This window comes from Paenibacillus sp. FSL H8-0259 (genome assembly GCF_037963255.1).
Lineage (GTDB): Bacteria > Bacillota > Bacilli > Paenibacillales > Paenibacillaceae > Paenibacillus_AQ > Paenibacillus_AQ phytohabitans.
Genome location: NZ_CP150147.1, coordinates 6,686,594 through 6,917,279, shown reverse-complemented (window position 1 = coordinate 6,917,279; position 230,686 = coordinate 6,686,594). Strand labels below are relative to the sequence as shown.

Annotated in this window: 188 protein-coding genes, 2 tRNA genes, 2 pseudogenes, 1 riboswitch and 1 other annotated feature (1 of these 194 only partly in view); of the genes and pseudogenes, 136 read left to right on the top strand and 56 right to left on the bottom strand. The window is 52.6% G+C overall.

Annotation, left to right across the window (positions count from 1 at the left end; translation table 11 throughout):
- Window positions 1-1,015 carry the beginning of a bacterial Ig-like domain-containing protein gene (locus tag NSU01_RS29560; protein WP_083705697.1) on the bottom strand. Its footprint begins 4,103 nt before the window's first position, so 1,015 of the gene's 5,118 nt are visible here — the first part of the coding sequence; its start codon is at window positions 1,013-1,015; its stop codon lies off the left edge, out of view.
- Window positions 1,016-1,254: 239 nt separating this feature from the next.
- Between NSU01_RS29560 and NSU01_RS29555 the strand changes: the two genes are divergently transcribed.
- The 3 genes from NSU01_RS29555 to NSU01_RS29545 are packed head-to-tail and all read left to right on the top strand — an operon-like array spanning window position 1,255 to window position 3,062.
- Window positions 1,255-1,731, top strand: coding sequence for a DinB family protein (locus tag NSU01_RS29555; protein WP_076247469.1), 477 nt, complete (start codon window positions 1,255-1,257; stop codon window positions 1,729-1,731).
- Window positions 1,732-2,478: a hypothetical protein gene (locus NSU01_RS29550; RefSeq protein WP_076247472.1), complete on the top strand. Its 747-nt coding sequence runs from the start codon at window positions 1,732-1,734 to the stop codon at window positions 2,476-2,478.
- 44 nt (window positions 2,479-2,522) lie between these two features.
- Complete coding sequence (locus tag NSU01_RS29545; protein ID WP_076247474.1) at window positions 2,523-3,062, top strand: GNAT family protein; 540 nt, start codon at window positions 2,523-2,525, stop codon at window positions 3,060-3,062.
- A gap of 218 nt (window positions 3,063-3,280) precedes the next feature.
- On the opposite strand, the gene NSU01_RS29540 is transcribed toward NSU01_RS29545, so the two are convergent.
- The 7 genes from NSU01_RS29540 to NSU01_RS29510 form a co-directional block, all read right to left on the bottom strand.
- Window positions 3,281-3,997, bottom strand: coding sequence for an ABC transporter permease (locus NSU01_RS29540; RefSeq protein WP_076247476.1), 717 nt, complete (start codon window positions 3,995-3,997; stop codon window positions 3,281-3,283).
- Complete coding sequence (locus tag NSU01_RS29535) at window positions 3,997-4,947, bottom strand: ABC transporter ATP-binding protein (RefSeq protein WP_042139811.1); 951 nt, start codon at window positions 4,945-4,947, stop codon at window positions 3,997-3,999. Before NSU01_RS29535 ends, NSU01_RS29540 begins: the two co-directional genes overlap by 1 nt.
- Window positions 4,948-4,974: 27 nt before the next feature.
- A complete protein-coding gene (locus NSU01_RS29530) occupies window positions 4,975-6,135 on the bottom strand; it encodes an alpha/beta hydrolase (protein WP_042139810.1) in 1,161 nt (386 codons plus the stop codon).
- A 421-nt stretch (window positions 6,136-6,556) separates the two neighbouring features.
- The gene (locus NSU01_RS29525; protein ID WP_076247479.1) at window positions 6,557-7,612 is read right to left on the bottom strand and encodes a HAMP domain-containing sensor histidine kinase; all 1,056 of its coding nucleotides are present in this window, start codon (window positions 7,610-7,612) and stop codon (window positions 6,557-6,559) included.
- A 1-nt stretch (window position 7,613) separates the two neighbouring features.
- Window positions 7,614-8,309, bottom strand: coding sequence for a response regulator transcription factor (locus NSU01_RS29520; RefSeq protein ID WP_076247481.1), 696 nt, complete (start codon window positions 8,307-8,309; stop codon window positions 7,614-7,616).
- 263 nt (window positions 8,310-8,572) lie between these two features.
- Window positions 8,573-11,395, bottom strand: a complete 2,823-nt coding sequence (locus tag NSU01_RS29515) for an O-antigen ligase family protein (protein ID WP_042139806.1) — start codon at window positions 11,393-11,395, stop codon at window positions 8,573-8,575.
- Between the two features lie 384 nt (window positions 11,396-11,779).
- A complete protein-coding gene (locus NSU01_RS29510) occupies window positions 11,780-11,989 on the bottom strand; it encodes a hypothetical protein (RefSeq protein ID WP_042139805.1) in 210 nt (69 codons plus the stop codon).
- A gap of 210 nt (window positions 11,990-12,199) precedes the next feature.
- On the opposite strand from NSU01_RS29510, the gene NSU01_RS29505 reads away from it, so the two are divergent.
- Together NSU01_RS29505 and sda are read left to right on the top strand one after the other, a co-directional pair.
- Complete coding sequence (locus NSU01_RS29505; protein WP_042139804.1) at window positions 12,200-12,862, top strand: YheC/YheD family protein; 663 nt, start codon at window positions 12,200-12,202, stop codon at window positions 12,860-12,862.
- 337 nt (window positions 12,863-13,199) lie between these two features.
- On the top strand, window positions 13,200-13,343 hold the full coding sequence (gene sda / locus NSU01_RS29500; protein ID WP_042217282.1) for a sporulation histidine kinase inhibitor Sda: 144 nt from the start codon (window positions 13,200-13,202) through the stop codon (window positions 13,341-13,343).
- Between the two features lie 135 nt (window positions 13,344-13,478).
- On the opposite strand, the gene NSU01_RS29495 is transcribed toward sda, so the two are convergent.
- On the bottom strand, window positions 13,479-14,453 hold the full coding sequence (locus NSU01_RS29495; RefSeq protein ID WP_039306995.1) for an NAD(P)/FAD-dependent oxidoreductase: 975 nt from the start codon (window positions 14,451-14,453) through the stop codon (window positions 13,479-13,481).
- Between the two features lie 324 nt (window positions 14,454-14,777).
- On the opposite strand from NSU01_RS29495, the gene NSU01_RS29490 reads away from it, so the two are divergent.
- Together NSU01_RS29490 and NSU01_RS29485 are read left to right on the top strand one after the other, a co-directional pair.
- Window positions 14,778-15,971: an NAD(P)/FAD-dependent oxidoreductase gene (locus tag NSU01_RS29490; protein ID WP_039306992.1), complete on the top strand. Its 1,194-nt coding sequence runs from the start codon at window positions 14,778-14,780 to the stop codon at window positions 15,969-15,971.
- Between the two features lies 1 nt (window position 15,972).
- On the top strand, window positions 15,973-16,257 hold the full coding sequence (locus tag NSU01_RS29485) for a hypothetical protein (RefSeq protein ID WP_076247483.1): 285 nt from the start codon (window positions 15,973-15,975) through the stop codon (window positions 16,255-16,257).
- A 184-nt stretch (window positions 16,258-16,441) separates the two neighbouring features.
- Here NSU01_RS29485 and hemQ read toward each other — a convergent pair whose 3' ends face one another.
- On the bottom strand, window positions 16,442-17,200 hold the full coding sequence (gene hemQ, locus NSU01_RS29480) for a hydrogen peroxide-dependent heme synthase (protein WP_042139802.1): 759 nt from the start codon (window positions 17,198-17,200) through the stop codon (window positions 16,442-16,444).
- Between the two features lie 279 nt (window positions 17,201-17,479).
- Between hemQ and NSU01_RS29475 the strand changes: the two genes are divergently transcribed.
- The 3 genes from NSU01_RS29475 to dnaI all read left to right on the top strand — a co-directional run bounded on the left by NSU01_RS29475 (window position 17,480) and on the right by dnaI (window position 20,528).
- Complete coding sequence (locus NSU01_RS29475) at window positions 17,480-17,776, top strand: YuiB family protein (protein WP_076247486.1); 297 nt, start codon at window positions 17,480-17,482, stop codon at window positions 17,774-17,776.
- Window positions 17,777-18,002: 226 nt separating this feature from the next.
- Entirely contained in the window at window positions 18,003-19,553 is a 1,551-nt protein-coding gene (locus NSU01_RS29470; protein WP_042139801.1) for a helicase DnaB, read from the top strand.
- An 18-nt stretch (window positions 19,554-19,571) separates the two neighbouring features.
- The gene (dnaI, locus tag NSU01_RS29465) at window positions 19,572-20,528 is read left to right on the top strand and encodes a primosomal protein DnaI (protein ID WP_039306977.1); all 957 of its coding nucleotides are present in this window, start codon (window positions 19,572-19,574) and stop codon (window positions 20,526-20,528) included.
- 370 nt (window positions 20,529-20,898) lie between these two features.
- Here dnaI and NSU01_RS29460 read toward each other — a convergent pair whose 3' ends face one another.
- Entirely contained in the window at window positions 20,899-21,057 is a 159-nt protein-coding gene (locus NSU01_RS29460; protein ID WP_144026185.1) for a YqzM family protein, read from the bottom strand.
- A 168-nt stretch (window positions 21,058-21,225) separates the two neighbouring features.
- Between NSU01_RS29460 and NSU01_RS29455 the strand changes: the two genes are divergently transcribed.
- From NSU01_RS29455 to NSU01_RS29425, 7 genes are all read left to right on the top strand, one after another.
- Complete coding sequence (locus NSU01_RS29455; RefSeq protein ID WP_076247489.1) at window positions 21,226-21,714, top strand: GNAT family N-acetyltransferase; 489 nt, start codon at window positions 21,226-21,228, stop codon at window positions 21,712-21,714.
- Between the two features lie 263 nt (window positions 21,715-21,977).
- Window positions 21,978-22,295 carry a thioredoxin gene (gene trxA, locus NSU01_RS29450; protein WP_039306971.1) on the top strand — a complete coding sequence of 106 codons (318 nt, stop codon included), beginning with the start codon at window positions 21,978-21,980 and terminating at the stop codon, window positions 22,293-22,295.
- A gap of 179 nt (window positions 22,296-22,474) precedes the next feature.
- Entirely contained in the window at window positions 22,475-24,466 is a 1,992-nt protein-coding gene (uvrC, locus tag NSU01_RS29445; RefSeq protein WP_042139799.1) for an excinuclease ABC subunit UvrC, read from the top strand.
- A gap of 643 nt (window positions 24,467-25,109) precedes the next feature.
- The gene (locus NSU01_RS29440; protein WP_076247491.1) at window positions 25,110-29,681 is read left to right on the top strand and encodes a discoidin domain-containing protein; all 4,572 of its coding nucleotides are present in this window, start codon (window positions 25,110-25,112) and stop codon (window positions 29,679-29,681) included.
- Window positions 29,682-29,815: 134 nt separating this feature from the next.
- Window positions 29,816-31,642, top strand: coding sequence for an extracellular solute-binding protein (locus NSU01_RS29435; protein ID WP_256704011.1), 1,827 nt, complete (start codon window positions 29,816-29,818; stop codon window positions 31,640-31,642).
- Between the two features lie 64 nt (window positions 31,643-31,706).
- Entirely contained in the window at window positions 31,707-33,263 is a 1,557-nt protein-coding gene (locus tag NSU01_RS29430; protein ID WP_076247494.1) for a helix-turn-helix domain-containing protein, read from the top strand.
- Between the two features lie 6 nt (window positions 33,264-33,269).
- Window positions 33,270-35,027, top strand: coding sequence for a sensor histidine kinase (locus tag NSU01_RS29425; protein ID WP_076247496.1), 1,758 nt, complete (start codon window positions 33,270-33,272; stop codon window positions 35,025-35,027).
- 960 nt (window positions 35,028-35,987) lie between these two features.
- Here NSU01_RS29425 and NSU01_RS29420 read toward each other — a convergent pair.
- Window positions 35,988-37,694, bottom strand: a complete 1,707-nt coding sequence (locus NSU01_RS29420) for a CPBP family intramembrane glutamic endopeptidase (RefSeq protein WP_076247498.1) — start codon at window positions 37,692-37,694, stop codon at window positions 35,988-35,990.
- Window positions 37,695-37,951: 257 nt separating this feature from the next.
- On the opposite strand from NSU01_RS29420, the gene NSU01_RS29415 reads away from it, so the two are divergent.
- Both NSU01_RS29415 and NSU01_RS29410 read left to right on the top strand, forming a co-directional pair.
- A complete protein-coding gene (locus tag NSU01_RS29415) occupies window positions 37,952-39,322 on the top strand; it encodes a TrkH family potassium uptake protein (protein WP_076247500.1) in 1,371 nt (456 codons plus the stop codon).
- Between the two features lie 14 nt (window positions 39,323-39,336).
- Window positions 39,337-40,005: a TrkA family potassium uptake protein gene (locus NSU01_RS29410; RefSeq protein WP_039306954.1), complete on the top strand. Its 669-nt coding sequence runs from the start codon at window positions 39,337-39,339 to the stop codon at window positions 40,003-40,005.
- A gap of 94 nt (window positions 40,006-40,099) precedes the next feature.
- Here the strand turns inward: NSU01_RS29410 and NSU01_RS29405 are convergent, their stop codons facing one another.
- Genes NSU01_RS29405 through NSU01_RS29395 form a run of 3 tightly spaced genes read right to left on the bottom strand, consistent with a single transcriptional unit; the run spans window position 40,100 to window position 42,098 of the window.
- Window positions 40,100-40,792: a hypothetical protein gene (locus NSU01_RS29405; protein ID WP_042139792.1), complete on the bottom strand. Its 693-nt coding sequence runs from the start codon at window positions 40,790-40,792 to the stop codon at window positions 40,100-40,102.
- Window positions 40,789-41,730 (bottom strand): ABC transporter ATP-binding protein, encoded by a 942-nt coding sequence (locus NSU01_RS29400; RefSeq protein ID WP_083705698.1) that lies wholly within the window; start codon window positions 41,728-41,730, stop codon window positions 40,789-40,791. Before NSU01_RS29400 ends, NSU01_RS29405 begins: the two co-directional genes overlap by 4 nt.
- Window positions 41,727-42,098 (bottom strand): GntR family transcriptional regulator, encoded by a 372-nt coding sequence (locus tag NSU01_RS29395; protein ID WP_144026186.1) that lies wholly within the window; start codon window positions 42,096-42,098, stop codon window positions 41,727-41,729. The genes NSU01_RS29400 and NSU01_RS29395 overlap by 4 nt, the downstream gene beginning before the upstream one ends.
- A gap of 343 nt (window positions 42,099-42,441) precedes the next feature.
- On the opposite strand from NSU01_RS29395, the gene NSU01_RS29390 reads away from it, so the two are divergent.
- The 4 genes from NSU01_RS29390 (at window position 42,442) to NSU01_RS29375 (ending at window position 48,537) form a co-directional block, all read left to right on the top strand.
- Complete coding sequence (locus tag NSU01_RS29390) at window positions 42,442-44,709, top strand: AraC family transcriptional regulator (protein WP_076247503.1); 2,268 nt, start codon at window positions 42,442-42,444, stop codon at window positions 44,707-44,709.
- Window positions 44,710-44,948: 239 nt separating this feature from the next.
- Complete coding sequence (locus NSU01_RS29385) at window positions 44,949-45,905, top strand: ABC transporter permease subunit (RefSeq protein ID WP_039306946.1); 957 nt, start codon at window positions 44,949-44,951, stop codon at window positions 45,903-45,905.
- Between the two features lie 14 nt (window positions 45,906-45,919).
- On the top strand, window positions 45,920-46,819 hold the full coding sequence (locus tag NSU01_RS29380; RefSeq protein WP_081970242.1) for a carbohydrate ABC transporter permease: 900 nt from the start codon (window positions 45,920-45,922) through the stop codon (window positions 46,817-46,819).
- A gap of 62 nt (window positions 46,820-46,881) precedes the next feature.
- Entirely contained in the window at window positions 46,882-48,537 is a 1,656-nt protein-coding gene (locus NSU01_RS29375) for an ABC transporter substrate-binding protein (protein WP_042139788.1), read from the top strand.
- An 81-nt stretch (window positions 48,538-48,618) separates the two neighbouring features.
- Here the strand turns inward: NSU01_RS29375 and NSU01_RS29370 are convergent, their stop codons facing one another.
- Window positions 48,619-49,518 carry a LysR family transcriptional regulator gene (locus tag NSU01_RS29370; RefSeq protein ID WP_076247506.1) on the bottom strand — a complete coding sequence of 300 codons (900 nt, stop codon included), beginning with the start codon at window positions 49,516-49,518 and terminating at the stop codon, window positions 48,619-48,621.
- Between the two features lie 456 nt (window positions 49,519-49,974).
- Between NSU01_RS29370 and NSU01_RS29365 the strand changes: the two genes are divergently transcribed.
- The 8 genes from NSU01_RS29365 (at window position 49,975) to NSU01_RS29330 (ending at window position 58,266) form a co-directional block, all read left to right on the top strand.
- Window positions 49,975-50,640 (top strand): succinate dehydrogenase cytochrome b558 subunit, encoded by a 666-nt coding sequence (locus NSU01_RS29365; protein ID WP_042139787.1) that lies wholly within the window; start codon window positions 49,975-49,977, stop codon window positions 50,638-50,640.
- Window positions 50,641-50,675: 35 nt separating this feature from the next.
- Window positions 50,676-52,418: a succinate dehydrogenase flavoprotein subunit gene (sdhA, locus tag NSU01_RS29360; protein ID WP_076247508.1), complete on the top strand. Its 1,743-nt coding sequence runs from the start codon at window positions 50,676-50,678 to the stop codon at window positions 52,416-52,418.
- Window positions 52,419-52,792: 374 nt separating this feature from the next.
- Window positions 52,793-53,557, top strand: a complete 765-nt coding sequence (sdhB, locus tag NSU01_RS29355) for a succinate dehydrogenase iron-sulfur subunit (RefSeq protein WP_042139785.1) — start codon at window positions 52,793-52,795, stop codon at window positions 53,555-53,557.
- A 332-nt stretch (window positions 53,558-53,889) separates the two neighbouring features.
- Window positions 53,890-54,726: a DUF3891 family protein gene (locus NSU01_RS29350; RefSeq protein WP_076247513.1), complete on the top strand. Its 837-nt coding sequence runs from the start codon at window positions 53,890-53,892 to the stop codon at window positions 54,724-54,726.
- Window positions 54,727-54,826: 100 nt separating this feature from the next.
- On the top strand, window positions 54,827-55,534 hold the full coding sequence (locus NSU01_RS29345) for an ion channel (RefSeq protein ID WP_052422084.1): 708 nt from the start codon (window positions 54,827-54,829) through the stop codon (window positions 55,532-55,534).
- Window positions 55,535-55,767: 233 nt separating this feature from the next.
- Window positions 55,768-56,700 (top strand): metallophosphoesterase, encoded by a 933-nt coding sequence (locus NSU01_RS29340; protein ID WP_076247516.1) that lies wholly within the window; start codon window positions 55,768-55,770, stop codon window positions 56,698-56,700.
- Window positions 56,701-56,755: 55 nt separating this feature from the next.
- Window positions 56,756-57,298: a GNAT family N-acetyltransferase gene (locus NSU01_RS29335; protein WP_052422082.1), complete on the top strand. Its 543-nt coding sequence runs from the start codon at window positions 56,756-56,758 to the stop codon at window positions 57,296-57,298.
- A gap of 227 nt (window positions 57,299-57,525) precedes the next feature.
- A complete protein-coding gene (locus NSU01_RS29330) occupies window positions 57,526-58,266 on the top strand; it encodes an NADPH-dependent oxidoreductase (RefSeq protein ID WP_305954228.1) in 741 nt (246 codons plus the stop codon).
- 122 nt (window positions 58,267-58,388) lie between these two features.
- On the opposite strand, the gene NSU01_RS29325 is transcribed toward NSU01_RS29330, so the two are convergent.
- Both NSU01_RS29325 and NSU01_RS29320 read right to left on the bottom strand, forming a co-directional pair.
- Window positions 58,389-59,198, bottom strand: a complete 810-nt coding sequence (locus NSU01_RS29325) for a histidinol-phosphatase (RefSeq protein WP_042139783.1) — start codon at window positions 59,196-59,198, stop codon at window positions 58,389-58,391.
- 59 nt (window positions 59,199-59,257) lie between these two features.
- On the bottom strand, window positions 59,258-60,160 hold the full coding sequence (locus NSU01_RS29320; RefSeq protein WP_042139782.1) for a LysR family transcriptional regulator: 903 nt from the start codon (window positions 60,158-60,160) through the stop codon (window positions 59,258-59,260).
- A 398-nt stretch (window positions 60,161-60,558) separates the two neighbouring features.
- Here NSU01_RS29320 and NSU01_RS29315 point away from each other — a divergent pair, with 398 nt between their 5' ends.
- The 5 genes from NSU01_RS29315 to NSU01_RS29295 all read left to right on the top strand — a co-directional run bounded on the left by NSU01_RS29315 (window position 60,559) and on the right by NSU01_RS29295 (window position 65,436).
- Window positions 60,559-61,014, top strand: a complete 456-nt coding sequence (locus NSU01_RS29315) for a chemotaxis protein CheX (RefSeq protein ID WP_039306920.1) — start codon at window positions 60,559-60,561, stop codon at window positions 61,012-61,014.
- A gap of 28 nt (window positions 61,015-61,042) precedes the next feature.
- The gene (locus tag NSU01_RS29310; protein WP_076247519.1) at window positions 61,043-61,819 is read left to right on the top strand and encodes an SDR family oxidoreductase; all 777 of its coding nucleotides are present in this window, start codon (window positions 61,043-61,045) and stop codon (window positions 61,817-61,819) included.
- Window positions 61,820-61,983: 164 nt separating this feature from the next.
- Window positions 61,984-63,471, top strand: a complete 1,488-nt coding sequence (locus NSU01_RS29305; protein WP_042139778.1) for a DEAD/DEAH box helicase — start codon at window positions 61,984-61,986, stop codon at window positions 63,469-63,471.
- Window positions 63,468-64,214, top strand: coding sequence for an ABC transporter ATP-binding protein (locus NSU01_RS29300; protein WP_042139777.1), 747 nt, complete (start codon window positions 63,468-63,470; stop codon window positions 64,212-64,214). The genes NSU01_RS29305 and NSU01_RS29300 overlap by 4 nt, the downstream gene beginning before the upstream one ends.
- Before the next feature lies 1 nt (window position 64,215).
- On the top strand, window positions 64,216-65,436 hold the full coding sequence (locus NSU01_RS29295) for an ABC transporter permease (RefSeq protein ID WP_076247521.1): 1,221 nt from the start codon (window positions 64,216-64,218) through the stop codon (window positions 65,434-65,436).
- A 279-nt stretch (window positions 65,437-65,715) separates the two neighbouring features.
- Here NSU01_RS29295 and NSU01_RS29290 read toward each other — a convergent pair whose 3' ends face one another.
- From NSU01_RS29290 to NSU01_RS29280, 3 genes are all read right to left on the bottom strand, one after another.
- Complete coding sequence (locus NSU01_RS29290; RefSeq protein WP_209994562.1) at window positions 65,716-65,832, bottom strand: YjcZ family sporulation protein; 117 nt, start codon at window positions 65,830-65,832, stop codon at window positions 65,716-65,718.
- A gap of 153 nt (window positions 65,833-65,985) precedes the next feature.
- Complete coding sequence (locus NSU01_RS29285; protein WP_042141612.1) at window positions 65,986-67,287, bottom strand: aminotransferase class I/II-fold pyridoxal phosphate-dependent enzyme; 1,302 nt, start codon at window positions 67,285-67,287, stop codon at window positions 65,986-65,988.
- Between the two features lie 99 nt (window positions 67,288-67,386).
- Window positions 67,387-67,929 carry a hypothetical protein gene (locus NSU01_RS29280; protein WP_076247523.1) on the bottom strand — a complete coding sequence of 181 codons (543 nt, stop codon included), beginning with the start codon at window positions 67,927-67,929 and terminating at the stop codon, window positions 67,387-67,389.
- A gap of 212 nt (window positions 67,930-68,141) precedes the next feature.
- On the opposite strand from NSU01_RS29280, the gene NSU01_RS29275 reads away from it, so the two are divergent.
- Window positions 68,142-68,927 (top strand): AraC family transcriptional regulator, encoded by a 786-nt coding sequence (locus tag NSU01_RS29275; protein WP_039306903.1) that lies wholly within the window; start codon window positions 68,142-68,144, stop codon window positions 68,925-68,927.
- A 331-nt stretch (window positions 68,928-69,258) separates the two neighbouring features.
- Entirely contained in the window at window positions 69,259-70,008 is a 750-nt protein-coding gene (gpmA, locus tag NSU01_RS29270) for a 2,3-diphosphoglycerate-dependent phosphoglycerate mutase (RefSeq protein WP_042139774.1), read from the top strand.
- Between the two features lie 549 nt (window positions 70,009-70,557).
- Here gpmA and asd read toward each other — a convergent pair.
- A complete protein-coding gene (gene asd / locus NSU01_RS29265; protein ID WP_042141610.1) occupies window positions 70,558-71,349 on the bottom strand; it encodes an archaetidylserine decarboxylase in 792 nt (263 codons plus the stop codon).
- 91 nt (window positions 71,350-71,440) lie between these two features.
- A complete protein-coding gene (locus NSU01_RS29260) occupies window positions 71,441-72,538 on the bottom strand; it encodes a YheC/YheD family protein (RefSeq protein ID WP_076247526.1) in 1,098 nt (365 codons plus the stop codon).
- 253 nt (window positions 72,539-72,791) lie between these two features.
- Between NSU01_RS29260 and NSU01_RS29255 the strand changes: the two genes are divergently transcribed.
- From NSU01_RS29255 to NSU01_RS29230, 6 genes and pseudogenes are all read left to right on the top strand, one after another.
- Complete coding sequence (locus NSU01_RS29255) at window positions 72,792-78,047, top strand: WIAG-tail domain (RefSeq protein WP_339302374.1); 5,256 nt, start codon at window positions 72,792-72,794, stop codon at window positions 78,045-78,047.
- A 214-nt stretch (window positions 78,048-78,261) separates the two neighbouring features.
- Window positions 78,262-79,110 carry a glycosyltransferase family 2 protein gene (locus NSU01_RS29250; protein WP_042139772.1) on the top strand — a complete coding sequence of 283 codons (849 nt, stop codon included), beginning with the start codon at window positions 78,262-78,264 and terminating at the stop codon, window positions 79,108-79,110.
- Window positions 79,107-79,457 (top strand): hypothetical protein, encoded by a 351-nt coding sequence (locus tag NSU01_RS29245; RefSeq protein WP_339302373.1) that lies wholly within the window; start codon window positions 79,107-79,109, stop codon window positions 79,455-79,457. Before NSU01_RS29250 ends, NSU01_RS29245 begins: the two co-directional genes overlap by 4 nt.
- Window positions 79,454-80,161, top strand: coding sequence for a glycosyltransferase family A protein (locus NSU01_RS29240; protein WP_339302372.1), 708 nt, complete (start codon window positions 79,454-79,456; stop codon window positions 80,159-80,161). The genes NSU01_RS29245 and NSU01_RS29240 overlap by 4 nt, the downstream gene beginning before the upstream one ends.
- A complete protein-coding gene (locus NSU01_RS29235) occupies window positions 80,158-80,895 on the top strand; it encodes a glycosyltransferase family 2 protein (protein WP_042139771.1) in 738 nt (245 codons plus the stop codon). The genes NSU01_RS29240 and NSU01_RS29235 overlap by 4 nt, the downstream gene beginning before the upstream one ends.
- Window positions 80,896-80,942: 47 nt before the next feature.
- Window positions 80,943-81,672, top strand: a pseudogene (locus NSU01_RS29230) (sugar phosphate nucleotidyltransferase).
- A 27-nt stretch (window positions 81,673-81,699) separates the two neighbouring features.
- Here NSU01_RS29230 and NSU01_RS29225 read toward each other — a convergent pair.
- Window positions 81,700-82,266 carry a GNAT family N-acetyltransferase gene (locus NSU01_RS29225; protein ID WP_076247532.1) on the bottom strand — a complete coding sequence of 189 codons (567 nt, stop codon included), beginning with the start codon at window positions 82,264-82,266 and terminating at the stop codon, window positions 81,700-81,702.
- 476 nt (window positions 82,267-82,742) lie between these two features.
- Between NSU01_RS29225 and NSU01_RS29220 the strand changes: the two genes are divergently transcribed.
- The 11 genes from NSU01_RS29220 to NSU01_RS29170 all read left to right on the top strand — a co-directional run bounded on the left by NSU01_RS29220 (window position 82,743) and on the right by NSU01_RS29170 (window position 92,694).
- Window positions 82,743-83,108 carry a nucleoside-diphosphate sugar epimerase gene (locus NSU01_RS29220; RefSeq protein WP_339302371.1) on the top strand — a complete coding sequence of 122 codons (366 nt, stop codon included), beginning with the start codon at window positions 82,743-82,745 and terminating at the stop codon, window positions 83,106-83,108.
- 27 nt (window positions 83,109-83,135) lie between these two features.
- Window positions 83,136-83,477, top strand: a complete 342-nt coding sequence (locus tag NSU01_RS29215; RefSeq protein WP_039306867.1) for a hypothetical protein — start codon at window positions 83,136-83,138, stop codon at window positions 83,475-83,477.
- On the top strand, window positions 83,474-83,764 hold the full coding sequence (locus NSU01_RS29210; protein ID WP_042139766.1) for a hypothetical protein: 291 nt from the start codon (window positions 83,474-83,476) through the stop codon (window positions 83,762-83,764). Before NSU01_RS29215 ends, NSU01_RS29210 begins: the two co-directional genes overlap by 4 nt.
- Before the next feature lie 20 nt (window positions 83,765-83,784).
- Window positions 83,785-84,189, top strand: a complete 405-nt coding sequence (locus NSU01_RS29205; RefSeq protein WP_216626658.1) for a hypothetical protein — start codon at window positions 83,785-83,787, stop codon at window positions 84,187-84,189.
- 183 nt (window positions 84,190-84,372) lie between these two features.
- Window positions 84,373-84,897 carry a GNAT family N-acetyltransferase gene (locus tag NSU01_RS29200; protein WP_076247533.1) on the top strand — a complete coding sequence of 175 codons (525 nt, stop codon included), beginning with the start codon at window positions 84,373-84,375 and terminating at the stop codon, window positions 84,895-84,897.
- A 139-nt stretch (window positions 84,898-85,036) separates the two neighbouring features.
- Window positions 85,037-85,135: riboswitch (purine riboswitch) on the top strand.
- A 63-nt stretch (window positions 85,136-85,198) separates the two neighbouring features.
- The gene (locus NSU01_RS29195) at window positions 85,199-86,536 is read left to right on the top strand and encodes a 5'-deoxyadenosine deaminase (RefSeq protein ID WP_042139764.1); all 1,338 of its coding nucleotides are present in this window, start codon (window positions 85,199-85,201) and stop codon (window positions 86,534-86,536) included.
- 543 nt (window positions 86,537-87,079) lie between these two features.
- A complete protein-coding gene (locus NSU01_RS29190) occupies window positions 87,080-87,661 on the top strand; it encodes an RNA polymerase sigma factor (RefSeq protein WP_339302370.1) in 582 nt (193 codons plus the stop codon).
- Window positions 87,661-88,884, top strand: coding sequence for a hypothetical protein (locus NSU01_RS29185; protein WP_076247536.1), 1,224 nt, complete (start codon window positions 87,661-87,663; stop codon window positions 88,882-88,884). Before NSU01_RS29190 ends, NSU01_RS29185 begins: the two co-directional genes overlap by 1 nt.
- A 191-nt stretch (window positions 88,885-89,075) precedes the next feature.
- Window positions 89,076-90,974, top strand: coding sequence for an LTA synthase family protein (locus NSU01_RS29180; RefSeq protein ID WP_076247539.1), 1,899 nt, complete (start codon window positions 89,076-89,078; stop codon window positions 90,972-90,974).
- 16 nt (window positions 90,975-90,990) lie between these two features.
- Entirely contained in the window at window positions 90,991-92,424 is a 1,434-nt protein-coding gene (locus NSU01_RS29175; RefSeq protein ID WP_076247541.1) for a hypothetical protein, read from the top strand.
- A gap of 96 nt (window positions 92,425-92,520) precedes the next feature.
- A complete protein-coding gene (locus NSU01_RS29170) occupies window positions 92,521-92,694 on the top strand; it encodes an aspartyl-phosphate phosphatase Spo0E family protein (RefSeq protein ID WP_081970240.1) in 174 nt (57 codons plus the stop codon).
- 957 nt (window positions 92,695-93,651) lie between these two features.
- On the opposite strand, the gene NSU01_RS29165 is transcribed toward NSU01_RS29170, so the two are convergent.
- Window positions 93,652-94,431: an AAA family ATPase gene (locus tag NSU01_RS29165; RefSeq protein ID WP_076247584.1), complete on the bottom strand. Its 780-nt coding sequence runs from the start codon at window positions 94,429-94,431 to the stop codon at window positions 93,652-93,654.
- A 288-nt stretch (window positions 94,432-94,719) separates the two neighbouring features.
- Between NSU01_RS29165 and NSU01_RS29160 the strand changes: the two genes are divergently transcribed.
- From NSU01_RS29160 to NSU01_RS29145, 4 genes are all read left to right on the top strand, one after another.
- The gene (locus NSU01_RS29160; RefSeq protein ID WP_042139758.1) at window positions 94,720-95,808 is read left to right on the top strand and encodes a DUF3880 domain-containing protein; all 1,089 of its coding nucleotides are present in this window, start codon (window positions 94,720-94,722) and stop codon (window positions 95,806-95,808) included.
- 32 nt (window positions 95,809-95,840) lie between these two features.
- A complete protein-coding gene (locus tag NSU01_RS29155) occupies window positions 95,841-96,974 on the top strand; it encodes a glycosyltransferase (RefSeq protein ID WP_076247543.1) in 1,134 nt (377 codons plus the stop codon).
- A 356-nt stretch (window positions 96,975-97,330) separates the two neighbouring features.
- Window positions 97,331-97,891, top strand: coding sequence for a hypothetical protein (locus NSU01_RS29150; protein ID WP_339302369.1), 561 nt, complete (start codon window positions 97,331-97,333; stop codon window positions 97,889-97,891).
- A complete protein-coding gene (locus NSU01_RS29145) occupies window positions 97,888-98,715 on the top strand; it encodes a glycosyltransferase family 4 protein (protein ID WP_339302368.1) in 828 nt (275 codons plus the stop codon). Before NSU01_RS29150 ends, NSU01_RS29145 begins: the two co-directional genes overlap by 4 nt.
- 703 nt (window positions 98,716-99,418) lie before the next feature.
- Here the strand turns inward: NSU01_RS29145 and NSU01_RS29140 are convergent.
- Window positions 99,419-99,868: a hypothetical protein gene (locus NSU01_RS29140; protein WP_339302367.1), complete on the bottom strand. Its 450-nt coding sequence runs from the start codon at window positions 99,866-99,868 to the stop codon at window positions 99,419-99,421.
- A 128-nt stretch (window positions 99,869-99,996) separates the two neighbouring features.
- On the opposite strand from NSU01_RS29140, the gene wecB reads away from it, so the two are divergent.
- The 8 genes from wecB to NSU01_RS29100 all read left to right on the top strand — a co-directional run bounded on the left by wecB (window position 99,997) and on the right by NSU01_RS29100 (window position 107,143).
- Entirely contained in the window at window positions 99,997-101,091 is a 1,095-nt protein-coding gene (gene wecB, locus NSU01_RS29135; protein WP_076247552.1) for a UDP-N-acetylglucosamine 2-epimerase (non-hydrolyzing), read from the top strand.
- Window positions 101,081-102,067 carry a polysaccharide biosynthesis protein gene (locus tag NSU01_RS29130; RefSeq protein ID WP_076247554.1) on the top strand — a complete coding sequence of 329 codons (987 nt, stop codon included), beginning with the start codon at window positions 101,081-101,083 and terminating at the stop codon, window positions 102,065-102,067. Before wecB ends, NSU01_RS29130 begins: the two co-directional genes overlap by 11 nt.
- Window positions 102,064-102,903 (top strand): SDR family oxidoreductase, encoded by an 840-nt coding sequence (locus NSU01_RS29125; protein ID WP_042139750.1) that lies wholly within the window; start codon window positions 102,064-102,066, stop codon window positions 102,901-102,903. Before NSU01_RS29130 ends, NSU01_RS29125 begins: the two co-directional genes overlap by 4 nt.
- Complete coding sequence (locus NSU01_RS29120; RefSeq protein ID WP_076247556.1) at window positions 102,900-103,949, top strand: NAD-dependent epimerase/dehydratase family protein; 1,050 nt, start codon at window positions 102,900-102,902, stop codon at window positions 103,947-103,949. The genes NSU01_RS29125 and NSU01_RS29120 overlap by 4 nt, the downstream gene beginning before the upstream one ends.
- Window positions 103,949-104,665, top strand: coding sequence for a glycosyltransferase (locus tag NSU01_RS29115; protein ID WP_042141602.1), 717 nt, complete (start codon window positions 103,949-103,951; stop codon window positions 104,663-104,665). Before NSU01_RS29120 ends, NSU01_RS29115 begins: the two co-directional genes overlap by 1 nt.
- A 114-nt stretch (window positions 104,666-104,779) precedes the next feature.
- A complete protein-coding gene (locus tag NSU01_RS29110; RefSeq protein WP_042139748.1) occupies window positions 104,780-105,355 on the top strand; it encodes a class I SAM-dependent methyltransferase in 576 nt (191 codons plus the stop codon).
- Window positions 105,356-105,380: 25 nt separating this feature from the next.
- Window positions 105,381-106,103 carry a glycosyltransferase gene (locus NSU01_RS29105; RefSeq protein WP_042139747.1) on the top strand — a complete coding sequence of 241 codons (723 nt, stop codon included), beginning with the start codon at window positions 105,381-105,383 and terminating at the stop codon, window positions 106,101-106,103.
- The gene (locus NSU01_RS29100; RefSeq protein WP_042139746.1) at window positions 106,100-107,143 is read left to right on the top strand and encodes a glycosyltransferase family 4 protein; all 1,044 of its coding nucleotides are present in this window, start codon (window positions 106,100-106,102) and stop codon (window positions 107,141-107,143) included. The genes NSU01_RS29105 and NSU01_RS29100 overlap by 4 nt, the downstream gene beginning before the upstream one ends.
- A gap of 62 nt (window positions 107,144-107,205) precedes the next feature.
- On the opposite strand, the gene NSU01_RS29095 is transcribed toward NSU01_RS29100, so the two are convergent.
- The gene (locus NSU01_RS29095) at window positions 107,206-108,282 is read right to left on the bottom strand and encodes a glycosyltransferase family 4 protein (protein WP_305954227.1); all 1,077 of its coding nucleotides are present in this window, start codon (window positions 108,280-108,282) and stop codon (window positions 107,206-107,208) included.
- 183 nt (window positions 108,283-108,465) lie between these two features.
- Between NSU01_RS29095 and NSU01_RS29090 the strand changes: the two genes are divergently transcribed.
- Window positions 108,466-109,422: a YhcN/YlaJ family sporulation lipoprotein gene (locus NSU01_RS29090; protein ID WP_179093610.1), complete on the top strand. Its 957-nt coding sequence runs from the start codon at window positions 108,466-108,468 to the stop codon at window positions 109,420-109,422.
- A 219-nt stretch (window positions 109,423-109,641) separates the two neighbouring features.
- On the opposite strand, the gene nagA is transcribed toward NSU01_RS29090, so the two are convergent.
- From nagA to NSU01_RS29055, 7 genes are all read right to left on the bottom strand, one after another.
- The gene (nagA, locus tag NSU01_RS29085; protein WP_076247561.1) at window positions 109,642-110,847 is read right to left on the bottom strand and encodes an N-acetylglucosamine-6-phosphate deacetylase; all 1,206 of its coding nucleotides are present in this window, start codon (window positions 110,845-110,847) and stop codon (window positions 109,642-109,644) included.
- Window positions 110,835-111,563, bottom strand: a complete 729-nt coding sequence (gene nagB, locus NSU01_RS29080; RefSeq protein ID WP_042141601.1) for a glucosamine-6-phosphate deaminase — start codon at window positions 111,561-111,563, stop codon at window positions 110,835-110,837. Before nagB ends, nagA begins: the two co-directional genes overlap by 13 nt.
- Entirely contained in the window at window positions 111,563-112,441 is an 879-nt protein-coding gene (locus tag NSU01_RS29075) for a MurR/RpiR family transcriptional regulator (protein ID WP_042139740.1), read from the bottom strand. The genes nagB and NSU01_RS29075 overlap by 1 nt, the downstream gene beginning before the upstream one ends.
- Before the next feature lie 1,230 nt (window positions 112,442-113,671).
- Complete coding sequence (locus NSU01_RS29070; protein ID WP_256704013.1) at window positions 113,672-115,489, bottom strand: FTR1 family protein; 1,818 nt, start codon at window positions 115,487-115,489, stop codon at window positions 113,672-113,674.
- Window positions 115,490-116,180: 691 nt separating this feature from the next.
- Window positions 116,181-117,530, bottom strand: a complete 1,350-nt coding sequence (gene efeB / locus NSU01_RS29065) for an iron uptake transporter deferrochelatase/peroxidase subunit (RefSeq protein ID WP_076247566.1) — start codon at window positions 117,528-117,530, stop codon at window positions 116,181-116,183.
- A gap of 4 nt (window positions 117,531-117,534) precedes the next feature.
- On the bottom strand, window positions 117,535-118,461 hold the full coding sequence (gene efeO / locus NSU01_RS29060) for an iron uptake system protein EfeO (protein ID WP_076247568.1): 927 nt from the start codon (window positions 118,459-118,461) through the stop codon (window positions 117,535-117,537).
- A 705-nt stretch (window positions 118,462-119,166) separates the two neighbouring features.
- Window positions 119,167-120,144 carry a LacI family DNA-binding transcriptional regulator gene (locus NSU01_RS29055; protein ID WP_076247571.1) on the bottom strand — a complete coding sequence of 326 codons (978 nt, stop codon included), beginning with the start codon at window positions 120,142-120,144 and terminating at the stop codon, window positions 119,167-119,169.
- A gap of 478 nt (window positions 120,145-120,622) precedes the next feature.
- On the opposite strand from NSU01_RS29055, the gene NSU01_RS29050 reads away from it, so the two are divergent.
- Entirely contained in the window at window positions 120,623-120,847 is a 225-nt protein-coding gene (locus NSU01_RS29050; RefSeq protein WP_019908812.1) for a LuxR C-terminal-related transcriptional regulator, read from the top strand.
- A gap of 966 nt (window positions 120,848-121,813) precedes the next feature.
- Here the strand turns inward: NSU01_RS29050 and NSU01_RS29045 are convergent.
- On the bottom strand, window positions 121,814-123,022 hold the full coding sequence (locus NSU01_RS29045) for an IS110 family transposase (protein WP_042138433.1): 1,209 nt from the start codon (window positions 123,020-123,022) through the stop codon (window positions 121,814-121,816).
- A gap of 423 nt (window positions 123,023-123,445) precedes the next feature.
- On the opposite strand from NSU01_RS29045, the gene NSU01_RS29040 reads away from it, so the two are divergent.
- Window positions 123,446-124,360 (top strand): phosphotransferase, encoded by a 915-nt coding sequence (locus tag NSU01_RS29040; RefSeq protein WP_076248458.1) that lies wholly within the window; start codon window positions 123,446-123,448, stop codon window positions 124,358-124,360.
- 688 nt (window positions 124,361-125,048) lie between these two features.
- A pseudogene (locus NSU01_RS29035) lies at window positions 125,049-125,154 on the top strand (LuxR C-terminal-related transcriptional regulator); the annotation flags it as partial.
- 391 nt (window positions 125,155-125,545) lie between these two features.
- Here the strand turns inward: NSU01_RS29035 and NSU01_RS29030 are convergent.
- Window positions 125,546-125,797, bottom strand: a complete 252-nt coding sequence (locus NSU01_RS29030) for a hypothetical protein (protein ID WP_076248454.1) — start codon at window positions 125,795-125,797, stop codon at window positions 125,546-125,548.
- Between the two features lie 317 nt (window positions 125,798-126,114).
- Between NSU01_RS29030 and NSU01_RS29025 the strand changes: the two genes are divergently transcribed.
- The 9 genes from NSU01_RS29025 (at window position 126,115) to NSU01_RS28985 (ending at window position 137,594) form a co-directional block, all read left to right on the top strand.
- Complete coding sequence (locus NSU01_RS29025) at window positions 126,115-127,104, top strand: LacI family DNA-binding transcriptional regulator (protein ID WP_076248452.1); 990 nt, start codon at window positions 126,115-126,117, stop codon at window positions 127,102-127,104.
- Between the two features lie 20 nt (window positions 127,105-127,124).
- Entirely contained in the window at window positions 127,125-128,114 is a 990-nt protein-coding gene (locus NSU01_RS29020) for a BadF/BadG/BcrA/BcrD ATPase family protein (RefSeq protein WP_076248450.1), read from the top strand.
- Window positions 128,099-129,397 (top strand): 6-phospho-beta-glucosidase, encoded by a 1,299-nt coding sequence (locus NSU01_RS29015; protein WP_076248447.1) that lies wholly within the window; start codon window positions 128,099-128,101, stop codon window positions 129,395-129,397. Before NSU01_RS29020 ends, NSU01_RS29015 begins: the two co-directional genes overlap by 16 nt.
- A gap of 24 nt (window positions 129,398-129,421) precedes the next feature.
- Window positions 129,422-130,348 (top strand): ABC transporter permease subunit, encoded by a 927-nt coding sequence (locus NSU01_RS29010; RefSeq protein ID WP_042139731.1) that lies wholly within the window; start codon window positions 129,422-129,424, stop codon window positions 130,346-130,348.
- Window positions 130,349-130,444: 96 nt separating this feature from the next.
- Window positions 130,445-131,335 carry a carbohydrate ABC transporter permease gene (locus NSU01_RS29005; RefSeq protein WP_042139730.1) on the top strand — a complete coding sequence of 297 codons (891 nt, stop codon included), beginning with the start codon at window positions 130,445-130,447 and terminating at the stop codon, window positions 131,333-131,335.
- A gap of 34 nt (window positions 131,336-131,369) precedes the next feature.
- Window positions 131,370-133,004: an extracellular solute-binding protein gene (locus NSU01_RS29000; RefSeq protein ID WP_042139729.1), complete on the top strand. Its 1,635-nt coding sequence runs from the start codon at window positions 131,370-131,372 to the stop codon at window positions 133,002-133,004.
- 44 nt (window positions 133,005-133,048) lie between these two features.
- Window positions 133,049-134,788 carry a family 10 glycosylhydrolase gene (locus NSU01_RS28995; protein WP_076248445.1) on the top strand — a complete coding sequence of 580 codons (1,740 nt, stop codon included), beginning with the start codon at window positions 133,049-133,051 and terminating at the stop codon, window positions 134,786-134,788.
- Between the two features lie 57 nt (window positions 134,789-134,845).
- Window positions 134,846-136,564 carry a beta-N-acetylglucosaminidase domain-containing protein gene (locus NSU01_RS28990; protein ID WP_076248443.1) on the top strand — a complete coding sequence of 573 codons (1,719 nt, stop codon included), beginning with the start codon at window positions 134,846-134,848 and terminating at the stop codon, window positions 136,562-136,564.
- Window positions 136,565-136,832: 268 nt separating this feature from the next.
- On the top strand, window positions 136,833-137,594 hold the full coding sequence (locus NSU01_RS28985; protein ID WP_042139726.1) for a SagB/ThcOx family dehydrogenase: 762 nt from the start codon (window positions 136,833-136,835) through the stop codon (window positions 137,592-137,594).
- Between the two features lie 319 nt (window positions 137,595-137,913).
- Here the strand turns inward: NSU01_RS28985 and NSU01_RS28980 are convergent, their stop codons facing one another.
- Window positions 137,914-138,444: an NAD(P)H-dependent oxidoreductase gene (locus NSU01_RS28980; protein ID WP_076248440.1), complete on the bottom strand. Its 531-nt coding sequence runs from the start codon at window positions 138,442-138,444 to the stop codon at window positions 137,914-137,916.
- A gap of 198 nt (window positions 138,445-138,642) precedes the next feature.
- Here NSU01_RS28980 and NSU01_RS28975 point away from each other — a divergent pair, with 198 nt between their 5' ends.
- From NSU01_RS28975 to NSU01_RS28965, 3 genes are all read left to right on the top strand, one after another.
- Window positions 138,643-139,005: a helix-turn-helix domain-containing protein gene (locus NSU01_RS28975; RefSeq protein ID WP_076248437.1), complete on the top strand. Its 363-nt coding sequence runs from the start codon at window positions 138,643-138,645 to the stop codon at window positions 139,003-139,005.
- An 84-nt stretch (window positions 139,006-139,089) separates the two neighbouring features.
- Entirely contained in the window at window positions 139,090-139,497 is a 408-nt protein-coding gene (locus NSU01_RS28970; RefSeq protein WP_336103864.1) for a MarR family transcriptional regulator, read from the top strand.
- A gap of 54 nt (window positions 139,498-139,551) precedes the next feature.
- Window positions 139,552-140,376, top strand: a complete 825-nt coding sequence (locus NSU01_RS28965) for an alpha/beta hydrolase (RefSeq protein WP_076248435.1) — start codon at window positions 139,552-139,554, stop codon at window positions 140,374-140,376.
- Between the two features lie 64 nt (window positions 140,377-140,440).
- On the opposite strand, the gene NSU01_RS28960 is transcribed toward NSU01_RS28965, so the two are convergent.
- Window positions 140,441-140,977 (bottom strand): PadR family transcriptional regulator, encoded by a 537-nt coding sequence (locus NSU01_RS28960; protein ID WP_076248433.1) that lies wholly within the window; start codon window positions 140,975-140,977, stop codon window positions 140,441-140,443.
- Window positions 140,978-141,199: 222 nt separating this feature from the next.
- Between NSU01_RS28960 and NSU01_RS28955 the strand changes: the two genes are divergently transcribed.
- Both NSU01_RS28955 and NSU01_RS28950 read left to right on the top strand, forming a co-directional pair.
- Window positions 141,200-142,468: an OFA family MFS transporter gene (locus NSU01_RS28955; protein WP_076248431.1), complete on the top strand. Its 1,269-nt coding sequence runs from the start codon at window positions 141,200-141,202 to the stop codon at window positions 142,466-142,468.
- 39 nt (window positions 142,469-142,507) lie between these two features.
- On the top strand, window positions 142,508-144,457 hold the full coding sequence (locus tag NSU01_RS28950; RefSeq protein ID WP_076248428.1) for an NAD(P)/FAD-dependent oxidoreductase: 1,950 nt from the start codon (window positions 142,508-142,510) through the stop codon (window positions 144,455-144,457).
- Window positions 144,458-144,753: 296 nt separating this feature from the next.
- Here the strand turns inward: NSU01_RS28950 and NSU01_RS28945 are convergent, their stop codons facing one another.
- Both NSU01_RS28945 and NSU01_RS28940 read right to left on the bottom strand, forming a co-directional pair.
- The gene (locus NSU01_RS28945; protein ID WP_039297739.1) at window positions 144,754-144,939 is read right to left on the bottom strand and encodes a hypothetical protein; all 186 of its coding nucleotides are present in this window, start codon (window positions 144,937-144,939) and stop codon (window positions 144,754-144,756) included.
- A 274-nt stretch (window positions 144,940-145,213) separates the two neighbouring features.
- On the bottom strand, window positions 145,214-145,528 hold the full coding sequence (locus NSU01_RS28940; protein WP_076248425.1) for a histidine kinase: 315 nt from the start codon (window positions 145,526-145,528) through the stop codon (window positions 145,214-145,216).
- Between the two features lie 295 nt (window positions 145,529-145,823).
- Here NSU01_RS28940 and NSU01_RS28935 point away from each other — a divergent pair, with 295 nt between their 5' ends.
- The 8 genes from NSU01_RS28935 (at window position 145,824) to NSU01_RS28900 (ending at window position 156,725) form a co-directional block, all read left to right on the top strand.
- A complete protein-coding gene (locus tag NSU01_RS28935; RefSeq protein WP_076248423.1) occupies window positions 145,824-147,554 on the top strand; it encodes a cellulase family glycosylhydrolase in 1,731 nt (576 codons plus the stop codon).
- Window positions 147,555-147,693: 139 nt separating this feature from the next.
- The gene (locus NSU01_RS28930) at window positions 147,694-149,115 is read left to right on the top strand and encodes a spore germination protein (RefSeq protein WP_076248420.1); all 1,422 of its coding nucleotides are present in this window, start codon (window positions 147,694-147,696) and stop codon (window positions 149,113-149,115) included.
- An 11-nt stretch (window positions 149,116-149,126) separates the two neighbouring features.
- Window positions 149,127-150,209: a GerAB/ArcD/ProY family transporter gene (locus NSU01_RS28925; RefSeq protein WP_076248418.1), complete on the top strand. Its 1,083-nt coding sequence runs from the start codon at window positions 149,127-149,129 to the stop codon at window positions 150,207-150,209.
- The gene (locus tag NSU01_RS28920; protein ID WP_083705748.1) at window positions 150,202-151,326 is read left to right on the top strand and encodes a Ger(x)C family spore germination protein; all 1,125 of its coding nucleotides are present in this window, start codon (window positions 150,202-150,204) and stop codon (window positions 151,324-151,326) included. Before NSU01_RS28925 ends, NSU01_RS28920 begins: the two co-directional genes overlap by 8 nt.
- A 326-nt stretch (window positions 151,327-151,652) precedes the next feature.
- Window positions 151,653-152,624 (top strand): ABC transporter substrate-binding protein, encoded by a 972-nt coding sequence (locus tag NSU01_RS28915; protein WP_256704044.1) that lies wholly within the window; start codon window positions 151,653-151,655, stop codon window positions 152,622-152,624.
- Window positions 152,605-153,387 (top strand): ATP-binding cassette domain-containing protein, encoded by a 783-nt coding sequence (locus NSU01_RS28910; protein WP_076248413.1) that lies wholly within the window; start codon window positions 152,605-152,607, stop codon window positions 153,385-153,387. Before NSU01_RS28915 ends, NSU01_RS28910 begins: the two co-directional genes overlap by 20 nt.
- A complete protein-coding gene (locus tag NSU01_RS28905) occupies window positions 153,381-154,133 on the top strand; it encodes an ABC transporter permease subunit (RefSeq protein ID WP_042139715.1) in 753 nt (250 codons plus the stop codon). The genes NSU01_RS28910 and NSU01_RS28905 overlap by 7 nt, the downstream gene beginning before the upstream one ends.
- A 252-nt stretch (window positions 154,134-154,385) precedes the next feature.
- A complete protein-coding gene (locus NSU01_RS28900) occupies window positions 154,386-156,725 on the top strand; it encodes an S-layer homology domain-containing protein (protein WP_076248410.1) in 2,340 nt (779 codons plus the stop codon).
- An 80-nt stretch (window positions 156,726-156,805) separates the two neighbouring features.
- Here the strand turns inward: NSU01_RS28900 and NSU01_RS28895 are convergent, their stop codons facing one another.
- A complete protein-coding gene (locus NSU01_RS28895; protein ID WP_042139713.1) occupies window positions 156,806-157,633 on the bottom strand; it encodes a TerC family protein in 828 nt (275 codons plus the stop codon).
- Window positions 157,634-158,362: 729 nt separating this feature from the next.
- Here NSU01_RS28895 and nifB point away from each other — a divergent pair.
- The 17 genes from nifB to NSU01_RS28810 all read left to right on the top strand — a co-directional run bounded on the left by nifB (window position 158,363) and on the right by NSU01_RS28810 (window position 177,848).
- On the top strand, window positions 158,363-159,730 hold the full coding sequence (gene nifB, locus NSU01_RS28890; RefSeq protein ID WP_042139712.1) for a nitrogenase cofactor biosynthesis protein NifB: 1,368 nt from the start codon (window positions 158,363-158,365) through the stop codon (window positions 159,728-159,730).
- Window positions 159,731-159,736: 6 nt separating this feature from the next.
- Window positions 159,737-160,603, top strand: coding sequence for a nitrogenase iron protein (gene nifH, locus NSU01_RS28885; RefSeq protein ID WP_039297719.1), 867 nt, complete (start codon window positions 159,737-159,739; stop codon window positions 160,601-160,603).
- A gap of 132 nt (window positions 160,604-160,735) precedes the next feature.
- Window positions 160,736-162,193, top strand: coding sequence for a nitrogenase molybdenum-iron protein alpha chain (gene nifD, locus NSU01_RS28880; protein ID WP_042139711.1), 1,458 nt, complete (start codon window positions 160,736-160,738; stop codon window positions 162,191-162,193).
- Window positions 162,190-163,749 (top strand): nitrogenase molybdenum-iron protein subunit beta, encoded by a 1,560-nt coding sequence (gene nifK, locus NSU01_RS28875; protein WP_076248408.1) that lies wholly within the window; start codon window positions 162,190-162,192, stop codon window positions 163,747-163,749. The genes nifD and nifK overlap by 4 nt, the downstream gene beginning before the upstream one ends.
- A gap of 289 nt (window positions 163,750-164,038) precedes the next feature.
- On the top strand, window positions 164,039-165,403 hold the full coding sequence (nifE, locus tag NSU01_RS28870) for a nitrogenase iron-molybdenum cofactor biosynthesis protein NifE (RefSeq protein WP_076248462.1): 1,365 nt from the start codon (window positions 164,039-164,041) through the stop codon (window positions 165,401-165,403).
- On the top strand, window positions 165,393-166,721 hold the full coding sequence (gene nifN / locus NSU01_RS28865) for a nitrogenase iron-molybdenum cofactor biosynthesis protein NifN (RefSeq protein ID WP_076248405.1): 1,329 nt from the start codon (window positions 165,393-165,395) through the stop codon (window positions 166,719-166,721). Before nifE ends, nifN begins: the two co-directional genes overlap by 11 nt.
- A complete protein-coding gene (gene nifX, locus NSU01_RS28860; RefSeq protein WP_039297710.1) occupies window positions 166,696-167,106 on the top strand; it encodes a nitrogen fixation protein NifX in 411 nt (136 codons plus the stop codon). Before nifN ends, nifX begins: the two co-directional genes overlap by 26 nt.
- Entirely contained in the window at window positions 167,090-167,656 is a 567-nt protein-coding gene (locus NSU01_RS28855; protein ID WP_076248403.1) for a DUF269 domain-containing protein, read from the top strand. Before nifX ends, NSU01_RS28855 begins: the two co-directional genes overlap by 17 nt.
- 37 nt (window positions 167,657-167,693) lie before the next feature.
- A complete protein-coding gene (locus NSU01_RS28850) occupies window positions 167,694-168,446 on the top strand; it encodes a HesA/MoeB/ThiF family protein (RefSeq protein WP_076248401.1) in 753 nt (250 codons plus the stop codon).
- Window positions 168,443-169,585: a homocysteine methyltransferase gene (locus NSU01_RS28845; protein ID WP_042139705.1), complete on the top strand. Its 1,143-nt coding sequence runs from the start codon at window positions 168,443-168,445 to the stop codon at window positions 169,583-169,585. Before NSU01_RS28850 ends, NSU01_RS28845 begins: the two co-directional genes overlap by 4 nt.
- Window positions 169,586-169,761: 176 nt before the next feature.
- A complete protein-coding gene (locus tag NSU01_RS28840) occupies window positions 169,762-170,538 on the top strand; it encodes a Cof-type HAD-IIB family hydrolase (RefSeq protein WP_042139704.1) in 777 nt (258 codons plus the stop codon).
- Window positions 170,539-170,868: 330 nt separating this feature from the next.
- Complete coding sequence (locus NSU01_RS28835; protein WP_076248398.1) at window positions 170,869-172,122, top strand: collagen-like protein; 1,254 nt, start codon at window positions 170,869-170,871, stop codon at window positions 172,120-172,122.
- Window positions 172,123-172,303: 181 nt separating this feature from the next.
- Window positions 172,304-172,798 carry a hypothetical protein gene (locus NSU01_RS28830; protein WP_076248395.1) on the top strand — a complete coding sequence of 165 codons (495 nt, stop codon included), beginning with the start codon at window positions 172,304-172,306 and terminating at the stop codon, window positions 172,796-172,798.
- 105 nt (window positions 172,799-172,903) lie between these two features.
- Complete coding sequence (locus NSU01_RS28825; RefSeq protein WP_076248393.1) at window positions 172,904-174,607, top strand: alpha-glucosidase; 1,704 nt, start codon at window positions 172,904-172,906, stop codon at window positions 174,605-174,607.
- 232 nt (window positions 174,608-174,839) lie between these two features.
- Complete coding sequence (locus NSU01_RS28820) at window positions 174,840-175,574, top strand: class I SAM-dependent methyltransferase (protein ID WP_042139701.1); 735 nt, start codon at window positions 174,840-174,842, stop codon at window positions 175,572-175,574.
- 39 nt (window positions 175,575-175,613) lie between these two features.
- A complete protein-coding gene (locus tag NSU01_RS28815) occupies window positions 175,614-176,615 on the top strand; it encodes an MBL fold metallo-hydrolase (protein WP_256704041.1) in 1,002 nt (333 codons plus the stop codon).
- Window positions 176,616-177,275: 660 nt separating this feature from the next.
- On the top strand, window positions 177,276-177,848 hold the full coding sequence (locus tag NSU01_RS28810; RefSeq protein ID WP_042139700.1) for a TetR/AcrR family transcriptional regulator: 573 nt from the start codon (window positions 177,276-177,278) through the stop codon (window positions 177,846-177,848).
- A 356-nt stretch (window positions 177,849-178,204) separates the two neighbouring features.
- Here the strand turns inward: NSU01_RS28810 and NSU01_RS28805 are convergent, their stop codons facing one another.
- Together NSU01_RS28805 and NSU01_RS28800 are read right to left on the bottom strand one after the other, a co-directional pair.
- A complete protein-coding gene (locus NSU01_RS28805) occupies window positions 178,205-179,011 on the bottom strand; it encodes a hypothetical protein (RefSeq protein ID WP_042139698.1) in 807 nt (268 codons plus the stop codon).
- A gap of 43 nt (window positions 179,012-179,054) precedes the next feature.
- Window positions 179,055-179,654: a phosphatidylglycerophosphatase A gene (locus NSU01_RS28800; RefSeq protein ID WP_042139697.1), complete on the bottom strand. Its 600-nt coding sequence runs from the start codon at window positions 179,652-179,654 to the stop codon at window positions 179,055-179,057.
- Between the two features lie 261 nt (window positions 179,655-179,915).
- On the opposite strand from NSU01_RS28800, the gene NSU01_RS28795 reads away from it, so the two are divergent.
- From NSU01_RS28795 to NSU01_RS28755, 9 genes are all read left to right on the top strand, one after another.
- On the top strand, window positions 179,916-181,028 hold the full coding sequence (locus tag NSU01_RS28795; RefSeq protein ID WP_042141592.1) for a GerMN domain-containing protein: 1,113 nt from the start codon (window positions 179,916-179,918) through the stop codon (window positions 181,026-181,028).
- A 193-nt stretch (window positions 181,029-181,221) separates the two neighbouring features.
- Window positions 181,222-181,980 (top strand): ribonuclease PH, encoded by a 759-nt coding sequence (gene rph / locus NSU01_RS28790; RefSeq protein ID WP_042139695.1) that lies wholly within the window; start codon window positions 181,222-181,224, stop codon window positions 181,978-181,980.
- 1 nt (window position 181,981) lies between these two features.
- Window positions 181,982-182,623 carry an XTP/dITP diphosphatase gene (locus tag NSU01_RS28785; protein ID WP_076248390.1) on the top strand — a complete coding sequence of 214 codons (642 nt, stop codon included), beginning with the start codon at window positions 181,982-181,984 and terminating at the stop codon, window positions 182,621-182,623.
- Window positions 182,624-183,094: 471 nt separating this feature from the next.
- Window positions 183,095-185,038 carry a glycosyl hydrolase family 18 protein gene (locus NSU01_RS28780; protein ID WP_076248387.1) on the top strand — a complete coding sequence of 648 codons (1,944 nt, stop codon included), beginning with the start codon at window positions 183,095-183,097 and terminating at the stop codon, window positions 185,036-185,038.
- A 325-nt stretch (window positions 185,039-185,363) separates the two neighbouring features.
- A complete protein-coding gene (locus NSU01_RS28775; protein ID WP_076248384.1) occupies window positions 185,364-185,798 on the top strand; it encodes an NfeD family protein in 435 nt (144 codons plus the stop codon).
- Window positions 185,798-186,733, top strand: a complete 936-nt coding sequence (locus tag NSU01_RS28770) for an SPFH domain-containing protein (RefSeq protein WP_099052495.1) — start codon at window positions 185,798-185,800, stop codon at window positions 186,731-186,733. The genes NSU01_RS28775 and NSU01_RS28770 overlap by 1 nt, the downstream gene beginning before the upstream one ends.
- A 143-nt stretch (window positions 186,734-186,876) precedes the next feature.
- Entirely contained in the window at window positions 186,877-187,335 is a 459-nt protein-coding gene (locus tag NSU01_RS28765; RefSeq protein ID WP_039297676.1) for a cupin domain-containing protein, read from the top strand.
- Between the two features lie 206 nt (window positions 187,336-187,541).
- Window positions 187,542-188,378 carry an aldo/keto reductase gene (locus NSU01_RS28760; protein ID WP_076248381.1) on the top strand — a complete coding sequence of 279 codons (837 nt, stop codon included), beginning with the start codon at window positions 187,542-187,544 and terminating at the stop codon, window positions 188,376-188,378.
- Window positions 188,379-188,794: 416 nt separating this feature from the next.
- A complete protein-coding gene (locus NSU01_RS28755; RefSeq protein ID WP_076248378.1) occupies window positions 188,795-190,246 on the top strand; it encodes a serine hydrolase domain-containing protein in 1,452 nt (483 codons plus the stop codon).
- Between the two features lie 78 nt (window positions 190,247-190,324).
- Here NSU01_RS28755 and asnB read toward each other — a convergent pair whose 3' ends face one another.
- The gene (gene asnB, locus NSU01_RS28750; RefSeq protein WP_076248375.1) at window positions 190,325-192,169 is read right to left on the bottom strand and encodes an asparagine synthase (glutamine-hydrolyzing); all 1,845 of its coding nucleotides are present in this window, start codon (window positions 192,167-192,169) and stop codon (window positions 190,325-190,327) included.
- Between the two features lie 148 nt (window positions 192,170-192,317).
- Here asnB and NSU01_RS28745 point away from each other — a divergent pair, with 148 nt between their 5' ends.
- Window positions 192,318-192,674 (top strand): hypothetical protein, encoded by a 357-nt coding sequence (locus NSU01_RS28745; RefSeq protein WP_042139687.1) that lies wholly within the window; start codon window positions 192,318-192,320, stop codon window positions 192,672-192,674.
- Window positions 192,675-192,975: 301 nt separating this feature from the next.
- Window positions 192,976-193,049 (top strand) — tRNA-Arg (locus NSU01_RS28740).
- A 979-nt stretch (window positions 193,050-194,028) separates the two neighbouring features.
- On the opposite strand, the gene argS is transcribed toward NSU01_RS28740, so the two are convergent.
- Window positions 194,029-196,026, bottom strand: coding sequence for an arginine--tRNA ligase (gene argS / locus NSU01_RS28735; RefSeq protein WP_076248373.1), 1,998 nt, complete (start codon window positions 196,024-196,026; stop codon window positions 194,029-194,031).
- Between the two features lie 106 nt (window positions 196,027-196,132).
- Window positions 196,133-196,355: a binding site (T-box leader), on the bottom strand.
- A gap of 194 nt (window positions 196,356-196,549) precedes the next feature.
- Here argS and NSU01_RS28730 point away from each other — a divergent pair.
- The gene (locus NSU01_RS28730; protein ID WP_339302365.1) at window positions 196,550-199,087 is read left to right on the top strand and encodes a collagen-like protein; all 2,538 of its coding nucleotides are present in this window, start codon (window positions 196,550-196,552) and stop codon (window positions 199,085-199,087) included.
- Window positions 199,088-199,495: 408 nt separating this feature from the next.
- Here NSU01_RS28730 and NSU01_RS28725 read toward each other — a convergent pair whose 3' ends face one another.
- Entirely contained in the window at window positions 199,496-199,801 is a 306-nt protein-coding gene (locus NSU01_RS28725) for a hypothetical protein (RefSeq protein WP_039310734.1), read from the bottom strand.
- A 230-nt stretch (window positions 199,802-200,031) separates the two neighbouring features.
- Here NSU01_RS28725 and NSU01_RS28720 point away from each other — a divergent pair, with 230 nt between their 5' ends.
- Complete coding sequence (locus NSU01_RS28720) at window positions 200,032-200,391, top strand: hypothetical protein (protein WP_042139685.1); 360 nt, start codon at window positions 200,032-200,034, stop codon at window positions 200,389-200,391.
- 40 nt (window positions 200,392-200,431) lie between these two features.
- The gene (locus NSU01_RS28715) at window positions 200,432-202,078 is read left to right on the top strand and encodes an exosporium glycoprotein BclB-related protein (RefSeq protein WP_339302364.1); all 1,647 of its coding nucleotides are present in this window, start codon (window positions 200,432-200,434) and stop codon (window positions 202,076-202,078) included.
- A 514-nt stretch (window positions 202,079-202,592) separates the two neighbouring features.
- Here the strand turns inward: NSU01_RS28715 and NSU01_RS28710 are convergent.
- From NSU01_RS28710 to NSU01_RS28690, 5 genes are all read right to left on the bottom strand, one after another.
- Window positions 202,593-203,174, bottom strand: coding sequence for a thioredoxin family protein (locus tag NSU01_RS28710; RefSeq protein WP_076248570.1), 582 nt, complete (start codon window positions 203,172-203,174; stop codon window positions 202,593-202,595).
- Window positions 203,175-203,360: 186 nt separating this feature from the next.
- A complete protein-coding gene (locus NSU01_RS28705; protein WP_256704048.1) occupies window positions 203,361-206,711 on the bottom strand; it encodes a DEAD/DEAH box helicase in 3,351 nt (1,116 codons plus the stop codon).
- Between the two features lie 828 nt (window positions 206,712-207,539).
- A complete protein-coding gene (locus NSU01_RS28700; protein ID WP_042139680.1) occupies window positions 207,540-208,226 on the bottom strand; it encodes a TetR/AcrR family transcriptional regulator in 687 nt (228 codons plus the stop codon).
- Window positions 208,227-208,292: 66 nt separating this feature from the next.
- A complete protein-coding gene (locus NSU01_RS28695; protein WP_076248574.1) occupies window positions 208,293-209,330 on the bottom strand; it encodes an ABC transporter permease in 1,038 nt (345 codons plus the stop codon).
- A complete protein-coding gene (locus tag NSU01_RS28690; protein WP_076248576.1) occupies window positions 209,327-210,058 on the bottom strand; it encodes an ABC transporter ATP-binding protein in 732 nt (243 codons plus the stop codon). The genes NSU01_RS28695 and NSU01_RS28690 overlap by 4 nt, the downstream gene beginning before the upstream one ends.
- Window positions 210,059-210,486: 428 nt before the next feature.
- On the opposite strand from NSU01_RS28690, the gene NSU01_RS28685 reads away from it, so the two are divergent.
- The 6 genes from NSU01_RS28685 to NSU01_RS28660 all read left to right on the top strand — a co-directional run bounded on the left by NSU01_RS28685 (window position 210,487) and on the right by NSU01_RS28660 (window position 217,458).
- Window positions 210,487-210,933 (top strand): hypothetical protein, encoded by a 447-nt coding sequence (locus NSU01_RS28685; RefSeq protein ID WP_042139677.1) that lies wholly within the window; start codon window positions 210,487-210,489, stop codon window positions 210,931-210,933.
- A 161-nt stretch (window positions 210,934-211,094) separates the two neighbouring features.
- A complete protein-coding gene (locus tag NSU01_RS28680) occupies window positions 211,095-212,513 on the top strand; it encodes a PD40 domain-containing protein (RefSeq protein WP_144026218.1) in 1,419 nt (472 codons plus the stop codon).
- A gap of 74 nt (window positions 212,514-212,587) precedes the next feature.
- Window positions 212,588-213,451, top strand: a complete 864-nt coding sequence (locus NSU01_RS28675) for a phosphate ABC transporter substrate-binding protein (protein ID WP_039296622.1) — start codon at window positions 212,588-212,590, stop codon at window positions 213,449-213,451.
- A gap of 91 nt (window positions 213,452-213,542) precedes the next feature.
- A complete protein-coding gene (gene pstC / locus NSU01_RS28670) occupies window positions 213,543-214,487 on the top strand; it encodes a phosphate ABC transporter permease subunit PstC (protein WP_042139674.1) in 945 nt (314 codons plus the stop codon).
- Complete coding sequence (pstA, locus tag NSU01_RS28665; RefSeq protein ID WP_042139673.1) at window positions 214,487-215,368, top strand: phosphate ABC transporter permease PstA; 882 nt, start codon at window positions 214,487-214,489, stop codon at window positions 215,366-215,368. Before pstC ends, pstA begins: the two co-directional genes overlap by 1 nt.
- A gap of 212 nt (window positions 215,369-215,580) precedes the next feature.
- On the top strand, window positions 215,581-217,458 hold the full coding sequence (locus tag NSU01_RS28660) for a FapA family protein (protein ID WP_076248580.1): 1,878 nt from the start codon (window positions 215,581-215,583) through the stop codon (window positions 217,456-217,458).
- Between the two features lie 513 nt (window positions 217,459-217,971).
- Here the strand turns inward: NSU01_RS28660 and NSU01_RS28655 are convergent.
- Window positions 217,972-218,045: transfer RNA gene (locus NSU01_RS28655), tRNA-Arg, on the bottom strand.
- A gap of 150 nt (window positions 218,046-218,195) precedes the next feature.
- Between NSU01_RS28655 and NSU01_RS28650 the strand changes: the two genes are divergently transcribed.
- From NSU01_RS28650 to ispG, 5 genes are all read left to right on the top strand, one after another.
- Window positions 218,196-219,125 (top strand): hypothetical protein, encoded by a 930-nt coding sequence (locus tag NSU01_RS28650; RefSeq protein ID WP_042139669.1) that lies wholly within the window; start codon window positions 218,196-218,198, stop codon window positions 219,123-219,125.
- A gap of 96 nt (window positions 219,126-219,221) precedes the next feature.
- Window positions 219,222-220,577, top strand: coding sequence for a trigger factor (tig, locus tag NSU01_RS28645; protein WP_042139668.1), 1,356 nt, complete (start codon window positions 219,222-219,224; stop codon window positions 220,575-220,577).
- 302 nt (window positions 220,578-220,879) lie between these two features.
- Window positions 220,880-221,470, top strand: coding sequence for an ATP-dependent Clp endopeptidase proteolytic subunit ClpP (clpP, locus tag NSU01_RS28640; RefSeq protein ID WP_042139667.1), 591 nt, complete (start codon window positions 220,880-220,882; stop codon window positions 221,468-221,470).
- A 12-nt stretch (window positions 221,471-221,482) separates the two neighbouring features.
- Window positions 221,483-222,739, top strand: a complete 1,257-nt coding sequence (gene clpX, locus NSU01_RS28635) for an ATP-dependent protease ATP-binding subunit ClpX (protein ID WP_042139666.1) — start codon at window positions 221,483-221,485, stop codon at window positions 222,737-222,739.
- A gap of 128 nt (window positions 222,740-222,867) precedes the next feature.
- The gene (gene ispG / locus NSU01_RS28630; protein ID WP_039296744.1) at window positions 222,868-224,013 is read left to right on the top strand and encodes a flavodoxin-dependent (E)-4-hydroxy-3-methylbut-2-enyl-diphosphate synthase; all 1,146 of its coding nucleotides are present in this window, start codon (window positions 222,868-222,870) and stop codon (window positions 224,011-224,013) included.
- 144 nt (window positions 224,014-224,157) lie between these two features.
- Here the strand turns inward: ispG and NSU01_RS28625 are convergent, their stop codons facing one another.
- From NSU01_RS28625 to NSU01_RS28610, 4 genes are read right to left on the bottom strand one after another with little or no spacing between them, the layout of a single operon-like run.
- Window positions 224,158-225,255, bottom strand: coding sequence for an endospore germination permease (locus NSU01_RS28625; protein ID WP_076248582.1), 1,098 nt, complete (start codon window positions 225,253-225,255; stop codon window positions 224,158-224,160).
- A 32-nt stretch (window positions 225,256-225,287) separates the two neighbouring features.
- Entirely contained in the window at window positions 225,288-225,497 is a 210-nt protein-coding gene (locus NSU01_RS28620; RefSeq protein ID WP_042139665.1) for a hypothetical protein, read from the bottom strand.
- Entirely contained in the window at window positions 225,494-226,702 is a 1,209-nt protein-coding gene (locus NSU01_RS28615; RefSeq protein WP_042139664.1) for a Ger(x)C family spore germination protein, read from the bottom strand. The genes NSU01_RS28620 and NSU01_RS28615 overlap by 4 nt, the downstream gene beginning before the upstream one ends.
- A 39-nt stretch (window positions 226,703-226,741) precedes the next feature.
- Complete coding sequence (locus tag NSU01_RS28610; RefSeq protein WP_179093646.1) at window positions 226,742-228,205, bottom strand: spore germination protein; 1,464 nt, start codon at window positions 228,203-228,205, stop codon at window positions 226,742-226,744.
- A 190-nt stretch (window positions 228,206-228,395) separates the two neighbouring features.
- Here NSU01_RS28610 and lonB point away from each other — a divergent pair, with 190 nt between their 5' ends.
- Window positions 228,396-230,105, top strand: a complete 1,710-nt coding sequence (gene lonB / locus NSU01_RS28605; protein WP_076248584.1) for an ATP-dependent protease LonB — start codon at window positions 228,396-228,398, stop codon at window positions 230,103-230,105.
- Window positions 230,106-230,686 lie beyond the last annotated feature (581 nt).

The following is a 230,686-nucleotide window of genomic DNA, read 5'->3' as shown; positions in this document are numbered from 1 at the left end:
CCGGATCAAACGTATCTCCCGGATAATAGACCGTTTTGGCCGGCTCATATTTTACCGATAAGGAGGTCACTGTCAGCGGGATAATTTGCAGCGGGATGGTTGCCGAAGCGCCGTTATAATTAATCCTGATCGTATTCTCTCCAGCCTTAGTGCTGTCAAAGCCGGTAACAATATAATCAGCGGAAGACAACACGGCTTCACTGTTATCAGAAAAGACAGCCTTAACGGCCAGTCCGGTCAGATCAAGGGGTTCACCCATCAGATAGGAGGTTTTGGTCATCCCGCTCGTATCAGCGATTAAGTGGGATACACGTTTGGCCTCGACCTTGATGTCTAGTTCACTGAAGGTTACTTCCGCATCTCTTGCTACATAGATTCCGGCAAAGATCGTATCCGTGAATGTATCGTCGAGTGTTACGATTTGAGTCTGCTCACCGATGCTTAGCAGATAAGTATTGCCTGATTTTTTAATGCTGAGATCATAGGCTTCGCCTGCAGTAGGGGCATTGATTCCGCTAAATGCAGGAAGTTTTATTTGTGAGGTTTTTTTATAAAATCCTTTCATTACCTGATCCAACGCACCGACTGCAGCATAATTAGAAATGGTTTTGCTGTCATCTCCATTTGTTCCAACAGTATCCCTGAGCATAAGTCCGAAGGATTTCTGATTAGGCGTGCTGACGCTGGATCTGCTGTTAAATAAATTCACTGTAGCTTTGGCTTGGAGCTCAAAGTTCGTGTCAACGGGAAGTTCTTTGTAATAAAAGGAAAGTCCCTCCTCTCCAGAAGCAATCTTTCCGCCGTACGTACTCATTATTACTGTATTTGGATCTTGAACAATAGGTTCGGGGTTCGTAGCTGGTACTGTACCCGGTCCAAAGGCGCTAAATGCCCAAGGTCCCAGATCCACCTGTTTTTCTTGGCGTACTTCCTCTGCAGACAGGGATAGTGGAATAGACGAGAACAGGAGCAGGAAAATTACAAACATAGCTGACAAGCGTTTTGATTTTCTCACAATGATTAAAACCTCTCCTTATTGGAACGATTTGATCAATGTAAAAGTCTGATCTACGAGATTATACGTTACGTGTGAAAAGTACAGCTATAATCAATACTTCACAAACCGCCGGATATAGTGGTGCAGAGAAAGGATATGAGTTAATGACACTTGGTTTACGAGGGAGGATAACAGGGGAATATCGCGAATCATGAATAGTAAGCGTAATGAAATTTACGAGTATTGGAGGCAGCGGCATGTTGAAGCTATTCGAGTATAACTGGCAGGTGCGCAAAGACTGGTTCGACTGGTGTGAGACGGTGGACGGGGAAGAGCTGATGAAATTACGCACTGGAGGCATAGGATACATTCTTCCTACGCTCTATCACATTGTGACCGTCGAGTATGGCTGGATCTGTGGCGGGATACAAGAGAAAGAGATTGAGATTCCTTCATTCGAGGAAGTGGCCAGCTTGCAGCAGGTCAAGGATTTATCCGCGCGGTGCCATGAGGAGCTTGCTCCATTCGTGTACGGCTGGAATGAGAGCCTGGAAGACCGGATCATGATTGATATCACGGATGAAGGGGAACACGAACCCCACAAATACGGCGAGGTTATGCGGCATCTGATTGCCCACGAGATCCATCACACCGGTCAATTGTCTGTATGGTCACGGGAGATCGGGAAGCCGCCGGTTACGGCTAACTTTATTGGCAGAGGACTGTTTAACTAAATGCTGAAATTGACCCGGAAAATGAAGGTAATAGCTGCGTCGGGTATATTGTTAATAGCACTGCTGATGATCTCTTGGGGAGTCTATGCCAAGCCGGTGCATGCTGCCTTGGTCAATTACTCTAGCATGGTTGAAGTGGCACCGGATGTTTATATAGAGCCGGATATGACAAAGGAACTGCAGGATCAGCTGCTATATTACGTTGAGCTTGCCCAAGAGAAGGTTACGGCTATTTTTGGTAAGCGAACTTCAACTCCGTATTTGATTGTGGCGCTAACTTCCAGGAGTCTGGGGAAATACACTGAAAATCCGACCGGACAAACCTATTACCTGCCCTGGAATAACTATATTGTGATCGGCCCGGACGGGTTTAATGAAAATGTGATTTCGCATGAATTCACCCACGCTGAATTGAGGGAAAGACTGCGCAACCGCAATGTAGTACCTGTGTGGTTTGATGAAGGTCTGGCTTCAATGGTAGACGGGAGATTGTCTAATAGCACAGCGGCGTGGGAACAGGTAACCGATAAAGGGAAGAAGCCTGTGGATTACGGCCTTTTAGACTCGTATGATGCCTTCAGTTATGGAACTCCGGAAGCCTGGAAGAATTACAATTTGGCTTGTTATGAAGTTACGCGGTGGTTCTCTAGTGCAGGAGAAGAGGGGCTTCTCAAGTTAATCCAAGCGTTGAACCAAGGGGCAGATTTCGCAGAGCAATATGCAAGAATTGAACTTGCTGAGCCATGAAGCCTCCCCGGATTACAACAGTAAGCATAAGGATGTGACCAAGCATGCAGTTTGAAACAAACCGGCTGCTGATCCGGGAATTCATGTCCGAGGATGTCCAGCGGGTGCATGAATATGCCTCCGATCCGGCAGTGGCCAAGTATATGATTTGGGGACCTAATTCCCTGGAGGATACCCGGAGCTACATCCGGCTGACCTTGGATATGCAACAGCAGGAGCCGCGCCAGGGGTTCGAGTACGCAGTCGTTCTGAAGCAGGAGGATGTACTGGTAGGCGGCTGCGGGATACATATCAGCGGAGAAGGGCAGGGAGAAATCGGTTATTGCTATAACCGCTTGTATTGGGGACAGGGTATTGCAAGTGAGGCTGCCGCCGTGCTGCTGGATTGGGGCTTCAATAACCTTGATCTTCACCGGATCTACGCGACCTGCCGCCCGGAGAATATCGGATCTGCCAGAGTCATGCAACACATAGGAATGGTATACGAAGGACATCTGAGAGAACATATGCGCCATAAGGGGAAGTGGCTGGACTCTTACCAATACTCTATCCTGAAGAACGAGTATATGGCGGCACGCGGCTGAATTGGAACAACAGCCCGTTCGCGGAGCGTCCATTCAAGTGCACACGTTGATCTTACGCAAAAAAAGAAGGCGTCCCAGAAGCCGTTTCATGGCTTTGGGGACAGCTTCTTTTTGCTGTTCTCTAGTCTGGCAATAGTACAGTTAGAGCGGCATAACGGCAACTTCGTTAATCTTGCCTGCTTCTTCCGGATCAGCTTGTCAGTAGTTGCTTTCCTTGTTTATGGCTGCTCCGCATATCTCCACCAGGCAAATGTTCCGGCTATTCCGATTATCCCTGTATACGCAAGTATCAATATACTGCTGAGATGTAAGGAACCGGTGCTTTGAAATACCGACGGGATGGTCCATGGGAAATAGGGTGCAAATCCAAATGAGGCCAACACATTGGACAGAATGACGATGATCAGGATGAGCCCCAGGGGTGCCAGATAGCCCTTGGTCACATTAGCCAAAAGAATGGTTGGTGCGGTCACAAAAATGTATAATAGCGAGGTGATCAGGAACTTAAAGAACAAGCTCGAAATGAAGGAAGCGGACCCGCCTTGGGCTCCCATGATCGCCCCTACGGCAAAACCCACGGCAAACATATAGACGGAAAGTAACAGGCACCATGCTAAAATGACAAGGAATTTGGACAATACAATTTTCGCTCTGGACACGGGCTTTGCCAGCAAATCTTTGATGGTTCTATCCGCAAATTCCCGTCCGAATACCCATGCCGCAACAAAGGTATATCCGATAAGCCCCAGCGGGGCAAGTGTATCAAGCAATCCGGTTAAATACTGCTCCCAGCTGACACCGCCGGCGTCACTGGATAATACATTTCCGACGCCCATCATGATGGGGCCGAAGCCTAACACAAGAAACATGATCCAGAACACATTGGAGCGGATAATCTTGCGAATCTCACAATGTAACACAGATAGAATATTCATTATTTAATCCCCCTGGTCATACCAATGGTGCGGAGAAAATACCCTTCCAAATCCTCCGTAATCACCCGGAGCGATGTTGGCGGCTGATTGCGTTGAACGAGCAGTTCGGCCAGCCGTTCAGGATGATCTGCCGCATGTTCATTGGTTAGTTTAATAGAGCCGTCCAGGGTGTCCTCAAAGGCATAGCCATGCTCTTCAAGCACCTTCTTTAAGGCAGGTTTGTTCAGTCCGTTCACCACCAGGTTTTTCTGTAAGGATTGCTCCAGCTTATCCATTGCGACTTCCTTAACAAGGCGCCCATTATGAATAATCCCAATGCGTGTGGACACTTTCGAGAGCTCCTCTAACAGATGGCTGGATATAAAAATAGTTACGCCGAAATTGGTTGCCAGATTATATAACATATTCCGTATCTCCGCCACGCCTGCGGGATCAAGGCCGTTGATCGGCTCGTCCAGGATTAGAATTTCCGGATTGTGAATCATCGCTTTCGCAAGTCCCAGGCGCTGCTTGTTACCCAAAGAGAGATGCTTTGCTTTTTTCTTTTGGTGCGGCTCAAGTCCCAGCTTATAGATCACCTGATGTACGGCATCCTTGTCAGCCACCCCTTGCATGCGCCTTGCGATGTCAAGATTCTCAGTTACCGTGAGATCGGGATAAAAAGTAGCCTCCTCCAAATATCCGACCTTGCTCCATAATTTAGAGTTTCCGGCATCGACCTTTTCACCTAACATATAGAGCTTGCCGGAGGTTGGCTTCAGCATCGCCAGGAGCATCTTGATCGTCGTTGTCTTCCCGGCGCCATTCAGACCCAGGAATCCAAAGATCTCTCCTTGGCTCACCTCCAGCGAAAGATTGTTTAATACGGTATAATCGCCAAACCTTTTGTGCACTCCGTCAATCTGTATAGCGGGCGTGCTGCCGCTTCTTTTCTCTGATAAAATTCGCATAGCTGTTAACTCCTCCTATGACAATCCCTAAGATTGGCGGGGTGCGGCTGGCCCAAGCCCAATGGAACAGAGCCAATTCAGCGCTACCTCATGCAGCACGTTGATGTTATCTACCTGACAGTGCTCTAATCCGCCAAGCCGTCTATCCTCTATCGCGAAGAATGTCTTGTTTGCCGAACCTGCCTGCTCGTAATTCTTCATAGCTTGTGTCAGCGGATTGGGCTGAACCAATATTTCTTCCGCTCCATGCATGACAAGCAGCGGACATTCGATCTGGTGGAGTACGCCCTCAAGATCATAGGCAAAACGCGGATTCCCCGCAAAATCCTCCAGGCTGTCTGCCCCCAGAATTCGCATGCCGTGTGCGGCCAGACTTGGCGGCATCCAGGACAGCATGGCTTTCCAGTCGAAGGCATGCGTACCTCCGTCGGAGATGACGGCAGCAATTCTGTGATCGAACGAAGCGAAGCGCAAGGAGTCGTAAGCCGCAAAACTCTCCCCGTGCACGATGATCTTATCCGGATCGACTTCCGGCCGTGTCAGAAGGAAGTCGATGGCCCGGGAATGAAACGCTTCGCTGTCCGCCCGTCTGCCCTTTCCCTTTTCATACATCGAGAGACCGGTGCCGGGCTGATCATAGACCAAAAAGTTATATCCGCATGCAATGAAGGCAGGACCCAGCCAGAAATAATTCTCAATGGACCACTCGTCACCACCGTTAAGCGCAAATACGGTCGGCTTGGGGCCTTCTATCCAGGAAGGGGAGAAGAAGTAACCATCCAGCTTAACATCCTCGTAATCAACCTCAATCTTCTCCGGCGGGACATCGAAGTACTTTCCGGCGGCTTCGAAGAGTTCATTAACCTTTTTAAAGATACGGATTTTCCGGGTATCATCATCCATCACCGAATACTCTGCGATTCTATAGTAATTGCAGGCACGAATATAGCAGTTCCGTGCGGTATACCAGTTTCCGGCCGTTTCGGCCTCCTTGCCGTGTTTTTCCAATGCCTGAGCGGTGATGAGCCACTCCCTGTGCCATGTAGCTTTGTCATCGGGGTCAATTCTTTTGCAGGCCTCGTAGATTTCGGTGACATCCGTAGCACCGAGGCTTGCCATACCCAAAGCTTTGGTAACCTGGTATGACATCATGTAATTGTTGGGCCAGCGGCTGAACTCAATTGACATTTTAATATCCTCCTTTTTGAACTTGAAGCTTCATCGTCACTGCGGTGAACATTTGGACTTCCGGCCGCTGTTGTCCCCAGATTTCTTGATTTTGAACCGCTGTTCGCGGGTGAAATCCGGTGACTTGCTGATGCTTTCGATGCGAGCTTTCCTGCGGAAAGCTTTCAGGCGGTCGCTACCGCTCCTACAGTTCCAAATTTCCCCTCCGCTTCTTTTGCTTTTTGTTTATTTCTTTAGTGCTTCTAATATAGAAATTATTTTTACATCCAAAGATGAAGCTTCGGTAAAAGAAAAATAAATGTTTATAAAGAGAATATAAAAAACTATAAACTGCTAAAACACAAAAAGGCTGTTGCCTGGGTGTCACACCCGGCAGCAGCCTGTAATCTTTGGTTGTTGAAGCAGAAGTGCGTAAATACAATCAGTGAAGTGAAGCCAGGGGAAGGCTGAATCGTATCCCCAAACCGCCATATTCGGAAGGGAAGGCCATTATCTCTCCTCCGTGATGCTCAATAATAGATTTACAGCTTGCCAGGCCCAGCCCAAGTCCGCCTTTTTGGATTTGCCGCGATTTATCCACCGTGAAGAATTTAAGGAACAGAGAAGAGAGATCCTTATCCGGCACGCCGATTCCGTTATCCTCGATTTGGAAATAGGCATGATGCTCCCTCAGGTATCCGGTCATATACACGTTCAGCTTATTCTTCCCCCCATATCTTACAGCATTGCTGAAGAGGTTGCCGAACACCCGGCGGATCATCGGTTCATTGACCATTAGCCATATACTGTCCGTGAATGAATGGCGGCAAGTCAGTTCGTTTTCAAGTCCAGCCAGCTCGTACTCATATTCAAAAGCAATGTCTTCAAATAACTCTGTTGCCCTTACAGGCCCGACTACCATGGATTCAAGCTCCAGTTTTTGTTTGGTGAAGCTGGAGAGATCATTGATGAGCTCAACCATATATGCTGACTTCTTTTGAATCAGTTCATAATATTCCTGCTTTTCAGTGTCGGGTAAGTCCTTGTGTGTAGCCAGCAGTTCGGTGAAACCGTTAATAGAGGTCAGGGGTGTCTTCAAATCGTGGGCGATGGCTGCAATCATATCGGTTTGTTCTCTGTGGGCGAGTTGCAGCTTATGCTCCATCTTATTGAAGTGCTTATAAAGTTCTCCGATCTCGTCATTACTCCTCGAAGCCAGCGGAGGCAGGGGATGAACAACATTTACTTCCCCCAGCCTGGTATTCAGAAGCCGGATGGGCTTCTCTATGCTTCTATAAATATAGATGATCAGAATAATAAATATACAACAGGCGATGGCAAAGATGGGCAGCAGCAATGCTATATATCGTGAGTCCAGCAATGTAGTGCGTATAGGGGAATATACTGCGAAGACAAACTTCAAGTACAGTCCAATGGAAAACATAAGAATGAGAAGCATCAGCAGGAATAAGAGGGGAAGTTTTATTTTCAGTTTCATCCTATTGCTCTCTTTCCGTATATTTATAGCCTATACCCCAAATGGTTTTAATGAAGTTATGTTCAGGACCCAACTTCTTGCGGATATTCTTGATATGGACCGTTACGGTATTGATCTCTCCGTACTCGTCTCCCCAGACCTTCTCATAGATCTGCTCACGGCTGAGTACCTGATTGGGATGACGCATAAGGATAGACAGAATTTGAAATTCTTTCGCGGATAACTCGAGCTTCCGGGTATGCAGGAAGGCTTCAAACGTTTTATCGTTCAAAATAAGCGGAGCATCCGCCTTTTCTTTACCGGGACTAAGCTCATCCCACTCTTTATGCAGCCTGTCCACTTTTCGGAAATGGGCTTTTATCCTGGAGGCCAGCTCCTGAATACTGAAAGGTTTGGTCATGTAATCGTCTGCTCCTATTTCGAGACCGACGATTTTATCAATGTCCTGATCACGCGCACTTAAAAAAAGGATGGGAACATTATAGGATGTCCGGATATTTCTGCAGACATCAAGTCCATTCATATCAGGCATCACTATGTCCAGAACAATGAAATCAATGTGGTTATCATCCACTGCAGATAAGGCTTCTTCCCCGGACCTGGCTGTGATGACTTCAAATTGCTCGTACCTTAAACTTTTGGTGATGAGTTTTACGATTTCTTCATCATCGTCTACAACTAATATCGTTTTTGACATTTGACTACCTCCCAGACACCAACAGACCTGATATAAATAATAATTCGTTAATCCGGTTGATGCAATCTTCCACAGGTCTCCTTCCTGCCGGCCGCAGCATCCCTGGACCATTGCAGCGGTTAAACGGAGAATGCCGAACGCACGGTTAACGTGACGATTCCCGGTGTGGTTGATCTTACGCAAAAAAAGAAGGCGTCCCAGAAGCCATTTTACAGCTTTTGGGACAGCCTGTTTTTACTGTTCTCTAATTTGAAATAGTACAGTTAGAGCGGCATAACGGCAACTTCGTTAATCTTGACTGCTTCTTCCGGATCAGCCGTAATCAGCTTGTCATACACTGCTTGATCCTGGGCACTCTGGGTTCTCTGCTGTACAGCGAGGTACCAGCGGGCCGTTTCCCGGTTGACGGCATCGTTATAATCCTCAGTCAGCCCTTGCTGCAGTGTGGCTGCGGCGGCTTGCCATTGTTCCGATAAATATTGGATCTTACCGGCGTTCAGCAGCATAACTGAAGTAATCATCGATCCCCGTCCCTGCTGATCTTCAGCCGGAAGGGTACTGAACCATTCTTCATCCGCAGCCGCATGGGCATAAGCGTCCAGACCGGTTTTGAAATACCGTTCCTTATTAACCGTCTCCTGATCCCCCAGATCCGTCTGGCCCAGTGCATAAGCCTCCAGTGCCCGCTTCAAGGCTGCGGCTCCCAGCTCCTGGGAACGGCCGATCACCGCGCTGTACCAATCTGTATCCCAGAGGGTTGCGGTCTCCGTCAAGTCTTCGTAACCGTTGGTGAAGCCTTGCTTCACCGTTGCCCCAGCAGCTTCCTCGTCTCCGGACATGGATTGGATTCGCCCTGCATTCAGAGCAATCGTTGAGGTAACGAAGAATTCACGGCCCTGAAGCTGCTCGGGTGGAAGAGTCTTCAAATGCTCAATGCCGTCCGTTACATGTTTGTAGGAAGCCAGCGCACTGTTGAAATACTTCTGTTCCCCTGCTTCATCTCGCTTCGCATAGGCCTGCAGCCCAAGGAGCGAGGTCCGGCTGATCAGATGATCATACCAGTTAATATCCCACATGAACTTGTCCGCATTATCGAGATACACCCGGTAAGATTCTTCACTCTGGCCCTTCAAATCATAGTATTTCGCCAGCTGGGATAGCAGATCTTTGTTATAGGGCTCACCTTCAAGTGCGCGGGTTAACACCGTATAGGATTCGTCCAGAAACTGTGTATTCTGTGTTTGGGTAAATACCTGCTGATCCAGCATGGATAGATAAGCCGCCGATTCGGGATGATTCGGGCGGGTTTTGAGTGCTTTTACCAGAGGGGCCTTGATCTCTTCATAGGATTGGCTGACTTTGACCAGCTTCTTGGCGGTATAGGCTTCAGAGCTGGAACTGATATACCCCAGAGACAGGAACAGCAGATACCCGGTGCCGATTCCCAGCAGCCCGAAATACCCGGCTCTGATCCAAAGCTTGTTCCACTTGAGACGGAGCGGTCTGCTCTCCATGACAACGGTCATCCCTCCCAGAGCGAGGAAGACCAGAATCCCCATGAACGCATAGCTCATATTGAAATCAAGCAGGCTGTGAACAAGAATCGACAACGCGATAATGAGATAGAAGAACCCGTTATTGTAATCGTCTTTGTCGCGTTTCAGGTATCCTCTTACATACTTGCAGAAAATGAACAGGATGAAGCCCATGAACACGATAAAGCCGAGAATGCCCACTTCAATCAGGTACTGCAGGAAAAAGTTGTGGACCTGGCGGCTCAGGTAAGGGTTGTTCTGGTAGTGCTCATAGAGTGACGCCCAGCCCCCGCCTCCGGTCCCCAGTAACGGATAATCTTTGACCACCTTCATGGCATCTTTGTAAAAGGTGAAGCGTTCAAGTACACTGTGCTGCTTGAAGTTGATATTCTCCAGCCGTGTTCCGATATTCTCCGGCAGAATATTACGCGCACGGGTTCCGATAAACAGGAAGGCGATAAGCAACACACCGGCAACGGATACCACAGGAATCCATACTCCGCTCCAGCGGCGTGATTCTGTGCTGCCGAGCTTGCGGCTCAGCCAAGGGGCAAAGTAATGCTGGACAACCCAGCAGAGAGCGGCGGCGCAGAATGATGCACCCAGCAGGTATCCCCAGCCCTCAAGGGCTGCAGAGGAAGTGAAGGCCGTATTCAGCTCCAGGCCCAGTCTGGTTACCGGATTCGTAATCAGCAGAGACAATACGCCGGCAATGGCGAGATTAATAATCCAGAGTATCTGCTGCACAGGCTTCAGGAAGAGCAGCAGAATAATGAATACTACAGGCATCAGGACCAGACCGCCGCGGGACAAGGTAAGCAGCAGCGAGACAATGAAGGGAACCAGCATAAATCCGTGCATCAGCCGTCCGTACCATTTCCGGGAGCGGATCAGCGCGAATAAGGCGACGAACAGAAAAGCCATCAGGAACGCTGCATATGTATTGGCATACTGGAAAATGGAAGTCAGGCGAAGCCCGTTCGAATCGGTCATCACTGCTTCAGTGTACTTGCCGTTGACCACAGTATCCGAGAACCAGCCTACAAGACTGCCGGCAAGCTTCCAGCTTCCGAGCCAGTTCAATAGACCGAAACCGACGATCAGATAAGCGATTGCGAGGATACCCAGCTGAATAACATTATTGAGCTGCCTCTGGCGGAGCAGATACACGCTGATAATGAAGACCGCCGCATAAGTAAATTGGGTGAACAGCATGTTCATAGCCATATAATGCGAGGCAGCGCCAAACAGTGACAGGGCGTACGTTAACGGGAGCAGGATTGCGGCGAGGGTAAGCAGATCGCGCTGCCCGTCCAGCCTGAAGGTCTTGAAGTACAGGACAGCACAGGCCAGCAGGAGCAGACCGCTCAGCAAGGCAGCCATATAAATAGGCTTCTCAAATTCCACTCTCATTCCGTTGAACAATCCAACCTGGAAGGGGGTCCACCCCAGGAACAGGATGAAGGCAATGCAGAGCGCCCATGCGGGTCCGGAATTCTTTTCGATCGTCTTGGACGGAGCCGCTTGCTTGCCGTATACAGGTTTCGACACGTTATATTCTCCTTTTTTCGAGTATTCACGCTACTAATTCTAACATAGAACCATTTAAGGTATATTGTGTAAAATGATGATAATGTGAAATTATGGATGGTATTTTGAAAATCCGGAGGAGGATAAGCAGGTTTGAAGCCGGGAGGCATATTCATAGCGGGTCCGGGGATGGATTTTGGAGAGCAGCCGGGTGTTAAGGGCCGGATAAGACTCAGCTAATGAAGCTGTCCATTGGCACAGGCCAACCCTTTACGGATTCATAGAATATAGTATCTCAGGCAAATCTATGAGGCATGTATACGTGAGATTCCGCTCAAAGGCAGCAATGATAAAAGGCAGTCTGCTCTACGGATGTCTTTTGCCATAGCTGCCGGGAGCTTTGCTTCAGGCCGGAAGGATGAATTTGAAATTAATCATGAACACGATCAGGGCAGCGGCCCCCAGGGAAAAGGCGATACAGCCGGCGCCCAGAACCCTGCGGCGGTCTTTGATGAATTTGAAGCCCAGCGCGCAGACGAGTATCGTGGTTCCTGCCAGTACAACAGACATGCCGACCATCGCAAACCAATACAGGATTTCAAAAAACTGTGCCATTAGGAAACCCTCCCCTCCAGGCTATAATACAACGAATTTTAAGAATATTCCAGCTCTGGAATAAACGGAACACCGGGATATACGGCCCTTGCGGCTATATGCCCTTTTTTGCTGCGGACTCCCTTACCACGGACAATCATACAGGAGGGTGCGGTCTTTCGTGAGTAATCTATAGGGTAGGCTGGGAATTCGAAAGGAGAGGGCGAAAAAATGGCGGGGAGAGAACTGGCAAGCAAGTTGCTGAAGACCGCGGCGTTGCTTAGCGATTCACGGGTTGCCGGTTACATTCCGAGAACACGGGAATATAGTGCTGCCGGACTGCTGGCGATGCTGGGAAGATACGGGAATGTTGTGATTAAGCCGGTTGTCGGCGGCGGAGGCTACGGGGTGATCAAGGTGTTCCGGGATCACAGGGGTTACGGCTTCACGTATATGCATAATACACGTATATATCGTGATTTTGCTTCGATGAGGTACGCGCTGGACCGCTTCAAGGTAAAGCGGAGATATTTGATCCAGCAAGGCATTTCCCTTGCCCGGATTTCCGGGCGTCCGATTGATTACCGGGTCAAAGTGGTGAAAAACGGCGATCACTGGGAATTCCGCTCCATGGTAGGCAGAGTAGCCCGGCCGGGATTGTTCGTTACTAATCTCTGTAAAGGGGGAACGATGCTCAGCTGCCGTCAGGGACTGAACAGATCGCTGCCGAGAATCCGGACCTCCGCCAAGAAAGCGGAGATGCGCCGGCTGACTTTAGTCTGCATTGAGCTGCTGGAGCGGCATTTCCCCGGCATCGGTGAGCTGGGCTTCGATTATGCTGTGGATCAGCGGGGGAAAATATGGATTCTGGAAGTAAATACAAGACCAAAATAACCGAAAATTGATTAAGAAAATTTTAATAATTGACGATAAATACATTAATAAGCTAATATTGCGTTTAGTCGTGTCAATTCCGAGGTAATATGAACATAAATATCCCAGCCAATTATGAACATTCTAAAAATTATTTTTAAGGATAAGCGGGATATCTGCCCTGTGCATAACTATTATCCCCATAGTCCACCGTGCAGTACCTGACATTACAACCCTTACTAACATATTATGCACAGGATCTCCACAGTAGCTTGTGGATAATGAGAACGCTTGTTCGAATAATGATAGTTTGCTATGATAGATTCAGATCCAAATAAAGGAAAGGTAGGTGAACGTTATGGTTGAATTGTCGGATGAGATGCTGCTGGACTCTTATCATAGAGCGATAGAACTGCAATTGGAGCATGATTTCATCGCTCTGCTACTCGCTGAAATTCGCAAACGGAACTTACACTCTCCAGTTCATGCGGTTCTTCACTAAAGATCAGAGCATACCTTTACAGCACCCAGAATTAATCAAACCGCAAGTAACACAGAATAGGGTATCTTTTCAAGTTGAGGTGGAATCAACCTGAAAGGATACCCTTTTATTGTAAGTTTTAGGTTATACGCAATCCTAGAGTTTGAGATTACTGCTGTGTCCCGGGGACAGCTTTGCTTCCGGATCAATATACACCTTGGCATTATTCACAGCAGTCGGCGCTTCTCCGAAGCCTACAGCAATCAGCTTCAGCTTGCCCGGATACGTGGTGATATCGCCTGCGGCGAAGATACCCGGAATGCTGGTCTCCATTCGGGAGTCTACCACAATGGAGTTGCCGTCGATCTCAATTCCCCATTCCGCAATCGGTCCCAGTGAGGAAACGAAGCCGAAATTGACAATGACACTGTCTACTTCGATTTCCTGCGTTTCTTTGGTCTTGATATGAGACAAGGTTACCTTGGTGATGAACTCTTCACCATGCAGCTCAGTGATCTCGGATGGCGTAATAACATTAACCTTGGAGGCCATCAGATTCTCGACACTGTGCTCATGGGCGCGGAATTTATCCCGGCGGTGAATCAGGGTTACCTGCTCTGCGATAGGCTCAAGCATAAGTGCCCAGTCCACGGCAGAATCGCCGCCGCCGCTGATCAGAACTTTCTTGCCTTTATATGCATTCAGATCGCTTACAAAATAATGCAGATTGGCTTTCTCGAAACGCTGCGCATCAGGCACTTCCAGGCGCCGCGGCTCGAATGCGCCTACACCTGCTGTGACAATAATAGCTTTGCTGTGATATTCAGCTTTATCGGTGGTGACGATGAAGTGGCGCTCGTCCTGCTTCACAACAGATACAACCTTCTCCTCCAGACGGATATCAGACTGGAAGAGCTCCATCTGCCGTGAAAGGTTATCCACCAGCTCCTGTCCGGTGATCTTGGGAAAACCGGCTACGTCGTAAATATATTTTTCGGGATAAAGAGCAGCAAGCTGCCCCCCCAATTGGGGCATACTTTCAATAAGTGTTACCGAAGCCTGGCGCATACCGCCGTAAAAAGCGGCAAACATACCGGCTGGTCCCCCGCCTATGATGATGAGATCGCTCATAGGAACGGATTGCTCTAGTGTCACGTAATATTACACCTCCGAGTTGATAGTTTCAAATTGCCATACTTGCGTACCTACTCATTATAAACATTGTGGCACCCCGCTGCAAAGCCTTTGATTTCACTGAAAAATGTGACATTTTGTTGTATGATTGTATTTGATTAAAACGATACTAAGGTTTACAATGGATATGGTTATTTTAGAAATCCTTTAAGTTTTATTGGAAATTCTTCTGAATTTAAGTGTATAAATTCACAAAAGAAACCTAATTTTTTTACAAAAAATAACACATAGACAGATTCACCTGTTGGAAGGAGCCGGAACATGAGCAGTATTCCCAAAATTGTTATCCTAGGCGCGGGATATGGAGGTATCTTGACCGCCCAGCGGCTGCAGAAAGCTTTGAACTATAATGAAGCGGATGTAACCCTGGTGAACCGCCATGAGTATCATTATTTCACGACCCATCTGCATATGCCAGCAGCAGGAACGGACAGCATCGAGCATACCCGCGTATCCATCTCCAAGCTTATCGATGAATTCAAAATCGATCTTGTTAAATCTTCCGTACAGGAGATCCGTACCCAGCAGAAGAAGGTTATTCTGGAAGACGGAACCCTCTCGTATGATTATCTCGTAATCGCACTTGGCGGCGAGCCTGAGACCTTCGGAATCCCGGGACTCGACAAATATGCGCTGACCATCCGCAGCATTAACTCCGTGCGGCTGATCCGTGAACATATTGAGTATCAATTTGCCAAATACAAGAATGAGAATAATGCACAAGAGCATATCAACTTTGTTGTCGGCGGCGCGGGCTTCAGCGGCATTGAGTTTGTGGCTGAACTGGCAGACCGGATTCCGGCACTGTGCAAAGAATATGATGTCGATCCAAGTATGGTCAACATCTATAATGTAGAAGCTGCACCTACTGCGCTGCCTGGCTTTGCTCCGGAGCTTGTCGAGCATGCCATGACAGTGCTTACGAAGAAGGGGGTAACCTTCAAGTTCGGCGTGGCGATCAAAGAATGCCTGCCTGGCGGTGTCATCCTTGCAACCGGTGAAGAAATCAAAGCTTCCACGATCGTATGGACCGGCGGGATCCGCGGCAACCGTCTGATTGAAGCTGCCGGCTTCGAAGCCATGCGCGGACGTGTGAAGGTAGACGAATACCTGCGTGCTCCGGGACATGAGAATATCTTCATCATTGGTGACGGCTCCCTCATGATTAATCCGGAAGGGCGTCCTTACCCTCCAACGGCACAGATTGCAATGCAGCAGGGAGAATGCTGTGCGCATAATCTTGTAGCGGCCATCCGCAGCCAGCAGCCGAAGAAGTTTGCGTTCAGCAACAAGGGCACCGTAGCCTCGCTGGGCAAAGGCCAGGGGATTGCAGTAGTGGGCGATAAGACCTATAAGGGCTGGACAGCGGCGCAGCTGAAGAAGGTTGTAGACATGCGCTACCTGCTCATTATCGGCGGCATTCCGCTGGTACTCAAGAAGGGAAGATTCCTCTAAGATGCGCCATTGCAGCGTACAAGTTCGCGGACTGCTCACGCGTGAGGAGCTGGACCGCTACAATGCTCTAATTGAGGTCGGTTCCTATCTTGAAGATCAGACACGTTATGATCTGGCTTACAATATCCAGAAGGAAATCGACATTCTCATTCTCCCGGCCATAGAGCGCCTGAAGGATAAGGGCCGCGCCCGTGACCGGGCGACGGCTGAATATCTGGAGAGTCTGCGGGATGGGGAAGACGATGATGAGGACGAAGAGGCTGAAGGTAAGAATACGTCCGATTGAGGATATAGATTTGTGAATAGGACACGACCAATAGACCGCATACCTTCGCGAGAGGGCGGTCTATTTGCGTTTATTGGACAGCAGCGTCATAAGCAAGTTTCTTGTTACTATAGCAAAAGTCCAAATAAAGGGAAGCTTTCCTGTGAGGAAGACTTCCCTTTATATACTGTGGTTATTCTTCGTTTTAGAGCTTCAGCATCTCTTCGAACGATTCCTCAGTCAGCAGATTGCCGACATAGAAGGGACCGAACTCGCCGTAGCGGGCACTCACTTCATCAAAGCGCATCTCATAGACCAGCTTCTTGAACTGCAGGGCATCTTCAGCGAACAGGGTCACGCCCCATTCCCAGTCATCGAATCCGACGGAGCCGGAGATGATCTGCTTCACCTTGCCGGCATATCCGCGGCCGATCAGGCCATGGGAATGCATCAGCTCACGGCGTTTGTCCATGTCGAGCATGTACCAGTTGTCCGCAAGCTCGCGTTTCTTGTTCATCGGATAGAAGCAGATATGCTTCGCTTGCGGCAGAATAGGCTTCAGCCGGGCGGCAACATGCGGATTCAGCATCGGATCGCTGCCGTCTCCTGCAGTTCCTCCTGCGGCGTAGTTGCTGAGTTCCACAATACTTACATATGAATAGGCTTTGGTAGTATATTGGGCGAAGGCGATTTTGTTAAAAGCAGTCTCAAGCGCATTCAATGCTTCCAGGCTTTCCCGCAGAAACATCATCACGAAATCAGCTTTCTGGCCAACGATGGAATACACGGTGGAGCTGCCTTCCTTGGCTTCTTCCACGGGCCCCCATTCCTGCATGAAAGCATGCAGCTCCTCCAGGGCAACGGCGCGTTCTTCATCATCGGCTGCCGTCCAGGCATTCCAATTGAGAGAGCGGAAGTCATGCAGGGCATACCAGCCTTCCAGTGTCAAAGCGGCTTCGTTCATGTTCTCACTCCTTTAAAATTTGCATACGTTTAATATGTATAAACATATTTCCGAAAAGAAACGTGCACCGTTCTTATGAAGACGCTGCAGCCGTTTCCATTTGCTATTTGCATTGTATCGCATGCGAACGGCCAAGAGCAAACTCTGCAGCCGCCATTTGCGCTGATCGCAAACCACTGGACGATAATGTTCATTGCTTCGCTACATTTTTTCTAGTAAACTTACTATTAAATAAGGTTTGGTGTGCGGTTCTTTATAGAGAGAGGGGATGGCGGTACGATGGGATTTATTCCAGTGTTTGTTCTGGCCGTTTTGTTATTTGTCATGATGTTTGGCATTGGCTTTATCCTTAACATGTTAATGAAGACTACGTGGTTTCCCGCATACCTGTTCGTAATCGTTATTCTTCCCGTAGTGGTCTACTCCATCTGGGACCGGAGCTCCATGTCGTTATGGGAGCATCTCTCTACCTTCCATGTAGTCGACTATCTTACCGGTATAGCCGGCCTTGCCGGTGCTGTACTGAGCGGCTGGACCATTCAGAAGCTGCGTCTGGGCGGATACAAAATGTTCTGAGGAATGTGCAGAGCAGGCAAGACAACAAACGGCTGATCTCCTTCAAAACTAAGGGGAAGCCGTTTTTTCTTATCTTTTCCGCTAGAATCAGCAAGTGTTACAAAGCTGTCGATAATAGGGGGAAAAGCAGCTTTTTTGGGCCTTTTTTTACATTTCCGGCCGGGTGTTTTGTGATAGAATAGAAATCTATATGAATTCGTATAGAAGAGGGGGAGGTTTTCCGCAGATGCGTATGAGCAACCTGCATCATTTCACCGAACATCATCGGTACTGCGTTTCCCGCGAATTCGGTCTAAGCCATGTGGATGGACGAATGCTCGGTTCGGTCTATCAGCCGATGGTCGGCGCTTTTGCCATCAGCCTGTACAGACTGCTGTTCGAGCATATTCCTGCTGAATCCATCGGGTATTCCGGTGTGGAGCAGCAGCGCAGGCTCTTTATGACCCTGGGCGTGGAGCCTAATGAGAAGGGCCGCAAATATTTAGTTGACCAGGCTTCACGGCTGGAAGCGGTGGGGCTGCTGCAGACCTGCCGGATTTATGCCGCGGAGAACGATGATTATATGTACGAGTACGAATTAATGCCGCCGTTGTCGCCGTCGGAATTTTTTGCGACCCAGCATTTAACGCTGCTGCTCAGGGATAAGATCGGCAAATTCGCCGTATTGTCGCTGCGCGAGCAGTTCTGGAACCGGGAACCGGAAGAATGGAGCCGGCGGTCGGTCGGTAAAGAGAATATTTCGCTGCCCTTTTATGATATTTTTGAGCTCAATACTCATGTCATTGATTACGAACTGGAGCAGGCGCTGGCCGAGGTAGCTACCGTGCGTCAGCCGGGAACGGTTGATGGCGGCGAGCCGAATATCGGCTACAGTGACATCATTCTGCGGTTCCCGCGTGAGTCGGTCAACCGTGCGCATGTGGAGAAGCTGCGTTTTGATCATAACCAGATGGGCGTTATTAATTATGTGGCCCGCAAGTACGAGCTTGGCCCGCAGGATCTATGCCGCCTGCTGGACGAGGACGATGTCTTCACGCCGGATGGCGAGGTGATTCTGGATACACTGCAGTACAAGGCCAGCCAGCATTTCCGCCAGGATATGAAGCGCCAGGAGAAACGTGAGATCGCCGCTGCCAAGGTGGTGTCGCTGCGCTCTGCTGCCGCTGATGAGAGTGATCCTTCCGGTGCGCCGGTGGAGCAGTCTGTCGAAATGGAGTTCTATGTAGAAGTGCCTCCGCAATTTATGTCCAAATGCGACATTCACCAATATAATATGATGCTGCGCAACGAACCTTATACACGTCTGCTGCAGACGTTTTTCCCCGGGGCTGTTCCGGGCCAGCTGATGGATATCTTCGAGAAGATCGATTTGAACTACAAGCTGAACGGTGAAGTCATCAATGTACTGATTCACTATTTGATGACAATGGTGGCCTCCGGCGGCGACCAGCGGATGAACCGCAATTTCGTCGAGGCCATTGCCTCCAACATGCTGGTCAAGCAGGTGAATACTTACGAGAAGGCTGTGCGTTATATCCGCGACCAGTCCAAGGTGAAGGGCAAAGGAGCGGCTTCCGGCTCTGCCGGCACGGCCGCGGCGGGAACACGCCAGCGTTCATATACGAAGAATACCGGACGTTCCGGCAAGCCGGAGATCCCGATTGTGCTGGATGACGGCAGTGCCGGGACCGTATCGGATGAGGAATTCGCGGCGATGATGAAGAAAGCGGCCGAGATTAAGGCAAGTAAGAAAAAGGGCGTCCTGAGAACGCCCTAAAGAAAGCGAGGTGCGGCGATGGAGTCTATGGGCGAAGTGCTGCGTTCGATGAACAATTCTGCTCTGCGCCAGCGCTCCCGTGATCTGGAGCAGGGACTGTTTAATAATCCCCTGGTCAAGCAGCTTCAGGCTGATCATCCGGAGCTGGATGAGTCACGGCTGCGGCTGCATTTAAGCCGGCTTTACCAGTATGTCGAGGAGGACCGCCACTGCAAGAACTGTCCGGGCCTTGAGAACTGTCCGAATGATTTCCAGGGACACTACAGCAAGCTTACAGTGGAGACTGTTAACGGGATACCTGATCTGTATGAGCGCAAGACACCCTGCAAGCTGAAGATCGCGCAGGATAACCAGGATAACATCCGCAAGCGGATCCGCAGCTTCTATGTGGATGAGCGTGTGCTGAACGGCGGATATGATGAGATGGACATTATGGGCAAGGACCCCCGGCGGGCCAGTGCCGTGAACCGGATATTTGATTACATTGCAACTGTGCGGGCAGAGGGCCTGACTTCCCGGGGAATCTACCTGCAGGGCAGCTTCGGGACAGGCAAGACCTTCCTGATGTGCTATCTGCTCCATGAGCTTGCGATTGCCGGTCACAGCGGCGTAATTGTGTACATGCCCGACTTCATTGAAGAGTTGAAGCTAATCATGATGGACAACCAGAAGCTTAAGGAAATGGTAGATACGATGAAAAACTGCGATCTGCTCATTTTTGACGATATCGGTGCCGAGAACCTGAATCCCTGGGCCCGTGACCATGTGCTGGGTGCGATCCTGAATTACAGGATGAACCGCAAGCCGACCTTCTACACCTCGAACTATCCGCTGGATGGGCTGGAGAAGCATCTGAGCATGACCAGCAAGGATGGCGAAGAAGTCTACAAAGGCCAGCGGCTGATGGACCGGATCGCCCCGTTTGTGGATGTCATTCCGCTCCATGGGGACAATCAGCGGGGTACGGTAAGATAAATTCCGCTGCATGATATATATTACTGGACGGATCATTTATAATCCCGCCGCTTACTGGCTGCGGAGGTTATGAGTGGTCCGTCTTTTGTTGCTTAAGAGGCCTGAATGTTGTAAGGAATGCAACTTGTGAGCATAAGAAACGGGGTGTTTGTCGATTTGGGCCGCTTAAGCGAAGGGAATGTTGTATTTGGTGCAGGATTTTGCGTTACTCAACCATTCAAATCAGCAGAAATAAGAGCTGCTCTGCCCGCACACAAACAGCGGCGGGACCCGGACATTGAAGTCACTGGCCCCGCCGCTGTTTGGTATGAGTTCTCCGTATGCATCTAGCTTATGCGTAGACTTCGGTGTTGCTCTGCTGCCTGCAGCTTTATTCGGACATAATAAACTTGATGATAACCATCCCGAAGAAAACTACGGTCATAAATCCTGTCATTCCAAAAAAACCGGCCATTAGGTCGCCAAGGTCATTACGGGGCTCTTCGTTGACATGCTCCCGCGGGTCACGGACTTGCGCGTTGACATCCATCGTTTCTTCCTCCTTGCTGTTGCATGACTGTGCAAAGTAAGTTACAGTTATACATGTGAGAGAAGTCATTGACAATTAATGCGCTTTCTTCAAGTATACGAACTTGCCGGGAAGTTGTAAAGATAAGATCGGCGCCTAGTCTTGTATGAGATGCAGAGAGGTGATTCGATGATAAGTATTAGACCTATGGAACCGCAGGAATACGATTTTCTAATGGATATGCATTATGAGTCAATCAATATAGTACAAGGGAAGCCCTCCAGGAGTGAACTGCTGAGTTCACCGGATATCGTGAAGTACAACGAGAAGTGGGGAAAAGAAGGTGATAGGGCGCTAATCGCTCTGATTGACAACCAGCCCGCAGGTGCTGCCTGGTACAGACTGTTTGATGAGACGAACCAAGGCTATGGATTCGTGGATGCTGAAACCCCGGAATTAGGTGTCGCTATACGGCCCGGCTATAGAAAGCAGGGCTTGGGAATCAGACTAATGCAGGCTATCATCCAGCAAGCCGTATCCGATGGATACCCATCGGTTTCTCTTAGTGTAGATCCGGAGAATCAGGCGGCCGTCCGCTTATATGACAAGCTTGGATTCGAATATTTCGGGATATCCGGAACCTCCCGGACGATGAAGTTAAACCTTAGGCTAATTTGATTTTATACAATATAATTTTATGAAACATATAACAAATGCATTGTATTTATGTTATACTGTGGATGTGTCGCTAAATGGTAATCTGGTTATCATATTACATGAAGCATTTTATCCCGCTATATTCTCGGAGTAATTTTCGCCATCTTGGCTCAGGCTATAGAAGCGGATCTTATTTCGTACAGCTAAGCTTAGGCTTCCAAGTATTTTGAACAATACTGTTTCAGGAAGCGGATGCTCACAAAACTTTGAGGAGGAACAATATCATGGCTATCGTGAACGTGTCTGACCAATCCTTCGTTAATGAAGTGGAAGGTCAAGGTACTGTAGTAGTAGACTTCTGGGCACCTTGGTGCGGCCCTTGCAAAATGCTTGCCCCTATTCTGGAGGAATTGTCCACCGAGCTGGGAGACGGCGTAAAAATTGCTAAATTGAATGTAGATGAGAATCCTGAGACGGCTTCCCGTTTTGGAGTGATGAGTATCCCTACTCTGATCTTCTTCAAAGACGGCCAACCCGTGGACAAAGTCGTAGGACTGAACTCCAAGGATTCCCTTAAGAATATCGTAGCTAAACATCAATAAAAGATTAATTCCGCCGTATCCGGGGGCCTCGCGGCCCCTTCACACAAAGCGCCTTCGGTCATCCGAAGGCGCTTTGTGTGTCAAATAGAAACGGGTGTTCTATAATAAGGCTTGAATCTGTAGTACATTCTATTCTAAACTTACCTTATAACAGTGTAGTAACAGGTGGGAGAGAACTCATGGAATATATGGATAATATCCGCAACAAACTGGCGCTGCTGCCTGATCTGCCCGGCTGCTATCTGATGAAGAATGATGAGGGTACGATTATTTATGTGGGCAAGGCCAAAGTGCTGAAGAACCGCGTGCGCTCTTATTTCACCGGCAGCCACAACGGCAAGACGCAGCGGCTTGTCGCCAATATTGTTGATTTCGAATATATCGTCACATCGAGCAATATGGAAGCACTCATTCTGGAGTGCAATCTGATCAAGAAGCATATGCCGCGTTATAACGTGCTGCTGAAGGATGATAAGACTTTTCCGTATTTAAAAATAACGAATGAAACGCATCCGCGCCTTGAGGTCACGCGGCGGGTGCTGAAAGATAAAGCTAAATATTTCGGCCCGTATCCGAATAGCTATGCGGCCCAGCAGACCAAGAAGCTGCTGGACCGGATGTATCCGCTGCGCAAGTGCGGGGTGATGCCGAAGGAAGTCTGCCTGTATTATCACATGGGCCAGTGTCTGGCTCCCTGCGAGAAGGAAGTGCCGAAGTCCGCTTACGAGGAGATTACGCAGAGCATCTCGTCCTTCCTGAACGGGGGGCATGATGCGGTGAAGAAGGATCTGCAGAAGAAAATGCAGGAAGCCGCAGAAGAGTTGTATTTCGAGCGGGCCAAGGAGCTGCGGGACCAGATTATTCACATCGATGCCCTGATGGAGAAGCAGAAGATCAACACGGTTGATACCAAGGACCGGGACGTCTTCGGCTATGCAGTCGATAAGGGCTGGATGTGTGTGCAAATTTTGTATATGCGGCAGGGTAAAATGATTCAGCGCCACTCGTCGGCTTTTCCGTTCTACGGGGAAGCGTACAGTGATTTCATGTCCTATGTGACGCAGTATTACAGCGATAACCCGGCATTGCCGCAGGAAATCCTGCTGCCGGATATGCTGAGTGACGGAGCCGTTAAAGCGCTAACGCCAGAGACCGGTACAGGTGCTGCGGTAACGGGCTTGCAGACTGCTGCAGGCATGCTGGGCAGCCGGGAAATGCAGGCGGCGCTGGAGGCGGAAGATAGGGCGGAGGTTGCAGCGCCGCCGCAGGAGCAGGCGGAACAGGAAGCGGCTGCTGAAGGAACCGTGGACGCGGCCGGAGGAGCGGCAGCCCTGCAGGAATGGCTGGGCATCAAGGTACTTGTGCCGCAGCGCGGGCTCAAGAAGCAGATGGTCGGCATGGCCTGCCAGAACAGCCGGGTGGCGCTGGATGAGAAGTTCCGCCTCATTGAGCGGGATGAGGAGCGCACCTCCGGTGCGGCGAGCAGTCTGGGCCAGAGCCTGGGACTTGAATCGCTTAACCGGATTGAAGCATTCGATAACTCGAATATTCAGGGTACGAATCCGGTCTCGGCGATGGTTGTGTTCATTGACGGCAAGCCGGCCCGCAAAGAGTACCGCAAATATAAGGTCCGCACTGTGCAGGGGCCGGATGATTATGAGACGATGCGTGAGGTCATCCGCCGCCGGTATGAACGGGTGCTTAAGGAGAATCTGCCGCAGCCTGACCTGATTGTGGTCGATGGAGGAAAAGGCCAGATCTCCTCGGCGATCGATATTCTGCAGAATGAGCTGGGTCTGTTCATTCCGGTCTGCGGTATCGTCAAGGATGATAAGCACAGAACGGCGCAGCTGCTGGTCGGGGATTCCGCCGAACCGGTATCGCTGGCCCGGGACAGCCAGGAGTTCTATCTCCTGCAGCGGATTCAGGATGAGGTTCACCGGTTCGCAATTACGTTCCACCGCGAACAGCGCGGCAAATCGATGGTCACCTCGAAGCTGGATTCGGTTCCGGGAATCGGGGAGAAGCGCCGGAAGTCGCTGCTGAAGCATTTCGGCTCGCTGAAGAAGATCAAGGAAGCTTCCGTGGAAGATTTCCGTGTTCTGTCTATTGGCGAGAAGCTGGCCCGGCAGATTCTGGATGCGCTCAAGGATGAGGAACCGTCATTATAAATAGGCTCAAACGGTAACGAAACAGAGGCCGGCCCCATGGGGGCCGGTTTTTTGGTGACATAGGAAATTATGCTATTCGTCAGGAATCCCGCTGAACCCCCGGAAGACGGGCCGATGGAGGACCAAATGTATGCGAAAAATCGGATACAATGTGCTTCCGTGAGGGCAACCGGACCAAATGTATGCGAAAAATCGAATACAATGTGCTTCCGTGAGGGTAACCGGACCTAATGTATGCGAAAAACCGAATACAATGTGCTTCAGTGAAGGTAACCGGACCAAATGTATGCGAAAAATCGAATACAATGTGTTTCCCCGAAAGAAACGAGGAGCATTGGTGCCCTTAATTTCCCCGGAGGCTGCCCCAGAAGTAGCCTCTATTTTTGTCCGTTAGATGATGAAGTACTGGGCTTTTGCTGCGAAAATAAGTTAATCCTTACTTTCTGCATAAAATCGTTGATTTGTATAATTGCAACCGGTTTCGGTAAAAGGTACGCTTATCTTGAATCTATGAAAGCGCTTATATACGTGGGCTGTAGACTGCTTAAACCAAGGTAAAAGGAGGCTGATGATCACACCGGAAAGATTTTGTTTATGAGCTGGATGGCTGCATTCCAAATAGACATGAGGAGGATTAAGGGTAATGACATATTCGAAAAGGTTAAAACGCAAGAAGGGTATAAACGGCACCGCTTTTTTTCTGAGCATAATCATGCTGCTAAGTGTCGCATTGGTCATTCCGCCCGGCCGGGCGCATGCCGCCGGTTCTTATCTGCTCTCCCAGGACCGCCCTGCTTATGCATCGGGCACAGAGGGCAATAACACCCCGGATCTGGCCGTTGACGGCAATACGGGTTCCCGATGGAGCAGCGCGTGGGGACTCGACCCGAACTGGATTTATGTTGATCTCGGGGCATCTGCCGCAGTAGACCGCGTTGTCCTGCGCTGGGAAGGGGCGTACGCCAAGTCCTACAAAATCCAGGTATCCGCGGACGAATTGAACTGGAGTGATGTCTATTCCACAACTACGGGAGATGGCGGCGTGGATGATCTCACGCTCAGCGGCACCGGCCGTTATGTGCGGGTATTGGCAACCGTGCGGAGTCTGACGCAATACGGCATTTCCCTCTTTGAGTTCGAGGTTTACGGCACGGGCGGCGTTAATCCTCCTCCGGTAGTGCTGGGGCCGAATGTGGCCTTGAACAAGCCTGCAACGGCATCGTCTTATCAGGTGGCTGACTATCTCCCGGCTGGCTCCACATTGCCGGCACTGGCGTTTGACGGCAGCTTGACCACACGCTGGTCCTCCAACGCTACCGATAATGAATGGCTTAGCGTGGACCTTGGCAGCGTACGGACACTTGGCCGGGTCATCCTCAATTGGGAGGCTGCCGCCGGCCGGACCTATGATATCCAGGTTTCAAATAACGGCAGTTCATGGACTACAATCTACCGGGAGCTTCACGGTGACGGAGGCACACTTAATCTTCCAATCTATGCCACCGGCCGGTATCTGCGGATGAACGGTATCAGCAGAGCGACCTCCTTCGGTTACTCAATCTTTGAATTCCAGGCGTATGATTATGTGACGGGCGACCCCAAGCCGGTCTATAACATTCCTGCACTGCCGGCGCTGACAACAGTGGCCGTAGGTCAAGGCAGCTATGCCGCGGGTGACCTCTCGGTTCCCCAGCCCAAATATCCGCTGTACAAATCGGATGCACTGACTGCGCCGCTGCCTTCCAATGACTGGTGGCAGTCGATCATGATCAATCAGCTCGGCAACGGCATCATTACCCTTCCGCTCAAATCGAAATATACCAAGCAGGGACTAAGCGTTCTGAACCCGGGCGCAGGCTACTTAAGTGCCGACGGCAAGGCGCAGGAAGCCGCAGGCAGCCCGGATCTGTTCCTGATGGCCAGCAACATTAATACTTCAGGGATGTCGAACCGGATAACCGCTTACGGCGACTGGTCAGCAACTGCCGTGTTAAGCGATGGTACTGCTGAGAAGATGAAGACGACCTTCGTCAAAGGCTCGCCTTATCTCTATTCACAATTCAGCGATCCGGCCAGTCCTGAAGTCTACCTGCCGGCAACGGCCCGCTTCTTCGATGACAGCAATAATACGATTCTGGCGGCTGACGGCGCCACGGTTACTGCAGACCATATCGGCATTGCGGTCACGAATTCCAATGGCGCGCCAACGCCCGTAATGGTGACCAGAAACTATGGGCTGTATGCACCGGCCGGCACAACCTTCAAGAAAGTCGGCGCCAAGCTCAAAATCCAGCTGGGCGGTGGCCAGAACTACCTGAGCTTGTCGGCTCTTCCGGCACCCGCAAATCTGAATTACTTCTACCAGCACGGATATGCATTCGTGACGGATACGAAGGTGGCTTATACCTTCAACGAGACCACATCGGATGTCACGACCACCTTCAATGCGACTACAGAACTCAAGCGTTCGGGCTTTCCGAATACAACGCTGATGGCGCAGCTTCCCCACCAGTGGAAGGTTACTACTACGCCGCTGACTGCGGTCTCCTTCCCGTCGATCCGCGGAACGATGAAGGTTACGGAGGGCAATTCCTTTGCCACTGCCGATAAATTCTACGGCATTGTGCCGCAGTTCACCGAGCCGGGCGATTCCACCTATTCCCGCCAGGATCTGCTCAATTATCTGGCGCTGCTGGATACGGACACCGCCGCCAATCTGATGCAGGCAGATGCGTACTGGCAGGGCAAGAAGCTGCATCCGCTGGCAATGGGCGTGCTGATCGCCGATCAAATCGGCAGCGAGAGCTACAAGAATCTGTTCCTTTCCCGGATGAAGACGGTGCTGACAGACTGGTACACGTACACTTCGGGAGAAGCTAACTACTATTTCGACTACAACTCCGACTGGGGAACCCTGATCTATAAGAACAGTGAGTTCGGCGCGAACTCCGGCATCACGGACCATCACTTTACGTATGGCTATTATGTATTTGCCTCCGCCGTGCTGGCCACCTATGATACCGACTTCAGGAATAAATACAGCGGTATGGTGGATGAGCTGATCCGCGATTACGCCAATCCTTCGAAGACGGATCCGAAGTATCCTTACTTCCGCAACTTCGACCCGTATGAAGGCCATTCATGGGCCGGCGGTTATGCCGACAATGACAGCGGCAATAACCAGGAAGCGGCAGGAGAATCGCTGTTCGGCTGGGTTGGCCAGTATATGTGGAGTACACTGACCGGCAACACAGCGTTCCGGGATGCGTCCATTATGGGCTTCACGACCGAGCTTAGAGCGGTGCAGCAATACTGGTTCAACTACGACCAGGATAACTGGCTGCCGGGCTATACGCATAAATCTGTCGGGCAGATTTACGGAAGCTCGAACTTCTTCGGAACCTTTTTCAACGGCAATCCGGTGTATGTCTATGGGATTCACTGGCTGCCTACGGCAGAATATTTGACCAGCTACGGGTTCGACACAGCTAAGGCTGCCGGATTATACAGCGGCTTCGTAGCCGATAACGGCGGGCCGGAAACGGACTGGTACCATATTGTCTGGCCGATACAGGCGCTGAGCGATCCGCAGGCTGTACTGAATAAATGGAATCCGGCACTGCCGCAGCAGAATGAATTGTTCAATACGTACTGGTTCGTGCATAACATGGCAACTCTTGGATCACGCACCAAAGACATTTGGGCAGCGAACGGGTATAGTGCAACTGTGTATAAGAAAGGATCGGCATATAGTGCACTGGTCTGGAATCCGACGAATGCGGCAATTACCGTTACATTCCGCAACGCGGGAGGAATTACGGGCTCAGCTGTAGTTGAAGCCAAGAAGCTGGTGAAGGTTGACCCGACGAAGGTGAATTCGGGGACGCTGCTCACTCCGCCTGCCCTGACAGCCGATATAACGCAGAATGCAGCCGGCCAGCCGATTGAGCTGACATTCACGGATAATGCGGCCTGGAGAAGCGCGGTCAGTGCGGTGAAGGTGGACGGAACTTCAGCGGCGGCAGCGAATTATACCGTGGCAGCCGGTAAAATCACGCTGAACACCGCGTTGTTCCCTGCGGCGAAGACCTACACGATTACGGTTTCGGCAACGGGCTACAACGATGCTTCAGTGCAGCAAGTGGTCACTGGCGGAATAACCTCTGCGAATTTGGCCTTGAACAAGGCGGTTACTGCCTCGGAGAATCCGAGACAGCCGGCTGCGGGTGCAGTGGACGGAGATCAGGGTACCCGCTGGGAATCGGCCTTCAGTGATCCGCAGTGGATTCAGGTGGACCTCGGTTCGAATCAGTCGGTCAGCCGTGTCCTGCTGAACTGGGAGGGAGCATATGCCAAGTCGTATACGATCGAGACTTCAGCAGATGGTACGAACTGGACGCCAGCTTATTCCACCACGACTGGAGACGGGAGCACTGATGATATCAGCTTCACCCCGGTCAGCGCCCGTTATGTGAAGGTTAACGGTACGGAGCGCGGTACGCAGTACGGGTATTCTTTATGGGAACTGGAAGTGTACGGCAGCGGCGGCACCGTGACACCGCTTGCTCCGCCTGCCCTGGCAGCCGATACAACGCAGAATGCAGCCGGCCAGCCGATTGAGCTGACATTCACAGATAATGCAGCCTGGAGAGGTGCCATCAGTGCCGTGAAGGTGGATGGAACTACAGCGGCGGCAGCGGATTATACCGTGACAGCCGGTAAAATTACGCTGAACACCGTGCTGTTCCCAACTGCGAAGACTTACTCGGTTACGGTAACTGCAGCTGGATACAATGATGCCTCCGTGCAGCAGGTGATTACCGGCGGAACACCGCCGTCAGTGAACCTTGCCCTGAATAAGGCAGTTACCGCCTCGGAGAATCCGAAACAGCCCGCTGCAGGAGCAGTGGACGGAGATCCTGGCACCCGCTGGGAATCGGCCTTCAGTGATCCGCAGTGGATTCAGGTTGACCTCGGCTCTGCTCAGACTGTCAGCCGAGTCCTGCTGAACTGGGAGGGAGCGTATGCCAAAGCCTATACCATTGAGACTTCGGCAGATGGCACGAACTGGACAACGGCCTATTCGGCGGCAACCGGAGACGGGGAACTGGACGATATCAGCTTCACCCCGGTCAGCGCGCGGTATGTGAAGGTGAACGGTACGGAGCGGGGCACACAGTACGGCTATTCTTTATGGGAAATGTCGGTCTATTAATCAGGGCGGCATTGACGATAGAATAGAGGCATCAACGTAAAGAAATGGTGAGGATTATGCACAGGTCAATGTTATTGCGGTTCTTGCAGGAAAGGCAGAACCGGGCTGCCTGCAATGGGGGGAAGGGAGGGGAATTGCTGCAATTGCTGTTAGTTATGCTGGTTCTGGGTGGTCTTGCTGCCTGCTCAAACGGCGATAAACTAAAACACCTCCAAACGCAGGAGGCCACTGCGGAGGACCGCCCTAACGCACTGAGCTCAAGCCGAACTGTCAATGCCGGTAGCGCCGGTAACGCCAATACCACTGACAGGACTGGGAATGCTGATAGCGCTAATCGCAGCAATTCCGGCAGTTCCGGTGATCCCGGCAATACGTTGCCTGCGGATCATCCGGCCACCGCCCTTTCAGCATTGGCTGCCAAGGTGAAGCCGGTCCGGTTCACCGTCTTTGTGAACTATGACTGGTATACGGCGCCGACCTGGGAGGGCAGGCCGCATAGCCGGTGGATCTCCGATAATCTGAAGGTTACGCTCACTCCGGTACAATCCAGCGGGGCTGCCGCCCAGAAGCTGAACGCGATGATTGTCTCGGATCAGCTTCCCGATGTGCTGGTCATGGACCGGGGCAAGGATGTGGAACGGCTGCAAAAAGCAGGCAAGCTGGTGGCACTCGACCCTTATTTGGTGGAATATCCTGAATTTGTCCAGACCATAGGCGAGGATACATTGAATATGCTGCGCAGTGAAGACGGCAAGCTGTACCAGATTCCGAACTGGTATATTAACGGCAGCAACGGCAGCGGTAACGCCGGTTTCCTGGTTGAGAAGAAGATCTACCGGGCGCTTGGCTCCCCTAAGCTGGAGACATGGGATGATCTGGAGGCTTATCTGAAGCGGGTGCAGCAAAAGTATCCTGAACTCGTCCCGATTGACTTCGGGGAGACCCGGGACGAAGCGGATATACAGATGATCGGCATGCTGTACAGCGGTGCGGCGGATAACCGGACACCAAGCTTCATCTCTCCCGGTTCAGGACAAATCTTCGGTGTGCCCGCCGGCTCCCGATTGACTTCTGTGTACCGGGATCCGGCATTTCTGGAGACGCTGCTGCTGGCTAACCGGTTGGTCCGCCAAGGGCTGACGTCTCCGGATCTATTAACCGAAACCCGGGATCAGGTGCTGGAGAAGCTCAAAACCGGCCGGATCGCTGTATTCGGCGCGTATGACGCCATCGTGGAAGGGATCGGCCGCGAGGCGGATAATCAGCTCTCGGCCAAAGATCCGCAAGACGGATACGATATCATCTGGCCGGTGCACCGGGCAGGTGTGGACCCGGATAAGGTATACCCTTCCGGATACAATACGCTGGGCTGGAATGTCAATGTGATTACAACCGGGGCCAGAGATCCGGAGGCCATTTTCTCCTATATGAACTGGGCGACGAGCCCGGAGGGACAGCGTATTATTTTCTTCGGGCCGCAGGGAATGTTTTATGATAAAGTGGAGGATGGAATTCCAATTCCAAATGATTCCTATATTGGCCGTAATTTGAAGCAGTATGATGCTCTGAAGATCGGGGAATTCAACTGGTATGGTAATACCTCATATATTGATTCAGCCAAAGCCAGACGCGAGAAGCTGCTGCCTGCGGAAGCCCGGGACTGGACAACACTCGGGCAAGCGAATGTAACGTTCAGGACGGCGATGAACATTACCGAATTCTCCAATCTCGATCCGGCGCCTGCCTCCGAAGAGGGAATTATTCTGCAAAGACTGAAAGACCAGTATGCGCAGGTAATCCCCCGGATGATTTTTGCGGCAAGCGGGGAAGAGGTCAGGCAGCTGATGGAGGAAGCAGACAGGGAAGCAGCGGGTTTGGGATATGACAGGCTGCTCGCCTGGAAAACCGGAGTATGGCGGAACAATCTTAAGAAGATCAAGGCCTATTCCCCGCAATTCTAAACGTTTGGAAAGAAGAGGGATACGATACGTACCCTCTTTTCCGCATGAAGGAGTGCTGATTGCGATGTACAGAGCCGTCCTGGTGGACGATGAAAATTATGACTTGGAGGGTCTGCGCTGCCTGATTCCCTGGAGTGAGCTTGCCATTGAAGTGGTCTGCAGCGAGAGCAATCCGCTTGCCGCTCTTCAATATATCGAGAATCATGAGATTGATCTGCTGATCACGGACATCAGGATGCCCGTGGTTTCCGGCATGGAGCTGTCCCGCCTGGCGCTGGAGCTGAATCCGGGGCTGAAGATCGTGTTCATCAGCGGATACCAGGAATTTCACTATGCGAAGCAGGCGCTTGATTTGAAGGCGCATGCCTATATTCTGAAACCGGTTGATGATGAGGAGCTCATCGGCGTGCTGCGCACCGCTACGGCTGAACTGAATCTTGAGCGGAGCAAAGGTCCGGAAGACGGCGGCGTAATCGCGTCCTTTGATTTCATCAAAAATGATGTGCTGCAGCACCTGCTGGAGGGCAGTATTGACGGTGCGACACTGGGGGCCTTCCTGGCCCGGTATCCGCTGGATCTGGCCTTCTCCAGCGCCTCCGCAGTGCTGATTGAGGCAGATGATGTCCTCCGGCGGGTACAGGAGCATCCGGAGGAGGTCTATGCCGGTCTGGACAGGCTGTTCCAGTATATTGGGACAGAGATTGAATCTGCCAGTGCGGGGAAATGGTGCCGGCTGAACCGTTCACAGCTTGGTTTCGTGTATACCGGGCAGCGCCTGGAGCTGGAGGAGTGGCTTCAGCAGCTGGTGCTGAAGGTTCGCGGGCACACTGCTTACACTATTACTGTGAGTTATGGTGCTGAGGTGTTTGCTCTGGAAGCGCTGAGCTCATCTTTTTCCCAGGCCAAGGCATATATGAACGGCAAAATGTTCCTCGGCAAGAACAGAGTGATTCCCCCCGTAATGAACAAGCCGGGAATGACCCAGGATATTAAAGAGCTGAGCGTTGTGCTGGAGGGAATGTTCGGGGCTATGGCAGGCTACAGGCTGGCTGATATTTGCGACTGCATTGATGAGCTGTTCGAGATGGCGGCCCTGTTCGAGCATCCGGTGAAGGTCTATCATTTCTCCATTCATATCGTCACCCGGCTCGAAGCCTATCTGGGGACGCTGAACGAAACCTATGAGAGTCTGCAGCAAATGGACGCCATTCATCATCTGGAGACGGTGGATGATATTAAGCGCTGGCTGCGGTATACGCTGTTCCAGATTTCCGAGATCCTGTTCATGAAGAAGCAGCATAAGAACCGCCGGCTGATGGAGCAAATTGAGGTCTATATTCAGGAGCGGCTGACGGAGAATCTTACCTTACGGCTGGTGGCCAGCCATTTCGCCTATTCACCGAACCATCTCGGGGTCCTGTTCAAGGAGCACACAGGCGAGAGCTTCAATGAGTACCTTGTGCGGATCCGGATGGAGAAGGCGATTCTTCTGCTTGATCAGCATCAATACAAAATCTACGAAGTGGCTGATAAGGTTGGCTACAAGAATATCGCTTATTTCAGCAGGCAATTTCGTGAATATTTCAATATTACCGCAGCCGATTACAGAAAGCAGAGCTGATCCGGCATGCAGAGGAAGCGTACGAAACCCCTATACATGCCTTTGGGCTACAAGCTGCTTATTTCCTATCTGCTGCTGGTGCTGACACCGGTTATCGGCATCGGAAGCTACGCCTATGTCTCCTCCGTGCGTTCCACTGAGGAGCACACCAGAAGCAATCTGGAGGTGGCTGTCAGGCAAATTGCCAGCAACGTCGATTACCGGCTGAAGGATGTGGTCCGCAGCACCGACGAGCTGTATACGGATCAGACCCTCTCGCGTTATTTGACAGGTTATCATTCCGGCTGGGAGAAATATAGCATCATGTCGCAGTATATTCTTCCGAGGCTGGAGAATGCTGCGAATCTGCCGGACCCGGAGGTCAAGCTGTCCGTGTATGTCAGCAACCCTAATGTCGGAGAATTCTATTACAACGAAAGTGCGGGCGATGTCCGTAAGTATTCCCTATTTCACATGGACCGTATCGAGAATGAAGACTGGTATAGAAGGCTCAAGCTGCATTACGGCTCCTATGAATGGCGGCAGGTGGGCAATGACAGGACGGATGCGAGCATCTCCTACCTGCGTCCCTTGATCAATTACGATACACTGCAGCTGAACGGCCTGATCAAGATGACGGCGAATATGAAGTATATCTTCTCTGATGCCGGCTCGGGACAGCTGGGCGAGGACAGTATTCTGTTCATCGTGGATAACGACAACCGCTTGCTCTTCATAAGCTCCCGCAACAAGGTTAAACCGGATTTGCTGCCCTCAGCTGCTTCAGACTATATTCAGCAGCCGGATTCCTATATGCAAATTAAACAGCCGGTTACGAATATGCCCGCCAGCGTAGTAGCCTGGATTCCGTATTCTTCACTGCAGAAGAATTCACAGCAGGTCCGTAATGTGACCATCGGCATCTGTCTGATCACTCTGATCCTGCTCTTTCTGATCAGTCTGGTGATGTCCCAGTATTTCGCACGGAGCTTCCAGAAGCTGATCGCTTCCCTGAAGTCTTTTAAGGAAGGGGATTTCCACAAACGGATGCCGGTGCAGGGCAATGATGAGTTTGCGGAAATCGGCAGTGCTTTTAACGACATGGCTTCAACTATACAGCGGTTAATTGACGAGGTCTATGTCGTCAACCTGGAGAAGAAAGAGACCGAGCTGCAGGTGCTGCATTCCCAGATGAATCCGCATTTCCTGTATAATACCTTCTCTTCGATCAGCCGGATGGCCAAGCTGGGGGAGATCGATAAGCTGCATGAGGTCATCCGTTCGCTGGCCAGGTTCTACCGGCTGACGCTGCACCGCGGGGAGATGATCATTCCGGTGGAGCAGGAACTGCAGATTGCCGAGTCTTATCTGGATATTCAGCGGATTAAGAATGTGGACCGTATCCAGGTGACTTATGATATTGCACCGGAGGTTCTGGAGAGCGAGAGCGTGAAGTTTATTCTGCAGCCGTTTGTGGAGAATGCGCTGGAGCATGCCTGGTACGATGATGAGATTTCGCTGATCATCCGGGCTTACCGGGAAGGAGCGGATATGATCTTCGAGGTGGAGGATAACGGGCTCGGGATGAAGGAAGAGCTGATCGGGCAGATTCTGGAGCCTGCGGGCCAGGGAATCGGCTATGGCATCCGCAATGTGGACCAGCGGATTCAGCTGCAGTACGGCAGGCAGTATGGCGTAGCCATTCACAGCTCGCTTGGTGAAGGGACGCTGATCCGGCTCCGGTTTCCCTGCCGTCCGTATCAATCTGTGCAGGACGAGTCATAGAAACGGTGTGCCTACCGGATTATGAGCAGAAGGGGCTGTCCCGTAAGTAGAATTTCTTCTACTTAAGATACCTATTTCGGGCTCCCAGCGGTTTATCTTTGGGCTTCTGCAGCAATTGTTCTTCGAGCTCCGCGTCGCAAGTTCAAGTTTCTCACCACTGATTTGGATTTGGAGGACTCGCCGAGTTCATCCAACAATGCAGCAATTGATGTATTCAGTTCCAAGTGGGAATTCACTAATAGTTGTATACTGTGCAATTAAAAACTGCGAAAAGGCAGGCTTGCCTCTTATAACTGTAGTCTGTACAACTAAATCTGCCAGAATGGTGAAAATGAAGGTTCACTTGGCCATTTAATTGTACGAAATACAACTAAACGGAGAATCGGTTATAAATCAGACGATTTAGTTGTACGAAGTGCAATTAAGTATACCGCATACCGCATACCGCATACCGCATACCGCATACCGTAATCGGGTCACTGTAAACGATTGGGCGGGACGAATAATTGCGCTGGGTATTGGCGTAGATGATGGCTATGGTGAGCCTTTCAGGAGGGGGGCTGTCGCGGCCGCCACCGGGAATAGGCAGCGTCATAGAGGGTTTCGTTCAGCCGGTTGACGGCTGCATCCACGCCACGAGCGAGGGGTCCAAAGGAATGTCTTCTTCCAGATCCCTTGGCAAGCAAAGTGGGTCCATGGACTATTGAATGTACAAAGAAATCGCTCCTTTTGAAATGGTTGGGTGGTACCTCCATTCTACCAAAAAGGCGATTTCTTTTTTGTGTTTGTTGAAAAAAGTGTTTCGTATCCCGCTTAAAACGGTCCGTTCGCGGAGCGTCCACCCAAGTGCCCACGTTGATGCTACTGCAAAATAAAGAGCTGTCCCAAGCAGCCATTTCATGGCTTGTGGGACAGCCCCATTTGGATATGCAGGGCGGATCGATACGGTTCCGTCTATGTCTAGGTCAGAGGCTGGACCGGCTCCGCCTGCTCCGGCCCCCGCGGAGGGTTGAAGCGGTACACGATGTAGCCGACGATGAACGGCAGGATGATCGTGACAATACCGGCGCCGATGTTCACCTTATCCTGCATGAAGATCAGCGTGGCCCCCATCAGGATGCTGTCAAACACCACATGGCTGAACATCACAGCGATGAAGCCGTAGCGCAGGAAAATATAGCTGAACAGCAAACCGATTACGGTTAGCTCAATCGGGCGCGAACTGACCGGATAGATCGGATAGAGGGTATGCCCGAGCGCCCAGATCAGCGTAGTGATCAGTGCAGCGATGAAGGTATTCTTCACGAGCTTCTTGAGCATCCGGATGCCGAACAACCGGTAGACAGCCTCTTCAGAGAGACCGGCAAGCCAGGCGACAATCGGCAGCAGCCAGGCGTATTTCATATTGTAGGGAGACTGGCTGGCATCTGTAGTGGACCAGTTATCCAAGGCGAATGACAGAATAATGAACATGATGGTCTGCACGCCGAGCAGGACGAATGCCCATACATATCCGGCGCGGATACTGTCCAGTACATACTGGCCGTAACCGGGCTCTTTGGCACGGGGCCAGGGGTTAAGCTTCTCTTCTGCGCGCCACAGGCCGTCGCCTCCAACCAGTGAGAAGTAGAGCAGTGAGGACATTAGCAGGCTGTACAGAACATAGATGATGAACATCACTACAGCGGTAATCCGCGCTTCGGCACTGTCACCGCCTGATTCGGGAAGCACATTGTAGCTGCTGACCATCATAATCAGGAAGTGGGCGGAGCTAAGGAAGAGCCCGCGCCTCCAGGACGTGTGACCCCGGCGCAGAATGCTGTAGATCAGCGCAAGAATACCCAGAAGCAGTGTAGGCAGGCCATAGCCGAACAAGGTGAGCTTCTTGGCAAGAGCGGTCTGGTCTTCAACATAGCTATCATGCCAGGCCGGGGCAGTGAATCCGGCGCGGAAATAGGAGACCTGCTCACCGGAGAAGTTAAAGTTATAATGCAGCAGCGCTTCTCCGACCTTAACCGAGCTCTCCGTGTAGACAAGCCCGTACTCATCGCTGCCCGTCTCGATCTGGAGCTTCGCCGGATTTGCACCCCATAGCTGCAGCCACGGGCGGGCCAGCTTTTCTTTTTGCTCAAGGGTAAGACCCGCTTCACTGCTTGCAGTTATTGCAGTACCGGCAGGGCTCGTTACAACCTTGGCCGGTCTTTCCCTGTAATCGAGTCCTGCGGCACCGGCATCGGCTCCGCGGGCAAAGGCAACTACTTCACCGGTATACATATTGATATCCACGGAGAGCAGGGCATCCGCTTCACCGGAAGGATAAAGTGCGGCATGGTAGACATCGAACGGGTACCGCTGGTCCAGCTTGTTCTTGGTGTAATCCTCAAGCAGCTTCTCCCTGGACATATAGCCGTAGAAAGAGGAGTCTGTCTTATAGAGGATAGTCCATTCATCCTTCACTCCTGCTTCGTGGCCGAGCTGCTGTGCTGCGAATGCGGCGGCTTTGTCCTGCACTTCGCTTTTGCTGATAATTGCTGTGTCCTCACCGGAGCCCTGGAAGAGCTGGGGGGCGACCTGGAACATGACAAACACAATAAGTCCGAGAATTCCAGCAAGGATAAGTTTGGTGGTAAGGGGCCGCTGCTGTAGGGGCTGGCCGACGGGATTCATGAAACGCCTCCTTGAAATGAAATACTCTTGTACATTCCATTATAATATTACTTGCCCGGCAGTTACAAAAAATTGCCGTATTATCCTTTTACGTGGAGAGGTCCAAGCTTATGCTTGTTTATTTGCAGATTGTTCTTTATTTGTACTCCAGCTTATTTTGAAAATGATTCTTTGTGAAGTTAGGCAATAACGTATATAATTTTGTATGTTTATTTGATATTGAACAATTCTTAACTTCCAATAAGGAACCTGAAAGGATGAGGAGTTTGGTTTCACCGTTTCCCAAAATAACGGGCTTCAAATTTCTGAAGCTTGCTCCTCCGCAAATCCTGGTGCTTGGGTTCGCCGTAGTAATTATGATAGGCACTTTACTGCTCATGCTTCCGGTATCAAGTGTAGCCGGGGAGCCGCTTCATTTCATGGATGCGCTGTTTACTGCGACCTCTGCCGCTTGTGTGACCGGACTTGCCGTTGTGGATACCGGAACCCACCTCAGCGGATTCGGACAGGCCGTCATTCTGGTGCTGATCCAGATCGGCGGACTCGGCTTCATGACGATGGCCACGCTGTTTGCGCTTGTGCTTAAACGCAGAATCTCGCTGCGGGACCGGCTGATTCTCCAGGAAGCAATGAATCAGAGCTCGATGGAGGGGATTGTGCGGCTGATCCGCAAAGTGCTGATCTACTCGCTGGTTATTGAGGCGGCAGGAGCCATCCTGCTGTCCGTCCGCTTTGCCTTTGATATGCCGCTTCCGCGTGCCTTATATTATGGCCTGTTTCATGCGGTGTCGATGTTTAACAATGCCGGGTTTGATCTGTTTGGCGGCCATGATAACAGCCTGACAGCATATGTCGGTGATCCTGTGATCAACTTGGTCGTGATGTTCCTGATCATCTCCGGCGGGATCGGCTTCATCGTGATGTCCGATCTGGCCGAGTACCGGCGGAAACGCCGGCTGTCGCTGCATAGTAAGGTAGTGCTGTCGATGACCTTCGGACTTATTCTGACAGGGATGGCAGTGATCTTCATCTTCGAGTTCACCAACGCACGGACGCTGGGACCTATGAACCTCGGGACCAAAATCTGGGCATCCCTGTTCCAGTCCGTTGCACCGCGTACAGCCGGAGCCAATACGCTGGATATTACAGGATTGCGCCAGGCGACACAGTTTTTCATCGTCATTCTGATGTTTATCGGCGCTTCCCCGGGTTCAACCGGCGGCGGCATCAAGACGACAACCTTCACGCTGATGATCGGAGCAGTCATCTCCATGCTGCGCGGCCGGGAGGACATCGTACTCTTCCGTTACCGGCTGGCCCAGGAGCGTGTATTCAAGGCCTTGACCATTACGCTGCTGGCTCTGCTGCTGATCGTTGCGGTATCGATGATGCTGTCGACTACGGAGGGTCTGCCTTTTCTGATGATTCTGTTCGAGACGACCTCGGCCTTCGCCAATGTGGGACTAAGTCTGGGACTGACGACGGAGCTGACACAGGTCGGCAAAATCCTGATCTGTCTGACGATGTTCGCCGGACGGCTTGGACTTCTGACGCTGGCCTATGCACTGGGTCCGAAACAGGGTAAACCTTTGTATAAGTATCCGGAAGGCAAAATGATAATTGGATAAGGGGAAATAGAGACATGAAAGCACAACAGTTTGTTGTAATCGGCCTGGGCCGCTTCGGTTCAAGTCTGGCGCTAGAGCTGATGTCCATGGGCTATGAGGTGCTTGGGATCGACCATCAGGAGGAGCGGGTGGAGGAAATGACCGGCCGGCTGACCCATGCGGTGATGGCGGATGCTACGGATGAAGGGATTATGCGCTCCCTCGGAGTGCGCAATTTCGACTGCGGGATTGTGGCGATCGGCGATAATATGGAGCGGAGTATACTGGCCGCAATTCTGCTCAAGGAGCTCGGCGTCAAGCAGGTGGTCGGCAAAGCGATCTCGATTCTGCATGGGCGCGCATTGTCGAAGCTGGGCGTGGACCGGGTGATTTTTCCGGAGCGTGATATGGGAATCCGTGTGGCCCACCAGCTGGTGACACCGAACTTACTGGACTATATTGAGATCTCCAAGGATTACAAGGTTGTTGAGCTGACAGTGCCTGCCTGTATGGACGGCAAAAGCCTCTCCGAGCTGAACACGCGCGCCAAATACGGCTGCAGCATCATTGCCCTGAACCGTGAGGACGGCATCATCGTTGCCCCGACGGCGCATGACCATGTGCATCAGGGGGATATTATGGTGGTAATCGGCTCCAATGACAGCATCGGAGAGTTCGAGGATGAAGCGGTGAATGCGGATTAGGTGCGGAAGACCAGTCTGCGTATCTCTATAAAAGAATGCAAAAAAACGTCCGGCTGACGTGCAGCCGGACGTTTTTTGCTCTTCAGAAAGACGGCTACATCCGGATGTCAGTCCGGCGGTATATCAGCCACCCGGCCCCGGCGCACAGGGCGATCATCCCCCATACTAGGAGAGTGGTTCCAGGCTCGAGCATTGCGGGGTCTGACGAGAATAATGCGAAGTTCTCCATGTACTCCATGGAAGGGAACATTTGGGAAATGAGGGCGACAGCTCCGAAATACACGATGGCCAGCAGGGTTCCGGTGATTACTTTGAATCTGTAATAACAGGCGCCGATCAGGAAGGTGGCTACCGACACATCGAGCAGGGTCAGCATGAACACGTACGCAGAGAGCAGGATCGGCCGGTCCACATCAACCGGGAGTCCGATCGAAGGAAGAACAGCCCGGCCGATCAGATACACGGCAGTCTCCGCCAGCGCAGCCGTTATGCAGAAGGCCAGCAGGGCCAGCAGCGAGCTGACGTAGAAATTGCGGCGGGTCACACTGAAGCTGCTCATCAGCGGAAAGGTAATAGCCACGGTAACGATCATGCTGACAATCATGAAGATAGACATAATATTCCGGTTAACGCTGAAGATATTGTCCGCCGTTCCCATATCCCAGGCGGGCAGAAACTTCATCAACAGTACCAGGGCGGTGTCTACACAAACGAATATACTCAGCAGAATCAAGGCGCCTCTGCGGTAATCTTTCAGATGAAACTTCATTAGACTCCGGTAGCTCATCGGTTTCCGCCTCCTTGCGAATTCTCTGCATCGCGCAGCGTCAGATATACGAACAGCTTCTGCAGCGGAACCGGAGACAGCTCAACGCCCTGATCCTGGAGCATTCTGCGTTCGGCGGGGCCGGAGAGATCCTCAAGCGCAAGCAGCAGCTTACCCCCCAGGCGTTCACTGTGCAGTACCCGGACATCCCCCAGCAGCTTCTCCAGCACGTTAGCAGGTCCGGAAGCATAGACGGCGTTGGCGGCAAAATCCTCTACAGGACCCTGGAAGGCGACACGACCTCTTTTGATATAAACCATCCGTTCAAACAGGTTCTCCGCTTCTTCGATCAGATGTGTAGTCACTACAAAGGTGCGTGGATTATTGCTGTAATCCTCAAGCAGGGTCCGGTAAAAGATTTCGCGCATCGAGGCATCGAGGCCAATTACCGGCTCATCCAGCAGCGTCAGCGGAGCACGGCTGGCCAGCCCCTTAATGATCCCTGCCATGGATTGGCCGCCGCGCGACAGCTGCTGGTAATTTTTGCTGCCCTTTAGCTGGAATTTGTCCATCAGCTCACCGGCCAGCTGCTCATCCCAATAGGGGTAGAAGATCGAGGCAAACTTGAAGATTTCCTTCAATGAGTAGTTCTCCCAGGAGCGTTCATAGGTCTTGACCAGACAGATCTGACTCAGTGCCGCTACATGCTCATTCACATGATCGCCGCCATACGTGATCAGTCCGCTGTCTGCGAACCTCTGGCCGGCAATGAGGGAGAGCAGGGTGCTTTTGCCGCTGCCGTTGGCTCCGATCAATCCATGAATCATCTCCGGCTCCAGGCTCAGCGAGATATCATGTACGCCCTGGCCTCCGCGGAAAACCTTGCTCACATGGCTTAAATCGAGCCTTGCGCCGGATGGAACTGCCGCTGCTGCATGCTTCTTCCCCGTAACCATCATCGGTTCTCATCCCCCTTACGGATCATTTCAGACAATTGCTCCGTTGTAATGCCCAGCTTCGCGGCCTCACGGATCATTGCCACCACATATTGCTCATAGAACTGCTGCCTGCGCTTATTCGTCAATTCGGAGCGTGCTCCCGCTGCAACAAACATTCCGATCCCCCGCTTTTTATACAAGATTCCCTGCTCTACGAGCAGATTCACGCCTTTGGCCGCCGTTGCCGGATTGATGCTGTAAAAGGCTGCGAACTGGTTCGTGGAAGGCACCTGGGTCTCCTCGGGCACGGTTCCATCGATGATGTCATTCTCAATCAGCTCCGCAATCTGCACGAAAATCGGCCGGTTGTCATCCATCTGGATACCCACCGCTTCACCACCTAACTGGTTAATTACTTATGTAACTAACCTTAAGCGGAAATCTGTCCGGTGTCAAGTGACATTCACCTGCAAATGACGGAAATGGGCTTCGTTTTCGAATTTGTTTGAAAAAATTTCCTATACACATATGTAAAATGTAATCTAAAATGTTAAAATAAAAACATTGAAGTGATCCGGACGGAGAGATTTGCCGCGAGGCACAAATTAATTGTCTCAGGGGGTTGGAAAATTTAAATGTAAGCGGTAACATATTGATAAAGCCAGCTGAGGTATGGACAGAAGATAATTTCAAGGCAGTTATATATAGAGACATCCTTAGGGGGATAGCAATATGAAAAAAACACCGATGATCCTGCAGCTGGCACTGATTCTATTCTGCATCATGGCGATTCCCACAGCGATTCTGACTTGGTACAGCGGGTCACAGATTATACAGAACTCAGAAGTAGCCATTGGAGAATCCACGCTTGCCGGGCTGAATGCCAACCGCAAGTTAAATGAGAATGCGCTTGCCAATCTGGCCCAGGACACGTCGCGTCTGGCGGCGACGAATATTTTTGACCGTATCCGAAGCCTTGAGACGTACGATGAAATTAACGCAAATTACAACAACGTGAGCCTGGCACTCTCTGTGACGAAAGAGCTGCTGAACTTGAACCGCCGGGTAGACGGTGTGTACTCTTCGTACTTTTATTTGAATGATTCGGATTATGTGTTCTCTACTGACAGTAGCATCACGACGCTGGAACGGTACGAGTCCATCGATTGGATTACAGAAGCGCTTGAAGGACGCAGAGGCATCAGCGGGGTGTGGGTTCCCCGTAAGCTGGAGTCGGGTGAAAATGTGGTGTCGTATGTTTATCCCCTCAACCGCCTGTCCTCCACCACCCGCGGGATTATCGTAGTCAACCTGAAAGAGAGCCAGATCGGCAAATATCTGCATGCTACAGAGATCGGAGACAGCAACTACCTGCTGCTGGACTCAGACGGTAAGGTCATTTCCTACAATGATCATTCACTGCTGCTCTCTGACGGTCAGAAGCTGCCTTACCTTCAGGAAATACTGAACCAGGAATCCAGTGAAGGCTATACATTCCACGAGCTGGAAGGCAAGCGGATGATATACGCATGGAGCCGTTCGGCAGTGTCCGGGTGGTGGAATGTGAGCTGGAGCTCCATGGATGAGCTGATGATCAAATCACGGGATATGCAGGGGAATATCATTCTGCTTACCGGAGCTATCATATTGCTCGGGACGCTGCTTGCCATCTTTCTTGCGACCTGGCTGTCCAGGCCCCTCCGGCAGCTGGTGCGGACGATCCGCTCGAAGAGCGACCTGGGTGTGGTCAATAAGAATGAGCTGGCCTTCCTGGATATGGCGTTCAAACGCATGCAGGAGGAAGAGGAAAGCCTGTTCCAGCTGCTGCAGGAGCGTGAACAGGATACCCGGAGTCTTGCAGTTCACCGTCTTTTGCGCGGTGAGATTCCGCCCCGGATCACGGAGGCTTTTCCGGAAGTAGGCTACAGAGTTGTTGTCGTGTCTATTGACCAGTACCGGCGGTATGTGGGCAATACCAATGTGGAGACGCGCAGCTATCACCGGTATCTGCTCAATGCGAAGTATGAGAGCTTCTTCCCGGAGGGGGTACTCGCCCGCAGTGTCTATCATAACGATGGCTGTATAGTGATTGTGCTGAACTTTGCTCCGGATGAGTCCGGGGAGAAGGAGGGGCTGATCCGTCAGGCGCTGGAGCAGATCCGGGATCAATCACTTGAATTGCTGGAGCATTCAGTCACAATCGGTGTAAGTGAATTGGCTGATGCACCCGAGAGGGTTGCCCTGCGGCTGTTTGAAGCGATGGAAGTCATCAAACGCCGGATGATTAACGGGGCGGGAAGCATTATGTACTGGCACGATGAAGAGGAGGGCAGCCGTAAATACCTCGATTCCGAGAGCAGTGAGCGGAGGATTCTCAACTTCCTGGATGCCGGTGAACTGGCCGGGATATTCAAAGAGCTTCAGAGCATCCGCAGCCAGATCGCTTCGGAAGAGAATATTTCCTACGATAATATTATGTTTATCTACTATCAGCTGATGGGGGCAACGATCAAGCACCTCCGTGAGAATCATATCAGCACGGGCCGGATGGTTATGGGCAGAGGGAATGTGTACTCCATTCTTGCTGCAATGGATACACTGGATGAGCTGGAGGAATATCTGCATGGTTTCTTCACTGAAATCGTACAGAGCCTGGACCGCAGCACGAGTGAAACCAATCATGCGGAACGAATCATTCATTATTTGAAGAAAAATTTCCGTGAAGAGATTGTGTTCGAGGATATGGCCAAGGAAATCGGCATCAGCTATTCTTATATGCGCAAGATCGTCTATGAGCAAACCGGCAATAGCATGATTGATTTTGTGAATCAGCTGCGGATCGAGAAGGCCAAAGAGCTGCTGCTGGATACGGAATGCTCTATCAAGCAAATCGCAGCAGAGGTTGGCTATTATAATGTTCAGAGCTTCAACCGCTTTTTCCGCAAATACGAAGGCATGCCGCCAAGCAGCTTTAAATCGGCCAAGAGTAAGAGCTCCTAAGAGCCTTCTCCTGGCCGGATTTTTTTGTCTACATTTGAAAGCGCTTTATTATTTTTGGGAATGCCTATCACATTTGATCATAATTGTGCTGCAAAGGCCTTTAGAACGGCACTTCAATCAAATTTGATGGTGATCATCAATACTCATGATTTTCAAGATCAGGCAAAGGGGCTAGCATAGAAATCGAGCCGGAGGACATTGGCCGGCAAGAAGAACATTGAAGGCAGGAGGTGAAAATTTTGAAAGTTGCAAGCGCTTCACAAACTAATAACAGTCCTTTATTAAGAAAGAAACAGGGATTCGGATATTATTTGCAGCGTGACTGGCAGCTCTACCTGCTCGTTATGCTTCCGCTGGCATTTGTAATCGTATTCAAATATTTGCCGATGACCGGACTTGTAATTGCCTTTAAGGATTACAAAATTGCACGGGGCTTCTGGGGCAGTGACTGGGTCGGAATGGAAGTCTTCCAGGAGCTGTTCGCCAAGGCTGATTTCATTAAGGCCGTCCGGAATACGCTGCTGCTCAACGTGCTTGACCTCTGCTTCAGCTTCACAATGCCGATTGTGCTGGCGCTGCTGCTGAATGAGGTCAAAAGCATACGCTTCAAGCGCATTAATCAGACGATACTGTACTTGCCTCACTTCCTGTCCTGGGTCATTATCGGGGCTATCGCTTATCAGCTTCTTAGTGAAGGCGGCGGTGTTGTTAACAATCTGATTGAACTCATGGGCGGTACCCGTATTCCGTTCCTGCAGGAAGACAATAACTGGCTGATCAGCTATCTGGCCATCGGTGTGTGGCAGAGTATGGGCTGGGGCACCATTATCTACCTGGCGGCGATGAGCGGGATTAATCCGGAGATGTATGAAGCGGCTACGGTCGATGGAGCAGGACGCTGGAGAAAGGTGTGGAATATCACGCTGCCTTCCATCCGTGCGACTATTGTGACCTTGCTGATCATGGCTCTGGGGAAAGTGATGGACGGCTCCTTCGAGCGTATTTACGCTCTGCAGAATAAGGCCACCACAGAGTTCACCACGACCATTCCGGTGCTGGTGTACCGCTGGGGGATCGAGAGCGGCAACTTCAGCCGGGCGACAGCCATCGGATTATTCCAGTCCGTCATCGGTATTATTCTGGTCATCTCAGCGGACCGTGTAGCCAAGAAACTTGGCGAGGATGGAATATTGTAGAAAGGAGAGGAACCATGAAAGCAACAGCCGGGGGCTCTGCCGCACCCCATAAAGCACGTATAGATATCTGGGAATTTCTGATCCGCTTCGCAATCGTCTTAGTCTCGCTAATATGCCTGCTGCCGTTTATTCATGTCGTATCGAAATCCCTGAGCTCTGACTCCTTCGTCATTGCCAATAAGGTCTTTTTGTGGCCGCAGGGCTTCACCATCGAAGCGTACAAAAAAATCTTCGCGGATGCCAGTATCCTCCGTTCATTGTATATCACGGTTATCGTGACTGTACTATTCACGATTCTGGGAATGATTCTGACCATCTGTGCCGCTTACCCGCTGTCGAGAGCCCAGTTCAAGGGCCGCCGGGTTATCACCTTCATCTTCCTGTTCACGATGTACTTCAGTGGAGGCATCATTCCGGACTATATGAATATCAACAATCTGGGACTGATGGATACGATCTGGTCACTGGTTCTGCCCTTGTCGTTCAGTGCCTTCAATCTGCTGATTATGAAGACTTCGCTAACGCACGGTATACCGGTAAGTCTGGAAGAATCGGCGCGGATCGACGGTGCCGGGCATTTCCGGATCCTGTTCAGCATTGTCCTGCCGCTGTCCAAGCCGATTATGGCGACACTTGCCCTCTTCTACGCAGTCGGCCGCTGGAATGCTTACCAGGATGCCCTGTTCTATATTAAGCATGAGATCTCCCTGCGGCCGCTGCAGCTCAAGCTCTATTATCTGGTTATCCAGGCGAGTGAAAGCTTCCAGCTGGAAGCCACCCAGGTACAGCTCAGTAATCCGGAGGTCCTTAAGGCATCCGTTGTAGTATTTGCTACTCTGCCTATTCTCTGTGTGTATCCGTTCGTCCAGAAATACTTCGTTCAAGGTGTTATGCTCGGGGCGGTCAAGGAGTAGTCCAGCGCTCTAGTATATAGTAATTCTATTTGAATCCGAAAATTACAAATGGGGGAATTGCGATGAACAAAAAAGGTTTTGTTTCATTATTGATGGCGTCTGTGATGACGGCCGGTATGCTGGCCGGATGCTCCGGGGGAAATAACAACGCTAAGAATGGCAACACCGAGCCTACCACAGCCCCGGCAGAATCAGCCGCAGCTACGAACCAGACTGAAGGAAGTTTCCCTGATTACTCCAAGGGCTTCGAGAAGAAGGTCTCGCTGGATATTCCGGTCTACGAACGGGCGTATGAGGGCTGGAATGTGTCCGATAACTATTATACCCGCTGGGTACAAGCGGAATTTGGCGACAAGTACAATATCGAAGTCAATTATGTACCGATTACCCGCGCCAAAGAGGTAACAGATTACGAGCAGCTGCTGGCATCGCATAAAGCCCCTGATATCATCTTCCATTACGACATGCCGCAAGCGCTTACTTATTATGGTGAGGATGTTATGCAGCCGCTGGATTATGCTGAAATCGAAAATTACGCACCAACCTATTGGAAAAACATGGGCTCCACTATTGAGCAGTATGGTACAGTGGATGATCAGAAAACCTTCTTCTTCGCTGCCCGCCCTGAAGCCGACAACTTCGTCAACATTATCCGCAAGGACTGGGTTGAAAAGGTTGGCATGAAGGTTGAAGATTTGACTTCCCTGGAGAAATACAACGAGATGCTGGCGAAATGGAAAGAGGCCGGACTCGGTGTGACCGGCGGCAACCTGCTGCAGAACTTCTATAACTTTAACTATGCCTTCCGTGAATGGCCGGTTGACGCGAAATACCGTGCGCTGTATTCCGATCTTAGCGTAGCTGACCTTACCACGGCTGATACAGAGGCTTACTTACGAAACCTGAACTATCAGTATAATAACGGTCTGCTTGATAAGGAATTCTATCTGCGTAACGACGAGCCTAAGGTCAAAGCTGAATTTGTTTCCGGCAAAACAGGGAACTTCGCCTTCTACCTGGCAAACAATACGGATGTCTTTGCTGCTACCCTGCAGAACAACCCGGATGCTGAATTTGCTGTAGTGCCTCCTTATGCAGGTGTTCCGGAAGGCAATAAGCCTCAAGGACGCGCCTACTGGCCGTTCGGCTTCATCATGGGGATTAACTATGAATCTACACCTGAGGAACGTGCTGCAGTCTGGATGTATCTGGAATGGCTCAGCCAGCCGGAGAACCTGTTCAAATTCCAGAACGGTATCGAAGGGGAGAACTATACACTTGATGCAGACGGTATTGCGCTGAAGAATCCAGATTACAAAGGCGAAGCTGTTCTGGCACAGAACAATAACAAAGATTACTGGGGCCTTGTAACTGAAATTGCACAGTATCCGGATGCAGCCAAAACCCGCACGGCTAATCTACGCAACTGGGCACCGGCCGGCTATGAGACGCTTGCTGATGATCTGGTGAAGTATTACGATGAAGTTGCCGAATTCCGTACACCGGATGCCCTGTTCAACGTTGTACTGGAGAAGGTAAACGAATACAAAGCGGACCTGAATACACTGTTCCAGGAACTGTATGTGAAGGTCGTGCTGGCTCCTGAAGCTGAATTCGATGCTACCTATGAAGCAGCCAAGAAGACTTACCTGGATGCAGGCTACCAGGAAGTTCTGGATGAGAAGCAAGCTGCCATTGATGCAGGTAAGTTCCGCTAATCCTATGTCATAAAATCTCTGTAACACATTCACCCGGCAGGCTATTCCGTAGCAATATGGAAGCTTGCCGGGTGATTTCTGTTATTCGCGTCCGGACAGGAACACTTCTTCTGTTACCTGCACGAGGCAGCGTGCTGCAGTGCTAAGTCCGCCGCTACCCTGGTAGATCAGGCAGGTGGTCCGCTGCGTCTGTTCCAGCTCCTTGATGTGCAGGGAGACGAGTCCCCCGCCGTTCAGCAGCTCCGGGCGGAGATAAGACTTCGGCAGCAGCGCGGCCGCCTTGATGGTCGGCAGCAGCCGGACAATCGCTTCGAAGGAGTCGATCTCCATCCGCACATCGGGATCAACGCCGCAGCGCTGGAACAGATCATCAGTCGTCCGGCGGTACCAGGTGCCCTTGGAGAAGAGAATCATCGGCAGCCGGGAGAGATGCTCCATCGTGAGCCGCGGAGACTGGGCCAGCGGGTGGTGCTCGGCGACGACCAGCCGGAGCTGGTCCTCGAACAGCGGGATGCAGCGCAGCCCCGGCTCCTGAACCTGGGAGGCGATGATGCCGACATCGCATTTGCCCTCGCTGACTGCGGTAACCATCTCATGTGTCTTCCCGGTGATCAGCTTCAGCTCGGCCGCCGGGTATTTATCCATGTAGGCATTCACCAGCGGAGGCAGTGTGGTTTGCAGTGTGGTCAGGCTGGCCCCCAGCGTGACGAGCTGCGGTTCGCCTTCCTTGAACTTGGACAACGCTTCCAGGAACTTGGAACGCTGCTGCCGCTGCTCCAGCGCGTAGGTATAAGTGAGCCGTCCTACCTCCGTAAGCTCCAGCCGCTTGCCGAAACGGTGAAACAGGGCGACCCCGAGCCGTTCCTCCAGCTTGGATATTTTGCGGGACAGAGCGGGCTGGGACAGGTTAAGCTGGCGGGAGGCCCGGTTCAGGCTGGAATGCTCCACAACTGCAGCAAAAGCGTCTAAATCATCGTACATTACAAGCACTCCTTTGTCCCGATCTGTAAACGGCGGATTGTATTAGAAGATTGCTGGTTAAGGATTCCAATGGATTAGTGATAAAAAGCATAGCCGGGAGCCGGGAGATACGTTGATTTATAGGAGTATTCGTCTGAAACTGAAGTGAATTCTCAGTCTAAATGAGAATTATTATCATATTAAAAATATTCTTATGCGTTTATTGTATAACGATTAATAATTAGATTGCAATTCCCTTATAAGCGAAAAAAGAGTAACATGAAAAGTGACACAAGATATTCACATATTGTGAATAATAAAGCAAAGTCCGGGAAAACAATGAAAAGTGGTGCAAATAGACATTTTGCTGCTTACTGCAGCCTGCCGCTGCCCTGTTTCAACTGTACTCCCGGCGGTGTATGCTCTTTAAAAAGATAATTTGAAAACGCTGTTTTAATTGGAAAGGGGACACTTTGCATGAGAGGATTTTATTCCAGAAAGATTCATTCCTTGCTCGGCATTATCCCGCTCGGGGCCTTTTTCCTTGAGCACATGCTGACGAACTTCGCAGCAGTAGAGGGTGGTGCTTCCGGTTTCACAGACAGTGTGCTCTGGCTGAACAGCCTGCCGCTGGTCTTCTTCCTGGAATTGTTCGGCATCTGGCTGCCACTGCTGTACCACGGAGTGTACGGCCTGTACATCGCTTATCAGTCGAAGCCGAACCTGAACCGCTACAATCTGGAAAGAAACTGGCGTTATACGCTGCAGCGCATCAGCGGAATCGTCACCTTCATCTTCATTGTCTGGCATCTGTACGATACCCGTGTCCAGGTGGCGCTTGGCAATGTAGAGCATGAAGAACTGGGCGGTGTCATGCACAATATTGTGACTAATCCGCTGCTGATGACCTTCTATATCATCGGTATTGTAGCAGCCTGCTTCCATTTCTCCAATGGCCTGTGGTCCTTCCTGATCAGCTGGGGTATTACTGTGGGGCCGCGTTCGCAGCGGGTGTCCTCTATCCTCTGTCTCGGTGTGTTCGTACTTGTTACCTTCATGTTCGTACTGTCACTGGTGACTTTCCGTGACGATGAATTTCAAACCGCAGCCACGGCGATGCAGTCGCTCCGCAGCTTTATTTAGGAATATACAGATTTTAATTCAGGAGGGGAACAATCATGGCATCAGCCGATATTATCATCGTGGGCGGCGGTCTGGCCGGCCTGATGGCTACCATTAAGGCCGCCGAATCCGGCGCGCATGTACATCTATTCTCACTGGTCCCTGTCAAAAGATCACATTCGGTCTGCGCGCAAGGCGGCATCAATGGCGCAGTAAATACAAAGGGCGAGGGCGACTCGCCCTGGGAGCATTTTGACGATACCGTCTACGGCGGCGACTTCCTGGCCAACCAGCCCCCGGTCAAAGCGATGTGCGAAGCCGCACCGGGCATTATCCACCTGATGGACCGGATGGGCGTCATGTTCAACCGCACGCCGGAGGGGCTGCTCGACTTCCGCCGGTTCGGCGGGACGAAGCGCCACCGGACAGCGTTCGCCGGAGCGACAACCGGCCAGCAGCTGCTGTATGCGCTGGATGAGCAGGTGCGCCGCTGGGAAGCCGAAGGCCTGGTGACCAAGAGCGAGAACTGGGAATTCCTCTCCGTTATTCTCGATGACGAGCGTGTATGCCGCGGCATCAGCGCCCAGAATCTGAAGACGATGGAGATTCAGACCTTCCCGGCGGATGCGGTCATTCTGGCCAGCGGCGGCCCGGGGATTATTTTCGGCAAAACAACGAACTCGGTCATCAATACTGGAACCGCTGCAAGCGCTGTATATCAGCAGGGTGTGCATTATGCGAACGGGGAATTCATCCAGATCCACCCGACAGCCATCCCGGGCGATGACAAGCTGCGGCTGATGTCGGAATCGGCGCGCGGCGAAGGCGGACGTATCTGGACCTACAAGGACGGCAAGCCGTGGTATTTCCTCGAAGAGAAATATCCTTCCTACGGCAATCTGGTGCCGCGCGATATCGCAACACGTGAGATTTTCAATGTGTGTGTGGATCAGGGACTGGGCATTAACGGCGAGAACATGGTATACCTGGATCTTTCGCATAAGGACCCGAAGGAGCTCGACGTCAAGCTGGGCGGTATTATCGAGATCTACGAGAAGTTCATGGGCGATGATCCCCGCAAAATTCCGATGAAAATCTTCCCCGCTGTGCATTATTCGATGGGCGGCATGTGGGTTGACTATAACCAGATGACGAATATTCCCGGCTTGTTCGCCGCAGGGGAATGTGAATATCAGTACCACGGGGCGAACCGCCTTGGCGCGAACTCGCTGGTATCGGCCATTTATGGCGGTATGGTCTCCGGGCCGAAGGCTGTGGAATATATCAAAGGCCTCAAGAAGTCGGTCCAGGATATCTCCTCCACGGTGTTCGACAGCTTTCACAAGACTCAGACGGACAAATATGAGTCTCTGCTGGGGATGACAGGCACGGAGAATGCTTACGTAATCCACAAGGAGCTTGGCGAATGGATGACGGCTAACATGACCGTGGTGCGTGAGAACAAGAAGCTTGAAGCGACCATCGGCAAAATCAAAGAGCTGAAGGAACGCTACCGCAACATTAACATGAGCGACACTTCACGCTGGAGCAACCAGGGCGTTGCCTTCACGCGCCAGCTGTGGAATATGCTGGAGCTGTCAGAAGCAATGACCCTCGGAGCGCTGCTGCGCAACGAGAGCCGGGGGGCGCATTACAAGCCGGAGTTCCCGACGCGCAATGATGAGGAATTCCTCAAGACGACCAAAGCCGCCTGGACGCCTGACGGCCCGCAAATCTCATACGACGAAGTCGATGTCTCGCTGATTCCTCCGCGGGTCCGGGATTACTCGAAGGACTGATAGGACGAAGCGGCAGTACAGTAGGGACGCTGAATGGCTGGCATGTCCTGGCGGCGGGGAATCTGCAGTTTAACTGTATTTCATACAGCTATTCCTGCACCGCTGCCACATGGGAGACGAATAACTGTATTCAGTGCAGTTAGAATCTTCTGGACGGGCTGGAATGAGCCTTTTTATGAAATATAAATGTATAAAGTGCAGTTAAATCGTAAATTAGGCTGGAACCCCTGGTTTTAGTTGTACAAAGTGCAGTTAGCGCCGGAATCGAAAGATCATCAATACGTTAAAAGCTTAAAGCGTGTGCTTCCGGAGCGAGTTTGGCGAACTGGATTCGGAGAAGGCTATGCTATCCAAAATTTTAGGAGGTAACTGACATGGCGGAAACTGCAGCAGCTCCCAAAAACGTAAAATTTATCATTACCCGCCAAGACGAGCCGGAAACGAACCCGTATACGGAGGAGTTCGAGCTTGCCTACCGTCCGGGAATGAATGTGATCAGCGCGCTGATGGAAATCCAGCGCAATCCGGTGAACGCGAAGGGTGACAATACGGTTCCGGTGTGCTGGGAATCGAATTGTCTGGAGGAAGTATGCGGCGCCTGTTCCATGGTGATCAACGGCAAGCCGCGGCAGGCCTGCGCAGCGCTGATCGATAACCTGGAGCAGCCGGTGCGCATTGAGCCGATGAAGACCTTCCCGGTAGTCCGTGACCTGGTGATTGACCGCAGCCGGATGTTCAATGCCCTGAAGCGGGTTAAGGCCTGGATTCCGATCGACGGCACTTATGATCTGGGTCCGGGACCCCGGATGCCGGAGAAGAAGCGCCAGTGGGCTTATGAGTTATCCAAGTGCATGACCTGCGGTGTCTGCCTGGAGGCTTGCCCGAATGTCAACGAGAAGACCAATTTCATCGGTCCTGCAGCCATCTCGCAGGTGCGCCTGTTCAACGCCCACCCTACAGGTGAGATGAACTCTGATGAGCGCCTGGAGGCACTGATGGAAGACGGCGGTATCGACGGCTGCGGCAACTCGCAGAACTGCGTGCGCGCCTGCCCGAAGGGAATTCCGCTGACCACCTCCATTGCCGAGATCAACAAGCAGACGACGAAGCATATGTTCAAGCGCTGGCTGGGCGTGTAACGATACAGCTTGCATTTTCTTTACGATTTATATCTGCGGCAGTGTAATCAGCTGCTATCCTTAAACCACAGGCCGTTCAGGAGTATTTCCTGAACGGCCTGTTTGCGCCAGGAGTTCATTTCCTGTTCCGGTTGGAACTGGAAAGGGCTATTGCAGCCGGATATGTTTCTTTCAGGGTGGAAAAAGGGTACATTTTTAGACAGTCTTATATTGTGTTGCGCATACAATAGAGCCGTTAAGGTGCGCCGCATTCCAATAAATATAGGTGGATATGTTATAATCTACATAGTGGATGGCAGGATTCAGACAGCGGATAACGGGGAGGAATTACAGTGATTTGTCGTGAACAGGACGGAGCGTTTGTGATGGTGAAGCAGCATGAGCACGGGCTGCTGGCCGGGGAATTTGCGAAGTGGTTCAAGGAGGAGCATACGCCTGCGGAAGGCCGCCGGGAGGAGGTGCTGCGGGCGGTGAGCAATCATGACCGGGGCTGGATCGATCTGGATGAGACGCCGTTCTGGAACGATGCGGAAGATGCGCCGTACAGCTTCATCGACTTCCCGGTTGTGCCTAAGCTGACTTTTTATAGACGGGGCATCAACGAGGTTGAAGCGGATACGCCTTATGGGGCGCTGCTGTGCAGCTCTCATTTCGAACGGCTGATCGAGGTATCGGGAGAGGAATGCCCGGAGCTCACCCGGTATCTGCAGGATGAAGCGGAGCGCAGAGCCCGTATCCACCGTGAGCTGGAGCAGAGCCGGCCACTTGAAGAAGGCGAACTGTATTATGACGCCAGACTGCTGCAGTTCTGTGATGACCTGTCGCTGTTTCTGGCGCTGAGCGAGCCGGGCAGCGCCGAGTCCGAGAAGCATCCCTGGTTCGCAGACGGCTTCTCGGGCAGCGAGGAATTCAGCTTCACATCCGGACGTGCGATTCAGGCAGAGTGGCAGGACAACGCTACGCTGACGCTTACCCCGTTCCCGTTCACGAAAGAGATCGGAGTAAGCTTCAAGCTGCGGCGGGTCAGCCGCAAGGATATAGAGCATAAAAGCATCGCTCTGGCATACAAGGAGACACCGGAGGAAGAATGCCGGATCACTGTAATCAGCGGAGCAGGAGAAGACGATGTGCAGGTGAAGACAGGTACCGGTGAACGCACTGCCGGTTAGGCAGAGGGCGCAGGGACGGGTCGCAGCATTTTATCCGTGAGGATAACGGTACCTTCAGGGCAGGACAGGAGTCCGGGGCCGTAGAACAGGAGAGTAAGGCATGGCGTGGTGGATATGGATTTTCAATTTTGCTGTAATCATATTGCTGGCGCTGTGGTTTCTCCGGATTAAGCTGAGCTGGATGGGCAAAGGCGTTCTGCTGGCTCCCATTCTGATCTATGCCCTGATTTCGGTTGAGGATCTGCTGAACCTGATCGATCTGGGCACCATTGTACCCGGCAACCGGGGACTGCGCGGTCTGATTCTGATTTTTGTCCTGGCTTCGGTCCTGTTCTATATTCTGTTTATTTTTCATGAGATCAAGGACTCCAACAGCAAGGAAGTCAGGCTGCAGCAGACACTGGTCCGGATCAGCATCGCGGCGTTTACCTGCATTATTTTTTTTACAGTCGTATATACATCCATATATAAGCTGTTTGGCCAGTCCTCCTTCCAGGGCGAGGGGATAGGCCAGGATCTGCTCAGCCAGCTGATCACCTTCCTGTACTTCAGCGTAGCTACATTTACGACAGTCGGTTACGGGGATGTGGCCCCCATAGATAACACTTCGCGGCTTGTTGTAGTTATGCAGATCTGCTTCAGCTTCATAACCGTTGCCTATGCCCTGTCCATGCTGGGCTTGTTCCGCAAAATTCTCGGACCCGGCACCACTGAAGAGGAGATTGAGGCGGCTATAGAAGTGGACATTGATGACAAAGTGGAAGAAGCTGTAACGGATAAGCATGAGGAGAGAGAGCAGGAAGAATAGGAAGAAAAGGAAGCACCGGATGAACGGGAAGCACCGGATGCCGGAACCCCGCCGAAGCGGCCTGGAAGCAATAAGATGTCTGATGAACCAGCGGATTAGCCTGACGATTAGCCGTATCTCAGGCGCTGATGAATGAACCGGAGGAAATATTGCCAATAAGCGCAGCATGCTCTGTATACGAACATAAGCGGCATTAACCGAATAGATTTCAGGATAGAAAGGAGAATCTCCCTATGAGTACAAAATCGTCCGGGGGCTCTCCCAGGTCTGACCTGCCGGCAGCAGGCACCGGCGGTCATACCCCTCCGCAGAAAGAGGGGGCCGGCGGCCGCAAAATGACCCGCCGCCAGTTCCTCGCCCGGGGGGCGGCAACCGTAGTTGGCGCCGGCCTGCTTACCGGCGGCTATGCCTGGCAGGGCGAGCCGAACTGGCTGGAGATTACGCGGAGGGAGCTGCCGCTGAAGGATCTCCCTTCGGCTTTTGCCGGTACCCGGCTCGTTCATTTCAGCGATGTGCATCTGGGCTTCAACAAGGATGCGCATGATCTGGCCCGGCTGACTAAGCACATCAAGGAGGAGAAGCCGGATCTGATCTGCTTCACCGGGGATATTGTGGACAGCTACGCCGAGGATTTGACAGACTCGGTCGCTATACTGGCAGAGCTTGAAGCTCCGCTGGGCAAGTACGCCATCCTGGGCAACCATGATTACAAGAATACGGAGCTGCTAACCCGCCTGCTGAACGAGTCCGGCTTCCATGTGCTGCGGAACCAGTCCTACCTGATCAAGCAGGGCGGCGCCGTGATGGCGGTGGCAGGACTGGACGATATGCTGCATGGCAAGCCGGACCCGGAGGCCGCAATCCAGGGCATCCCGGACGGCACGTTCACGGTGCTGATGATGCATGAGCCGGATTACGCCGATACGGCGGAAGGGTATCCGTTTCACCTGCAGCTCTCGGGGCACAGCCACGGCGGTCAGATCCGTCTGCCGCTGCTGGGTGCGCCGTTCACGCCTTACGGCTCGCAGAAATACATAGACGGCCTGTATTACACAGAGAATAAGGCGATGCCGGTGTATGTGAACAGGGGATTCGGCGAAACCATGATGCCGCTGCGCTTCATGTGCCGGCCGGAGCTTACTGTACTGACTCTGCGCCGGGAGTAAGACGGCAGAGCTTGAGGATGCGGCTTAACGAGAGCAGCAGAAGAGGGTGAAGTTCATGAGCACTTATGAAGCGATTATGGGTATGGCGCTGCAGGGAGCGGCGGTAGAACTGAAAAGTATGGCATCCGCTGACGGTGCAGTGCTGCGGGCGCTGCTCTCCCATCCGGAGGTGCAGCCGCATATTCAGCTGCGCCAGGGCTCATCCTCCCAGCAGGGCGTTCTGGATAAGCTGGTGAACCGGATGCTGCATGGTTATGACCCTTGCGCATTGCATGCAGGCATCTATCTCAAAGGACAGCCGGAGCTGATCGGATCGGTCTCCCTGCAGAACTGGAACCGGCATGAGGGCAAGGCGGTGCTGGGGTATATGCTTAATCCTGCATGGTGGGGGCGCGGTTTCGCCACTGAAGCACTGGGGCTGCTGCTGGCCTACGGGTTCCGCGAACTGGAGCTGCTGAAGGTGGAGGGACGCTGCCGCGGGGACAACCTCAGATCGGAGCAGGTGATGCTCAAGAATGGTCTGACCCTGGAGCGGACACTGCCGATGGCGGACGGCTCGGGCGATGTAATGAAAGTATTCACATTGTTACACAATTGAAATAATGCCGTTATCAAACTCTAACAGTCTCCGGTTAAACTAAGTACATGACCCCCTTTTGAAAATATAACTGCTGTTGGGACCCGATGATTCGGGTCCATTTTTTTGTGGCGTGCCGTATGCCGATTCCGGTTTCACCGCATTCTGCTGGCGGTAGCCGGAGTCATTAGGCTATGATGGATATATCGAAACAGCATTTGGCGAGGAGGACATAACTCTTGAACGAAGTGATTAGACTACTTACGAACCACCGCTCTTTCCGGCAATATACAAGGCAGGCGGTAGAACCAGAGAAGCTGAAGACCATAATTGAGGCAGCCCAGGCCGCACCATCCTGGGTGAACGGCCAGCAGGTATCGGTCATTGCGGTACGCAGCGAAGAACGGAAGCGGCAGCTGTCGGTATTGAGCGGGAACCAGAAGCATGTGGCCGAAGCGCCGGTATTTCTGGTGTTCTGCATGGACTTTCACCGGGCCCGGCTGGCGGCAGAGCTGGAAGACCAGCCGTTTGAAGCGGCAGGAGATGTGGATGCGCTGCTGGTCGGTGCAACCGATGTCGGCATCGCTTTAGCGAATGCGGTGGCTGCTGCGGAGTCGCTGGGACTGGGGATTATCCCGATCGGCGGCGTGCGCCGCCGCACAGCGGAAGTGATTGAGCTGCTGCAGCTGCCCGAATATGTATTCCCGGTGGCCGGCCTGTGTATTGGCTATCCGGGTGAAGAGCTGCCGAAGAAGCCGCGCCTGCCTATGGCGGCTGTGTATCATGAAGAAACATATAACCCTGATCAGAAAGCCCTGATCCAAGAGTACAATGAGACCCACCGCGAGTCACTTAGGGCTCAAGGGCTGACCGAGAGGGATTGGAGCAGTACAATTGCCCGCTTCTATGCCCTGAATCCGCAGTACGGCGACGCCGGGCGGACGCTGAAGCAGCAGGGCTTCACCTGCGATAATCTGAATAAGGAATAACCATAGCAAAAATGCACCGCAGCGGTAACGGCGGACGATGGCAAGCATCGTCAACAGCCGGACCGCATGCGGTGCATTTATTTTGTCCAGCAGAGAATTAAGCCGTCTCCGTTATCCTACAGCTATAGTCCTACTGTAATCTTCTCGCGCCGTTTGTAGTAGACCCAGTGCTTAAATCCGATCTCCTTAAGCCGCGCGGCAACGTTATTGCGCTGATCAGCCACCCGGGAAGGCTTATGGGCATCGGAGCCGAAGCTGACCTCCACGCCGAAATGCAGCGCCCGCTCCAGAATCTCATCCGACGGATACCAGCCGCCGCACAGCTTGGTGCCGCCCGAGGTGTTGATCTCGATGGCCAGCCCGCATTCGCTGATTGCGCTTAAGGCTTCATCAATCTCCCGGGGAGCGGAGATTTCCGAGAACTGGGGATAGTTGCCCTTCATCGCATCAATGTGTCCGAGGATCTGAAACATGCCGCTGCGCGCGGATTCGGCAATCAGCCGGTAATACTCCGCTTTGGCTGCCAGCTTCTGCTTTGGACCCAGACCCTTCCAGCGGCTTTTATTAAAGATGCTGTTGCCGTCCACGCTGTGCACCGAACCGATCACATAGTCAAACGGATAGGCGGCCAGCGTCTTCCGGTACAGCTCCGCATGCTCGGGGAAATAGTCGGACTCAATGCCGAGCAGGACATCAATGCGGCCTTCGTACTCCTTTTGCAGAGCCAGTACTTCCTCTACGTAGTGGACAAGCTCCGATTTGGCCATCGCGATACGCGGAAAAGCCTGCTCGGACGGACTTCCGAAATAGGGCGTGTGATCGGAAATTCCGATTACATCAAGACCCGCGGTTATTCCGGCTTCAATATAATCCCTGATGCTTCCGTCAGCATGACCGCAGCGGAAATGATGGGTATGCAGGTCGAAATTCATAGAGGTAACATCTCCTTAGGCCAAGGTGGCAGAATAGGTTGCAGGTTGCTGATCATTAGTTACTCTGAGCCGATGAACTGGGTTTCGGGCATTCCCTTAAGATCGCTCAGAAACTGCCTCATGGCCGAATTGACGTACTTCCCGGATTTGGTGATGACGCCTACAGGGTGGGTGACCTCAAGCTCAATGATCGGGACGATTTTGAGCGTGCCGCTTCGGACCTCGGCGGTTACAGACTGTTTGGAAATAACGGCTGCCCCGAGATCCAGCTCCACCATCCGTTTCACCTCTTCGCTGCTGGTCAGCTCCATGATGACCTGGGGCTGGATGCCGTGTTTGGCGAGTACTTCATCGGCGAATCTCCGTCCGACGGTGTCCGGGGACAGCAGGATGAGCGGTGTTTTGCCAAGTGCCTCAATACCGGCCGATTTGACCTGGGCCAGAGGATGGCGGGGCGAGACGACCAGTTCAAAGGTATCATAATACAGGACGGAAGTTGTCATTCCGGGACTGCGTCCGATCAGATAGCCGATGCCGACATCGACGAGACCGTTCTCGACATGCTGATAGATTTGTGAAGAGGACATGGACGAGATCGAGGTTTTGATATGCGGGAACTGGTCCTGGAAATAGGACAGAATCCGCGGCAGAATCTGAATGGCAATGGAGGTGGTCGTGCCGAGAATAATATGCCCCTGGGGATTCTCTTCGAGATCCGCAAGACGCTGCTTAAGCTCTTCAACGATACCTACAATCTGCTCCGCATGCGTGAGGAATACCTGGCCCCGGTCTGTCAGGGTTACAGGCTGATTCCGGTCCACAAGCTGGGTTTTGAATTCTTCTTCGAGACTTTTGATCTGTGCTGAAACCGCCGGCTGGGTCAAATTGAGTAGTTCTCCCGCCTTGCGGAAGCTCATGGTTTTGGAAATGGTAATCAGTGTTTCAAGCTGGCTGATATTCATGGACTGCCCCCTAATGGCTACCGGATTGGTGCCGCCGTATATTGGTATCGTTGTGGGAAAGTGACTTCTTTCCAGAGGACGTTTGCGCCGTTAACAGCTTGATGGGCCAGGGTCTGCATGCTGCGGATTGTCTGCCAGGAATGAGGGGGAAATACGCAGTGAATGCTGCACCCGGAGGGAAATGCGCCGCAAATCTTACGTTCAGTGTTGGCATTTGATTAAATTATAGGAGATTACACCCGGCAGGGCAATGTCGCCGTCCAAACTATCTTGTGAATTCATTCGACAAGACCATTAATTTTTGATGAATAATGCCGATATATGAAGTATAATAAATCATTATTGCTTAGGACTTTTGGTATATGACTAAAGCCTGGTCGAGGGGGGACAGCACTTTCATGAAAGCAGAAGTAATCAATCCGTTTCTAGAGTCTGCACGAATTGTAATTGAACAGGTGATACAAGTCTCGCCGTCTACCGGTATTCTGGGTATTAAGGACATTGAACTGATCGATAATCATATATGGATTCAAGTGGGAATGACAGGTCAGCTCAGCGGGAATATTATCTTCGGAATCGCCGAGCACGTGGCGCTTAAGATGGTTTCGGCCATGATGGGCGGCTATGTGATTACGGAAATGGACGAGATGGGCCAGAGTGCCATTTCGGAGCTTGGCAACATGATCAGCGGCAATGCCAGTACTATTCTCTCCAATCAAGGGGTTTCGGTAGACATTACACCGCCGAAGTTAATGAAGACAGAGAGCATGTCCATCCTTCCGCGCAGAGCGCTGAGTATCCCGCTTATGATGGAAGGCATCGGGGAGCTTGATATTCAGGTTATGATCTCTTAGGCGGATATTCGGGAGCTGAACACATTCCATGGCATTACAAGGCAAGGTTGTTGTTATTACAGGAGCTTCGAGCGGCATCGGTGCGCTTACGGCACAGATGATCAGCCAGCGTGGGGCCGTTCCCATTCTGCTGGCCCGTTCGGAAGACAAGCTGAAAGAAACCGCGGCCGGGATACCGGGCGTTTTTGGACTGTTCGTCTGTGATGTGACCGATGAGGCGGCAGTGGAGCGTACCTTCGCGGAGATTCTTGAACAGTACGGCAGAATCGACATTCTTCTCAATAATGCCGGTTATGGCAAATTTGCGGCTTTTACGGAGATGGAGTCCGGCGAATTCGATGCCATGATGGACGTGAACTATATGGGGATTGTCCGCTGCACCAAGGCGGTAGTGCCTCATATGCTGGAGCGCGGCAGCGGTCAGATCGTGAATGTGGCCTCTATGGCCGGCAAAATCGGCACAGCCCGCGCAGTTGCCTATACGGCTACGAAACATGCTGTTCTCGGCTTCACCAATGCGCTCCGCCAGGAGCTCCGCAAGAGCGGAATTATTGTCTCGGCCGTGAACCCCGGACCCATCGCCACCGAATTCTTCAAGACCGCCGATCCTTCAGGCAATTATGAGAAAAGCGTGAGCCGGATCATGATGACTCCGCAGCATGTGTCTGCGAAGATCGTGAAGCTGATGGACAAAGGCAAGGAAGAAGTGGATCTGCCCGGTCTGGCAGCCTTCGGGATTCGTCTATACGGCTTGTTTCCGCGGCTGGCGGATAAGCTGACCTATAACGCAATGAACAGAAAATGATTGCTCAGCTATGAAGCAAACGGCTTGTCCCCTTTTGCATGCAGGATGGAATTACATATATAAAATATGGCGTAGATTGGAACTTATGGCCTTCCATTTGGTGGAGAGGCCTTTTTGGCATATAATGAACATATTATCTTAAGCGAAAAGGATGAATTACTATTATGAATAAAGCTTCTTTTGCAGCTATCGGCATTCAGGAAGACCTCGTTGCCCGATTGTCTGAATTCGGCATCACCGAACCATCCCCTGTACAGGAGCAGACGATCCCGCTTCTGCTGGAAGGAAGAGATGTTCTGGCCGCATCCCAGACAGGGACAGGCAAAACTCTGGCCTACCTGCTGCCGCTGCTGCAAGGGATCAATCCGGACCAGAAGTCGGTGCAGAAACTGGTGCTGGCACCAACCCAGGAGCTGGCGATGCAGATTCTCCGCGAAGCAGAGCGCTACGGAGCACACCGGGGCATCCGGGCGATGGGGCTGATCGGCGGGGCGGCGATCAAACGCCAGATTGACAAGCTGCGCGAGCATCCCCAGCTGGTTGTAGGTACACCGGGACGCGTGCGGGAGCTGATCGGGCTGCGCAAGCTGAAGATGCATGAGGTGACGACGATTATTCTCGATGAGGCGGACCAGATGTTCCAGCTCAGCGGCGCGGGCGAAGTGACGAAGATCGTCAGCAGCGCGCTGCGCACACGCCAGTTGGTTATGCTGTCCGCGACCATCGGACCGGAAACCAAGCTCTTGGCCAACAAGGAAATGAAGAACATCGCAGAGGTGGGCATTGATCCCGGGATGATGACGGCCCAGAGTCTTGAACATCACTACGTGGTATCCGAGGAGCGGAACAAGGTGGATATGCTGCGCCGGGTGATCCGCCACTACAAGCCCGAGCGGGCGATTGTGTTCGTGAATGCCACCGACGATATTGCTGAGGTAACCGCGAAGCTGAATCATCTGGGACTACCTGCCGCAGCGCTGTACGGCGATGCCGACAAGGTTACGCGCGCAAACGTGCTGGCCCGCTTCCGTGACGGCAAGCTCAAGGTGCTGGTCGCCAGCGACGTGGCGGCCAGAGGCCTGGACATCGAGAATCTGACACTGGTCGTCAGCTTCGATCCGGCCTTTGATTCCGAGCACTATGTCCACCGTGCCGGACGCACGGGGCGCATGGGCAAACGCGGCTTGTCCGTAACGATTGTTACGGAGCAGCAGACGTTCATCATGCGCAAATTCGCCCGCGAGCTGGATATCCAGCTGGACGAGCGGGAAATGGCCTTTGGCAAGGCGCTGACGGAGGGCGAGCGCAGTGAATTCCGCGGCGGCGGCGCAGGTGCAGCCCGCCGCGAAGGCACTGCCCCGCGCGGTGGCGAAGCCGGGCCGCGCACCGGCAAGCCGCAGGTGCGGACCTCGGCGGCTGGAACAGCCGGAGGGACGGGCGGCGAAGCTCCGGCAGGGCAGCCGGGCGCAGCTGGTGCTGGGGCTGGTACGGTGCGGCGTGAGCAGCACCGGCCGGGGATTGCCGCGAGCACGCGCAGCGCGGCATCACCCGCAGGCAAGGCACGCAGCAATGCGGAGCGGGACAAGAACCGCAAGAACAAGGGAGCCCCGAAGTGGCTCAAGAACAAAACCCCGAGAGGTGACGGCCAATGAACACAGCTCCCGTATTGCAAATTACGGGCTTAAGCGGAGGATACAGCCTGAACAAGCCGGTGCTGCATGATATCGGCCTGCAGGTTCAGCCCGGTGAAATGGTCGGGCTTATCGGTTTGAACGGCGCAGGCAAAAGTACAACCATGAAGCATATTCTAGGACTCATGTCTCCGCATAAAGGTGAGATTACCGTGCAGGGCAAGACGCGCAGCAGCGATCCCGAGAGCTACCACAGCGCGCTTTCCTTCGTTCCGGAGTCCCCCCTCCTCTATGAGGAGATGACCGTCCGCGAGCATGTTGAATTTACGGCCAGAGCTTACGGGGTGGAGCGCAGCGATTATGAATCGCGCACCAGCCAGCTGGCCGCACTCTTTAATATGGAGGACAAGATGGATACGCTGTCGTCCCATCTGTCCAAAGGCATGAAGCAGAAGGTGATGATTATGTGTGCGTTCGTAGCACGCCCGGCACTGTATGTGATTGACGAGCCGTTCCTCGGCCTCGATCCGCTCGGCATCCGCTCGCTGCTGGATTTCATGCTGGACCTGAAGAAGTCCGGGGCGTCCATTCTGCTGAGTTCGCATATCCTTTCCACCATCGAGAACTACTGCGACCGGTTCATTGTGCTGCACCGTGGAATGGTAATTGCGGAGGGAACACTCGCCGAGATGACCGCGAAGGCCGGGCTGCAGGGCTTGAACTTGGAGCAGCTGTTCTACGAACTGGTTCAGGGAGGGAAATGATATGGATTTGAAGGAGCTGCGCCGGCAGCGGCGCAGCCGATTTACAGGAAGCCTGATCCCCTATATGGGGTATATCATCCAGAGCGGGGTAGCAATGGTGTTCCTGCTGGTGCTAATCATCTTCTCCGCCTGGTACACTTCCCTGCTGCGCGATATCCCGGCAGGTATTCCCATCCGTTGGATTATGCTCGTCCTGCTGGTGCCGGCGGCGGTGCACAGCAGCTTCCGGACCTATCTGCAGACTCCGGATACGATCTTCCTGCTGCCGCAGGGCCACCGGATGAAGGAGTACTTCGCCCCTTCCTGGGTCAGCGGGAATGTGTGGAAGATCCTGCGGCTGGCTTTTGTCCTCATTACCTTATGGCCGCTGTACATACGCACGGATGAATCCCATAAGGGGCTGCTGGCCACGCTCCTGGTCCTGATCCTGGTGAAGCTGCTCGCCAGCTTCGGGTTATGGCGGGAGACCGCTATGCTCTCCCGGCCGGCTGCCATAGGCTACAACCTGCTGCGCTGGGCAGTGGGCATCCTGATGGTTGCGGCCTGGGTATGGCAGCCGCCGGTCCGTGCGCTGATCTTCATCGTAATTCTGGCCGCAGCCTACGCGGCAGCGCTGGCCGTACCTGGCCGGCACTCTGTTCCGTGGGAACGCCTGATTACGATGGAGAAGAATCAGGGGACCCGGGCGCTTATGGTCCTCGGCTGGTTCGTTGATGTCCCCGGACGTGAGCAGCGGGTCTATGCCCGGCGCTACCTGTCCCGGTGGGGCGGCGGCATAACCTGGCAGCGGAATTCCGCCTACCGCTTTCTCCTGACCAAAAGCTTCGCCAGAGGCGATATCTTCGGAATCGTTCTGCGGATTGCCGTATTGGACCTGTTCCTGGTCTGGATGAATCAGGACAGCTACACCGGCAGCGGCATTTATATCTTCTTCCTCTTCCTGATGGGGATTCAGCTGACGGCGCTGCGCAAGCTGCACAGCGAGTCGTTCTGGCTGACCGTGTATCCGCTGCCGGAAGGCAGCAAGAGCAAGGGAACCATCCAGTTTGTATTCCGGGCGCATCTGGTGCTGGCTCTGCTGACCGGACTGCCTCTTCTGCTTCAGGCGGGAGCGCGTCCGCTGCCGGTTCTGGGAACATTGGCGTGCGGAGCGCTGCTGGCCTATCTGTTCAAGGCCTACTCCACCCGCAAGGAAGCCCGGACGGATGAGGATGACTTGTAGAACAGACTCTTTTAGCAACAAAAATGTGCACATGAAAAATGACCTCATACTCTGCTGACGCGGAGCGTGAGGCCATTTTTATATAGAGGGAGTTGCCCTCTTAATTTCAAAATATAAGAATTTATATGTTTCACACGATAACTTATCCTTCTATTTCTCGCTGAAACAACACCGTCCCTTAAAAGGACGGCAAAGCCGTTTCTACTTGGGTGGAACAGGGAATGCTGCAACACGGGGAGCGGAGAGAGCGCTGGGCTCCCTCCAGGGACTTATTCCCGGTTAGACAAAGAGTGAACGGCTGATGATAACCAGCAGGATAAAGAGAACCAGAATTGCGCCTGTGCTTGTGAATGCACCGTGTCCGTATCCGTATCCGCCTCTAACTTCTTCGCTCATGTTCATTCCCCTTTCGCGTTTGAGTTGTTGTACTTGAGTACATCGTATTGTATGTGCGGAGGGAAGAACGTGTATAGGCCAATGCCATAGGGCAGGGCAAAAAAAGTCAGCCCCGGAAATCCGGAGCTGACTTACGTGTGCAGAGGCTGGGAATCAGGCTTTCTCCAAATCGCGGATGCCTGCATAGACCAGATCGAACAGATCCTCAAGCTGATCCTCTTCGATGCAGGAGAAGGCAATGCGCAGATCTGTTTCGCCAAGGGCGATGGTGCCCAGCCCGTAATTGTGGATCAGATGGAGCCGTAAGGCTTCAGCCGGCACGGTGAGCAGCTTCAGGCACATGAAGTACCCGGAGTTGAACGGATAATAAGTCCATACGTCATCGCCGTATTTGCCGCTGTCCAGCAGCGCCTTCACTTTGTTGGCCCGGCCTTTCATGATCTGGAACTTCTCTTCCTTCTGGGCGGCGAATTCCGGCGCCTTCAGCGCATCCAGTACAAAGGTCTGGGACGGATGCGCTCCGCTGGAGATGGTGGCCCGGATAATACCGAGTGTTTTTTGCTCCAGAGCAGCCAGCAGCTCTTTGTTCTCGGAAGCATAGGTAATGAAGCCGACGCGGAAGCCCCAGACAAATTCTTCTTTAGTAGCTCCGTCGATCTTAATTGCCAAGACACGGGGATGCAGATTCGCGAGCTTGCCAAACAGCGATTCCTTCAGTGAATCCTCGAAAAAGAGTCCGAAATAAGCATCATCGCTGACGACTACGACATTAACGCCTTCTTCAGCGGCACGCAGGATTGCGGCAACGATGGCTTCGCCTTCTTTAATGCCTGGTGTATACCCTGTCGGGTTATTAGGGAAATTGAGCAGGACGATGGCTTTGCCGCGGTCCTTCTGGGCCAGCAGCGCATCCAGCAGTCCTTCGCTGTTGAAGCTCATATCTTCGGTGAACAGCGGATAGTTAACGGTCTCGGTCAGACGGCGGATGCCGAAGGTCAGCTCGTAGTTCTCCCAGTTTTTGTCCGGATAGATGACGGCATCCCCTTGTTCTGCGAACAAGTCGGCAACTATGCTAAGCCCGTGTGTCAGGGCGTTCGTAACGACAGGATTGCTGAAGGATTTGCCTTCAAGCGACGGATTCTCACGCAGCATCTTCTCCCGCCATACCGTACGCAGCTCCGGCTTGCCTGCAGGAGGCGCGTAGCCGTACAGGTCTTTGGGGCTGTAGGCGGAGAGTTTATCCTGGATCACACCAAGGTGCATCGGCATTCCGTTCTCGGTAGCAATACCGATGGTAGCATTATACTTCTTGGCATGAGCCGTCGCTTCTGCAGACTGGCTCAGGATTCCCTCTTTGGGGAAATAGATTGCTTTGCCGAGATTAGAGAGCATATCGTACACATGTTCATTGCCTGCCTTGATGCTGTCATTCAATTGTCCAGCCAGTGGATTCATCAGTTTCATCCTTCCGGTATTCTTCTGGGATATATACGCTAACATTGCCTAACATTATATCACCGTGAATTGCCGCCGTCACTGAGGAATGCCGCGTTTTCACAAATACTTTTGGAATAAGCCGGGCGGCTCCTCCCAGATCTGGACTTCGACGTAACGCTCAGGGCCAGAGTCTCCTGTTGCGTTCCATTTCTGCGGCAGACCGTATTCGCGGACCACCTCAAGGATCTCTTTCAGTGTGTAGACCTGCTCACGGTAAGGTTTGCCGTCCGCATAGCGCATGGTGGGAAATAAATCGCCGTAGGTGAAGCTGATCGTCTCAGGGTTAAAGGCCGCAACCGGGATATTCAGCTCCATCCCCTTCGGATACCACTGCTGCAGCCAGGGGCATCGCCCCAAAGTCATGTAATGCGGATGCCGGCGGACCGGCTTGCCTCCTTTGGCGATAAATTGCTCTCTCGCCCTCTGTTCAAGCCTGCGGCGGATCTGCAGATAATCGGCGGAACGCTGGCTGGCAAAGCCCTTACTCTGCTCCCGGATATCCTGCAGCACCGTCTCCGCTGATTGAGGCGAAAGGTCAGACAGATTCCGGAAGGGGCCGGTGGATTCATCATAATAGTGAAAGAGATAGTGGTAGTCCATATACTTCCCGCCGATCTATAGTAGGATGATTCCTATATTTTAACAGATAGTTTGTTGATAGGAACAGTCCTGCGGGTAGGGGAAGATGTACAAAAGGGAACCGGACAAGGTATTATGAAAAGTAAGCTTACGCATTCGAAGCGGGTGTTACTGCCAGTTATTTCGAAGGAATACAGGGAAGGCATGCCCACAAAACTTTAGGAGGGACCAATATGCTGCATGCATCGCCATCCTCTTTTGTAATCCTCCCGGCCCTGGCGAAGATCGTCTGTGAACCGGGCTGGAAGTGGCAAAAAAGAGAGAAGCCGCTGCAAAATTATGATTTGTTCTATGTCTGGAGCGGGGAAGGAACCGTTGTGCGCAGCGGGGTGCCCTATCAGGTGGGGAAGGGAAGCTGCTTCCTGTTCCGCCCGGGAGATCACACCAGTGCTACACATAATCCGCAGAAACCGCTTGTGCTTACATATATTCATTTCGATGTCGCTGAAGAGGTGACGGAGATCCCTGCGCCTTATCACGAACTGACGGAGACCGTGGAGTTCGAGCATCTGCTGGCCCGTTACGTCCGCCTGTTCCTGGTGCAGACCTACGCTGCAGAGGAAGAAGGCCGCCTGATCCTGAAGCAGCTGATGATTCATCTGCTGCGGCAGGACCAGGTCGTGCCAATTGAGCGCCATGTCAGCAACCAGCTGGCTGAGGTGATCCACGAGGTGGCTAACTATGTCAGCCAGCATCCAGGGGCTGCGCACCGGGTAGAGGACCTGGCCGCACGGGCTGGGCTGTCGCCGCGTTACTTCTCGATCAAGTTCAAAGAGATCACCGGCTCCTCGGTTCAGTCCTATGTGATCCGCACCCGGATTGAACGGGCCCAGCATCTCTTGCTGTACGCCGGCATGAACGTGACTGAGGTAGCGGATGCACTGGGCTACCGTGACATCTTCTTCTTCAGCCGCCAGTTCAAGCAGCATACCGGCAAAAGCCCGTCGGAAATACGCTGACGGCCAGCGCGCCCGAATCCGGCTGGACGGCCCGGTGACCCGGGAGCACAGCGAAACAGTATGGAAGCCCTTCTCTTCCAGGCGGGAGAAGGCCAGTCCTGCCGGATTACCGGCAGGGCTTTTTGGGGAATAGATAATATAGACCTCTGACGGAACGGCGCGCCCATTCAAGGCGGGGCCGTTTCTTCTATTACAATGGCTGCTGGGAAGCCGGGGACGTAAAGTTGAAGAGAGCACCTGTCTGTGACAGAATATAAGAATGATCCGCATAAGAACTGAGAAGCTGCCGCTAAGAGCAGCTGAATAAACACACGGGAGAAGGAGAGAACTTATGTACGAAATAGTACTGATACGGCATGGAGAGAGTGAATACAACCGGCAGAACCTGTTTACGGGCTGGAGTGATCCCGATCTGACGGAGAAGGGTGTGGAAGAGGCGAAGAAAGCAGGCAAGCTGCTGAAGGATGCGGGATACACGTTCGATCTTGCCTTCGCCTCGGTGCTGAAGCGTTCAATTAAGACACTAAACTATGTGCTGGATGAGATGGATCTGCTGTGGATTCCCGTGCAGAAATCGTGGAAGCTGAATGAGCGCCATTACGGAGCGCTGCAGGGCCTCAGCAAAAGTGAAACCGCACTGAAATACGGCGAGGAGCAGCTCCATATCTGGCGGCGCAGCCTCTCGGTCCGGCCTCCGATGCTGGAGCCGGATGATCCGCGTTATGCCAGAAATGATATCCGCTACAAGGAAGTGCGTCCCGGCGATATTCCGCGCGGCGAGAGCCTGGAGGATACCGTGCACCGGGTTGGCGATTTCTGGGGCAACCGGATTGTGCCGCTGATCCGCAAGAAGGAACGCGTCCTGATCTCGGCGCATGGCAATACGCTGCGGGCCCTGATCAAATACATGGAGGATATTGATGAGACGGCGCTGCTGGATCTCAATATTCCAACCGGCGTCCCGCTGGTCTACAAGCTGGATGATGATGTGAAGCCGATCAGCCGCTTCTATCTCGGCGAGCCGGAAGAGGTACAGGAGAAAGCGCGCGAGGTGGCTAATCAGAGTAAGGTTACGGAGTAACTCGGGTAATTAGAGGGATAAATCCCTTTGATTACGCTGGAAATGGGCTAGGCGAGGGAATTAGAGGGATAAATCCCTTTGATTACGCTGGAAATGGGCTAGGCGAGGGATTGTATGCGAAAAACCGAGTACAATGCACCAACGATAGGGCAGACGAGCCGAATGTAAGCGAAAAACCGAATACAATGCACCAAAGATAGGGTAGACGCGCCGAATGGATGCGAAAAACCGAATACATTGCACCAAAGACAGGGCAAACGAGGCGAATGTATGCGAAAAACCGAGTACAATGCGCCAGCGATTGGGTAGATGAGCCGAAGGTAAGCCGGGTATACTGATGCTCAGAGAGCGAAGCAGGTAAGGAACACCTTTATACGGTAAAATTATAGCAGAAGTAAACGGTCCGGACTTTTGCGAAGCGCTTCTTCAGCAATAACAAAGCCTCGCCCAAGATACACTCACGTGTCCTTGGGCGGGGCTTTGTCTGTTCAGAAAGCTCTACTTGGTTTCATCTTAGCTGTTTCATTCAAGCCGGACTCTGCCCGGCAGCTAAGTAGCCCGCTGCATCTCACCCAGCAGCTCGCCCATCTTCACCTTCGTGTCCACGGTAAGCCCGTGGCGCGGGGTGAAGGTGCCGCTCTCCAGCAGAAGAACTACGGTAGAGCCGAACTCGAAATAGGCCAGATCGTCGCCTATTTGCCATTCAGTAGCGGATTCATCAGTGTAGCGGATACTGCTCACATTCATTGCGCCTACCTTGACCACGGCGGTTTCGCCATAGCTGCCGGCTATATAAGTAATCAGCCGTTCGTTGCGGCTCAGGACACTCTTCATATGCCGCATGCCGAAATCATTCACGGGATAAGCCCGCCCGCGGATATAATCGCTCTCCCGCAGCTGTCCGGTTAACGGGGAATGAATCCGGTGATAATCGGTGGGGCTCAGGTAGAGGACGAAATAATAGCCTTTTTTATACAATTCGAGGTGTGGTGAATGATTAAGCAAATCCTCCAGCGTATAATCCTGACCCTTCACATTCATTATTGTTCCGCAGTTAATGTCGCCCATTGCCGTAATCATGGCATCCACAGGACTTGCCACAGCCTGTTCACCGCTTGCCACCGGCCGCATTCCCGGCTTCAGGCGTCTGCTGAAGAATTCATTAAGTGTACGGTATTCTCCGGCAGTCTTCTCCGCCTCGGCGGCAGGAATATGATAGGAACGAATAAATACCGGAATCATAAAGCGGCTGAGTCTGCTATGGGAAAAAGCGCCCATTACCCGGGAAAGCCATCTGTGTGAGGATAGCTCGGTCATCAGCCGCAGCAATTGTTTAACCATGCCCATCTCCCTTCCATCATGCAGCAGCAAGGTCCCGGTAGCCAAGGACCTCACCCGCTCTGCATTATATTGACATAGAATAGAAGACAAATCAATAAGAGTTATGCCGTGCAGCCTCTTCATACAGATATCTGGCATAGCCCATTGGGCGGCGGTAGCTTTCTTTCCAGATGAGGCCGAGCCCGGCTTTCTTGAAGCCGTAACGCTGGTCGCGCCCGTTGCATTCGATGAAATATAAGCGTCCGCTCCCCGTAACGCCGATGTCCAGACCGATATCGGCAAGGCCTGGGAGGCTCTGCTCCAGCTCACGGGCAATGGCGAGACTGAGGGAGAGGACAGACATGCGGATCCGCGAGGCCGCTTCGCCGGGGAAAGCCTTCTCCAGAGCGAAGGATGAACTCAGCGCTTCGCCCCCCCGGGCGATGTTGGACACGAAGCCGCCCGGTGGCGCCAGCTTGGCGAACATGCCGGTTACCTGCCAGTCTCCGCCCCAGCCGCGCTGTACAGTAATGCGCAGATCAAAGGGGCGGCCGTTTATCTCAGCCAGTGGTATCCGCTCCTGCACCAGGTACGGTACCGAAGAGAGTCTGGCGCGGAGTGCCCGGGGGATGGCGCCCTGATTCACCGGCACACTGTACCAGCGTCTTGAGCCGTTAGGAGAGTAGCTCCATTTCCACCGCCCGGCCCCGCTGATCCTTGTAAGACGCATAACCCCGTTGCCTACACTTCCCCGGCAAGGCTTGAGAATGAGATCCGGATATCTCTCCATCATTTCCTTCAGGCCGGACATTCCGGCGGATGTGACTGGCAGAACCGTCTGCAGTTCCTGGTTTTGCTCCAGCAGGCCGTGAATCTGATCCTTGCCGTAGCGGTTGCATGTATTGTATACCTGAATACCCTGCCGGAGCAGCCGCTGGACGCCGCTGCTGCCCGGGTCATAGATCGCCCGGTTATGGATGACCTCCGGCGTCGGGATGACTTGACTCCGGTATCCGTGCGGACCCTTTATATATGCCCTGCTGAAGCCGGTCTGCGTATCGATGCCGGACAGCTTCAGAAAGCAAGGGGTTAATCCGTATGCGGCGGCGGCCTCCTCGTAGTTGGCCAGAGATTCCTGTCCGGTTTTTAACCGGGGAACGCCCCCGTGCACAGCGGCATTTAGCAGTATCCCAACGAGCTTTTGCCCCATGTTCGTTCCTCCCGTTATCTTGAAGTAGCTTCCCGGCTGATTTTTCGTCTCCTGTCATTGTATGTGTGTACGTGCCCGTCAGGGTTGGACGGATGCGCGGCGGCAGATGCCCTTTTTTGAGAGGCGGGAATGAAATTCTTTTGAACACTACACCCTTTTCTTAACAAAGCTTAGCCGGAGGAATGGTGTCATCAGCCCATACTACTGCATATGATGCCTAGGAGAAACAACAGATGGAAGGAGGAGACTGCTTGTGAAGAGTTCCAAAAGAAATCAGCATCGCAGTTCAAAAAAACCGCTCTATTATGTAGATGATCCCAATAAGACTGAACTTAGTATGTTGAAAAGCAGTCCCAAAATACAAGAAGTGAAAGAATCTGCCGCCGTAGAAGCGGTGGATACAGTGGACCGGACGCTGCAGGTCAGCGGGGTGGAAATCCTGGAGGCGCCGGAGGCGGTCCAGCAGACTTTGCTAGAACAAGAGGCCTTGCAGGAAACCGCAGTGGAAGAGCAACAGGAGCAGCAGCATGAAGATGATGATTCTTTAATTGAGCCGGCCGTCATTGTAACTGTGGAAAAAGAGCGCCTGCAGCCCGTCTACACCGATGATCTGTCTGATGCGGCAGTCACCGGTGCCAAGATTGCTCCGCGCACGATTGACGGGTCCAAGCTGAAGTTCGGCATCATTGGTACGCCATGGCTGCAGGACTATGCCGTGCAGAACATCAACATCGCGGACAAGGCGATTACTTCCTCTAAGATTGCTCCGGAATCCATTGCCGGCGAGCATCTGGCGGAAGGCAGTATCAGCGGAGGGAAGCTGCTGGATCATTCCATTGGCGGAGAAAAGCTGAAGAATGGCAGCATCGGTCCGGAGAAGCTGGCTGACCGGATTATTGGCGGAGGGCAGATTGCCGACGGAGCCATCAGCAGCCGGCATCTCAGCGAGTTCATCATCACGGCGGAGCTGCTGGATGACGGTGCGGTTACCGGAGAGAAAATTCTCAGCAGCAGTATTGTCAGCCGCCACATCGGCAACGGCAGTATTGACCGCTCGAAATTGGCAGATGAAGCCATATCCGGTGACAAAATCGCCGATGGAGAGATCAGCGGCGTCAAGCTGGGCGACGCGGTGATTGAAGGCCGCCACGTAGGTGAAGGCGTCATTACATCGAAGCATCTGGCTCCTGGCGCAATTGGACGGGAGCAGCTGGCTACCCGGCTGATCGGGAAAGAGCAGCTTCAGGCGGGCATCATTGACGGCGGGCATCTCGCGGACGCAGCAGTCGGATCACGGCAGATCAAGGAGAAGGCTGTCCGCAGCCAGCACTTAAGCCCGGAGAGCGTAAATGCGGAGCATATCGCTGACGGGGAAATTGGCAGCCGGCATCTGGCGGACCGCAGTATTTCATTCGTGAAGCTGGCAGAGGGTGCAGTGGGTACAACACAGCTGATCGAGCAGGCGGTGACTTCCTCCAAGATCGCGGACCAGAGCATCCTGCCGCATAAGCTGGCTGATGAAGCGGTAACTACACGCCATATCGCCAAATCCGCAGTACGCGGACCGCAAATTGCCCTGCAGGCCATCACCTCGGCCCATCTGCAGCGCGAAGCCGTAGACAATTCCCACCTGGCTATAGAATCTGTCGGATCTGCGCAGCTCCAGCAGCATGCCGTTCTTGCCGGGCATTTGGCTCCCGGGGCCGTTACGGAAGAGCAGCTGGCGTATGACTCTGTTACGGGAGAACATCTTAGTCCCCAGAGTGTCAGCTCAACCAAGCTGGCGGACGGGAGTGTCATTTCCGCCAAGCTGGCCACCGGTGCGGTTGGCGGAAATGCCCTCGCCAGGGAAGCGGTAAGTGGAGAACATATCGCCGTCTGTGCCGTTGAAGAGAAGCACCTGGCCGATGGCAGCATCAGCAGCCGCGTGCTGCAGGAGGAAGCGGTTGACGCTGAACATCTGGCTCCGGGAGCTGTAGAGCGCAGGCATCTCGGGGAAAATAGTGTAACTTCATCCGCCCTGCAGTCCGGTTCGGTATCGGGAGATAAGCTGGCTTCCGGAGCAGTGAAGGAGGCGCACCTCGCTGCCAGTATTGTACAGCCGCATCATTTGGCCGACCATGCTGTAACTTCATTGAAATTATCGCCGGAGAGTGTCTCAACAGACAAACTTGGCGATTTATCGGTTACCTCGATCAAGCTGGCTGACGGCAGTGTGAGTGCTTCAAAGCTGGCAGCTTTAGCCGTGCAGAGCGAACATTTAGCAGCAGGTGCCGTTGGACCGGATTCCATCAGCGATACATCGGTGCAGGGCAGACATCTCGCGCCGGGAAGTGTGGGCGGAGCGCATATCCGTCCGATGTCGGTCGGTAACGGACATATCATTCCTAGCTCTGTATCCTCTATCCAGATTCAGGATGGCAGCATCGGTGCCGCCAAGCTGGCGGAGGGTGCTGTAGCCTCCCGCCATCTCGCAGCCGGAATTGTAGCTGGCAGCCACTTGGCTGAATCCTCGGTAGAAGGACAGCATATAGCTGGCGGCAGCATCAGCCTGGCTCATCTGGCGGCAGAAGTCCGCAGCGGGGAGCTTCTGCCGGACGGCAGCATCAGCGGGGAGAAGCTGGCCCCGGGGGCTGTGGAATCCGTCCATCTGGCCCCGGACAGTGTGCAGACTATCCATTTGACGCCGGAAGCCGTAGAAGGGCAGCACATCCGTGAAGGTGAGATTACGCTGGCGCATCTGGCGAAAGAAGCGCGCAGTGCAGATCTCCTGCCGGATGGCAGCATCGTAGGCAGCAAGCTGGGAGCAGGCGCTGTAGGCGCTTTTCATCTGGCGGCAGGCAGCGTCTACAGCGGCCATCTGGCTGCGGGTGCCGTAGACAGCCGTCATATCCGGCCCGGCAGCATCCAGCTGGCACATCTGTCCCAGGATACACTGACCTCAGATCTGCTGCCGGATGGCAGCATTAGCAGCGAGAAGCTGGCCGCAGGTGCGGTAAGCTCGCTGAATCTGCAGCAGGAGAGCATCTATGGCGAGCATCTGGTTGACGGTATACTGCAGGAACGGCATTTGCATTCCGGCCTGATCAAGCTTGAGCATCTGGCAGATGAAACCCGGAGTGCGGAGCTGCTGCCGGACGGCAGTATTGGCGGAAGCAAGCTGGCGGCAGGTGCGGTAGGCTCCTTCCATCTGGCTGCGGGCAGCATCTATGGCGGTCATCTGGCTCCAGATGCTGTGGACAGCCGCCATATCCGCACCGGCAGCATCCAGCTTGCACATCTGGCTTCCGAGACGCTGAGCGCCGAGCTGCTGCCGGATGGCAGCGTTGACGAAAGCAAGCTGGCCACAGGAGCTGTACATTCACAGCATCTGCAGCTGGAGAGCATCCACGGCGAGCATCTTGCGGATGAATCGCTTGAGGAGCGGCATTTAAGTTCGGGTATCATTAAGCTTGAGCATCTGGCAGACGAAGTACGAAGTGCTGAGCTGTTGCCTGACGGCAGTATTGGAAGCAGCAAGCTGGCGGCAGAGGCAGTGGGGCCGCAGCATCTGAAGCCGCAGAGCGTCCACGGAGAGCATGTCGCGGAAGGGTCGCTGGAAGGGCATCACTTGGCCTCCGGCAGCATCCTGCTGGAACATCTGGCGCAGGAAGTCCGCAGCTCTGAGCTGCTGCCGGACGGCAGTATCAGAGGAAGCAAGCTGGCGGCTGGTGCAGTAGGCTCTGTTCATCTGGCTTCCGGCAGCGTCTATGGCGGTCACCTGGCACCGGAAGCAGTGGACAGCTGCCATCTGCGCGGGGGCAGCATCAAACGTGAGCATCTGGCTGAAGATACGCTGAGCTCAGAGCTGCTGGCAGATGGCAGCATCACCGGAAGCAAGCTGGCGGAAGGTGCAGTGGGTGCTCAGCATCTGCAAGGGCAGAGCATCCAAGGAGAGCATCTGGCAGACGGCGCATTGGAAGAGCGTCATTTGAGCAGCGGTATTGTGACGAAGCTGGAGCTTCTCGCAGCGGAGACTCGCAATGCAGGGCAGATAGCAGACGGCAGCATCACCGGAAGCAAGCTGGCGGAAGGTGCAGTGGGTGCTCAGCATCTGCAAGGGCAGAGCATCCAAGGAGAGCATCTGGCAGACGGCGCATTGGAAGAGCGTCATTTGAGCAGCGGTATTGTGACGAAGCTGGAGCATCTCGCAGCGGAGACTCGCAATGCAGGGCAGATAGCAGACGGCAGCATCACCGGAAGCAAGCTGGCGGTAGGCGCTGTAAGTGCCCAACATTTGCAGGAGCAGAGCATCCAGAGCGGACATCTGACAGACGGTGCGCTGGAAGAGCGTCATTTGAGCAGCGGTATTGTGACGAAGCTGGAGCTTCTCGCAGCGGAAACGCGCAATGCAGGGCAGATAGCAGACGGCAGTATCACCGGCAGCAAGCTGGGGCTAGGCGCAGTAAGTGCCCAGCATCTGCAGGAGCAGAGCATCCGGAGCGGACATCTGACAGACGGCGCACTGGAAGAGCGTCATTTGGGCAGCGGCCTTGTGAAGAAGCTGGACCATCTCGCAGCGGAAACGCGTAATGCAGGACAGATAGCAGACGGCAGCATCACCGGCAGCAAGCTGGCGGCAGGCGCAGTGGGTTCCTATCATCTGGCTCCGGGCAGCATATTCGGGGGCCATATGGCCCCGGGCGCGGTAGACGGCCGCCATATCCGCACCGGCAGCATCAGTCTGGACCATCTGGCCGAGGATACGCTGACCTCCGAGTTGCTGGCAGACGGAAGCATCACTGGCAGCAAGCTGGCGGCAGGCGCAGTAAGTGCCCAGCATCTGCAAGGGCAGAGCATCCAAGGAGAGCATCTGGCAGACGGCGCACTGGAAGAGCGTCATTTGAGCAGCGGCATTGTGAAGAAGCTTGAGCAGCTTACAGAGGAAACGCGCGGTGCAGGGCAGCTGACGGACGGCAGCATTACCGGCGAGAAGCTTGCTCTTGGCAGCATCGGAACCCAACATCTGACCGAAGGTTCGGTAGGGAGTGCAGAGCTTCAGGACGAAGCGGTGGATGCTTCCAAAATCACTTCATTTGCCATTCAATCCCGCCATCTGGAAGAAGACAGCGTGCAGAGCTATCATATTGCTCAAGGTGCAGTGACCGGAGACCATCTGGCGCCCGGAACGGTTAATCCCGAGCATCTGTCGTTCAGTCCGGTACAGAGTGCCGGGAACCGGGAGGTTCTGCAGCAGTTCGGCATGACAGCCTTCATGTTTAATGGAGACGCGCAGAGTGTTGAGGTAACTGTATCTTTTGATGAGAGCTTCGGCCATACCGGCTATGTGCTGGTCGCCATGACCAACCAGCCATATTTTCATGCTTCGCTGAAGAACAGATCGGGCGGGGACGCGACGATTGAAGTAGTGCGCCTGCGCGAAACTCCTCACTTCTATGGAGTGCTGTCCTGGATCGCCCTCGGTTCGCCTCTGGTGAAGCCGGCTGCAGATCATCGGGTGTTTGATTAGAGCAGGAAGATGAACCACAAAGAGCGCAGCCGCCGGCTGCGCTCTTTGTGTTGATAAGGGCGGCAAAATCCGGGTTCAACCGGACTGCGGCAGCGGGAGGGCATTTGTCCAAATTTCTGCAAGAAGGGAGACACTTGCCGTTACCCGGGACAGCGGATTACATAGACTGTGATGTAACCCTCAGCCCGGAGACCATGCCCTGCAAGGAAGGTGGATGAGCTTGAAGCACATACGTACATCTGCCCGCCGCACGGGGCGGCGGGCTTTGCAACCCAAACGGCGGATTTCCCGGCCGGCGCGCCCTGCCGTGCCGCTCCCTGCGGCCAACCACCCCGCTCCCTATGTGTCGGTGATCATTCCGGCTATGAATGAAGCCGGAACGATTGGCAAGGTGATTGCCGGAGCCAGGGAAGTCCATCCCCGCTGTGAGGTTATTGTTGTGGTTAACGGTTCTGCCGACAATACGGCAAAGATTGCATTGTCACTGGGAGCACATGTCATTCACTTCGAGCAGCCGCTCGGTCATGATGTGGGCCGCAGTGTTGGAGCAGAGGCGGCCAAAGGAGAGGTCCTGCTTTTCATTGACGGGGATTTTGTGCTTACCGCTTCACAGCTGCGTCCCTTTGTGGCCGCGGTCAGTCATGGAACAGATGTGGCTCTGAATGATTACTCCGGTCCGGTCCGTCAGGAATTCCCGCATCCGGTGGTGCTCTCCAAGCATGTGCTCAACATTATGCTTGGCCGTCCGGATCTGAAGGGCTGTTCGCTGACGGCGGTGCCTCATGCACTCAGCCGCAGAGCTCTTGCCTCTCTGGGGAGCGGCCTGTTATCACGGCCGCCTCTGGCGCACGCGCAGGCGGTGCTTGAGGGCCTGCAGGTGAAGGCTGTGCATAAGGTGCCGGTCGGCAGGCTGAATGCCGTACGGCCCAAGCAGGCGGGAACAGATCCCTTGCGTGAGATTATTCTCACGGATCATCTGGATGCGGCAGGTCTGGTCCTTCAGCGCAGAGGCGAAAGAGCGGGCTTCATTGACGGCAACCGGCGAAGGGGGATGGTGAGATGACAGCAGCACCGGAGCCTTCATCCGGACACCGGCAGGAGGTTCACGTATCTTCCCGTGCAAAAGCATCGGGCAGAAGCAGGGCTTCTGCCCGGCGTACCCGGCCGGGCAGCTCCGCCTCCCGGAGCAAGGCGGCCAAACCAGCCGCCGCTGCGCCCCGCCGGAGCAGCGCCGCCAAAGCTGCAGCTGTCCGGCGGCAGGCGGCAGGCAAAGCGGTTTCCCGCCGCGCGGCAGCGGGGCTTCTGCCGCCGGCAATGCTGCCGGCAGCGGAGCAGGACGGCAGCTGCCGGCTCTGTACGGTTCATTGTCCGTGGTTATCTCGGCCAGGAATGAGGAGCAGACCTTGTTGAAGCTGCTTGATCAGGTAACCCGGCTCAAGCCGCTGGAGATTATTGTCGTGCTTAACGGCTGCAGCGACCGCAGCTTCCAGCGTACCCGGCTATGCCCACAGGCGACAATTGTGCATATTCCGGAATCTGCCGGACATGATGTGGGACGGTCGCTTGGCGCCAAGCTCAGCCGGGGGGATATTCTGCTGTTCCTGGACGGGGATATGGTGATTCCCGCCCGGCAAATGTCTCTTTTTGCGGAGGCGGTGGATGGCGGTGTTGATGTAGCCTTGAATGATCTTGATCATCTGCTGCCCCCCTTTGCCCTCAGTGATGCGGTCACCCGCTGCAAAATGTATCTGAATGCCGTACTGGGGCGGAGTGATCTGGGCGTCAGCTCGATGACAGCTGTTCCCCATGCCTTGTCAAGGAAGGCGCTGGAGCGGATCGGCTACCGTGAGCTTATGGTGCCTCCGAAAGCGCATGCGCTCTCGATTATTCGGCAGCTGCGGGTGGAGAAGGCAGGCACGGTGAATGTGATCAAGCATAACCGGCTGCGCCAGAGCAACACAGGGGCCGGAAATGCGATGGAACAGCTGATCGCCGGTGATCATGCCGAGGCGCTGGCCCAGGTTCTTGGAGAGCAGCAGGCAAGCGGGCGGCTGTCCGAGAGCCATCTGCAGGAGCAGCGCCGGCAGATGGCAGCGTGGAGGAATGCCCTATGACACTGACCAGCATTATTATTCCGACGTATAACAGGCTCGGCCTGCTGCGTTCCTGTGTTGAATCAATCAGGGCGTATACGGATTCACCCTATGAAATTATTGTGGTCGACAATGCTTCAAGTGACGAAACGGATGCTTACTGCCGCGCGAATAAGCTGACCTTTGTTTCCCTTCCGGAGAACCGCGGTTTTCCGCTGGCCTGCAATCTGGGGCTGCAGCTGGCTGCGGGAGATGAGCTTTTGCTGCTGAACAATGATGTTATTGTGTCGCAGGGCTGGCTGGCGAATCTGAAGAGCGCTTTGTACAGCGCCCCGGATATCGGAATGGTGGGTCCGGTGACCAATTATGCCAGCGGACGGCAGCAGGTGGAGACGGGGTATACGGATATTCCGGGTTATCATGCTGAAGCCCGTTTGGCGAATGCTCCGGATGCGGCGAAACGGCTGGAGGCCAGAAGGCTTGTAGGGCTGTGCTTATTATTCAAAAGAGAGCTCATGGATACCATCGGCCTGCTGGATGAACGCTTTTCACCGGGACATTTCGAGGATGATGATTACTGCTACCGCGCCAGACTGAAGGGATACCGGCTGCTGATCGCGGGAGATTGTCTGGTGCATCATGAAGGCAGCGCCAGCTTCAGGGAAGTCTACTCTTCCTCACTTCAGGAGCTGGTGGAGCGTAACCGCAGATTATTTATGGAGAAATGGCATGTAGATCCCGCACAATTCATCTGAGGGGCCAGGCCAAAGGCTAAAGACATAGATAAAGAGGAGGAAAGTAAGTGAAAGGAGTCATACTGGCGGGCGGAACAGGAACAAGGCTTTACCCGTTGACCCGGCTTATGAACAAACATTTGCTTCCGGTCGGCAAATATCCTATGGTGTGTTACGGCATTGACCGGCTGCGCCGGGGGTATAACCGATATTCTCCTGGTCATCAGCAAACAGTCCGCAGGACAGTACACCGACTTTTTGGGCAGCGGCGCGGAATTCGGTGTATCCCTGACTTACAAAATCCAGGAAGCTGCAGGAGGCATCGCGGAAGCGCTCGAGCTGGCAGAAGGATTTATTTTGCCGGGGGAACGGTTTGTTGTGCTGCTTGGTGACAATCTTTTTATGGATGATCTGAAGCCTTATGTGGAGAGTTATCTGCAGCAGCCGCAGGGATCGGCGAAGGTGTTACTGAAACCGGTCGATGATGCGCGGAGATACGGGGTTCCGGTGTTTGACAGCGGGGATTCGTCCCTGATTGCTTATATTGAAGAGAAGCCGGAGCATCCGAAGACTAAATTCTGTGTTACAGGTATTTATATGTACGATGAAGCGGTATTCGATATTATCCGCCGCGTATCCCCTTCCAAGAGAGGGGAGCTGGAAATTACCGACGTGAACAATATTTATGCCGCAGAGCGCAAGCTTAGTTATGATGTGCTCAAGGGCTGGTGGAGTGATGCGGGAACGTTCCAGTCCTTGCGCGAAGCCGGAGAAAAGCTGAGAGATACGCTGCCCTGAGGGGCAGCTTTTTTAATAGATAAGTATTTATATGTTGTGGGGTCCCCGCAAAATACCAGTATCATCATCGAAGCTAATGGCGGGCCGGGCGATTCTCCACCAGAGCAGGTCTTCGGTCTCCCGGTACAGCTCTGCATCCAGATACTGCAGCACGCGGTGCGAGGCGGTATTATCCTTCTCGGTATCCGCGATGACCCAGCGTGCATCCGGATGATTGAAGATCCAGGCCGTGATGTGCCGCACCGCTTCCGTAGCGTAGCCTTGCCCCCGGTACCTCTCATCGATGACATAACCAAGGATGACCTCGCCTTGTTCATTCGGCCCGCCTTTGAGGATCAGGAAGCCGATAATCCGCTGCTCCTCCCGATGAATAATGGCCCAATTGGTCAGCCACGGATAGTTCTGCTCATCCTGGAGAACCTTGGCGTGCCTGACACGCATGGCATAACGCATCTCTTCGTCATCCAGCAGGGTTGGGGCTGCGGTTACGTTCAAGCCCAGCGACTGCTCCAGCTCCGCGTAATTGTCCAAGGCCAGTGCCAGCTCGGCTGCAGTCAGGGGCCGCAGATTCAGACGGTTGTCTGTAAGTTTCATAGATTACCTCCAGTTCCATTCCGGATACATAGATCCGGACAACTATAATATAGCTCCGATTTCAGCCAAGCATAGTCTGCTGTTGAGCTGCTTGTCAATATCCTCCAGTTGGTAACCTTCCCGTAAGCCTCGGCATTATCCGCGCCAGTCTCCCCTCCATGCCCCACGAGTTCCCCGCCAGTCCCCTCGAGTCCTCCGTTGCTGCCCCTTCAGTCCTTCGCGCCCGGAAGCAGTTGGATTTTCTCCACTTAATAATCCCGTTTTGTCTTTTGTATCCACCCTAAGTGGAAAAAAGGCATTTAATTCTTCACTAATGTACTTTTTTGCCCGGCCAATATAGAAATAGTTGTCCTTTTTCCACTTGTTGCTCTGATTCCCGGTCATTCGAATAAATTAAGTGACGTTTTTCCACTTAGCAGCCGCAGCACTTGCAGCCGCTGCGCTTAGCTGTCTTGTGACACGCGGACCTCCATAACTTGCGGAGCTTCTCCGGCACCGTCACGGCTGATGCCGCATATGCTGTAGCAGGGCGTTTGAGCAAAGGAGACATGAAGGTGCAGAGTAAAATTACAAAAGTCCTGCAGCACATGGCCCATACGCACGAACAGATGGCTCGGATTCTCGACGCCGAACGCCACGTAGCCGTCCGTATGTCGCAAATAGTTCACGATCTGCCGGATGCGGACCCTGATTTCGGCGGATTCAGTGGGCTGGTAGAAAGCTCAGGTCAGGTTAACAAGAACATTATTGCTTACTTGAATGCACTTGCCGATCTTGAAGAAGCGATGGCAGAGGGAGTAGGCAGAGTGATCAAGGAACTAAACGGTCAGGAAGAAGAGTAGCGCGTAACCAGAGCAAGGAGGCGGAAGATGAGCAGAGAAAAGGCTTATCTGCAAATGCTGGAGTCGACCGCTGTAATCCAGTGGAACATCGCGATGATCCTCGAGGCCAAAGCGGTGGAAGCGGAAAAAGTGAAGCAGTGGACCCATCATCATATCCACGCTAGAGCATTCGACTCCCATGAAGACCAGCTGAAGGAATCACTCTCCATCCACGAAGTGATCGTAGAGATGGTGGAGGGGCTGACGAAGCTGGAGAACGGGCTGTACAGTAATCTGAAAGCAGTACTGGGCAGCGGTGAAGATGAGGGCGGCGGTGATTTCGGCGGAGACGGCGGGGATGGATTCAGCTTCGGAGACGATAGCAAATGAGCGGCGGGCTTCTCTCCGAACATGCCGTCAAGCTGGAGATGATCCGCTCGATCGCCCGCAGTCAAGCTGCGCTCGCAGCCATCCTCGAGAGCATTGCCGAAGTTACGGGGCAATCGGAGCTGACAGCCCGCAAGCTGAGCGACAATATCAGGATTCTGAGCGGGTACCAAAGTTCAATGTGCCGGATGATATCCGGCATTTCACTGCATGAGCCCAAACAGGGAGTTCCTGCTGCGCCATGGCTGAGCAAGGATTGCTCAGAGGGTACTGCTGCAAGAAGTAGATGAAGTACAGGAGGAGTAGACAGATGAAGAGAAAGAGACTTGGCAAGCTGCGCTCAGGCAGCAAGGGCCGCAGACGCACACTGCTGCTGTCACGGAAGACCAGGGTGCGCAGAGGCCTTGGACGCAAAACGCGCAGAGGACTGATCCGCAAGACGGGCAAGAGAGCGCCGCTGCTGCGCAAGAAAAGAAGACTCCGCCGCCGGCTTGTCCGCAGGGTGCATGTGGTTCAGCCGCCGGTACAGGTTGTTCCGGCAGTCGAAGCGCCGCCGGTAGCGCAGGTAGTCCCGCTCCCCCCGGATCTGGGCGTCCCTCCGGAGCTGCCGCCGGGAGACGCCTTTCAGCAGGGCTACACCGAAGCATACAACGTGGGGTTCGACGCAGGTTTCGCCAAGGGCTTCGAGGACGGGCATAAGCTGGAGCTGGGCTGAGCGAGCAGCAGCTGTGGCTTAGAAGATGAGCGGCTATAGAGGTTGGCAAGTTCTCCTGCCGCCTCTATAGCCTATGGACGATACTGGAAATGGCGGCCTATCGGAATTTTCGCCCGGATATGGTAGACTTCTTAACAGAACTTTACCGGGTTCGAATGCCAGGTAGGAAAGCGGGGACTATACATGATTGGGAATGAGATACGAAGAGCACAGAGCAATGAAATCGGAGAGATTATGGATCTGATTGCCAAATGTGTACAAGTTATGCAGGCAGGCGGAAGCGATCAATGGGATGAGAGCTATCCGAACCGTGAGATCATTGCAGCGGATATTGCTACAGGCACATTATTTGTCTGTCTGGACAACGAAGCCATTGCCGGTATTATTGTGCTGGATGAGAATCAGGCGGAGCAATATGGGGCAATTGAATGGTTACAGCAGCAGGGGCCGCATCTGATCATGCACCGGCTCGCGGTTCATCCGGAGTTCCAAGGTAAAGGGATCGCCCGGCAGCTGATTGCTTTCGCTGAAGAGCACGCCCGTCACAGCGGGTATAGCAGTATTCGGATGGATACTTATGCCAAGAATGAACGGGTACTCAAAATTTATCCCTCGCTTGGCTATGTGCAGAGAGGCGAGATTCATTTTCCCGGCCGGGTAGCGGCTTTTCCTGTATTTGAGAAGGTGCTGACGGAGATTTCCGGATAGTTTATGTAATGTTATATTACATACTTGAAGATGATAATAGCGGATAATCCATTTTTATCTGCTGAAAATAGTTTCGTGTTAATATTTATAACTTATGTTGACAGGAAAGTTGTCTTTACTTTATGATGGGATTATTCAGAAGCAATTGAATAGTCCTTTTCGTATATCCTTAATAATTGGTTTAAGGGTCTCTACCGGGAACCGTAAATTTCTGGCTACGAAAATATGCTGAGGCATATTTTTGTGGCCTTTTTGTGTTATAAGCCAGCTGGACATCAACAAGGACAAGGGGGAATGGGTTATGGCGAACATCCTGATCAAGCATGCGGAGATTATTACAATGAACAAGCAAGAGGAGATTATATACGGGGATATCCGCATCAAGGATAATCTGATTGTAGAGATCGGCAGCGGGCTTGAGGTGCAGGGGGATGAGACGGTACTTGATGCCAAGAACCGCACGGTAATTCCCGGCTTTGTGCAGACCCATATTCATCTGTGCCAGACACTGTTCCGCGGCAAAGGCGATGATCTGGAGCTGATGGACTGGCTGCGCAAGCGGATCTGGCCGCTGGAGGCGGCGCATGATGAGGAGTCGCTGTATTATTCCGCTATGCTCGGCATTGGGGAGTTAATTACAAGCGGCACAACGACCATAGTGGATATGGAGACGGTGAACCATACAGACTTTGCCTTCCAGGCAATCGCCAAAAGCGGCATCCGTGCCCTATCCGGCAAGGTGATGATGGATCAGAAGAATGCGGATGCACCGGCGGCGCTGCAGGAGGATACGGCAGCTTCTCTTCAGGAGAGCGTAGATCTGCTGGAGAAGTGGAATGGATATGGCAACGGGCGGATTCAATATGCATTTTCCCCGCGTTTTGTCATTTCCTGCACGGAGCCGCTGCTGAAAGAGGTACGTAACCTCTCGGAGCACTACGGGGTCAAGGTGCACACCCATGCTTCCGAGAATCTGGGGGAGATCGAGATTGTGCAGGCGATGACCGGTATGCGTAACGTGGTGTATCTGGATCATCTGGGGCTGGCGAATGAGCGCCTGATTCTGGCCCACTGCGTCTGGCTCGATGAGGAAGAGAAGCGGATTCTGCGGGACCGCGGAGTTCATGTCAGCCATTGCCCGGGCTCCAACCTGAAGCTGGCCTCCGGCATCGCCGATACTCCGGGAATGCTCCATGATCATATCCATCTTAGCCTTGGTGCGGACGGTGCTCCATGCAACAACAACCTGGATATGTTCAATGAAATGCGTCTGGCGGCGGTGATCCAGAAGCCGCAGCATGGGCCGACCACGATGGACGCCAGAAGTGTGTTCCGGATGGCAACGATTGGCGGTGCGAAGGCGGTGGGCATGGAGGATCAAATCGGCAGCATCGAGGTTGGCAAAAAAGCCGATCTGGCGATCCTCAACCTGTACAATTTCCATACCTTCCCTTCCTATGATGTAGATCCGATCTCGCGGATTGTCTATTCCGCCACCCGTGCGGATGTGGAAACGACGATTGTGGACGGACAAATCCTGATGCATAAAGGCCTGCTGAAGACCGTCGATAAGGAAACTGTGCTCCATGAAGCTAACCGTTCCATCAAAAGACTGCTGGTGAACACTCCGCTGGGGTAATGGCTCTATTTCTGAAGCACGCTCAGGATCATCACACATATCGCTCTTAAGAGCTAACTAACCGGTGTTCCGGGAACTGAGCGGCGGAAGTCGCAATATTCACCGCAATTGGAATCGGTGCGAACAGTGGGCAAGCCTCTCGTTCAAGCTATATACTATGCAGGGGACTCAGGTCCTCTGTTTTTTGTTTTTTTTGAGTTAAATACACGCTGTACTGGCGGAAATGTTGTACTTTTTGCAACTTGAATCGCAAGATACCATGGTGTTCGTGAGGCTTGTTGTACAAATTACAACAATTGTCCCGCTAACCCGTTTGGAGTAGGAGATATGCTGCTTTTTGTACAACAATTTCGAAATGGAACCGAAATAACCAGGGAAATGTTGTATTCTGTGCAGGATTTTTGAATTAAAAAATTTACGCAACAACGTCGGCTGCCCGGGAAGTCCGCTTTTTCACTGAGGAGCAGGCTGGATGAAGGAATGAGTTGATTTTTATTAGAAAAAGTGAACCCTCCCTCCATTCTTGAGGTCAAATATAGTGAGGTGAACCCATTGGAACTGGATGGATTGGAGCAGGCGGAGGCTATCAGTGAAGAGCAGCTGCGGCAGATAATGAAGCTTTATGGGGAAGATGTGTGGAATTATATTTATTTCTTGACCAAAAACAGTGATCAGGCGGATGAGCTCACGCAGGAGGTGTTCATCAAATGCTTTTACCGGATCGGTACCTACCGGGGGATTTCATCGCTCAAAACCTGGCTGTTCACGATTGCCCGCAATACGGTATTCTCCTACCGCAAATCGCGGTTTTTCCGCTCCGGGCTGTGGGGCGGGATGCAGCCGTTACCCGCTACGGCTCAGCATCGGAAAGAGGCAGCAGCGGGGCAGGCGGTTGTTGCCCGTTCGGCGGAGATGGAATATCTCGGTAACCGGCAGGTGGATGAGATCTGGAGCATGATAATGAAGCTGCCGGATAAGCTGCGTGAGGTGCTGGTGCTTGATCTTAAGGCAGAGCTGTCGGTCCGGGAAATCGCTGGGCTGATCGGGATATCCCCGGGCACTGTCAAATCGAGGCTGCACCGCGCACGTCATAAAATCCAGGACAAACTAAGGAGGATGGAGTAATGGATAAGCGTGAGCAGGAGCCGCAGTGGTATGAGCAGGCCCGTAAAGGCCCGTTTCCGGAAATGAAATTTACGGAAGAAGCTGCTGGCAAGGTGGCCCGGCAGATTGGAATGGACGGTTCCTCACTAAACCAGGTGCTGCCATCCGGCCGGCGTCGCAGGGTGATCCGCCTGCGGATACTCTCCGCCGCCGTCATCCTCCTGTTGTTCGGAGCCGGGGCAGTGTATTGGGGAAGTGGCTGGTCCGGTCAGCACGGGGGTTTTAATCCGTTACAGGTAAGCAGCGCAGGAATAATCGATCCGCCGGTTGCGAGCCAGGCTGATCTTACGGATGAAGGGTTTAGGGAAACTGCAGAGCAGGTAATGCAGGAGCAGCTTGGGAAGAAGCTTCCCTTTGTGAGCCTAGAGCCGCTCGTGGAAGAAGGAGAAACCCTGGCCGAATTTATAGATGGGGATAGTTTTGCTAAAATCTGGTTTGAAACAGAGACTGGCAAGGTAGTGCGGACGTACATGGATACCTTTTTCGCTCCTGAAGAAATCGACTCCAAGTTCATTGATAAAGCGATGGATCAGCTGCGGAAAGCTGGTTACAAGGGAGAATTCACAGTTACCGCGCTTCACCATTCCGTCCACTACGGGACAAACGCTGATGAACAGGGCATTCAGACCGATGACAGTCTCATAGCGGAGGAAGGGCAGATTGATTACGAGAACGGCGTCTACCGCAGCTCGACCTTCAAAATGGGTGAGAATGAGGTGAGTGCGGAAGTGAAGCAGGAAGGTCTTAAGGCAATTAAGCTGCTAAGGGAAAAGGGCACCGATCACCTCTATTCCATCAAGCGCACCGTTGCGCAGAAATGGGATGTACTCGTTTTGACGTATGGAGAGAGTGAACGCGGGGCTACTACAGTTATGATGGACTACGCTACACAAGACATACTGCATGTGTTCGATGTTTCACTTTACGATGAGAAGTCATTCAGCTCCGCCGATCCAAACACGAATCTGCTGGATATGGATAAGGCGAAGTTCCAGCGCTCTGCTGCTGCCATCGCCGACGAAATGTTCGGCATTCGGCTGGGGGAGTATACAATCGTCAAGGAGATGTCAGGCATAGGATCGATTGCTTTTAAAAGTCCTGACGGAGCAACAATCATTACCGGGTCGTATAATCTGGACGGCACTTTTTACATGATCCAGCAGACGCCAGCCACTGCCGAATAATCTATCATTTTCATAAGATTGAACAAGGACGCACGCCCCGCCAGGGCGGCGTCTTTTTACTTTAATAGAACCTCCAGTTTTGATAACTATTTCAAGTATTGCTATACTAGAGAAATCTGAACTTTTACAGAAAAATGCAATAGAGTTTACAGAGATTTTCAATAAAGAGAGTAAGAGGGGATAGTATTATTATGAACGACAAGAAACATGTGCCGGTGCAGGCTCATTTCTATATCGTTATCGGACTGGTCTGGCTAAAGCTGCTGCTGCTGAGGGGTTTGTTTTTTGACCGGATTGCGTGGGAATGGATTGCTGCGGATATTGCACCGGTGCTGATGATGATGGGGGTGCTGGCTCTTATTACACCTGTGCGGATGAGGAAGGCCGTCTTCTGGGGCTTCAATGGTCTGTTGTCGCTGCTGTTCTTCGCGGCCAGTGTGTACTTCAATCATTTCGGCTCGGTGCCGACTTATCTGGCGCTCTATGAGCTGAATCAGGTGTTCCAGGTGAAGGAAAGCGTAGAATCTACGATTGAGCTGATCGATTATCTGTTTTTTGCCGATCTGGTCATTATGATCATTTATTTGCTGTTCCGCAGATGGAAGAATGGTCCTGTACAGCAGCAGCGTGGCAGTCAGCCTTCACGCAGAGCCCGGAGAGTCTATCTGATCGCCCTGCTGGTGGCTATTATCGGCGGCGGTTCATTGTCGGCCTATTCCATTGATTCTGCACGCGGAATTACGAATGAGCTGGTTCAAGCGGAAAGCGCCGGATTTCTGAACTATGAGGTGGTTGCCGCGATCAAAGCCCAGGAGGATAACGGTCTCATCGGCACCGGGGATATCAACGAAACGATTGCCAAGGTGGAGGCGCTGGAAGCTGCTTATCCATACAAGGATATCGCAGGGGGACTGCCGGAATATTTTGGATCGCAAAAGGGTAAAAATGTAATTGTAATCCAAATGGAAGCATTTCAGAATTTTCCGCTGCATCAGTCGCTGGATGGCCAGGAGCTGACACCGGTGCTGAACGGCTTGGCCGGAGAGGGCTTTTATTTCCCGCATGTCTTCCAGCAGGTTGGTCCGGGCAACACCTCGGATGCGGAGTTCATGAGCAATACTTCGGTTTATCCCATTGCAACGCTTGCGATGTCAACGGGCTTCGGAGACCGGGAACTGCCGGGGCTACCGCGTCTGCTGCGGGATAAAGGGTATGAAGCGTACACTTTCCACGTGAACAAGGTTGGTTTCTGGAACCGCAACGAGCTGTACCCGGCGCTTGGCTTCAATGGCTACTATGATAAAGGGTATTTTAAAAATGATCATTTCAACGCCTTCGGGGCTTCGGATGAGCAGCTCTATGCTACAGCGGTGGAGAAGCTGGCGGCATTGCAGAAGAAGGGTACGCCTTTTTATGCCCAGCTCGTAACGGCCTCCAGCCATCATCCGTTCCAGATTCCGGACAGCTTCAAGAAGATTAAGGTTCCGGAGGATCTGCAGGGCACAATGCTGGGCGATTACCTGACGGCAGTGAATTATACGGATTATGCGGTTGGCACTTTGATTGACGGGCTGAAGCAGCAGGGCATGTGGGATGATACTGTGCTGGTGCTGTACGGCGACCATTTCGGCCTGCAGCCGAAGGATGTCCCGGCGGAGCAGGTGGAGGAAGCGCTCGGAACCCCGTATGATGACCGGATCAGCCGGTTTAACATTCCGCTGATTATTCATGTGCCCGGGATGGAGCAGGGACAGGTCGTGGAGCGGACCGGCGGACAGCTGGATGTGCTCCCTACGGTGGCCAACCTGCTGGGGGTATCACTGAAGGACGAAGGCTTTACCGCTTTTGGGCATGATCTGCTCAATATTGACAGCAATGTGGTGGGGATGCGTTATTATTTGCCTACGGGCTCCTTTTTTAATGATGAGGTGATGTTCGTGCCCGGCAAAAGCTTCGCGGACGGAGAGGCCATCTCGCTGGATACGTATGAGCCGGTGGAGGATTTCAGTAAATATCAGACCGATTACGACTATATCCTGAAGCTGATGGGTTTGTCCGATGAATACGTGAAGCTGCTTCCGCAGCGTTAGGAGGAGAGACAGGGATTTGAAAAAGCTGAATAAAGCAGAGACTCTTGTGGCCCTTGCGGGCTGCGTTCTGATCCTCTATCTCTTGTTCCTGAAACCCTTCTCCGGCGTTGCCGACAACGGGGATTTCAAGCGCATGATGGAGACGGTCGGACTGAATTATTATGACAACACAGAAAGCTATGCGGACCGCTTTTTCAGCTATAGCCATAGCCGGTTTTCCTATGAAAATCTGTTCAAGGGCTTCTATCCTTCCTCACAAATTCTCGTTGTGCTGGTGCCGCGACTGCTTGCCGGGCTGTTGCATGGAAGTTACTTCGATATCCGGCTGGTTGCGTGCGTCTACGCTATGCTGCTGCTGTGGGCGACATGGCTGCTCGTGAAGCTCGGGGCCAGAGGCTCCTATATTACGGGGCTGCTGCTGGGGGCGGGGCTGCTGTTTGTCTTCTATGATATCGGTTATCTGGCTTATTTCAATTCGCTGTTCGGTGAGCCGGTATCGATGGTGTTCATGCTGCTCACCTTCGCGCTCGGACTCCGGCTGGCCGGATCAGAGCGGCCGCCGGCAGGCGGGCTGAAGCTGTTCTTTATTGCCGTGCTGTTTCTGGTCTGCTCCAAAATCCAGAACGCACCCGTCGGCCTGGCGTTTGCCCTGATCTTCCTGCGTTTGCGAACCTTGAATGGAACAGGGAACTGGCGCAAGCTGGCGCTCCGGTTCGCGGTGGCGACGGCGCTCGTGTCCGTGGCTTTGTACGTGGCTGCACCGAAGGAACTGAGGCATATCAACCTCTATCAGACGGTGTTTTTCGGAATTCTGAACGAGTCGCCGGATGTGCGCGGTGATCTTCGTGATCTGGGTCTACCGGAGCGGCTGGAGGTTCTGGCGGGGACGAATTATTTCCAGGCCGGTACGGCCATTAAGCAGGATGATCCTTCACTTACAGCGGATTTCTATAATCTCGTATCTCACAAAGACGTGCTTTTCTTCTATCTGGAACATCCTTCGCGTCTGGTAGAGAATATGAAATATGCAGCGAAGAACAGCATGTCCATCCGTCCCTATTATCTCGGAAGCTATGAGAAGAGCATGGGGAAGCCCGAAAGGGCAATCGACTATACCTATAGTACATGGAGCCAGTTCAAGAAGAACCATCTGCCGCATACGCTCGGGTTTCTGGTTCTATTCTATCTGGTGTATTATGCGATTGTATTGGCTCACTACTTCCGAAGCAGGGGGCGGCAGGCGAGGATTGCCGGGGAAATGATGATGCTGCTGGGGCTGATTGGACTGTTCTCGTTCCTGGTGCCAATCCTCGGCGACGGCCGGGCGGATATCGGCAAGCATCTGTTCCTGTTCAATGTCTGTTTCGATATGATGGCCGTAGCGATGTTTGGCTGGGCTTTGCATAAACTCGTTATGCTTTTGAAACCTGTTTTCGCGGCAAACCGCTAATTGACCCGTTACGGATTATAGAATACAATGTGTTTGGAACTTTAGTAAAAGAGTGGAAAATGGCTTGGAACAGCCTCATTCTACAAGGGGGCCGCTATGCGTAATGATGATTACAAGGACAAGATTGAACAGGCAAGGCAGGAACTGAACAAACTAGCCCTGGAACACGGGATGCAGGATGTAAGGGTGCTTCGCCAATCGGTGAAGCTGGATGCGCTCCTAAATGAGTACAGTGATTGCAATACAGAGAAGGACGACCAGCTTTATTAGAGAATCAAAGAGCAGCTTTGTAAATTCAAAAGACACTTTAACGGCAGATATGCCGCTAAAGTGTCTTTTTTGATTGTATAGGAAAGTAGGATATTCGTCTGTTGTGGATCATTTTCTTTGGAATTTGAAGCAGGTCCGTCTGAAGGACAAATGTGTTCTTGTATCAGGAATTCCACTGAATCCCCGGAAGCCGGAGACTTGGGAAATCAAAGGGATAAATCCCTTTGATTCCGCTGAAAGTGGACGATATGAGGAAATTAGAGGGATAAATCCCTCTGCTGATCCCGCCGGACGCAGGCCCAAGGCAAGAATGAGTGGCAAAAGTGCCCCTGAATCTGCCGAAAGTGGGCGGCAGGCAGGAAAGAGTGGCAAAAGTGCCCCTGAAGGCAGGAGAAGATCAAAGGGATAAATCCCTCTGATTCCGCTGAAAGTGAGCGATATGAGGAAATTAGAGGGATAAATCCCTCTAATTCCGCTGAAAGTGGACGGTATGAGGAAATTAAAGGGATAAATCCCTCTAATTCCGCTGAAAGTGGACGGTATGAGGAAATTAAAGGGATAAATCCCTCTAATTCCGCTGAAAGTGGACGGTATGAGGAAATTAAAGGGATAAATCCCTCTAATTCCGCTGAAAGTGGGCGATATGAGGAAATTAGAGGGATAAATCCCTCTGATTCCGCTGAAAGTGAGCGATATGAGGAAATTAAAGGGATAAATCCCTCTGATTCCGCCAAAAGTGGGCGGCAGGAGGAAATTAAAGGGATAAATCCCTCTGCTGATTTCGCCGGACGCAGGCCCAAGGCAAGAATGAGGGGCAAAAGTGCCCCTGATTTTACCGGCGGCTGCCCCAAACAAAGTAGTCAGAATAGAGCAATGTGAGATGGGCTTAAAATCTACATCAGCTGCACCGGCTGCATAGCTCCAGCCTAATTCACCTGCTAGGGTGATTTTGTTCTGTTATATGTCCGAAGCATCCGAAGCATAATCATCTCCCAGCAGCTCACGGAGCATTCTCTGCCGGTCGGTCATGAAGGCCCGCGTCACCGTATAGTGGTCTGTGTCTTCCAGAGCCACAGGCGTAATGCGCTCACCCTCCAGCTGGAATATATCCGCACCCGGATAGGACATCAGAATCGGGGAGTGAGTAGCGATGATGAACTGGGAGTTCTGTGCTGCCAGCTCATGCATCCGCACCAGCAGCGACATCTGCCGCAAGGGGGACAAGGCCGCCTCCGGCTCGTCCAGAATATAGATGCCCTGTCCGCCGAAGCGGTGGACGAAAGTGGAGAAGAAGGATTCTCCATGGGATTGCTCATGCAGAGAATTGCCGCCGTAGGAGTCTTTGATGGATCTCCCAGCCTCCGGGTCCTCGTCCAGCTCATCGATGTAAGTAGCCACATTGTAGTAACTCTCCGCACGCAGGAAGAAGCCGTCCCTCGGCCGCTTGACCCCTTTGGCAATCCGCAGATATTCATAGAGACTCGAATGCGAGGCTCGGGTGTTAAATGAGAAGTTCAGCGTTCCGCCTTCCGGGTTGAACCCCCAGGCGGCTGCGATTCCCTCCAGTACAGTCGATTTCCCTGTTCCGTTCTCCCCTACAAGAAATGTAACCTGCTTCTGAAAAGCAATCCGCTCCAAAGCCCGCACCACCGGCAGATTAAACGGATAGGTATCAAAGGAAGGCACCTGTTCACGAAGCAGGTCTACATGGCGGAGATAGAGCATCGGGTCATACATCGAACTCATTTCTAAATCCCTCCTCTTAGCCGGATAGATGGAAAGCTGTTTCTTCGATTCTATATGAATTTTGGGGTGCCCGCAAAGCACCTGACTAAAGGCTTCGGCGCTCCCCCTCACTTTCCGGGGAACTGGAGTGGATGAAATCTGCAAAGGTTCGGGCCATGCGGGCGAAAGACAGGGGGCATGTGCCAATTTCGCCGTGATACAGACAGATGTCCATGAGGCGGATGCTGACTCCGCATATAGTACACTGTCTTGAGAATATGACGGGGCAGGGTGAAGGCCGTGAAAGCAAAAAATAGAAACGTGCGTCCGCGGGATTACCGTGACGGTTACACGGAAGGATACCGTCTCGGCTTGTGTGAAGCCGTGAAGCGTCTGAATTCTCCTGTAGTGGGTGCATGCCGGCCGTTTAAGCTGATGTATGTGCCCCAAGGGTTTCAGGCGATAGACACGGGAGTAACAGAAGCGCTGCGGCAGCTGGTCAGTGAGCTAATTATCTGTTCTCCGGAAACCATGCTGGAGGTGGCAGCGCGTGAGTCGCCGGGAGCGGTGCTTGTGATGAACGGGCTGCATGTGTTTCCCGAGAATCATCTGGAACAAATTACGGAAATAAGAAAATTGGGTATTCCGGCAGCGATCTGGTTTGTGGATGACCCGTATTTTACCGAGGACACATCAGTCATTTGCCGGCACTATGATTACGTGTTTACACACGAACTGGGCTGCGTAGAATTCTACCGTTCCCTCGGTGTGACTTCGGTGCATTACCTTCCGCTGTGCGTCAACCCGCAGATGTTCTACCCGCGCCGTACCGGACCGCAGTATCAATACGATGTTGTATTTATCGGCAATGCCTTCCGCAACCGGACGGAGCTGTTCGATGAACTGGCCCCGTTCCTCCGCGGCAAGAAGGTGCTGATCGCCGGCGGCTTCTGGGAACGGCTGAACACCTTCGAAGAACTGTCTCCATTCATCAAAAGCGGCTTCATCCCTCCCGAGGAAACGGCCAACTATTACAGCGGTGCCAAGCTTGTCATTAATATTCACCGTCCGTGGGAAGGCGGGCAGGACAACCGGAATACCTTCCAGCTGCCGTCCCTCTCCATTAATCCCCGGACCTATGAGATCAGTGCCTGCGGAACGATGCAGCTGACCGACATCCGCGAGGACCTGGGCAGCCACTACCGTCCGGGTCATGACCTGGAGACCTTTGCTTCTGCCGACGAGCTAAAACGCAAAATTGACTATTACCTGAAGCATGAGCAGGAGCGCCGCAAGTATGCGCTGCGGGGACTGCAGACGACACTGCGCCACCACACATTTACCGCGCGATTGCCTCATTTGCTGGGAGTTCTTGCTGCACAAGGGTGAAATCCATTATGGGATAGAAGGAGCGAATAAACATGAATAATCAATTTATAATGCCTGCGCCGCCTCTGCCGCGGACCCCTGCGGAAGAGCAGAAACTGAGTGGCCGCCTTACCGGCTTCAAGGTCGGATACGACGAAGGTTACCTGCGCGGACGCCTGGCGATTCTGGATGGCCGGCCGGAAGAGCCGCTTCCGGTACGCAATATCCATGTCATGTATGTGGCTTCAGGCAAAGGGTATCCGTATTCTCCGCTTGATGATGCGGTACTCTTCGCCCTGCAAAGACTGACCGCGCAGGTAACAATTACGGATGTACGCCAGAATCTGGTGGAGCTGGCTTCGGCCCAGCGTCCGGATCTGGTCCTGGTCCTGGACGGTCTGGATTTACCGCTGGATCAGGTCGCCGTTCTGCGCGGCAGAGGCATTAAAACTGCGATATGGCTCACCGATGATCCGTACTATACGGATTTCACCATGAAAATCGTCGCCCACTATGACTATGTATTCACTCTGGAGCGTAATTGCGTGGAGTTCTACCGCGGCCTCGGGTGCTCTGAAGTTCATTATCTGCCTTTTGCCGCCCACCGCGAGCATTACCGCCCGACTACCGGACGTTCGCCGGTCAGCCGCGATGTCAGCTTCATCGGGTCTGCTTACTGGAATCGGATCAATTTCTTCCGCGATATCATGCCGGAGCTGATGAGCTACAACACGGTGATTAACGGAATCTGGTGGGACCGTCTGCCGGAAGCGCCTATCTATGGTGACCGGATTGAGATCGGCAAATGGATGTCTCCGCAGGAAACGGCAGTCACCTACAGCGGTTCGAAGATTGTCATCAACCTGCACCGCTCCCACATTGATGAGGTAGCCAATAACAATACGTTGTATATTCCGGCCGCATCGCCGAATCCCCGCACCTTCGAAATCGCCGCCAGCGGCACGCTGCAGCTCAGCGACGCCCGGGATGACATGGGTTCCTTCTATAAGGTCGGGGAAGAGATTGACACCTTCTCAAGCCCGCAGGAAATGATGGATAAAATCCGTTTCTACCTGACGCATGAGGAGGAACGCCGGGATATGGCGCTGCGCGCTTTTGAACGGACCCTGAAGGACCACACCTACACCATACGCCTGAACCAGCTGCTGACGGTCATTTACGGCTAAATCCCCGCAGAACGATTGAAAAATGTGCGCATCACCGGGGACAGGTGTCGTGCCGGCATCTGTGCCCCCTCAATATACTGGATGGAGTACCGGGTTATGATGTTAGCCTGCCTGCGGCGGATATCCACCGGATGAAAGAAAGTAAAGCTTAGCGCATGCTCGTAAAACTTAAGATGATGCTTCCGGAGCGAGTTTCACACGAAGAAATGCTCTGCAGTGAATGCTTCGTAAAACTTAAGTTTACGCTTCCGAAGCGAGTTTTACTGCGATGAAATTGCCTTGATGCTAAGCTTCGTAAAACTTTTAGGGAGGTGAATGGCTGCTCCACAGCCCTCGCGGGGGAGCGCCGAGACACCATGGCCGACAAAGCTACAATCGTCCTCTTTTCCCATGTTTCCAATACACGCAGTATTACGGGTGCGGAGAAGCTGCTGTTGTTCTTCAGCCGGGAGCTGTCTCCTTACTTTAATTGTATTCTCGTAGCCCCGCAGGACGGGAAGCTGACGCGCCTGGCTCGGAGCTACGGAATCAATGTCCAGCTGTTATCTATTCCGCTTGTCTATGGAATGTACACTCCATACGCAGGCCTTCCGGCAGACATCCGCAAGCTTCAGGAGAGCCGGGAGTACCAAGAACTGAGTGACTGGCTTGCGGGTGTGCGCCCGTCGTTCATTATTTCCAGTACCTGTGTGCATGCTCTGCCGCCGATGGCAGCGAAATCACTGGGCATTCCGGTGGTGTGGAAGATCTCCGAGACCATTACGGATAACGAATTCACTCCGATCAGCGTGGAGCTGATCCATAACAACAGCGATGAGATTCTGGCCATCTCGCAGACGGCTGCGGCTTGCTTCCCCGAGGATATCCGTGAAGGCAAGGTGACCCAGCTCCCCCGTCCTGGAATGAAACGGAAATGATGTTTGAAGCCTGGAGCAAGCTCCGGGGAGAACGGCGGAGTGAACTGAAGGTAGCGCCGGAGGAACCGCTGATCGGTTATGTCTCTTCCTTCATTAATAAAGAAAAAGGTCTGGAGCATTTCGTCAAAATGGCTGTCCTTGTCCATGAGCAGCATCCGGCAGCCCGTTACATTGTAGTGGGTTCCCCCGGAGACAAAAGCTACTATGAACGCTGTGTCCGCAAGGTGAAGCTGGAGGGGCTAACCTCCCGGTTCAGATTTGTCGGATATGAAGAATGTCTGCCCGCAGCCTACTGCGCCATGGATCTGCTGGTCGTTCCCAGCCTGATCCGTGAAGGCTTCGGCATGACGGCGCTCGAAGGCTATGCCTTCGGCAAGCCGGTGGTTGCTTATGATTCCGGCGGCTTGCGGGAGATTCTGAACGCTGCAGGCTGCGGCGAGCTGCTTGTGCCTGCGGCCGACATCGGTGCGCTGGCCGAGCGGGTGAACACGCTGCTGGCCGCTCCGGCCATGGCGGCGGCCATTGGCAGCCTGGCGCGGGAACGCATCGAGGCCGTCTACGGCCCGGCGGCTTACCGCGCCCGCCTGTACGGCTTAGCGGAGAGGTGGTATCTCCGCTATTGCCTCGCGCCGCCGCAAGTCAGCGGCGCCGAAGAAGCCCCGCCCGCAGCTCCGCCGGCGGGCGGGGAGGATGCCCCCGCGGCAGAGGCGCCGCGGGTACGCCCCGCGCCGCGCCGCACGGCTGCGGGGCGCGAAGCTCCGGCGCGGCAGGCTGCGCCGCGCCAAAGCCCGGGCGCGCGCGGCGGGAACGCGCCCGCGCCGTAAGAAACGCGCGGCAGGCTCCGCGCGCCGGAAGGCCAGCGGCGGCGGCAAGCACCGCCGCGCGGGCCATGCGCGCCGCCGGGGAAGACGGCGGCGCAAGGCGGGCTGAGGTCCGCGGGGGAGTCCGCGGACCGGCACTTTGCCGGCGCTGCGCCAGCCGCCGCCGGCATCGCATCCCTCAGAGGGATAAATCCCTCTGAATCCGCATTACCCGCCGGAATCGCGCTAAATAGAGGGATAACTCCCTCTAAATCTGCTCCACCAGGCGTAATTGCGCTAATTAGAGGGATAAATCCCTCTTAATCTGCCGCCCCCGCCGGAATCGCGCCAATTAGAGGTATAAATCCCTCTAAATCCGCCGCCCCCGCCGGAATCGCGCTAAATAGAGGGATAACTCCCTCTAAATCTGCTCCACCAGGCGTAATTGCGCTAATTAGAGGGATAAATCCCTCTTAATCTGCCGCCCCCGCCGGAATCGCGCCAATTAGAGGTATAAATCCCTCTAAATCCGCCGCCCCCGCCGGAATCGCACTAATTAGAGGTATAAATCCCTCTAAATCCGCCGCCCCCGCCGGAATCGCGCTAAATAGAGGGATAAATCCCTCTAAATCCGCCGCCCCCGCCGGAATCGCGCTAAATAGAGGGATAAATCCCTCTAAATCCGCCGCCCCCGCCGGAATCGCGCTAAATAGAGGGATAACTCCCTCTAAATCCGCCGCCCCGCCGGAATCGCGCTAATTAGAGGGATAAATCCCTCTAAATCCGCACTACCCGGCGGAATCGCGCTAATTAGAGGGATAAATCCCTCTAAATCCGCATTACCCGCCGGAATCGCGCTAATTAGAGGGATAAATCCCTCTAAATCCGCACTACCCGGCGGAATCGCGCTAATTAGAGGGATAAATCCCTCTGAATCCGCTCCACCCGCCGGCATCGCGCTAAATAGAGGGATAAATCCCTCTGAATCCGCACTACCCGGCGGAATCGCGCCAATCAGGAGCACAAATGCCCCTGAATTTGCTCCACCCGCCGGAATCGCACTAATCAGGGGCACAAATGCCCCTGAATTCGCCGCCCCCGCCGGATTCGCGCCAATCAGGGGCACAAATGCCCCTGAATCCGCTCCACCCGGCGGAATCACCAGAATCAGGGGCACAACTACCCCTGATTCCAACGCTACTGGCGGGCCAGTCCTTCACCGCTGCTGCGCCGGACCGGCTGCCAGCTCTGACAGAACCGCCTGCCCTCCTTAAGGGCAGGCCATAATCAAAGGGGAGTGAACCCATGAAGATCATGACGATTTTGGGCACACGGCCCGAGATCATCCGCCTCAGCGTCATCATTCCGCTGCTCGATGAGCATGCGGAGCGGCATGTGCTGGTGCATACGGGACAGAATTTCACGGCCAGCCTCAGCGGGATTTTCTTCGCCGAGCTGGGACTCCGCGCACCGGACTATGTGCTGCAGGATAAGCAGGCCGGACTCGGGGGCCAGCTGGCCGCCATGTTCGGGAGCCTGGAGAGCATCCTGCTTCAGGAGAAGCCCGACCGGATTCTGCTGCTGGGTGACACGAACAGCGCGCTGTGTGCAATCCTTGCCGAACGGATGGGCATTCCTGTGGTCCACATGGAAGCAGGCAACCGCTGTTACGATTTGAAAGTGCCGGAGGAGAAAAACCGCCGTGTCATAGATGCCGTCTCGACCATAAATATGCCTTATACCCAGCAGAGTAAAAGACATCTGCTCAGCGAAGGATTTCCCAGCCAGCGTATCGTGTTAACCGGCAATCCGATCCATGAGGTGATTACGCATTATGAGGAGCAAATCGGGTCCAGCGATATTCTGTCCCGGCTGAGCCTTGAAGCAGGCCGGTATCTGCTGGTGACTGCCCACCGGGCCGAGAATGTCGATGATCCTGAATCCCTGCTCCAGATTATGTCGGGACTTAACCTTGTGGCTGAACATTATGGACTCCGCCTGATCTGCAGCATCCATCCCCGTACACGCTCCAAGCTTACGGAGCAGTTCCCGCTGACTATGAACCCGCTGGTAGAATTCCATGAGCCCTTCGGATTTTTTGATTTTGTCCATCTGGAGCGTTATGCCCTGTGCGCCATTACGGACAGCGGCACCGTTCAAGAGGAATGCTGCCTGATGGGGGTGCCGACAGTGACCATCCGCCGGACCACAGAACGTCCGGAGACGGTCGATTGCGGAAGTAATGTAGTGTCCGGCGTAGAGCAGAACAGTATTCTGCGCTGCACCCGGCTGATGACGTCGCTTAAGCCTGCCTGGGAGGCGCCGGAAGGGTACCTTACCCCCGATGTCTCGGTTAAAGTAGTTAAATTTCTGCTTGGAGGGAACCTGCATGTTCAATAATAAACGGATTCTGGTTACAGGCGGTACCGGTTCCTGGGGGCATGAGCTTATCCGGCAACTGCTGCCGCAGCATCCCAAAGAAATCATCGTATTCTCCCGCAGCGAGTCTGCACAGGTAGCCATGAGCCGTGAATTTGAGGATAAGCGCCTCAGCTTCGTCATCGGCGATATCCGTGACAAGGATGCCCTCGTGGCTGCATGCCGCGGAGTGGATTATGTGTTCCATCTGGCGGCGCTCAAGCATGTTCCTGTCTGCGAAGACCAGCCGTACGAGGCGCTGAAGACCAATGTGGTCGGCACGCAGAATGTGATCGAAGCAGCGATTGCCAACAATGTGGAAAAAGCGATCTACATCTCCACCGACAAAGCAGCCAATCCGTCGAACTTCTACGGCATGACCAAAGCGATCGGCGAGAAGCTGTTCGTATACGCCAACCTGATCGGTTCAGGCACCCGTTTTGTAACGGTGCGCGGCGGCAATGTTCTGGGGACGAACGGTAGTGTCGTCCACTTGTTTATGAAGCAGATCAAGGACAAGGGACAGGTGCGGATCACAGATATGAATATGACCCGCTTCTTCTTCACCCTGCGCGATGCCATCACGCTGCTGTTCAAAGCCTCTGAGGTCAGCATCGGCGGCGAGATCTTCGTTATGACCATGCCAACCTGCCGGATCGTGGACTTGGCCGAGGTACTGATCGAATCTTCGGGCAGAAGAGATGTCAGCATGATCGAGGCTGGAATCCGCCCGGGTGAAAAAATCCATGAGATTCTCATGAGTGATTTCGAGAGCTTAACTACCGTTGTCTACGATGAGCAGTATCTGGTTATTCTTCCTACCCTGGATATGCCGGAGCTGAAGGAGCACTACCGCGAATACCCGCATGTGTCCTTCAACAGCTTCAGCTCGGAGAACAATCTGATGGATCAGGCAGAGATCAAGGACATTCTGATCCGGGGAGGGTTCCTCAAGTGAAGCTGCTTATCCTCGGCGGAAACGGTATGGCGGGTCACATGCTGGCGGATTTTTTTCGCCGCCAGGGCAAGCATCACGTCTTCCATACAACCCGGGATAAGAACGATCTTGGCGGGCTGTATGTGGATGCCGATGATATTGCCGGCGTAGAGAAACTGGTCGAAATCGTCTCTCCCCATTGCATGATTAATGCAATGGGTGTACTGAATCAATTCGCCGAACGTGACGTAATCGGTGCTTACCATGTCAACGGATTCCTTCCCCACCGTCTGCGGCGGGCAGCGGACAGCGTCCATGCCCGGCTCATCCACATCAGTACCGACTGCGTGTTCGAAGGAACGCGCGGCGGGTACACAGAAGAGGATGCCACTGACGGCACATCCGTTTATGCCATCACCAAAAGCCTTGGAGAAGTGCGTGACCCCGGCCACCTGACGATCCGCACCTCCATTATTGGTCCCGAAATCCGCTCCGGCGGCATCGGGCTCATGGAATGGTTCCTGGCCCAGAAGGGCCGGGTAACCGGCTATGAACGTGTGATGTGGAACGGAGTCACCACACTGGAGCTGGCCAAAGTGATCAGTTCCCTGCTGGACTCTGATCTGTCCGGGCTGATCCATCTGGCCCATCCCCGGCCGGTGAGCAAATATGAACTGCTGCAGATGATGCAGTCGGCGTTTCATAAGGAGGATGTCAAGATCATCCCCGAACGGGTCCATGTGCAGGACCGGACGCTGATCAGCACCAGAAGCGACGTGAACTTCGAATTACCGTCCTATCCCGAGATGCTTGCGGAGCTGGCTGACTTTATGCACGGCTCAGAGATGCCGACATGAAGGGCCGGAGGCTGCTGATAACCGGAGCCGCCGGCTTTACCGGCAGGCATGCCGTAGCTTATTTTGCGGCTGAGGGAGCTGAAGTGACCGCTGTGGTACGCCGCTGCGCAGCGGAAGCTTCCGTCTTCCCGGCAGGCGTTCAGCAATATATCTGTGATCTCGGCGACCGTAAGGCTGTCGCCGGGATGATTGGAGAGGTCATGCCGGATCAGGTGCTGCACCTGGCAGGCAAGAACTCGGTTCCAGAGTCCTGGCAAGACCCGCTGCTCTATATGGAGACTAATGTAATGGCTACATTGTATTTGCTTGAGGCGCTGCGTTTCCAGCCGGCCAGCCGTATCCTGGTGGCCGGCTCCCGCCTTAAGTACAGACCGGATTCCGCGGCAGGCCCGCCACATCCCTACAGTCTCAGCAAGACGCTGGAGGAACTGGTGTCGCTGGCCTGGGGGACGCTGTTCAAACAGCCTGTTCTGATGGCGGAGCCCTCCAATCTGATTGGTCCCGGACCGTCCACCGGCTTCTGTTCCTTACTGGCGCAGCATATTGTGCGCAGTGAAGCTGCGGCCGGCAGGGGAGAAGCTCCACCCGCCGCATTCCGGATCTCCTCGCGGCATGTGCAGCGCGACTTTCTGGATGTGCGTGATGCCGTTAGAGCCTATGGCTATATTCTGGATCAAGGAGAGACCGGCAAGATCTACCGGATTGACTCCGGGGCGCAGCGGGAGCTTGGGGAGATTGCCGGGAAGCTGCTGGCCCATGCAGCGGCTCCGGTGGAGATGGACTGGGGACCGCAGCATGCGGAGGAAGGTCAGGCTGCTGCTTCCCCAGCATCTGCCGTTCCGGCGAAGCCTTCGTCTGCATCTGCTGCTTCCCCAGCATCTGCCGTTCCAGTGCAGCCTTCCTCTGCATCTGCTGATAGAGAAGTGCTGCAGGAAGAACCTGAGGACAATGCCGCCGTTCTCGGCTGGAAGCCGGGGATCGGTCTGGACCGGTCACTTGCGGACATTATCGGCTATACAAGGGCCGGCAAGGAAGGAAGAATATGATGAAGCCCAGAGTATCGGTAATCATTCCCTTTTATAATTGCCCTTATATTGAGCAGGCGCTGCAAAGCGCCTTGGCTCAATCCTGGCAGCCTTATGAGATTATCGTGGTTGATGACGGATCATTCATGCATGCAGAGCGCATTACCCCATATTTGCCGCATATTCACTACCTGGGCAAAGCCAATGGTGGTACTGCCTCCGCACTGAATCACGGTATTGCCCATTCTACAGGGGATTATGTAGTCTGGCTTAGCTCGGATGATATGTTCTATCGTGACAAGATCAACAACCAGGTTCTGTTCATGGAGCAGAACCGTTTGCTGATCACATACACCAATTTCAACTTCATTAACGGGGATTCGCAGCTGACCCAGCTGAACGCAGCGGCAGTGTTTCATAACCAGCTGGACTATTTACGCTGTTTCCTGCAGGGCAATCCCATCAACGGCTGCACCGTGATGTTCAAGCGGGAGATATTCGGAGCCATCGGCCTGTTCAATGAAGCTCTTCCGTACACTCATGATTATGATTTGTGGTACCGGGCGATTCTGAACGGATACCCTCCTATTATGCTCAATCAGTCTTTAACGGCCTACCGCCGGCATGACGGCATGGGGACGATCAAACATTATGATGTCATTATGGCTGAAGCCGCAGCGACCAATGCCCGCTATCATGCCCCGCTGAGCAGCCTGATCGCTTCCATGGGCGGCTAAGCAGGAGTAGAAATAAGAAGCGGGTGCAACTAATTAAGCCCATGCTTCCGAATTGAGTTTTGCGAAGAGAATTCAGGAAGTTGATGTTATCACAACTTTTAGGAGGGAAAGCATATGTACCGGGAAATAGAAGTGAAAGACTTCCTGCCGGTCCTGCTGGAGCAGCTGAAATTCTCCGAGAGTATCCTGGATATCGGCAGCGGTACCGGTACGCTGCTGGAACGATATGAAGCGGCTGTTGTGCTGGGGCTGGATATCCACAGACCTTATCTGCTGCACCGCAAATACAAATCCCCGCATATCATTCCGGTTCATGCCGATGCCAGCCATATTGATAAGCTGTTTCTGCCGGGAACATTCTCTGCGGTTACACTGATTGATTCCCTGGAGCATTTCTCGATGAGAGAAGGCACGGAGCTGCTGCGGAAAGCGGAGATCATTGCTTCGAACCGGGTAGTCGTATTCACGCCGCGGGGGTTCTTCCCGCAGGAGGGAAAGGATCATTTCAACCTGCACGGAGAGTATTACCAGAAGCACTGGAGCGGCTGGGAGCCTGAGGATTTCCTGAAGCTGGGCTACGCTGTAACTGTACTGAAAGGCTTCCATCATGCGGAGAATCCTTCATTCCGTGAAGCGTTTGGCGAGGATCATGCGCCGCTGGATGCTTTGCTGGCCTGCAAAACAGTATAAATTGAATCGGGAAGGAGGTGAGCGCATGATTCCAAAAACCAAGGTTTCGGTGGTGATTCCCTTCTACAATTGCCCTTATGTGGATTTGGCGGTGAAGAGTGTGCTGGCTCAGAGCTACCCGGACATTGAGCTGATCGTTGTCGATGACGGTTCTACACGCTATATGGAGAAGCTTGAGGCGTACAAGGACAATATTGTGTATATCCGCAAAACCAACGGCGGTACCGCCTCGGCGCTCAACATGGGAATCAAGGCGGCCAGCGGAGCTTATTTTGCCTGGTTAAGTGCTGATGACCTGTTCCACCCGGATAAAATCAAAAGGCAAATGGAAGCCATCCGCAGCTCTGGAACCTCCTTCAGCCATACGGCCTATTACTATATTAATGAGCTCGGAGAGCGGTTCTCGGGAGTCATCAGCATGCCGTTTCATAACAGGGGTGATCTCATTGAGACCATGATGTCGGGCTGTCCGGTGAACGGCAGCTCGGTTCTGCTCGACATGGAGATTTTCAATAAGGTAGGACGGTTTAACGAGAAATTCCTGTATACACAGGATTATGATCTGTGGCTGCGTATCCTGCCGTATTATGAATGGTCCTATATCGAGGAGCCGCTGCTGGATTACCGTGTGCACAAAGAGATGGGCTCTGTCATACACAGTGAAGCGCAGAACCGGGAGATTGCTCTGGTGCAGAGCAGGCATCAAGGCATTCTGACGCAGCTGCTGAGAAAGGAGAGAGGGAAATGAGACTGACATTCCCGATTCTGACGTTGTCCAGAGGCGGTGCGCAACGGATGCTGGCCGAGCTGGCTAACCGTCTGGCGGAAATCGGCCATGAGGTGGTTGTTCTTTTACCCAGTCACGGCATTGTGGAATATGAAATGAAATGCCCCATTATCACTGCACCGGCAACGGTGCTGACCGAAGATGATTTTCCATACGGGGATGTGATCATCTCCAACTATTATACAACGGTGCCGGTTGCAGAGCGGGCCAGTAAACAGGGCAAGGGGCTGCATATCCGGCTGGCCCTATGCTATGAGCCGACTTTTTTACCCAATAATAATCTGTCGTTCGCCTCTTATAATATCACCCGCAACCTGCTTGTACTCTCACGCTGGCAGCAGGAGATCGTACGGATTAATCATGGCATTAAGGGCAGAATTGTTCCGATTGGTCTAAACCCTGATTTCACTAATACCCATTTACGCGGCAGAGGCGGGAATAAGATTGTCGTCTCGGCCATTATGCGCCGTCCCGAGGGCGGGTTCTCAGGCCACCGGGAACAGGATTATCTGCTTCAGCAGCTGGACATAGTGAAACAGCGGCATCCTGAAGTGGAGATATATATTATCACGCCACCGTCGGAATATGCTTCCTCCGAAACGCTGCAAGCGATGCTTGGGGATGGACGGTTTCAAATACGTACTCCGGGTAATGATTCTGAGCTGTCGTATCATTATAATGAGAGCGACATTTTTGTCAGCTCCAGCACCTATGACACCGGCTCATTGCCGGGGCTGGAAGCTATGCGCTGCGGTGCCGCGCTGGTCACCGTATATTCCGGGGGCAATCTCGAATACTGTGTACACGGGCATAACTGCCTGATGTCGTACCGTTACGAGAACCGGTTGGCCGAGGATGTCTCTGCACTTGTTTACAATAAAGAGCTCCGTCAGCGTCTAGCCGCGAGAGGAGAGTTGGATTCGGGGCGTTTCACCTGGGAAAGAAGCATGCAGATCTTTCAGACTGAGCTGTTTGAGATTGTATCCAAACAGGGCGTATAACCTAAAAGAACCTTCAAAACCCGGAAGCTGTACGGGGTTGAGGGTTCTTTTTTACGTTATTTTCAGAAGATCGAGAAGGAATTCATCATTTCACGGAAGGAGTGGGCATATTGCTCGAATCCAAAACGGGATACCATATGCTGCCGGCCCTGCTGGCGGATCGCTTCACGCAGCGGAATGTTGTTCATTAGCTCAAGCCCTTCGTTTACAGCCGCTTCCAAATTTCCGATCGGGTAAAATTTACCCGTAATGTTGTGGGTAATAAACGATCTGACCCCGTCAGAATCGGTGCTAAGTACAGGACAGGTACAGCAGATGGCCTCAGCTACAGCATACCCGAAGCCCTCTGTGATAGAGCTTGACAGCAGGAATCCCCCGGAACCGGCGATGGATGAGTAATATACCGGCATAATATGATTCGGAATGTTGGTGAACACACTGAGGCGGTCTTTCAGGCCCAGGGATTGCAGCTCTCTGTTAAATTGCTCCTTCTGGTCATCTGCAGCGAGATCGGGATCATGGAACATCCAGAGATGAAGATCAGGCTTGTGGAGCCGGATCTGATGGGCAATCTTCAGATATTCACTCCAGTTCTTATTGGTTTCCAGCCGTCCTACCCAGGCGATGACCGGATCGCAGGGCGGTTCACCGGGGATATGCTGGAAGGACTGCACATCCACAATGTTGGGAATGACATAACGGTGCAGCCAGGGACAGATCTCGATAAACAGCTCCAGTAAATGATCTGTGGGGGGAATCAGCACGGCATTGCAGTAGGAGCGGAGAAAAGGTACAGAATCAATAATCAGATTCCTTGCATCACTGCGCTTGCCAAGTCCCTGAGATTCATATATCAGAATACGGCCATACCCCAACCGGCGCAGACGTTCCAGCAGTAAATAGTCTGAAGTTACAATAATGGCATCATAATTATGCGTATCCAGCACCGCTTTGATCTCTGCATCCACGGAAGTGATAAACACCGGGAAGTTTGTCTGGTTGTGGCTTCCGGACCCCGGCATGAGGTAGAGCACATGGCATTCGATGCCGCTTTTCTGAAGACTCTCACACCGCAGCTTGTTAAGTGTCTCTACCCCGCCGCTTGGTACATAAAACGTGAATAAAACCTTCAAGATCACCCCTCCTGACATTAACCTTGCGGAGAAACACAGTCTGCTGTTTATAAGATACGCCAAGTTTCACTTACGCGTGACGGTTAAAGGGCGATGTGCCAAATCCTTTCAGGATAGCTTGGCAGGGCAGAGGCCATGCTAAAGCTTGTTACGCTGCAATTAACTATTCTTATGACGGGGGATGAACGGATGTTACGGTCGAAATTCGGTTTAACGGTTTCTGCTGCGCTGCTGCTGGGCGCGGTGAGTATTACAGGATGCGGTGCGAATAACTCTGCAACGGACAATACGGTGGAAACAAAAAGTGTAAGGGGGACGGACGGACGTATTCACGTCAACTCTGCGCAGAACGGAATGCGTGCGAATTCCTTCGACAGTATGGAGATGAGTGAGGAACTGGCGAATCGTGTGGCGGCCATGCCGGAAGTCCGTTCAGCCAACGTAATGCTGGTAGGCAAAAGCGCCTATGTAGCCGTAATGCTGGAAGAGGCGTCCGGAGGAGTCCATGCCAAGAGCACCCGGGGAATCCAGTCGTACAGCTATGGCAGTACCAGCGGCAGCGGCACATCCGGGATGCTGAGCGGTACGGGCAGACCGGCAGGCGGACTGGAAACAGGGATAGGTGCCGGAATGGGCGGAATGGACAACAGTACGCGTACCGGTAGAGGAACCGCAGCCGGTAATCCGGGCATGACAGGAACAGGCGGTTCCATTGCCGGAATTCCGGGAAGCATGACAGGCACGGGTACTGTAGGCGGTACGGGCGTTGCAGATCCGGAGAATTATCTGGGGAACGGCAACAACGGTATCATGTCCCGCAGCAATATGGTCGATGGACGCCATATGAAACGCGACATCGATGAAAGTCTGGGCAATACCATTGGAATCCGCAGCGTATCGCCGGGTAACGGAACCGCGATTACGGATAAGGACACGCTTACCCAGGACATGAAGGATAAGATCGCCGCAGAAGTTAAAAAGGGGAAGACAGACCTTAACAATGTGTATGTATCGGCCAACCCCGATTTCGTTGAGCGGGCAGATTATTATGCGCAGGAATTCCGTGCAGGGCATCCGCTTAAAGGCTTTGCGAATGAATTCCGCACGATGGTCGAACGGATTTTCCCTACGCGCAGCGGGTATTAAGTATTTAAGCATTAAGCATGAAGCGTGAAGCATGAAGCATTAAGTAAACTGCCCTGTCTCAATTAGGCTAGTATTCCAGCAGAATATGAAGCTTATTCAGCATGAGGGCATAGCACAGACACAAACAGCCAAGCAGCCACCGCACCCGAATCCGGGCCGAAGGGCTGCTTGGCTTGCTTATACATATATAGATCAGGGAAGCGGCAGACAGCTCGCAGCTTACCCGATTTCAGCCTCAAGCTTGCGTCCGCCAATCCATACTCCGCGCAGATTCAGTTCATCGTCCAGAAGCAGGATATCGCCGCGTTTGCCTGCCTCCAGCGACCCGATAGACCGCTGCATGCCAAGCGATACAGCAGGGGTAAGGCTGGCTGCCTGTGAAGCTTCCTGCAGGCTGAGTCCGATCTCCTGAACCAGGTAGCGGAAGCCGCGGATCATGGTCAGTGTACTACCGGCGAGCGACTCAGGATGTTCCTTCAGCGAGGCAATCCCGCCGCTGACAATAACGGGCAAATCGCCGATGGCATATTCCCCGTCGCTGAGTCCGGTCGCCGACATGGCGTCTGTGATCAGCAACAGGTTATGCCCGTTCTTGAGCCGGGCGATAATGCTGATCGCTGCCGGATGAACATGAATGCCGTCAGCAATCACCTCCGCGCGGATGCGCGGATCGAACAGGACGGCTCCTGCGGTCCCTGGTTTGCGGTGATGCAGCGGCGTCATGGCATTGAACATGTGCACAGCCTGGTTTAAGCCGGCATCTGCAGCGGCAATAACCTCTTCGAACGTGGCGTCCGTGTGGCCGAGCGCTGCCGTAATTCCATGCTTTCGCAGCCACTGGATGGCTTCCAGTGCGCCTTCGCGTTCCGGAGCCAGTGTAACCTGGCGGATCATCCCCGGATACCGGGCTTCCCATTCCTCCAGCCATAACGTATTGGCCGGGACAATATGCCCGGGATTCTGTGCTCCGGGCCATTTCGGGCTGATGAACGGCCCTTCCAGATGTACGCCTGCCAGCTGGGCATAAGGCATGCCGCCGTCAGCGTTACGATAAGCATTCACTTCAGACAGCACGCGGTCAATGTCAGCCTTGGCGGCAGTCATAGTTGTAGCCAGCATAGACGTTGTGCCTTGGGAAGCATGGAAGCGCGTAATGGTATCCAGTGAAGCGCCATCGCTGTACATGAAGTCATGACCTGCCCCCCCATGCACATGCACATCAACAAATCCGGGAATTAGCAGTCCTTCCGGCTCAGGTGAAGTTCCCGTCTGCCAGCTAGCATAGGCTGCCGGAAGCCAGGCGGCCTCTCCGGCATATTGGATCAGTCCCTCCAAAACGGCGATTACGCCCTTTTGGATGACTCCGTCAGGAGTAAGGACTTTGCCGTACAGCAGTTCACCGGTTGAACCGTTTATTTCAGCCATTTTGCTGCTCCTTCATCAAGCAGGACCACAACATTCGGATGGCTCTGCAGCAGCGAGGCGGGGCATTGGGTCGTGATTGGACCCTCCAGCGCATTTTTTACCGCTTCCGCCTTCTCTTCCCCGCGCACCAGCAGCACAATCTGCTTGGCCTTGAGAATACCGCCGATACCCATCGTTACGGCCTGCCGGGGCACATCCTCCAGCTTGTCGAAGAAGCGGGCATTCGCTTCCAGTGTTTCCTCCAGCAGATCAACGACATGTGTGCCGCTGCTGAGGCTGGCATCCGGCTCATTGAAGCCGATATGGCCGTTGCTGCCGATGCCGAGAATCTGCAGGTCCACAGGACCGTTATCTTCCAGCATCCGGTCATAAGCCAGGCATTCGGCATCCAGATCCGGTGCATTTCCGTTAGGGACATGAGTGCGGGCAGGATCGATATCGATATGGTTGAACAGATGCTCATTCATGAAGCTGCGGTAGCTCTGCGGATGATCTACGGGCAGACCGACGTATTCATCAAGGTTATAGGAAGAGACTTTGGCGAAGCTCACAATGCCCTTGCGGTGCATTTCCACCAGCTTCGCGTACACGCCGACCGGAGAGCTTCCGGTAGCCAGACCCAGCACGGCCTTGGGATTGCTCTGCACCAGGCTGGCAATCAGGTTCGCCCCGGTTACTGCGAAATCTTCTTCGTTCTGGAATTTCAAAATATTCATTATGATTGTCCTCCCCGTTTATGACGGTAGTGTTGTACATTCAGATACGACTGCTCCAGCTTGGGAATGAAATCCCCGAACCGGGTGCTGACCATGCCGGTGAACAGAATATCGATAATATGCAGCTGTGCGATCCGTGAAGCCATATCACCGCGCCGCATACCCTGCTCAAGTGATGATGAGAACAGCGGGATATCGGCCAGTGTTGCCAGTGTGCTGCTTCCGTATGAGGTCAATGAGACTGTCGCTGCGCCGCTTGCCGCAGCACAGGTTAACGCATCGATCGTCTCCGGGGTTTCACCCGAATAAGAGACTGCAAACGCGACATCACCGGCAGCGAGCGAAGAAGCGGAAGTAATCTGCATATGCGAATCGGCAAAAGCCGTGCAGTTCACGCCGATGCGGATCAGCTTCTGATAGAAATCCTGGGCGACAATGGATGAGGTTGCCATCCCGTACAGATCGACCCGCCGTGCCCGGCAGAGCAGATCGATCACGCTCTGCAGCCGTCCGAGATCAAGCAGCGAGGTGGTATCCCGGATGGAGGCCAGATGATTAGCCTGCATCGCCTCGACAATGAACGGCAGCGGATTGCCGGCTACGATGTCCTGGTAAGAGGAGCCGCCGTCCTGCGGCGAAGCATCGCTGTGGGCGAGCTCAGCCGCCAGCTTGACTTTGAAATCAGGGAACCCTTTGAAATGCAGCACCTTGCAGAACCGTGTAATGGTTGCCGGGCTGATGCCGCACTCTTCGGCCAGATCCGTAATCCCCATATGGACAATTTCTCCCGGGGAAGCCAGTATGCGCTCCGCCAGCTTGCGTTCCATTTGCGACAGCTTGGGCTTGTCATGCTGCAGGGCATGCAGGATTGGAGACAAGTACTCACCTTCTTTTCTTTCGTTCTTTGTAATCCTGTAGTTTGTTTGTACTTATGTTGACGCTAAAGCTGACGCTGATTTCTGTGTTTTGTGGAATAGATGAACAGTCAATCTGAAATATTTCCTGAAATTATTTTAATTAACAAGGCGATAATAACGAAAATTATTTTCATACTCAGAATAAAACAAATCACCGAAGGATGCAATAGTGAGTTTGCCCTAAGGGGGCGGGAGACATGCCGGCTGGAAGTGTGTGATAGCTGAGGAGGTGCTTATTGGGGGCCGCCTGCCGGAACATGGATGCGATGCGGGATGTACCGTACCGGCTGCGGCTGGTGATGCGATTGGGAGGGTGTGTCTGTCGGGGACGTGTCTGCCAGTGATGTGATTGCTGGAAATGCGTATGGGGGAACGGCCCTCCGGAGATATGTCCGCCGAAGATGCGCTTGTTGGGGAACGTGTCCGCCGGAGGGAGCTGCTGGAAATGCACCTGCCGTAGACGCGCCTGCTATAGACGCGTCTGATGGAACCCATCTGCTGGAGATATGTCCGGCGAAGATGCGCTTGTTGGGGAACGGCCCTCCGGAGGGGGGGCCAGCTGGAAATGTGCCGATAAAGCATCTGCTGGGATACGTCCGTCCGCCGGGGAATTAGTTGGATTTTCGTCATTTAAACCAGTCCTATTCTGCTTTTTGATGGGTTTAAGTGGATTTATGTTACTTAATTCTATCCATATCTTCGTCGTTTGCTATTTGAGTAAAAATAAGTGTTGTTTTTCCAACTGTGATACTGTAAACAGGATTTCTTCCATTATTAGGTGACGTTTTTCCACTTAATTCTCCTTTGCAGGCTGGGTTTAACAGTCAGGGAGAGGCTGAAAGCGCATTTGAGCTAACAATGGCATCATAGGAAGGGCAAAAGGAAGAAGCAGATCGTGGCAGGGGACAGAGAGCAGGCGTTGGAAAGCAGAGAACAGACAACAAAGGGCAGAAAGGAGAAGCTGGGGTAAGAAATAAAGGTTAAAGGAGAGGGCAGAACAGATAATAGGAAGCAAAGGGCAGAAAATAGAGAAGAGAGAACAGAAGGCGGCGGGTAGAAGCTGGAGAGCAGTGAGCGGTGAGTAGGGAGCAGGGAGTAGAGGGGGACAATGAATATGGCGCTGGCAAAATAGAAGCTGCCATCTGCGTGTTTGAGGTCACTCACGCTGATGACAGCTGTATGTTAGTGTGTTTATTTGGTTAACCGGTTTGGTGTGCGCATTCTGCGGGAAGCTTGTCTGCCGCGCAGCAGCTCCCAGAGGATGAAAGCGAGAATGAGTATTTGCGGCACAAAGGTCTCCCAGGTCGGATACAGGCCGAGCCAGCCGATGGATGGGAGGCTGCTCTCCGCATGTGCCGGTATTTTGCCGGCTACCTGGAGCGCGTGGATGCTCTCACCAAGGAAGCGGAACACGAGATAATAGATCAGCACTGTGGCGGTGCGGAAGAAGGCCGCAATCGGCAGTCTGGCGCTCAGTGCAATGATTGCGTAGCCGAGAACGACCAGTACTGCAAGTGCGCCGCCAATCCCGAGCAGCAACTGGGAAGTAGCGATAGCAGGAGCCATGCCTGCATAGAAGATAGTTGTTTCCGCTCCTTCGCGCAGGATTGCCAGCGCAGCGATGAAGAACAGGTACCATAGATTGCCTTTGGCAAGCGCACCCTGCATCTGGCGGTCCACATACTTATTCCAGGCAGCCGTACTGGATTTACCATGCAGCCAGCGGCCGACGGTGAGCATCATGACCACGGCGACCAGACCGGCAATGCCTTCGATCAGCTCACGTGCTCCTCCGGAGGCTGCCTGCGAGATGGTGTAGGTTAGCAACACGGCGATGCCGATGCTTCCGGCCAGCCCCACCGCAGCCCCGGACCAGACCCAGCGCCGGGCCGCGGGTTCTGCTTCTCTGCGCAGATAAGCGAGCAGAGCGGCGAGCACAAGAATCGCTTCGAGCCCCTCACGCAGCAGAATGAGTGCCGCATCCCACGCAGTATACGTCTGTTCTCCGGCCAGCGGAGTCAGCTCGGCGAGCATATTGTCCAGGATCTCCAGTGCCCCGGCAAGCTTTGGAGGATCGGAGAGCAGGTAGCCGGTGACGGCGGTGCTCTCATTCTCGATATTGGCATAGACTTTGGGCGAGGCAATCTGCACGGCGCCTTCTGCCGACGGCCAAGCTGTGATGAACTGCTCCATTACCGCGGCTGCTGCCGGACTGTCTCCGGCTTCGGCGGAGGCTGCAGCTTTGTTCAGGTAGCTGATCAGCCCTTCAATAGAGGCCGGTTCTGCTGGCGCACTACCCGTATCGACCGCCTTGCCCTCGCTGTAGCCGGACAGCAGCGCAACCAGCGCCTCGGCTTCCGCCAGCGCGGCTTCTTCGCGGAGCGGCTCAGCCTGCAGCGCAATGCGCAGCAGGCTCATCTTCGTCTCCAGCAGGCCGTAGACGGCGGGATTGTCCCCCCGGATGCCGCGCTCCGCCGGCGTCCAGCCGTTCACGACGGCGCGGTAGGCTTCCGCCGCCGCCGTCCAGTCGGCGCTGCGCGCCGCATCCCGCGTGCGCTCCGCCGCGGGCAGCAGCTTCGCCGCCGCTGCGCGCCCGGCGGCGCCTGAGTCACCGCCGCCCCCGTCTGCGGCGGCGGTGATGTACGCGTCCACGCTTCTGGCGAGCGTGGACAAGGCGGCCTTGGCGGGCGCTCCGCCGCCGGCCGCAAGGGCCTGCGCCGCGGCTGCCAGCGCGGCGTCGACTTCAGCTGCCGGACCGGCGAGTGCCGGGTCCGGCGTGCCTTCGTTCGCGCTGCGCCACAGCGCCGCGAACGATTCCACATCGGCCGCCGCCGCATCCCAGCGGCTCTGGCCGGACTCTACCAGCGCGCTGCCTACAGGCGGCAGCAGCTCATCGAGCGGCGCGCCTGACGCAGAAGCCGGCGCGCTGGGCAGCAGCAGAAGCAGGCAGATCAGCAGCAGCGCTGCCCGGATCTGCCGCCATGGACTGATTTTAACCGTTATGATCATCGGGATCATTCCCTTCGCGAATAGGCATGCTATTATCTTTCCTCTATAGAAGGCGGACTTAAGTGTTGCGTCTGAAGCGTGGTTGTCACTGTAGTGAACATTGGGACTTCGGGGCGGCAGTAACTGTTGTACCTGATTCTCCGCTAACAATCCTGCACGAAATACAACATTTCTTTTGAAATATCGCCCCTAAACTAAAATTGTTGTATGAAATGCAGCATTCCACCGGTTCCAGGCTGGTAAACGAAGCGATTGTTGTATTTCATACAACAATCCGTCCAATTAGGCAGGAAACTAGTTATTCGAGTTGTACCCAGTGCAACATTTTGCCTGATTCCGTTTGCTGCCGTGCCAGCTGCCAGCCGCCCCTCCATTTACTCAATCCCGCCGATACTCCGTTTCTTTCCGCAATTTCCCTGTCACACATCCTGTTCTCAAATCTCCAGTCTGCTCCGGATTATTTGTTCTTGATCGTTCGTCCCACAACTCGTTCATCCCGCAATTTCCGCGACGCACTTTCCTGTTCTCAAATCTCCAGTCTGCTCCGGATTATTTGTCCCTGAACATCCGTTCCATATCGTTCATCCCGCTGATTCTGGTCACACTGCGCAGCCCTACGAACCCGGATATATCCAGCGCCGAATTCAGCGTCATTTCCTCACGCTGAATCCGGACTTAGCTATATCTGCCGTCACCCCAGCAGCGTCTCCCCGATATAACCACCTTCCCGTACTCCGGGGAAGCAGGCAAATACGGCGCTGCCGGTATGGACCATATATTCATTCAGCCGGTCATTCTTCGAGAGGCGCTGCTGAATGCTCACGAACTGCTTCACCAGATCCTTCTGGAAGCTGATGAAGACCAGCCCTGCATCCAGCTGTCCGGTTTTGAGATCCATGCCGCTGGAATAGGAGTAGGAGCGGCGCAGCATTTTGACTGAACCGTCCCCATGGGCGAGGGCCGAATGGGAATCCGGCGGAATGACAGGCTTGCCGCTGGCATCCGCCGCCTCCAGATTGAGCTCGGCGAATTCATCCCGCGCTCCAATCGGAGCGCCGCTCTGCCGGTGACGACCGAACGTTGCTTCCTGATCGCTCAGCGTAGAGCGGTCCCAGACCTCAATGCGAAAGCGTACCCGGCGCAGCGCGAGATACGTGCCGCCATTCATCCAGGGGGGGCCATCGCCGCTTCCGCTCCAGACGACACTTCGCATCTCGGCGTCATCGCTGACGTCGGGATTGCCCGTGCCGTCCTTGAAGCCGAGCAGATTACGCGGTGTGCCGCCTGCCGGGTCGGCGCTGCCGGTGCGCTGGAAGCCCTCCTGCGTCCAGCGCAGCACGGCTGTGCCCCGGGCGATGCGGGCCAGATTGCGGATGGCATGGAACGCCACCTGCAGATCGTCGGCGCAGGCCTGCACACAGAGATCGCCGCCGCACCACTGCGGCTCCAGGCTGTCTCCCGTGAATGCCGGGAGATCGGTGAAGGAGGCCGGCCGTTTCGCAGCCAGTCCGAACCGGCTGACAAAGAAGGCAGGACCCGCCCCGAAGGTAAGCGTACATTTGGAGGGGGTAAGACCATCGGCCTCGCCTGTGTCGGCAGGCGGAAGATTGGGATTGTCGTTCACGCTGCCGATCAGCGTACCGGCAGTAAGGGCAGCGGCGGCGGTGGTCCAGGCCTCCAGCAGTTTTTTGACCTCGCTGAGCTTGGTTGTTGTCAGATCAAACGAGGCGAAGCACAGGAAATTCTGCGCAGGCGTAATGATTCCCGCCTGATGATTCCCGTAGAATGGAATAATGTCCGCTCCCGCGTGTTGCGGGGAAGAGAGTGCCTGTCCCGGCTGCCCGGCTGCTTTGCGTGCCGCCAGAATGCTGCCTACCCCGCCGCCGCCGAGCAGCAGGCCGAGTCCGGAGGCGCCAGTAAGCCGCAGCATATCGCGGCGGCTTAGTTTTTTATCGAATAATAGCTGATCTTTAGAAGCATCCTTGGAGAGAACGCTCTCTGTCGCGGGAGTTTCCCGGGAAGTCCTGTCTTTCTTTTTCATACCGTCACACTCCCAGAATAGTTCCCATGTTGGATAGAGGCTCAGCTAAGGCGTCCAGATTCTGGCTTAACGTCCGGACCTCAGCTTCTTTCAGCGTTTCGTAGGAAACGTAGCCGTCACCGGATTTGAACGGTGCCAGCTCATTCAGCAGTGCGGTGAACCGCTCGCCGATCGTTTGCTCCAGCTCAGGGTCTTTTTTGGCCAGCTCGGGTTTCAGCAGCTCATAGATCTTCTGGGCACCTTCTACATTGGCGACAAAATCATACAAATCCGTGTGTGAATAACGTTCCTCTTCACCGGTTACTTTGGAGGAGGATACTTCATTCAGCAGCTCCACAGCTCCGGTAACGAGCAGGTTGGCGTCAATCTCAGCGGTTTCCACCTTGGCGCGCAGCAGCTGCGCATCCTTCAGCAAACGGTCCGCGACATCAGTCATTCCATCTGTGGTATTGTTCTGCCAGAGGGCCTGTTCAATCTTATGGAAGCCGCGCCAGTCCGCAGCGTCAACATCGTTCTCGCGGGCATCAATATTGGGGTCCAGATCTCCGAGCGCTTCAGCAATGGGCTCAATCCGTTCATAATACATGCGTGCCGGAGCATACAGCGCCTTGGCGTCTTCAAGCTTGCCTGCTTTCACCGCATCGGTGAAGCCTTCGGTCTGTTTCACGAATTCGTCGCATTGTTCAATTACATATTTCCGGTACTCGTCGATGGCCGTGGTGAAATCCGCCGTAACGCCAGCAGCAGTTGAATCTGCAGTTGCGGCAGGTGCACCGGTTGACCCATTGCCCGTCTGGGCTGCGGCATTATTCCCGGAGGTATTGCTGTTATTGCCGTTGTTGCCATTATTATTGTTATCATTGCTTGCACAGCCGGCAAACAGGAGGGAAGCCGCAAGCAAACCCGCGGGTACTGCATAACCTATCTTCATTCTGTTGGACACCCCTTTTGTTTATGTAAATGATAATCGTTATCAATGATGGACCTATCATAAATCCCCATCCAGTACCTGTCAATAAAAATGTGATAATTATCATATCCGTGCTGACTCACACAAATAAAACACCAAAAACGCCTCCCGACAGGCGGAAGACGCAGTTTAATTTTTTGAGTATATAGGAATATATACTTTTTCATATGATAACTTATCCTTCAAGTTCCCCTGAAACGGTACCGTCCTTTAAACAGACAGCATAGCTGTTTCTACTTGATGCCTGCACGAAATACAACAATTTACTCATAAAAACGGCCGAACTCAAGAATTGTTGTAGAAAAGGCAGCAATTCCTCTTGTTCCAGCAGAAGATCGGGGGAATTCCTGTATTCCGTACAACATTCCTCCCGGACACCCGGGTATTCATGAACCGGAGTTGCACTACGTACAACATCATGCTTTTACAAGCTGAAGCAAAACTTAATTATCTTACTCTAAGCTCGCTCTGTTGCCGGGTCCCAGAGTCAACAGCGTAAACCCGGGCGGAATGCCTGGTATACGCAATGTTTTTTAAACGTTCCGCCACATTGAAGTTTATAGCATTCGTGACAGCGCTGGATTAACTCAGCACGAATTATTCCGCGTACCTGCCGGCAATAGACCGTTTGGTTAGGAAACAAGCAGTGATCGCAGATTACTTATTCTACACCGTGGACCGCTCAATAATCCGGTAATCCAGCTTGCGGTAGACCGGGTAAGGGTTGTCTGAGCTAATCTGCTCATGAATAATACGGAAGGCGGATGCACCCATCTCATACAGGTGGTTATCTATGGTGGTGATCTCCAGCAACCGGCCGATCGGCTGGTTATCGAAGCCCATAACCGCGAGGTCTCCGGGGATACTAAAACCGGCTTTGCGCGCCTCAATCATCAGTCCGGCTGCCACATGATCTCCGGTAATAATCATGGCTTCAGGCCGCTTCGGCATCTCCAGCAGCAACCGTGCCACGGCCGCACCGTCTTCTTCCGTCGTGCAGTCATAGATCATCCATTCCTCCTGAAAAACCAGCTTGTGCTCAGCAATGAATTCGCGAAAAGCGGTCTGCCGGATAGAGGCGCTGCTGCCATTCTGCCTGCCTTCGCAATAGCCGATGGTCCGGTACCCTTTGCCCTTCAAATACTGCAGCCCCTGCTTGAAAGCCGCATAATGCTCAATATATACAGAGGAATAACGGCGCTGCCCGCTGTCCTGGCAGGTTACAACCGGACCGTACGCGGTATACTCCTCAATCAATTCAGGCTTCAGCGCAGTCGATACAATGACCACACCGTCGATTTCTTTATTGCGCAGCATCTCCAGCACTTTAATCTCTTCATCTGGCAAATAATTGCTCTGGCACAGGATCAGCCGGTATTGCGCGAGCAGTGCCTCATGGGCAAGACCATTCATAATAATCGAGAAATAAAAAGCATTGATATACGGAAGAATCACCGCCACTGTACCGGTACGTCCGGTAATCAGGTGGACGGCGTTCATATTGCGGGTGTAGTTTAACTGCTCAATCGTATCGAGGACGGCGGCTCTTTTGTCTTTGCTGACATAAGGATGATTATTCAGCACCCGCGAGACGGTCGTTACGGAAACTCCGGCAATCCGGGCGATTTCTTTAATATTAGCCATGGCGTATGCTGCCCCCCGAGTCAGAATTGGAATGGTTTTATTTTACCATAGAAATTTTCACATTTTCGCATATAAAAAAGCTTGCTATGGAATCCATTTCATAAATTACACTGGGGTTGTTAGCAGCCTTACCGGATTAAGCCGGCGTGACCGAAAGGGCGTGACGGACCGGTAAAGTTTGCGGCTTCACGCTGCGGGCGGACGGAGTTCCAGCAACATTTTTTTGCCTAAGCATTACTTAGCAGCGTGTTTACTATAGACTTTGCCCCAACGGATGACGCCCTTAACGCTAGGAGCTGAAGCCGTTTTTATTATGCGTTTTGGTCAGAAATGCCAGGGTTGTCCCCGATCCGCGTCTGTCCCCGCCCAAATTAATGCTGCAACAGCACCATTAACTGCCACCCTACATAGTATGGTTTGACTGTATCCCTTTACCTTGTTATACCAAACAAACCCAGAGCAAGGAGGGGTGACACCATTGAAAGGGAACGAACATCATAGCAAATTTCTGTTGACGCATCGTGAGCGCGAAGTATTCGAGCTTCTAGTGCAGGACAAAACTACACGGGATATTGCAGGACTGTTATTCATTAGCGAAAAAACCGTCCGCAACCACATTTCCAACGTCATGCAAAAATTAAACGTAAAAGGCCGTTCGCAAGCGGTTGTCGAGCTGATCAAGCTTGGGGAGCTAAAAATATAGCTGCCGTGCTTCAGAGGTGACGCGTTTAAGCCTTCTCGTATCCTTCGGGGTGAGGGGAGGTTTTTTGTTGTGGAGGAAGGGTGACACGTGATATCGATGGCATATGAAGTTCCTTCGATAAAGAGTGGCAGAGCAGCTCCTTGTCATGCGCAGTTTAGCATAATAATTCTCTTCAATGATTATGGTATAATATGCCATATTATGATTTTTCGGTTACAGGAAGAGGGGAACGTTAATGCAAACAGTATATATATTGTCAGGACCAGCAGGAGTCGGGAAGTCAACAACTTCAAGTACATTGGTTTAACGTCTTAAACAACAGTGCTTATATATCAGGTGATGATGTAAGCCATATGCACAGTAGTGGGCGTCAGAAGCCTTGGGAAAGCAAATCGGAGTTGACCCTCATTTGGAATAATATCTTGAGTCTTATTGACTGAAAGATAAAGTAAAGGAGTTAACCCTAAATGTCGTCTATGTGGTTTTATGGATTGACCATGAGACCCTCTTAAAAAGAGACCTGTTTAGATTGCCCGAACACCAGATGGGGGATCGTCAATTGGTTCAAAGAAGATGAAGGTTACGGACAGATAATGCTAGACGGGCAGGGTGGTAACCATGTTTTGTACACTTTAGCAAAATACTACCAGACTCAAATAGGTTACCGAACGGCTTTCGGTTTCTCAAAGAAGGTCAAAAAGTTGCATTCGATCTACTCGAGTTTCCTGGTATAGTTGATTCTCAGCTTATAACAGCTAAGAATATGCAAATTTTAGAGGATTAAGGAATCGAGACATACTTCAAGAATGTATGGACTTTAGGACTCATAATTAAACTATACCAGCTAATAGCTTGTCAACATTACCAGTAAAGTGATTCTAAATCATGTGGTATAGTTAAAATGAGGCATGCCAAAAAACCCTCCAATTTTCTTTGTGTCTTGGAAGGTTATGCCAATAATATTTTTTAAATTGGACGAAATTCCTTTTTATTTTTTAAGATCGCATAGAGCCAATGGACGAGTTTATTTGCACATGCGATTAGAGCTACTTTATGTGGTTTTCCTTCAGCTCTCTTACGTTCATAGAACGCTTTGATTCGCATATTTCGGGAGCGTATAAGTCCACACTGAACAGCCATCACCAGTGCGTAACGCAGCTGCCTGGAACCACGTTTCGTGATTCGGTTTCGAGTCGCTGTAAACTTACCGGAAGCAAAGACACTCGGGTCAATGCCTGCGAAGGCGACTAACTTCTTAGGATGATCAAATCGTTCGACTTCTCCTATTTCGGATAAAATTGTTGCAGCAATTTTATGCCCAATCCCGGGAATCGACTGAATTAATTCATACTCTTCAATTTCTTCAGCCAGAGCATCTATGTTCTGTTCCAGTTCAGCAAGATGCTCTTGGTATTGAAGAATAAGGGTAATAAGAACTCTCATATTGATTAAATGACTTGCATACATGGTTTGCTGAAATGGATTTTGTTTTGCCGCATCTACTAATCGTTGAACCCGTTGGTTAATCCAGTCCTCTGAACGCCCCCGTTTCGAAGAAAGCAGTTCTTTCATCTTAGCTCTAAGTGTATCTTCATCCGTCTGTAAAACTAAATATGAGGTTGGGAATTCACTTAAAAACCGCAGTGAAACACCGGAATACATAGCTCCAAACACGCCTTTATAACCCGGGAAAACCTGATCTAAAACAGCTTGGAATTGCAGTTTAGTCGATACACACATCTTTGAAAGAGTCTCATATTGCCTTGTAAGATAGCGCAGATTGAGAAGTTGCACACCTCTTTTCTTAAAAGGTTCAAACTCTTCCCTGTAGTACAACTCACCCAATAGGTAAGCGTCAGCAGCATCCGTCTTTACTTTACGAAGCTGAGACTTTCTAAGCCGATTGGAGATTAGCGGGTTAATGACAATGTAAATATAGTGATGTTCCTCTAAGAACTGAACAACAGGGCTTTGGTAATGTCCTGTTGCTTCTAGAATAAGTAAAGGACGTTGTTTGGATACCGATTCAACGTCCTTTAAAACTTGATGTAGATTTGCTAGGCCATCACGAGTGTGCTCGAAGTGGAATGTCCCTCTGAAGAGCTTTCCGCGCGCTAAAAAGGCTTGTCCATGACTTTCTTCTTTTGAAATATCTAGACCGACAACTGGATTCATTTCATCTCATCTCTCCCTGTAAGTTTAAATTCACCGGCATCCCTACGGTTCTTCTTGTCGCTCCATAGCATCGCTTGTTATACGGGATCTTACGTCCCAACCAGCCTCAATCATGGTCATGACAAGTAGGGTGAACATTATAGCACTCGGGATCAAGTCCCACGGGCAGGTACGTTCGACCAGGCTACTTTAATCCTCTATGCAAATGAAAAAAGGATCAACCAGAAAGAACTGGTTGATCTCATAATACGAACGGGCAGAATAGCGTTGTGGATACAGGTTTCTTAAATGTACTATAGGGCAGTTTCGAGAGTTAATTCCTATAACTGTTTAATACCAACCGCAATGAAATTTTAGTGGTAAAATAATACTGTTTCATGTTTGCATGTCATTATTAAAACGCCAACTGTTAGGGGAAGGTATATGGGAAGTTCGAATTTATGGGATGCAGATTGGGAAATTTCAGAGGAATTGGCCCAAAGATTAATAAGTAGTCAGTTTCCACAGTTATCGTCTAAAGAAATCAAAAGACTAGGTTATGGTTGGGATAATACAGTTTTCCTTGCTGGAGACGAATATGTTTTTCGTTTTCCAAGAAGAAAAGTTGCTATTGATTCGTTAAAAATGGAAGCGAAGATATTACCGAAGCTTGAGGATTTTATTTCTATCCCTTATTCGAAACCACTTTTTTTAGGTGAAGGGAATAGTGACTATCCTGCACCATTTCTTGGTTATCCATATTTATCGGGAATGTTTCCAATTGGATTAACTGATGAGCAACGCACATTATCGGTAGCAACACTCGCGCACTTTTTAAAAAGATTGCATGCATTTCCAGTACAGGTGGCTCAAGAAAACGGTATTCAACATGACCACAGGAATCTCACAGATATAGCATTACGAAAAGAAAAAATGCTAAAATTCTTGTCCGATCTGAAAATTCATATTAAGGAGGAAGAACATTCTGCAATTGCTGATTATTTGGTGCAGCTTAAAACAGACCAAGTAAAACAAAGGAACGTATTCCTTCATGGTGATCTTCATTTTAAAAATATGTTGGTGGACGAGAATGGAAAAGTTTCAGGAATTATTGACTGGGGAGATATGAATATTGGTCACCCTGCCTGTGATTTGAATGTTGTTTATAGCTTTTTGCCTTATCATGCTCGTACTGAGTTTTTCAGAGAATATGGGGAAGTGGATGAAGAGACGAAGTTATTAGCTCGTTTGATTGCTGTGTATATTCCGATGTTAATATTAATGCAAGCAATTGACGACAAAGATGAAAGAGTAGCTGATGAAGCAAAAGCGAATATTACACGAGCGCTCGCTGATTAATAGAAGTTATCTTAATATAGTGTTTAATAATGAACCAAAGGATTCTTGTTTTGTTTTTTATCAACATTCAGATTATGCATTAATTTTCGAGAAGGCATTTATGTTTACAGTTGATGATATGCTCACCGAATCTGATATATATGTTGTAGACAAGAGTTTAACTAGACATATGTAAAAACTCATGAGACTGGATGATGTGGGCCTTACTTTGGCCGAAAAAGTGAAACTTCATTGAAGTAACGAGGAACGATTGTTCAATACACTACGGTATCTTGTCTAATGCTCAGCTGCCGTTTCTAATTGAAGTAATGAGCAGGAATATAAATAAATGGAAACGAAAACATAATTCAGCATCCCAAATAGGTCGATTAGCGTGATTTTAACAACCGAGGATTTTTGTAAGCATCATAAAACTAAAAGGAGTAGCTGTTACTATGAAGGATTTACATAATTTTGTTTCAGATCCTTATGGATTATTATGTTGCTCAATTAATGAAATGGATTACTAAAAAAGAGCCTTCTCAAGGAACTATGATAGACGCTACAGGCAAAAAAATATTTGAAGCCATCCTAAGTAGTGAAAAGTCATGAACTAACGGGAACGATAGTTAAATTACGTTACCGTTACCGTCTTTTGATTAGGTGATTTCCTTAATATCAACAATCAGTTTACCAGTGCCTAGATTATCAGTGTATTTCAAACCACACCACGAACGTCATGCAAAAATTAAACGTAAAAGGCCGTTCGCAAGCGGTTGCCCTGGCTGATCAAGCTTGGGGAGCTAAAAATATAGCTGCCGTGCTTCAGAGGTGACGCGTTTAAGCCTTCCTTTATCCTTCGGGGTGAGGGGAGGTTTTTTGTTTCAGTTATAAGTGAACTGTGAATAAAATGCAAATAGACCAAGCGATTGCTGTCCCTTGAGGGTAAGCGTTGCCCGGTCTATTTCTCAAACTTAATAATCATGGTTTCAAAATCCACCTTGCATTTGGCTTTCATCATAAAATCAATACCAATAATTCCGTCAAAACCATAAGGCTCTTGAATCGAACCAAGCTGAAGCTGGTAATCTGCTTCTCATAACAAATTTCACTCTTTCCCCATACTCCATACATCCGCTGGCTCGCCCATTTATATAAAATCAATGTGGATACCTATTGCAGCTAATCCATCAGAATCAAAAGCGGTTACCGTACTCCTGAGAAGAATTCCTCTACCACTTCAACATCGCTTCTGCTCGTATGGAAAACATACAGCTCGCGAGTCGGATGTAGCTTATGCATCTCTTTATAACCGCTCCATGCCTCCTCGGATTTATCGTAGTCTTGAATGACTGCCATATCCTCTAATTGGCGTACACGGTTGCTGGAGGTTGCCTTGATTGCTTCCACCAGAACAAAGCGGCTTGGGTGCAATTTCGTAATCTCTCCCCATTTCATCGGCTTCACCTCGCTTGGTTAATCTTATTTTTAGTATAGTATAGATGCTTAAGGATGACGGAAGTGAGTGCGGTGATTGTCATTGTAACTGATCTGCATTTTATAGATTGACGAATATTGGGAATGGTTGTATATTCGTATTAAAGTATAAACCTTTAAACTTTAAGAACGGTTTTGAAGTTTTGGATAAAGAGAAAACTCACATCTAATGTTCGATTTTCAGTTATAATGCAGTTTTTGCGAGAGGAGTTACTCTTTTTTATTTCTCTGAAAGTTAAATCGATTAAACTTTAGGACTTGGAGGCATAGATACTTAAATGAACATTCATGATGTAGCCAAGAAGTCGGGGCTCTCTGTAGTGACCGTATCCAGAGTTCTAAACAATTCACCCTCTGTACGTGAGGGCAACCGCCAGAAAGTGCTGAGTGCGATTGAGGAGTTGAATTATCAGCCCAATTCAGCAGCGCGTAGTCTGGTTCGCGGCAAGACTGGAGTCATTGGGATGTCGATTACCAACTTTAACGACTCTTTCTATGACCGCGTGATTCGCGTGGTGAACCGGAAGCTGGCAGAGCAAGGGTACTTCCTGGCCTTGTCTATAGCTGAGAATGAGGATGACGGTGTGAACTTCCTGTTTCAGAAGGACCGCGTGGACGGGATTATCCTGTTATCTCCGCTTGAAGAGAAAGAATATGTGGAGGAGCTGAAACGAAAAAACATTCCGGTTGTCCTGCTGGATAACCAGTTCCAGCATGAGGATGTTCCGAGTGTGCTGGTTGATAACTATCAAGGTGGTTACGAAGCGACTAATCATTTGATTAGTCTTGGTCACACCCGGATCGCCTATATCGGCGGCCCTTCGGTGTTTCTGAGTGTAACGGAGCGCAAACGGGGGTATGTCCAGGCGCTGGATGAAGCGGGGCTAACGCCCTTCTGCACAGAATATTGCGGATTTACGGTAAGCAGCGGTTATGAGGTAGCGAAGAGATGGATTCGCGAGGATAAGCTGCCGACAGCCATCTTTTCGGGAGACGACTTTATTGCGCTCGGGGTTGTTCAAGCCCTGCGTGAGGAAGGAATTCTGGTACCGCAGGATATCTCCGTGGTCGGCTTTGATGATCAGCAGTTCGTAGGTGAATTCTACCCGCGGCTCACGACAGTCAGGCAGCCCGAGGCGCAAATGGGCAATATAGGCGTTGAATTACTGCTGAAACTGATCAACGGGGAGGTGACGCAGCCCGCTGTAACGAAGCTCGCTCCTCAGCTGCTCATTCGTGAATCCACCGCATCTGTCAGATTAACTTGAATTATAGGAGTGAATCATCTGTGAAGTATTTTTTGGGAGTGGATGCAGGAGGCAGTAAGACCTGCGCAATGATTGCAGACGAACAGGGGAAGGTCATGGGTGCAGGCAAAAGCGGGAACGGGAATCATCAACTGGGCCGTGAGCAGGCGGCGGACAGCTTGCACCAGGCCGTATCGGAAGCCATTACGGCTTCAGGGCTGACCCGGGATCAGCTGGATTACTCCTGGTTCGGACTGGCGGGAGCGGACAGAGAGGCTGATTTTAGAATTTTGCGGCCGATCATCGGCAGCCTTGGCCTTCCCCGGACGGAGATTTCCTGCGATACCTGGAATGCGCTGCGGTCAGGTACAGAGAAGAACTATGGGATCGTGCTGATTTGCGGATCGGGCGTGAACTGCAGTGGTAAAAATCCGGCGGGTGCTGCATACCAATGCGGCGGCTTCGGTTACCGGTTCGGGGATTTCGGCGGCGGCTATGATCTGAGTATGGAGGTATTCCGCAGCGTCCTCAGGGCGGATGACGGAAGAGAAATGGAGACAGTGCTTAGCAAACGCTTAACTCAATTGCTGGGCTATACCACCGTTTCAGAGTTAAGAGAGGATTACCTCGATCATTTCAGAGACTTGCCTCCCCAAATTGCCGAGCTGTTGTTTCAAGCGGCAGAGGAGGGGGACCCCGTTGCCACCGGGCTTCTGGTCAAGCAAGGGGATGAGCTGGGTTTGGCTGCGGCGTCGGCCATCCGCCGGTTGGCCATGGAGGAGGACATCTTCGATATCGTGCTTGCAGGCAGCCTGCTGACCAAGGGAGACCGCTCAGGCATCATCCGGCGGGCCATTGAGCGAAGAGTGAAGCTGGCGGCTCCGAATGGCACTTTAAGGATTCTAACCCGTGAACCGGTTGTAGGATCGGTCATTCTGGCAATGGAAAGCAGCGGTGTGCATGTGAATCAGGAGGTTCTTGATCATCTATCAGAGGGTAAGGAGGGACAATTGTCATGGAGGAAACATTGAAGCTGGTTGTCATCGGAGCGGGGTCATCGTATACACCTGAATTAATTGAAGGGATCATCCTGCATCACCAGGAGCTTCCCATCCGCGAAATATGGCTGGTGGATATTGAGGAGGGCAGGGAGAAGCTGCATACGATTGCGGAGCTGAGCAAGCGCATGATTGCTGAGTCCGGACTGCCGATTACTGTAGTAGAGACGCTTGAGCGCAGGGAAGCTATTGCCGGAGCGGACTTTGTCTGCACGCAGATCCGGGTGGGTATGCTGGAAGCGCGCAAATGGGACGAAAGGATTCCGCTTCAATACAGTGTCATCGGCCAGGAGACGACCGGTCCCGGAGGAATGATGAAAGGCCTGCGGACCATCCCGGTTATTCTGGATATTTGCAGGGACATCGAGGAGCTGGCCCCGGATGCCTGGCTGCTGAATTTCACGAATCCGGCCGGAATGGTGACTGAAGCTGTCCACAAGTATTCATCGGTCAAAAGCGTAGGCCTGTGCAACTCGCCGATCGGTTTCCAAAAGTGGCTCTCCGGGTTCTTCGGACTTCCCATGGAGAAGATCTATGCCGAGTTTGTCGGCATCAACCATCTGCACTGGGTATCCGATGTCGTAATTGACGGGAAGAGCAAGCTGCAGGAGCTTATTGATTACCCCGAGAGCTATAAGGCAGGCAATGTGCCGTTTGATGCCTGGGACCACCGGTTTCTGAATAGTTTGCAGGCTATTCCCTCGTATTACTTGAGCTATTACTATATGACAGACGAGATGCTGGCGGAACAGAAGGAAGCAGCGGCAACGACCGGATCACGCGCTGAAGTTGTGAAGAAGGTGGAGGAAGAGTTGTTTGAGCTGTACCGGAACATAGAGCTGAAGGAGAAGCCGAAGCAGCTGGAACAGCGCGGCGGAGCCTATTACTCGGAGGCGGCAGTGCTGCTGATGCGCTCCATTCATAATGATTCCCGCGATATCCAGACGCTGAATGTAAGGAATAACGGAATTATTGACTTCCTGCCGGACGATGCCTCCATTGAGGTGAACTGTGTGGTCACCAAGCAGGGTCCGCTGCCGATTCCTCTGCGCAGAATTCCTCAGTCCGTCAGAGGCCTGCTGGCTGCGGTCAAGCAGTATGAGAGTCTCACCATCGAGGCGGCTGTTCACGGAGACCGGGATGTGGCTCTGCAGGCTATGGTCCATCATCCGCTCATGCCATCAGTCACCGTAGCTGAACAGCTGCTGGATGAAATGCTGGAGAAGAACAAACCGTATTTACCGTTATTTCACTAGAATCTTCCAGAGGAGGTAAAGCGGATGAACACGGCCGGAAAAGCGAGCAGGTGGAAGAGATTTACCAGTCAGTTGGATTTGCAGTCCATGGTTTGGCCGGGCATTATCTTTGTATTCATTTTTAGCTATATTCCTATGTATGGCGTAGTGATGGCGTTCCAGCAATACGATATTTTTAGCGGCATGATGAAGAGCCCCTGGGTTGGACTTATGCAATTCAGAATGTTCTTCGAAGCCCCGGAGTTCTGGAATGTGATGCGAAATACGATTGTGATTAGCCTGCTTAAATTGATTATCTCTTTTCCAGCCCCGATTCTGCTTGCGCTGATGCTGAATGAAGTCGGTCATATGGGCTTTAAACGCGTGATCCAGACCGTCAGCTATCTGCCTTATTTCCTGTCCTGGGTTATTGTATCCGGTTTCGTATTTTCGCTGCTATCCGTAGATAACGGAACGGTGAACTATGTGCTGGAGCGGTTCAATCTGGCCGGGGAGCCCATTAACTTCCTGGCGGTACCCAAGTACTTCTGGTCCATTCTGGTAAGTGTAAATGTATGGAAGGAAGTCGGGTTTGGGAGCATTGTCTATCTGGCTGCGATAGCAGGTATTGATCCGACCCTATATGAGGCCGCTTCTATAGACGGAGCAAGCAGGTTTAAGCAAATTCACCTGATTACACTCCCCAGCATTACCCCTATTATTGTCATCTTTATGATTCTTGCCATAGGCAGTCTGCTCAGTGCGGGCTTCGAGGACATTCTGCTGCTGGCAACCAATCCGATCCTGCGCCCCTACTCCGATGTTATCGACACCTATGTATACCGTGTTGGGATATTAAATGCCAGATTCTCTTATGCGACAGCTGTAGGGCTGTTCAAAGCGGTAATCAGTATCATTCTGCTGGTGACGGCCAACACAATCGCCCGCCGGGCAAATGTTAGTCTCTGGTAGGTACTACTACTCATAGCGAATGCTTCCGGGTGCAAGTTTTACTGCGGTGTATCGACTGTGAGTAATGCTCCATAAACCTTGTAGGAGGGGTGAACAATGAGACTAAGCCTGGGCGACAAAGTGATGCAGCGGACTATTTATATCCTTTTGACACTGCTGGCGCTACTCATGCTGTACCCGTTTTGGAACGCGTTAGTCATTTCTTTTAATCTGGGCAGTGATACGGCGCTCGGCGGTGTAACCCTGTTGCCAAGAGCATTTACCCTGGAGAATTATTATATTGTGTTTCAGGATGACCGCCTGCTGAATTCTTTTCTGATCACCATTCTTAGAACGCTCATCGGCACAGCATTATCCGTTTTCTTCACCGCCCTGTTAGCCTACGGAATGTCCAAGAAGACTTTGCTTTTCCGCAAACAATATATGGTGTTTTTCATGATTACGATGTTCTTCAGCGGAGGGCTCATCCCCAGTTACTTACTAATTCGCTCTTTGGGCATGCTGGACACCTTTTGGGTTCTGATTATCCCCGGCATCATCAGTGTCTGGAACATGATTGTCGTCCGCACCTTCTTCAGCGCATTGCCGGAGGGACTGGAGGAATCAGCCAAAATCGACGGCAGCAGCAACTACGGCATTTTCTTCCGGATCGTGATTCCCGTCTCCGGCCCGGTTCTGGCCACGATATCTTTATTCACCGCAGTAAGTTACTGGAACGATTGGTTTACGGGAGCGATCTATATCACCAAGGATCACTTGCTTCCTATACAGACGCTGCTGCGGCAGGTGATGAACTCCAACATTATGACCCAGATTGGCTCCTCGAATGCGATCGCGCTGGATCATATGAACCGGAACCGGACGATTACCACGAAGTCACTGACTATGGCTACGATGATGGTCGCTACCCTTCCGATTATCCTGACGTACCCTTTTCTCCAAAAGTACTTTGTGAAGGGCGTAATGATCGGTTCATTGAAAGAATAGCAGTGTCCATATTACGTAGAAAGAAGGGAAAAGAATGCGTAAACGCCTGAAATGGATAGCTTTGTTGCTGACTTCGCTGGTGCTTCTGCTCACGGCCTGCAGCGGAGGTGGGAATTCTGACGCTTCGCAGAACAATCTGAATACAGGGGCCGGCACAGAGGACGGCAGCGGGATCAAGCCCGTTACCTTCAGCTTCTATGGCAACTACGACTGGCTTACGACCTCACCCTGGGGGGAGAACGAGGCGACGAGGTGGATTCAGGAGAACCGCAAGGTTACGGTTGAACCGATACAATCCGGAGGAGCAGCCGGAGAAAAGCTCAACACGATGATCGTCGGCGGTGATTTGCCGGATGTTATTTTTACGGACCGGGGGTCCTCAGTAGAACGGCTGGTGCAGGCAGGGCAGCTTGTTGCACTGGATGATTACTATGAGAAATATCCGAACTTCAAGAAATATGTCAAAGAATCCACCCTGAATCTGCTCCGTTCAGATGACGGGCAAATCTATCAAATCCCGAACTGGTATACCTCCGGGCAATTCGGCAACGGCGGGTGGATGGTGAATAAGGATATTTATAACGCACTCGGCAGACCGGCGCTGGAGACCTTTGATGACTTATATCAGTATTTGCTCATGGTGCAAGACAAGTACCCGGATGTAGTCCCTCTGGAGGTTGGGGAGAAGGGGGCAGGTCTGGAAATTATGTATGGCGGTTTCAGGGAGAACTCCACCAGCAAGTTCGTTACACTCATGGGGCATCCGGAGGGCGACAAGCTGACATCTATCCTGGACGATCCCGCTTACGAGGAGATGGTGCTGTATATCAATAAGCTGTACCGTGAACGGCTGATTACACAGGATGCGCTGCAGCAAACCCAGGATGCGGTCAAGGAAAAGGTCAATACCGGCCGGGTAGCGGTCATGGTTGAATCCAATATCACTACGTATGGAGCCGAGGGGCACCGGGCATTGACAGCAAGCCATCCGGACAGCGGTTATGAGATTATTTGGCCGATCCATAAAGCCGGTATAGATAAGACCAAAGTATTTGTAAGCGGCTTTGAGACGCTGGGCTGGAACGTCAGTGTTATTACGAAAAAGGCCAAGGACCCGGAGGCTATCTTCGCTTACTTTGACTGGATTACGGGTCCGGAGGGACAAAAGGTGCTATTCTTCGGCCCTAAGGGCTTATACTGGGATGAAGAGGACGCGGATGGAGCGCCCATCCCGAACGAGAAATACAAGACCACTCCTGCTAACGAGCGTACGGATACGATGAGAAAATTCGAGGACTTTAACTGGGCGGGAAATACGACCTTCATTGATACGGCGAAAATGAGCCTCGAGGCGCTGCTCTCGGCGAACCAGAAATCATGGGAGACCGTAGCGCAGTCCACGGTGACCTGGAAAACCGCGCTGGACATTACGGAATTTGTAAATACCGATCCGCTTCCCGATACAGAGACCGGCATCATCGCACAGAATGTCGCGGATATCTATACCCTTGCTTACGCCCAGATGGTTCAGGCGAAGTCGGATGAAGAGGTGCTGGCGGCACTGGAGACGGCTAAGAAGAACACCGCAAAGGCAGGGCTGGATAAGCTGCTTGAGTTCAGAACTGAAAAGTGGCAGGAGAATGTTAAGAAAATCAACGCTACGAAATAACTCTTGTTAGAAGTTCAATAAGACTATGATGTGGAGGCGAGATTATGACATTTGCACTGAGATCGGGGTTCATGGCGGTGCTGGGTATCGTGTTGGTTTCTTCGGTAGCAGGTGGTTCCCTTCCCGTGCCGGCCCAGGCCGAGGAGGGGAACAATCCCCCTTTTGAGACGGAAGTGATTGTACGGACCGTGAACCAGTTCAAGAACATGGCGGATGTCCAGAATTTCATCAGTCTGTCCACCAGCTACGGGGTCGATGTCATCAGCATGAACGTGAAGCAGGATGAAGATGATGAGGTTCCGTCCGGCAGTGTATTTTATCAGAGTGATATCGCGCCCATTGCCCAAGGCTACCAGAATTTCGATGCTCTGCAGGCTGTCATTACGGCAGCTCATGCCGCAGGAATCAAGGTTCATGCCTGGATTCCCCAGTTCCATGACCAGCAGGCCTTCCTGGCTCACGATGAATGGCAGATGCAGGCGCTGGTGGACGGGGTTCAGACTCCGTTTACAGGCTCTAACGGCAACGAATATTTCATCAATCCAATTCATCATGAAGTGCAGCAGTATGAGCGTTCCATCATTCAGGAAGTGATTGAGAATTATGATGTGGACGGCGTTGTGCTGGACTGGATCCGCTTCGACAATTACAACATGGACGTCAGTGATTATACGGTTGCGAAGTATCAGGCGGAGTTCGGGTATTCGCCGCTCAGCATTGACTTTGATACGGATTCGCCGCAGCGTCAGCAGTGGAACGAATGGAGAACCGAACAAATTGGGCAGTATGTAGGCGATATCCGTGAGGATATTTCCACATCCTCGAATCCGGATGTGCAGCTTGGTGTGTATATTTTGCCGCCGGAATTTACAGAGGTTGGACAGAATGTAGCCAAGTTCAAGGACGAGATCGACTTTGTCGCGCCGATGGCGTACTTCGATGACTGGGAGTTCAACAGTGATTGGGTATACAGCACTTCCTACGGCATCCTGAAGGATACGAGCGACCGGATCAGCGGCAGTGCTGCGGACATCGTAGCCACCTTGGATAATGACTGGACCGATGATCAATATCAGGAGGTTTACAAAGGCATCCGCGAGAATTATCCGGACGTGAAGCGCCTGTCGTTCTTTGCCTACGGGGCCTGGCCGGAAGATGAGCTGGCGAACATCCATGAACGTGAGACCTGGCCGACGCCAGGCTGGACGGCTCCGGTAGAGCAAGATTATCCGGCCCAGCTGCCCGCTGTGTGGAAGGCGCGGAATATCGGTTCCATGCCGGGGAACGCCACCTACAATGCTTCCAATAAGCAATTTACACTCAGCAGCAGCTCGACGGATATTTGGGGGAATGCAGATCAGCTGAATTATATATACCAGCCCGTGAGCGGCAATGCGGAGATTGTTGTTAAGGTGCAGTCCACCAGCTGGCTGGACAGCTGGGCCAAGGCCGGCATTATGATCCGGGAATCCATGGGCCATAATTCCAGGCACGCGGATATGATGCTTACCCCCGGGAATGGGGCGACCTTCCAGTATCGTGCTGAAACCGCAGGCGATATGACCGACCATACTGCGGCCGGCTCGGCTCCGAAATGGCTGAAGCTGACCAGAACCGGAAATACGTTCAAAGGGTCGATTTCGGCAAACGGGAGCAACTGGCAGACAGTCGGAACGGTTCAGATCCCCATGAAACGCAAGGTGTATATCGGCATAGCCCTCAGCAATCCGGGGAATGATTCGCGGGGCAAGGCCGTGTTTGGAAATGTGAAGGTTACGGATTAAGCCTAAGAGCCGGGAAATGAAGTTTACTTTGATAGGCAGGCTGAAGGAGGCGTGAATATGACTATGCCGCTACGGGAACGGCAGTATTACTTCCGGGACTACTACGATCAGGGTGAGGAGCTGGTGCTGGAAGGGCAGCGGCTGAGAATCGGGTTGACTTCAAAGTTCTCCATGATCCAGAAGTGGGAGTGGCCGCTTGCTGCGGATGGCCTGATTGTAATTATTGAACCGCCGCAAGAAGGAGAGACACCCGCACCGGGCAATGCCACGCTGGAGCTTGAATATGAGGGGTCGCTTAAGGCGGATGGCTACCGGCTGGACATCCGTAAGGACGGAAAAATTACAATTGCAGCCTCCAATAAGAGAGGACTAAGGTATGGGATGGATGCTCTGCACCGGCTGCTGAGCATAGATGAAGGCAAGTGCCGGTTGCCTGTCGCTACAATTCACGATGAGCCTTCTTTTCCAGTCCGCGGCATTATTGAAGGTTTCTATGGCACGCCGTGGAGCTTTGATGACCGGATAGATGCTGTGCGCTATATGGCGGCTCACCGCATGAACGCCTTCATGCATGCTCCCAAGGATGATCCCTATCACCGTGAGCTGTGGCGTGAGCCTTATCCTGAGGCTATGTTTGCCCAGATTCGTGAGCTCAAGCAGGAATGTGATGCCCAGCTGGTGGACTTCTATTATTGCATTAGTCCGGGAAATGATCTGCAGTTTCGCAGTGAAGATGATTTTGCCAGTCTGGAAGCGAAGCTGAGAGCGATGATCGCCATCGGTGTCCGGCATTTCGCCCTGCTCATGGACGACATCGACTACGCATTGTCAGGGGAGAACCTCCATTACCTGGAGCGCTCCGGACTGGCGCATGCTTATGTGGCAAACCGTGTCTATGACTATTTAAGCCGTCAATTGCAGAAGGTTACTCTGGTGATGTGCCCCTCAGAATACTGGTCTAACTGGGATACCGAATATAAGCGGGATATCCGCGAGAAGCTGCATACGGACATCAACATATTCTGGACCGGCTCTTCCGTCTTTGCCCGGCAAGTCGGAAGCAGGGATGCACGGAATAATTACAGCTATTACGGACATGAGCTGTGGCTGTGGGATAACATTCCCGTCAATGATGCCGACTACGACCGGTTGTTTCTGGACCCGGTTCGCGGACGTTATTCGCAGCTTGGTCAGACCGGGCATCAGGCAGTGGTAGCGAATCCGATGGTTCAATGGGAATGCTCCAAGATTACACTGAACACAATGGCCCACTATATGTGGAACAGTGAGCGTTATATGCCGGAGCTTTCCTGGGAGCTGTCGGTCCGGGAATTCGCCGGAGAGCTGGCAGAGGATATGATGTTCTTCTGCAGCCAGAATCTAAATAGCCAGCTCTATAGCGGCGGGTATGAGGAACTGAAAGAGGCCTTGCAGAGCAAAGATATCCCGAGGCTTGATTTGTATTTCGACCGCCTGGAGAGCGTCTCCTACCGGTTACTTGAAATGGAGAATTCCAAGTTTAAGGAAGAGGCAGGACCCTGGCTGCAAAGAGCCCTGGCGGATGTAGAGCTGTGGAGAGCCTTGCGGCAGAAGGTTGCCGGGACGCCTCTGCCCGGAGCCGATGAAGAATTGCGCAAGCGGGTCGAAGCCTGTCAGGCCTTTGAGGTCCGGCTGGGGAGTGATCCAGCCTGGAGAGCCGCCGAAGCCTGGGGACTTGCTGCCAGGGATGGAAAGAACGGATACCGGCTGACGTTGGAAGCGGAGGCTGGAATATAATCGGCAGAGCGCAATATCGGCAGAGCACAGCGCCAGGCAGTAAAGTAATAAGCCAAGCGTAAACAGTTCTCCTGACTCATCATGCTTGGTGAAGGTGGAATTATAGCGCCCGCGCTTCAGACGACATGTTTAAGCCTTCCCTTACCCTTCGGGTGGGGGAGGTTTTTTGGTATTTGAATTTTTGCAAGGTGTAAAGTGAATGAAATCACAATCTATTTTTGCCGGAGTGGTAAATTAAAGCTATCAAGTTAATCCGGGAGGAACTGTTATGACCAGATATGAACAACAAAGAAATTTTCTGAAATCCAATTTTCATGAATTCAAACATATTAAAACAGACAAGATCAAAGGAATTGCCCAGCCGCCAATTGTTAAGCCGTTTGATCCGGAATCACTAATTATTGATCTGCCGAAGGTTAGCAGAGACGTAGTGAGTAAAGAGGATTTTTTTGATTGTATCGGGCAAAGAAGAAGTACACGCTTCTATTCTGCCGACACTTTGAGTCTGGAGGAGTTATCCTATTTATTATGGGCGACCCAAGGGATCACCGGCATGAGCAAGAACGGGCTTACGCTGCGGACCGTGCCCTGCAGTGGGGCGACACACACCTTTGAAACCTATTTAATGATTATGCGGGTAGAGGGCATTCCGCAAGGGATCTACAGATACCTCCCGGTGGAGCATAAGCTCCTATTTATGTTTGAATTAGATCAGCTGGAACAGAAGATTGATGCGATCACTTTGGATCAGCCCTTTGTCCCTAACTTTGCCCGCAAAGCTTCTGTGCTGTTTGCCTGGAGTACCACACCCTACCGCTCCGAATGGAAATATGATATTTCCGCCCACAAAAAAATCCTCATCGATGTAGGACATGTCTGCCAGAACCTGTATTTAGCCAGCGAATCCATTGGTGCAGGTGCCTGCGCCATTGGCATCTATGATCAGAAGCTGATTGATGAGGTTTTAGAGTTAGACGGCGATGAGGAGTTTGTTATCTATCTTGGCGCAGTGGGGAAGAAACGGGAATAGCTGCCTTGGCGAATTGAAAGTATAGCTTCCGTCTTCTGAGGCGACGCGTTTAAACCTTCCTTTACCCTTTGGGTGAGGGAAGGTTTTTTCACACCCTACCGGTAGTAATGCTGTACATATTGCAACTCTGAGCCCTAGATATCAAGGTATTTCATAGGGATTGTTGTATAAAATGCAAGAATTATCCGGTTAAGCCGCTTGGAGGAAGAGAAATCCTGCCTTTTGTACAACATTTTTGAATTTTGACCGAGATGAGTGGGAAAATGTTGTATTTTGTGCAGGATTCTCAAAAGTAAGTGAGAGGGAGGTTTGTGGGCCCTTATCGATTCTCAATAATATATTGAAGATAGTCTGCTGCGCTCTGATTGATTTCTTCATCACCCGCCTGAAAGGAGGCTCCGAAGACGGCGAAATAGGGTAATGCGATCGCACCCACATGTCCTGCGCTGGCTTTAAAGGGTGCAATAACCTCATCTACAGTAAAAGAAACGGAACCGGCAGGCAGGTAATTTTCCTGCTTATCCCCAATGGACATAGCTATCCCCAGCTTCTTTCCTCTCAGCTTATTCCCGTTTGAACCATACGCCCAGCCGTGGGTGAAGACGTCATCCAGCCACTTTTTCAGTAAAGGCGGGTAACTATACCAATATAAAGGAAATTGAAAAATAATATGGCTGTGTGCTTCGAGTAAACTTTGCTCTTTCGGAACATCAATGCTCCAGTCCGGATATTCCTTGTAAAGCTCATGGATCGTAACTTCCTCTGGATGCTGCAGCAGCTCCTGTTTCCATCTTTTATTTACTCTTGAATTCTCAATATGAGGGTGTGCTAGGATCACAAGGGTTTTCATATTTAATCACCTTTCCGGCGGATATTGGTTTTGTGCAGCTGTTTATATTATTTTGGATGCCTGTAAAAATGTAAATACACACAATAAAGTAACATGGTTACCTCAAAGTGTGCATTGGACTCCGGATCGTTATATGGCATGATAGAAATCATAAGATAAGATAGGCTAAATTAATTAGGGTGTGATGAGGTGGAAGGTATGAAAGAATATCATTTAGGCATAGAAGCAACGCTTGAAATTCTCGGAGGAAAGTGGAAAGCGTTAATCATATGTAATCTAATGTCGGGTAAGAAACGGACAAGTGAATTACAGCGCAGTATCCCGGGCATCTCGCAAAAGGTTCTGATCCAGCAGCTCCGCGAACTTGAAAGGGACGGAATGATCGGCAGACAGGTCTATAATCAAATGCCGCCCAAAATTGAATATTATATAACGGAATATGGAACTACAGCCAATGGAATTATTGACGTAATGTGTTCATGGGGCAGAGCCAACATTGCAATCAGACAGCAGCAGGGTGAAGATGTGGTGTTGCTGGAAAATATTCCGGACGATGAGTAAACCTGCGTTGCCTCACTATATAAAATGCCCGCCATTGACAATAGTTTGATATCAAACTATAATCCCTGTATGGAAACTAGAGATGTGATTTCGCTGATCTCCAAGATCAGGGAGAAGGTTAACCGGTTCATTGTTGCAGAGATGGTGAAGCAGGGGCTGGAAGGTATCGGCACTTCGCACGGGGACATTATTTATGCGTTGCTGCAGAAGCCGAGGCTTACTATGGCAGAGATCTCCGCCAAAATTAATAAAGACAAATCGACCGTCACTGCACTGGTGGATAAGCTGGTCCGGCTTGGCATAGTGACGAAGGAAAGGGAGAAGGAGGACACCAGGTTTGTATACGTTGCTCTGACGGGGAAGGGGAGGGAGCTAGAAACGGTTTTTGAGGCGATATCTGCAGACATGCTGGAGCAGTTTTACCTCAATGTCACCGAACAGGAGAAGGAAGCGCTGCTGGGCATTCTAATTAAAATCAATAACAACTTCTAAAAAAATATATTATATAGTTTGATATCAAACTAAAGTTCAAAGGAGGAAATACTTGTGAGAGATTACACGACAGAATTGCCGCCGCACACAGAGAAATACATCGGAGAGAACGATCTGTATCTGCAGATATTTGCAGGAAGGAACCTCCCGGAGGATGCTGACCGCAGGCCTCCTTTACTGTTCGTGCATGGTGCCTTTACCGGAAGCTGGATGTGGAGCAAATACATTCCCCATTTTATCCGTGAAGGCTGGACCTGTTATGTCATGAATCTGAGAAGCCATTACAGAAGCCGGGTGCTGGATATGACGGAGATAACCTTCGGGGACTATCTGGAGGATATAAGCGAGGTTATCGCTGAATGCGGGGCTCCGCCTATTGTGATCGGGTTCAGCATGGGCGGGATTCTAAGCCAAAAGCTGGCGGAAACGGCAGAACTAGCCGGGCTTGTGCTGATCGATTCAAGTATTTGTAAGGAGGTTCATGATAGGGTGCCTTACCGGGACATTGTCCGGACACAACCTGGCCTCGTAGTGCCTGCCCCGGTTCGTGAGGAGCTGACGGGCATAGATGAATCGGCAGAGGATATAGCTTTTCAAAGAAAGTACCTGACTATGGAGTCTGCCAAGGCGTTTAGCGCTTTTTCTTATCATTACGGTGCGGACGGAATCCCGGTGGACAGCCGGTCCATTAAGTGCCCTTGTCTGGTTATCCATGCTGTTAACTGTGCGGAGGACGACCGCCGGGGCAAAGTGAACGCAGAGCATTTCCATGCAGACTACAAAGGCCTGTGGGACACCACGCATACCGGTCTGCTCGTAGGGCAGCGGTATCTGGAAGCAGCGGAGACTGTTCTGGAGTGGCTGAGAAGAGAATTTTAACCAAAATAAGCATAAAGATCCGAGGTGACAAAATCTCGAATCTTTATGCTTTCTATTTGTTTGTTTATTGCTTGCAGTGGGCTATGAAATTCTCCAGCCACTCTATCGTTACCGTCTCACGCAGAATTGCGCCATCCAGCACAAGATAATCACCGAAATTATCGCTGTCGAGTGGGGGGATGCTGTCATACCGCTCTTTATTCCTGCTTAAATGCTTCAGTCTCTCCTGATGCTGATGCAGCTGATGCTCCAATAGATGAATCCGGGTGGCTATATCCAGATTATTGGAGAAGTACATTCTCAGCCGGAACACATCTTTAGGCGTAGGCTCAAGCGGCTCTTCTTTTTTCAGCCATTGCAAAAAAGCTTTCTTGCCATGCTCCGTAATCGAATACAGTTTTTTCTCCAGTATTTCTCCGCTAATTTGGATCTCGAATACAATAAGTCCCTCATCCAGCAGCTTTTTTAATTCCGGATAGATCTGACTGTGCTTGGCATTCCAGAACTCACCTAAATCCTTGCCGAATTCCTTACCTATATCATAGCCAGTCATTGGCTCTTTGTTTAATAACCCCAAAATAGCGTATTTCAAAGTTCTCATAAGCTTCGCTTCCTATACATATTCGTCGTTTTCTACTTCGTTAGTATAGCATATTTAGCCAGTCGACAATAACATTTGTTACATATGTGAATAAACGTGTTTTATTAAACATATAAATATATACATGTTTGTATTGATATAAATAAGAGCCTGTGCTAATATGAAATCGGATTAGATGTGAATAAATTCACAATACGATTGATGAAGGAGAAGAAGATTGCAGTGGAACTTACAAAGAAGAGATGGATTATTCTGATTGCGAGCTGCTTTATTAACCTGTGTATTGGCTCAATCTACGCCTGGAGTGTGTTTGCTGCCCCGATGGCAGCGTATTTGAGCGAACTGACAGGACTCAGCTTAACGCCGGGGGATTTGGCTATCGCTTTTACGATTACCAATTCAGTCGGTCCAATTACGATGATTTCAGGCGGATGGATTAATGACAGATTCGGGCCTAAGCGGGTAATTCTGGTAGGTGGCCTGTTATTCGGGGGCGGGATGATATTGTCCGGGTTTGCAACCTCGGTTAGTTTCCTGGTCCTTACGTACGGCATCGTACTTGGCCTTGGAACTGGCATGGTCTACGGCTGCACTATCAGTAACTCCATCAAGTTCTTCCCTGACAAACGGGGATTGGTTGGCGGAGTAACCACTGCTGCCTATGGATTAAGCTCTGTCATCATCCCTCCAATTGCCAATGGCTTGATTAGCTCGTCTGGAGTGAAATCAGCATTCTTAATCATCGGCAGCGCATTTCTTCTTATCATCTGCTCCGCTTCTTTCTTCATTGAGAAATGTCCGTCTGATTTCGTTCCGGCAGGCTGGACAGCCAAGTTGCCGGGTACTGGCCGTTCTCTAAAAAGCGACAAAGACTGGAAAGGCATGCTGGCAAGTCCGCTATTCTACGTAATGATCCTGTTATTAATCAGCGGTGCTTTTGCCGGACTAATGTGTACCTCACAAGCTTCACCTATCGCTCAAAAAATGGTTGGCCTGTCTGCGGCGGCGGCAACGACTGTGGTTTCTGTACTGGCTCTGTTCAACACGGGCGGACGCATCCTAGCGGGCTATATTTCTGACAAAATCGGCCGGATCAACACGCTTACCTTTGCTTCACTCTTATCTGTAGTGGGGCTCACCCTGCTGTATATTTCAGGAGCTAACAGTGTGGCGACCTTCTATATCGGTATTTCTGTGATCGGCTTAAGCTTTGGCTCCCTGATGGGCGTATTCCCCGGATTTACTGCAGATCAGTTCGGTGCCAAGAATAATAGTGTGAATTATGGAATTATGTTTATCGGCTTTGCATTAGCGGGCTATTTTGGCCCGTCCATTATGAAGAATGTGTACAGTGCAGACGGCAGCTATCAAAGAGCCTTTGTGATTGCGGCCATCTTTGGCATCACCGGAATTATCCTGACCTTTGTCTATAAGTGGGCTGTCAAATATCAGGCGAGAACTGCTGCTAAGCCTCAGGAAGCTAGTATATAAAGAACAGAAGCAATGTATAGAGAGAAGGAGAATGAAATCATGATTAGAAAATATCCGAACCTGTCTAAACCCATCACAATTGGTAATGTAACCTTCAGAAATAGAATGTTTGGCTCTCCTATGGGCGGAACCGATATTACAGCAGACTGTACGATTGGACCCAAATCCACAGCGTTCTATGAATTAAGAGCTAAAGGCGGCGCTGCCTCAGTTACAGTCAGTGAAGTTGTTGTACATCCCGAAACCGAAGCCTCCCATATGTACCATCTGGACCTGGGAACTGTAGATTCTCTTGCCAGCTTTACTTATACTGCAGATGCCATCCGCCGTCACGGAGCTATTGCGAGTGTGGAGCTATCCCATTCCGGACAGTACGCCGGTACATATCTGACGGACAAGAATAAGAAGCAGGAATTGGCCCAGTGGGGGCCCAGCCCCGGAGTACGCCCAGACGGCAGGGAAGTGAAGGAGCTTACACAAGCACTAATTGATGACATCGTAGCAGCCTATGGCAGATGTGCCGGACTGGCTAAGAGAGCCGGTTATGAGATGATTATGGTCCATGGCGGACATGGCTGGCTGATCAATCAGTTCTTTTCTCCGTACTTCAACCGTAGAACCGACAAGTATGGCGGAACTTTGGAGAACCGGGTACGGTTTGCCCAGGAGGTTCTTGACAGTGTCCGCAACGCTGTAGGCCCTGGCTTCCCTATCGAGTTCAGAATAAGCGGTTCGGAGTTTTTTGAAGGCGGATATGACCTTACTGAAGGTATTGAAATTGCCAAGCTTGTCGAATCTAGAGTCGACCTGCTGCATGTATCTGCGGGCACGTATCAGACCGGCTTCGGAATCACCCATCCGTCGATGTTCTTGCCGCATGGCAGTAATGTGTATCTGGCAGCAGAGATCAAGAAGCATGTAAGTGTCCCCGTTGCTACGGTCGGCGGTTTAAATGATCCGGCTCAGATGGAAGAGATCATTGCCAGCGGTCAGGCGGATGTGGTTGAGATGGCCCGCGCACTGCTGGCTGATCCAGAGCTGCCCCGGAAGGTCATGAGCAACCGTGACGAGGACATTATTAAATGTCTGAGATGCTTCACCTGTATGGCGGAGCGTGCGGAGACCTCTACAAGACGCTGTACGGTGAACCCGTTAATCGGCCGTGAAATGGACGGGACAGAAATTTATCCTTCGGCTAATCCGCGTAAGGTTCTGGTAGCGGGTGCTGGCCCAGGCGGGCTGTATGCGGCGATGACTGCTGCCAAACGCGGACATCAGGTCATTTTATGTGAGAAGTCGGATGATGTGGGCGGTATTCTGCGGGGAGAGCAGGCGCTGCCCTTCAAATATGAGATGTATGAGCTGGGAGTTACTCTCGGGAAATTAGCCAAAGACGCAGGCGTCGAGATTCGTCTAAATACACCTGTGACCCAAGCGTATGTTGATAATGAAAATGTGGATGCGTTAATTATAGCCGTCGGTTCCGCAGCCATTGTTCCGCCAATCCCGGGACTTGATGGTGATAATGTAGTTGTAGTTAATGACTACTATCTGGAGAAAGATAAGGTTACCGATAGTGTGGTTGTACTGGGAGGGGGCCTTGCGGGCAGTGAAGCAGCGATTCACCTTGCCCAGGAAGGCAAAACAGTACATTTGGTCGAGATGAGAACTGAGCTGGCACCGGATGCCAATATCAGACATCGCCCGATTATGCTGAAGGAGATCGACAAGCTGAATATTAAGGTTCATCTGGGATATAAAGGGTTATGTGTTACGCCGGAGGGCGTAGTTTGCCTGAATCCAAGCGGGGAAGAGCAGCTGATTCCGGGAACCTCTGTAATTTGCGCACTTGGACAACGGGCAAGAAGAGATATCGTAGAGGAGTTAATTGATTGTGCTCCTTATGTGGCTCAGATCGGGGACTGTGTAAAAGCGTCAACGATCACTACTGCAATTTATCAGGGATATCATGCAGCGCTTGATATTTAGTTTGACACATATCCCCCCCCAGGGGGGATACTGGGTATAGATGTTTATATAGGATATGGGGAATTCCATAGGCAACAAAGCAAAGAACTGCCGTCATTTGGGCGATCCTCGCGGCTGCACTATATGCCATCCGCACGCCGGTATCCAAAGAGCTATATCAAAGGGTTCGGTTCAGGGTTAGGCGCACGAAATAAATAAAAGGCCGCATGAACCGGATGATCCGGTTCCTTGCGGCCTTGTTTGAGTGTGGATTTTTAAGTATCAAATATTGTTCAATCTATATACATCCGGTTAGATTAATGGAATTTGACAGTCTTGATCCGTGATTCCTGTTCGTAAGTAAGCGGGCTTGGCGTTTGCGGTGTGTGCAAATGGCGCTCTACGCTGTATTCCATTTTCCGGTAGTCTTCTTCTCCCGAAGCCATTCCAGGCTGCCACATTCCGGTTACCCAATTCTTCAGTTCCTTAATTCCTGCCAGCATTGCATTCATCCTCCTTGGCGATGAAATCCGATGGAAAATAGGGTTTCGATCACTTTTGTTTACGCTTTCATTATAACACGGATCAGTCGAAAATCAAAGGTGTGTCCGTGTGAAATAGACAATAAAAGAGTACAAAGTGTGAATTGGAGAGGCTTTGTGCTTTGTGAAAGGAGTTATGTCCTTGTGGGAGAGACAATAGGGGATGAGGAATGGTAAAAGAAAAAGCGACTGCCGGATATGGCGGTCGCTTGCAGCAAACTCCTGTAGGGAAAGCTTATTTGATACGTTTCAATGCGGCTTCCTGATCAATAGAACGTCTGGCCAGCATGTCCAGTGTAGCATCATGTACGGTTAATGTTTTGTCTATCCGCTCAAGAGTGTCTCGGGTTGCAATGACTTCAGCATTGACTTCGGATACAGCCTGCTGGATCAGCGGGATCAGCTTCGTATCTTCTTTGATGCTGTCAATATCAGCCTTCATTGTGCCAAGTTCGGACTTAACCTCGCTCAGCTCAGACTTAACCTCGCTCAGATCAGATTTCATTCCCTGTAATTCCGTAAGAATCTGTTGCAAAATCGGATCGCTCATCGTCACAGCTCCTCAAATATGGATTACATCAGAAGCGGGCTCTTTGGAGTATTTTTAATTATTATAGCATAAGACGGGGGGACAGGCCGAGGAAAAAGAGCAAACTGGCTGAAGCGCGGCATTCCTGCCTGGAACAAAGAAAATCTCTAATTATGAGTGTTTTTTACACTAATAATTGGGATATTTACCAATCGGCAAAGATGCTATATTGATTTTGGTAAGCGGTTGCATAAAAATCCTGAAGCTGATTTTATGCATCAGCCGATCACAACAAACCGGGAGGAATAAACGATCCATGCCAAAAAAGAAATCGTTTCTGTCATTCATCTTCACCACAGTCTTGCTGCTCGCTATGGTCACACCGATGGTCTCTGCTGCAACGGAAGAACAGGCGCCGCAGGAGCAGGCTGCCGCAGCTGCGGCTGCATCCACAGGTCTTCAATCCTACGTAGATGCCATGCAGCCGGGATGGAATCTGGGCAATTCACTGGATGCGACCGGAGCCGATGAGACTTCCTGGGGCAACCCGGCCGTCACACAGGCTCTAATCAAGAAAATTGCTGCCCAAGGCTATAAGAGCATCCGGATTCCCGTGACCTGGGATGTACATACGGGAGCGGCTGCCCCGTATACAGTGGATGCGGCCTATTTGTCACGTGTCCAGCAGGTTGTTGATTGGGCAGTAGCAGAGAATTTGTATGTCATGATCAACGTTCACCATGATTCCTGGCTGTGGATCAGCAAAATGGAGCAGCAGCATGATCTGGTGCTGGCCCGCTATAAGGTGGTCTGGACTCAGATTGCGAACCGCTTCAAGGGATATTCCGCCAAGCTGATGTTCGAGAGCGTGAATGAGCCGCGTTTCACCGATGGCGGAACGACGGATGAGGCCAAGGCGATTCAGATGCTGGATGAGCTGAATGTGGCTTTCCATGGCATCGTCAGAGCCTCCGGCGGGAATAATGCCACCCGTCCGCTGGTGCTGTCCACGCTGGAAGCTTCACCGACGCAGACCCGGATGGACGCCCTGTACCAGACCATCACCAGGCTGAACGACTCCAATCTGATCGCAACCGTACACTATTACGGGTTCTGGCCGTTCAGTGTCAATATTGCCGGGTATACCAGGTTCGAGACCGATACCCAGAACGATATCGTGACTACCTTTAATAATGTCTATAACACCTTTACCGCCAGAGGCATTCCCGTTATTGTGGGCGAGTATGGGCTGCTCGGTTTTGACAAGAATACAGGTGTGATCGAGCAGGGGGAGAAGCTGAAATTTTTCGAATACCTGGCTTATTATCTGAAGTCCAAGCAAATTACACCGATGCTGTGGGACAATGGCCAGCATTTCGGCCGCACTTCCTTCCAGTGGTCCGATCCGCAGCTCTACAATATGATGAAGGCAAGCTGGACCGGCCGCTCGTCCACTGCTGAAAGCGATCTCATTCATTTGAAAAAGGGTGCTGCAGCCAAGGATGTGACGGTTAAGCTGAATCTGAACGGCAATACGCTCTCTTCAATTCTATACGGTAGCCAGCAGCTGGTGCAGGGAACGGATTATACCCTAAGCGGTGACCAGCTGACGTTCAAAGCAGCGAAGCTCACCAGCCTGACTTCTTCCGGTAAGCTTGGCGTCAATGCAGTTTTGACGGCCCGCTTCAACAAAGGAGCGGATTGGAATTTTAACGTAATTCTCTATAATACGCCAAAGCTAAGCAGCGTTCAGGGAACAGCCAGTGCTTTTAAAATACCGGCTGTGTTCAATGGCGATACTCTCGCTACCATGGAAGCCGTATATGCTTCAGGAGGGAATGCCGGCCCGCAAAACTGGACGTCTTATAAAGAATTTGCTTATACGTTTACGCCTTCCTATACCACGGGTGAAATCAGTCTGCTGCCGGCGTTCTTCAATGAAGTGAACAATGGTGACGTGATCCTGAAGTTCCATTTCTGGAGCGGCGAAGTCGTGAATTACAAGATCACCAAGAACGGAACGAGCGTTACCGGTACGGCAATGTAGATGTAGCACAAGCAGAAGATGTACATGATAGCCTTCTTTTATCCTGCGGGATGGAAGAAGGCTTTTTATTGCGGCAGCCTTAAATATCCAAGAAAATCTTGGGGATACTATACCAAACGAACGGGGAAGGAGGGCATCTATGGAACCGGACACACAGAATATTCCTACGCTGCGGCATATTCTTGATGAATTCGATCAGTGTGCGGATCTCAGCCACCGGCGCTTTCCTGAACTCTCCGCCGATATTGTGTATTTCCCGCATACGGTGGATAACAACCTGCTAATCCAGGAAATATTGCTGCCCTTTGACCGGCTTCAGGCGGATGGGCTGGATAAGTTGTTCCTCCAGTCCCAATTTGTTGAGACAAGAGAGTCCAAAGCCGTGGTGGTCGGCATACTGGAGGGCTGTGTAGCTGTCTTCCACGGGGAAGCTGTTTACTTACTGGACGCCTACGGCCCGGAAGGCCGCAGTGTACAGCAGTCGGAAACGGAGACGGTAATTGCCGGCCCTCATGATGCCTTCGTGGAATCCGCTCCTACTAACCTGAGCTTAATCCGCCGCCGGATCAAAAGCTCGCATCTGAAAATTATCCGGTGTGAGATCGGAGAAATTTCCAAAACAACTGTGTACATCCTTTATATCAAGGATATTGCCAATCTTAAATATGTCCAGGATCTGCAGAACCGGATCAACCGGATTGAGACAGATGCGATTAATGACGGCGGGACGCTGACCCAGTTCATTGAAGATATGCCGAATTCGGTGTTCCCGCAGTTTCTGACTACGGAAAGACCTGATGTGGCTGTGTCGAAGCTGGCGGCCGGGCGGATCATCACCATCGTTGACAATAGTCCGACAGCGATCAGTGCGCCCTCCTCCTTTTTTGAATTCTTCTCATCACCGGATGATTACTACCAGCGCTGGGCACTGGGGACGGCACTGCGGCTGCTCCGGTTTCTGGCTCTTGTAATAACGATATCATTCACGGCGATGTATGTATCGGTAACTACCTTTCATTACGAGATGATTCCCGAAGCGCTGCTCCGAACGTTGGCTGAATCACGGAACAGGGTGCCGTTTCCTCCTGTTTATGAAGCGCTGCTGATGGAAATCATGATCGAGCTGCTGCGGGAAGCCGGAGCGCGCCTGCCAACCAAGATTGGGCAGACGATCGGGATCGTGGGCGGGATTGTGATTGGTCAAGCGGCTGTACAGGCTGGCCTGACAAGCAATGTGCTTATTATCGCAGTAGCCTCATCTGCCATTGCCTCTTTTGTGATTCCCAGCTATATGATGAGCGCCTCTATCCGCCTGATCCGCTTCGGAATCATAATACTCACCGGAATATGGGGCAATATTGGACTTGTAATGGGTATAGCCCTGATCGTAATTCATTTATCCAACCTGACGAGTCTGGGTTCGTCCTATCTGACCCCTATTGCTCCAATGAAGACGGGAGACTGGAAGGATGTGTTTATCCGTGCTCCTTTCTCGAAGCTGAGCAGCCGTCCGTCCCAGAGCAAGACCATGAATTCCATCAGGCAAAAAAACAAAAAGTAGGAGTGGACGTTATGCCCGAAAAGCTGCGCCCCTTTCATATTGCCGTTCTAATGCATATGACCCAATCCGGAATTGTGATCTTCACATTGCCCCGCAATCTGGCCGACTATTTCGGTACCAACGGATGGCTTTTTCTGGTGCCGTGTATCGTAGTCTCTACCTTCAATATCTATTTAATTTCACTGGTCTTCCGGCTTGGCCAAGGGAGGTCTGTATTTGAGATTATGGAGCAGACAATTCCAAGGCCGGTGCTGTATCCCTTTTATGGCGGCCTGGCTGCGGTCTGGCTTGTTTTTGGCTGCATGATCGGCAAGAAATACGTACTAATCTTCCAAATGCTGTCCTTCCCGACAACGAATCCCATGGTGTTCAAGCTGGCTGTGGACATTCTGGCCTTTCTGATGATTACCAAAGGAATCTATTCCATCTCCAAAGCGGCAACGCTGTTCTTCTGGCTGTCTGCCTGGATGTATCTGCTCATGCTGTGGTTTTTTCCGGCGTTCCGCTGGGAACGCCTGACTCCGTTTATTCTCAAAGGCGGGCATAATCAGTTCAAAGGAGCGATGGAGATCTATTCCGCTTTTCTCGGTTACGAATTATCGATACTGCTGTTCCCTTACGTGAACAAGAACAAAAAGGCTATGGCGGGCGTCCATGCGGGAAATCTCTATTTAGCTGTACTGTATATCTCGCTGGCGATCATCTGCTTCGGGTTCTTCAGTCTGGGGCAATTGAAAAAACTGCTCTATCCTTTGCTTGATTTGCTGGCGTATATCCAATTTCCGTTTATAGAGAGGCTGGAGAATCTGCTGTACGGGCTGTTTCTGTTCCCGGTTCTGGTCACTGTTGTAATGTACTGGTGGGCGGCACAAGAGTCGGTACGAAGAATGCTCCCCAGAATAAAACTATCCGTGCTCTCTTTCTTACTGATTGCGATTTCCTACAGTATCTCTTTTATTCCGAAGACACTGGATGCAGTGGGGGTCTGGATCACTAACCTGGGGTATGCGGTGACCGGGATTGCTTTCGGGTTTCCTGTACTATTGCTTCTATTGCTGCTGATTCAGCGGAAAGGGGGAGAGGTCCGTGCATAGACAGATTTATAGCTTGGCAAGGTTGTCCCTGAGTCTATTGCTTCTGCTTCCTCTGCTGCTGACCGGATGCAAAAGCGACGAGAGAATCCTTGAGAAGCTGGGCCTGGTGCAGACGGCGAGCTATGATCTTGCAGAGAATAACAGGATCAAAGTTACCTCCTGCGTCCCGGTCATTGACCCGGATTCCTCCGCACGCCGTGAGCTGTTGTCTACTGTCTCGGATAGCATTAAGGAAGCGAGAATCATGTTCTCCAGACAGACGGATTTGACGGTTGTCAGCGGGCAGCTCAGAGATGCATTGTTTGGTCTGAAGCTGGCCAAAGCCGGACTCGGGGATTACATTGATACCCTGCTGCGTGATCCCTCTATAGCCCTTGGCGTCAAGGTTACAATTATTAACGGGGATGCCGGTGAAATTCTGGCCAAGGATTACGAGCCGCATACGGATACCGGAAGATATATCAATCATCTGCTGGAGAAAGAGGCGGCCGGCAACAGCATTCCCAATACCACTCTGTATGAATTCTCCCGTGACTATAATGACGATGGCATAGATCCGGTGGCACCGATAGTAAAGGATAGCGGGGACAAAGCCGTTATTGACGGCATTGCCTTGTTTCAGGAGGACCGTTACAGAATGAAGATTCCGGCTCAAGACGGGATCTTCTTCGGGCTTTTCCGTGATGACCTGAGGCAAGGGGAGGCCGCTCTCCATTTGGGGGAAAAGGATGGCCGGCAGGTGGTAGTGATGTTCAGTTCATTATTGAATTCACGCAAGGTGAAGGTTCATCGTCTGGGGCCCGGCCGGTTCAAAGTCGAGCTTCTGGCGAATATCCAGGGCTCCGTGCTTGAATATACCGGACACCATTATCTGAATAAGGCCGGGGTAAGACAACAGCTGGAGCGGGATATCGCAGATGTGATTATGGCCAAAGCCAAAGAAATGGTGTCGCAAATGCAGCAGCATAACGTAGATAGTCTCGGAATCGGGATACAGATAAGGAATACTTTGAGCTATAAAGAGTGGAATCAAATGAATTGGCGGGAGGTTTATCCGCAGGTGGAGATAGAGTGCAAGGCCAAGGTGACAATCAAGGATTACGGGAAATACATGTAGGCACTACCCTGATTATTTCAATTTATAAATATACAAAATAGGGCAATGGGTGTAAAATTGCATTACTTAGGTCTTCCCGGCGAGCAGAATAGCATGGATATACAGAGAAACGGGTGCTGCCCTTCAAAGGGGGGGGCATTAACGTTTCTACTTCTATGCCTATATGTGAATAAATGCGCATGGACCTCAGGCCTGAGGGGATTATGCTGCATTGCACCACAGGGTTATCCTGCTCCCGGAAGCAGAAGCGAAGGTACAGCAACAAGATGAACCGAAAAGAGACGGAGGAATTAAGAATCATGGAGAGAAGAAACTGGAAGCACCTTATGAAAATAGCAATGTTGACCGCTGCGGTTGGCCTGGTAGCGGCTGGCTGCGGAAATTCCAATAATGCAGGCAATGCCGATAATGAAAGCTCCGGAAATGCTGCGGAAGCTCCAGCCGAGGCGGTTACCCTATCGCTGGGTCTGCTGCCTTCTATTGATGCGATTCCATTTATTATTGCGCATGAGCAAGGCTTTGATAAAGAGCATAATGTAAACCTCGATATCCAGACCTTCAAGAGCGCCAAGGACCGGGATGTAGCTTTTCAAGCCGGCAAAGTAGATGGTCTCAGCGCAGATCTTGTAGCGATTTCCATCTATAATGAAGCGGGACTGGATGTCAAAATCACCAGTACTACAACGGGTGAATTTGATCTGCTGACCGGAAATGATGAAGTCAAAGAGGTGAAGGATCTGAAGGGCAAAACTGTCATTCTGTCCAAGAATACCTCGACCCAGTATACCGTGGCGATGATGCTGAAGCAGGCCGGTCTGACTGAAGACGATATTACAGTGACCGAAGTGCCGCAGATTCCAACCCGCCTGGAGCTGCTCAAGAATAATAAAGCCGATGCAGCCGTCCTTCCGGAGCCGTTCGTGACCATGGGCAAAACTGCTGGCCTGCGTGTCCTCAGCTCGACCCATAGTGCGGGAATCAATCCGTTCGTGCTGGCTTTCCCGCAGAGTGCGATTGATGCCAAGGGACAAGGTATCCGTGATATGTACGCCGCTTATGATGAAGCTGTAGATTATATGAAAACGCATGACCAGTCGGAATATATCGATCTGATTATCAAGGAAGTGGGTTATCCGGACACGCTGAAGAATGAGATTAAGGTGCCGGAATATCTCCCTGCTTACCAGGTGGATGTGAAGGAAGTAGAAGCGGCCTTCGCCTGGGCGCGTGAAAAAGGACTGCTCACCAAAAATATATCGGCTGAAGAAGTGATCTCCGATGTCCAGTTTAAAGAATAGCGGACTCCGCATTAACAACCTTCATGTAGCCTACGAAAAGGGACAGCTGGCACTCGGAGAGATGAATCTGACCCTGCCGGAGCATGGGATATACACAGTAATCGGTCCTTCCGGCAGCGGCAAATCCACGCTGCTGCGGGCGATTGCCGGCCTGCTGCCGGGGTATGAGGGGGAACTGCTCTTCAACGGCAGATCCGTCCATGAGAAGGAGACGCTGATTGGCCTGGTGCCGCAGAATTATGGCCTGCTGCCCTGGAAGACAGTCCGTGACAATATCAGGATTGCCATGAAAATTGCCCGCCCCGGCAGCGGGAGCACAAACAGGCAGGAGCAGGACGGGCAAATCCTGCATTGGCTGGAGTCCATGGGTATAGCCGGGCTGGCCGGCCGGTTTCCGCTCTCCCTGAGCGGAGGACAGCAGCAACGGGTAGCTATTGCCCGTGCATTCGCCATTCTGCCGACTATTCTGCTGCTGGACGAGCCGTTCTCGGCGCTGGATGCCATTACGCGGGAAGGGCTGCAGCAGATTTTTATCGACAACTGGCAGGCGCATCCGGCAACCACGCTGTTCGTCACCCATGATATAGAAGAAGCGATTCTCCTGGGACAGAAGATTATCGTGATGCTGCCCGGGCAACAGGAGCCGCCGGAGATTCTCGATAACTCCGCTGTGTTTGCCATGAAGCATGTGGACAAGCGGGAGAGCGATGAGTATTTCGAGCAAAGTAAGAGAATCAGAAAGGTAATGATGGAGAAATGGTGAAAAAACGGCATCTCCCTCACCTGCTGCGGCTGCTGTTCGTTTTTGCGGGCATGAATGTAATCTGGTATATAGCCTATCTGCTGATGAATCATTCCATTCTGCCAAGTCCGGGTGCAGTCTATGAAGCTATGTTTCATCTGGGTGCGCGTGATGTGGCGCTGAACGTCGGCTACAGCCTGCTCCGGATCTTCGAGGGTGTGCTGCTGGCGCTGCTGCTCGGACTGATGGTAGGCCTGCTGATGGGCCGCTCTCCACTCTGGAACAGGCTGCTGGATCCGGTAGTGTATCTGACCTATCCGATTCCCAAGATTGCGCTATTGCCTGTAGTGATGCTGTTCTTCGGCCTCGGAGAGACCTCCAAAGTGCTGATGATCATGCTGATCCTGCTGTTCCAGGTAATCATATCCGTACGTGATGGTGTGAAGGCGATCCCTGAGAGTACATATGATGTTCTGACGAGCATCGGCGCCAGCTCCATGCAGAAGTTCTGGAATGTGACGCTCCCCGGCGCATTGTCGGTCATTCTCAGCACCATTCGTATCTCCCTTGGAACGGCAATATCGGTGCTGTTCTTCACCGAAATTTACGGTACGGAGCATGGCATGGGCTTCTTCATTATGGATGCCTGGCTGCGGCTGGATTATCCGGAGATGTATGCGGGAATTATGCTGTTCAGTCTGGTAGGCTTTGTCCTTTTCCTGCTGGTGGATCTGCTGGATTACCGGTTTATGAAGTGGCGGCGGTAGTCTGTACACGGGTATTGTCCGCATAAGGACGGTGCCCGTTTCTTTTGAAATATAAGAATTTATATGTTTCACACGATAACTTATCCTTCTATTTCTCGCTGAAACAACACCGTCCCTTAAAAGGACGGCAAAGCCGTTTCTACTTGTTTGAGAATGCTGTAATTTCCTGTCGCAAATATAACATGGTAAATATATCTAAATATAATTATAATTAGAATATTCATGTTACTTATTTGAGGAGGATGAAATGTTTTGAACAGTAAACGCAATCAATTTATTCAGCAAACCGCCCGGACAGCCCTGATTACTTCGGTAGCGCTTGCATTACTGCTGCCTGGCGGGCTGGCTGCTGCGGATTCCGGCTACACTTCGGTAAGGGTGCCTCTCTCCACAGCAGCTGCCGGACAGGCCGCCAATTCCGCAGCCCCGGACCCGGCCAAGGCCAAAATCACACAGGAGCAGGCCATTGCCAAGCTAAGAGAGCTGTTTCCCGTTCTGAAGGAAGCGACGGTATCCAATGTACGGCTTGGCACGGATTCTTACCCTCCTTCCGGGAACCAGATGGTGTGGAATGTCCAGTGGCAGTACCAGCTGGGCAGCTCAGGTTACGGGTTCTCCAGTTTGGTCGATGCGATGACAGGTGATCTGGTGAATACGTATATTTCTTATCCTATGTTGAGGGAGAATGCCTTTTACCCTCCGGAATTCTCCCGGGAGGAGGCGCTGGCGAAAGCCCGCAGCTTCATTGCCGCGGCCGCACCATCCCTGGCAGCCAAGGACCTTGTACTGGATGATAACGACCAGACTTATATGGGCAGGGACGCGCTCTTTGGTATGTTTGAATATAGATTTCCGTTCAGAATCTTGAGAAACGGGCTTCCCTCAGCAGCGGATATGCTGAACATCTCCGTCGATGGAAACGGGAATATCGTTCAATTCAGCAAACCGGCTACAGACGGAGTGTATCCGTCAGCGAAGCCGGCGGTCTCCCCGGAATCAGCTAGCAAGCAATTTGCCGAGAACTTTAAGGTTGGCCTCTATTATATCCCTATATATAAAGATGGCGCGGCAGTGCGCTGGATTCTGGGCTGGCGCCCTGAGAGTGAATCCCTGTCCCTTGTAGATGCCCAGACTGGCAAAAGCATAGATAATGAAGGCGAAGCAATTACGGCAGCTGTCACTTATGAGGCGATTCCAGAGCGGAAGAATACTTTCCAGCCTGCAAGCGCCGCCGGGCTGACCGCAGCTGCAGCGGCGAAGCTGGTACAGCAGGTCGCTGCGATTCCTGCAGAACGCAAGCTTTCAGGCCAGAACTCTGGCGTGAATTCCCAGAATGATAAGCAAAAGCTCTGGAGATTATCCTGGGAAGCAAGCCGCACGGCTGCTAATATGGCAATGCCGGAGCGTACGTACGCTGAAGTAGACTCCAGCACCGGAGAAATCATTCAATTCCAGCTGGAGCAGTATGGAGGCCAGGCATTGAAGGAACAGCCTGCACCTGCAGGCGGAACCAAACTGACGCAGGCACAAGCCAAGGAGAGGGCGATAGAGCTTATCAACCGTCTGTATCCTAAGGCCAGCGGAAGTCTTAAGCTGGCTGAGCATGGAGGAAAGTGGAGTATCCTTGAGGACGGGAAGGGGTACCGTTACCAGTTCTTGCGCTATTATCAGGGTATTCCGGTTAGTGACAGTAATATAGTCATGACTATGGATGTTTACGGCAGACTGCAAAGCTACATGAATACAGGCAACACCGGTTATGAAGCGCTCAAAGATAAGCCTGTTCCGGCAGTTTCCGGGGCGGAAGCACTTCAGAGCTATCTCGGCCGATATGATCTGAAGCTGCAGTACAGCAGTATAGGCGGATATAATATAGACAATAAGTATGTTGAACCGGTAGTTAAGCTGGTATATGCTCCGACTCCGGCAGATTCTCAGGATACCTATAAGGTACTGGATGCGCAAACTAAGGAATGGGTCACGACCTACGAGAGCCCGTTGCAATCACGGAGTGGAGCGGAGGCAGTTGATCTTAAGGGGCATGCAGCAGAGCAGGCACTGACCGAGCTGCTGAACTACGGCGTGCTGAGCGTAGATGCGGATAAGAAGGTGAATCCGGACCAGGAGATAACGGCCGGAGACTGGTTCACCCTGATTGCCAGATCCTCAACACCGTATTATGCAGGGTATTCGAATGGTTCTGAACCTAAAGCCGTGGCTGGAGTGAGTCCGGACAGCCCTTATTATGAAGCCGTCAGCTATGCGGCAGAGCGTGAATGGATCAGCAGAGGGGCTGCGCTGCAGCCTGAGAGTAAGTTAAGCCGCGAACAGCTTGCTGTTCTGCTGGCCTCCTTCCTGAAGTACGATAAGCTTTCAGCTTTTCTGGGTAATGATTCTGTCATAACCGGCTTCAGTGACAATGCGGCAATTCAGGATAAAGGGGCAGTAGCACTGGCTGTTAAGCTGGGATTGCTGCAGGGAGAGAACGGGAAGTTCAATCCACAGCAGATTGTAACCAAAGCGCAGGCAGCTAATGTGATCATGAAGCTCGTAGAGCTGCAGGGCAGAACCGATCAGGTGATCGGCCAATAGAGAATGGAGCACAGCAAAGCCCGTTTCCGCCACTATGGCGGGAACGGGCTTTTTGACGTCGCATTATGAAGTGGAGAAGCTTATTTGCCGAGCTGTTTGTCGACTTCCTTGACGGGATTCTCGCCGACATTGTCTTCGGTCTTGATGCTGCTCATGAACCAGCCTGTAGCCGCAATAATAATCAGAACCACGTAGAAGGTCAGTTTCCACCAGGTGCTATGCGCGAAGTCTTCAGACAATACACCCAGCGAAGGATGTGCAAGAGTGATGACGGCAAGCTTAATCCCTACCCAGCCGACAATGAAGAAGGCGGCAATTTCGAGACCTGGACGTGTGTGGAGCAATTTGACGAAGAAAGAAGCGGCAAATCGCATAATAACCAGGCCGATGAATCCGCCCGCAAAGATTACCAGGAACTGTCCGCCGTCAAGCCCGCCAATGTGGCCGATTCCGCTTGGCGGAAGAGCAACGGCGAGGGCAACAGCTGCGAGGATGGAGTCTACTGCAAAGGCGATATCTGCAATCTCAACCTTAAGTACGGTGAACCAGAAGCTGGATTTCTTCTTGTTGACAGCCCCGGAAGTGCCGCTTTCAGCTGCTTCATCCGTGACCGGTTTCTTGAACAGCAATTTCCGGAAGATATGATTCCCCGCGATAAATAACAGATAAATTGCGCCGATAGCTTGTACCTGCCAGATGTCGACCAGATAAGAGATGACGAAAAGTGATCCAAACCTGAACACAAACGCTCCTGCCAATCCGTAAAAGAGCGCCTTCTTACGTTCCTCATCAGGAAGATGTTTAACCATGATTGCCAATACAAGTGCGTTGTCTGCGGCAAGCAGCCCTTCCAGTGCGACCAGAACGAGCAATACCCATCCGTATTCTAATAATAATCCCCAATCCATTGCTGTTTCCTCCTCATGTGGCTCTGGATACTTTTCGTAAAAAATACCCTTATTACCATTATTGTAACCAAAACTATATAAAAAAGACCTTTACCAAACAGATTAGCCTTTGGAATAAAGGTAACCTGATTGGTAAAGGTCTCGCTAACAATGATAAATTGCCGATAAAACCGGAGAATATCCTCATATTCTCGTATTGACGATTTTATCTAACAGCTACTCCCCTTTACGGGATATATGAAATTTTAGGATTTACGTATCTGACTAAAAGTATCATATATGAGTTGAGAGGCGTTGTCAATGTTTATGAGAATAAATATCATCAGGAAATGATTGTTTTGAAAACGGAAACATGGCATATACGAGTTATATAACTTGACATACCATATGTCGAAACTGCAAACATAAGGAAATTAAGGGCAAATCAAGCTTTAAGCTAATTGACGATGCCCTGTTATGAAAATATGATGAGACTAATTAAAGCAGCAAGCAAGGTTTGTGTTAATTAACATAACATTAAACCGAGCTGGCAGCCAGTTGACTGTCGCATATGGGAATGTCAGGGAAGCTTAGCTTACAAAACTTGAGTGATGCTTCCGAAGCGAGTTTTACTGCGAAGTGGTTTCAAGGAGCGGATACTCCGTAAAACTAAGCGAATGCTTCCGAAGCGAGTTTTGTACGAAGATTGTACAGGGAAGCTTAGCTTACAAATCTTTTAGGAGGTGGGAAATGATGCAGCCGTCATGTATATCAAGTGAAGCGGAGGAGGAGATTAGCCGCCACCCTTGCTACAGCGAGGAGGCCCACCGGTTTTATGCCCGGATGCACATCCCGGTTGCTCCCGCCTGTAACATCCAGTGCAATTACTGCAACCGCAAGTTCGACTGTGTAAATGAAAGCAGGCCGGGTGTGGTCAGTGAAGTGCTTACTCCGGAGCAGGCAGAACGCAAGGTGAGGGGCGTTGCCGCTCAGCTGATGCAGCTCTCGGTTGTGGGTGTAGCCGGACCCGGAGATCCTCTGGCGAATCCGGAGCAGACATTTGATACCTTTGCCCGGGTCAAGAAGTATGTGCCAGACGTGTCCCTTTGCCTCAGTACCAACGGACTTACGCTGTACCGGCATGTGGATGAGATTATCGAGCTTGGCATCCGGCATGTCACCATCACCATCAATGCCATTGATCCTGATGTCGGCCAGGCGATTTATCCCTGGGTATTCGATGAAGGGGTCCGGTACGAAGGAAGGGAAGCAGCTGAGCTGCTGATCAGCCGCCAATTGCTGGGGCTTGAGATGCTGGCGAAGCTGGGGATTCTGGTCAAAGTGAATTCGATTATGATTCCGGGGGTCAACGATCATCATCTGCCCGCCGTGTCCCAAAGAGTAAAAGAACTCGGGGCCACGCTGCATAATGTAACACCGCTGATTATCGCGCCGGGCAGCCAATACGAAGCGGATGGACGCAAAGCGCCCCGTCCGAAGGAATTGCTTAACCTGCAGGAGCTGCTAGGCCGTGACGGGATGAAGGTCATGCGCCATTGCCGCCAATGCCGGGCGGATGCGATCGGGCTGCTTGGCCAGGACCGCAATCAGGATTTCCCGCTTGAAGCGATGGAAGCTGAACCGGTCATTAATGAAGAAGCCAGGGCAATGTTCCAGAGTGAGTTGGATACCAAAATCCGCGAGCGCGTCAAAGCCAAGCAGGCCAGACGCATTCAGGCAGGCGGGCCGAAGACCAGAGTCGCAGTTGCCACTAGAGGCGGCGATAAGGTGAATCAGCATTTCGGTCATGCCACTGAGTTTCTGATTTACGACACTGACGGCGCAGATGTACAACTCCTGGGTGTCCGCAAAATACAAGCATACTGTCATGGCAAAGCAGACTGTAACGGCGACAAAGCCGCCACGCTGCAAGAAATCATCTCCATTCTAAGTGATTGCCGCATTCTTCTCTGCTCCGGTATCGGCGATGCTCCAAGAGCCAGCCTGAACAAGATCGGAGTCCTGCCCCTCGTCCGCAAAGGCGGAATTCAGGAAGCCATTCTCGAAAGCGTCAAGTACAGCTCTTATTTTGAAAATATAAACATTTCGAAGGGATGATGAACAATGAGACAAATAGCTTTCTACGGTAAAGGCGGTATCGGTAAATCGACAACTTCACAAAACACCCTGGCTCAGCTGGCTACAAAATTCGGACAAAGAATAATGATCGTAGGCTGTGACCCTAAGGCAGACTCTACCCGTCTGATCCTGAACACGAAAGCCCAGAACTCGGTGCTTGAACTGGCGGCTGAGCTTGGCTCGGTAGAGGATCTTGAGCTTGAAGATGTATTGCAGACAGGTTTCGGTGACATTATCAACGTAGAATGCGGCGGCCCTGAACCTGGAGTAGGATGCGCAGGACGCGGGATCATCACCGCCATTAACTTCCTGGAACAGGAAGGTGCCTATCAGGATCTGGACTTCGTATCCTATGACGTGCTTGGTGACGTTGTATGCGGCGGTTTCGCAATGCCAATCCGCGAAGGCAAGGCGCAAGAGATCTACATTGTCTGTTCCGGTGAGATGATGGCGATGTACGCAGCGAACAATATCGCCCGCGGTATCCTGAAGTATGCTACCAGCGGCGGTGTAAGACTGGGCGGCCTGATCTGCAACAGCCGTAACACGGACCGTGAAGATGAGCTGATTATGGAGCTGGCCCGCCGTCTGAACACACAGATGATTCACTTTGTGCCGCGCGATAACATCGTTCAGCATGCCGAGCTGCGCAGAATGACCGTTGCCCAATATAACCCTACCCATCAGCAGGCGAAAGAATATGAAACGCTGGCTGAGAAAATCCTCAATAACAAAATGCTGACCATCCCTACTCCGATTTCCATGGAAGAGCTGGAAGAGCTGCTGATGGAATTCGGCATCATCGAAGATGAAGAAGCTGCGATCAAGAAGCTGCAGGCTTCCGGTCAATAAGACTCTAAGCCGTAATCTACAGAGTGATCCGGTGAACGGGAGTGGAGAGACGGCCTTCGCCGGATCATCTCAGGTGGTATTAGCCACGCAGGCGGCTTAGACGTCCTGCATCAAGAAAAGGAGGGTCAATACATGGGACTGAATATCGAAGAAAATAAAAAACTGGTAGAAGAAGTTCTGGAAGCTTACCCGAAAAAAGCGAAGAAAGACCGCGAGAAGCATTTCCAGGTTGCTACAGATAATGCAATAGATTGCGGGACCTGCGCAGTCAAGTCCAATATTAAATCCCGTCCGGGTGTGATGACCCCGCGCGGTTGTGCTTATGCAGGCTCCAAAGGGGTAGTATGGGGCCCGATCAAGGATATGGTTCACATTAGTCACGGCCCTGTCGGCTGCGGTCAATACAGCTGGGGCTCACGCCGTAACTTTGCGAACGGGACGCTCGGTATTGATAATTTTACAGCTATGCAGATCACCAGTGATTTTCAGGAGACGGATATTGTCTTCGGCGGAGATAAGAAGCTGGCCGTAATCATGCGTGAAATCACCGAAATGTTCCCGCTGGCCAAAGGGATCTCGGTTCAATCCGAATGCCCGGTCGGTCTGATCGGTGATGATATTGAAGCGGTATCCAAAAAGATGTCCAAAGAGCTGGATATGCCGATTGTTCCGGTACGCTGTGAAGGGTTCCGGGGGGTCAGCCAATCGCTGGGCCACCATATTGCAAACGATGCAATCCGCGATTTCGTCATGGGCCGTGCGGAGCTGGCGGAGACCGGCCCGTATGATGTCAACATTATCGGCGACTATAATATCGGCGGTGATGCCTGGGCATCCCGTATCCTGCTGGAGGAGATGGGCCTGCGCGTGATTGCCCAGTGGTCCGGTGACGGCTCCCTCAATGAGCTGGAAGTAGCCCACAAGGCGAAGCTGAACCTGATTCACTGCCACCGTTCGATGAACTATATGGTAGATCATATGGAGAAGGCCTACGGTATACCTTGGCTGGAATACAACTTCTTCGGACCGACCAAGACCTATGAGAGTCTGCGGGCGATCGCCGCTCTGTTCGATGCTACGATTCAGGAAAACTGCGAGAGAATGATTGCCAAATATAAGCCGGTGATGGATGCCATTATCCATAAATTCAGACCCCGGCTGGAGAACAAAACGGTCATGCTGATGATCGGCGGATTACGTTCCCGTCATACCATCGGAGCGTATGAGGATCTGGGGATGGATATCGTAGCTTCCGGTTACGAATTCGCCCATAAGGATGACTATGAGAAGATGCTTCCGATGCTGCAGGAAGGAACGATCATTATGGATGACCCAACAGCCTATGAGCTGGAAGAGATCACCCAGAGAATGAACATAGATCTGGTAGGTTCAGGTGTGAAAGAGAAGTATGTGTATCACAAAATGGGTGTTCCATTCCGCCAGATGCACTCCTGGGATTACAGCGGTCCTTATCATGGCTTCGACGGCTTTAAGGTTTTTGCCAAGGATATGGATATGACTGTGAACAGCCCGGTATGGGATCTGGTAACCCGGAAATCCAAAATCCAGCCAGAGGAGGCGAGCATATGAGCAAGGACGATCTGAACATTAAAGATAATACCAGCTTGTTTAAGGAGGAGCGTTATGTTCAGCAGCGGGAGAACAAGAAACAGTTCGAAGCGCCTTGCAGCGAGCAGGAAACTGCTGAAGCACTCGCTTACTCCAAATCCGCTGAATATATGGAAAAGAACTTTGGCCGCCAGAATGTGGTCATCAATCCGCATAAAGCCTGCCAGCCGCTGGGTTCCGTAATGGCCGCGCTCGGATTCGAGAAAACACTGCCGTTTGTACACGGCTCGCAGGGCTGCAACGCCTACTTCCGCAGCCATCTCAGCCGTCACTTTAAAGAACCCACGCCATCCGTTTCCACTTCAATGACCGAGGATGCGGCCGTATTCGGCGGAATGAATAACCTGATCGACGGTCTGGAGAACAGTGTCGCGCTGTACAAACCGGAGATGGTTGCCATCTGTACCACCTGTATGGCTGAGGTTATCGGGGATGACCTCAACTCTTTTATCGGCAATGCCCGGATCAAAGGGGTGATTAGTGAAGAATACCCGGTAGCTTTCTGCAACACACCAAGCTTCGTAGGTTCGCATATCACAGGCTATGACGCCATGATCAAAGGCATTCTGAGCTACCTCTATACCCGTTCGGGAATCGAGAGTAAGCCTGGAAGCGGTGCGGAAAGCGGAGAGAAGCTGAATGTTCTGCTGGGGTTCGAGCCGTACACCGGCAACTTTGCTGAACTGCGCAAGATTCTGGCGGCTTTTGATACGAAGTACACCATCCTGGGAGACCACAGCGGAAACTATGACTCCCCGGCCACAGGAGAATACGAGTATTACTATGGCGGCACGAAGCTTGAGGATGTTCCGCAGGCAGCGAATGCACTGGGAACCCTGTCTCTGCAAAAATATACGCTGAAAAAGACGCAGGAATATATCAGCGGAACCTGGAAGCAGCAAATCTCCGCATTATCGACACCGCTTGGGATTAAAGGTACTGATAAATTGCTGGAAACGATCAGCGAACTGACCGGCTTGCCGGTTCCTGCTTCACTTACCGAAGAACGCGGCCGCGTAGTAGATGCGCTCATGGACAGTCATCCTTACCTGCACGGCAAGCGGGTTGCGCTTGTAGGTGATCCGGATCTGCTGATCGGTCTGATCGGATTCTGTCTGGAAACCGGGATGGAGCCGGTGCATATCGTCTGCTCGAACGGTGATGTTGATTACAATGAAGTGAAGTTCAAGGATGAAGCAGAGGCGCTGCTGGCGGCAAGTCCCTACGGTTCAGAAGCAACTGTGCATGTGGGTAAAGACCTGTGGCATATGCGCTCGCTGCTGCTGAATGATACGGTTGATCTGGCAATCGGCAGCTCCCATCTGAAATTCGCCGCCAAGGATGCCGATGTTCCGCTGATCCGGGTCGGATTCCCGATCTTTGACCGTCATCATATGCACCGTTATCCCATTATCGGGTATCAGGGGACGTTAAATCTGCTTAGCTTGATTGTGAATACCACCCTCCAGCAGCTCGATGATAATAATTCCGGATTTAACTTTGAGCTGGTGCGCTAAACATAGTTTTATCAGCTATCTAAGTTAAAGTGATCACTAAGAGTGAGAGGGATTACTGAAAATTTCTGAAATGAAATGTATATTATCAATGTAATTATTTGAATAAATGTAAAAATACTCAACCTGGCATCCTTCGTCCCCCGGTACATTTCGGCAGCGGTTATTATGACCGGAATCCGCGGGGGCAGCGGAGGGCCGGGATTCTTGCCATCATGTGCAAATGCCGCCTCAGGAACAGCGCAAGATTTGCGTGAAACACAGCATCTTAAGCGAAGGAGATGAAGAGCCGATGGACCCTGTTCGAAAAGACGAATTTGATTCCGAGGCTTGCGGGAGCATAGCCCCAAAAGCAAAGCCCTGTCCGCGGCCCAAACCGGGTGAAGCAGCTGGGGGCTGCTCCTTCGACGGAGCCCAAATTACGCTGCTGCCGATTATGGACGCTGCACATCTTGTCCATGGACCGATTGCCTGTGCCGGTAATAGCTGGGAGAGCAGAGGAACGTTATCAAGCGGCCCCTCCCTGTCCCAATATGGCTTCGCTACGGATCTTACGGATTCTGATATTATTTTTGGCGGCGAGAAGAAACTGAAGGAGAGTATCGACTATATTGCCGAGCGCTTTGCGCCTCCGGCAATATTTGTATATTCAACCTGTGTGACAGCGCTGATTGGCGAAGATATGGATGCGGTCTGCAAGACTGCGGCAGAGCGGATCGGGATTCCTGTGATCCCCGTGAACAGTCCCGGCTTCGTCGGCAGCAAGAATCTCGGCAACCGCCTGGCCGGGGATGCCCTGCTGCAGTACGTCATCGGTACGGGAGAGCCGGAGCCGCTGACGCCGCTGGGCGTGAATCTGATCGGAGAGTATAATATCGCCGGTGAGATGTGGGATATCGAGAAGCTGATGAACAGCGCAGGGATAGCGGTAACCTCACGGATAACGGGAGATGCCCGTTACAAGGAGATTACCTGGGCGCACCGGGCGAAGGTGAATATGGTGGTCTGCAGCCGGGCGCTGCTGGGCCTTGCCAAGGAGATGGAATCCAGATACGGCATTCCATATTTCGAAGGTTCGTTCTATGGTGCCAAGGAAACGACCTATTCGCTGCGGCAAATGGCGTTTCTGATGAATGACCGTGAGATGGAGCGGCGGGTGGACCGGCTCACAGAGCGGGAAGAAGCCCGGCTAAGCCAGGATCTGCGCCCATACCGCAAGCTGCTGAAAGGGAAACGGGCGGTACTCTACACAGGCGGCGTCAAGAGCTGGTCGGTGATCTCGGCGCTGAAGGAGCTGGGTGTCCAGGTAGTCGGGGTAGGCACGAACAAGAGTACTGAGGATGATGTGCGGCGGATTGCCGACCGGGTGGGCGACGATACGGAATACATTCCCGAAGGCGGAGCAAGCCGGATTATTAAGACGGTCAGGGAACGCAAGGCTGATATTATGATTGCCGGCGGACGCAATATGTACGTGGCGATGAAAGAGCAGATCCCGTTCATCGATATTAATCAGGAGCGGCACAAGGCGTATGCCGGATATGAGGGATTGCTGAGGCTGGCCAAGGAACTGACCTATTCGCTGGCCAATCCAATCTGGAAGCTGGCGGCGAGCCCGGCCCCATGGGATAAGGAGGCTCCTCCTTATGACCGTTAACCGGAGAAAGAAGCCGGCATCGGTCAACCCGATGAAGATCGGGCAGTCGCTGGGTGCCGTGCTGGCACTGCAGGGCTGTTACCGGGCCATGCCGCTGATTCACGGCTCCCAGGGCTGCTCCGCTTTTCCGAAGGCGCTGCTGACCCGGCATTTCCGGGAACCGATTGCCGTGCAGACCTCGGCGCTGCAGGAGATGGATGTCATCTTCGACGCCAACCGCAATCTGGAAGAGGCACTGAACCTGGTGCTGAGCAAGCACCGTCCCGATATCATCGGCATTATTGGAACAGAGCTGACCGATGTGGCGGGTGTGGATTATCAGAACATGCTTAAGACGTATAAAAGAGAGCGGAATATGCGCGGCGGCCTCGCCTTCTCCGTCGTGCTCCCTGATTTTCGCGGATCACTGGAATCGGGCTTCAGCTCTACGGTAGAAGCCATGATTGACGAGATGATCCAGCAGGTCGGACACCGGGGGTCCAGGAGTGTAAACACCCGGCAGATCACCTTGCTGCCGGGATCATTCTTAACCCCGGCCGATGTAATGGAGCTGAAGGAGATCATCTCCTCCTTCGGGTTCGAAGTGATTGCGCTGCCGGATATCTCAACGTCCCTGTCGGGCCATCTGCTGACAGGCTTCTCGCCGCTGACCCGGGGCGGGGTTCCCCTGGATTCCATGCTGCAGAGCCTGCAGTCCGGGCTGACGATTGCCATCGGCGGGAGCATGGAGCGTCCGGCCCGGCGGCTGCACAATGCGCTGGGCACGCCGTATAAGGTATTCGAAGGCGCTATGGGGCTCAAAGCCACCGATGAACTGCTGCATTTCCTGCATCAGATCAGCGGGGAGCCGGTGCCGCTGCGTTATTGCTGGCAGAGGGAGAATCTGCTCGACAGCATGCTGGATGCCCATTTTCAGTTCGCCGGAATGTCGGCTCTGACGGCGCTGGAACCGGATCATTTGTATTCGGTATCGGGATGGCTGGAGGAGCTGGGGGTAGAGCAGAAGGCGCTGATTACCTCATACGAAACTCCGCTCGTTGCCGGAATGGAACGCGAGGTATGGGTGGGGGATCTGGATGATGCCGAGGTACTCGGCAAGGGAGCGGATTTGTGGATCAGCAATTCCCACGGGCTCGCAGGTGCGCAGCGGATCGAAGCAGCGTTTATGCCGGCCGGATTCCCGGTCTGGAATGAGCTGGGTGCTTATATGTCTGTCTCGGTCGGGTACCGAGGCGCTATGGAATGGAGTAATAAAGCAGGGAATTTGTTAATGCAAAGGGAGGCAGGACACCGTGAAAGTAGCGTTCGCCACAGATGATGGAAACCGTGTGAATGCCCATTTCGGACAAAGTCCGATGTTTGCTGTATATAATGTAACGAAATCAGGCGCCTCACTGGTTGAGCTGCGCAAGCTGCCAGCGGTGCTGAACCAGGATGAAGCAGGCAAAATCGACAGCCGGCTGGATGCGGTAAGCGACTGTACCCTGATCTTCATCATGCAGATCGGTGCGTCAGCGGCCGCACGGGTGACGCGCCGCAAGATCATGCCGGTGAAGGTGCCTTTCGGCAGTCCCATAGAGGAACAGCTGAAACGGCTGGTGGAGATGCTTCAGGGTAAGCCGCCCATGTGGCTGGCCAAGGTTCTGCGGGCGGAGGAGAATAGCGGGAGCGAAGGGGGAGAAGCGAATGGAACCCATGGCTAATGAGCATGCGGTGCAGCAGGATACGGGGAACACGGAAGCCCCGGCAATGAGGCTGCGCAGCCGGAAAGTGCGCAAGGAACTGAATCAGGAGACAGCGGATGCTCTGGTCCGGCGGCTGTGCCATCTGCTGGATGCCGGAGATTTCTTCGGGCGTAATGCCATGCTTCCGCCGCTGGAGAAGATCGGGAAGCTGTTCCTGGCTACTGCCGAGGATCAGAATCAATCCGAATTCAATTGTGCCGTGTCACCGAAGGTGCGCCAGCAGGTACCACTGCTGTTCCAGGCGATGGCCGGAGTGATGGAAGAAAGAACGGGCCTTATGATCCAGAGTACCGCTGAGATTAACGGCGAGGGTTTTGGACGGGGGCTGCTGTATAGCGGCAGAGTTATCCTGGTGCTTAAAAGCTTACGGGCGGGCGCACCTTTCCCGTTCACTTCTGCAGAGAAGACGATCCGGTACGGGGTGGAGTGCATTGAAGAGGGGCTGGCTTTTCTGGAGAAATACAAGGTGATGACTTCAGAGCACGGGCTGTTCAGCCTGGAGGGCTAGAGCAGATCTTAATTCGCAGTTACAGGGGGATTCAGGGATGGAGCAGCTTGCCGGAGGTTTGGAGCTGGAACGGTATGCCCGGCAGCTGAAGCTGCTCGGGGAAGACGGGCAGAAGGCACTGAAGGAAGCAACGGTCATGGTGGCCGGCATCGGCGGACTTGGGGGAACAGCTGCACTCTATTTGGCGGCGGCAGGTGTCGGCAGGCTTATTTTGGCCCATGAGGGAAACATTCTTGCGCCGGATCTTAACCGGCAGATTCTGATGGATAGTGATCATTTGGGGCAGGAGCGGATGAGTACGGCTATTGCCCAGCTGCAGCGGCTGAATCCGCACGTGGCAATTGAAGGCTATAATTCTAAAATTGAATATAACGCGGCCAGACCCTGGGTAAGGGATGCCGATATTGTGATTGATGCCCGGTACGATTTCCCTGAGCGGTACGCGCTGAACCGTCTGTGTGTCGATACGAACACGCCGATGGTGGAAGCGGCAATGTATGGCTTTGAAATATCGCTGACTACTGTGATTCCGGGACTGACGCCTTGCCTCGAATGCCTGTATCCGGATGTGCAGCCGCAGTGGGAGCCGTTCGGATTTCCTGTTCTGGGTGCGACTTCCGGGATTGCAGGTTGTCTGGCAGCGCTGGAAGCCGTAAAATGGATTACAGGGGTAGGGACAACTTATGCGGGCGTAATGCATCGCTTCAGCTCACTCGACTTCGCCTGTTATAGCGTCCATATTACCCGTAATCCGAATTGCGCTTGCTGCGGAGAAGGAGGTAAACCGTGAAAAGTCTCAAGCTATGTGACACGACACTGAGGGATGGTGAACAGGCGGCTGGAGTTTCATTCACGAGGGCGGAAAAGCTGGAAATCGCAAAGTTGCTGTCGGAGTGCGGAGTAGAGCAAGCAGAGGTAGGAATTCCTGCCATGGGCAAACGGGAGCAGGAGGATATCGCGGCCATCGCTGAATTGGGACTCCCCATGAAGCTGATGACGTGGAACCGTTCGGTTCCCGGAGATATTGACAAGGCAAAGGCTACCGGAGTGAACTGGAGTCATATCTCCATTCCGGTGTCGGAGATTCAGCTGCAGGGTAAGCTGGGGTTGTCGCAGCGTGAAGGTCTGAACAAGCTGCTTCGTGCAGTGGAATACGGGCTACGGCAGGACATGACGGTGTCGGTAGGCATGGAGGATTCCTCCAGGGCAGATATGAATTTCCTCATTGAAGTGGTAAATACATTATATAAGGAAGGTATCCGCAGGTTCCGTTATGCGGATACCGTCTCGGCGCATCATCCGGGGCAGATGGCAGACCGCGTGAGCCGGCTGCGGGGTGCAGTGCCTGGGGATGTGGAGCTGGAGGTGCACTGCCATAATGATTTCGGTCTGGCCTGCGCGAATACGCTTAGCGGCATCGCGGCAGGGGCGGTATGGGCCAGCACAACGGTAGCCGGAATCGGTGAACGGACCGGCAATGCGGCCATGGAGGAAGTAGCCATGGCCTGGCGCTATTTGTACGGCGGAGAATGTGCGGTCCGGCTGGAGCTGCTCAAAGGCTTGGCTGACATGGTGATTGCCGCCTCCGGCCGCAGTGTCGGCGACGCGAAGCCGATTGTGGGGCAGCTTGCCTTCACCCATGAATCGGGGATTCATGTGGACGGGCTGATGAAGGAGAAGTCCACGTATCAGTCCTTCGATCCTGCGGAGGTAGGCCGGGCTCACCGCTTCGTGCTCGGCAAGCATTCCGGCAGCGGCGGTGTGACCCATGTGCTGGAGCAGCGGGGGCTTGAAGTCAGTGCCGATACGGCCGGCCGTCTGCTGGAGAAGGTGCGTGAATATGCGGAAGCCCGCAAAGGCACCGTACCGGAGTATATGCTGGTGCAGTGGCTGATGGAAGAGCAGCAGCGGGCCCAGAATGCGGTATAGGACAGCTTTGGAATGTTGATTATTTTAAGCAGTGCTGATTTTCCTTAGGGAGAACAGTGCTGCTTTTTTGCTGTGAAACCGCCATTTTCAGAAAAGATAACTTGCATCGCTTGCAGGAAGCATCTACACTTTGAGCAGGATGTTACTTCGGAAGAAAGCAAGGAGAATGGGCAGCTATGACATTGAGGAAAACGATCTTTTTTGATATTGACGGCACGATTTATGATGAGGAAAAGCAGATTCCCCCGTCCGCCAAAGAAGCGATAGCTGAACTGAAAAGACGCGGCCACCATGTGGCGATTGCTACCGGAAGAGCGGACTATATGTTCGAGGAGCTGCGCGCGGAGCTGGGGATCGATTCCTATGTTTCGCTTAACGGGCAATATGTAGTATATGAAGGAAAGCCGGTGTACAGCAATCCGATTGAGAAGCCTACACTGGAGGAGCTTACCTTGTTCGCTGAGAAGCTGGATCATCCGGTGGCATACACAGATACGGCGGGCATGAAAGTAAACGTGGCCGATCATGAGTATATCAAGACGAGCATCGGTTCGCTGAAGCTGGTGTTTCCGACGCATGATGCAGAATATTTCCTGAAGAATGACACGCATCAGGCGATGATTTTCTGCCCGCAGGAGAGTCAGGCTATATACACTGAGCGGTATCCGCAGCTGAACTTCATCCGCTGGCACCCGCTGTGTATGGATGTGCTGCCGGGCAATGGCTCCAAGGCTAACGGAATTGCGGAAATGCTGAAGGTTATCGGCGTCCGGAAGGAAGATGTATATGCTTTTGGCGATGGTCTGAATGATGTAGAGATGCTGGGGTTCGTCGGCTACGGTATTGCTATGGGCAACGGGGAAGCTGAAGCGAAGGCTGCCGCCGCTTACGTAACGAAGCATGTAAGCGAGGACGGGATTTACGAAGGCTTGAAGATGGTCGGACTGCTGTAAGGCAGGGATGGATGGTGTAAGCGGAAGCCGGGCGTTACCTGGCCTGAGAGATGCCGAAAGAGTATTCTATTGCAGATTGTGCAGTAGGATGCTCTTTTTTTTGTGCCCGGCTTCCAAAGGGCGGGTTGTCCGGCAATAGTATATGTTTTGGCTGGACGGGGTGTGATAAGGCGGGTGAACAATTTTGGCTCTGCCCGGTTGAAAACAGGTTGTCCAGCCGGTACAAACAACCCGTTTCTCCAAAAATAAATATTTGCCTACGGGATGAATGTCCATGCCCTATCTGGGTCAACGGAGTAGGATACATAAAGTCTATTGGAGGTGCTAATTATGGGTCGTCCGGAACTTAAGAGAAAAAAACGTATTTGCAAAGACGATGTATTGGAGTGTCCGCTGCCAAAAATTAAACGTCCGAAAAGAAAAGTGCATGATAACAAATGCAACTGCAAGAAGATTATCGTCAAAAAGCAGATCGTACGCGTTAATATTCCATTAGGGGCATTGGGGGCAGCCGGGGCAGCAGGTGCCCTGGGTGCTGCCGGAGCTGTAGAGGCGCTGGGAGCAGCTGGCGCTGCAGGCGCGGCAGGTGCGCTTGGCGCAGCAGGTGCAGGCGGAGCGCTCGGTGCACCGGGCGCCGCCGGAACACTCGGCGCAGTCGGTGCGGCCGGAGCGCTGGGCGCTGTAGGCGCAGCGGGTGCCTTGGGTGCCCGTGGAGCAACCGGCACATTGGGCGCCGTAGGTGCCGCCGGGCTGCTGGGAGCGGCTGGAGCCGCTGGAGCGCTAGGCGCAGTTGGAGCCACAGGCGCACTCGGCGCTGCGGGAGTCGCCGGCGCCTTGGGTGCTGCCGGAGCTGCCGGTGCAGCGGGAGCGCTGGGCGGGATCGGTCCGGCGGGAATTGCCGGACTGGTCGGTCCCGCAGGGCCGGCGGGCGCAGCAGGACCTGCAGGACCTGTAGGACCGGCAGGAGCAGTGGGGCCTGTAGGGCCAGCCGGAGCAGCCGGAGCAGTGGGGCCAGCAGGACCGGCCGGGGCAGCCGGGGCAGTGGGGCCTGTAGGACCGGCCGGAGCAGCGGGGGCAGCCGGGGCCACTGGTGCCACAGGTGTGGCCGGCCCGGCGGGAGCCGCAGGAGCGGCAGGTCCGGCGGGGGCTACCGGAGCAACCGGACCCGCTGGCGGGATTGCCCAGTTCGGTTATGTATATAACCTCGGCGCACAGGTGGTGCCGATTGAGGCGGATGTATCTTTTGATACGAATGGTTTCCTTACGCCCGGGATTACGCATGCTCCGGGTACAACCACCATTTCGGTCACCAATGCGGGTGTCTACGAGGTTAATTTCTCGGTATCCGGTGTAGAGCCGAGCCAGTTTGCCCTATTCGTGAATGGTGCCCAGGTTCCGGGGACGGTATATGGTTCGGGTGCAGGAACGCAGCAGAATACCGGGCAGGCCATTTTCTCCCTGTCATCCGGAGATGTGCTGACGCTGAGAAATCACAGCTCGTCGGCAGCAGTCACACTGCAGACACTGGCTGGCGGAACACAGGCGAATGTCAATGCGTCGATTGTCATTAAGCAGCTGGCCTAGCAGTAGCAGAAAGCAGAGTGAATTGAAGGTTACAGAACAGGCTTGGAGGGAGGCGGGGTACCGGGTAGAGGGTATCCTGTCTTTTTGTTGTGCAGGAAATTACAAAATATAGGGTATCGCCGCAACCTAGAACCATTAGCCTCCGTCAGATTAAGAGCTGGAGAGGGAGAGGGGGGAGATCATGAGTGTAGCCGCAAAGGTTAACTACAGGTATCTGATGATGATCATTGTGCTGATCTTGACGGCCGGATTCGCCCTGCTATTAGCAGGATGCAGGCAGGCGGAGAATTCTGCACCGGAACAGGTCCGTGTGCTGTCCCGGGAGGATGTCATTGCTGTTTTTGCCGATCAGGGACTGTCGCTGCAGACGGGGGAAGAGGTACCTGGCTCTATTTTTCAGCTGGAATTGAACGGGCTTAAGCCGCAGGTCTATTCCATGGACGGAGTGGAGCTGTCGCTATATCTCTTCGCTTCAGCAGAGGAGCGGGCTGCAGGCTGGGGAGAATTCGGGGAGCTGACGGCTGCTGCGGATTTGATTCCTTTTAAAGCCTATCAGGAAGGGGCCATACTTATGTTCTACATCCACGGAGAATCTGCGGCAGAGGGGCAGAAGTGGAATGAGCAGCTCGATAAGCGGCTGAAGGCAGCCATACGGGGATTGATTGCGGCGGAGTAGGCGCATGCTTTTCGAATAAATTGTTATCCTCTTCCTTCGGTCTGGTTAAGATATATTAATATGTCTTACAGAGGCAGGAACCAATAGAAGCGGAGGGAATCTAAATTGAACCCCAAATGGTGGAAAGAAAGTGTTGCCTACCAGATTTATCCGATCAGCTTCATGGACAGCAATGGTGACGGGAAGGGTGATCTGCGCGGAGTGTTATCGAAGCTCGATTATTTGCAGGACCTCGGTGTAGATGTGATCTGGATCTGCCCGATTTATAAATCACCGAACCATGACAACGGCTATGATATCAGCGACTATTGCGACATTATGAAGGAATTCGGCACGATGGATGATTTTGACCTGCTGCTGCGTGAGATGCATACCCGCGGGATGAAGCTGATGATGGACCTGGTGCTGAATCATACCTCGCATGAGCATCCGTGGTTCGTTGAATCCAGAAGCTCGAAGGATAATCCCAAACGGGACTATTATATATGGAGAAAAGGGAAAAACGGCGGTCCGCCGAACAACTGGGAATCCTATTTCAGTGGTTCGGTCTGGGAGCTCGATCCCCGTACGGATGAATATTATCTGCATTTGTATTCCCGTTTTCAGCCCGATCTCAACTGGGAGAATCCCGCGGTGATCGACAAGCTGCATGAGATGGTGGAGTGGTGGCTGAAGAAGGGGGTTGACGGCTTCAGGTTTGATGCGATTGCCCATATTGTGAAGGCCGAGGGTTATCCGGATGCCCTGAATCCCGGCGGCACGCCGACCGTGCGCGCGTATGATATGTTCTCGAACCTTGAGCATGTGCATACGCTGCTGCAGAATCTGCATGATCAGGTGCTCTATTACTACGATATTATGACGGTGGGGGAAACCTCGGGTCTTGGGCCGGAGCAGGCGCTCGATTATGTCGGTGACGGACGGCGCGAGCTGAACATGACCTTCCAGTTCGAGCATATGAATCTGGATGCCGCTTCACCAGGCAGCGGGAAATGGGATGTCGTGCCCTGGAAGCTGGGTGACCTGAAGAAGATCATCAGCAACTGGCAGACCGTTCTGCATAACCGGGGCTGGAACGCCAACTATCTGTGCAACCATGATCAGCCGCGCTCGGTGTCGCGGTTCGGCAATGATCTGTTCTACCGTATCCCGTCAGCCAAAATGCTGGCCACCTTCATCCACATGCTGGAAGGCACCCCCTACATTTATCAGGGTGAAGAAATTGGGATGACCAATGTCGCTTTCGAGTCGATTGATGATTACCGGGATGTAGAGACGCTGAATTTCTACGAGGAAAAGCGGACCGCCGGCGTACCCGAAGCCGACATTATGGCCGCTATTCATACCAAAAGCCGCGATAATGCCCGCACGCCGATGCAGTGGGACGATAGTGAGGATGGCGGATTTACGACGGGGGATCCCTGGATCAGGGTGAACTCGAACTCCCGGGAGATTAATGTGGCTAATGCAGTCAAGGACCCGGACTCCATCTACAATTACTATAAAAAGCTGATTCAGCTTAGAAAACAACATCAGGTGATCGTCTACGGCGAATATGGTCTGCTGCTGGAAGAGCATCCTGAAATCTATGCCTACACCCGGACGCTGGAGGACCAGCGGCTGCTGGTCATTCTGAATTTCTATGAACGTGAGCCGGTATTTGAGCTTCCGGAGGAATTTCAGGCGGCGGAGAAGCTGGAGCTGCTGATCTCTAATTATCCAGCAGCCAAAGAGGATGATCTGCGCAGTCTAAAGCTGCGTCCGTATGAGGCGCGCGTATATCTGCAGCGCTTAAGCAGCAAGGCGTAAGGCCGGACCCGGGTTCCCCGGACCGCCGGCTGAAGAAACCAAAACAGCAGTCCGGGAGTGGTCTCCGGGGATTGCTGTTTTTTTCACGAAAATAAATAATTATTCAATCTATGTTCCGGCGAATTGTGATCCTGATGCTTTGTTTCCACAGTAAAAGACGGTACAATAAGCGTTATTAAAGAGAGGCATAAGACCGTACTGGGAAAAAGGCTGTGGAGGGAGTAATAGAGAGATGAGTGAGTGGTACGAAACAAGCTTTGGCGAGGACTATTTAATCGTTTATAGACACAGGGACTTCGGCGGTGCACGCCATGAGGTGGAGACGATGATCGGCTGGCTGGACTTGCACAAGGGTGCCAGGGTGCTTGATCTCTGCTGCGGTATGGGCCGCCATTCGCTGGCTTTGTCGGAGGCCGGTTATGAGGTTACCGGGGTTGATCTATCCGAGGCGCTGCTGCATGAAGCGCGTTCGCAGGCGGGTGCGGAAGCCGTAACCTGGCTGCGGTCTGATATGCGTGAGCTTCCCTTGGAGGGCGGATTCGATGCAGTGGTCAATTTGTTTACTTCGTTCGGATATTTCGAAGAAGACGAGGAGCAGATCAAGGTGCTGAAGGAAATCTGCCGGATGCTGAAGCCGGAGGGCAAATTTATTATTGATTTTCTGAATCCGGCTTATGTCATCCGCCATCTGGTGCCCCACTCTGTCCGTGAGGACGGGGATACTCTGATCGATGAATCACGCCGGATTGAGGAGGGTTACGTGAAGAAGGATATCCTTCTGATCTCGAAGGCCGGAGGGGCGCCCCGGAAATATCATGAACGGGTGAAGCTCTATTCCGTGGACAATTTCCGCGAGATGATCGCTGCTGCCGGGCTGCGGCTTGAAGCTGTGCATGGCAGCTACGATGAAGAGGAATATGATGCTGAGTCCTCAACCCGGATGATCTTCACAGGAGCTAGACCATAGATGGCGGCGGGAAGAAGAGCCGGAGGAGGAGAGAGGATTTTGCACAAGGCGGATATTCAATCTTGGGATGGCGGAGTTCTGCAGGTATCTGTGCCGATGGGGCTGCCGCTCCGTCAGGTGAACAGTTATATTCTGCCTGACCGGGACGGCAGGATTACGGTGATTGACCCGGGCCCTCACACCCCGGATGCAGAGCTTGCCTGGCAGGGCGTGCTGGAGGAATTGGATCTGTCCTGGTCCAAGGTGCGGGACATCGTCGTTACCCATCATCATCCCGACCATTATGGTCTTGCCGGCTGGATGCAGTCGCGCAGCGGTGCTCGGGTATGGATGTCGGAGCGGGCTCATGCTGAAGCCGGCCTGGCCTGGGGCAGCGGGGCGATTCTGGATGAGGCTTTGCCGCTGTTCTTCCTGCGGCACGGCATGCCGGAGGCCTGGATTCAGGGCATCCGGGAGCATCTGGAGAGCTTCCGGCCGGAGGTGACCCCGCAGCCGGAGGTCACCTATATCAATGAGGCGGAGCCGTTTGTAATGGGCAGCCGCAAATGGCAGGTTCTGATGACCGGCGGGCATGCGCCGGGTCATGTGTCGCTCTACCACGGCGGCAGCGGGCAAATCTTCTGTGGCGATGCTGTGCTGCCGCAGATTTCGCCCAATGTCGGCCTGCAGCCGGGCAGCGATCCGCAGCCGCTGCGGACGTATCTGCAGGGGCTGCGGGAGCTGCGCAGCCTTGAGGTGCAGCTGGCGTTCCCGGGCCACCGGGAACCGTTCAGCGGGTTCACGGCGCGGGCGGACAGCCTGCTCCGGCATCATGAGGAGCGGCTGGATGCTACAGCCGCATTGCTTGCCGGCGGACCGCTGAGCGGGTTCGCCGTCTGTGAGGGGCTGTTCCGCAGCCGGATCGCGACTGCGCATCAGATGCGGTTCGCGATGAGCGAGGCGCTGGCCCATCTGGCCGAGCTGGTGCGCCGGGAGCGGGCGGCCGAGACGGAGGGCGGCCCCGGCGGGAGCATATTGTTCACGGCGGCGGTGTCCGGGTAAGCTGCAATAGGATGCTTGTTGCAGACATAAGTCCATCTGTGCCCGTTGCCGTCTCTCCTTGAGGCTGTTCTTACAACAGTCGCGGGAACCTTACCCTTTACTGTTACCACTACTACTACGACTACTACGACTATTTCCAATACCAAACAACTACCAGAATACAGCATACTTAAGAGAAACGGGCACTATCCGCTAAGGAGGGTACCCGTTTTTTGTGTTAGTTAGAAAAGTACCAAGTTACTCCGAGCATGAAAATAAGAAGCTTCTGAAACCGCCGGAAGTGGACATCTGGGCCAAATGTATGCGAAAAATCGCATACAATGAGCTACCCCGAAGGTAATCAGGCCGAATGTATGCGAAAAATCGCATACAATGTGCCAGCGCGAAGGTAATCAGGCCAAATGTATGCGAAAAATCGAATACAATGGGCTACCCCGAAGGTAACCGAGCCCAATGTATGCGAAAAATTGAATATAATGTGCTACCGCGAAGGTAACCAGCCCAATGTATCCCGTTGTGCTGAACCGCTGGGCGCATATAGCGCAGTATGGCGGGCAGAGCAGAGCACGGTGACGATGTGCACACTTGTTGATTTATTGACATTTGTTAAATATAATAAGTGCACTAAGCAACTGGATGACAAGTGAAAGGGAGAAGCTTATGGACAGACGTATAGGCAAAACGCGGGAAGCTATTTTCGAGGCTTTTATCAGCCTGATGGCCGAGAAGAACTTTGAGCAGATTACGGTAAATGAGATTGCAGCGCGTGCCAATGTAAGCAGAGGAACAATCTATCTCCATTATGTAGACAAGTACGATCTGCTGGATCAGTGTATAGAGACGCAAATGGAACAGCTGTGCGAGAGCTGCCTGGCCGGCGGGGAGGACGCCCATATCGCCTCCGGGGGCGCGCTGCTGCGCACAGCCGAATATCTGGAGCGGCACGCATGGGTCTTCACTACACTGCTTAACAATAAAGGCGTTCCGGCCTTCCGGACCCGTCTGCATGCGATTCTGCTGCAGGGTCTAAGTGAGCAGATCGACATGAGCGGCCTGAACCGCGGGATGAACAAAGAGATGCTGATCCAGTTCCTGGCATCGGCTGTAGTAGGTGTAATGGAGTGGTGGATCACCCATTCGATGCCATACCCGGCCAACGAAATGATCGAAGACATCCTGGCTCTGATGGAGCGCAATCAAATGGCACCACGGCCGCTGGATACTGTGCAATAGATCTGTAGAAGCTGGTAGGTTGCAACATTATTCCGAAAAAAAGACATCCCGCTGTTTATATGCAGCAATTGATGTAGTAGCTCCGAGCGGAATTCAGTGATAGTTGTAGAACGTACACTTAAAAACAGCTAAACGGTACTCTAGTATCATATAACTGTATTCTGTACAACTAAATCTGCCTGAATGGTGAGAACCAATCTATAAATCGCAGTTTAATTGTACGAAATACAACTAAACGGTTAATCGGTTGAAAATCAGACGATTTAGTTGTACAAAGTGCAATTAAGCATACCGCCTGATACGCAATCGGGTCATTGCATATCTTCAGCAAGCAATTTACTAGGACTCTAGGAATCCTATGAATCCGGATCGATTTTTTTCATTTTGGACGGGTTGTTGACCTTGTATTTAACCGGATGCTGCGTGAGCTTCTTGGCGACGATCTTGGCTTCGAAGGATACTTTATCGCCGGGATTAAGCTCCAGCTTCTTCAGCGTGGCGCTATGGCTGGACCAGACTTCCTCAATCGCCAGATCATGGCCTTCGACCGAAACGGCTTCATATATAATAACTTCATCATCGTTGTCCGAGAAATGATTGGGGACGGTTGTGAACTCTTTGACCCTAGCGGTAATCGCGAGCTTGTCTTCAGGCAGCTGGACAGCGGCTTTCTTTTTGGAGGCGGCTGCTTTTTTCTGCGGAATTTCCGGTATCGCTTGCTTTGGTGAATCTGAATCTGCGCTGTCCGGAGCAGCCAGAATCTCCTTGCTTGCTGTTTCTGCTTCCGGTACTTCCTGGCTTTCCTGCTCCTCCAGAACGTTCACGGCTGGCAGAGTCTCTTCCGTTACCTCTGTGGAATCATCCGCCTTGGCTGCTTCAGCCGCCGAAGCGCGTTGTCCAAAAGCAGCGGTCTGCATTTCTTTCAGATAAGCGGGATGTATGCAGTGCTGCTGTTTATTCTCAAACTGTATCACCACGGTCAGGCTGTCCACGTAGCCTACAATTTCTACCGGCAGTGTCAGGCCGTTTCTCTTATACTGATAAGTTTTGACCCGGGTGGCTGTAGCGGGCAGGAGATTCCATTCCTTACACCGGTCAATCAGCTCATCTTCACTGTCAAAATCAAGAACGGACACAGGCTCAACTACAAACGAATAGGTCATTCACACTTCGCACCTTTCAAAATAAAATCAATGTAATATCGTCTTACTCCAGCTCCTCATTCTCCGGAACCTTTCTCCGCGCGGCTTCTTCAACATCCTCCGGTGCATGGGGCAGCCCAAGCTCCTGTTCGCGTTCTGCCTGCTTGCGGTGGGCAATACGGCTGCTGGCAGCTGCGGCTACAGCACCTACGATGTCATCCAGATACGTATGGATCTGGCCGGTTGTCTTGTCATTCAGCCTCTCCAGTACTCCAGGCTTCAGCTTGTCCACATAGCCATAGTTAGTGAAGCCGATGCTGCCGTATACATTCACGATGGAGAACGCCAGAATCTCATCCACCCCGTACAGCCCTTCATCATTCTCAATCATATCCTGCAGGGGAGCGAACAGCTTGCCTTCCTCGGCCAGTACATCAAGCTGGATGCCGGTCAGCACCGCATTCTGCACCTCTCTTTTGCTCAGTACCATCTCCACATTATGAACGCATTCCTCCATGGTCAGGTTCGGATAATACTTCTTCTGCAGCAGCATGACAAGCTCGGCAATCTCAAGTATGGTTACCCCGCGTTTCTGCAGCCAGAACCGGGTGGCTTCGGCGACGGCTTTGCTGTTGAGGCTGTAAGGGATTTTGGAATCAGTCATGAGAAGTCCTCCATTCGTAATTAAGTTAGGATAGCTGTTTGTACTAAATTGTACGCAAGCGGCAGACTGATGTCCAGAACCGTGCGGATTCATGGGCTGTATCTGGCTGCATCGGTCCGGACCCTGGCTGTATCTGCCCGTCCGGACAGAACTTCTGCAATTTAGGATAAGCTGTTGTTATTTTTTGGACTAAGGGCTCGTATACATAGCAGTACAAACTGATCTTAGCGTTGAAAGGGGTAATGAAGATTGAATAAGCCTATGAAACACATCCGCGGGGTTTCCGCGGCTTGCCTGCTGGCCGTTCCGATTATGCTCTCCGGCTGCAGTCTGTTCGGTTCGGAATCGGCAGCGGTAGACCCGCCTCCGGGTGAAGTCGAAGCACAAATGCTGCAGGTCAGCGGAGAAGGCACACTCGACACCGGGGTTCTGGGACCGGTCTCGCTGGATGAGAGTGATCTCGCAGCGGGGGTTAAAGATGCGGCAGTCTCCGCTGCGGCTGGAGAACGGACAACCGTGTACCTGGAGGATCAGCACGGCCTGCTGGCACCGGTGTCTCTGGCTCTTCCGCAAGGGGAGGGCACAGCAATGCTGGAGGATTCTCTTACTGCGCTAGTCAGCAAGGGGGCATACAAATCTGTACTGCCCGAAGGCTTCCAGGGCGTACTGCCGGCAGGGACGGAAGTGAACAATGTATCTATCGGCCAGGATAAGGTGGCCATCGTTGAATTCAATTCGGCATTCAATGACTATGATCCGGCGGATGAACGCAAAATTCTGGAGGCAGTCACTTGGACCCTGACGGGTCAGGAAGATATCCAGGGCGTACAGCTCTGGGTCGATGGCAAAAAGCTTACCGAAATGCCGCTGCAGGGTACTCCGCTGGATCGGCCGCTGTCCCGCGCCATGGGCATTAACCTGCCGAAGCAGAGTGCGCTCATGATGAACTCCAGCGCAGTGACCGTCTACTTCTCTGCTGCTTCTCCGGATGGCATTCATCAGTATTATGTTCCGGTTACGCGCTTTGTACCCGCAGGGGGAGATTCGGTGAAGGCAGCTCTGAACGAGCTGATTGCCGGACCACAGTCCGAGAATGGCCTGGAGATGGTCATGACGCAGGGCACGGTGGTTGATTCCGTGGAAGCAGGCCAGAATGGGGTAGTTACCGTTTCCCTGAAGGATGAGATGTTCGAAGGCAGCACAAGCGTTCCTGAGGAAATGCTGGAATCGGTCGTGCTGACGGTTGCCCAGAATACGGACGATGCCCTGGTGCAGATCCGCCTGAACGGTAAAGAAACAGTTACGGGAACCAATAATATCGATTACGGCCAGCCGGTCTCGGCACCGGAATATGTGAACGAGCTGCCGCTGTAGAATGATATGCATGCCTAAAAGATGCTTTTGTGCCTGCTCTTTGATAGAATAAAGGTTCATTGATCCGGATATCTTGACAGGAATAGCGGTGCCGTTCTCTGAAGCAGAGGACGGCACCCGTTTCTGCGTATAAGATAAGGGATGGATTCGTGTACACACAACTTAGGGCTATACGATGTAGGAGGCAGAAAAGATGAGATCAAACGGGCGCCAAGAAGACCAGCTCCGGCCGCTGACGATAACCACCCAAACCAACAAATATGCAGAGGGCTCTGTAATTATTGAGATGGGAGATACCAAAGTCATCTGCACGGCAACCGTGGATGAGAAAGTTCCGCCGTTTCTGAAAGGACAAGGCAAAGGCTGGGTCACTGCCGAATATTCCATGCTTCCCCGGGCCACCCAGACCCGTAACCAGCGCGAAGCAGCACGCGGCAAGCTTACCGGACGGACGATGGAAATTCAGCGTCTGATCGGACGGGCACTCCGTTCCGTAGTGAATCTGCAGGCACTGGGCGAACGCAGTATTACGCTGGATTGCGATGTGATTCAGGCGGACGGGGGGACACGGACAGCTTCGATTACGGGCGCTTTTGTAGCGATGGCCTTTGCCATGAATAAGCTTGCGCTGCAGCACAAGCTGGCCGTATTTCCGATTACGGATTACCTGGCGGCGATCAGCGTCGGTGTCGTCGGTGACAAAACGCTGCTCGATCTGAACTATGAAGAGGATTCCAAAGCGAAGGTTGATATGAATGTGGTTATGACAGGCGGCGGTGCGTTTGTTGAAGTGCAGGGTACAGGCGAAGAGCGGCCGTTTACCCGCCAGGAGCTTGACCAGCTGCTGGGTCTGGGCGAGAAGGGGATCTACGAGCTGATCGCCGTTCAAAAAGAAGTACTGGGCCCCATTGCGCTCAAAATCCCTTCCGGCCAGCCTGGCCAAGAGGTGTAATATGAAGTCCGGCAGCGGGATTCTGATTGTCGCGACGAAGAATAAAGGCAAGGTGCGGGAGTTCCAGCACGCCTTTGCTCCCCTTGGACTCACCGTCAAAAGCATGTTCGATTACCCCGATCTGCCGGATGTGGTGGAGGACGGGGTGACTTTTGCCGAGAATGCCTTCAAAAAATCCCGGGCGGTAGGGGATGCACTCGGATTTCCGGTGCTTGCGGATGATTCCGGTCTATGCGTGGAAGCGCTGGACGGCAGTCCGGGAGTATACTCGGCCCGCTACGCCGGAGAGCCTGCAGATGATGAAGCGAACAACCTGAAGCTGCTGAGCGAACTGGAGAGGCTGAAGCAGGGTGAGGATACCGGCCAGCCGCTGCTCAGTCCGGCCCGGTTCGTCTGTGCTCTGTCGCTGTATGATCCGGCGGACGGGCGGGAGCTGACGGCGGAAGGAACAGTGGAAGGCTGGATTACCTCGGAGCCTGCGGGCGGAGGAGGCTTCGGCTATGACCCGCTCTTCTATCTTCCGCAGTTTGAGAAGACGATGGCGGAGCTGACGCTGGAAGACAAGCAGGCGGTCAGCCACCGTGGCGCGGCACTGCGTCTGCTGACAGAGAAGCTTGCTGCCGCGCAGCGGGACGTGAAATAGAAGCTGAAGCTTATCCGGAAGCCTCCATGCATGTGTAACATGCACGGGGCTTCCGGATTTTTTATTGTGATATGGAAATTAGATGATAATCCCCCCTCAGTATGGAAATTTACCCCTAGCGCAGCAGCGTGCTTTGTATGAGAATAAGAGTTGACTTCACCCCTTTCGAACATTCTGCATTCTTCCGCTACCCCATTCCCTTCACAAGTTTTGCAAACAGAGGCAGCCTAGCTGAATGACGCAAAACTTACTACACAAGCATAAGCCATAGTTACGAGTAGACACCCGGCAAGAGAGCACGAGATCCGCAGGTATGCAGCTTAGCTGCGCTTTTTTGGGCTGGCCTATAGCATTTCAGCCTGCTAGTTGTGAATTTAATAGATTTACAGGGTGGGGGTCAATAGGGTCCTGGAGGTGAGCGCTGAAGCTTTCTGATTGGGTAACGCATTGAACCGGGGAGGTAATAACGAAATGTTCTTTATCAAAAGGAAAGCTCGTAAACCCTTTGTGCTTGGCTTGGCGGCAGTTCTTATCCTTACCCTTTTTTCGGCTTTCGGTACAAATCCCAGAACGGCTAATGCAGCTTCGGATTACAAGCTTGTCGGGTATTATGCTTCCTGGGCCGCTTACGGGCGGGCGTACAATGTAACGGATATTGATCCTAATAAAATGAATGTAATCAACTATGCGTTTGCGGATATTTGCTGGAACGGGATACATGGCAATCCAGACCCTACCGGTCCGAATCCGGTAACCTGGTCCTGTCAGAACGAGCAAGGCCAGACGATCAGCGTTCCGAACGGAACCATTGTGCTGGGTGATCCCTGGATCGATGCCCAGAAAAGCTTCGGCGACGATAAATGGGATGACCCGATCAAGGGTAACCTGAAGCAGCTCTGGAAGCTGAAGGAGAAGAATCCAAACCTGAAGACGGTCATCTCCATCGGCGGCTGGACGTGGTCGAACCGCTTCTCGGATGTGGCTGCTAGTGCGGCAACCCGTGAGGTATTCGCCAATTCAGCCGTTGATTTCATCCGCAAATACCAGATGGACGGCGTTGATCTGGACTGGGAATACCCGGTCAGCGGAGGACTGGCGGGCAACAGCTACCGTCCGGAGGATAAACAGAACTATGTTCTTCTGCTGCAGAAGATCCGCGAGAAGCTGAATGCGGCAGGAACTGCCGACGGCAAAACGTATCTGCTGACCATTGCTTCCGGCGCAGGACCTGCTTATATCCAGAACAATAATCTCAGCGGGATCGCTGCAGTGGTGGACTGGATTAATATCATGACCTATGACTTCAACGGAAGCTGGAATACAACTACGGGACACAACGCGCCGCTCTATTATGATCCGGCTGCAGCTTCATCGGGGCTGACCGAGCCGGCGAATTACAATATCGACAAAGCGGTTACCAGCTATCTGAGTGCTGGCGTGCCGGCGGGTAAACTCGTGCTCGGCATGCCGTTCTATGGCAGAGGCTGGGGAGGTGCTCCGGCTGCGGGGAATGGCCAGTACCAGGTCTCGGCGGGAATCTCCTCCACAGGCACCTGGGAGAAGGGCAACTATGATTTCAGTGATCTGGAAGCCAACTACATCAACAAGAACGGCTACACCCGCTACTGGAACAACACTTCCAAGGTTCCTTATCTTTATAATCCTTCAAATCAGACATTTATCAGCTACGATGATGTAGAATCCATTGGCTACAAAACAAGTTATCTGAAATCCAAAGGCCTGGCCGGAGCCATGTTCTGGGAGACCAGCGGCGACCGTAACCGGACACTGCAGACGAAGCTAAGCGCTGATCTTAACGGCGGAGTGGTGACTCCTTCACCAACGCCTTCGGCGACGCCAAGCCCTACGCCAACAGCAACAGTGAAACCGTCGGCAACGCCATCGCCGACACCTACGGCAACGGTTAAGCCGAGTGCCACACCGACTGCTACAGCCACACCGACCGCAACAGTTACACCTACTGCAACACCAGGTCAATGTACGGCAGCGGCTTGGAGTTCAACCGCCGTCTACACTCAAGGACAGCAGGCCTCCTACGGCGGACTGCTCTATCAAGCCCAGTGGTGGACGCAGGGCGAACGGCCGGATCTCAGCGGTGCCTTCGGAGTCTGGAGGGTTGTCGGCACTTGCGGCAACACTACACCGCAGCCTTCCGCTACAGCCACTCCCACTGTAAGTCCTTCGGCTACGCCGACAGCAGCACCAACCGCGACGCCTGTGGTCACGGCAACCCCGACGGCAACCACGGGTGCCTCAGCCTGGGCTGCCGGAATTGCTTATAAAGCGGGTGATGTTGTAACCTACAGCGGGAAATCATATACATGTCTGCAGGCACACACCTCGCTGGTAAGCTGGGAACCGTCTACAACACCGGCTCTTTGGAAGCTGAACTAAGAAATGAAGACTTATCAGCAATAATATATCTCCACACGAAGAAACGGTGCCGGCATAAGCCTGCACCGTTTTTTATGCGCTCTAGCCAGAGTATCATTTTGCCATTCCCGCCTTTTACTGCTTCGTTTGAATAATTAAATGTTTACATATACTTAGGTGGAAATTATGCGTTGTAATACATAGAAGTACTGCCAGCGTTCATAAGCTTCCATAAGCTGAAATATAATGAAGAGGCAGGCTGCTGTCCCGGTTTTAATTTATTTATGAAACGTGATGCTGTTTATTTCGTTATAGTAGTATATAGCGGAAGGTGGTGGATTCACCGATGGTTGTTTGGGTATTATGGTTGATTGCCGCTGGCGTCTTGTTTGTTGTAGAAATGTTTACGTTTACATTCTACCTATTATGGCTTAGTCTCGGAGCATTGGTTGCCGGCTTGGTCGCGCTTCTGCTCCCGGAAGCATTATTGCTGCAAGTGGTGGCCGGTTCACTGGTGGCCTTGATATTGACGGTTTTCACCAAACCCTTGGCAGCGAGATTACGCAATTCCAGGGGCTTCAAGGATACCGGTACCGATATTGTCGGCCGAAAGGGTCTGGTCATCGAAGCGATTGAGCCCGGCCGTTACGGGCAGGTCAAGGTAGGCGGCGATACATGGAGTGCAACATCCACAGTGGCGCTAGGCAAGGATCAAGAGGTTATTGTTGTAAGAAGAGGCACCACAATTATTGAAGTAGAACGATGGGGGGATATGTACTGATGGAGTTAGCTATTATCGGAATTATTGTTGTTGTTGTCGTAGTATTTATCGCACTGACTATCAAGATTGTCCCGCAGCAACGAGTGGGGGTCGTGGAGCGTCTCGGTAAATTTAACCGCCTGCTTACACCGGGTCTGAATATTCTGATTCCGGTAATTGATCAGGTGCGGGTCTATCATGACCTGCGGATTCAACAGGCGAATGTACCGCCGCAGACGGTAATCACGAAGGATAACGTACAGGTACAGATCGACACGATTATTTTCTATCAAGTGGTAGGACCGGAAGAAGCAACTTACGGAATTTCCGATTATGTCTATGGTGTACGTAATATCTCTACAGCCACGATGCGGCAGATTATCGGTAAGCTGGAGCTGGATGAAACCTTGTCCGGCCGTGAAAAAATCTCCTCGGATATCCGTCTTGCGCTGGATGAAGCCACTGAGAAATGGGGCGTGCGGATTGAGCGTGTAGAAGTTATCGACATCAAGCCTCCGCTGGATATCCAGGAAGCGATGGACAAACAAATGAAGGCTGAGCGTAGCAAGCGTGCGATTGTACTGGAGGCGGAAGCCGCCAAACAGGATATGATCCTCCGCGCTGAAGGGGATAAGCAGAGTAAGATCCTGAAGGCTGAGGGGGATAAGGAAGCGCGTATCCGTCAGGCGGAAGGTCTCGGCCAGGCGCAGGAGCTGGAAGCCCTCGGCCAGGCCAAGGCGATTGAAGCGGTCGCGCAAGCCGAGAAGATGCGGATTGCCCTGATCGCCAGTGCAGGACTGGATGAAAGAGTACTGGCTTATCAGTCCTTCGAAGCATTGACTGAAATCTCCAAGGGACCGGCGAACAAAGTGTTCCTGCCGACCAGTGCTGTTGAAACGCTTGGCAGTATCGGAGCTATTGCAGAAGTATTCAAGGCGAGCAAGGACGGCAAATAAGCTCAGAACTATTTTACAATTGCGGCACATTCCGTTAAAGTTAAAAGCAAAACTAAGCCTATGCTTACGAAGCATGCAACGCAAAACTAAGCCTATGCTTACGAAGACAGTTTTGCTACGCAAAACTTTAAGGAGAAGATACTGTGACGCAAAAAGAGATTTCACCGCTCGTAGAAACGCTGGGGCTGCAGCCTCACGTTGAAGGCGGATGGTACAAGAGACTTTGGAATTCATCCTTCGAGATTCCCCAGGAGACTCTGGGCGGAAGCTATTCGGGGCCGCGTGCTTCAGCTTCCTCGATCTATTTCCTGCTTCATGCTGACGAGACTTCGGATTGGCATACTGTGCTGTCCTCCGAAATCTGGCTGTATCATTCCGGTAGTCCGATTGTGCTAAGCCTGGGCGGCAGCGGTGAACAGCCGGAGAACGTGACGGAAGTGATTCTGGGGCTGGACATCGCCGCAGGCCAGCAGCCGCAGGTAGTTATTCCTGCCGGAGTATGGCAGGCAGCCCGTCCGCTGGGTGAAGAGCCGGTGCTGGTCTCCTGCATCGTATCACCGGAGTTCCACTTTGATGATTTCAAGCTGATTGACAAGAAATAAGAGCAGGAATGAAATGGAGTACAGCCGGAGAATAGGCTGTACTCCATTTTTTATCCGAAGCAGCCAACGATGACCGGACATGTTTTTGCCACTTTTGGCGGCTTTGCTCCTATCTGTTATACTGATTCTGATTTTGGATGATTATGAAGGCGCTTTTAAGGTTAAGGATGCTTGATGAACTCAAATTAGGCTTGGAGGGTAAACATATGAGTCAATTAAACGCACCATTTACAGGCGGGCCTACCTTGAACGACGGAGTGACCATGCCCTGGCTGGGTCTTGGCGTATGGCAGACCAAGGATGGCGATGAAGTTATCCAGGCAGTGAAAGCTGCCGTGGAGACCGGGTACCGCAGCATTGATACGGCAGCCGGGTACAACAATGAAGAAGGCGTTGGACAAGCTATCCGTGAATGCGGGGTACCCCGTGAAGAGCTGTTTATCACCACTAAAGTGCGCAATCCTGATCAGGGCTATGAATCTACGCTGAAGGCTTTTGAAGTCAGCCGGAAGAAGCTGGGTCTGGAGCAGATTGATTTGTACCTTATTCACTGGCCGGTTGCCGGCAAATATAAAGAGACCTGGAAAGCACTGATTCATCTGCAAAAGGAAGGCCTGGTCAAATCAATCGGCGTCAGCAACTTCCAGACCCATCATCTGCAGGATATCATCGATGACAGCGGTGTTGTACCTGTGGTTGACCAGGTCGAGTTCCATCCGCTGCTAACCCAGCGCGAACTGCTGAAATATACACGGGAGCATGACATTCAGCTGGAAGCGTGGAGCCCGCTGATGCAGGGGAACCTGGATGTGCCGCTGCTGAAGGAGCTGGCGGAGCGGTACGGCAAGACCGTGGCGCAGATTGTCCTGCGCTGGGACCTGCAGCAGGGGGTTATCACGATTCCGAAATCCGTGCATGCGGAGCGGATCATCGAGAATGCCGGCTTCTTCGACTTCACCCTCAGCGATGACGATGTCAAGGCCATTGAGGATCTGAATCAGAATCACCGCTTCGGCCCGGACCCGGATAATTTCAATTTCTGAGGTGGGATAGATTGACGAAGAACAGTTTACAATTTAGATGTTGGCCGTAACTGCGGTGAATATTTGGACTTCCGGCCGCTGTTGTCCCCAGATTTCTTGATTCATACCGCTATAAGCGGTAGAAATCCGGGGACTGCTTATGCTTCCGTTGCGAGCTTTCCTTCGGAAAGCTTTCAGGCGGTCGCTGACGCTCCTACAGTTCCAAAATTCCCCTCTGTACGATCATCTTTTATTGGTTTTCTCTTAGTTCAATCTATGGGTGGCGGCGTATAAAGAAAGGAGCAGGCTCTAATGGGGCCTGCTCTTTGCTTTTAAAAGCAGGACAACAATCCAATGGCAAGACATCAAAGCTCATCGACATCCGCTGCCCCGGCTTTTATGCTGAGAAAAGAAGGAATCAATGGGAGGGCACAACGTTGGAATTGATAAGAGATTATCCGGAGAAGCATGGATTATCTTCGCAGGCTTTAAGCCGTTTTGTCATGGAGGTCAGGGAGCGGGGGCTTGAGGTTAACAGCTTCATGCTGCTGCAAGGCGGCAAGGTTACGGCAGAGTTTACCCGGATGCCGTACCGTCCGGATACCCCGCAGCTGCTTTATTCACTTAGCAAAAGCTTTACCTCTATAGCCATAGGCATTGCCTGGGACGAGGGATTGCTGCAGTTGGAGGATGCGGTGATCTCCTTTTTCCCGGACAAGCTGCCTGAAGCTGTGTCTTCTAATCTGGCGCAAATGACAGTGCATCATCTGCTCTCCATGAATGCGGGCCATCATGAAGATATTTATCCTGCTGTAGTCAAGGAACAGGACTGGATCACCGCCTTCCTCGCCCAGCAGGTTGAGCATGAGCCGGGAAGTTATTACCGCTACAGTACCCCCTCCAGCTATATGCTGGCGGCCATCCTCGAACGGGTGACCGGGCAAAGTATGGTCGATTACCTGATGCCGCGTTTGTTCGGACCACTGGGTATCCCGAGACCATCCTGGGAGACTTGTCCGCAGGGAATCACTGCTGGCGGGATGGGACTCAGCCTGTCTACAGAAAGTGTAGCCAGGTTTGGCCTGCTGCTGCTGAATAAAGGCATATATAACGGGCAGAGAATTGTATCGGAGCAGTACATACAGCGTGCTACAAGTGAGCAGAGCGACAACCGGGCCGGAGCGCAGCGGATTGACTCGGCGCAGGGCTATGGTTACCAATTTCATCTATGCCGTAGGGGCTGCTACCGGGGAGACGGATCTTTTGGACAGCTGTGTCTGGTGGCTCCGGAGCAGAATATAGTCATTGCTGTGGCGGCAAGCTTCGGGAGTATGAACCGGCTGCAGGTATTGCTGGATCTGATTTTTGAGCATATTTTTGATACGCTTGGAGGCAGTCCGCTGCCGGATTCCGGGGATAACGCCGGTCTGCAGGAGCTATTGTCCGATTGGAGTACTTCAGCCTTACCTGTGGCGCAGCAGTCTTTTTCGGAGAAATGGCTGATGTATGGTCTCAGCGGTACATACCAGATCAGCAGCAATCCCCACGGGCTGCGGGAGATATCTTTTACCAGGAATAACACGCTGCTTAAGCTGCAAATGGTGTATGGCGATCAGCGGGACAATGTGCTGCCATTCGATTTCAGCAAACCGGTATGGACGGAGGATGTGTTTAGCAAAGACCTCTCGTTACACCGGCAACAGGTAGTCACTTACGCGAACTGGCTGGCTGGGGACACGCTGAAGCTTGCGCTGTACTACATTGAGACTCCTTATGTGGTCACGTACACGATTATTTTTGAGGACAACAAGCTGGAATTCCGGTTCAATATTAACGTTTCGCTTAATATCCCGGAGTATGCGGCTGTAGGCGGGCTTGTACAGGCTTAGTTCATATTAATGTAAAAAACATGCCCGCCTGAACGTATGCTATACGGTCTTGACGGGCATGTTCACATCTATTTGGCATTAGCCGATGGAGACATTGTATTTCCGCAGCCACAGATCTACCTGGGCCAGATAAGCGAATAATTGCGGGCCGGACATCAGCTGGCCGAACCACGGCAGATTGCTGGAGGATTCCGGTGATGCGGCGATTTCCCGGATTTTGGCCGGATCAATCAGCGGAAGGATTGGCGAAGAAGGATCATCCAGTATACTCAGTACCTGTGAGCGCACCTTGTTCAGATAGGCAGGATTATGTGTTTTAGGGTACGGGCTTTTTTTGCGGTAGAGCACATCGTCCGGCAGTACACCTTCGAGTGCTTTGCGCAGGATGCCTTTTTCACGGTTGCCTACGGTCTTGATCTCCCAGGGAATATTGAATACATACTGCACCAGGCGGTGGTCACAATAAGGAACGCGTACCTCCAGGCCCACGCCCATGCTCATCCGGTCCTTGCGGTCCAGCAGCGTAGGCATGAAGCGGGTAATGTTGAGGTAGGACATGACGCGCATCTGCGCCTGTTTGCCGGTCTCACCGTCAAGCTTCGGCACCTCGGCCACGGCGTCGCTGTACCGGTCACCCAAATATTCCAGCGGACGTATCCACTCATTCATTTCCGGCGACAATAGACTGGCACGCATTTTGGGTGCTACCGACCAGGGGAAGGTGCCGGAAGACAGCATCTCCTCACGGTGGAACCAGGGGTAGCCGCCGAAAATTTCATCTGCCGCTTCGCCGGAGATAGCGACAGTCGCCTTCTTTTTGATCTCCTGGCAGAATAAATAAAGTGATGAATCCACATCGGTCATCCCCGGCAAATCGCGGGAGTAGAGGGCGTTGTCGAGCGCTGTTACCAGTTCAGGTGTATCAAAAGCAATAAAGTGATGGTTCGTATTCAGTTCATCGATCATCCGCTGAATCCAGGGGCCGTCGGCTCCGGGCTGGAAGGAATGGCTTTTGAAATGCTTGTCGTTGTCTACATAATCCACCGAGTAGGTATCAACCCGGCCTTGGCCGGTCCGGTTGTAATAATCTACGGCAAGCGCAGTTAAGGCGCTGGAGTCCAGTCCGCCGGAGAGCAGAGAGCAGACCGGAACATCGGAAACAAGCTGGCGCTCCAGCGTATCCTGGAGTAATTCCCGCACCCGGGCTGCCGTTTCATCCACGTTATCCGTGTGCTGGTCGCTCTCCAGCTTCCAATATGCGTAGGTACGGATACCGCTGCGGCTATAAATCATGGCATGACCTGGACGAAGCTCGAATATATCTTTGTATACACCATGTCCCGGTGTCCGGGCCGGACCGATAATGAAGATTTCGGCAAGGCCTTCCGGTCCAACCTTCGGCTGGACTTTGGGATGCTGCAGCAGCGCCTTCGGCTCGGACCCGAATACGAAGACATCGTCCACTTGGCTGTAGAACAAAGGCTTCACGCCCAGGCGGTCGCGGGCCAGAAAGACCTGATCGCGCAAGCTGTCCCAGACGGCAAAAGCGAAGATGCCATTCAGCTTCTCCGTGCAGTCCGGTCCCCATTCGATATAGGCATGCAGGAGTACCTCGGTATCGCATTCTGTGAGGAAATGATGGCCGCGCTGCTTCAGCTCTTTTTTGAGCTCAGGGGCATTATATAGCTCGCCGTTATACACAATTGCATACACCTTATCGTCATGGCGGGCAATCATCGGCTGTGCGCCGTTCTCGGGATCAATGACGCTGAGTCTGCGGTGTCCGAAGGCAATGGGTCCTGAAATCCAGGTTCCGGCTGCATCCGGTCCGCGGTTCGCTAAAGTTTCAGTCATTCTGACAAGCAGTTGCGAGTGCCCTGTAAGATCACCGCGCCACTGGACAAATCCGGTTATTCCGCACATGTTGGTTCATCCTCTCTTTTGTGCGATTGTTGTCTGTCCTTTCTTTTTTGCCAAGTAATACAGATATATGCCGAAGGAAGGGATAAAATGTATGTCCTTATCCGAACACTAGGGGAGAGGGAAATTTGCCAGGAGGGATGGATGACAAGTGTATTACATTAAAGACGCCAAAATCCGCAGAATGACCGAGTATGACGGAGCACCTTGCGCAGAGGTTGGCGTATTGCCTGGAGCTGTGGGCGATTCAGCACTTTTGGTGTATATTGTTGAGGACCAGCGTGAGGAGGGTTACGAAATTGTCCGTATTTTGACGAATGACGCGGACACCGCCACCGATTGGTTTGATAACAATCTGCATGATGCTTTCAAGGATGTGACGGTCAACGGCTTCACCGGCAGCACTGTAATGAGCCCGGAGGATGAACGGTCCAAGTTCCAGCGTGAGCTGCTGATCTTCGGAGAGCTCAAGAAGCAGCTGGGTGAGCATTTCAGGCAGTACTCTTGATTCCGGCGGGACCTCTTGCTTCGAAGCTTCACTGCACAATTACCAACCAATAACCTATAGGATGGGCCATAGAGCAGGAAGCTTGCCGCATTCAGGATGCGGGAGGCTTCTTTTTTATTGGGGTTTGTGTATCGGGAAATCTCATGGACTGATCAGAAGTCGCCTGCACGGTGGGATGTAGGGGCTTCTTTTGCCGGCTGGGAGAGTTTAGTCTTGATAAATTCTGTGATTCAGGTATAATAAATAACGTTGCATTAATACATATGATCTTTACAGCTTTAGGTTTCATGATTCTTCATTTGTCCCGGTAGCTCAGTTGGATAGAGCATGCGCCTTCTAAGCGCACGGTCGGGGGTTCGAATCCCTTCCGGGACGTCAAGTAACAGCCTTCCTTCGGGAAGGCTGTTTTGTTGTCCGGGGGGATGAGAACCCTAGGCGCCAGCCGGGGACGTTGGAGCATAAGCTTCGATAGGAACACATCGCAATCAGCCGAAATTTGGCTGTATCCCTTCCGGGACGTCAAGTAACAGCCTTCCTTCGGGAAGGCTGTTTTGTTGTCCGGGGGGATGAGAACCCTAGGCGCCAGCCGGGGACGTTGGAGCATAAGCTTCGATAGGAACACATCGCAATCAGCCGAAATTTGGCTGTATCCCTTCCGGGACGTCAAGTAAGAGCCTTCCTTCGGGAAGGCTGTTTTGTCGTCCGGAGGATGAGAAGCCGGGCGGCAGCGGGGACGTTGGAGGTTAAGCTTCGATAGGAATACATCGCAATCAGCCGAAGTTTGGCTGTATCCCTTCCGGGACGTCAAGTAACAGCCTTCCTTCGGGAAGGCTGTTTTGTCGTCCGGAGGATGAGAAGCCGGGCGGCAGCGGGGATACCCAAGCATAAATTACTTTGAAGCGGGACCCTCACGTTTAGAAGCAGCGTTGCGGACTGAGGTGATCTTATTTCGGCGGATCACATCATTTCGCAGTCTATGCGGACTCAGATGTCGTTAACTAACCCGTTTCCTCATTTTTAGCTCCAAACTGCAATATAAGGACCCCTGAGTCCGCATCGGTCAGAAAAACAGGTTTTTTCGCCAAATAGCGTTATCTGAGTCCGCATAGCTTAGCAGAAGACTTCATCTGCACAGTGCAGACAATTTTCCTGGAAATCCCTGCTGTCTGAGCATTCAAGTCACTCTTTGTACAGCCATCCGCTAGACTATTACTATTGTTACTCAAACCCAAACCCCCGCTCGCCTACAGCGATCCCCCAAGTAACCAACATCATTTTCACCCGATGAGTACAGTTATCTACTATAAGCCCTACTTGAACTATGCGGGACTCTCTACCGCTTCTTCGTCCCAGCTTACATCCGCTCCGGCTTAGGCAGACCGAGTACATCCAGCGCCTCGCCTAAAGTATCGGTGAAGCTCCGGGTTAGCCATAGACGGAAGGCTACGCTGGAAGCCTCTCCTTTGAGGATCGGGCAGCCGGAGTAGAAATTGCTGAACAGTACGGCCAGACTGTGCGCATAGTTACAGATCGTATTCGGCGTAAGCTCCCGGCTTGCCGTATATAGGGTATCCTGCCACAGGCTGAGCTGTCTCAGCAGGGCGAGCTCGGCTGCCTCAAGCTGCGGCGGAAAGAGCGGAAGCCCGCCATGCGCGTTGCTCCCGTCAGGCCCGCTGCTCGCGCTATGCTTGCTGCTCCCGTTATCCCCGCTATTCCCGTGCCCCCCGTACTCCCGGCTCCCGCCATGCTCGTTGCCGCCGCTATTTCCGGTACCTCTCTCCGCCAAGGCGCTGCCTTTACTGAGCACACGGCTTGCCCGGGCATAGGCATACATCAGATAAACGCCAGTGTTGCCGGAAATCTCCATGGCCTGTTTGAAATCAAACACAATCTCTGTACCCAGATTGAAGCGCAGCAGATAGTAGCGGATGGCAGCGGTGGCGATGAGCCGGCTGGACAGGCCGTTTTTGTCGGAACGGGTAGCCTCAATGGAATGCTCCATAAGCCGGACCAGCTCGGTAACCTTGATGCCGATGCCCTGGCGTCCGGACATGGCGTAGGAGCTTTTGCCGGCGGAGGTATCAATACCAAGTTCAGCGGCGGAAGCCGGACTTAGCGAAACCACACCATAACTTACATGATGCAGCCGATCCGCCTGCTCGCTGTAGCCCAGTGCCTGGAAGGCCTGCTTTACCATCGCCTGCGGATACTCCTGTCTGTAGTCGATCACGTTCACGACCTTGTCTGCGCGTCCAAAAGGCAGCGTCTCACCCCTCAAGCCGGTCGTCCACAGCCCGCTGCCAAATTCACTGTAGGCGAAGTCCTTGTCCAAGAGGCCGAATTTCCACAGATGATAAGCGATATCCTTGGCCGTATAGGTCAAAATCCCGTTCGAGCGCACCAGCACCTTATCCTTCAGATGCTCCTCTTCTGTCTCCTGTGTCTCCTGTGCGCCAGTGCCAGCGGATTGCTTCAGCACCCAGCAGCCGGCCAGCTTGCCTTCCTTCTCCTGAACGAACACTTCTGTCTGCGACAGAAGGTCAAAGGCAGAAGACCAGAAGCCTTCCTTCAGAATACTGCTCTCCCAAACAAGCAGGTCGTAGTGAATGCCGAAGCTGCGCATCTCCTCCACATGCTCTTTTACAATCTGTCCGGCGACAAGGTTGCCAATCCAGGCGGTATTGCCATGCCCCTCTTCCAGCGCGTGAAGAATTTCAGTCCGTTTATTTACACTTTCAGGATGCTCCGCGTACTCCTTGTTGATCTCAGCGTAAATATCCCAGCAGTAATCTCCGAAACGGACATGCTCCCCGGCAAGCGGGACATTCAAAAGGCCGACTACAGTATCTGCAAGCTGATTGCCGAGATCATCCACGTAGTTATGTACCTCGACCGTATAGCCGGTTTTTCTCAAAATTCTAACCAGTGCATCCCCGATACAGGAGTTTCTCAGGTGTCCTATGTGCATGCTCTTATTCGGATTAACGCTAGTATGCTCTACAATAACCTTCTCACCGCCAGCCTGCGGAATTGCAAAATCAGTCTGGGCCCACACCTGCCAATCGATGTACATATTAATGAAACCCGGCGGCGCAACCTCGATTCTCTGCAGCAGTCCGTTTACGGAGCCCGATGACTTCAGCTCGGCGATGATCAGTTCTGCGATGACGGCCGGGGCTTTGCGCAGGGTGCGGGCCAACTGCATGGCAATATTGCTGGAATAGTCCCCATGCTCCGCATTCGCAGGCTGCTCCAGAGCCGCTTTTACGTGAGTGCTGCCGGGAACTCCCAGTTCTTCAGATACTTTGTGAATACATTGTTCCAGACTGTCTTTAATTAGCTCGCTTAACATGAATAAGTACCTCCCGAAATAGTTGTGAATGGTGTAAGCAGTGGCTGAGGGCGGAAGACTTCAAGGGTCCGTAAGGTGAAAAAACAACAAAAAAAGCCTTCGTCTCAAAAGAGACGAGGCTTATGCGCTCGCGGTACCACTCTCGTTGCTGAACATACAGTTCAACCACCTTGCAGGTTAACGGTCTTTAGCCGGGGCTTCCTACTCTTAAGGTTCAGAAGTCCATCTCACGGGTGCGCTTCATAATCCTGATCTGTACCGGCTTACACTCTCCCGGCTCGCTGGGGACTAGGGTTCAGGGCCATTACTCTCCCGGTCATTGATTCAATATGATTTTTATCAGTATAGCGAATTTCTGGAAGAAAGCAATAGCGGAATGTCAAGCGGAACCTTGTTTCCGGAAAATGCAACCCATAACATCCGGTATTTGCAATAGATATCCGGCTTTGTCCACACCTCCAGTGATGGCTCGAATATAGTAAGTTGTTATCATTATTAAAATATTCGGAGAGGAGAACTCAAGATGAGCTTTTTATCTACAGGACCGATTGAAAATAATGCGGTAGGCGGGCTAAGACCTACCCAGCAGGTCACGGTCAAAATCGATAACCGAAGTGATACCATGTCTTCCTTGGTGACGGTAGAGGGTTACTATCTGGATGGAACCCGCACGCTATATGTCAGTGAAACGTTGAATGTACTGCCTAATCAGGTAATGACAACCACGTATTATGCGGATCTGGATGCATTTGAGTTTATTTTTGTCACTTCAGGAACCATTGATGAACAGGTGCAAATCTCAGTCTGGGGAAAAAATAGCTCAGGCGGCTTAGTAACGCCACACCGCCTGGTTTCTGCTGAACTCCTGGGAGCTACCACAGGAGTGACGGGCATCACAGGCGCGACCGGGGTTACGGGTGCGACAGGCGCAGCCGGAGCGACCGGGGTTACCGGTGCAACAGGCGTAGCTGGTGCGACCGGGGTTACAGGTGCGACGGGCACGGCAGGAGCGACTGGGGTTACGGGTGCGACAGGCGAAGCAGGAGCAACTGGGGTTACAGGTGCGACGGGCGTAGCAGGAGCGACTGGGGTTACGGGTGCGACGGGCGTAGCAGGAGCAACTGGGGTTACAGGTGCGACAGGCGTAGTTGGTGCGACTGGGGTTACAGGTGCGACAGGCACAGCAGGAGCGACTGGGGTTACAGGTGCGACGGGTATAGCAGGAGCAACTGGGGTTACGGGAGCGACAGGCACAGCAGGAGCGACTGGGAGTACAGGTGCGACAGGTATTACTGGAGCGACCGGGGTTACAGGTGCGACGGGTATAGCAGGAGCGACTGGGAGTACAGGTGCGACGGGTATAGCAGGAGCGACTGGGGTTACAGGTGCGACGGGCACAGCAGGAGCGACTGGGGTTACAGGCGCAACAGGCGTAGCTGGTGCGACCGGGGTTACAGGTGCGACGGGCGTAGCAGGAGCAACTGGGGTTACGGGAGTGACGGGCGTAGCAGGAGCGACTGGGGTTACGGGAGCGACGGGCGAAGCAGGAGCAACTGGGGTTACAGGTGCGACAGGCGTAGCTGGTGCGACTGGGGTTACAGGTGCGACGGGCGTAGCAGGAGCAACTGGGGTTACAGGTGCGACGGGCGTAGCAGGAGCAACTGGGGTTACAGGTGCGACGGGTATAGCAGGAGCAACTGGGGTTACGGGAGCAACAGGCACAGCAGGAGCGACTGGGAGTACAGGTGCGACAGGTATTGCTGGAGCGACCGGGGTTACAGGTGCGACGGGCGTAGCAGGAGCGACTGGGGTTACGGGAGCGACAGGCACAGCAGGAGCGACTGGGAGTACAGGTGCGACAGGTATTGCTGGAGCGACCGGGGTTACAGGTGCGACGGGTATAGCGGGCGCGACTGGGGTTACAGGTGCGACGGGCATCACAGGAGCGACTGGGGTTACGGGTGCGACAGGCACAGTCGGAGCGACTGGGGTTACAGGTGCGACGGGCACAGCAGGAGCGACTGGGGTTACAGGTGCGACAGGCACAGCCGGAGCGACTGGGGTTACGGGAGCGACAGGCGAAGCAGGAGCGACTGGGGTTACAGGAGCGACGGGCATCACAGGCGCGACCGGGGTTACAGGTGCGACAGGCGAAGCAGGAGCGACTGGGGGTACAGGTGCGACGGGCATCACAGGAGCGACCGGGGTTACAGGTGCAACAGGCGTAGCTGGTGCGACTGGGGTTACAGGTGCGACGGGTGTAGCAGGCGCGACCGGGGTTACAGGTGCGACAGGCACAGCCGGAGCGACTGGGGTTACGGGAGCGACAGGCGAAGCAGGAGCGACTGGGGTTACAGGTGCGACAGGCATAGCGGGCGCGACTGGGGTTACGGGTGTGACGGGCGTAGCAGGAGCGACCGGGGTTACAGGTGCGACGGGCGAAGCAGGCGCGACTGGAGTTACCGGTGCGACAGGCGAAGCTGGAGCGACCGGGGTTACAGGTGCGACAGGCGAAGCAGGAGCGACTGGGGTTACAGGCGCGACAGGCGAAGTAGGCGCAACTGGGGTTACAGGTGCGACAGGCACAGCAGGAGCGACTGGGGTTACAGGTGCGACGGGCATCACAGGTGCGACAGGAACCAGTCCGGCTGGTCTTTCCGAGTATGCGTATATTTATAATTTGGCTGCCCAAACGGTTCCTTTGGAGGCCGATGTTACTTTTAGTAATAATGGTCCCATAATTGGGGCGATTACACACACGCCAGGAAGCTCTGTGATTACTATAGGTACTGCTGGAGATTATGCAGTCTGGTTCAACGCAACGGGAGTTGAGCCTAATCAATTTTCGCTTTTTCAAAATGGTACTTCTGTTGCGGGCGCCACATATGGTTCCGGCGCCGGAACTCAGGCCAATCCCGGAATGGTGATTGTTGTAGCGGCAGCGGGAGATTCCCTGACTCTGCGCAATCATTCCAGTTCAGCGGCAATTACGCTGCAGACGCTGTCAGGCGGAACACAAGCCAATGCCAACGCCTCTATCCTGATTCAAAAAATAAACTAAGCTTGGCAGAGTAGAATTCAGAGATATTCGGATTCCAGTAAAGCTAAATAGCCCGTCACCGATGGATTGTCGGTGACGGGCTGCTTAAACTTACCAGGCGTTTTGATCCCTGCCTCACAAACAGGGTGCTGTCCCCAGTATAGTTAGGGCAGCTTATTGTATCATAAGTAATCACATGGATGCCGCTTGGCAATGGACTACAATGCCAGCTCGGCAAGCAGACCTCTTCAGAATCTCTGACAGAGGAAATGCCTAGTCCGCAGTAGGCGCACCGGTCAGATTCTTGATGTCCGTAGAACCATAAATCAGCAGGGCAATTACAATCACCAGCAGCAGACCACCGGCGAAACCCTCCCCGTCAAAACTGTCCATATCCCCGCGCCTCACTTTCACTTTCTAATTAGGTGGTCAGGAGTTTTCGGCTTTCTTTTTCAAAGCGGTCATAATCTCGTTCAGGGTGAGACTGCTGTTGTCATCAAGGAAGCTGACCAGCTTATCGACGTTGTCGTTGCTCAGATCACTTAAGGTTTTATATTTGCCTACCAGACTGACGAACATGGATGCGTCCGTGTACATCTGGATGGAGTCTACTTTCAGCTTGCCGGTCAAAAGAAGGGCAGCCACGGCGAACTCAAGCCCTTTTGGAGTTTGTGTTTTGGAGCTGGCTGGTGGTTTTTTGGCGGCAGGTCTCTTTCCTTTTCCAGGAGGGGGCATGGGACTCCCTTCTTCCGTTGGTCATTCTGCAGGAAAGCGGCAGCAAGGGCGGTCTCTCCTTAATTAAAAGATATGCGCCCCCGCAGATATTGGTGAATGAAACCTGTCTTATGTCCACACCGACCGGAGGACGCCAGAATATTATTATATTGTGCGATTAAAGATCAACCGTCGCTAGTAACTGAGTTTCACGCCGTAAATGCTAGATATGGAAGGAGGGATGAGACGGGATGCCGATTTTATCAACAGGACCTATCGAGAACAATGCCGTTTCGGGAATAAGACCTACGCAGACTGTTACAGTAAAGCTGGTGAAGCGTGATGGCATGGTAGGCTCTTCAGTCAGTATTCAGGGCTACTTGCTGGGAGCGACAAGAATATTGTATGTAAGTGAGGTTATTAATATTGCTCCGAATGAAGTGGTAACCAGGGATTACTTTGCCGATTTGGATGCGTTCGAATTTATTTTTACGATCGGAGAAGCAACCGGGGAGGAGATCGGGATTTCAGTATGGGGCAAGTCTTCTACCGGCCAGCTGGTGAATGCCCATCGCATTGTTACACATGAGAAATTAAGCTCCGAAGTATAGAGATTCATCCAATTCTACTAGGAAAAGGAGTGCTGAAACGATGAGTTTTTTATCCACGGGACCGATAGAAAATAATATGGTTGGCGGTGTGAGACCAACTACCCAGGTTACAGTCAGAATTGATAACCGCAGTGATATCACTGCCTCCACAGTATCGGTTCAGGGATACTATTTGAGTGGCAGCATCAGAAACCTGTATGTCAGCGAGGCGATCGATGTTGCTCCGAATCAATCGATAACCACTACCTACTTTGCTGATCTGGATGGTTTAGAGTTTACTTTCTTAACACCTGCCACTGTGAATGATCCGGTCCAGATTTCGCTCTGGGGTAAGAGCAGCACCGGGGCACTGGTAACCGCGCACCGTCTGGTTTCTGCAGAACTGCTGGGCGAAATCTTCGGTATTACCGGAGCAACGGGTGCCACCGGAGCTCAAGGCGCCACAGGAGCGACAGGTTCGGGTGGCGGAGCTACCGGTGCCACAGGTGCAGCAGGAGCAACAGGTGCCACCGGGGCTCAAGGCGCTACGGGAGCGACGGGTTCTGGCGGCGGAGCGACTGGGGTTACCGGCGCGACAGGCACAGCTGGAGCGACTGGGGTTACCGGCGCGACAGGCACAGCCGGAGCGACTGGGGTTACCGGCGCGACAGGCACAGCTGGAGCGACTGGGGTTACCGGCGCGACAGGCACAGCCGGAGCGACTGGGGTTACTGGAGCGACAGGCACAGCTGGAGCGACTGGGGTTACTGGAGCGACAGGCACAGCTGGAGCGACTGGGGTTACGGGTGCGACAGGCACAGCTGGAGCGACTGGGGTTACCGGCGCGACAGGCACAGCTGGAGCGACCGGGGTTATGGGTGCGACAGGCACAGCCGGAGCGACTGGGGTTACCGGCGCAACAGGCACAGCTGGAGCGACTGGGGTTACCGGCGCGACAGGCACAGCTGGAGCGACTGGGGTTACCGGCGCGACAGGCACAGCCGGAGCGACCGGGGTTACGGGTGCGACAGGCACAGCCGGAGCGACCGGGGTTACGGGTGCGACAGGCACAGCTGGAGCGACTGGGGTTACCGGTGCGACAGGCACAGCTGGAGCGACTGGGGTTACTGGAGCGACAGGCACAGCTGGGGTTACCGGTGTTATTGGCGCGACAGGGGCAACGGGTTCAGGGGCAATCATTCCGTATGCTTCCGGCCTTCCAGTATCTTTGACAACGGTACTCGGCGGACTCTTGAATACGTCCAGTCTTGTAGGTTTTGGCAGCAGCTCTGCAGGTGTTAGTGTTACAGGCGGGATCATTGATTTGACAGGTGCGGCTGGAACCTTACTCAACTTTGCCTTCTCAGTACCGCGTGCAGGCACCATTACCTCACTGGCAGGCTATTTCAGTACGACTGCGGGACTTAGCTTAGTGGGTTCAACCGTAACCATAACTGCGAGATTATTCCAATCGACTACACCCAATAATAGCTTCACGGCAGTACCGGGCGCCACAGTAACTTTAGCTCCGCCATTGACAGGAGTTCTTTCCCTCGGTACGATCAGCAGCGGTCTGACTACCGGGCTTAGTATACCGGTAACTGCCGGCACTCGTTTGCTGATGGTCTTCTCGGCAACGGTATCAGCCGGAATTGATGTAGCGACAACGGTTGCCGGTTATGCCAGCGGTGGAGTTACAATTGTCTAAACCCGGCGCTGCAAGCCAAAAGAAATAAAACAGGGATGCTCCCAAGCCTATAGGCTCAGGAGCGTCCCTGTTTTATTTACATAGAGCACTCAATTGTAGTTGTATATTTGTACTTCTGTATAGCTAATGTTGAAGTAGGGGGGGCTGATTTCATCCGTTGTTGGTGGCACAGATCAGGTAACTTTATTAAAATCCTGCACAGAATACAACATTCCCCCCCATTAACACGCCCTAAATCTATAATTGTTGTACAAAAGGCAGCAATTCCCTCGTTCCAGGCCGATCAACGAAGCTATTGTTGTATTTCATACAACAATCCTCCCGCACACCCAGGTATCTAGGGATCAGAGTTGCAAAACGTACAACATTTATGCCTTCGTGCGTACTAAGAAGCCTACATTCTGCCGGCAATGAATTGTGTGTAAGGAATTAACAAATTCCTCTCGTCCCGCCGCGATTAACCAGTAAGCTGGTTAGGTTGTTGTCATAAGTGTGGTTTATATAGCCAGCCGTGTTACACCAGATCGCAAGCCTCAGCCGGCATCCAGTGGGCATCCTGGCCGTCCCATTTCACATTGCAGCCGATCGGGTTGGTCAGGGGTTCACTGACCGGTTGCCCGGATACCAGCTCTGTCAGGGCGTTATCCAGATTGTTGACGGTCAGCTTGCCGGTCTCGCGCGGATTATCAACGCCGCGTCCGGTGTAGACCAGCTTGCGGGCTTCATCGAAGATATAGAAGTGGGGCGTGCGCAGTGCGCCATAGGCCCGGGCGGTCTCTTGCGTATCGTCACGCAGATAAGTCCAAGGGAACTTATGCTCCTCCATCCGGGCAACCATATGCTCGAACGAATCATCGGGATGCGTGGTTTCACTGTTGGCATTGATGCCAACGAATTGGACACCCTGATCGCGGAATTTCTCCGCTGCCTCACGGGTAAGCTCATCGGAACCGACTACAAACGGGCAATGATTGCAGGTGAAAAAAACAACCAGGAAGCTGGCGGACGCGAATTGCTCCAGGGAATAAGTCTGTCCGTCCGTCGTCTTCAGGGCGAAGTCAGGGGCTGAGTCTCCAAGCGCCAACGTAAAGCTCATTTACAAGCACCTCCTGAATAAGATACAAGCCTTCCCTTTATACCGGACTTGCCAAACGCTTCCAAACTGAGCAAGATTACCTTCATTCCCCAAGCATCACAGGAGATCTTCAGCATGATTGTACTTTATACAACAGAAGTCGTGAGATTTGGCGCAGAAAGCTATTCTATTGCAAGCCTGCCGTTGTCATATCGCGAGTATCTCGCGGATGTCCTGCTCGCTCAGGCTGGACAGGGCTTCCTGTCCCGGCTGAATTACTTCATCAATCAGATTCTTCTTCTTCTGCTGCAGCTCGTACATCTTGTCTTCTACGGTTCCCTGCGCAACCAGGCGGATGACCTGCACGACCTTCTTCTGTCCGATCCGGTGGGCGCGGTCAGCAGCCTGCTGCTCGACAGCCGGATTCCACCACAGATCGTAGAGAATGACCGTGTCGGCTCCGGTCAGATTAAGGCCGGTGCCGCCCGCCTTCAGCGAGATCAGGAATAGATCACGTTCCCCTTCATTGAAACGGGTGCACAGCTGGGTACGCTGGGAAGCCGGTGTTTGTCCGTCCAGATAGAAGTGCGGCACACCCAGCAGGGCCAGTTCGCGCCCGATCATCCCCAGCATTTGCGTGAACTGTGAGAAGATCAGCATCCGTTTGCCGGAGCTGCGGCATTCGTCGATAATCTCCAGCAGCTGTTCGAATTTGCCCGATCCTCCAGTGTACCCGTCCACGAACAGCGAGGGGTGGCAGCACAGCTGGCGCAGCCGGGTGAGACCGGCGAGGACTTTGATCCGGCCGTTGCCGAAGCTGTCGCTGTCCAGATGCTTGAGCGCTTCCTTGCGCAGTCTGGCCAAATAAGCGACGTAGAGCCTTTTCTGCTCCGGCAGCAGCTCAGAGGCCTGCAGTGATTCAATTTTGTCCGGCAGCTCCTTCAGGACATCGCTTTTGAGGCGGCGCAGCAGGAAGGGGCGGATACGCTTTGCCACAGTCTCCCGGGGAAGGTCATGGAAGGCCTTCTTGCCGGGGAACAGCCCGGGAAATACCACGCCGAAGATTGACCACAGATCCTCGAGCGCATTCTCCACCGGCGTTCCCGTAAGCGCGAAGCGGTACCGGGCTTGCAGAAGCTTAACTGCCTGGGCAGTCTGCGTCTCATGGTTCTTAATCATCTGCGCTTCATCCAGGATGAGGGTATGGAAAGACCGCTTGGCGTATTCCACGGCATCTCTGCGCAGCAGCGGATAAGAGGTAATGATGACATCATGGCCGGCTGAATTCCGCAGCGTCCGGTTGCGTTCGTCCGCACTGCCGTCGGCAATGGCTGCCTTGATGTCCGGGGCGAAACGCTTCAGCTCATTATGCCAGTTGTAGAGCAGCGAGGCCGGGGTGACAATGAGCGCAGGGACTCCGCCCTGACGGATATCATCAAGCTCGGAGAGCAGGAAGGCGATACTCTGCAGCGTTTTGCCGAGACCCATATCATCCGCCAGAATGCCGCCGAAGCGGTAGTGGGCCAGCGTCTTCATCCACTGGAAGCCGTACTGCTGATAGTCGCGGAGTACAGGGGCCAGACTCTCCGGCACCGGGAAGTCCAGATTCTCGGGACTCGCCATATTGGCCAGCAGCCGCCGGAACGACCGGCCGATCTGGACGGAATCGCCTTTGCCGGTATCCGCATGCAGGCGAAGACCCCGCACCAGCGGCAGGGAGAACTCTGCATGATTGAAGTCCCCGTTCTGAACGCCAAGCTCATTCATCAGGGCGATAATTTCCAGGAATTCTGCAGTTTCCAGCGGGAGCAGCGCACCATCCGGCAGCCGGTAATACTTACGCTTCTCCTGCAGGGATTTCAGCACCAGCACGATGTCCTTCTCCGGAATACCATCCATGCTGAACTTGAAGTCCAGCCAGTCGGTCTTCTCATTCCAGCTCAGGCTGACCTTGGGCATGGCATGCTCCGTAAGTACTCTTTCCTTGACCGCAGTAGTGGCATAGACCTGAAGCAGCGGCTCCAGCAGCGGAATGGTATGGTGGAGAAAATCGAATTCCCCGTCCTCATCCCGCATGATATATCCGCTCTCCGTCCGTGCGAAGGACTCATGGGCCATCAGGTCGAGAATCCGCCGTTCGGCCTCCCCGTCCCGCATCAGAATCACTTCATTGCTCCGCTCATGCGCCTTCTCATCCAGCGGGTTAATGACAATCCCGCCATATTGGAATTCAAGCCCGGCGAGCAGCCGGTCTCTGACCCGGTCGAGATAGAGTCTGGCGTGAAGCTGCGCCTGAACGATTCTGTCCGCGATGGCATCGGCAATGAATACCTGGCCCAATTTTTTGAGTCCGGGAATGACGCCCTCCATGAATGGCTCCATCTGCTCCGGGGCAATGGCAATTCCGTCCTGCCGAGAGGGGTTCAGCAGCTTTTTCAGCTCAGCGAGACGCCCGCATTCCTGCACCGGCAGCTTCAGCAGCTTGCCCTCAGACAAGACAAGCCCGTAATCTTCCAGAATCGTAAGCTGCTGAAGCCCCTGGACATCCAGCCGGTACCCCTCTCCTTGCGCCTGATCGAACTGGAAGCTCAGCGGGAGTGCCTCAGCGGAGAGAGATAGACGTTCGTGCAGGACCTGGCCGTGCTGCAGACGGGCTGCAGGTACAGCCAAGAGTGCCGGCAGCAGGCTCTCCCAGAAGAAGGGAGGAACAGCCAGCAGCCGTTCATTTCCCGAAGTGCCGGTATGCGGAGCGTAAGGGCTGATGCTGCTGCGGTATATTTTTTCATTCAGCATGATTTCAATCAGCTTCACGAGCACCTCATTATCTTCCTTCGAGAAGCTGTGCAGGGCGGGATCATAACTGAAATGTCTGGAGAATTCAAAAGGCTCACCCCGGTGAACACGTTCCAGAAACCCCCGGATTTTGGGCACGATATAGAGGCGCTTAGGGCCTACTTTCAGTTCTATGCCCAGCATTGTGCTGCCGAAGCTGTAAGAGAAAGGCTTGCAGATGAACTCTACCTGAAGCGGTGTCCGCAGATCCATATAAGCTCCGGCTCCGCTCGGCCGCTGCCGCACTCCGGTGAACATCCCGAGCATGCTGCTCACCAGCTGCCGGTCCCCACTGCGCCCGGTGTATCCGTCTCCGGCAGAGCCGGAATGGCGGGGTGTAAGTATACCGGTCTCTCCCGTGAACGCCTCCGGCTCTTGCCCATCCGGATCGGGAGTCTGGCCCATGTCCATATCTTTGCCGAGATAAAGGACACTAACCAGTGCAGCTGCAATATGTTTGCAGAAAGGTCCGCCGCGGTAGTAGGCCGGGCAGGTACACTCCCCGTTAACATCACCGTCACTATCTATGGTCAGCACTACTTCATGGCTTTCCAGACCATGAACCGCAGCGCGGTATTTCGAATATTCCCCTTCATCGTTGTGCTCTGTATAGATAAGATCAACCTTATGAGCGTGATAATAAGTTACCCCCTGATCAAAAGCGGCTCTGCCGCACAGCAGCTTGATTACCCGTTCCGGTACCTGGAAACCCAATGTAATCCTCACTTCCTTCTATTCCTGATGGCTAAATGGCTCCCAAGCCAAAGCCTGGTTTGTCCCGTTCGACAATCGTTATAGTACCCATAATAACAGAACAGGCGTACGCCTTCAAAAGGGTTTATGCTGAGAGCAGTTCTGTCTGCTCTGTCCTGAAGAATTAAGCAATGCGGGAGTTATCTTGATGGATAGCAGCGGACTGGGGTGCTCTATTTGCCCGGACAACATCATTCACCGCGCCTGCGGACCCCATTACAGTTATTTATGTGTAAATTGTGTACAAGAAGTAGTAAGGTGGCAAATAGAACCGGGCAGGTGCATGAGCAAGAATAGCAGAGAAGCAGAAGTTCGCAAGGTATAAGTGAGGGAGTAGAAGCGGCAGAACTAGTATAGCGTCAGATTTAAAGTAGTGAAAATCACATGGGTAAATCGCTTGCTGAGGGTTTGAAGTGACCTGATTATGGCTTATGCGTATGCTTAATTGTACATTGTACAACTAAATCATCTGATTTACAGGCGATTCTCCGTTTAGTTGTATTTCGTACACTTAAACTGCCTTATGTAGACTGGTTATCACCAATTCGGCAGATTTAGTTGTACAGACTACAGTTATAAGAGACAAGCAACGTTTTTCGCTGTTTTTAATTGCATAGTATACAACTATCACTGAATTTCCACTTGGAGGAACTGATTACATCAATTGTTGCATTGTTGAACCAGTAGAACTAGCAGCAGCCAACCAAGTAAAAGCCAGCCTGGCCAGCACGATGTGCTCCCAGACCGGCTCAGACTGTCCCGAAATGGCGTAGCTGCTCCAGCAATGTCCCATCCAGCCGCCTACAGTGTCCTTGCCCCGCCAATTCCGTGCATGATGAAGCTGACGGTCTGCTCAATTTCTTCCTCGTCATTCCAGTCATGGTCCGGCATCAGCAGCAGGCGGGCCAGCAGATAGCCGATGACCGAAGAAATGGTGAAGCGGATGATCGCAGGAGTAGGAGCATCCATAATCTGGCCCTGCTCCTTGAAATGCTCCGTAATTACAGTGACACGCTCCAGCACCTGGCTGAGAATATTCTCGACCAGCTGTTCTCTGAGCGCGGGCTGGAAGGGGATCTCCTGGATAAGGATTCTGATAATTTTGAGATTCTTACGGGCGAAATCGAGCCGGTTCACCATAAATGCCTTAAGGAAGGCTTCATAGCTCTCAAAGGATACATCCAGCACACCGCTGAAATTACGCATCACAAACGGAGCGATCATCCGGCTCATGGTGGGGACTACGATGGCCAGCAGCAGATCTTTTTTGGTTTTGTAGTAGCGGAAAATCGTTCCTTCAGCCACGCCTGCCTTCTGGGCGATCTCACTGGTGGCCGCTGCCGAGAACCCCTTCTCCGAGAATGTATCAATGGCCGCCTGCAGAATGGATATCTGCTTGGGAGTCATTTGTTCCTTTTCACTGAGGGCCAGCAGCTCTTGAATCCACTGCTCCTGCCCCTGCTGCTCAGCAGCATTGTCTTTCTCCATGATGGACCCTCCAACTCTCTTGCTCTTACCTCCAAGTGTACCACAGCCTATACCGCTAATTCGAAGTTACATTTTGCGGTGCTTGCGCAAGGCCAGCACATTCAGCAGCATGAACAGCAGGGAGAAGCCGATCAGCATGAATACATCAAGGGCGATATCATTCCAGCCTTTGCCGCGGATCATGATATCCATCAGCGCCTGGGCGCCGTAGTAGATGGGGGTTGCCAGTCCTACGCGCTGCAGCCAGAGCGGAAGGGTATCGAGCGGAAATAGTCCGCTCAGGAAAATCTGCGGCACAATGACCAGGGGAATGAACTGGATCATCTGGAGCTCATTGGCGGCAAATGCCGAGAGCAGGGTGCCCAGCGTCAGCGCCGACATCGAGAGCAGCAAGGTCATCAGCAGAACGTAGCCGAAGCTGCCGGCCATCATAATGCCAAGCACCTGGATTGAGAACCAGGAGATCAGCAGCGCCTGAAAGACGGTGAAGATACCGAAGCCGCAGACATATCCAAGCACGATCTCCCAGCGCTTCAGCGGAGTGGAGAGCAGGCGTTCCAGTGTTCCCGTGGTCCGCTCGCGCAGGAAGGAGACACCCGCGATCAGGAAGACGAAAAAGAATACAAATACCCCGATCATAATCGGGCCGAAACGGTCGATAGTCTTCATATCCTCGGCGCCGTAGAGATAGCTGATCTGCGGCTGATTCTGTACACTGCCTGCCGCTGACGGCTGCAGGCTCTGCATAGCTTCCTGCAGGGCCATCATTACGGCACGGTTAGCGGCCGGGTTGCTGCCTTCCAGCATGATCTCAGGAGTGGTTCCTTTCATTGTAATATAAGCATCAATGTCCCCGGCCTGAAGGGCGGCGTTGCCGGATTCATCATTATCATAGCCGGTAATTTCAGCCTTCTGGGCTTCCAGCGCGGTGCTGAACACTGCAGCACCGGGGGCTACACCGATCTTCGGCTCATAAGCATCACCGTTAAAGACCAGGCTCATCAGGCTGAGCACCAGCAGGGGCGCGATGAACATCAGCGCCATAGTTCTTTTATCATGGATGAATTGCTGCAGAATTCTCAGGGTAATCGCACGAATTCTCATGAGCGTACACCTCCATAATACAGGAAGGCTTCTTCAATAGTAGCGGAGCCGGTTGCCTGCAGCAGTCCGGCGGGAGTGTCTACTGCGAGCAGAACGCCATCCCGGATCATAGCCAGCCGGCTGCATTTCTCCGCTTCATCCATAACATGTGTGGTGAGTACAATCGTGGTGCCTTTACGGTTCAACGCCTTAAGTTCCTTCCAGATCGACTGGCGCAGCACCGGATCAATCCCGACCGTAGGTTCATCCAGCAGCAGCAGCGGCGGCTCATGCAGCAGCGCGATGGCCAGTGACAGGCGGCGTTTCATGCCACCGGAGTATTGGTCTACTCTTTTACGCAAATGCTCCTGCAGGTTCACCAGCTCCATTACATCTCTGATCCGCCGTGTGCGGTTGCCGCCCTTCAGACCGTAGAGGGAAGCGAAGAACTCCAGATTCTCCTTGGCGCTCAGTTCCGTGTATAGCGCATCGGACTGGGCCATATAGCCGATCTGCTGCAGCATGGCAAGCTTCGGCATCCGTACCCCGAGCACATTAATCTCGCCGGAGGTAACTTCGTCTATGCCCGTGAGCAGCTTGACCAGCGTGGTTTTGCCGGAGCCGGACGGGCCCAGAATCCCGAAGGTTTCCGCATGCTCCACCTGTAGCGTAATATCCTTCAATACCTTCTTGCTGCCGAAAGCACGGTCAACATGAGTTACTGTAATCACTGGGTTGGCTTGTTTCATTGTGATCTCCTCAATTCTCCGCATAATGAGTGAGTACTCACTCATTATAATAATGATTCTCTTGGTAAAAGTAAATCTCTTTTCCAAGTACACAAAAATATATATCTGGTGCTCTATTGATCTCCGCTATTGCGGACAAATAAAGGAATCTGAGTCCGATTAACCCGGGAATCTGCATGTTTTACCCGAAATAGCTTCTCATAATCTGTCCGCCAGACTGGCGGACAGATTATGAGAAGCTTCGTCAGGCTCCCGCAGAGCACATGCACGATGTATTAAGGACGAGGAGCCGTTTCCGCTTGCCGGCGCAACAAACATATTAAATTTTATGGATTACCCGTTTCCTTATACCGGTTATCAGGGTAATAAGGAGAATACTGGAGATTGCCGGCAACCGGAACCCATTACATTAGAAGGTGGTGCGAATCATGGCAGGACATAAGCTGCTCCTTACTCTGGGAGTGCTTCTGGCAGCGGCCGGACTTAGCGGCTGCAGCAGTACAGACGGAGCAGAAGCGGACAGCGGAGCTTTTCATACCCTGGCGGAAGAGAATGCGGACGCGCAGCAGTATTTGCCTGACGATCTGCCGATACCGGAAGGCGCGGGCATTACTTTTACCCAAGGTGAGGTGGCAGAGGGGAAGAAATCCTCTATGCTGATCTATGAGACAGAGGAAAGTATGGCCGCTCTCGGAAGTACATATCAGAAATATGTAAGAGACAAGGACCTGGAACGCGGCACAGAGATTGTCGACAGCAACAACATTCTAATTAATGGCAAGGTGAGCGGTTCTTATTCGTATTCTATTATCGGCAGCAGTTCGGACTCGAAGCCCGGCGGTAATGAGATTATTGTGACGTGGATACTGAATTAACATAACTTTTACGGTAAGGCCGGCCCGGGATTCATTCCTGGGCTGGCCTTTTTGTATTTACTTTTACAATTAATATTTCCATAACATTCCTCTGCAACAGAATTGACATTCGTAGATGAAAATAACATTAGCAGTTACCTATAGGAAAAGGGTGAATCTAATTGACAAACAGTAAATGGATCGGCGCAGCTTTGGCTTCAGCACTTCTCGTAACAGGGGGATCAGTAAGTGTTTTGGCTACAAGCAGCAGTGTGAGCGCCGCCGCCGTCAAGACAGCCGCAGTCGGGGAGGGAAGTACTACATGGAGTATCAATGGTACGCCGGTTGCACTCAGCACAATCAACAGCGGTGGATATAAACTCTATTCGTTAAGCCAGGTGGCAGGGGAGCTTGGAGCAGGACTTGTGCTCGGCAGCAGCGGATTTCTATTAAATGACAGCAAGGGCCTACATAATGTACAGATTCAGGCGGGTGTAAAAAGCTATCAGGTTGATGGTGAAGCACAGGAATTTACAGTAGCACCTGTCGTTCATAACAGCAAAACCTATGTTGAACTCACGAAGCTGGTTACCGCACTTGGCGGTGAACTGCAGGCTGAAACCAGCAGTATCCTGAGCTTCGCCCGGCCGACCGGCCAATTCGATACCCTTCACTGGAGTGCGGACGGCGGCCTGATCGCCAGCCAAAGCGACGCTGAATCCACACTGCTCTATAAATTCAGCCAGGTGCCCGGCAATTATGAATGGTTCTCTTCCAACAGCAGTGCTGTGGATTATGCAGTTTCTGCGGACCAGCAGTGGGGTGTGTTCAGCAATGAGACAGGCCTTCTGCAGCTGATCAACCTGTCCAGCGGAGTGATCACTACCCTTGGCAAAGACACCAGCGTGAAGACGGACCTCGTATGGTCCAGCGACGGCAAGACAATCTATTTCATTCAAGGCGACAAGCAGGAGAAGCTGGCGCAGATTTCTGTAGAGACCGGAGAGGTCAAAGCGCTGCTTGAGGATAAAGTGGAGAATAAATCGGAGCTTCGCGTATCGGCGGACGGCAAAACTGCCGTGTACATTGTCAATGTAACAGGCACAGCCAAGAATGATGCCGACAGTACAGAAGATTCACTGACTGTAGACTTCAGCAAAGCCGGAGAACAGCTGTACAAGCTGGATCTGGCCACCAAAGGCGCGAAGCCGGCAGCCCTGACTACTGCGCTCGACAACAAGCTGTACCCTGAGATCCTTGCTAACGGCAGCGTAGTGTACCTGAGTGCAGATCCGGAGGGCACTGCCGCCAACACCCTGAAGTCGATTACAGCTGACGGCACCAGCACAGATATCACCTTGAGTGCTGAAGCCAACTGGTCTGCCGGAACAAGTACAGGTCTGGTGGTTGCAGGCTTGAGCGCAGATGGCAGCACTGTAATCTACTCTATTGCAGGCGGCGCGGCACCGGTTGAATTATTCCGCACGGCAGAAGATGTGTCCGAGGTGTCTGTCTCGAATGACGGCAGCAAGGTGGCCATTGTCAGCGACGGCAAAATCCTTGTAATTCAGAACGGCAAAGCAGTGCAGCTGTCCAATTAATACTGACTAATACTGAGCTTCACTGATTCACAACAACATATATCGGCGCTGGCCGCCGGGAGGAGAAATTATACATGAAGGTTTTCCGGAAATTAACAGTTACAGCGCTCACCGCGGTTATCGCGGTTACCGCAGCTTTTGCAGGGGTTGCCGCTGCTGCGGACAGTCTCAAGGGTAAAATCACCGTTAACGGTTCGACCGCACTGCTTCCATTGACGCTGCAGGCCGCCAAAGAATTCCAGAAGCTTCACCCTAAAGTGAAAATCGCCGCTTCAGGCAAAGGCTCCGTAACCGGACCTCAAGCCGTGAAGAAAGGCATTGCGGATATCGGCGCCTGCGACTGGGATGCCAGCATCGATGTTCCGGGCTTCAAAGCTTTTGAAGGACAGGTAGCGAACAAGGTAGCGGTCATTCCTTTTGCAACCATCGTGAACAAAAACGTCGGTGTAGACAACTTGACTACAGAACAGCTTAAAGGAATCTACTCCGGCAAAATCACGAACTGGAAAGAAGTCGGCGGAGCTGATGCCAACATCGTGGTTATCACCCGTGCCTTCGGTTCCGGTACCCGTGTCAACTATCAGGCGAAGGCACTTGCCGGCGGAGATATTGTGAAGAAAGAGAAGAACTACAAGGAAACCGGCTCCAGCGGCGACATGAAAACAGCTGTGGGCACTACTCCTAACGCTATCGGATACATCGACCTTGTCTACGTGACCGGCAGTGACATCAAAGCCGTGAAGTTCAACGGTGTGGAAGCGACTACGGACAATGTTATCAACGGCTCATACAAGATTTGGGCTTACGGCTACTACATGACCAAAGGCCAGCCTACCGGCGCTACCAAAGAATTCATCGAATACGTGCAGAGCAAGAAGTTCCAGCAGGGTTCGCTCAAAAAGCTTAAATTCATTCCGATTGCCGCCATGCAATCCTAGGATCAACCATAGTACAAGGTAACAGACTGATAGGTAACAGCGGCCAGCTCCGGAGCTTCATGCGGGGTTGGCCTCTTACAGGAGGGAAAGTATGGGGGCACCGGTTCATAGCCTGACAGCACAGACACAGAAGAGCCTTGAGGAAGTTAAAGTAAATACCAGAAGACATAAGAGACATCTGCTTGGCAACACGATATCCCGTTATTATTTCCTGTTCAGTATCCTTGCGCTTTGTGTGGTGCTTGGACTAGTTATTGTATTCATCGGCAAAACGGCGCTGCTGCTGTTCGGGAGCGTCTCGCCGCTCGATTTCTTCTTCTCGTTCAACTGGACACCGGAAGAGGATGCCTTCGGCGCCGCTGCCTTTATTGTAAATACATTATCGCTTACCGCATTGACCCTGGTCATCGCCGTACCAATCTCAGTCGCTATGGCCGTGCTCTGTGCGGAGATCGCGCCTAAATGGCTGACAAGCTTCATCCGTCCGGTGCTGGATCTGCTGGTCGGTATTCCTTCTATTGTATATGGTTATCTGGGCTTGACCGTACTGCTTCCCTTCCTGCGAAGAGTGAGCGGAGAAGGCCTGGGGGACGGACTGCTCGCCGCAGCCCTCGTGCTGGCGCTGATGGTGCTGCCGACCATTTGCCGGATCAGCGATGATGCCATTGTGTCCGTTCCGCGCAAATACCGTGACGCCGCGTATGCGCTGGGCTCGACCCGTCTTCAGGTCATTATGCGCGTTGTACTGCCGGCAGCAAGCCGGGGGATTGTCTCGGCCGTTATTCTCGGCATGACCCGTGCGATCGGCGAGACCATGGCGGTGGTTATGGTGATCGGCAATACGCCTCAGCTGGCGAAGACCCTGTTCACGCCAACCTCCGTGCTGACCAGCAACATTGTAATGCAGATCTCGAATGTTGAGTTTGAGTCCACCTGGAACTACTCCCTGCATATGATGGCCTTCCTGCTGCTGCTCATTTCCTTTGTGCTGATTCTAATTATCCGCGTGCTGGGCCGGAAACGGAGGGATGCCTGATGAACGGGTTTACTCGTACACGATATACGGCAAGGGCGCAGCGGCGCAACAAAATAGCAACCATCGGTTTCTACACACTGGGCGCTCTGGTGATGCTGCTGATTTTCTGGCTGCTGTTCACCATCTTAAGCAAAGGCCTGCCGGCGCTCCGGCCCGACTTCCTGATCAAGCAACCGGAAGAGATGGATGCCGGCGGGGGGATCGGCCCTGTGCTTTTCAACTCCTTCTATATTCTGTTCATCTCGCTGCTGATCTCGGTTCCGATCGGGATCGGGGCAGGTATCTATATGGCAGAGTATGCGCCGGATAATGCCTTCACAGGCGCATTGCGCATCTGTGTGGAATCCCTGGCCTCCGTTCCGTCCATCGTGTTCGGCCTCCTGGGCCTGGCGATCTTCGCCGAGTACTTCGGTGTCGGCCTGACCATCCTCGGCGGAGGCGTGAGCCTGGCACTGCTGAACCTGCCGATGCTGGCCCGCGTCACGGAAGAAGCCGTGCGCGCGGTCCCCGGCGAGATCCGTGAAGCCGGCTATGCACTCGGCATGACGAAGTTCCATGTCATCCGCAAGGTCGTGCTGCCGGTAGCCCTTCCGGCTATCATCACCGGCGTCTGCCTCGTGGCCGGACGCGCCTTCGGGGAATCGGCGGTTATTATCCTGACCGCCGGACTCAGCACCTCCGGTGAGATGTGGGATTTCAATCTGTTCTCGCCGGGTGAGACCCTGGCGGTCCATCTGTGGTACGTGCAGTCCGAGGCGATTGTCGAGGATGCGCGGCAGATCGCGGACAAGTCCGCTGCGGTGCTGGTGTTCGTAGTCCTGCTGATTAACTTTATTTTCCGCTTTCCGCTGTGGCTGGGGAACCGCCGCCGGGGGCGCTGAGACTTAGACTTGGAGCGGTATATGTGAATGACAGGCTGCCTTTGCTGTGGATAATCCACGGCGGGCAGCCTGTTTGACGTGACAGGAGACGCGGAGGATCGCAGGCGCCGGAGGGCTTTTTTTCACAGGGGAGCCTATCTATTTCCATTGCTTAAAATTATAATAATACTAGAATGAATGAAAGCGGTTATAAGGAACAGGGGGTATGCCGAATGCCTGACCGTATGTCCGAGCAGGAACTGAATAAGCTGATTAATATGCTGGAGCTGTCGCAGGGTGACGGTGATATCGAGTTTGATATTTCATTTATGGTATCCGGTGACCCGGATCATGACCACGGGGGGCGGGTGCTGGTCCGGGCTGACAAAATCTTCGTACAGGACCCGCTGCCCGGCGGTTCGCCCGCAGTGATTATGGGAGTTCTTCCGGTTAATCTATATGTCAACGGCGAGCCGGTTTCCGGCCCGGCCGAGGTAACTACGGAGGATACTATAGAGTGGGAAATCTCGGAGCCGCCGCTGTATTCGATTACCGTGTCGGAGGATCGTCTGCTGGCTTTTTTCACCCTCCATTCCACGAAGAAATTCTCCTGGAAGCTGAATGATCATTTATCCGCCGGAATGGTGGAAGTAGACGCCGTGATGAATACGGAGAATGTTGTCGGAATTCTGGGCCTGAACCAGATTATTGCCGACTTTGAGCGCCGGGGAATCATTCAGAACCTGAATATCTCCGGAATTCATGCTGAACTGCAGAATCCCACTTATCAGCCAATTACCGCTGCCCAGGGCAGAGCGGCTGTGCCGGGGGAGAATGCGTATCTTGAACTGTTTTTCTCCGAGACGATTGAGAATGAATTCAACGAGATTGAAGGCCAGGTGGATTACCGCAGCCATCTGCGTATTCCTTCCGCGATCCGCGGTGAAGTGCTGGCGCGCAAAATTCCGGTTATCGAGGGGATTCCCGGCTATGACGTATATGGAGAGATTCTATATCCCCCGCAGCCTGCAGACCTTACGATTCTCGCCAAAAATAATACAGTCCTGCTGATCGGCAATGAAATCCGCGCCCTGCGTGAAGGCCGGCCCCGGGTGACCGGTGACCGGATCAAATATTTCGACATCTGCACGTCCTACATCGTACCCGGCAATGTGAACATTAAATCCGGCAATATTGTATTCTCCGGCGATGTCATTATACGGGGCGATGTCGAGGACAATATGATCATTGAGTCGCTGGGTAACGTCTATGTTGCCGGCAGCATCTATAACTCCACCATCACAGCCACCGGCAGTATTCTTGTCAAAGGCAATGTAGTGAACAGCAATCTGTACTCCGGGTATTTCGGCGTGATGTACAACCGGATCTACAACTGCTCCAAGCTGCTGATTGAAGAGACCAAGATCCTCCAGACCGCGGTCCGGATGCTGGTTCAGGCCGTCCAGGGGCGGAAGCAGAGCGTGAAGTACGGACAGGCTGTGCTGCTGCTGCTGGAGAGCAAGTTCCAGAAGATCCCGCAGCTGATCAAGGAGCTGCTCTCGGTGCTGGCAACGGTTCAGGCCTCTTACCATCAGGATCTGGAGCAGACGCTGCATTTCCTGAATCTGTTCTTGAAGCCTGCCCAGCTGGTGGATTATATGAGTGAAGCTTCGCTCAGCGGAGTGATCGGCATGCTGGAGGAGCTGCATATGGGTGTGGCCCGGATGCAGGAGACTAAGGTCGAGGTTAACATCGGCAAATGCCAGAACAGCACGCTGAAATCCAACGGCGATATCATCATCCACCGGGACGGGATTGTGCAGAGTGAGCTGTTCTCTTCGGGCAATATTACGTTTCTCAAAACATTCTCCGTCTGCCGCGGCTCCAAGCTGGAGGCCGGGGGCAGCATTTCTGCCTTTTATGTCGGCGGGGAGAGCGGCGCACAATCCTACCTCAAGGCCAAACAAAGCATCTCCGTCCGCAAAATGTACCTGGGCAAAGTCACCATTGACCGCTATACCGCAGACATCACCGAGCCGGTGGAGAACCTGGTCTTCAACGCCGAGAGTCTGCGGAGCATGAAGCTGGCTGCGGAGTCCGGGAGAGGGTAGTGTAATATAAGAGCGTCCTGTATGCCTTGTGGCTGCGTGGGCGCTCTTTGTTTATGTTGCAGTGAGAAATAGGGCGAAGTGAAGGAGAACGTCAGAGTGCGGGGATACGGGTGCGGGTGGCAGGGATGAAGCGAAGTGAGGGTAAGTGAAGGTAAGCGGCAGGATGATGCAAGTGTAGGGAGTAACAGGCAAGATAGAAGAAGCGGTGAGGAATAAGGTGAAGACGATGAGGGGCGCTGTAGACTGTATGCGAGGAAATAGAGCATTCCAGGATATATGCGGAATCTGTGTCCGCATGGCCTGCGGAATGGCGCGATCCGCCCAAATAAGGGCCCTCCAGTCCGCAAGGGCCCCGCTATGTGCTGGCACGTACCGTCCCGGAAGAATACAGCCCATTCGGGCTGATTGCGAAGCAGATCCTAACGAAGCGTATGCTCCAACGTCCCCGTTGGCGCGAGGGTTCTCATCCTCCGGACGCACAAACAGCCTCCCCGAAGGGAGGCTGTTCTATGACGTCCCGGAAGGGATTCGAACCCCCGACCGTGCGCTTAGAAGGCGCATGCTCTATCCAACTGAGCTACCGGGACATGGTGCCTGACTGAAAAGCAAGCAAAAATTATGTTATCATACATAGATTATTTTTTCAACTTGTTTTTTTGAAACCGTACGGGGATATGCTATAATCAACAATTGATTAGGGTTCGGATGAAGAGGAACGGAGAAAAGGAGGTGCCCTCATGAATCAATTCAATTCCCCTGCCAAAGAGAATATCGTGCTGTTCCCGAAGACGCTGGATTATTATCAGATCCAGCTTACGGTAATGCTGGAAAGTGAACGTTACGGGGAAGCGATGGAACTGCTGCGTTTTCTGCTGCAGTGCCAAGGACAGGAAGAGCGGCACTACGAGGAGTGGCAGTCGCTGCTGGATTGGCTGGAGGCGGCGTTTCCCTACGCCGCACAGGGCGGGGATGCGGATGATGCCCCCTCTGCAGAAGAGCAGGATCTGAAGGAAGAGGATATGGCCCGGATTCTGGCCAAATCCAAGCTGGAGGAGGATGCGGATTATCCCGATAAGCTGCTGAAGCGGGTCATGAATGAGCCGCTGTCCGAAGCGACCGTGCTGGCGCTGGAGCAGCTCTCCTACCTGGAGGGAAGCCATGTAGATGAAGCGCTGACCGGCTGGCTGCAGCAGGCTGAGGTGCATCCGCTGCTGCAGTTCCGCACGCTGCAGACGCTCCGCCGCCGCGGGGCCCAGGGGGCGGTCAGGCTGAGCCGCGGCCACGAAGCCGCTGAGGTGGAGATCGAGGCTGTGCCGCTGCAGAATGACGAGTTCCCGCCGCAGGTAAGCCAGGTGCTGGAGCGGGTGGCGGAGCAGGCCGAGGTGCATGAGCCGACGCTGTACTATTTTGCCCAGGAGCTCTGGGGGCAGTTCATCATGTCGATTTATGGAACGAAGGAATACCGCGAGCTGCTGGACGGAGAGTATTCACTGCTGGATATTTGGGCCGGAGCCTTGCACCAGATGGTGTCGGAGAGCCTGAACGGAAACCGCAATGAAGAGGAAACACGGAGTATGTACGGGATCACGGACAGCATGCGCTTTCAATTCGAAGCGGCCTACCGTTCGCTCAAAGGATTTGTAAAGAGTTCTCTACTTGATAAATAAAGTAATGTTGTATATAATATAATGGTTATTCTGTGCGTGAATTGTATGACTTTTTTTAAGTAAACATGTAACCAATTTTGGAGGGAAAAGTATATTATGAAAGCAACCTGGGAAAAAATAGAGAAGAACCTTGGAGTTCTTGAAGTCGAAGTAGAAGCAGACCGTGTAGCTGCAGCACTCGACAAAGCTTTTAATAAAGTGGTTAAGAAAGCAAACGTACCTGGATTCCGTAAAGGTAAAGTGCCGCGGCCAATTTTCGAATCCCGTTTTGGTGTGGAAAGCCTGTACCAGGATGCCATCGACATTCTTCTTCCTGAAGCTTATGGCGAAGCAGTTGAACAAACCGACATCTTCCCTGTAGACCGTCCTGAAGTAGACATCGAGCAATTCGCCAAAGGCCAGCCGTTCATCTTCAAAGCGAAGATCACTGTTAAGCCAGAAGTGAAGCTGGGCGAGTACAAAGGTCTGGAAGTTCCTGTACAGAAGGCTGAAGTAACTGATGAAGAGCTGGACGCTGAACTGACACGTCTGCAAGAGCGTCATGCTGAGCTTGTTGTAGTTGAAGATGAAGCAGCTGTTAACGGCGACATCACTGTGATCGACTTCGACGGTTCCGTTGACGGCGTTCCTTTCGAAGGCGGACAGGCTGAGCGTCATTCCCTCGAACTGGGAAGCAACTCCTTCATTCCGGGCTTCGAAGAGCAAGTAGTTGGCATGTCCACCGGAGACTTCAAAGATGTTGAAGTTACTTTCCCTGAGGCTTACCATGCTGCTGAGCTTGCCGGCAAAGTAGCTGTATTCAAAGTGAAGCTGCACGAAATCAAACGCAAACAGCTTCCTGCACTGGATGATGAATTCGCTAAGGATGTAAGTGAATTCGACACTCTGGAAGAATACAAGGCAGATCTGAAGGCACAGCTGGAGTCCCGCAAACAGGAAGAACTCAAAGGCGTTCGCGAAACTGCAGTAGTTGATGCAGCTGCTGCTAATGCTGAAGTTGAAATTCCTGAAGCTATGATCGCCAGTGAAGTAGAGAACATGGTTCGTGATTTCGACACCCGTCTTCGCCAGCAGGGCATGAACATGGATATGTTCCTCAGCTTCTCCGGCCAGACACGTGAAGACCTGCAGGAACAGATGAAGGGCGATGCCGAGAAGCGCGTTCGCAACAACCTTGTTCTGGAAGTCATCGCTAAGGAAGAGAAGATCGAAGTTTCCGAAGAGGAAGTTACTCAAGAGCTTGCTACTATGGCAGAAGCTTACAAACGTACTCCTGAAGAAATCCGCAGCATTCTGGCGGCCAATGGTTCCCTGAGCAGCCTGAGTGACGAAATTTCGCTGCGCAAGACTATTGAGTTCCTCGTTAGCAATAGCGTAGAAGTTGATGCTCCGGCTCCTGTTGTAGAAGCGCCCGTTGAAGAAACGGCTGCAGAAGAAGCAAGCGCTGAGTAGTCATCTGCTGAGTAGTCTTCTTTAGAAATTTTACCTAGCACGGCCATTTCCATTAGGCCTCCATAAAGAGCAGATAAGGCACGTAAGTTTTTGTTACGTGCCTTATTTTTATCGGGGCGGACGTTATGTGAGTACATACCACGAATCAAGAATTGGCATTGCCCGCGGAATTGCGATATAATGGCATGCACATGAGCAGTGCGGTTAAGAGCAGCAGTGAATAAATGACATCCCGCTTTGAACGTGTTAAAATATTTCTGAAACGGAAAGACTAATCTGTATAGAGAAAAGAGGTTGGTGGCATGAGTCTGGTACCAATGGTTGTGGAAACGACAAGTCGGGGAGAACGCTCATACGATATCTATTCGAGATTGCTCAAGGATCGCATCATCTTCCTAAGCAGTGCGATTGACGATGATGTCGCCAATCTGGTTATTGCCCAGTTATTGTTCCTGGCAGCAGATGACCCCGAAAAAGACATTCACTTGTACCTCAACTCGCCCGGTGGTTCTGTCACAGCCGGCATGGGTATATATGATACGATGCAATATATCAAACCGGATGTTTCAACGATTTGTGTAGGGATGGCTGCCAGTATGGGATCATTGCTCCTTACAGCTGGAGCGCCTGGCAAGAGATTTGCGCTGACCAACAGCGAGGTTATGATTCATCAACCGCTTGGCGGCGTTCAGGGGCAGGCATCCGATATCTGGATCCATACCGACTGGATTCTGAAGACGAAGGCGAAGCTGAATCAGATTTATGTAGAGCGCACAGGTCAGCCCCTTGACAAAATCGAACGGGATACGGACCGCGATAACTTCATGAGCGCGGAAGAAGCGAAGGAATACGGGCTCATTGACCAGGTACTCTCTTCACCGATCATATCTTAAAGGGGTGGTAAGATGTTTAAATTTAATGATGAAAAAGGGCAACTGAAATGTTCTTTTTGCGGCAAATCGCAAGAGCAGGTTCGTAAGCTGGTAGCAGGACCTGGCGTTTATATATGTGACGAATGCATCGAGCTGTGCACGGAAATCGTGGAAGAGGAGCTCGGTCACGAAGAAGAACTGGATATGAAGGATATTCCGAAACCGAAGGAAATCCGCGATATTCTGGATCAATACGTAATCGGCCAAGAGCAGGCGAAGAAATCGCTCTCCGTTGCCGTATACAATCACTACAAGCGTGTGAACAGCCAGAGCAAGATTGAAGATGTGGAGCTGACGAAGAGCAACATCCTGCTGCTCGGACCTACAGGCTCGGGTAAGACCCTCTTGGCGCAGACGATGGCGAAGATCATCAACGTTCCTTTTGCCATTGCAGATGCCACTTCCCTTACGGAAGCAGGTTATGTCGGTGAAGACGTTGAGAACATCCTCCTGAAGCTGATTCAAGCGGCTGATTATGATGTGGAGAAGGCCGAACGCGGCATTATCTATATAGACGAAATTGACAAGGTAGCCCGTAAATCGGAGAACCCGTCCATTACCCGTGACGTTTCCGGTGAAGGCGTACAGCAGGCTCTGCTGAAGATCCTGGAAGGTACAGTGGCTTCTGTTCCACCGCAAGGCGGACGTAAGCATCCTCATCAGGAATTCATCCAGATCGATACCACGAACATTCTGTTCATCGTAGGCGGTGCTTTTGACGGCCTGGAGCAAATGATCAAACGCCGTATCGGCAAAAAAGTCATCGGCTTCAACGCAGGGGCTGAAGGTCAGAAGGATCTCAAAGCCGGCGAATACCTCTCCATGGTATTGCCTGAGGATCTGCTCAAGTTCGGCCTCATTCCTGAGTTTGTCGGCCGTCTGCCGGTCATCTCGACCTTGGAGCCGCTTGATGAGAACACACTGGTACGTATCCTCTCCGAGCCGAAGAACGCGCTCGTGAAGCAGTACATTAAGCTGCTCGAGATGGATAATGTAGCGCTGAAGTTTGAACCGCTTGCCCTGGAAGCTATTGCCAAGGAAGCGATCAAACGCAACACCGGTGCCCGCGGACTGCGTGCAATCATCGAGAGCATTATGCTCGACGTGATGTATGAGGTTCCTTCGCGTGATGACATCAAGGATTGTGTCATTACCGAGAAGGTTGTCCAGGAGAAGTCCCTGCCGGAGCTTAGTCTCAAAAAGGATAAGAAAAAAGAAGAAAGTGCGTAAGCAATGAGTAATCATCTGCTTAGTGCAGCTTAACAATACAATTCAGGGTCTCCACTTTCTCCCGCACACCCCGCAGTACCTGCGGGAGCGGAGAGGGTGGAGCTTTGATCGTTATGGGGGAGAAAACCATGTTCCTGAGACACCAGACCCGTCCCGTCAATGTCGGCGGGGTTATTATTGGGGGAAACAACGAGGTTGCTATCCAAAGCATGTGTACGACCAAAACCGCCGATGTGGAAGCGACCGTAGCCGAGATTCTGCGGCTGGAGGAAGCCGGATGCCAGCTCGTGCGTGTGACGGTTAATAATGAAGAAGCGGCGGCGGCAATTAAGGAAATCAAGAAACAGATTCATATCCCGCTGGTAGCGGATATTCATTTCAACTATAAGCTGGCCCTGCTGGCGATTGAGAACGGCATCGACAAGGTGCGGATCAATCCCGGCAATATTGGACGCCGCGATAAGGTGGAAGCTGTAGTTAAAGCCTGCAAGGATAAAGGGATTCCAATCCGTATCGGGGTTAATGCCGGTTCCCTGGAGACGCATTTGCTGGAGAAATACGGCTATCCTACACCGGAAGCTATGGTGGAGAGTGCCCTGTACCATATCGGAATTCTCGAAGAGCTGGATTTCCATGATATTATCGTATCGCTGAAGGCATCCGATGTGCCGATGGCCATTGAAGCCTACCGCAAAGCGGCGGAGGTTATTCCGTACCCGCTGCATCTGGGGATTACCGAGTCCGGTACACTGTTCGCAGGAACCGTGAAGAGCTCCGCCGGGATTGGTGCGCTGCTCTCCATGGGGATCGGCAGCACGGTACGTATCTCACTGAGTGCTGATCCGGTAGAAGAGGTGAAGGTGGCACGTGAGCTGCTCAAGACCTTTGGTCTGATCTCGAACGCGGCTACACTGATCTCCTGCCCGACCTGCGGACGCCTGGACATTGATCTCTTCTCTATCGCCAATGAAGTAGAAGAGTACATCTCCAAGCTGAAGGTGCCGATTAAGGTATCTGTACTGGGCTGCGCAGTGAACGGGCCGGGTGAAGCAAGGGAAGCCGATATCGGCATCGCCGGCGCACGCGGGGAAGGTCTGCTGTTCCGTTACGGCAAGATGATCCGTAAGGTTCCTGAGGCAGAGCTGGTCTCCGAGCTGAAGAAGGAAATTGACATCATTGTGGCGCATTTTGAAGAAACGGGTGAGATTCCCGGCCGCAAGCATGCGGGACTGGCTCCGGCTGTAGTTGTTGGTAACCCAGAGGGCAGCAATTAACTGAACTGATTCTATCGCATCCTATCCTAATAGCAACTATGTTTATATACATGAAGCGCCCCGCTGCAGAGGTCTGGTTCGTTCAGACCGACTGCGGCGGGGCGCTTTTTAATAGCTAAGAATTTAGATGTTTTGGGGGTTATTTTATGTTCTTTTCCGGAAAACAACCTTCTTCAGCAGGGTTAGAACGTAGATCATGAACGGGATCAGCAGGAGGAAAATGAACGAGAATTTCCCCCATACCGTTCCGATAATGTCATTGACGTAGACGGTGTTGATATATGTATTCCAGGCGATGATGAGGAACAATACGGCCAACGGGTAGATCAGATGCTGTGGAGCTTTGAGCCCGAAGACCGTTTGGATACCCTTCAGGATGGAGAGGTAGAGCAGCGAAATTTTGATGAAAAAGGTTAATATCCAGATGGTGATCAGTAATCCTTCGACGCGCTGCAGAATGTTCCCGATATTGATCGTTTTGGCCAAGGCGTAAGCAGGGAAGGTGCTATTCTCGGTCTGCTCAATGCCAAGCACCAGAATGCTGAGCAGTACAATAAGGAGCAGCACGATACCGCCGGTCAGAGTGCCCCACAAGAAGGCCTTCTCCCCGCTTTTTCGCTTATGGACCAGGGGCAGGAACGTCATCATCACAATCAGCTCCTGAAACATGGCGGCCTGAAAACCGGCCTGGAAAACGGGACCTGTGCCTCCCTCCAACACAGGCTTGATATGATTCCATTCAATCTGGGGGATCAGCGTGAGGACAAGGATCAGGAACAGAAATAATACCCAGGGAAACAGCAGCTCCCCCAATCTGGCGAGTATGACAACCCCCATGCCGGCACTCATAACCGCAGCAATCAGGAACACAATCTGGACGGCCTCAATCGGCGTTTCCGGCATAATCTCACTCGACATGAAGAATCCAAGGTCACCCAGCAGAGTGCCGGTGAGAATGAGGAAATAGAACAGATACAGCAGTGAAATTATTTTACCGGGCCATTTACCGAAGGCAGCTTCGTGAATTTCAAAGAGATGTTTGCCGGGGTGAAGCCGTGCGATGAATAGATACAGCACCACCATGACCAGGTTGATCATAAGGCTGCAGAGCGAGGCGATCCAGGCATCTTCTCTGGCGGTATGCGCAAGTCCGCTCGGGATGACCAGAATAGAGGTGCCGATGGTTAAACCGAATGTCATAATGTAGAACTGCCTCGCGGCAATACCGGTACGGCTTTTCACCTCTATCTCACATCCTTTCCGCAAAAAAATATTCAGGACAGCAGCTCCATTATGCTGCGAACCCAGTCAAGCGGCCTAAGCTGGGGCAGATCCGCCTTATCTGCGAGAGTAACTATGACAGTCAGAGCCCAGATGCCATAGAAAGCAGCGGTATCCCGGGCGGAACGGAGCCTAAGAACGCCGGGTGTCTTCAGGAAGAGTACAAACAGCAGGAAGAACAGTAGCAGCAGACTCCAGTTCATTTCTCCTCGAGCTCCCTTTTGAGCGGCTGTATGACCGAGCCGATGCGCCGGACCGCCACCTTGGAATGAACATCAATCTTAACGGTCTTGAAGGTGTCCGCCCAATGGTCGCGGTAATCCTTCCACAGCTTCGGATATTTGCGGTGCAGCGCTTCTCCGAAGCCGAAGATATCCGAGTTATATTTCTGCTGGATCTCCCGGATATCACTGGCCATTCTGTCGTCGAAGCGTTTCTCCAGATTCTTCTCAATGCCCTCAATGCTGGACGGCTTGTTCAGATCTAGGGTTCCTTCCACTGTCGTCAGATTCGCTTCTATATTCAGCCGCACCGTGAATTCGGGTTTGGCCTGGTCATTCAGCTTGATATCCATCGAAGTGTCTGCCCGGTAAACAATGAAGCCTACGGTTCCGCCATCCGGGCCGGGGACATTTCCAACCGTTGAGTCTACATCGTTCAGCGTATAATTAACACTCTTGCTGAGCGGTTCGCCCAGCCAGCCGACCAGCTTGTCTTTTTTGAACACGGCGATGCCGGCATGCTGGATCAGGGCCTTCGGGCTGATGCTCTGCACATTTTTGGCGGACTCCCCGTCCTCCAGATCTCCTTTTAACTGTACTCCCGACATGATCGGGTTCGAGCCGCCGCGCTCCAGCTCGGTAATGAACTGCTGCAGGGTTACCTTCCCGGTCGCTGCCCATTTCTTATGGGAGACGAGAATGGAAGAATACAGGGAGTTCGCCGGAATATGCTCGAAAGGTGTGATAATCTCCAGGATCTTCGAAGCTTTCGAGTTCTTGGCTACCAGCAGGTAGAAATCGGTACGAAGATCATGGTCGCGTGAGATGAAGTCCAGCGCATCGCTGACCCCGCTGCGGGCCAGTTCTTCCCCAAAGACAAGCACACGGATATGGGCCAGATACAGCATACGGGGAGTCATGCCCAGCATCCGCTGCAGCGCATCGGGGACGGTACGGCCTACGGATTTGTAGGTTACGACAGGCAGGCTTCCTGAGGAGGCTCCCTTCTGGTTACCGGCCTCGCTGGGATTCATAACCTGGACGGTGACCGCATACCCCTCCGGAACCAGATCAATGCCAAGCGCCATGACCAGAGCGAGATCATTCAGTTCTTTGCGGCTCCAGCATCCGGTAAGTGACATGAGACTTAGAATCAGGAGGATCGTAAGGGCACGTCTTCCCCGCATTAGGCAGCGTTCCTTTCGTTATAGATTCACAGGCAACCTCTAGTTTCGTCCAAAAAACTTCTTCATGCTGCGCCGCGAGACGCGGATGAAGGTGTCCCGCTGGCTCTGCCAGCGCATAGGCGCGAAGGAGGTCATGTAAGGGACGCCTACCGATTCCAGGCTGCACAGATGCAGGCCCAGAATAATCATCGCGATAATCATCCCGTACAGGCCGAAGGAGGCGGCAATCGCCATTAGCACGAAACGCAGCATCCGCACAGAAATGCCGACATTGAAGGCCGGTAATGCGAAATTAGCGATCGCTGTGATCGACACTACGATGACCATGGCTGCTGAGACCAGCCCCGCATCAACCGCTGCCTGACCGATAACCAGGGTTCCGACGATAGACACGGACTGGCCGATGGATTTGGGCAGCCGGATACCGGCCTCGCGCAGAATCTCGAAGGTAATCTCCATGATGAAGGCTTCAAGGAATGCCGGAAAAGGAATCCCCTCGCGCTGCCCGATCAGGCTGATCAGCAGTGTGGTCGGAATCATCTCCTGATGAAAAGTAGTGATGGCGATATAGAAGGAAGGGGTCAGCAGAGCAATGGCGAAACAAAAAAATCGCAGCAGCCGCACCAGACTGGCGAAATCGCTCCGCTGGTAGTAGTCCTCACTGGATTGAAAGAATTGCACCAGCAGTGCGGGAACCACAAGCACAAACGGAGTCCCTTCCACCAGAATGGCGATCCGCCCTTCCAGCAGTGCCGATGCCGTGACATCCGGACGCTCGGTATTATAGACGGTCGGGAAAGGGCTGTAGCGCTTGTCCTGAATCATCTCCTCGATATAATTGCTCTCCAGTACGCTATCCAGCCTGGCATCATCCAGCCGTCTGCGCAGCTCCTCCAGTACGACGGGATCGGCATTGCCTTCAATGTACATCACCGCGACATCCGTCTGGGTCTGCTCCCCCAGCTTGCGTGACTCGATCCGCAGCTTCGGGTTCTGGATGCGCCTGCGGACCAGAGCGGTATTCTCCCGCAGGGATTCGGTGAAGCCTTCTCGGGGCCCGCGGACTACCGACTGGGAGACCGCATCCTCCACCGCACGCTGCTTGAGAGCCTCTGTACCGGCAGACAGCGCCGTAACGCTGCCTTCAATGAAGAGAATCGTGTTGCCCGCCAGAATTTCCGTCTCAACCTCTGTATAGTTGCTGATCTCTCCAACCTTGCCCAGGGTAAGCGTCCGTTCCTGCAGCAGCTTGAGGCAGGTTACCGGCGTGAATTCGTCCAGTTCATGGAACAGGCCGGCATCCTCGTGAACCGCTTGAATGAGAGACTGCGGATCAGACAGGCCTTCAATAAAGACAAGCACAGCGGACAAAGGGCCAAGTGTGATGAACCGGTAGATGATATCTGTACTTTTGCCCAGGCGGACTTGCATTCCCTCTATAAAAACGGACAGAGATTCCGGCAGCTTCTCCTGCGGTGATCCTGCATTTTCCAGCTGCGTCATGTGCATTCGCCTCCTGTTATCCGGTATAGTCTTTCCGTTTATGGGAATCGTATGCAATCTGCGGGCCGGGAAGGGTGCAGGAGTCTTCTGTTTTTTTGGCACAGGCGTTTATGAATGATTGAAACGGCTATACTACCTAGTAGTAGTTAAATACTGGACAGGCAGACGGAAGGAAACAGGAGGGTGTGCTATGCAACTAAGTATATTGCTGATGATCGTGCAGCTCTTTTTCGCGCTGGTCATCGGCGTTTATTTTTGGAATCTGCTGCGTGGACAGAAGACCAACAAGACGGCGGTAGACCGGGAATCGCGCAAGGAGCTGGATAAGCTGCGCAAGATGCGGATGATCTCTCTGACCAAGCCGCTCTCAGAAAAAACACGTCCGGCCTCCATCGATGATATCGTCGGACAGAAGGACGGGCTGCGCGCACTTAAGGCCGCGCTCTGCAGTGCCAATCCGCAGCATGTTATTATCTACGGGCCGCCTGGTGTGGGCAAGACAGCCGCTGCGCGTGTGGTCATGGAGGAAGCGAAGAAGAATGCGCTATCCCCGTTCAAGCGCGATGCCAAATTCACAGAGATCGATGCCACTACCGCGCGCTTCGATGAGCGCGGGATTGCCGATCCGCTCATCGGCTCGGTGCATGATCCAATCTATCAGGGTGCGGGGGCCATGGGGGTGGCCGGAGTTCCGCAGCCGAAGCCGGGAGCGGTAACCAAGGCGCATGGCGGGATTCTGTTCCTGGATGAGATCGGGGAGCTGCATCCGATTCAGATGAACAAGCTGCTGAAGGTACTGGAGGACCGCAAGGTGCTGCTGGAGAGTGCGTACTATAATTCAGAAGACAGCAACACACCGGCGTATATCCATGATATCTTCCAGAACGGCCTGCCCGCCGATTTCCGGCTGGTTGGTGCAACGACACGTTCGCCGGATGAAATCTCGCCTGCGCTCCGTTCGCGCTGCATGGAGATCTATTTCCGGCCGCTGCTGCCGGAGGAGATTGCGGTGATCGGACGGGATGCCGTCCAGAAGGTCGGGCTGAAGCCAAGCCCCGAAGCGGTGGAAGTGGTGCAGCAATATGCCACGAACGGCCGCGAGGCCGTGAATATGATCCAGCTGGCCGCCGGATTGGCCCTGACCGAAGGCCGGGATACCCTGAGCGCTGCCGAAGTGGAATGGGTCGCGGGCAGCAGCCAGCTGCCGCTGCGGACGGAGCGCAAGATTCCGACGTCTCCGCAGATCGGGCTGGTTAACGGCCTTGCCGTCTACGGGCCGGGCATGGGCACGCTGCTGGAGATTGAAGTCTCCGCCGCACCTGCTGCTAATGGACAAGGCCGACTGAATATAACCGGTGTAGTCGATGAAGAAGAGCTGCGCGGCGGCTCACGGACGACCCGGCGCAAGAGTATGGCCAGAGGCTCCATCGAGAATGTGCTGACCGTACTGCGTACGATGAAGCTGGACCCGGACCACTACGACCTGCACATTAACTTCCCAGGCGGCACACCGATTGACGGCCCGTCCGCCGGAGTAGCCATGGCGGTGGCTATCGTCTCCGCCATCCGGCAGCTGCCGGTGGATAACACGGTAGCGATTACCGGGGAGATCGGCATCCACGGCCGTGTGAAGCCGGTCGGCGGCGTGGTCGCCAAGGTCGAGGCCGCGTTCCAGGCCGGTGCAACCACCGTGCTGATCCCTAAGGAGAACTGGCAGTCGCTGTTCGCCGACCTCGGTCCCCTGCGGGTCATCCCGATGGACACCGTCGAAGAAGTTTTCCGCCATCTGTTCGGCGCGGATACGGCAGACGTGAGAATGCCGGCCGTGTCGGGCGAGACCTTCTCTTCGGCGTCTTCCCTGCTGAAGGCGGATGCTTCGGGAGAGAATCTGGGTGGGTGAGTTAAGCTTTTGACCTGAATAGAAGGCGATCTCTCAGCTAGTATTTTGAGAGATCGCCTTCTTTAGTGTTAAGATTAGAATATAAAAACTGTAACGGCAAGAGTGCATAACTTATAATATGAACAATGTTTAATTTTCTAATTAATGAAAGAAGGATATAGATGAAAATGTTAATACTGTTGGTATGGGGGATGGCACTGTTGGTATTCACATGCGCAGCCGACTCGAATTTCTGGGCTTCCGGAACAATACCATACTTCCGCTTATCGCTGTCTCCAAATTTTCATGACTTACTCAAACTGGACTTGACGTATACATTGGGATATATTATCCGGAAAATTGGGCACTTTACGGGATTTTTGATTTTTGGATTACTCATTTTCAGGATAAAAAAGAGCTTCCTTATAAGTATTATCTATTCTGTGATATTTGCGGTTTCCACTGAGATTGTTCAGTTATTCTTTGGACGTGACGGCAGGTTGTACGACGCAGTTATTGATACAGCGGGGATACTATTCGGAATGATAATTCTCTATGCGTATCGAACTTATATACGGTCTCGCAGGTTGGATGGTTATGGA

Bases quoted from the DNA above. Each gene is read 5' to 3' on its own strand.
- NSU01_RS28805 (WP_042139698.1), bottom strand. From the start codon at position 179,011: ATGACCTATTCGTTTGTAGTTGAGCCTGTGTCCGTTCTTGATTTTGAC.
- NSU01_RS28975 (WP_076248437.1), top strand. From the start codon at position 138,643: ATGAAAGAATATCATTTAGGCATAGAAGCAACGCTTGAAATTCTCGGA.
- NSU01_RS28660 (WP_076248580.1), top strand. From the start codon at position 215,581: ATGCCTGACCGTATGTCCGAGCAGGAACTGAATAAGCTGATTAATATG.
- NSU01_RS29540 (WP_076247476.1), bottom strand. From the start codon at position 3,997: ATGAATATTCTATCTGTGTTACATTGTGAGATTCGCAAGATTATCCGC.
- NSU01_RS29345 (WP_052422084.1), top strand. From the start codon at position 54,827: ATGGCGTGGTGGATATGGATTTTCAATTTTGCTGTAATCATATTGCTG.
- asnB (WP_076248375.1), bottom strand. From the start codon at position 192,169: ATGTGCGGAATAACCGGATTTGTCCAGTGGCGCGGTGATCTTACAGGG.
- lonB (WP_076248584.1), top strand. From the start codon at position 228,396: ATGCAACTAAGTATATTGCTGATGATCGTGCAGCTCTTTTTCGCGCTG.
- NSU01_RS28780 (WP_076248387.1), top strand. From the start codon at position 183,095: ATGTTCTTTATCAAAAGGAAAGCTCGTAAACCCTTTGTGCTTGGCTTG.
- NSU01_RS28945 (WP_039297739.1), bottom strand. From the start codon at position 144,939: ATGCTGGCAGGAATTAAGGAACTGAAGAATTGGGTAACCGGAATGTGG.
- argS (WP_076248373.1), bottom strand. From the start codon at position 196,026: ATGTTAAGCGAGCTAATTAAAGACAGTCTGGAACAATGTATTCACAAA.
- NSU01_RS29365 (WP_042139787.1), top strand. From the start codon at position 49,975: ATGAGAGGATTTTATTCCAGAAAGATTCATTCCTTGCTCGGCATTATC.
- NSU01_RS29320 (WP_042139782.1), bottom strand. From the start codon at position 60,160: ATGAATATCAGCCAGCTTGAAACACTGATTACCATTTCCAAAACCATG.
- NSU01_RS28925 (WP_076248418.1), top strand. From the start codon at position 149,127: ATGCCCGAAAAGCTGCGCCCCTTTCATATTGCCGTTCTAATGCATATG.
- uvrC (WP_042139799.1), top strand. From the start codon at position 22,475: ATGGAATATATGGATAATATCCGCAACAAACTGGCGCTGCTGCCTGAT.
- NSU01_RS28995 (WP_076248445.1), top strand. From the start codon at position 133,049: ATGACATTTGCACTGAGATCGGGGTTCATGGCGGTGCTGGGTATCGTG.
- pstA (WP_042139673.1), top strand. From the start codon at position 214,487: ATGAACGGGTTTACTCGTACACGATATACGGCAAGGGCGCAGCGGCGC.
- NSU01_RS29195 (WP_042139764.1), top strand. From the start codon at position 85,199: ATGGCGAACATCCTGATCAAGCATGCGGAGATTATTACAATGAACAAG.
- NSU01_RS28650 (WP_042139669.1), top strand. From the start codon at position 218,196: ATGAATCAATTCAATTCCCCTGCCAAAGAGAATATCGTGCTGTTCCCG.
- NSU01_RS29400 (WP_083705698.1), bottom strand. From the start codon at position 41,730: ATGATGGTTACGGGGAAGAAGCATGCAGCAGCGGCAGTTCCATCCGGC.
- NSU01_RS29325 (WP_042139783.1), bottom strand. From the start codon at position 59,198: ATGAATTTCGACCTGCATACCCATCATTTCCGCTGCGGTCATGCTGAC.
- sda (WP_042217282.1), top strand. From the start codon at position 13,200: ATGGTTGAATTGTCGGATGAGATGCTGCTGGACTCTTATCATAGAGCG.
- NSU01_RS28830 (WP_076248395.1), top strand. From the start codon at position 172,304: ATGAGTGTAGCCGCAAAGGTTAACTACAGGTATCTGATGATGATCATT.
- pstC (WP_042139674.1), top strand. From the start codon at position 213,543: ATGGGGGCACCGGTTCATAGCCTGACAGCACAGACACAGAAGAGCCTT.
- NSU01_RS29180 (WP_076247539.1), top strand. From the start codon at position 89,076: ATGAACGACAAGAAACATGTGCCGGTGCAGGCTCATTTCTATATCGTT.
- NSU01_RS29280 (WP_076247523.1), bottom strand. From the start codon at position 67,929: ATGGACTACCACTATCTCTTTCACTATTATGATGAATCCACCGGCCCC.
- clpP (WP_042139667.1), top strand. From the start codon at position 220,880: ATGAGTCTGGTACCAATGGTTGTGGAAACGACAAGTCGGGGAGAACGC.
- nifK (WP_076248408.1), top strand. From the start codon at position 162,190: ATGAGCAAGGACGATCTGAACATTAAAGATAATACCAGCTTGTTTAAG.
- NSU01_RS28800 (WP_042139697.1), bottom strand. From the start codon at position 179,654: ATGACTGATTCCAAAATCCCTTACAGCCTCAACAGCAAAGCCGTCGCC.
- NSU01_RS29185 (WP_076247536.1), top strand. From the start codon at position 87,661: ATGGATAAGCGTGAGCAGGAGCCGCAGTGGTATGAGCAGGCCCGTAAA.
- NSU01_RS29200 (WP_076247533.1), top strand. From the start codon at position 84,373: ATGATTGGGAATGAGATACGAAGAGCACAGAGCAATGAAATCGGAGAG.
- NSU01_RS28905 (WP_042139715.1), top strand. From the start codon at position 153,381: ATGGTGAAAAAACGGCATCTCCCTCACCTGCTGCGGCTGCTGTTCGTT.
- NSU01_RS29390 (WP_076247503.1), top strand. From the start codon at position 42,442: ATGAAAAAAACACCGATGATCCTGCAGCTGGCACTGATTCTATTCTGC.
- NSU01_RS29145 (WP_339302368.1), top strand. From the start codon at position 97,888: ATGATGTTTGAAGCCTGGAGCAAGCTCCGGGGAGAACGGCGGAGTGAA.
- NSU01_RS28835 (WP_076248398.1), top strand. From the start codon at position 170,869: ATGGGTCGTCCGGAACTTAAGAGAAAAAAACGTATTTGCAAAGACGAT.
- wecB (WP_076247552.1), top strand. From the start codon at position 99,997: ATGAAGATCATGACGATTTTGGGCACACGGCCCGAGATCATCCGCCTC.
- NSU01_RS29520 (WP_076247481.1), bottom strand. From the start codon at position 8,309: ATGTCAAAAACGATATTAGTTGTAGACGATGATGAAGAAATCGTAAAA.
- NSU01_RS28930 (WP_076248420.1), top strand. From the start codon at position 147,694: ATGGAACCGGACACACAGAATATTCCTACGCTGCGGCATATTCTTGAT.
- NSU01_RS29545 (WP_076247474.1), top strand. From the start codon at position 2,523: ATGCAGTTTGAAACAAACCGGCTGCTGATCCGGGAATTCATGTCCGAG.
- NSU01_RS29535 (WP_042139811.1), bottom strand. From the start codon at position 4,947: ATGCGAATTTTATCAGAGAAAAGAAGCGGCAGCACGCCCGCTATACAG.
- NSU01_RS29025 (WP_076248452.1), top strand. From the start codon at position 126,115: ATGAACATTCATGATGTAGCCAAGAAGTCGGGGCTCTCTGTAGTGACC.
- efeB (WP_076247566.1), bottom strand. From the start codon at position 117,530: ATGAAAAAGAAAGACAGGACTTCCCGGGAAACTCCCGCGACAGAGAGC.
- NSU01_RS29170 (WP_081970240.1), top strand. From the start codon at position 92,521: ATGCGTAATGATGATTACAAGGACAAGATTGAACAGGCAAGGCAGGAA.
- rph (WP_042139695.1), top strand. From the start codon at position 181,222: ATGAGATCAAACGGGCGCCAAGAAGACCAGCTCCGGCCGCTGACGATA.
- NSU01_RS28795 (WP_042141592.1), top strand. From the start codon at position 179,916: ATGAAACACATCCGCGGGGTTTCCGCGGCTTGCCTGCTGGCCGTTCCG.
- NSU01_RS28895 (WP_042139713.1), bottom strand. From the start codon at position 157,633: ATGGATTGGGGATTATTATTAGAATACGGATGGGTATTGCTCGTTCTG.
- NSU01_RS29215 (WP_039306867.1), top strand. From the start codon at position 83,136: ATGAGCAGAGAAAAGGCTTATCTGCAAATGCTGGAGTCGACCGCTGTA.
- NSU01_RS29470 (WP_042139801.1), top strand. From the start codon at position 18,003: ATGCGTATGAGCAACCTGCATCATTTCACCGAACATCATCGGTACTGC.
- NSU01_RS29485 (WP_076247483.1), top strand. From the start codon at position 15,973: ATGCGCCATTGCAGCGTACAAGTTCGCGGACTGCTCACGCGTGAGGAG.
- nifE (WP_076248462.1), top strand. From the start codon at position 164,039: ATGGACCCTGTTCGAAAAGACGAATTTGATTCCGAGGCTTGCGGGAGC.
- NSU01_RS28910 (WP_076248413.1), top strand. From the start codon at position 152,605: ATGTCCAGTTTAAAGAATAGCGGACTCCGCATTAACAACCTTCATGTA.
- NSU01_RS28915 (WP_256704044.1), top strand. From the start codon at position 151,653: ATGAAAATAGCAATGTTGACCGCTGCGGTTGGCCTGGTAGCGGCTGGC.
- NSU01_RS28720 (WP_042139685.1), top strand. From the start codon at position 200,032: ATGCCGATTTTATCAACAGGACCTATCGAGAACAATGCCGTTTCGGGA.
- NSU01_RS29290 (WP_209994562.1), bottom strand. From the start codon at position 65,832: ATGAGCGAAGAAGTTAGAGGCGGATACGGATACGGACACGGTGCATTC.
- NSU01_RS29130 (WP_076247554.1), top strand. From the start codon at position 101,081: ATGTTCAATAATAAACGGATTCTGGTTACAGGCGGTACCGGTTCCTGG.
- NSU01_RS28990 (WP_076248443.1), top strand. From the start codon at position 134,846: ATGACTATGCCGCTACGGGAACGGCAGTATTACTTCCGGGACTACTAC.
- NSU01_RS29210 (WP_042139766.1), top strand. From the start codon at position 83,474: ATGAGCGGCGGGCTTCTCTCCGAACATGCCGTCAAGCTGGAGATGATC.
- NSU01_RS29005 (WP_042139730.1), top strand. From the start codon at position 130,445: ATGAGACTAAGCCTGGGCGACAAAGTGATGCAGCGGACTATTTATATC.
- NSU01_RS28940 (WP_076248425.1), bottom strand. From the start codon at position 145,528: ATGAGCGATCCGATTTTGCAACAGATTCTTACGGAATTACAGGGAATG.
- NSU01_RS29510 (WP_042139805.1), bottom strand. From the start codon at position 11,989: ATGGCACAGTTTTTTGAAATCCTGTATTGGTTTGCGATGGTCGGCATG.
- nifD (WP_042139711.1), top strand. From the start codon at position 160,736: ATGGGACTGAATATCGAAGAAAATAAAAAACTGGTAGAAGAAGTTCTG.
- NSU01_RS29155 (WP_076247543.1), top strand. From the start codon at position 95,841: ATGAATAATCAATTTATAATGCCTGCGCCGCCTCTGCCGCGGACCCCT.
- NSU01_RS29260 (WP_076247526.1), bottom strand. From the start codon at position 72,538: ATGGGGCAAAAGCTCGTTGGGATACTGCTAAATGCCGCTGTGCACGGG.
- NSU01_RS29300 (WP_042139777.1), top strand. From the start codon at position 63,468: ATGAACACAGCTCCCGTATTGCAAATTACGGGCTTAAGCGGAGGATAC.
- NSU01_RS29410 (WP_039306954.1), top strand. From the start codon at position 39,337: ATGAAAGCACAACAGTTTGTTGTAATCGGCCTGGGCCGCTTCGGTTCA.
- NSU01_RS28855 (WP_076248403.1), top strand. From the start codon at position 167,090: ATGGAACCCATGGCTAATGAGCATGCGGTGCAGCAGGATACGGGGAAC.
- NSU01_RS28730 (WP_339302365.1), top strand. From the start codon at position 196,550: ATGAGCTTTTTATCTACAGGACCGATTGAAAATAATGCGGTAGGCGGG.
- NSU01_RS28785 (WP_076248390.1), top strand. From the start codon at position 181,982: ATGAAGTCCGGCAGCGGGATTCTGATTGTCGCGACGAAGAATAAAGGC.
- NSU01_RS29000 (WP_042139729.1), top strand. From the start codon at position 131,370: ATGCGTAAACGCCTGAAATGGATAGCTTTGTTGCTGACTTCGCTGGTG.
- NSU01_RS29375 (WP_042139788.1), top strand. From the start codon at position 46,882: ATGAACAAAAAAGGTTTTGTTTCATTATTGATGGCGTCTGTGATGACG.
- NSU01_RS29490 (WP_039306992.1), top strand. From the start codon at position 14,778: ATGAGCAGTATTCCCAAAATTGTTATCCTAGGCGCGGGATATGGAGGT.
- NSU01_RS29425 (WP_076247496.1), top strand. From the start codon at position 33,270: ATGCAGAGGAAGCGTACGAAACCCCTATACATGCCTTTGGGCTACAAG.
- NSU01_RS28715 (WP_339302364.1), top strand. From the start codon at position 200,432: ATGAGTTTTTTATCCACGGGACCGATAGAAAATAATATGGTTGGCGGT.
- NSU01_RS29380 (WP_081970242.1), top strand. From the start codon at position 45,920: ATGAAAGCAACAGCCGGGGGCTCTGCCGCACCCCATAAAGCACGTATA.
- NSU01_RS29285 (WP_042141612.1), bottom strand. From the start codon at position 67,287: ATGAATCCACTGGCTGGACAATTGAATGACAGCATCAAGGCAGGCAAT.
- NSU01_RS28675 (WP_039296622.1), top strand. From the start codon at position 212,588: ATGAAGGTTTTCCGGAAATTAACAGTTACAGCGCTCACCGCGGTTATC.
- nagB (WP_042141601.1), bottom strand. From the start codon at position 111,563: ATGAATATTTTGAAATTCCAGAACGAAGAAGATTTCGCAGTAACCGGG.
- NSU01_RS29205 (WP_216626658.1), top strand. From the start codon at position 83,785: ATGAAGAGAAAGAGACTTGGCAAGCTGCGCTCAGGCAGCAAGGGCCGC.
- NSU01_RS28770 (WP_099052495.1), top strand. From the start codon at position 185,798: ATGGAGTTAGCTATTATCGGAATTATTGTTGTTGTTGTCGTAGTATTT.
- ispG (WP_039296744.1), top strand. From the start codon at position 222,868: ATGTTCCTGAGACACCAGACCCGTCCCGTCAATGTCGGCGGGGTTATT.
- NSU01_RS29525 (WP_076247479.1), bottom strand. From the start codon at position 7,612: ATGAAACTGAAAATAAAACTTCCCCTCTTATTCCTGCTGATGCTTCTC.
- NSU01_RS28760 (WP_076248381.1), top strand. From the start codon at position 187,542: ATGAGTCAATTAAACGCACCATTTACAGGCGGGCCTACCTTGAACGAC.
- NSU01_RS29455 (WP_076247489.1), top strand. From the start codon at position 21,226: ATGATAAGTATTAGACCTATGGAACCGCAGGAATACGATTTTCTAATG.
- NSU01_RS29495 (WP_039306995.1), bottom strand. From the start codon at position 14,453: ATGAGCGATCTCATCATCATAGGCGGGGGACCAGCCGGTATGTTTGCC.
- nagA (WP_076247561.1), bottom strand. From the start codon at position 110,847: ATGGCTGAAATAAACGGTTCAACCGGTGAACTGCTGTACGGCAAAGTC.
- NSU01_RS29015 (WP_076248447.1), top strand. From the start codon at position 128,099: ATGGAGGAAACATTGAAGCTGGTTGTCATCGGAGCGGGGTCATCGTAT.
- trxA (WP_039306971.1), top strand. From the start codon at position 21,978: ATGGCTATCGTGAACGTGTCTGACCAATCCTTCGTTAATGAAGTGGAA.
- NSU01_RS28695 (WP_076248574.1), bottom strand. From the start codon at position 209,330: ATGAGAATTCGTGCGATTACCCTGAGAATTCTGCAGCAATTCATCCAT.
- nifB (WP_042139712.1), top strand. From the start codon at position 158,363: ATGATGCAGCCGTCATGTATATCAAGTGAAGCGGAGGAGGAGATTAGC.
- NSU01_RS29460 (WP_144026185.1), bottom strand. From the start codon at position 21,057: ATGGATGTCAACGCGCAAGTCCGTGACCCGCGGGAGCATGTCAACGAA.
- NSU01_RS28985 (WP_042139726.1), top strand. From the start codon at position 136,833: ATGACCAGATATGAACAACAAAGAAATTTTCTGAAATCCAATTTTCAT.
- NSU01_RS29010 (WP_042139731.1), top strand. From the start codon at position 129,422: ATGAACACGGCCGGAAAAGCGAGCAGGTGGAAGAGATTTACCAGTCAG.
- NSU01_RS29105 (WP_042139747.1), top strand. From the start codon at position 105,381: ATGATTCCAAAAACCAAGGTTTCGGTGGTGATTCCCTTCTACAATTGC.
- NSU01_RS29295 (WP_076247521.1), top strand. From the start codon at position 64,216: ATGGATTTGAAGGAGCTGCGCCGGCAGCGGCGCAGCCGATTTACAGGA.
- NSU01_RS29405 (WP_042139792.1), bottom strand. From the start codon at position 40,792: ATGAGCTACCGGAGTCTAATGAAGTTTCATCTGAAAGATTACCGCAGA.
- NSU01_RS29505 (WP_042139804.1), top strand. From the start codon at position 12,200: ATGGCGGGGAGAGAACTGGCAAGCAAGTTGCTGAAGACCGCGGCGTTG.
- NSU01_RS29090 (WP_179093610.1), top strand. From the start codon at position 108,466: ATGTTACGGTCGAAATTCGGTTTAACGGTTTCTGCTGCGCTGCTGCTG.
- NSU01_RS29415 (WP_076247500.1), top strand. From the start codon at position 37,952: ATGAGGAGTTTGGTTTCACCGTTTCCCAAAATAACGGGCTTCAAATTT.
- NSU01_RS28610 (WP_179093646.1), bottom strand. From the start codon at position 228,205: ATGACGCAGCTGGAAAATGCAGGATCACCGCAGGAGAAGCTGCCGGAA.
- tig (WP_042139668.1), top strand. From the start codon at position 219,222: ATGAAAGCAACCTGGGAAAAAATAGAGAAGAACCTTGGAGTTCTTGAA.
- NSU01_RS29530 (WP_042139810.1), bottom strand. From the start codon at position 6,135: ATGTCAATTGAGTTCAGCCGCTGGCCCAACAATTACATGATGTCATAC.
- NSU01_RS29100 (WP_042139746.1), top strand. From the start codon at position 106,100: ATGAGACTGACATTCCCGATTCTGACGTTGTCCAGAGGCGGTGCGCAA.
- NSU01_RS29310 (WP_076247519.1), top strand. From the start codon at position 61,043: ATGGCATTACAAGGCAAGGTTGTTGTTATTACAGGAGCTTCGAGCGGC.
- NSU01_RS28820 (WP_042139701.1), top strand. From the start codon at position 174,840: ATGAGTGAGTGGTACGAAACAAGCTTTGGCGAGGACTATTTAATCGTT.
- NSU01_RS29250 (WP_042139772.1), top strand. From the start codon at position 78,262: ATGAGCTTGAAGCACATACGTACATCTGCCCGCCGCACGGGGCGGCGG.
- NSU01_RS29165 (WP_076247584.1), bottom strand. From the start codon at position 94,431: ATGTATGACCCGATGCTCTATCTCCGCCATGTAGACCTGCTTCGTGAA.
- NSU01_RS29275 (WP_039306903.1), top strand. From the start codon at position 68,142: ATGCTGCATGCATCGCCATCCTCTTTTGTAATCCTCCCGGCCCTGGCG.
- NSU01_RS28710 (WP_076248570.1), bottom strand. From the start codon at position 203,174: ATGAGCTTTACGTTGGCGCTTGGAGACTCAGCCCCTGACTTCGCCCTG.
- NSU01_RS29340 (WP_076247516.1), top strand. From the start codon at position 55,768: ATGAGTACAAAATCGTCCGGGGGCTCTCCCAGGTCTGACCTGCCGGCA.
- NSU01_RS28690 (WP_076248576.1), bottom strand. From the start codon at position 210,058: ATGAAACAAGCCAACCCAGTGATTACAGTAACTCATGTTGACCGTGCT.
- NSU01_RS29030 (WP_076248454.1), bottom strand. From the start codon at position 125,797: ATGAAATGGGGAGAGATTACGAAATTGCACCCAAGCCGCTTTGTTCTG.
- NSU01_RS29150 (WP_339302369.1), top strand. From the start codon at position 97,331: ATGGCCGACAAAGCTACAATCGTCCTCTTTTCCCATGTTTCCAATACA.
- NSU01_RS29055 (WP_076247571.1), bottom strand. From the start codon at position 120,144: ATGGCTAATATTAAAGAAATCGCCCGGATTGCCGGAGTTTCCGTAACG.
- NSU01_RS28775 (WP_076248384.1), top strand. From the start codon at position 185,364: ATGGTTGTTTGGGTATTATGGTTGATTGCCGCTGGCGTCTTGTTTGTT.
- NSU01_RS28960 (WP_076248433.1), bottom strand. From the start codon at position 140,977: ATGAGAACTTTGAAATACGCTATTTTGGGGTTATTAAACAAAGAGCCA.
- asd (WP_042141610.1), bottom strand. From the start codon at position 71,349: ATGGTTAAACAATTGCTGCGGCTGATGACCGAGCTATCCTCACACAGA.
- NSU01_RS28725 (WP_039310734.1), bottom strand. From the start codon at position 199,801: ATGCCCCCTCCTGGAAAAGGAAAGAGACCTGCCGCCAAAAAACCACCA.
- nifN (WP_076248405.1), top strand. From the start codon at position 165,393: ATGACCGTTAACCGGAGAAAGAAGCCGGCATCGGTCAACCCGATGAAG.
- NSU01_RS29225 (WP_076247532.1), bottom strand. From the start codon at position 82,266: ATGAAACTTACAGACAACCGTCTGAATCTGCGGCCCCTGACTGCAGCC.
- gpmA (WP_042139774.1), top strand. From the start codon at position 69,259: ATGTACGAAATAGTACTGATACGGCATGGAGAGAGTGAATACAACCGG.
- NSU01_RS29370 (WP_076247506.1), bottom strand. From the start codon at position 49,518: ATGTACGATGATTTAGACGCTTTTGCTGCAGTTGTGGAGCATTCCAGC.
- NSU01_RS29475 (WP_076247486.1), top strand. From the start codon at position 17,480: ATGGGATTTATTCCAGTGTTTGTTCTGGCCGTTTTGTTATTTGTCATG.
- efeO (WP_076247568.1), bottom strand. From the start codon at position 118,461: ATGAAGATAGGTTATGCAGTACCCGCGGGTTTGCTTGCGGCTTCCCTC.
- NSU01_RS29430 (WP_076247494.1), top strand. From the start codon at position 31,707: ATGTACAGAGCCGTCCTGGTGGACGATGAAAATTATGACTTGGAGGGT.
- NSU01_RS28980 (WP_076248440.1), bottom strand. From the start codon at position 138,444: ATGAAAACCCTTGTGATCCTAGCACACCCTCATATTGAGAATTCAAGA.
- NSU01_RS29335 (WP_052422082.1), top strand. From the start codon at position 56,756: ATGAGCACTTATGAAGCGATTATGGGTATGGCGCTGCAGGGAGCGGCG.
- hemQ (WP_042139802.1), bottom strand. From the start codon at position 17,200: ATGAACGAAGCCGCTTTGACACTGGAAGGCTGGTATGCCCTGCATGAC.
- sdhB (WP_042139785.1), top strand. From the start codon at position 52,793: ATGGCGGAAACTGCAGCAGCTCCCAAAAACGTAAAATTTATCATTACC.
- NSU01_RS29440 (WP_076247491.1), top strand. From the start codon at position 25,110: ATGACATATTCGAAAAGGTTAAAACGCAAGAAGGGTATAAACGGCACC.
- NSU01_RS29045 (WP_042138433.1), bottom strand. From the start codon at position 123,022: ATGAATCCAGTTGTCGGTCTAGATATTTCAAAAGAAGAAAGTCATGGA.
- NSU01_RS29245 (WP_339302373.1), top strand. From the start codon at position 79,107: ATGACAGCAGCACCGGAGCCTTCATCCGGACACCGGCAGGAGGTTCAC.
- NSU01_RS28700 (WP_042139680.1), bottom strand. From the start codon at position 208,226: ATGGAGAAAGACAATGCTGCTGAGCAGCAGGGGCAGGAGCAGTGGATT.
- NSU01_RS29555 (WP_076247469.1), top strand. From the start codon at position 1,255: ATGTTGAAGCTATTCGAGTATAACTGGCAGGTGCGCAAAGACTGGTTC.
- NSU01_RS28950 (WP_076248428.1), top strand. From the start codon at position 142,508: ATGATTAGAAAATATCCGAACCTGTCTAAACCCATCACAATTGGTAAT.
- NSU01_RS29070 (WP_256704013.1), bottom strand. From the start codon at position 115,489: ATGATCATAACGGTTAAAATCAGTCCATGGCGGCAGATCCGGGCAGCG.
- clpX (WP_042139666.1), top strand. From the start codon at position 221,483: ATGTTTAAATTTAATGATGAAAAAGGGCAACTGAAATGTTCTTTTTGC.
- NSU01_RS28685 (WP_042139677.1), top strand. From the start codon at position 210,487: ATGGCAGGACATAAGCTGCTCCTTACTCTGGGAGTGCTTCTGGCAGCG.
- NSU01_RS29110 (WP_042139748.1), top strand. From the start codon at position 104,780: ATGTACCGGGAAATAGAAGTGAAAGACTTCCTGCCGGTCCTGCTGGAG.
- NSU01_RS29040 (WP_076248458.1), top strand. From the start codon at position 123,446: ATGGGAAGTTCGAATTTATGGGATGCAGATTGGGAAATTTCAGAGGAA.
- NSU01_RS29120 (WP_076247556.1), top strand. From the start codon at position 102,900: ATGAAGGGCCGGAGGCTGCTGATAACCGGAGCCGCCGGCTTTACCGGC.
- NSU01_RS29550 (WP_076247472.1), top strand. From the start codon at position 1,732: ATGCTGAAATTGACCCGGAAAATGAAGGTAATAGCTGCGTCGGGTATA.
- NSU01_RS29235 (WP_042139771.1), top strand. From the start codon at position 80,158: ATGACACTGACCAGCATTATTATTCCGACGTATAACAGGCTCGGCCTG.
- dnaI (WP_039306977.1), top strand. From the start codon at position 19,572: ATGGAGTCTATGGGCGAAGTGCTGCGTTCGATGAACAATTCTGCTCTG.
- NSU01_RS28615 (WP_042139664.1), bottom strand. From the start codon at position 226,702: ATGCGGGGAAGACGTGCCCTTACGATCCTCCTGATTCTAAGTCTCATG.
- NSU01_RS29115 (WP_042141602.1), top strand. From the start codon at position 103,949: ATGAAGCCCAGAGTATCGGTAATCATTCCCTTTTATAATTGCCCTTAT.
- NSU01_RS28935 (WP_076248423.1), top strand. From the start codon at position 145,824: ATGCCAAAAAAGAAATCGTTTCTGTCATTCATCTTCACCACAGTCTTG.
- NSU01_RS28810 (WP_042139700.1), top strand. From the start codon at position 177,276: ATGGACAGACGTATAGGCAAAACGCGGGAAGCTATTTTCGAGGCTTTT.
- NSU01_RS28620 (WP_042139665.1), bottom strand. From the start codon at position 225,497: ATGAACTGGAGTCTGCTGCTACTGTTCTTCCTGCTGTTTGTACTCTTC.
- nifH (WP_039297719.1), top strand. From the start codon at position 159,737: ATGAGACAAATAGCTTTCTACGGTAAAGGCGGTATCGGTAAATCGACA.
- NSU01_RS29315 (WP_039306920.1), top strand. From the start codon at position 60,559: ATGAAAGCAGAAGTAATCAATCCGTTTCTAGAGTCTGCACGAATTGTA.
- NSU01_RS28850 (WP_076248401.1), top strand. From the start codon at position 167,694: ATGGAGCAGCTTGCCGGAGGTTTGGAGCTGGAACGGTATGCCCGGCAG.
- NSU01_RS29420 (WP_076247498.1), bottom strand. From the start codon at position 37,694: ATGAATCCCGTCGGCCAGCCCCTACAGCAGCGGCCCCTTACCACCAAA.
- NSU01_RS28840 (WP_042139704.1), top strand. From the start codon at position 169,762: ATGACATTGAGGAAAACGATCTTTTTTGATATTGACGGCACGATTTAT.
- sdhA (WP_076247508.1), top strand. From the start codon at position 50,676: ATGGCATCAGCCGATATTATCATCGTGGGCGGCGGTCTGGCCGGCCTG.
- NSU01_RS29305 (WP_042139778.1), top strand. From the start codon at position 61,984: ATGAATAAAGCTTCTTTTGCAGCTATCGGCATTCAGGAAGACCTCGTT.